Origin of the sequence: uncultured Mobiluncus sp. (assembly GCF_947087965.1) — a bacterium.
Lineage (GTDB): Bacteria > Actinomycetota > Actinomycetes > Actinomycetales > Actinomycetaceae > Mobiluncus.
In genome coordinates this window covers 1-202472 of the sequence record NZ_CAMUES010000005.1, presented here as the reverse complement: position 1 = coordinate 202472, position 202472 = coordinate 1, and the positions used below count along the sequence as shown (strand labels likewise).

General features: G+C 55.6%; 156 protein-coding genes and 2 tRNA genes. 70 read left to right on the top strand and 88 right to left on the bottom strand.

Annotated features, from left to right (window positions below; genetic code table 11):
* Positions 1–734 (top strand): toxin-antitoxin system YwqK family antitoxin (locus tag Q0V70_RS06900; protein WP_297590010.1); only part of this gene is annotated, 734 nt, incomplete at its 5' end.
* 40 nt (positions 735–774) lie between these two features.
* Positions 775–2052, top strand: coding sequence for a hypothetical protein (locus Q0V70_RS06895; protein WP_297590008.1), 1278 nt, complete (start codon positions 775–777; stop codon positions 2050–2052).
* 112 nt (positions 2053–2164) lie between these two features.
* On the opposite strand, the gene Q0V70_RS06890 is transcribed toward Q0V70_RS06895, so the two are convergent.
* Positions 2165–3340, bottom strand: a complete 1176-nt coding sequence (locus tag Q0V70_RS06890) for a transposase (RefSeq protein ID WP_297590006.1) — start codon at positions 3338–3340, stop codon at positions 2165–2167.
* A 46-nt stretch (positions 3341–3386) separates the two neighbouring features.
* Positions 3387–10256 (bottom strand): hypothetical protein, encoded by a 6870-nt coding sequence (locus Q0V70_RS06885; RefSeq protein ID WP_297590004.1) that lies wholly within the window; start codon positions 10254–10256, stop codon positions 3387–3389.
* 50 nt (positions 10257–10306) lie between these two features.
* On the opposite strand from Q0V70_RS06885, the gene Q0V70_RS06880 reads away from it, so the two are divergent.
* On the top strand, positions 10307–11491 hold the full coding sequence (locus tag Q0V70_RS06880) for a hypothetical protein (protein ID WP_297590002.1): 1185 nt from the start codon (positions 10307–10309) through the stop codon (positions 11489–11491).
* A 135-nt stretch (positions 11492–11626) separates the two neighbouring features.
* On the opposite strand, the gene Q0V70_RS06875 is transcribed toward Q0V70_RS06880, so the two are convergent.
* Positions 11627–13234 carry a cell wall-binding repeat-containing protein gene (locus tag Q0V70_RS06875; RefSeq protein WP_297589999.1) on the bottom strand — a complete coding sequence of 536 codons (1608 nt, stop codon included), beginning with the start codon at positions 13232–13234 and terminating at the stop codon, positions 11627–11629.
* Positions 13235–13522: 288 nt separating this feature from the next.
* Between Q0V70_RS06875 and Q0V70_RS06870 the strand changes: the two genes are divergently transcribed.
* Positions 13523–14755, top strand: coding sequence for a hypothetical protein (locus Q0V70_RS06870; RefSeq protein ID WP_297589996.1), 1233 nt, complete (start codon positions 13523–13525; stop codon positions 14753–14755).
* A gap of 26 nt (positions 14756–14781) precedes the next feature.
* Here Q0V70_RS06870 and Q0V70_RS06865 read toward each other — a convergent pair whose 3' ends face one another.
* The 7 genes from Q0V70_RS06865 to Q0V70_RS06835 all read right to left on the bottom strand — a co-directional run bounded on the left by Q0V70_RS06865 (position 14782) and on the right by Q0V70_RS06835 (position 27352).
* The gene (locus Q0V70_RS06865) at positions 14782–15918 is read right to left on the bottom strand and encodes a hypothetical protein (protein WP_297589993.1); all 1137 of its coding nucleotides are present in this window, start codon (positions 15916–15918) and stop codon (positions 14782–14784) included.
* An 8-nt stretch (positions 15919–15926) separates the two neighbouring features.
* Positions 15927–16178: a hypothetical protein gene (locus tag Q0V70_RS06860; protein ID WP_297589991.1), complete on the bottom strand. Its 252-nt coding sequence runs from the start codon at positions 16176–16178 to the stop codon at positions 15927–15929.
* Positions 16175–18688: a hypothetical protein gene (locus Q0V70_RS06855; RefSeq protein WP_297589989.1), complete on the bottom strand. Its 2514-nt coding sequence runs from the start codon at positions 18686–18688 to the stop codon at positions 16175–16177. Before Q0V70_RS06855 ends, Q0V70_RS06860 begins: the two co-directional genes overlap by 4 nt.
* A gap of 1340 nt (positions 18689–20028) precedes the next feature.
* Positions 20029–21180, bottom strand: a complete 1152-nt coding sequence (locus tag Q0V70_RS06850) for a hypothetical protein (protein WP_297589987.1) — start codon at positions 21178–21180, stop codon at positions 20029–20031.
* A gap of 165 nt (positions 21181–21345) precedes the next feature.
* Positions 21346–23028, bottom strand: a complete 1683-nt coding sequence (locus Q0V70_RS06845; protein WP_297589985.1) for a hypothetical protein — start codon at positions 23026–23028, stop codon at positions 21346–21348.
* A gap of 39 nt (positions 23029–23067) precedes the next feature.
* Positions 23068–23523 carry a hypothetical protein gene (locus Q0V70_RS06840; protein WP_297589983.1) on the bottom strand — a complete coding sequence of 152 codons (456 nt, stop codon included), beginning with the start codon at positions 23521–23523 and terminating at the stop codon, positions 23068–23070.
* A gap of 76 nt (positions 23524–23599) precedes the next feature.
* Positions 23600–27352, bottom strand: a complete 3753-nt coding sequence (locus Q0V70_RS06835) for a hypothetical protein (RefSeq protein ID WP_297589980.1) — start codon at positions 27350–27352, stop codon at positions 23600–23602.
* Between the two features lie 1756 nt (positions 27353–29108).
* On the opposite strand from Q0V70_RS06835, the gene Q0V70_RS06830 reads away from it, so the two are divergent.
* From Q0V70_RS06830 to Q0V70_RS06805, 6 genes are all read left to right on the top strand, one after another.
* Positions 29109–29351 (top strand): helix-turn-helix transcriptional regulator, encoded by a 243-nt coding sequence (locus Q0V70_RS06830; RefSeq protein ID WP_004007738.1) that lies wholly within the window; start codon positions 29109–29111, stop codon positions 29349–29351.
* The gene (locus tag Q0V70_RS06825) at positions 29348–30853 is read left to right on the top strand and encodes a type II toxin-antitoxin system HipA family toxin (RefSeq protein ID WP_297589977.1); all 1506 of its coding nucleotides are present in this window, start codon (positions 29348–29350) and stop codon (positions 30851–30853) included. The genes Q0V70_RS06830 and Q0V70_RS06825 overlap by 4 nt, the downstream gene beginning before the upstream one ends.
* 91 nt (positions 30854–30944) lie before the next feature.
* The gene (locus tag Q0V70_RS06820; RefSeq protein WP_297589974.1) at positions 30945–38189 is read left to right on the top strand and encodes a hypothetical protein; all 7245 of its coding nucleotides are present in this window, start codon (positions 30945–30947) and stop codon (positions 38187–38189) included.
* An 84-nt stretch (positions 38190–38273) separates the two neighbouring features.
* Positions 38274–38999 (top strand): hypothetical protein, encoded by a 726-nt coding sequence (locus Q0V70_RS06815; RefSeq protein WP_297589971.1) that lies wholly within the window; start codon positions 38274–38276, stop codon positions 38997–38999.
* Between the two features lie 70 nt (positions 39000–39069).
* Positions 39070–39852 (top strand): signal peptidase I, encoded by a 783-nt coding sequence (locus Q0V70_RS06810; protein ID WP_297589968.1) that lies wholly within the window; start codon positions 39070–39072, stop codon positions 39850–39852.
* Positions 39853–39873: 21 nt separating this feature from the next.
* Positions 39874–41802 carry a hypothetical protein gene (locus Q0V70_RS06805; protein WP_297589964.1) on the top strand — a complete coding sequence of 643 codons (1929 nt, stop codon included), beginning with the start codon at positions 39874–39876 and terminating at the stop codon, positions 41800–41802.
* Positions 41803–42356: 554 nt separating this feature from the next.
* On the opposite strand, the gene Q0V70_RS06800 is transcribed toward Q0V70_RS06805, so the two are convergent.
* Both Q0V70_RS06800 and Q0V70_RS06795 read right to left on the bottom strand, forming a co-directional pair.
* Positions 42357–42818 (bottom strand): hypothetical protein, encoded by a 462-nt coding sequence (locus tag Q0V70_RS06800; protein WP_297589961.1) that lies wholly within the window; start codon positions 42816–42818, stop codon positions 42357–42359.
* A gap of 73 nt (positions 42819–42891) precedes the next feature.
* Positions 42892–43797 carry a DNA adenine methylase gene (locus Q0V70_RS06795; RefSeq protein ID WP_297589958.1) on the bottom strand — a complete coding sequence of 302 codons (906 nt, stop codon included), beginning with the start codon at positions 43795–43797 and terminating at the stop codon, positions 42892–42894.
* A gap of 218 nt (positions 43798–44015) precedes the next feature.
* Between Q0V70_RS06795 and Q0V70_RS06790 the strand changes: the two genes are divergently transcribed.
* The 13 genes from Q0V70_RS06790 to Q0V70_RS06730 all read left to right on the top strand — a co-directional run bounded on the left by Q0V70_RS06790 (position 44016) and on the right by Q0V70_RS06730 (position 53759).
* A complete protein-coding gene (locus Q0V70_RS06790; RefSeq protein ID WP_297589956.1) occupies positions 44016–44522 on the top strand; it encodes a single-stranded DNA-binding protein in 507 nt (168 codons plus the stop codon).
* Between the two features lie 131 nt (positions 44523–44653).
* Positions 44654–45016 carry a hypothetical protein gene (locus Q0V70_RS06785; RefSeq protein WP_297589953.1) on the top strand — a complete coding sequence of 121 codons (363 nt, stop codon included), beginning with the start codon at positions 44654–44656 and terminating at the stop codon, positions 45014–45016.
* A gap of 2 nt (positions 45017–45018) precedes the next feature.
* A complete protein-coding gene (locus Q0V70_RS06780; protein ID WP_297589950.1) occupies positions 45019–45867 on the top strand; it encodes a hypothetical protein in 849 nt (282 codons plus the stop codon).
* Positions 45868–46029: 162 nt separating this feature from the next.
* A complete protein-coding gene (locus Q0V70_RS06775) occupies positions 46030–46440 on the top strand; it encodes an HNH endonuclease (RefSeq protein ID WP_297589948.1) in 411 nt (136 codons plus the stop codon).
* A gap of 26 nt (positions 46441–46466) precedes the next feature.
* Positions 46467–47462 (top strand): AAA family ATPase, encoded by a 996-nt coding sequence (locus Q0V70_RS06770; RefSeq protein WP_297589945.1) that lies wholly within the window; start codon positions 46467–46469, stop codon positions 47460–47462.
* 48 nt (positions 47463–47510) lie between these two features.
* A complete protein-coding gene (locus tag Q0V70_RS06765) occupies positions 47511–49208 on the top strand; it encodes a hypothetical protein (protein WP_297589942.1) in 1698 nt (565 codons plus the stop codon).
* A gap of 61 nt (positions 49209–49269) precedes the next feature.
* Positions 49270–49611: a DUF4406 domain-containing protein gene (locus tag Q0V70_RS06760; protein ID WP_297589939.1), complete on the top strand. Its 342-nt coding sequence runs from the start codon at positions 49270–49272 to the stop codon at positions 49609–49611.
* A gap of 44 nt (positions 49612–49655) precedes the next feature.
* Complete coding sequence (locus Q0V70_RS06755; RefSeq protein ID WP_297589937.1) at positions 49656–50459, top strand: hypothetical protein; 804 nt, start codon at positions 49656–49658, stop codon at positions 50457–50459.
* A gap of 18 nt (positions 50460–50477) precedes the next feature.
* Positions 50478–51431, top strand: coding sequence for a hypothetical protein (locus tag Q0V70_RS06750; protein ID WP_297589934.1), 954 nt, complete (start codon positions 50478–50480; stop codon positions 51429–51431).
* 121 nt (positions 51432–51552) lie between these two features.
* On the top strand, positions 51553–52053 hold the full coding sequence (locus Q0V70_RS06745) for a hypothetical protein (RefSeq protein ID WP_297589932.1): 501 nt from the start codon (positions 51553–51555) through the stop codon (positions 52051–52053).
* A gap of 100 nt (positions 52054–52153) precedes the next feature.
* Complete coding sequence (locus Q0V70_RS06740; RefSeq protein WP_297589929.1) at positions 52154–52291, top strand: hypothetical protein; 138 nt, start codon at positions 52154–52156, stop codon at positions 52289–52291.
* Between the two features lie 186 nt (positions 52292–52477).
* Entirely contained in the window at positions 52478–52906 is a 429-nt protein-coding gene (locus Q0V70_RS06735) for a hypothetical protein (RefSeq protein ID WP_297589927.1), read from the top strand.
* A gap of 10 nt (positions 52907–52916) precedes the next feature.
* Positions 52917–53759: a DNA-processing protein DprA gene (locus Q0V70_RS06730; protein WP_297589925.1), complete on the top strand. Its 843-nt coding sequence runs from the start codon at positions 52917–52919 to the stop codon at positions 53757–53759.
* Positions 53760–54030: 271 nt separating this feature from the next.
* On the opposite strand, the gene Q0V70_RS06725 is transcribed toward Q0V70_RS06730, so the two are convergent.
* From Q0V70_RS06725 to Q0V70_RS06715, 3 genes are read right to left on the bottom strand one after another with little or no spacing between them, the layout of a single operon-like run.
* Positions 54031–54750, bottom strand: coding sequence for a toxin-antitoxin system YwqK family antitoxin (locus tag Q0V70_RS06725; protein ID WP_297589923.1), 720 nt, complete (start codon positions 54748–54750; stop codon positions 54031–54033).
* A gap of 25 nt (positions 54751–54775) precedes the next feature.
* The gene (locus Q0V70_RS06720) at positions 54776–55993 is read right to left on the bottom strand and encodes a toxin-antitoxin system YwqK family antitoxin (RefSeq protein WP_297589920.1); all 1218 of its coding nucleotides are present in this window, start codon (positions 55991–55993) and stop codon (positions 54776–54778) included.
* Positions 55994–56029: 36 nt separating this feature from the next.
* Entirely contained in the window at positions 56030–56416 is a 387-nt protein-coding gene (locus Q0V70_RS06715) for a toxin-antitoxin system YwqK family antitoxin (RefSeq protein ID WP_297589918.1), read from the bottom strand.
* A 455-nt stretch (positions 56417–56871) separates the two neighbouring features.
* Here Q0V70_RS06715 and Q0V70_RS06710 point away from each other — a divergent pair, with 455 nt between their 5' ends.
* Genes Q0V70_RS06710 through Q0V70_RS06690 form a run of 5 tightly spaced genes read left to right on the top strand, consistent with a single transcriptional unit; the run spans position 56872 to position 63903 of the window.
* Entirely contained in the window at positions 56872–57315 is a 444-nt protein-coding gene (locus Q0V70_RS06710) for a hypothetical protein (protein WP_297589916.1), read from the top strand.
* Positions 57312–58445 (top strand): DNA cytosine methyltransferase, encoded by a 1134-nt coding sequence (locus tag Q0V70_RS06705; RefSeq protein ID WP_297589914.1) that lies wholly within the window; start codon positions 57312–57314, stop codon positions 58443–58445. The genes Q0V70_RS06710 and Q0V70_RS06705 overlap by 4 nt, the downstream gene beginning before the upstream one ends.
* A gap of 24 nt (positions 58446–58469) precedes the next feature.
* Positions 58470–62501 (top strand): DNA polymerase III subunit alpha, encoded by a 4032-nt coding sequence (locus tag Q0V70_RS06700; protein ID WP_297589912.1) that lies wholly within the window; start codon positions 58470–58472, stop codon positions 62499–62501.
* Positions 62502–62554: 53 nt separating this feature from the next.
* Entirely contained in the window at positions 62555–62944 is a 390-nt protein-coding gene (locus tag Q0V70_RS06695; RefSeq protein WP_297589910.1) for a hypothetical protein, read from the top strand.
* Positions 62941–63903: a DNA methyltransferase gene (locus Q0V70_RS06690; RefSeq protein ID WP_297589908.1), complete on the top strand. Its 963-nt coding sequence runs from the start codon at positions 62941–62943 to the stop codon at positions 63901–63903. Before Q0V70_RS06695 ends, Q0V70_RS06690 begins: the two co-directional genes overlap by 4 nt.
* 187 nt (positions 63904–64090) lie before the next feature.
* On the opposite strand, the gene Q0V70_RS06685 is transcribed toward Q0V70_RS06690, so the two are convergent.
* From Q0V70_RS06685 to Q0V70_RS06665, 5 genes are all read right to left on the bottom strand, one after another.
* The gene (locus Q0V70_RS06685) at positions 64091–65194 is read right to left on the bottom strand and encodes a tyrosine-type recombinase/integrase (RefSeq protein ID WP_297589905.1); all 1104 of its coding nucleotides are present in this window, start codon (positions 65192–65194) and stop codon (positions 64091–64093) included.
* A 113-nt stretch (positions 65195–65307) separates the two neighbouring features.
* Positions 65308–65496 carry an AlpA family transcriptional regulator gene (locus Q0V70_RS06680; RefSeq protein ID WP_297589902.1) on the bottom strand — a complete coding sequence of 63 codons (189 nt, stop codon included), beginning with the start codon at positions 65494–65496 and terminating at the stop codon, positions 65308–65310.
* The gene (locus Q0V70_RS06675) at positions 65486–66280 is read right to left on the bottom strand and encodes an FtsK/SpoIIIE domain-containing protein (RefSeq protein ID WP_297589899.1); all 795 of its coding nucleotides are present in this window, start codon (positions 66278–66280) and stop codon (positions 65486–65488) included. Before Q0V70_RS06675 ends, Q0V70_RS06680 begins: the two co-directional genes overlap by 11 nt.
* Positions 66277–66816, bottom strand: a complete 540-nt coding sequence (locus tag Q0V70_RS06670) for a hypothetical protein (protein ID WP_297589896.1) — start codon at positions 66814–66816, stop codon at positions 66277–66279. Before Q0V70_RS06670 ends, Q0V70_RS06675 begins: the two co-directional genes overlap by 4 nt.
* Entirely contained in the window at positions 66813–67190 is a 378-nt protein-coding gene (locus Q0V70_RS06665) for a hypothetical protein (RefSeq protein ID WP_297589893.1), read from the bottom strand. Before Q0V70_RS06665 ends, Q0V70_RS06670 begins: the two co-directional genes overlap by 4 nt.
* 300 nt (positions 67191–67490) lie before the next feature.
* Between Q0V70_RS06665 and Q0V70_RS06660 the strand changes: the two genes are divergently transcribed.
* From Q0V70_RS06660 to Q0V70_RS06650, 3 genes are all read left to right on the top strand, one after another.
* A complete protein-coding gene (locus tag Q0V70_RS06660) occupies positions 67491–69242 on the top strand; it encodes a cell wall-binding repeat-containing protein (RefSeq protein WP_297589890.1) in 1752 nt (583 codons plus the stop codon).
* 108 nt (positions 69243–69350) lie between these two features.
* Positions 69351–70505, top strand: a complete 1155-nt coding sequence (locus tag Q0V70_RS06655; RefSeq protein ID WP_297589887.1) for a cell wall-binding repeat-containing protein — start codon at positions 69351–69353, stop codon at positions 70503–70505.
* 11 nt (positions 70506–70516) lie between these two features.
* Entirely contained in the window at positions 70517–71806 is a 1290-nt protein-coding gene (locus Q0V70_RS06650) for a hypothetical protein (RefSeq protein ID WP_297589885.1), read from the top strand.
* Positions 71807–71814: 8 nt separating this feature from the next.
* Here the strand turns inward: Q0V70_RS06650 and Q0V70_RS06645 are convergent, their stop codons facing one another.
* Both Q0V70_RS06645 and Q0V70_RS06640 read right to left on the bottom strand, forming a co-directional pair.
* Positions 71815–73281 (bottom strand): hypothetical protein, encoded by a 1467-nt coding sequence (locus Q0V70_RS06645; RefSeq protein ID WP_297589882.1) that lies wholly within the window; start codon positions 73279–73281, stop codon positions 71815–71817.
* A gap of 1048 nt (positions 73282–74329) precedes the next feature.
* The gene (locus Q0V70_RS06640) at positions 74330–75604 is read right to left on the bottom strand and encodes an ATP-binding protein (RefSeq protein ID WP_297589879.1); all 1275 of its coding nucleotides are present in this window, start codon (positions 75602–75604) and stop codon (positions 74330–74332) included.
* Between the two features lie 327 nt (positions 75605–75931).
* Here Q0V70_RS06640 and Q0V70_RS06635 point away from each other — a divergent pair.
* Positions 75932–77154, top strand: a protein-coding gene (locus Q0V70_RS06635; RefSeq protein WP_297589876.1) for an IS3 family transposase whose coding sequence is annotated in 2 segments (ribosomal slippage) — positions 75932–76220 and positions 76220–77154 — 1224 coding nt in all. Because the reading frame shifts where the segments join, the coding sequence is not laid out codon by codon here.
* Between the two features lie 170 nt (positions 77155–77324).
* Here Q0V70_RS06635 and Q0V70_RS06630 read toward each other — a convergent pair.
* The 10 genes from Q0V70_RS06630 to Q0V70_RS06585 form a co-directional block, all read right to left on the bottom strand.
* Positions 77325–78095, bottom strand: coding sequence for a hypothetical protein (locus Q0V70_RS06630; RefSeq protein ID WP_297589874.1), 771 nt, complete (start codon positions 78093–78095; stop codon positions 77325–77327).
* 27 nt (positions 78096–78122) lie between these two features.
* The gene (locus Q0V70_RS06625; protein ID WP_297589873.1) at positions 78123–79478 is read right to left on the bottom strand and encodes a hypothetical protein; all 1356 of its coding nucleotides are present in this window, start codon (positions 79476–79478) and stop codon (positions 78123–78125) included.
* 47 nt (positions 79479–79525) lie between these two features.
* Complete coding sequence (locus Q0V70_RS06620; protein ID WP_297589871.1) at positions 79526–80200, bottom strand: hypothetical protein; 675 nt, start codon at positions 80198–80200, stop codon at positions 79526–79528.
* Positions 80197–80868, bottom strand: a complete 672-nt coding sequence (locus Q0V70_RS06615; protein ID WP_297589868.1) for a hypothetical protein — start codon at positions 80866–80868, stop codon at positions 80197–80199. The genes Q0V70_RS06620 and Q0V70_RS06615 overlap by 4 nt, the downstream gene beginning before the upstream one ends.
* A 48-nt stretch (positions 80869–80916) precedes the next feature.
* Entirely contained in the window at positions 80917–81783 is an 867-nt protein-coding gene (locus Q0V70_RS06610; RefSeq protein ID WP_297589866.1) for a metallophosphoesterase, read from the bottom strand.
* Positions 81784–81786: 3 nt separating this feature from the next.
* Entirely contained in the window at positions 81787–82146 is a 360-nt protein-coding gene (locus Q0V70_RS06605) for a hypothetical protein (protein WP_297589863.1), read from the bottom strand.
* A 2-nt stretch (positions 82147–82148) separates the two neighbouring features.
* Positions 82149–83321 (bottom strand): HipA domain-containing protein, encoded by a 1173-nt coding sequence (locus tag Q0V70_RS06600; protein WP_297589861.1) that lies wholly within the window; start codon positions 83319–83321, stop codon positions 82149–82151.
* A gap of 18 nt (positions 83322–83339) precedes the next feature.
* Positions 83340–83555: a hypothetical protein gene (locus tag Q0V70_RS06595; RefSeq protein WP_297589857.1), complete on the bottom strand. Its 216-nt coding sequence runs from the start codon at positions 83553–83555 to the stop codon at positions 83340–83342.
* A 468-nt stretch (positions 83556–84023) separates the two neighbouring features.
* A complete protein-coding gene (locus tag Q0V70_RS06590) occupies positions 84024–84998 on the bottom strand; it encodes a hypothetical protein (protein ID WP_297589853.1) in 975 nt (324 codons plus the stop codon).
* A 151-nt stretch (positions 84999–85149) separates the two neighbouring features.
* On the bottom strand, positions 85150–85851 hold the full coding sequence (locus tag Q0V70_RS06585) for a TetR/AcrR family transcriptional regulator (protein WP_297589850.1): 702 nt from the start codon (positions 85849–85851) through the stop codon (positions 85150–85152).
* 93 nt (positions 85852–85944) lie between these two features.
* Here Q0V70_RS06585 and Q0V70_RS06580 point away from each other — a divergent pair, with 93 nt between their 5' ends.
* Positions 85945–87168 carry an MFS transporter gene (locus Q0V70_RS06580; protein ID WP_297589847.1) on the top strand — a complete coding sequence of 408 codons (1224 nt, stop codon included), beginning with the start codon at positions 85945–85947 and terminating at the stop codon, positions 87166–87168.
* A gap of 486 nt (positions 87169–87654) precedes the next feature.
* On the opposite strand, the gene Q0V70_RS06575 is transcribed toward Q0V70_RS06580, so the two are convergent.
* The 3 genes from Q0V70_RS06575 to Q0V70_RS06565 form a co-directional block, all read right to left on the bottom strand.
* Complete coding sequence (locus tag Q0V70_RS06575) at positions 87655–87816, bottom strand: ATP-binding protein (protein ID WP_297590021.1); 162 nt, start codon at positions 87814–87816, stop codon at positions 87655–87657.
* Between the two features lie 329 nt (positions 87817–88145).
* Complete coding sequence (locus tag Q0V70_RS06570) at positions 88146–89432, bottom strand: metallophosphoesterase (RefSeq protein ID WP_297590018.1); 1287 nt, start codon at positions 89430–89432, stop codon at positions 88146–88148.
* Positions 89433–89475: 43 nt separating this feature from the next.
* Positions 89476–91809, bottom strand: coding sequence for a transglycosylase domain-containing protein (locus tag Q0V70_RS06565; protein ID WP_297589844.1), 2334 nt, complete (start codon positions 91807–91809; stop codon positions 89476–89478).
* Between the two features lie 240 nt (positions 91810–92049).
* On the opposite strand from Q0V70_RS06565, the gene Q0V70_RS06560 reads away from it, so the two are divergent.
* Together Q0V70_RS06560 and Q0V70_RS06555 are read left to right on the top strand one after the other, a co-directional pair.
* Entirely contained in the window at positions 92050–92409 is a 360-nt protein-coding gene (locus Q0V70_RS06560; protein WP_297589841.1) for a WhiB family transcriptional regulator, read from the top strand.
* A 75-nt stretch (positions 92410–92484) separates the two neighbouring features.
* Entirely contained in the window at positions 92485–92643 is a 159-nt protein-coding gene (locus Q0V70_RS06555; RefSeq protein ID WP_282922509.1) for a DUF4177 domain-containing protein, read from the top strand.
* 36 nt (positions 92644–92679) lie between these two features.
* Here the strand turns inward: Q0V70_RS06555 and Q0V70_RS06550 are convergent, their stop codons facing one another.
* The 3 genes from Q0V70_RS06550 to Q0V70_RS06540 all read right to left on the bottom strand — a co-directional run bounded on the left by Q0V70_RS06550 (position 92680) and on the right by Q0V70_RS06540 (position 96575).
* A complete protein-coding gene (locus tag Q0V70_RS06550) occupies positions 92680–93567 on the bottom strand; it encodes a Crp/Fnr family transcriptional regulator (protein WP_297589838.1) in 888 nt (295 codons plus the stop codon).
* Positions 93568–93610: 43 nt separating this feature from the next.
* Complete coding sequence (locus Q0V70_RS06545) at positions 93611–94798, bottom strand: ABC transporter permease (protein WP_297589836.1); 1188 nt, start codon at positions 94796–94798, stop codon at positions 93611–93613.
* Positions 94799–94937: 139 nt separating this feature from the next.
* Positions 94938–96575, bottom strand: a complete 1638-nt coding sequence (locus Q0V70_RS06540; RefSeq protein ID WP_297589833.1) for a hypothetical protein — start codon at positions 96573–96575, stop codon at positions 94938–94940.
* Between the two features lie 186 nt (positions 96576–96761).
* Here Q0V70_RS06540 and Q0V70_RS06535 point away from each other — a divergent pair, with 186 nt between their 5' ends.
* From Q0V70_RS06535 to Q0V70_RS06510, 6 genes are all read left to right on the top strand, one after another.
* Positions 96762–97928, top strand: a complete 1167-nt coding sequence (locus Q0V70_RS06535) for a hypothetical protein (protein ID WP_297589831.1) — start codon at positions 96762–96764, stop codon at positions 97926–97928.
* On the top strand, positions 97928–99385 hold the full coding sequence (locus tag Q0V70_RS06530; protein WP_297590015.1) for a TadA family conjugal transfer-associated ATPase: 1458 nt from the start codon (positions 97928–97930) through the stop codon (positions 99383–99385). The genes Q0V70_RS06535 and Q0V70_RS06530 overlap by 1 nt, the downstream gene beginning before the upstream one ends.
* Positions 99385–100611, top strand: coding sequence for a type II secretion system protein (locus tag Q0V70_RS06525; RefSeq protein ID WP_297589829.1), 1227 nt, complete (start codon positions 99385–99387; stop codon positions 100609–100611). The genes Q0V70_RS06530 and Q0V70_RS06525 overlap by 1 nt, the downstream gene beginning before the upstream one ends.
* Before the next feature lie 114 nt (positions 100612–100725).
* Positions 100726–100929, top strand: coding sequence for a DUF4244 domain-containing protein (locus tag Q0V70_RS06520; protein WP_297589826.1), 204 nt, complete (start codon positions 100726–100728; stop codon positions 100927–100929).
* Positions 100930–100931: 2 nt separating this feature from the next.
* The gene (locus Q0V70_RS06515) at positions 100932–101366 is read left to right on the top strand and encodes a TadE/TadG family type IV pilus assembly protein (RefSeq protein WP_297589823.1); all 435 of its coding nucleotides are present in this window, start codon (positions 100932–100934) and stop codon (positions 101364–101366) included.
* Complete coding sequence (locus Q0V70_RS06510; protein WP_297589819.1) at positions 101350–101739, top strand: Rv3654c family TadE-like protein; 390 nt, start codon at positions 101350–101352, stop codon at positions 101737–101739. Before Q0V70_RS06515 ends, Q0V70_RS06510 begins: the two co-directional genes overlap by 17 nt.
* 183 nt (positions 101740–101922) lie before the next feature.
* On the opposite strand, the gene Q0V70_RS06505 is transcribed toward Q0V70_RS06510, so the two are convergent.
* The 9 genes from Q0V70_RS06505 to Q0V70_RS06465 form a co-directional block, all read right to left on the bottom strand.
* Positions 101923–103344, bottom strand: a complete 1422-nt coding sequence (locus tag Q0V70_RS06505) for an MFS transporter (protein WP_297589816.1) — start codon at positions 103342–103344, stop codon at positions 101923–101925.
* A 124-nt stretch (positions 103345–103468) separates the two neighbouring features.
* Positions 103469–105922 carry a heavy metal translocating P-type ATPase gene (locus tag Q0V70_RS06500; protein ID WP_297589813.1) on the bottom strand — a complete coding sequence of 818 codons (2454 nt, stop codon included), beginning with the start codon at positions 105920–105922 and terminating at the stop codon, positions 103469–103471.
* Positions 105923–105987: 65 nt separating this feature from the next.
* Positions 105988–106212, bottom strand: a complete 225-nt coding sequence (locus Q0V70_RS06495) for a heavy-metal-associated domain-containing protein (RefSeq protein ID WP_297589811.1) — start codon at positions 106210–106212, stop codon at positions 105988–105990.
* 133 nt (positions 106213–106345) lie between these two features.
* Positions 106346–107803, bottom strand: a complete 1458-nt coding sequence (gene purB / locus Q0V70_RS06490; protein ID WP_297589809.1) for an adenylosuccinate lyase — start codon at positions 107801–107803, stop codon at positions 106346–106348.
* Between the two features lie 43 nt (positions 107804–107846).
* A complete protein-coding gene (locus Q0V70_RS06485) occupies positions 107847–109256 on the bottom strand; it encodes a glutamate-1-semialdehyde 2,1-aminomutase (RefSeq protein WP_297589806.1) in 1410 nt (469 codons plus the stop codon).
* A gap of 86 nt (positions 109257–109342) precedes the next feature.
* Positions 109343–110467: a porphobilinogen synthase gene (hemB, locus tag Q0V70_RS06480; protein WP_297589802.1), complete on the bottom strand. Its 1125-nt coding sequence runs from the start codon at positions 110465–110467 to the stop codon at positions 109343–109345.
* Between the two features lie 9 nt (positions 110468–110476).
* Positions 110477–111235: a uroporphyrinogen-III synthase gene (locus Q0V70_RS06475; protein WP_297589800.1), complete on the bottom strand. Its 759-nt coding sequence runs from the start codon at positions 111233–111235 to the stop codon at positions 110477–110479.
* Positions 111236–111241: 6 nt separating this feature from the next.
* Entirely contained in the window at positions 111242–112363 is a 1122-nt protein-coding gene (gene hemC / locus Q0V70_RS06470; protein ID WP_297589798.1) for a hydroxymethylbilane synthase, read from the bottom strand.
* A gap of 127 nt (positions 112364–112490) precedes the next feature.
* On the bottom strand, positions 112491–113405 hold the full coding sequence (locus Q0V70_RS06465; protein ID WP_297589795.1) for an adhesin: 915 nt from the start codon (positions 113403–113405) through the stop codon (positions 112491–112493).
* Positions 113406–113799: 394 nt separating this feature from the next.
* On the opposite strand from Q0V70_RS06465, the gene Q0V70_RS06460 reads away from it, so the two are divergent.
* Entirely contained in the window at positions 113800–114045 is a 246-nt protein-coding gene (locus tag Q0V70_RS06460; RefSeq protein WP_297589792.1) for a type II toxin-antitoxin system VapB family antitoxin, read from the top strand.
* Positions 114042–114413, top strand: a complete 372-nt coding sequence (locus Q0V70_RS06455; RefSeq protein WP_297589789.1) for a type II toxin-antitoxin system VapC family toxin — start codon at positions 114042–114044, stop codon at positions 114411–114413. Before Q0V70_RS06460 ends, Q0V70_RS06455 begins: the two co-directional genes overlap by 4 nt.
* 38 nt (positions 114414–114451) lie before the next feature.
* Here Q0V70_RS06455 and Q0V70_RS06450 read toward each other — a convergent pair whose 3' ends face one another.
* The gene (locus Q0V70_RS06450; RefSeq protein WP_297589787.1) at positions 114452–115993 is read right to left on the bottom strand and encodes an NAD(P)/FAD-dependent oxidoreductase; all 1542 of its coding nucleotides are present in this window, start codon (positions 115991–115993) and stop codon (positions 114452–114454) included.
* 21 nt (positions 115994–116014) lie between these two features.
* Positions 116015–117181 carry a uroporphyrinogen decarboxylase family protein gene (locus tag Q0V70_RS06445; RefSeq protein WP_297589784.1) on the bottom strand — a complete coding sequence of 389 codons (1167 nt, stop codon included), beginning with the start codon at positions 117179–117181 and terminating at the stop codon, positions 116015–116017.
* A gap of 74 nt (positions 117182–117255) precedes the next feature.
* Between Q0V70_RS06445 and Q0V70_RS06440 the strand changes: the two genes are divergently transcribed.
* Together Q0V70_RS06440 and hemQ are read left to right on the top strand one after the other, a co-directional pair.
* Positions 117256–118542, top strand: coding sequence for a glutamyl-tRNA reductase (locus tag Q0V70_RS06440; RefSeq protein ID WP_297589781.1), 1287 nt, complete (start codon positions 117256–117258; stop codon positions 118540–118542).
* Positions 118543–118547: 5 nt separating this feature from the next.
* Positions 118548–120689 (top strand): hydrogen peroxide-dependent heme synthase, encoded by a 2142-nt coding sequence (gene hemQ / locus Q0V70_RS06435; protein ID WP_297589778.1) that lies wholly within the window; start codon positions 118548–118550, stop codon positions 120687–120689.
* 79 nt (positions 120690–120768) lie between these two features.
* Here the strand turns inward: hemQ and Q0V70_RS06430 are convergent, their stop codons facing one another.
* From Q0V70_RS06430 to Q0V70_RS06395, 8 genes are all read right to left on the bottom strand, one after another.
* A complete protein-coding gene (locus tag Q0V70_RS06430) occupies positions 120769–121518 on the bottom strand; it encodes a M48 family metallopeptidase (RefSeq protein ID WP_297589776.1) in 750 nt (249 codons plus the stop codon).
* 242 nt (positions 121519–121760) lie between these two features.
* Positions 121761–123398 carry a cell wall-binding repeat-containing protein gene (locus Q0V70_RS06425; RefSeq protein ID WP_297589773.1) on the bottom strand — a complete coding sequence of 546 codons (1638 nt, stop codon included), beginning with the start codon at positions 123396–123398 and terminating at the stop codon, positions 121761–121763.
* 194 nt (positions 123399–123592) lie between these two features.
* The gene (locus Q0V70_RS06420; RefSeq protein WP_297589771.1) at positions 123593–125449 is read right to left on the bottom strand and encodes a hypothetical protein; all 1857 of its coding nucleotides are present in this window, start codon (positions 125447–125449) and stop codon (positions 123593–123595) included.
* A complete protein-coding gene (locus tag Q0V70_RS06415) occupies positions 125446–125655 on the bottom strand; it encodes a hypothetical protein (protein WP_297346803.1) in 210 nt (69 codons plus the stop codon). Before Q0V70_RS06415 ends, Q0V70_RS06420 begins: the two co-directional genes overlap by 4 nt.
* 225 nt (positions 125656–125880) lie before the next feature.
* Positions 125881–127530, bottom strand: a complete 1650-nt coding sequence (locus tag Q0V70_RS06410) for an NAD(P)-binding protein (RefSeq protein ID WP_297589769.1) — start codon at positions 127528–127530, stop codon at positions 125881–125883.
* Between the two features lie 44 nt (positions 127531–127574).
* A complete protein-coding gene (locus Q0V70_RS06405; RefSeq protein ID WP_297589767.1) occupies positions 127575–128726 on the bottom strand; it encodes a thiamine pyrophosphate-dependent enzyme in 1152 nt (383 codons plus the stop codon).
* A gap of 20 nt (positions 128727–128746) precedes the next feature.
* Positions 128747–130105 carry a transketolase C-terminal domain-containing protein gene (locus Q0V70_RS06400; protein ID WP_297589764.1) on the bottom strand — a complete coding sequence of 453 codons (1359 nt, stop codon included), beginning with the start codon at positions 130103–130105 and terminating at the stop codon, positions 128747–128749.
* Between the two features lie 66 nt (positions 130106–130171).
* Positions 130172–130738 (bottom strand): 2-oxoacid:acceptor oxidoreductase family protein, encoded by a 567-nt coding sequence (locus Q0V70_RS06395; protein ID WP_282922475.1) that lies wholly within the window; start codon positions 130736–130738, stop codon positions 130172–130174.
* Positions 130739–130749: 11 nt separating this feature from the next.
* Here Q0V70_RS06395 and Q0V70_RS06390 point away from each other — a divergent pair, with 11 nt between their 5' ends.
* Complete coding sequence (locus tag Q0V70_RS06390; RefSeq protein ID WP_366126769.1) at positions 130750–132231, top strand: diaminopimelate dehydrogenase; 1482 nt, start codon at positions 130750–130752, stop codon at positions 132229–132231.
* Between the two features lie 153 nt (positions 132232–132384).
* Here Q0V70_RS06390 and Q0V70_RS06385 read toward each other — a convergent pair whose 3' ends face one another.
* Both Q0V70_RS06385 and Q0V70_RS06380 read right to left on the bottom strand, forming a co-directional pair.
* The gene (locus Q0V70_RS06385; RefSeq protein WP_297589757.1) at positions 132385–133023 is read right to left on the bottom strand and encodes an antitoxin; all 639 of its coding nucleotides are present in this window, start codon (positions 133021–133023) and stop codon (positions 132385–132387) included.
* Positions 133024–133035: 12 nt separating this feature from the next.
* Entirely contained in the window at positions 133036–133515 is a 480-nt protein-coding gene (locus Q0V70_RS06380) for a hypothetical protein (protein ID WP_297589754.1), read from the bottom strand.
* Positions 133516–133890: 375 nt separating this feature from the next.
* Here Q0V70_RS06380 and Q0V70_RS06375 point away from each other — a divergent pair, with 375 nt between their 5' ends.
* The 4 genes from Q0V70_RS06375 to Q0V70_RS06360 all read left to right on the top strand — a co-directional run bounded on the left by Q0V70_RS06375 (position 133891) and on the right by Q0V70_RS06360 (position 138666).
* Positions 133891–134982, top strand: a complete 1092-nt coding sequence (locus Q0V70_RS06375) for a sensor histidine kinase (RefSeq protein ID WP_297589752.1) — start codon at positions 133891–133893, stop codon at positions 134980–134982.
* The gene (locus tag Q0V70_RS06370) at positions 134979–135656 is read left to right on the top strand and encodes a response regulator transcription factor (RefSeq protein WP_297589749.1); all 678 of its coding nucleotides are present in this window, start codon (positions 134979–134981) and stop codon (positions 135654–135656) included. The genes Q0V70_RS06375 and Q0V70_RS06370 overlap by 4 nt, the downstream gene beginning before the upstream one ends.
* A gap of 105 nt (positions 135657–135761) precedes the next feature.
* On the top strand, positions 135762–136928 hold the full coding sequence (locus Q0V70_RS06365) for a DUF418 domain-containing protein (protein ID WP_297589746.1): 1167 nt from the start codon (positions 135762–135764) through the stop codon (positions 136926–136928).
* A gap of 130 nt (positions 136929–137058) precedes the next feature.
* Positions 137059–138666, top strand: a complete 1608-nt coding sequence (locus Q0V70_RS06360; RefSeq protein ID WP_297589743.1) for a methyl-accepting chemotaxis protein — start codon at positions 137059–137061, stop codon at positions 138664–138666.
* Between the two features lie 70 nt (positions 138667–138736).
* On the opposite strand, the gene Q0V70_RS06355 is transcribed toward Q0V70_RS06360, so the two are convergent.
* Entirely contained in the window at positions 138737–140440 is a 1704-nt protein-coding gene (locus Q0V70_RS06355; RefSeq protein ID WP_297589741.1) for a DASS family sodium-coupled anion symporter, read from the bottom strand.
* 679 nt (positions 140441–141119) lie between these two features.
* Here Q0V70_RS06355 and dnaB point away from each other — a divergent pair.
* On the top strand, positions 141120–142496 hold the full coding sequence (dnaB, locus tag Q0V70_RS06350; RefSeq protein WP_297589739.1) for a replicative DNA helicase: 1377 nt from the start codon (positions 141120–141122) through the stop codon (positions 142494–142496).
* 51 nt (positions 142497–142547) lie between these two features.
* Here the strand turns inward: dnaB and rplI are convergent, their stop codons facing one another.
* From rplI to Q0V70_RS06320, 6 genes are all read right to left on the bottom strand, one after another.
* The gene (gene rplI, locus Q0V70_RS06345) at positions 142548–143012 is read right to left on the bottom strand and encodes a 50S ribosomal protein L9 (RefSeq protein ID WP_282922468.1); all 465 of its coding nucleotides are present in this window, start codon (positions 143010–143012) and stop codon (positions 142548–142550) included.
* Positions 143013–143033: 21 nt separating this feature from the next.
* Positions 143034–143279: a 30S ribosomal protein S18 gene (gene rpsR, locus Q0V70_RS06340; protein WP_282922467.1), complete on the bottom strand. Its 246-nt coding sequence runs from the start codon at positions 143277–143279 to the stop codon at positions 143034–143036.
* Between the two features lie 82 nt (positions 143280–143361).
* Positions 143362–143916 carry a single-stranded DNA-binding protein gene (locus tag Q0V70_RS06335; RefSeq protein ID WP_297589736.1) on the bottom strand — a complete coding sequence of 185 codons (555 nt, stop codon included), beginning with the start codon at positions 143914–143916 and terminating at the stop codon, positions 143362–143364.
* A gap of 131 nt (positions 143917–144047) precedes the next feature.
* A complete protein-coding gene (gene rpsF / locus Q0V70_RS06330; protein ID WP_282922465.1) occupies positions 144048–144335 on the bottom strand; it encodes a 30S ribosomal protein S6 in 288 nt (95 codons plus the stop codon).
* Positions 144336–144573: 238 nt separating this feature from the next.
* Positions 144574–146835, bottom strand: coding sequence for a transglycosylase domain-containing protein (locus Q0V70_RS06325; protein WP_297589734.1), 2262 nt, complete (start codon positions 146833–146835; stop codon positions 144574–144576).
* 53 nt (positions 146836–146888) lie between these two features.
* The gene (locus Q0V70_RS06320) at positions 146889–148418 is read right to left on the bottom strand and encodes a CCA tRNA nucleotidyltransferase (protein WP_297589732.1); all 1530 of its coding nucleotides are present in this window, start codon (positions 148416–148418) and stop codon (positions 146889–146891) included.
* Positions 148419–148532: 114 nt separating this feature from the next.
* Between Q0V70_RS06320 and Q0V70_RS06315 the strand changes: the two genes are divergently transcribed.
* From Q0V70_RS06315 to Q0V70_RS06285, 7 genes are all read left to right on the top strand, one after another.
* A complete protein-coding gene (locus tag Q0V70_RS06315) occupies positions 148533–149045 on the top strand; it encodes an NUDIX hydrolase (RefSeq protein ID WP_297589729.1) in 513 nt (170 codons plus the stop codon).
* Between the two features lie 2 nt (positions 149046–149047).
* Entirely contained in the window at positions 149048–151573 is a 2526-nt protein-coding gene (locus Q0V70_RS06310) for a DUF6049 family protein (protein WP_297589726.1), read from the top strand.
* Positions 151570–153297: a murein biosynthesis integral membrane protein MurJ gene (locus Q0V70_RS06305; RefSeq protein WP_297589723.1), complete on the top strand. Its 1728-nt coding sequence runs from the start codon at positions 151570–151572 to the stop codon at positions 153295–153297. Before Q0V70_RS06310 ends, Q0V70_RS06305 begins: the two co-directional genes overlap by 4 nt.
* Positions 153298–153377: 80 nt before the next feature.
* On the top strand, positions 153378–154298 hold the full coding sequence (locus Q0V70_RS06300; RefSeq protein WP_297589721.1) for a hypothetical protein: 921 nt from the start codon (positions 153378–153380) through the stop codon (positions 154296–154298).
* Between the two features lie 138 nt (positions 154299–154436).
* Positions 154437–155372, top strand: a complete 936-nt coding sequence (gene trxB / locus Q0V70_RS06295; protein WP_297589718.1) for a thioredoxin-disulfide reductase — start codon at positions 154437–154439, stop codon at positions 155370–155372.
* Positions 155373–155443: 71 nt separating this feature from the next.
* Entirely contained in the window at positions 155444–155770 is a 327-nt protein-coding gene (gene trxA / locus Q0V70_RS06290) for a thioredoxin (RefSeq protein ID WP_297589715.1), read from the top strand.
* A 262-nt stretch (positions 155771–156032) separates the two neighbouring features.
* Positions 156033–157307, top strand: coding sequence for a PLP-dependent aminotransferase family protein (locus Q0V70_RS06285; protein WP_297589712.1), 1275 nt, complete (start codon positions 156033–156035; stop codon positions 157305–157307).
* Positions 157308–157568: 261 nt separating this feature from the next.
* On the opposite strand, the gene Q0V70_RS06280 is transcribed toward Q0V70_RS06285, so the two are convergent.
* From Q0V70_RS06280 to rpmH, 8 genes are all read right to left on the bottom strand, one after another.
* A complete protein-coding gene (locus Q0V70_RS06280) occupies positions 157569–158582 on the bottom strand; it encodes a ParB/RepB/Spo0J family partition protein (RefSeq protein ID WP_297589709.1) in 1014 nt (337 codons plus the stop codon).
* A gap of 3 nt (positions 158583–158585) precedes the next feature.
* Positions 158586–159557 (bottom strand): ParA family protein, encoded by a 972-nt coding sequence (locus tag Q0V70_RS06275; RefSeq protein ID WP_297589706.1) that lies wholly within the window; start codon positions 159555–159557, stop codon positions 158586–158588.
* Positions 159558–159830: 273 nt separating this feature from the next.
* The gene (gene rsmG, locus Q0V70_RS06270) at positions 159831–160511 is read right to left on the bottom strand and encodes a 16S rRNA (guanine(527)-N(7))-methyltransferase RsmG (RefSeq protein ID WP_297589704.1); all 681 of its coding nucleotides are present in this window, start codon (positions 160509–160511) and stop codon (positions 159831–159833) included.
* Positions 160512–160539: 28 nt separating this feature from the next.
* Positions 160540–161199, bottom strand: coding sequence for a R3H domain-containing nucleic acid-binding protein (locus Q0V70_RS06265; protein ID WP_366126758.1), 660 nt, complete (start codon positions 161197–161199; stop codon positions 160540–160542).
* Positions 161200–161259: 60 nt separating this feature from the next.
* Positions 161260–162585: a membrane protein insertase YidC gene (yidC, locus tag Q0V70_RS06260; protein ID WP_297589701.1), complete on the bottom strand. Its 1326-nt coding sequence runs from the start codon at positions 162583–162585 to the stop codon at positions 161260–161262.
* Entirely contained in the window at positions 162576–162974 is a 399-nt protein-coding gene (gene yidD / locus Q0V70_RS06255) for a membrane protein insertion efficiency factor YidD (protein ID WP_297589699.1), read from the bottom strand. Before yidD ends, yidC begins: the two co-directional genes overlap by 10 nt.
* A gap of 16 nt (positions 162975–162990) precedes the next feature.
* Entirely contained in the window at positions 162991–163398 is a 408-nt protein-coding gene (gene rnpA / locus Q0V70_RS06250; RefSeq protein ID WP_297589696.1) for a ribonuclease P protein component, read from the bottom strand.
* A gap of 10 nt (positions 163399–163408) precedes the next feature.
* Positions 163409–163546 (bottom strand): 50S ribosomal protein L34, encoded by a 138-nt coding sequence (rpmH, locus tag Q0V70_RS06245; RefSeq protein WP_004007802.1) that lies wholly within the window; start codon positions 163544–163546, stop codon positions 163409–163411.
* A gap of 215 nt (positions 163547–163761) precedes the next feature.
* Here rpmH and dnaA point away from each other — a divergent pair, with 215 nt between their 5' ends.
* The 8 genes from dnaA (at position 163762) to Q0V70_RS06205 (ending at position 176066) form a co-directional block, all read left to right on the top strand.
* Positions 163762–165291: a chromosomal replication initiator protein DnaA gene (dnaA, locus tag Q0V70_RS06240; protein WP_297589694.1), complete on the top strand. Its 1530-nt coding sequence runs from the start codon at positions 163762–163764 to the stop codon at positions 165289–165291.
* 744 nt (positions 165292–166035) lie between these two features.
* Entirely contained in the window at positions 166036–167178 is a 1143-nt protein-coding gene (gene dnaN, locus Q0V70_RS06235; protein ID WP_297589691.1) for a DNA polymerase III subunit beta, read from the top strand.
* Positions 167179–167217: 39 nt separating this feature from the next.
* Positions 167218–168459 (top strand): DNA replication/repair protein RecF, encoded by a 1242-nt coding sequence (recF, locus tag Q0V70_RS06230; RefSeq protein ID WP_297589688.1) that lies wholly within the window; start codon positions 167218–167220, stop codon positions 168457–168459.
* Positions 168460–168509: 50 nt separating this feature from the next.
* Complete coding sequence (locus Q0V70_RS06225) at positions 168510–169178, top strand: DUF721 domain-containing protein (RefSeq protein ID WP_297589685.1); 669 nt, start codon at positions 168510–168512, stop codon at positions 169176–169178.
* Positions 169179–169377: 199 nt separating this feature from the next.
* Positions 169378–171402 carry a DNA topoisomerase (ATP-hydrolyzing) subunit B gene (gyrB, locus tag Q0V70_RS06220; RefSeq protein WP_297589682.1) on the top strand — a complete coding sequence of 675 codons (2025 nt, stop codon included), beginning with the start codon at positions 169378–169380 and terminating at the stop codon, positions 171400–171402.
* Positions 171403–171461: 59 nt separating this feature from the next.
* A complete protein-coding gene (gene gyrA, locus Q0V70_RS06215) occupies positions 171462–174005 on the top strand; it encodes a DNA gyrase subunit A (RefSeq protein ID WP_297589679.1) in 2544 nt (847 codons plus the stop codon).
* 144 nt (positions 174006–174149) lie between these two features.
* Positions 174150–174926, top strand: a complete 777-nt coding sequence (locus Q0V70_RS06210; RefSeq protein WP_297589677.1) for a DUF3566 domain-containing protein — start codon at positions 174150–174152, stop codon at positions 174924–174926.
* 60 nt (positions 174927–174986) lie between these two features.
* Positions 174987–176066 (top strand): glycosyltransferase family A protein, encoded by a 1080-nt coding sequence (locus tag Q0V70_RS06205; protein ID WP_297589674.1) that lies wholly within the window; start codon positions 174987–174989, stop codon positions 176064–176066.
* On the opposite strand, the gene Q0V70_RS06200 is transcribed toward Q0V70_RS06205, so the two are convergent.
* From Q0V70_RS06200 to Q0V70_RS06165, 8 genes are all read right to left on the bottom strand, one after another.
* Positions 176063–177064, bottom strand: a complete 1002-nt coding sequence (locus tag Q0V70_RS06200) for a DMT family transporter (RefSeq protein ID WP_297589671.1) — start codon at positions 177062–177064, stop codon at positions 176063–176065. The two genes, Q0V70_RS06205 and Q0V70_RS06200, sit on opposite strands and share 4 nt — an antisense overlap.
* A gap of 177 nt (positions 177065–177241) precedes the next feature.
* Positions 177242–178465, bottom strand: a complete 1224-nt coding sequence (gene glf, locus Q0V70_RS06195; protein WP_297589668.1) for a UDP-galactopyranose mutase — start codon at positions 178463–178465, stop codon at positions 177242–177244.
* Between the two features lie 94 nt (positions 178466–178559).
* A complete protein-coding gene (locus Q0V70_RS06190) occupies positions 178560–178856 on the bottom strand; it encodes a type II toxin-antitoxin system YafQ family toxin (RefSeq protein WP_297589666.1) in 297 nt (98 codons plus the stop codon).
* A 3-nt stretch (positions 178857–178859) separates the two neighbouring features.
* Complete coding sequence (locus Q0V70_RS06185) at positions 178860–179126, bottom strand: type II toxin-antitoxin system RelB/DinJ family antitoxin (RefSeq protein WP_296180275.1); 267 nt, start codon at positions 179124–179126, stop codon at positions 178860–178862.
* 462 nt (positions 179127–179588) lie between these two features.
* Entirely contained in the window at positions 179589–180191 is a 603-nt protein-coding gene (locus tag Q0V70_RS06180) for a hypothetical protein (RefSeq protein WP_297589663.1), read from the bottom strand.
* Positions 180191–181345, bottom strand: coding sequence for an AAA family ATPase (locus tag Q0V70_RS06175; RefSeq protein ID WP_297589661.1), 1155 nt, complete (start codon positions 181343–181345; stop codon positions 180191–180193). Before Q0V70_RS06175 ends, Q0V70_RS06180 begins: the two co-directional genes overlap by 1 nt.
* A gap of 245 nt (positions 181346–181590) precedes the next feature.
* A tRNA-Ala gene (locus tag Q0V70_RS06170) sits at positions 181591–181663 on the bottom strand.
* Positions 181664–181696: 33 nt separating this feature from the next.
* A tRNA-Ile gene (locus Q0V70_RS06165) sits at positions 181697–181773 on the bottom strand.
* 265 nt (positions 181774–182038) lie between these two features.
* Here Q0V70_RS06165 and Q0V70_RS06160 point away from each other — a divergent pair.
* Together Q0V70_RS06160 and Q0V70_RS06155 are read left to right on the top strand one after the other, a co-directional pair.
* Positions 182039–182293 carry a hypothetical protein gene (locus Q0V70_RS06160; protein WP_297589658.1) on the top strand — a complete coding sequence of 85 codons (255 nt, stop codon included), beginning with the start codon at positions 182039–182041 and terminating at the stop codon, positions 182291–182293.
* Positions 182290–182550, top strand: a complete 261-nt coding sequence (locus tag Q0V70_RS06155) for a CopG family transcriptional regulator (protein WP_297589657.1) — start codon at positions 182290–182292, stop codon at positions 182548–182550. Before Q0V70_RS06160 ends, Q0V70_RS06155 begins: the two co-directional genes overlap by 4 nt.
* A gap of 50 nt (positions 182551–182600) precedes the next feature.
* Here Q0V70_RS06155 and Q0V70_RS06150 read toward each other — a convergent pair whose 3' ends face one another.
* Complete coding sequence (locus Q0V70_RS06150; RefSeq protein WP_297589655.1) at positions 182601–183086, bottom strand: prolyl-tRNA synthetase associated domain-containing protein; 486 nt, start codon at positions 183084–183086, stop codon at positions 182601–182603.
* Positions 183087–183175: 89 nt separating this feature from the next.
* Positions 183176–183415 carry a hydrolase gene (locus tag Q0V70_RS06145; RefSeq protein ID WP_297589652.1) on the bottom strand — a complete coding sequence of 80 codons (240 nt, stop codon included), beginning with the start codon at positions 183413–183415 and terminating at the stop codon, positions 183176–183178.
* A 693-nt stretch (positions 183416–184108) separates the two neighbouring features.
* Here Q0V70_RS06145 and Q0V70_RS06140 point away from each other — a divergent pair.
* Entirely contained in the window at positions 184109–199210 is a 15102-nt protein-coding gene (locus Q0V70_RS06140) for a VaFE repeat-containing surface-anchored protein (RefSeq protein WP_297589649.1), read from the top strand.
* A 317-nt stretch (positions 199211–199527) separates the two neighbouring features.
* Here Q0V70_RS06140 and Q0V70_RS06135 read toward each other — a convergent pair whose 3' ends face one another.
* Positions 199528–200415: a rhomboid family intramembrane serine protease gene (locus Q0V70_RS06135; protein WP_297589646.1), complete on the bottom strand. Its 888-nt coding sequence runs from the start codon at positions 200413–200415 to the stop codon at positions 199528–199530.
* A gap of 49 nt (positions 200416–200464) precedes the next feature.
* Positions 200465–200986, bottom strand: a complete 522-nt coding sequence (locus Q0V70_RS06130; RefSeq protein WP_297589644.1) for a peptidylprolyl isomerase — start codon at positions 200984–200986, stop codon at positions 200465–200467.
* A 190-nt stretch (positions 200987–201176) separates the two neighbouring features.
* On the opposite strand from Q0V70_RS06130, the gene Q0V70_RS06125 reads away from it, so the two are divergent.
* A complete protein-coding gene (locus Q0V70_RS06125; protein ID WP_297589641.1) occupies positions 201177–201608 on the top strand; it encodes an acyltransferase in 432 nt (143 codons plus the stop codon).
* A gap of 243 nt (positions 201609–201851) precedes the next feature.
* On the opposite strand, the gene Q0V70_RS06120 is transcribed toward Q0V70_RS06125, so the two are convergent.
* Positions 201852–202124, bottom strand: coding sequence for a cell division protein CrgA (locus tag Q0V70_RS06120; RefSeq protein ID WP_297589638.1), 273 nt, complete (start codon positions 202122–202124; stop codon positions 201852–201854).
* Positions 202125–202399: 275 nt separating this feature from the next.
* The gene (locus Q0V70_RS09660) at positions 202400–202447 is read right to left on the bottom strand and encodes a hypothetical protein (protein WP_366126807.1); all 48 of its coding nucleotides are present in this window, start codon (positions 202445–202447) and stop codon (positions 202400–202402) included.
* Positions 202448–202472: the final 25 nt, after the last annotated feature.

The following is a 202472-nucleotide window of genomic DNA, read 5'->3' as shown; positions in this document are numbered from 1 at the left end:
GCACCCCCAAAACCGAAGAATGGTGGCAAAACGGGCAACACCATCGCACCGACGGTCCAGCCACCATCGACTATCGTGAAGACGGAACCATCGAATCAGAACAATGGTGGCAGAACGGTAAACGCCACCGTACCGACGGGCCATCCTGGGTAAACTACACCCCAGACGGAAGCATCGAAACCGAATTGTGGTGGCAGAACGGGCGAGCCCACCGGTTAGACGGTCCAGCCCGCACCTACTACCGCCCAGACGGCAACGTCGACTACGAAGAATGGTGGCAAAACGGGCAACACCATCGCACCGACGGACCGGCCACCATCGACTATCGTGAAGACGGAACCGTCTACCGTGAAATCTGGCGCAAAAACGGGAAATGGTGCCGCGAAAACGGGCCAGCAACCATCGACTATTACGAAAACGGCACCATCGAATCCGAACTGTGGTGCAAAAACGAAAAACGCCACCGCGACGATAGGCCCGCCTACATAACCTACTTCCAAAACGGGGTAACCAAAACCCAATCCTGGTGGAAGAACGGGCAACCCCACCGTGATGACGGCCCCGCCGCCACCAACTACCGGAGGGACGGAACCCTCGAATCTGAAGAATGGTGGCAGGATGGTGAACGCCATCGGGCAGACGGGCCAGCCATTACAGAATACAACCCAGACGGAACCATCAAACGCAAAGAATATTGGCAAAACGGGGAACAGATCTCTCCGCCCGCACACTAAAACACGACAACAACCCAACACCGGAAAAGGAGTCTCCGAAATGGCCACCAACGTTAATAACCGTAACCGTCAACCCAAAGGCACCAGTAAAGGTGGCCAGTTCGCGCCGGAAACACACACGGCCGCCCCCGACGACCTCGACGACCTCGACGACCTGATGGGCTACATGCCGGACAACGAGGACACAATCCCCGAAGAAACCTACCAACGTTGGCAACAATACGCCCACCCCCAAAACCCAAACAAAAGACCCCCAGACAACCAAGACCTCCTCGAAGAATACCAAACCAACCCCGACTACGGTCCGCAAGACTTCATAGCCTGCCTCGAAACAATGGACAACGAAATCCCCACCTACAGTTGGGGCTACCCCGAATTCTCGTGGCAAAAACTGACCATCGGAGCCGAACACGAAACCATACCCGGCACCATCGACAACCAAAAACAAAAAGCCAAACAATACGTCAACCAGCACACCGACGAAAACTGGCCAAAAACCCTAACCATCCCTGGACGGACAGCCCTAGCCTCCCTAGACACGAAACACCAACCGGCCCTAGCGAAAGACCGCGCCAAATTAGTCCGCGCCACAGTCGCCAGATACACCCAAAACCCTGAACTGTTACGTATCCTCGCCCAAGACAAGGCAGCCGAAGTGCAACGAGAAGCCGGATTCAACAAAAACCTGCCCATCGACGCGAAAATCGAAGCAATCAAAACCATCAAAAACGGAGAAGTCACCGAAACCATCCTCGAAAACGCCACCAGGACAGAACTCAACCAAATCCTGCAAGACCCGCAAGCCGCCGCAGCCGCAATGCATCGAGCCGGCAAACAGGTTGAAAAATCCTACTCCTACCTAACAATCGAACAAATCCAACACACCCCCCTAGCCGACACCCGCATAGGCCAAAAACTAGTCATCGACAAACTCCCGCCCGACCGGCTCGCAGACTACGCCCAAAACAACCGAATGAACCAAGAAAACCTCGAAAACCTAGCCGAGCGTGTCCCCGCCAACGATCTACACAAACTCCCCTATCCGTTACCAAAATCTGTAGCGAAAACAATCCGATACCGTGACGACATACCGAAAGGACACCCGATTTGGGGCAAATATTTAACCGACCCCATCATACAAGAAGGGGCTATAGACAAAGCGTCAACATCTGACCTGGTAGGGTTCCTCAAAACCAAGCAACCAATCAGCCCATACGCCTGCCATCTGCTATCCTACCGCGCCAAAGAAGACAGCGCGGTGGCTGACGCGATACGTCAAGACCCGTGGCTAACAAAAAACATTGACCTCGACTATTAGCAGCCAAGACACATTCCGTATTCCCCATAGGACACCGTTGTCGATAACCTCCCAAAACCTAGGGTTGTTACCTGATTCCCTATTCTTCGAATCCCTTTCCGTCTGAGCGAACTCAGGCTACTAAGGTTGGTTTGATTCTCCCAGGGCTTAACTTTCCCGCAACGGACGGGTAGTTTGCAAGATTCAACGCCGCATTCAAATCCCGGTCAACCGCTAGGCCACAATGCTCACAGGTATAAGTACGCTCGGCGAGAGGCAAGTCTTGTTTCTTGCACCCGCAACCGGAACAGGTTTTTGACGAGGGATACCAACGGTCCGCTTTCACCAGTTCGATTCCTGTTTCTTCGCATTTCCGGGCGAGTTTGGTTGCGAATTCTGCGAACTTCTGGCTGGCGATAGACTTCGCCAAATACTTGTTTCGCAGCATTCCTTTTACGTTCAAGTCCTCAATCACAATCCGTTTGGTTCTTGCGGAAAGTATGTCTTTGATGACTTCGTCAATGTAAGTTGAACGTATATTGGCCAGTTTTCGATCCAGTAACACCACTTTGCGCTGTAACCTGTTGGAGTTAGATGTGCGAACAAACTTCGTCCCTTGCTTGTTCGATTCTAGTTTTTTAGACAAGCAGTGTTGTAGGTGGCGTTTGCGTTTCTCTAGCTTTTTCACCTCCTTAGAGTAGTTGATGTTTGAAAATACCGTGCCGTCAGAGACAACAGCCAGACTTTTGATTCCAAGGTCAATACCGAGCGTGGCTCCATGCTTACGGGGTTTAGCTGGCTCGGTTCCTGTTTCATAGCTGTAGGACAAATACCAATATTTGCCATCCCAAACGACACGAGTGTTCAGTACATGGTTGGGGATTTCCCGAAACTTTACCCGGACCGGTTCTTTGATTCCGGTAATCTTCACCCCATGCTTAGTGGTGTGGAAGGCGTCTGTTCTTTGGTAGAAACTTGCTTTTGAGGGCTGTTTCTTGCGGAAACATGGAAAACCGGCGTGCTTTTTGAACGCTTTTGCCCTAGCCTTATCAAAGGTTTTTGTTGCTTGTTTCACGACGGCTTCAGGAATTTCCCGCAACCATTCATAGCCTGGAGTATTGTCTCTCAAACTGCGTAAATGTTGACGCAACTCTGGCTGTTTCACCAGGTCGGTACGACCCTCCTGGTATTGTGCTTTGCAATAGGCGACACACTCGTTGTAGGCAAACCTAGACGCACCAGCATAACGGAAAAACGTTTGTGTTTGTTCTTCCGTCGGATATAGCCGGATTCGGTTACCTTTGAGCATTGTCCGCATCAACCCCCAAGAAAGAGATCGGTTCTTCCCCCGACGCCTAGTCGCGCCGCCGCTTGCGCCGCGCCACGGTCATCAACACGCCGCCCCCACCAGACAGCAGCAGGGCAGAAACCAAAGCCGTACCAGCCACCACACCAGTCACAGCCAAAGCCCCACCAGAACCACCACCAGAAACAGGAGCCGCACCAGCCACCCCACCGGGAGCCTGCCCAACAACCTCACCCGGCACCACACCCTCACCATCAGGCCCAGCCGTCACCTCACCATTCCTATCCACACGCCCCGACGCGGTAGCACACAACCCAGCCACACAAGACTCCGGACGCTCCACACCCACAAACACCATATTCTCAAACTCCGAAACCCCAGACTCCAACACCGAACCCACAACCATCGAACGCTTCTCCCCAGCACCCAAATCACCCAACATCAAAGAATCCCCACCATCCGGGAAACCCACAGACTTCAACCCAGACACCGGAACATCCTTCACCACAACCCCCGACGCTTTAGCCCCAGACGTGTTCTCCACCGTCACCTGCCAACGCGCCCTACCAGACGCAACATCAGCATCCAAAAACGTTTTAGACACACTCACAGCCCCAGGCTTACTAGCACCATCAACCTTCACATAGTCACACCGGTCCTTATCCTCCGCCACAGTCTCATTAGACCTACAGCCGGCAGGCATCTCAGGAGACTTGGCAGAGGTCACCCACACCACGTTCGCACCCTCACCCTCACCAGGCAGCAGGCTAGTCTCATACTCGGTACGCAGCGTCTTACCGGCAGGCAACTCCCCAACATTCCACGCCCCGGACTTGTCAAACTTGCCGCCAGACACCGGCCCCACAACCTTACCGTCAGGAACATCCCAAACCTTCACACCCGAAGCCGGCCCCCGACCCTCGTTAGCGACCATCAAAGACCACCGCAACACGTCACCAGACCTAGACTCCAACTGTTTATGAACCCTCAAACGCTCCCCGGCAGGAGCCCCACCAGGCTTCCACTCCGAAACATCACACGAATCAGTATCCGTATCCAAAGAATCATTCACCACACACGGAGCCCCATACATGATGTCAGACACCCATGCTTTCAACCGGACAGCACTATCAGACACAGACCCCACCCAAACAGCGGAAGCCTCACCCCCATCATCCAAACTACCAGTCCTCCACACAGACCCCTCAACATCCCCCTGAGACGCAGACACAAACCCACCATTCCTAACCACACCATCACTCTCAGACGCGACACTCACCCCGACAGGCAAAGCCTTCCCAGATGCGTTACGGACACTCACCAGCCAAGAAACCCGCCCATCCGGCAACTCCTCCTTCAAAGACACATCCAACAGAACATTCTTCACCCGGCCACCATCCTCAGACCACACAGCCGTATCACAACCATCCGTGTCCCCACCCAACGTCGAATTATCTTGACAAGACACAGGAGAATCCGGAGTCGGACTGTCAGCCACAAACACACGGTTAGTAAACGTCCCCACCGTAGACATAAACACGCTAGTCTGCTTCTGCTCCCCAGGCTGCAACACACCCACATCCCACACCGTGCCGCCACCCACAGAATCCATAAACTTTAAAGACCCGTCCTTAGCACCAACCAGCTCATCCACCACATACACATGCTTGGACGCAACATTGCCCACATTTTTCACAATCACATCCCACTGCGGGGTAGGCGTGTTCAGACGCGGGGTCTTCAAAACTGCTACTTTCGCCTTATCCGGCTCTACCGGGGCCTGCATGTCGGCAGACTCCTGATCACAAGAATCATCATCAGAAGCCGTATCATAGTTCGCGGAACACGTCTCGGCGCTACCGGCCTGCAGTTCACTATAGGCCCGTGCCCGGTTTATGGCAGACACGCCACTAATACGGGCTTTCACTTTAGCTTTCGCCACCCCGCCCCGATCCAGGACACCCACATTCCACGTGTAGCCGTCAGTAGACACCTCGCCCACATCTGGGGTTATAGTAACCCCGGACAGTCCAGCGGAAGGCTGTTCAACAACCCGCGCACCATTCACCGGCACACTATTAGGATTGTTTACGGTCAGCAACCATTCGGCCACGTTACCTTCGACAGACAGTAGCTTCTTGTCTACCTGTAGTGGGGCTGTTTCCACGCTCGCACACCCGCCAGACTGTTTGCTACAGTCCACGCCACGGATTTGTGCCTCGTTAATAACACTATCCGGGATCCAGGTTTCTGGGGCTGTCACAGCCACATGCGCTTTAACCTTTTTACCGGGTTTTAGCACACCGATGGTCCAAGAGTGTCCGTCTTCGCTAACCTCACCGGTAGACGGTTTTTCGATAGTCCAGGCACCATTCCAGTCTCCGCCCTCACCAGAAACACGCATATGATCATCCAACACTAGGGGCTTACTGTCACCCTTGCCAAGGTTTTCTACCGTCAGGTCGTAGCCGCCAATCTTAGTGTTGACGGTTTTGGTTACTTTCACGTCCCCGGTTGGAACATCCGGTTTAGGGGTCGGCTTTCCAGGATCAGGCCCCGGTTCTGGTTCGGGTTCCGGCTCGGGCTCGGGTTCGGGTGTGGGGGTGTCCCCGCCAGACACTACAGTCGCGGCAGAAAAATCACACAAATCGGTATCCTTCTCCACACCATCCTCATCCGAACAATCCAACACTTCCCCACCCACATAAGTCGGCACATTACCTTTACCGGTCACAGCATTAACCACCCGCTCGGCACCATCCGTCACAGTCCCAGACACGGTAGCCTCCACCGTCACACCGTCACCAATCTCGCCAGGCTCCCAAACCGTACCGTCAACCGTGCCGGCACCAGACACCAACTTCACATCCTTCAAACCGGACAAAGGAACATCAACAATTCTCGTACCCGAAGAAACCCCACCTGACGCTTTCACCTTCAACGTCCACTGCACCGATTCACCCGGCGCATAAACGTTAGACTCTGCCGGTTCTTTAGACACCTGCAGTGTTACAGGCCCCGCCGAAGCACACTCGTTCGTATACGTTTCGCATTCCGGATCGTCGTTAGGGAACACTTTGTTCACTTCACCGGCCGCAAACACACCGTCCACGTTCACGGTCGCGGAAACAGACACGCCACCCTTCAGTTTCCCAACATGCCATTGGGAGCCTTCCGGTTTATCGACCGTGGACCATTTTTCCCATTCCAGTTTCTTCCCGCCCGGTGTCAACTCTGTAAACGTCAAATCCCTCGACGGGGCAGCACCCTTGTTCGACACGACAATCTCGAACTTTGATTTGCCGCCCTCACTACCAAGGAACGTCTTCGACACGTGTATGTCGGCAGGGTCCTGGGTGCGGGCATCCACCAAATCGCACCCGTCAGTGTCCGTAGCCACGTCAGGGTTATTTTCGCAGCCTTTCGCGAAATCTGGCCGCTCATACAAGGCGGTACCGGCCGATACATACGTCACATACCCGTCGTTAAGATTGTCCAAACGCATCGCTAACAGGCCGGTCTGAACAGTGTCGGCAGGAATGTCCCCCAACTGCCAAATATTCGAATAGTTAGACGACCCGATCGTTAACGGTTTACCGTCAGGGAACAGGGCCTTCACCTCGGCCGGGGCAGACTCCAGATCAGAACTGTACACGAACCGTTCCCCGGACGCACCCACCGTGGACGCGGCCTTCACCGACACCCCATGTGCCCCTACGCCTTTCACGGTCGGGGCAACCGACACCCTAAACCAGGCAGTGTTAGTAGCCTCGTCCACTGTTATTAGGTCTTCGGCCACGTTCACCGACGACTCGGACACAGACGCACACAACGGTTTATTCTTGTCGTTTTCACACTTCGGGTCGTCTGCCGGGAATACCTGGTTGACGATTTCGCCACGCAGCGGGGTCACGCTCTTGTCTGCTTTCAGCAAGAATCCGGCTTTGCCCCCACCAGGCACACCCTCACTCGTAGCCTGACGTTTATCGTCTTGTTTCGTGGACATTCCCGACGTAGACCTGATCTCATAATTTGCCGGATAGTCCTTCTCACTACCGGTGATACTCATTTGGTCTTGCAGGGTGACTTTTTGCGCTCTGCCCTCCCCAGTGTTGGACAACTCCACCAAGTATTGCAGCCCGTCGGGCAACACCCGGTCTACGGTTTTCGTAGCGGATAGTTTGGACGATTCTGCGCCTTTTTCTTTGGAGCAGACTTTCATCGCGTTTTGGGCTTCGGCACAGGCAACGTTTTCTGGCGTGTCCGTAGTGGGTGTCCCGGTCACGGTTACGGTCTCGGATTTTCCGGGATCGATGTGTCCGATGTTCCTAGCCCTGGGGGTATCGTCGGGGGCGGACGAAATCTTTACACTATCCAAATCCACACCGGCCCCGCCCTCATCAGTAACAACCACATTCAGAGCCTTCACGTCACCAACATTGGTTACGGTAACATCCCAGCTAGTTTGCTCCCCAGCATGAACATCATCCGGTTTATTGAGTTTCTTCACAATCTTCAACGCAGCATTACCCTGCTGAATAACAGACTCAGAACAGGTTTCATCACCCTGCTCACAAGTTTCCGGAGCCTGCTCGATACCCTCACAGAACCAGTCACTACATACTTTCGCGAGGTTGTCTACGGTCGCGAACATGTTAGTTTTATCAACCTTGGTGACTTCAGAGCCTATTTGCACGCCTAGCTTGTCGGTGCCGGTCATTTCTTCGGGGTAATGCGCGTCACACTTCCTTCGATAATAATAATAGCCTTGGCCAGCCCACCCCGTACTATGCCAGAAAGAATGCATTTCGTTTTTACAAAACTCTGCCCCCTCAGGACAATCCAAACAACCATCCTTCTCATCATTAGCATCACGATACGACTCAACCTTCGTGTAGTAGCTGGCGGGCTTCAAATCTTGCACCATCGGCAAATCAAACCGGGTAGGCGTATCCCCAGGAACCTTCCTATCAGACTCCTCACCCACCCGGAAAGTCTTCAACACCAAACCCTCCTTAGCATAATCAAACAAATTAATACCCGTAGCCTTCACGTGAGACTTATTCTCAATCGTTATCCCATAATTGATAGTGTTCCCCTGAGCGATAGGCTCATTGTACGAGTAGGGTTTTTTGGTTACAACGACCCTAGGTTCGTCTATTTTCACGAATCCTTCCGCACATTTTTGAGGCATAAACTTAGCATCAGGCTCACCCGAGGTACAAGCCTTGTTGATTAGTTTCGTCCCGGTTTCTATTTCTTTGCTAACTTTCGCCTGCACACAAAAAATTTTAAAACTAGTCCCGTATTGCGATGTTGGCGACCCAAGGATCCCGGGGTCAAACCCGTTCTCGAAATCCTGCTGGTTGAGCACCTTTTTTGCTTTACCTATACCACCAGAAACATCAGGATCGTAACGACAACTGTACCCGTCGCTATCCCAGGCCTGCACAAACGTTAGCCCGTCAGGCAAAGTATCCTTAATAATCCGTTGCGGCACACCAGGATAACGCCCCTCATTAGTGTTTTCTGCCGTCCAAATGTTTTTCCCACTTACATATATTTCAAAAATTATGTTATCGCCCTTATTAGCCCAACCCGACGCGGCCACATCGCTAGGCTTATCAATAAAATCTTTCTTAAAAGAAACGATTTCGGGCTCACAGGATTCGTCTTCCTGACGATACGGATCACCCTTCTGCTGAACAATCGCCTCATGAATTTTTTGCTCAACATTCTCGTCTAGGGCTCCGGTGCCGCCGGAGAGGAAGATTTTGATCGGGTTAATATCCGCAACCAGCTTATTAATTCTCTTCTGGCTCGCCGCCGAGTCCCAGAATAGGAGCCCGGCACGCTTCCCCTCCCGAAAATCCCGCTTATAGTAATACTGAACAGCCGACAACGAATCAGACAACATCGCATTCGGAGAATCCCCACGCACTATATACAACAAATCCACACCCGTAGTACGCCCCTTCGTAGACACATCCATCACCGCATTATAAGAGTCGGTAGTAAAATCGGTAGAAGACCCCACCTGTCTAAACTCTTTCGGATTGTTCACATCCAAACCGTGACGGGCAGCCCACGACAACCCCCCAGCCTCACCACCAACATAAACCACCGGCAAATCGATACCATCAGACATATACTCAGACACATACCGATCCGCCATAGCCTCACTCATCGGCACCCCACCAGACTGCAAAGCCCACGGCAACGCCGACAACACAGCACTACCCAAACCATCCTGAACCACCACCAAAGACTGCATACGATCAATCTTCCGGATCTGCACCTGGTTAGGCTTATACAACGTCCCCACCTTGTGATAAAGGTTCGATAGGGTCTTTGTGGCCACCAACGCCGCCGCCTGATTAGGATTCTCCTTACTACCCTCGTTCTTCATCCCGCCAGTAAAATCATTAACCTGACTAACATCACTCCAACTCACGGTAGAACCGCCCTCGCCACCGAACGGGCCCTCCAACGATTCACGCTTCGTATAATCCAAATTCCGACTCATCTGAAACACATACCCACGCTCGTCAGAAACCGCCCCAGCCAAAGCATCCATAGCCAGCCCCCAACCAGAAGCCGACATCGCCTTATCTTTCGGAGGCATATCAATCAAATACAGACTGTTCGAACCATAATAAGAAAACATGCCCCGCCACAGGTTCGCCGTATCATACCTGTCCTTACCACCAACACGAGAAGCCGTCGCTTCACGACGCATCACCCAGCAGTTAGGATTCGGGTCTTTAATCCCCCATTTGTCCAGGAACTCTTGCCGCTCATCTTTCGGCTTATCCTCCCCATACGCCGTGGGAGATGTCCCGAGGGCTTGGGGCAGCGTCAGGCCGGCGGCAGCAACAAAAACGGCAGAAACAATAACGGTGAGCTTTTTCAAAACCATAACCCACCATTGTGTGCGGGCAAAAAACGTCCGCACACGATAAAACAAGCATGAAGCGTTTACCTGGTTTGAAAATTGGTTTGCTGTCCATGTTGGCGGTTTTCACCCTGTCTGGGGGGGGGCTTGCAACAGTAGCCACCTGGCAAGACGCTCTCACAGTAGGTGACGCAAAAATTACGGCAGCCTCGGAGTGGACAATACCCCTCAAAGCCACCGAAATCATCGACACTGGACAAAACATAGTATTCCGACAGCTGGACGGACAATACCTATCCTGGGAAAAACAAACCCTATTCCAAAATGTCGCCTACAGTTCGCAAACCCCCGCACTCGTAGCCAGATACGACAAGAAATATGTCGTGTTTGACGCAGCCGACTACACAAAAACCTACGCCGGAATCGACCAAACCGGAAAAATCTGGACATGGGGAAACAACAGATACGGACAACTCGGGCAAGGAACCAAAGACAACACCTACCACAACACCCCCAAACAGCCAGCCACAAACCGCCTATTCAAAACCCTCACGGTAGCTGGTGACGAAATTCTCGCCATCGACACTAACGGAAACATTTGGGGATGGGGAGCCAACGCCAACTACGAACTAGGCACCGGAAACACAAACAGCCCCACCACACCCGTCCAAATAACCAACGGAACAAAATACACAAAAATCTTTATGGAAAAAGGTAGCACCAGTGCTTTTGCAGTAGACGAAAACGGCAACCTTTGGGGATGGGGACTGTGGTGCAACTTGGGAATCAAACACCTAACAGAATCCGACTGCCACAGGCCAGTAATCCTTGGCAAATACACGAACAAAATCAGCTACCAAGGGGCAACCGTATTATTGGATACTGCAGGACAGGTATGGGCTCAAGGCGATAACTACGGCGGAAAACTCTGCACAAGCGAAAACAAACTAGATAACCTCGCACCCATCTTCAACGGACACATTATAAAATCCGTCTACTTCGCAATGGAGGCCACGTTTGCCCTCGATACTAACGGGAGACTCTGGGCGTGCGGGCGCAACGACACAAACAACTTCGGGACAGGGCACAGTATGGGCATAACATACACCTCACCTACGCGAATCATCCCCAACATGAGATTTACCCAAGTTTTCCCAGGCTCCTACGTGTTCGCTATAGACACCAACAACCGTGTACTAACCTGGGGAGGATACAAACTGGTAGACCCGAAAGTCGTGCCTATGGACAAAAACATTTAGCAGCACCGCCAACAATAGCAGGCCCCCTAATGCCCCGTGACCAGCATAAACACGAACTTACCACTTAACATAACACTCAACTTCCCCAAGTGTTATGTTAAGTGGTAAGTAGATGGTTGTGTTCGAGCCGTTTTCTTACTCTACGGGTTTGCCGTCACGAACCAACACAGTAACCCCAGAAGCATCAATCATCTGCTCCTGACCATTACCACCAACCAGGGTGCCTTCGACTTTCACAACCCAAACCGGGCTAACCCCGATCATGTTGTATTCGCCGCCAATATACTGCTGTATCGCCTTCACGCCAGAAACATACCGCCCATAAGTAACCTTAGTGATCACATAGTCCCCGACAGCGGTGCGGGCAATATCGCCAGGCTGGCACCCGAACAGAGGATCCTTCCACTGATCAGTAAGCCCAGGCCCAAGCATAGGCAACGCAGGAGTATCATAGGGGTCACCCTTCGGCACAATAGTCAGCATACCCGCAGAACCAGAACCAGACTCAGCAACCTTATCCAAAGCCGGGTCGTGAACCGGGGTCGCAACAGTCCCCTTCAACATCTTCCAACCATGAACAAGTCCTTTGTCAAGTGCCGGAGTGTATTGGGTCGGCTCCTCCCAACCAGGATTATCTTTGATAAACATGGAACGTTTTAGGGGGTCTGTATTGTTCCAGACTTTCCCACCATTAGCGTTAGGTGTAGCCCCAGGATTCGCCCCAGGATTCCCACCAGACCCCGGAACCGGCTTCACCCCAGACTTCACCCTAAACAACGACAACACAGACTCAGGAATAGCAGCCTCACCACCCAACGCAACCACAGTCGTAGCACGCAAATCCTTAGCCGCCAACAAAGCATCAGCAGGAAAACCAGCCGGATTCACCAAAACAACAGGCCCATCATAAATAATATTCGCCGCCGCAATAGCATCAGCCAACGTATCCGACCGAGCAATATACATCTTAGGATTACCAGACGGGAACGTCTGCTTAGCCACCAAAGCAGACACCCGCTCAGGAGTCTGAGAAAAACCAATCCGACTAATCCGACGCTGCCCAGCCTTCGCAGGATAATCAGGAGCGTTACCAATAATCGAAACAGTCGCATGAGGATTCGACTCAACCCAAGCCTTCTGCTCAGCATTACAGCCACGCGGCCCCACAAACAACACCGGCCCAAACTTAGTCAAAGAAGCAGCCAACGCCGCCTCACCATCACCAGCACCATTACCCCTAATCATGAAAATCGTTTGAGGATCAGGAAAAGCCTGCTTCGCGGCAGCCAAATTAGTCCCATAGCGATCCGGACCCCAAATACGCTCCCGAACCTTCACACCCAAACCATTCACAAACTTGTCAGGCACAGCCCCAGGCCCACCAACAATAGTGACCTCATGAATCCCTAACGGATCCAGCTGGTTAGCCGTCACAGTTTTCGGATCAGCATGGGTATCTACCAAAATAACCGGCCCTTTAAAAGTTAAAGGACTAGCCGACAAAGCATCAAAACCCAAATCGGCACGAGCCAAATAAGCATGATACGGCTTAGTAAGACCAGGATGCTGTTCAGCCACTACCTTCATATTGGTGTCGATACGGTCTTTACCATCAATACGCTCAGTAACAGCCCCAGCAAACTGGTTACTAGAAGAATCCTGCCCTCCAGCCCATGCCGGGACACCGCTAAACACTAAAGCCGCCACACAACCAGCAGCCGCAACCACGAACTTCCTGTTCATTTTTCTCAACTCCTTGAGACTCACAACCCCGTAGGGTCGTATTTGTTGTTTCTTACACCCTCTACCGTGTGGGGGAAAATATGGAACAACATTGTTGGGGTGTCTCGTCCATGTGACACCGCACCACCATTGTCGCCCAGACTGTTGGACAAAACTATGGTTTTCCCTAAACATTCCGGGCAAAACCCTCTACCCTGCACCTATAGGAACACCACCCCTACCCACAACCCCATAATTGTTAACACAAACCGTTGGTTGAGGGGCGACCCCCGCACACGACAACCAAACATGAAACACCTATCCGGCCTGAAACTTACTCTGCTGTCCGTGTTGGCAGTTTTTGTCGTGTCTGGGGGGGGGCTTGCAACCGTCACCGCATGGCAAGACACGCTTACGGTAGGTGACGCGACCATAACATCAGGAGACGGCTGGGGCGGCCACAAATTCACCCAAATAGCGGCAGAACGACATATAACTTACGCCATAGATACTACCGGACAAGCCTGGGGATGGGGTAATAACTACTCCGGCTACCTAGGAGTAGGGCTAGCCGATAAAAAGATTCTTGTCCCGCAAAAAATCGTAGGCGAACACAAGTTTAAACAAATCTTTACAAGAGGGGCGCTCGCATTCGCTATAGACAAAAACGATGGTGCTTGGGCGTGGGGCAACAACTACTTTGCCCAACTCGGCGACGGCACCACCACAAATCGAAACACTCCCGTGAAAGTAGCAGACGGACACAAGTTTACCCAAATATCGATAGGTGCCTATCACGTAGTCGCTATAGACACCGATGGGCAAGCCTGGGCGTGGGGCGCCAACGGATACGGTCGGCTCGGGAACGGGAAAGCCAACGGTCGAGAACTTACCCCGATTAAGGTCGCAGACGGACACAAATTTACTCAAGTAACAGCGGGGGCCGGCTGGACGCTCGCAATAGACACCGACGGCGATGCTTGGGCGTGGGGCAACAACGAGACAGGGCAGCTTGGGGACGGAACAACCACCGATAGACACACCCCTGTAAAAGTTTCGGGTGGGCACAAATTCAAACAAATATCAACAGCCGGCGATTTCGCTGCGTACGGACCGGTGGTAGCTATAGATACTGACGGTGACGCCTGGGCTTGGGGAGACAACTACGGAGATAAGCTGGGAATCGGTACCCCCAATGGGGCCACTCCAATCCCGCATAAAGTCAAAGGCGGGCACGAATTTAAACAAATATCGGCAAGCTATGGGCATACGGTCGCCCTAGACACTAACGGTGATGCCTGGGCATGGGGTAGTAACGACGCTGGGGAAATCGGTATCGGTTATGATAGCGGGTACCGCAACGATACTCCGAATAAAGTCAGAGGCGGTCACAAATTCGTCCAAATAGTGGCAGCCGACCAATACACGGTAGCCTTAGACGTTACTGGGCAAGCCTGGGCATGGGGCGACAATCAAGCAGGACAACTCGGCGACGGAACAACCACCAGTAGGCGCGAACCCGTCAAAGTACTAGCACAATAACCCCAACACCAACCTGGTAACCACCCTCACCAACCCACGGCACGCCCATTCGCCAACACCGCACCAGCATCAAACCCCGCCCCAAACCCCAAACCATCCTCGCCCCACAAACACACCTCAGACCCCCAACCAAAACCAGAATCAGCCCCCAACACGCGCCCATCAAAAAACCGGCCCCCATCAACCCGACCAGGACCCGGAAACCAATCCGCCCAATCCACAAAAAACACCCGCCCCCGCCACGCATACTCAGGAAACCCCTCAAACAACGACGACACATGATGCCGCACCCGCTCACCCTCACCCACCTCACGACAAGCACACACCACCAACAAAACCACCCCACACCGCTCCAAAGGAAACGACCCCAAATAATTCAACCAACGACGCAACTTACCCGACAACGACGGAGAATCCCGCACCGTAAACTCCACCACCACCCGCAAACCATCCCCACGCACCCACACCCCATCAGCCCGACGAGAATCCACCACCGGCACACCACGACCATCCAAACGCGCAGGCAACCCCAACCCCGACCCAAACAGCAAATCCATAGTCGCCAACGGCTCACCCAACACCAAACCAACCTCCCCACCCATATTCTCCCGCACCCGCAACGTCAACTCCGACATCAAAACATTATGCCGATCATAATGACCACCACCCACACCCCCCACCCCACCACACACGCTCAACCACTCCCCATACGACAGCAACCAACGCAACTCACCCCACGCCCTACTATTACGCAAACACCGCACCAACACACCCCTACGTTCTTTAGACAGACGCAGGCCGTTAGACGCAAACCCCAACTCAACCAAACCAAAACCCCACAGCGCCAAAACACACCGCCACACCCTACCCGACTCGACCCCCAACCAGTCGGCCAACTGCTCCACACTCAAAGTCCGCCACTGCACCACCAAACCCAACACACGCAACACCCGACCACGCAACCCACCAGACAACAACCCCACCAACAAATCATCCTCAACCCTAAAACTAGCCGGCAACCCCACCAAGCCAACACCATCAGCCTCCACCACTTGGCTATAAGACGCCCACAAAAAACGAGACGAATCCCCAAACATGCCCCCATAAAACGGGTCAAACCTCACACCAGCCCCACCAGACAAATCAGACAACAACACAACCACACACCCCCTTACATGTCTTCACTATTATCGTCGGCACGATGCTGCAACCAGCCCACCAACAACGAAAACCCAAACAAGACCTCCACCCAAAACAACACCCCCAACATCGGCCACACCCACCAAAAACCCCCCAACGCACACCACACCAAAAACACATCCAACCCCAACACAACCAGTAGAGAAAACACCATCAACACCACCGCGGACACATCCTGCAACCTGTCCTCAACACGACCCAAACACTTCAACCGTCCACTCACTCTAAACCACCCCCAGTAGTGCGTAACACACGCCCATACTCGGCCTTACGCTCCGAAAAATACACCACCCGCAACGGCACCGCAGGCTGACGCCTACCCCCCACATCCGCACGCAACACCGCCTCATACAACGGCAGGTTCAACAAATCCGGGCCACCAAAATCAGACCCATCCCCCGACAGTTCACGAGCCAAACCATCAGCCAACACCGCCGCACCTTGTTTGAAAGCAAACAGGTTAGGGAACGTCATCACAGTACGCGCCAACTCCGGCTCCAACTGCTCCAAATACTGGGTACCAAAAAACGGACGCACCCCAAACGACCGGCCCCGATCCCTAAACCAACCCACCACCTGCGAACCACCAGCCGCCGCCACCAACGACAACTCATCCACAAACAACGACACATGACGACCCTGCCTATCCCAACCAATACACTCCCGCTGTATCGTCTCCCGCAAAGAATAAAACGCCAACGCCGACAAAATTCTTTCCGCAGACTCATTCAACACCTCACCCCTAGACGTAGCCCCAGACATCACCACCACATCACCAAAACCACACACCACCCTAGACCAGTCAGGAAACACCACCCGCAACCCAGGATTCACCACATCCTCCACACCAACCCGAGGTTTAAAAACCCAATCACAGCCACGCAACACATCCAACTTATTCCGAGGAGCCTGAAAAAACGCGGCACGTTCACGAGGCTGCCTATCAAACACCGGACGCAAACGAGCCACCGCACGCCCCGCCCCCTCATCAACACCAGCCCGCAACACCAACCGGTCAAACAGGGCACGCGCAGCCACATCACCAAACCCACCCAACAACACGTGAGCAAAATGCACAAACGACCCATCAGGATTCACACCCTCACACCCCGGCAAGCCCGACACTGCCAAACCATCCTCACGAGAAAGACACAGACCGCCAGCGAACACCATCCCCAACGCTTCCTTAGACGCCGTCCACTCCTCACCACCAAACGCATACGCAAACCCATCAGTCACAAACGCAGCCTTATCCGTCCCCGCCGGAAGGCCACCAAAAAAATCAATCTGCGACCCGTTAGGGCAAGCAAAATCGACACGCAAACAAAACCGGCCAGCCGTCCTAGACCAATCCACATACTCCCCAGCAGACTCATCCTTCACATCAAAACCAATCAACGCATTATGAGCCCCCGGCGCACCCGACGCACCCGACGGCCGCTGCTTCTCGAAACACTCCGCCCCCCACAAATGCTGCAACAGTACAGACTTACCAGACCCAGGCACACCAACCACAGCCACACCCAAACCAACATCCGGCCACGACAAACGCACCACACCACCCTCACCAGAACCCACCAACGCCCCCGACGCTTCACGCAAACCACGCGGCACCACCCGCGACGCCACCACACCCTCACCCGACAACGCACCCGCCTGCGGAGCAACCAACGCCGCCAACTGATGCGGAGCCGCCATAAAACAACGCCTGGCTAAAGGATAATCCGCATCCCGACCAGACACCACCGTCTCCACACCACCACGCACCCCACCACGACGCTTAAACAACTTCACCGGCGGCACACCAAACATCCAACCCGACAACCAACCCACCACACGGTTACGCAAACACACCCCCACCCCACGCCACAACAACAGCCACCACAACAAACCCAAAAACACACCCAAACCAAAAACCGCATTAGCAAACCAGCCACCCCAATAAGCCACAAACCTCACACCCGCCAACTCGGCAGCCGACCCCGCCCCAAAAACCTGATCCACCAACACCGGCCACCACGCCACCAACCCACCCAACACCACAGGAACCAACCCCACCAAACCCGCACCCAACCGACCCACACGGGCAGCAGACACCGACACATCCCACCCCGGCAAACCAGACACCACACCCTCCAACAGGGCACCCGTCACCCCACCACGAACCGACCCCGCAAAAAACGAACACACCACCGGCACCGACTGACGAGTCGCATGAGAACCACCCAACATCACCCGCCCCAAATCGCTACGCTGCCGAGAATCCAACCACCTACCCCAAGCCCTACGCTCACCCAAAACCTTAGACGCACCCCTAAACACCACCCCAAACCAATCCCCCTCACCCAACGAAGACCCCAACACCTGCGCCACAGAAGAAAAATCCGCCCCAGCCTGAACCACACCCGCCTTAGAATCATCAAACCCATCAAACCTCAACACCCCAATCTCACCAGACGAAACCAACACCGGCAACACACCATGCTCAACACGCACCGCCTTCGCCCCAACACTAGACGCAAACACCTGCACACCCTCATCAACCCGACCCCCACCAGGCACACAAACAAAACCAGACACCACCCCCCGCTCCCTAACCACAAACAGAGAAACAGCCCTACCCCCAGACACCAACATAGACGCCCCAGACGCAGCACGCCCCACCATCACCCCCGGCTCCGGCAAACCACCAGAACGCACCAACCTAAACACGTTAAGATTCTTCGCAACCAAAACAAACCCCTAACACTATAGGCAACAAAACGAAATCACCCTGCTATTGTGTGCGGGCAAAAAACCACCCCAAAAACCCCCCAAAAACAGCCACAAAAACAAGCAAAAAACCCCGCACACAAACCCAACAAACAAAAAACCACCCCCACCCACCAGGAGAGGGGGAGGCTAACGTTACAGGTTAGGGGCTAGTTTTTCGTAAAGGTAATCGTGTTGTTTACCGATATTTTGGCTAAATGTGGGGGGCTAGGTTCGTGTTGTTGGATATGTGAATGGAGACAGGAAAGATACAAGGGGTGCGGCAGAATAAGACAGACACAAGAAAAGAAAACATTACTACAACCAAGGCGTGTGTTTGCGACAAGGCTATTTGTGTGACAAGAAAGACAGAGTGTTTTGGCACGGGACCAACATTTGTGGACAGTTGGTGGCAACAATTTTGTGTAGGCGCAGAAAGTTTCGGCAAAGGGGGGCTAGACGTGCGCCAAATAAACATGACGAGGATGCTGAACGTTTTCGTTTACCGTTTTTTCCGATACAAGGATAGGTGACGTAAAAATGTTGACGATGCTCGTTAGGGTGGCGAAAGCACGCAGAAAGGGGGCCGGCATATAATGTTCAACCTACACTTATAACCATGTTGAGCCGTGTAGGTTTCACAAAGCCACCCCCTCACGAGCCCCGCACACCAACAACACGACAACATTTCACGTCACCAACCCCAAAACATCAAAACAGCAATAACGAAAAATGTTCAACACCCCGACACGACTGGCACACATTAGCCCCTACCAAAACAGCACCAACAAAAAACTGTCACCACCAACATGCACGCCACAAAATGACTGGTCCACGCAACCAAAAACACTAGCCCCCTGTCGCACAAAAAATAGCCTTGCCACAAACACACACCACAGACACGAACACTCACCGAACACGCTACGACACCCCATCAAGGACACGCAACAACATTACCGACCCGCCCGGCACGCCGCCGACAGGCACACAGCAAACAACAAAAAAAGAAGGACACAAAACACACACGGGGGGCAGCCACAACACACCCCCACCCCCCAACAAAACAAACAGAGAAAAAACGAAACGAAAACTAAAAGAAACCCCCAACACAACCAACCAACCAGCCAAAAAAAAACCGACAAGTCCAACCCAACCCAACCCAATTGGTTAATTCAACCAACCCAATCAATTAATTCAATTAATCAACCCCTATACTTTCTTAGGTCGTTGCTACTGTTGGGCCTAGCGGCTGGCGGTGGCGCACCCCTCACGGGCTGCTCTAAACATTTTTGTGCCCCCCTTATCGTGGTGTGGGGGTAGCCTTATTTTTTGACGGCAGGTTTATGAGGTTCTAACCATCGCGCGTTAGTCTGGTCTGTTCCGATGCCTATCGCGCTACCAGACCCCCATGTCCAAACCTGCCCGGTAGTGTCGATGGCTAGACTGTTGAATTCTCCTGCCGCCAGCTGGGTAAACTTGTGCCCACCTGAAACTAAAGTGGGGGTGTATCGGTTGGTTTTGTCTCCTACCCCTAACTGTCCGTTATCGTTTCTGCCGAATGCGTAAGTGTTGCCGTCGCGGCTGATCGCGAGGGTGTAGTCGCGTCCGGCAGTAACATGGGTGTAGGTGCGTCCATCATTTATCCGGGTAGGTTGAGTATAGGTGTAGATGCCGGTTTTGTTCGGGTCGCCGAGCCCTAACTGGCCGTCCCGGTTGTATCCCCATCCCCATAGGTTTCCTTGCTTGTCGATAGCGACCGTGTGCTCTTCCCCGGTTGCGACTTCAACATATTTTCCGGTGTCGTCGAGTAGTAGCGGCTGATAGATGTCACGGTCGGTGGTGCCGGTGATGGCTTTGGATAGGTTCCAGCCCCAGCCGTATAGGTTACCGTCCTCATCAATAGCGAACGCACGGTCGGGTCCGGTAAAAATTTTTACGATATTGGCTTCGATGCCGGCCCGGTTTTTTATCGGTATCTGTACCGGCGTGGAACACCCGGTGTTTCTGCCTGGCTGGTTTGGGCAGTCTGTGCCGAGACGGCCCCCGTAAGTTGATCCCCACCCCCACAGTTTACGGTTCTCGTCGATCGCGAAGGTACGTTCGCTGCCTGCCGCGACCTGAATAAATTTGTGTCCACCAACAACCTTCACCACCGGAGCATGGACCTCGCTACTGTCTTGTACTTCTTTGCCGTCGCCGAGAGAACCATACCTAGACGACCCACACATCCAAGCCTGCCCCGCATCATCCAACAGAACCGTGTTCGATTCCTCAACACCGACCTGAGCAACCCGGAACCCGACAGGAACACCCCTTACCTTAGAAGAATAAGAACCTACGAAAGCATTCCCACATTCTTCACCACCCCAGCCCCAAAAGTTCCCGTCCTCGTCCAAACCACCAGACGAGCCACGCCCACCATCCACCTGTATAAACTTTAACGGTTTCCAGCCCTCCCCCGACGTGACAGTCACATCACCGATTGTGAGACTATCCTGCCAAGCAGCGACGGTGGCAAGCCCCCCCCAGACACGACAAAAACCGCCAACACAGACAGCAGAGTAAGTTTAAAACCAGGTAAACGTTTCATGCCTGTTTATCGTGTGCGGGCAACGACCCCGCCAACATTACGGTCAACGTTACGCCACTATTTCAACCATGCAAGGATTCACCACCCGACACGACACCCCCACCACAACCAACACTATCCTCGGCGGAGGCGAATCCCGCAACCGAACATACCCCACATCATCTAAACTATCCGGATACCCCAAAATGGTGCGCATATCAGAAACAGACAACACGTGCGCCCTACCGGGCCGGGTCGGGGCACGCAACCCGTCCGGCAACCGGCGCAAAGGCCGATCCGTAGAATAAGCCTTCCAACCCCTACCCCGCAGATAATATTTCTCCCACCTAAACTGTGGACACACGTCCCGGATAGATGCGGCGGTTTCGCATATTTTTTCTACCAACCCTTTACAAATGTTTCTTGTCAATGCCGCGTCTAGGGTACAGACTGTTATCCACCAACAGTCATCAACCGGAACCCCCATGTTTGAAACGTTCACCATGACTGTCTCGAAACGGTAACGGCCCTTCTCAAAACTGGTGAGCCTATCCTCCAAATCTTTGACAACAGTTTTACTGTGGCTGTAGAAAATGATGATGGGGGCGCAAAGTTTAGGAACAACCCCCAACACGGTGTCTAGGTTTTCTCGCTTGACCGTGGACACAACCATCGACGGTGTGCCTAAATCGGTCTGGCTACTGATTCGCTCCACGATTGTGTCCGCACCCTCCCCAGGTTTAGCCACCACACAGGGAACGTGAGGAAACGCGGCTTGTATGGTTTTTTTCACCGACACGCTATCAACCACGGTCAGCCGTGTAGCCTGGTGTGCCTGCTGGTGGCCGATGGTGACACCGATACCCGCCCACAGTTCGATTACTGGCGGTAGGGGCAGGATGCTGGATTGTTTCGGGTCGAGAGCCTGTTTCAACTGGTTGCGTAACGTCTCGATACTGGACTGTTGAGGGGCTAATAGTGTCTGGTATTGTTCGGGTAGGAGACTGCGGGTGATGGTGGTGAGTGGTGTGTAGAGTTGTTTTTCGAGCCCTGTTTTCGGGCCACGCCCATCCTGCAAATTGGTAAGGAACATGTCGGTTTGTTCCGCTAGTTGGGCGATAATACTGTCACGGAGTTCTTGGATGGTGAATCCGGCCTGGTTGGTTTCGGCCCCGGGCTGGTTGTAGTCTTCAATAGTGGTGGGCGGCTGCCAATTGGTTTGCAAATCTTTTTCGGTTACGAGTATTCCGGACCGTTTCGGGTTTTTCCTAGTGGCTAATAGCCGCTGGTTGGTTTCTTGAACGATTTGGGTGACGGTGGGGTTGTGGATGCCTTGGTTGTGGAGTTGGTGGACGGTTTTTTGTAGTTCGCGCTGTTTGCGTTTGGAGTTGACCATGCCGGAGGCGGGGGTGTCCATTTTGTCTGTTTCACGCCGGTACCTGTCTCTAGCATGGTAGAAGATGATGGTTTCGAATTTGATTACGTTGGTGGCATAGTGGGGGGTTTGCCGCATCTGGTTGGTGATGGCACAGAATGATTCGGCAATTACGGTTTGGATGTGTTGCCGGTTTTCTTCCGTGGTGTGTTTTGTGGCTTTCGCTATTGTCCATGTGAGCCAGTCGATGGTTTTTTGATGCGTGCGCCACCAGTTGTCTCTGGCTTTTTGGTAGTGGGTTTCGGGTAGTTGGGTGAGGTTGTGGATGAGGAGGGTTTCTTTACCGAGTAGGTGGTGGTCTTTGGGGGGTTTCGCCATAGGTGTCACCGTGTGGGGGAATTATTTTTGGTGTTCCTTTTATGGTTTTTGTTCAGGGTGTTGTGGTTTGGGTGTGTAGGGCCAGCCGGGCCAGGGTGGGGCGGTTTGGGTGTTGAGGGTTTCTTGGAAGGCTCGTAACCGTTTTTGTCCTGTACGCCGGTCGAGGAGCCAGGCAATATCAGGGTTTTCGGGGAGGGTTTTTTGGGCTTGTTGGGCGAGTTTTTGTTGCCACCGGTTTTTGATAGTGCGGGGGAGGTTGGGTGTGTTTTGGATGATGGTTTGGAGACTGATTTTTTGTAGGTAGGGGTGTTGTTTGGCGAGTTGGATTAGCTGGTTGGGGGTGAGTTGCCCGTTTTTTAGTCGGGTGATGGCTTGTCCGCGCTGCCAGTTTGCGGTGTGGCGGGCTTGGTTGAGAACGTTGATGGGTTTGGGCGTGTTGTTGACGGTTTGGGGCTGGGGCCGGTTGGTGAACCGTCCGTCGGATGTCCTATACATGGTGGGACTGTCCTCCTGCCCTATTCAAGATCGGGTTGGTGAAGCGCCCGTCTGGTGTCCTAAACATAATGCGTCCTTATTTGAATAGTTTGTTGAAAAACCCCGACTTGTTACCGGCCTGGGGGCTGCTACCGGTGGTGATAGTGGTGGGGGTTGGGGCGGTGTTGTTGACGAACCCCGGCTGGCCCGTAACAGTAGACAAAACCTGCTGCAAAGGTGGAGCCATGTTAGGGGCAGAGGTAGCCATACGAGCCTGGGCGGAGAGTTGATAGACCAGGTTGGAGTGGGGGATGGTGATGATGGGTGTGCCTAATGGTTGGAGGGTTTTAGTAGCCTGCTGATATGCGGGGTCGTTGGGGTTGGTGGCCTGGTTGATGACGATAATGGTTTTTGCGGGGCTGACACCTTTCATAAAGTATTGGTTGAGCCGTTTGGTGAGGTTGGTGGCGCCGGTGCGGGATGTGTCGGTGACGGCGATGATCCAGCCGGCGTGGTTGAGGGTGGCGGGAATGATCACGTCTTCGATGAGGCTGGTGGTGTCGTAGTTTTCGGTTGTGGCGGTGTCGATGAGGGTGAGGTTGGAGTTTTCGGTGATGGTGTTGATGGTTTCGGTGTAGAGGCTGGTGTCGATGAGGTGGGGGTCGGATAGGTCGGTGGGTGGGGCGAGGGTGACCGCATACCCGACGTCACCTAATCCTTGTCGATACTGGTTTATCCGGTTGGGGGTGAGGTGTTGGAGGAGTGGATTGTGGTTTTGGGTGGTTTGGTAGATGGATGGGGTGGTTTCGGGGAGGTTGAGGTAGGGGCCGATGTCTGCTTGGCCTCGGTTTGCGTCGATGATGGATACCCGATAGCCTCCTGGCCCGTAGCGGACGGCGGTGTCGGCGAGGGTGATGGTGAGTAGGGTTTTTCCTACGCCGCCTTTAGCGCTGATGAGTGTGGCGAGGGCGTGGCGGGTGCTGGTGATGGTGGGGATGGTGGGCCGTGTGGGCGTGGTTAGGGTGGCGACAGTGGTGGCGGTAGGTGTGGGGGTGGTGGCGGTTTGGGTTTTTTGTTTAACCCAGTCTGGCGTGTTTTGTGCCGTAGTGGTGGTGGTGGTGGTCCAGTTTTGTGGCGTATCTATAGGGGTAGGGTCGGATACGGGTTCGGGCGTGGGCTCAACCACGGTGGCAGGGTTAGACACCGGTTCGGGGGTAAGCCAGTCGGGAGTACTATTCTCGGGCGCGGGTTCAACTACGGTGGCGGATTCGGGCTGCGTTAACCAGTCGGGGGTACTACCAGTCGTTGCCTCGGCCACGGGGGCAGACTCAGACACAGGCTGTGCTAACCAGCTGGAGGTGTTGTCGGTCGCAGGCTCCAATGCCGATTCAGCCTCGACCGTAGGCATGAAATCTGGCTTCGGTTCTGCTACCGATTCGGGGTTAAGCCAATCAAGAGTACTATTCTCAGGCGCAGGCTCGACCACGGGGGTAGGGGCAAGCCAATCGGGGGTATCGTTTTCGACCGTGGACTCAAATACCGGTTCAGATACTAATCCAGATATCGTTTCAGGCGCAGGCTCAACCACGGTGGCAGGGTTAGACACAGGTTCAGATATTGGCTCGGTGGCAAGCCAACCAGGTGTGCTGTTCTCGGACATAGGTTCAACCACGGGTGTAGATCCGGGCGTGAGCCAACCAGGGGTATTGTTACCGTTCTCGGGTGTAGGCACAGATTCGGATGTCGGTTCGGGGGCCAACCAATCGGGCGTACCGTTCTCAGGCGCAGGTTCAACTACGGAGGCGGGCTCAATTACAGGCATGGTTTCGGGCTCGACCGTGGACGTAAAATCCGATGCCGGCTCAGCTATGGGCTGTGTTAGCCAGTTGGGCGTACTATCAGCCGTTGCCTCAAACACGGGGGTAGTCTCAGGGGTGAGCCAACTGGGGTTGTTGTTACCGTCCGATGCTTCAAATGATGGTGTAGATGCAGGGGCAGGTTCGGGGGATTTATTATCGGTCGCCGCCTCAAACACGGGATCCGCTGCCGGTTCGAATACAGAATCGGATACGGATTCGGGGGTAAGCCAGTCGGGAGTATTATTCTCAGGCGTAGGCTCGGCCACGGGGGCGGGCTCGGGGGTAAGCCAGTCGGGAGTACTATTCTCAGGCGTAGGCTCGGCCACGGGGGCGGGCTCAGGGGTAAGCCAGTCGGGAGTATCACCGTTAGCCGTTGCCTCAACACCGGGGGTAGGCTCAAAAACCGATTCAAATACTGGTTCGGACACAGATTCGGTTACTGGTTCAGATACATGTCCAGTCTCAACCGTAGGCATGCTCTCGAACCCGGACGTGGGTATAGAATCCGATACCGGCTCAGGCTCAACCGCGACTATAGGCTCTGGCTCAGATTCGGGTTCAGATTCGGATCCTGGTTCGGGTTCGGTCATGCTTAAAAATTCTTCCGCGCTATCAACTCGCTGAGTGCCGTCCTCAACATTGAGGGGCGTAGTGCCTAATTTAGCTGTCGGCTCGGGTTTTTCGTCCAAGGCTTGCCCAGGCCCGTAACTATTCTCATCTGCGACAACCCCGGAACCCGTCGCAGTAGCCTGTCCCCACTCCGTTTTAGACACAGGCTCAACAAAAGACTCCGGCCCTACCGCAGGTTCTTGTTCGGGCTCAACCAAGGGTTCTAGCCCTACCGTAGATGTTTGTTCGGGCTCAACCAAGGGCTCTGGCTCGGTCACGAATTCGAGTTGGGTAACCGGTGTGACACCGGCACCGTCCACCGTGTCTAAAACCGGCCAAGAATAGTCAGCCTCAAACACAGCCTCCCCGGACACTTCAGACCCAGCTACGGGTTCGCTTCCAGATCCAAACCCTTCAACCGAATTGGATCCAAGTTCTTCAACCGATTCAGGCTCCGCAATCGGATTAGCTTCGAGTTCGGGTTCTCCGACCAGGGCAGACCCAGGTTCTCCAACTGTAATGGATTCAAGTTCGGGTTCTGCAACGGGATTAGATTCAGGCTCTCCGACCAGATTGGATTCAAGTTCGGGTTCTTCGACCAAAACAGATTCCTCAATAGATTCAAGTCCTTCAACCGAGACAAACTCGAGTTCTTCAACCGGATTAGATTCAGGCTCTCCGACCAGATTGGATTCAGGTTCAGGTTCTTCGACCAGAGCGGGCTCAAGTTCGGATTCTCCGACCGGATTAGATTCAGGTTCAGGCTCAGTCCTAGATTCGGCCGCCCATACCGTCTCACTAAAAGGTTCATTCTTTATCCCAGTTTCGACCCCAGCCACCGATTCAAGTTCAGGCTCTCCGACCAATCCGGGTTCTCCGACCGATTCAAGTCCAGGTTCGGGCTCTCCGACCGATTCAAGTCCAGGTTCGGGTTCTCCGACCGATTCAAGTCCAGGCTCAGGCTCTCCGACCGATTCAAGTCCAGGCTCAGGCTCTCCGACCGATTCAAGTTCAGGTTCGGGTTCTTCGATTGTTAGGGCGGTGCCGGGTTGGGGGGTGAGCCCAGCAACGATGAGATAGGGTGTGAGGTCGTCTTGTGGCGTGAGATAAATAGTATGAGGCAGACCGGTGGCGATGTTTTCTGCACCGTCGGGCTGGATAACGATGACGGTGGTGCCGCTGTCGGCTAGTTCGGTAATAATCTGTTCGATGGGTGTGCCGTAGATGGGGTAGACGGGTTCGGGCGCGTGGATGATTAGCAGGTGGGGTGGGTTGTCCCGGATTTGGGGTATTGCTTTGCCCATGTCGGGGTCGCCGTAGGGCTGGTAGGGTGTGAGGATGTTTTTCAGACGGGCGGTGCCGGTGTATGCGAGTTTGATCATGTCTTGTCATTGTGTGCGGGCAACTTTTTTTGGGGGCGACATGTTTTTGGGTAGGGGTTTTTTGGGGACGCAGTCTGGCGGTAGGGCGGTGGGTTTTTTGGAAGGAGTAGACGGGGGTTTTTAGGGTCGTTTTTTCGGTGGAAGAGGCTGCTGTTTTTCGGGTGTTTTTTGGGGGCAAAAACGGGTGGTTTTTGGGGTGTGCGACAGGGGTGTTTTACCCCCAAAAACAGCCTGTGGATAACTCTCTTTTTCCTGTGGATAACCCTGTGGATAACTTTTTTAAGACGACCTCCAACCCCACTTTTCTCCCAGGGTTCTCCAAGGTTGGGTTTTGCTTCCTTATTAATGCAACAAAAATTTTCGGATTCATTCTTTGCCCCTTTTTACGCATTAGCCCCCTGTGTTTCGTGTACGGGGTGGGGTGTGCGGGGGGTCGTGCGTCTAAGGGGCGTTTTTGTGAAGATTTGAGGGGTGTTGTGCTGGGGTTGGGCTATGGTTTTTGTGTTGCTGGCGGGGGTGTTATTCCTGGGAATCACGTGTTTTTGCGTTTGCCCTGGTGGGAGCGTTTTTCCCCAATCCTGATAAATGTAGCACGTCTCCAGTACAAAATTCTAAACACGCCCTGAACTGGGATTATGTGCAATTGTACTGGCTTCAGTACAACTTCCAGTACAAAATTGCAAACCCACTTTTCGTTGCTATATCAACCAAAAGTCCGTTTCCAGTACAAAACGTACAAAATTTTTTAAATACTACAACTACTTAAGATACAGAAAAAAAAATTTTTTGATCCTCAAACTTGTATAGAGACATCTCCAGAAACAGTAAATTTTTTTTCCACTCCTCGCGTTAAGTATATATAAATATATTTGTACTATTTGTAATTAAAATAAATAATTAACTATCTCTACACCATTTTCACCTATCCCCATCAGCGTCTTTGATTTTTTCTTTACTTCTGCTTTGCCTTTTGTTGGTTTGTACTGCTCCAGTACAAAATTTACAAAACCGCTGGTCAGATAGGGTTTAATTTTGTACTGGAAGTTTGAAACCGCCTCTGACCAGGCTTAACTATTTTGTGACCTGGGGTTTTACCTCACTGTTTTTCGTGTTTTTCAGTACAAACGCGGCTGGCGATTTTTTCCGAAACGTGTTTGAGATCGGTTTTTTAAGATTTTCGGCCCCCGAGAGTTTCGTGTTACAAAAATCGGCTATCGAACATTTGTTCGACTCCCCATTTTTGTGCTAATGTGAACACAGGCACATTCACTTATTTAGATTATTTTAGCATCACGTAAATAAAAGTTGATACGCTGACACTCAACTATGAAAGAAACCTGAACGGCTAAACCTGTGGATAACTTTATCCACAGCCTGTGGATAACTTTTTTAAAATCCCCCACAAAAACCTGACCCCGCACCTTAAAAAACCGGCCCAAAACGGGGACTGAAAACGGCCCAAAATATTAGCCCCGCACACCCACAAAAATGGCCCCACAAAAATGCCCCAAAACACCCCCGTACCCTCGTACCAAACACGCCCCGAAAAACCAACCTCGAAAAAACTGGAACCCCTACCCGGAGGCAAACCCACACACCCCCACCCCATCAAAAGACTTCTGGGGACATGATTCGCACCACCCCTGAATTTATCGAAAAAGCCATCATCTACCCCCAACAAGATCTCGTGAACCTGTGAAGCATGGCGCAGCAAAAAACTATTAACAAAAATGTATCGTGAATGTATCATTCAGATATGGATATGGAGATTGTTGAGACGCCTGTAGACACACCAGAAAAATTCGGTCAGCTCATCCGAATGCGGCGCGTCATATTCGACTACACACAAGAAAACCTTGCCGAGAAAGCCGGGGTATCTCGTATGGCTATCAAGAGACTCGAGGCCGGCAACCCCAACGTGCGCTTGGACACAGCTTTGAAAGCCGCGCAAGCCGTAGGGGTACCGTTGCCCACCATCCTTGAAGGAAATCCCAAATGAGCACCACGTACCACACGCTAGACGCCTACCTTTACGGAAGAAAAATTGGCAGATTTTACCGCGACAAAAACAAAGCCAAATTTGAATACGATCCCGATTGGGACGGGCAACCAGTATCCTTGGGAATCACGAAAGACAACACAAATGTGAACGCTCTACCCTATCTAAAGGGACTACTTCCAGAGAACGAACACACCCGTCAGGAATGGGGGCGAGACTACGGTGTAAACCCCCGAGACCCGCTATCGCTGCTGGGAGCGGTAGGACAAGACCTCCCCGGCGCGATACAGCTTCTGCCGGAAGAGAAAACCCCGAACCTGGACGGCAAGGCCGTACCGCTAGATGAGCAAGACCTCAAAGCACTGATGGAAGCCGTAGCCCATCGGACGGGGTTCTGGGCTGTCCGCAGCGGCAAAAAACTGGACACTCCCGGTAAATTTTCGCTGGCTGGCGCACAAAAGAAAACCGCCCTTCACCGCTTGCCAGACGGAAAATGGGCCCTGCCCTTCGGAAGATTTCCCTCCAGTCACATCCTCAAACCTGAAATCAAAAACAGTTTCCCGGATTCTGACATCAACGAAACTATCTGCTTGAACACCATGAACCGCATCGGTATCAGAGCGGCGAAAGAAACTATCGAAACTGTAGGCGGTGTACGTGTCAGCGTAATCGAACGTTTCGACCGTGAAAACACAGAGACTGGCATCCGGAGGATACACCAAGAAGATTTATGCCAAGTATTACGGATAGATCCCTCCTACAAGTATTCGCAAGAAAAAGGACCCGATGCCACAGCATCAGCAAAACTCATCAAAGCCGTAGCCGGTGAGGATCAGGCACTCGAATTTGTGCGCCAGTTGGCTTTCAACGTGGCTATAGTGGCTCCTGATGCGCATGGAAAAAATTTTTCCCTCCTCGAATATCCAGATGGCAGGGTTGAACTTGCCCCCGCATATGATGTCACCTCCTATATTCCCTATATAGGTAATCTCGACTTTCGCCCGTTAGATACAGTTAGGCTGGCGATGCCTATAGGTCGCGCTAACCGTTTTGAGGATGTTTCGCCTTACAGATGGGAGCGTTTCGCGAAAACCGTAGGCTTGAATCCTGATCGAGTTATTGTTGAGGTCAGAAGGGTAATGGTGTCGCTGCCAGATGCCTTGTCGGATTCTCTGCGGGCTCATCGAGATATTGTTTCCGGTTCCAACGTGAAAGGTATGGTAGATAAGCTCAGGCAGCTGGGGGCGAAATCGTGGATTGGTGGAAAACAATCTTTCACTCTTGGGAAAGCCACTACGCAGGAGGGGGAAAACTGGTCATCGCAGATTGCCACAAGTGGGGTATTTCCGGGACAGCCCAGCGCTACAGGTAGCTTGTCTGTCTCTAGTGACGGAATAGCAAGCAGCGTGTCAGGTCGTCCTGCCGATGTTTGGGTTAACGCATATGTGCGCAAGGACGGGGTGAAGGTTAGCGGACATTGGCGAAAGCGGCCGGCTCACTAGCGGTTGAGGCTGAAGACCTAACCGTAGGTTACACGGCTTTTTGCAGAGTTTTGTTTTGCTGGGGGATGTTGCCCGCACACAACCGTAAGGCATGAACAAAACCAAACATGTCGCCGCTACTGTTATCGCTACCGCCCTCGTCCTTCTCGGTGTCACTGCCCCGCCAGCGTTGGCTGGGGATGGTTATAAGATTGCTGGCCTGGTTGCCGACAAGTGGACTGTTGGTGCCATGTCTCAAACTGGGGAGTGGTATGTTTGGGGCAAACGCACCCTCGACCCCAGCAAGCCAGTGCGTCAACTTGAACCGGTCATATCCGAACCGAACATCTCCCTTCCTAGTGTTTTGCCTACGAAAACTTTTAAGACCGCTTCCGGGATAGGCAACATTGGTATCGACGCTACCGGTTCTGTTTATTGCACCAGTTTGAGTAAAGAGTATACGGAGGAGCCTGAGGGGCTCAACTTTAACAATTTTAAGCAGGCCGATACGTCGGTTTGCCCGTATGGGGACTGGGGGTGGGTCTCGTTCTTTGATGATAAGAACATTAAGTATGTTGCGTCTAACTCTACCGGGGGTTTTTGGGCGGCTAACGATACTACGATTTGGGGGTGGGGGCATCAAACGTCTGGGTCGTTAGGGCTGAAACCGTCAACCACTACCCCCTCCCCGCTGCGTAGGATTGTGGGAACAAGCGACCTGAAACCTACCCGTATTATTCAAACCAGTTTCCTTAACGCTCCCACTATTGTCAACGACAAGTTTGAGTCTGCGTCTCTGTCCGATTTTTATCGACATCGTGCCGACCCGACATGGCAGATAGCCCTCAAGTATGTTGGTGTCCCCTTGGACGCGAACCAGGACTATAAGTCCACCGAGCTTTCGATAGACGAAACTGCGGGGTTCTATTTTGTCAACGAGGACGGGAAGTTGAAGATTCGTGACGTTCAAGGTAGGCGTCGCACTGATCATGGCGCTGTTTTGACCGGTATCGGAGACGAGACAACTTACTACGACAGTATTTTTGGGGAAGGGACTGTTGCGGGACTACCCGACACGACTAATCTTAAACAGCTGTATTTCACTTCCAATTTTGCTTTGGCTGTGATTGGGGGCAGGACCTATATTTGGGGGGCGCAAGACGACGGCAGCTTCCACAAGAAGGATTTTGTGTCGAAAATGTTTACTACCCCGCATACCGTGTCTCACTGTGGGCACAGTACTAGTAGTTTGTTTATGACGGGCTGTTTTATTGCCCATGCCCCGGAAGAAATCACCAGCAAACTAGGCGGCTCCACCCCGGTGGTGGGTGGTGTGCATATTCGGGGCGGTGCCGAAAACGGGCTGATTCGGGTAGTGGGGGAAAACGGTAAAGAGTATTCGTTTGATGCGGTGAAAGGATACTCCAGCCGTAACCTTGGTAACGTTAGTTCTCCGAGGCCGATTCGTGAAATATCTGGGTATGACGTGAATAGTGAGGGGGCGTCGTCGTTTTGTGGTATTTATACTGACGGGACTGGTTTTCTTGCCGACAGTTCGGAAACCAATTTTGTGGTGAAGACGTTCACGGGCCGAGACGGGGGCCAGTTCCTGTCTGTAGGCGGGGCGACGGGGCTTGGTGGCTGCCAATACACATACACGGGCAAGTTCACCGACGACATTTCGTGGAACAACACCTTGAACAGGGTGGACTATAAGCCTACTGCCTATACAAATAAGGCTCCGCAAGATTTGAACGGGCATGTTGTGCAAGCGTCCTACAACGGCCACCATCCGCGACTGTTTATGGCCGATTTTTCTGGGAAACGTTACGTGTATGGGGCAGGAGGCTTCCGAACCTATGACGTTTACGGCAACAGTATCCTTGACGAGAACGCCAACACGGTGAGACAGCCTCGCCAACAGCATACTGGCGGGCTCGTGTCGAAGTTTGCCCCCATCACGAACCTTCACCCGAAAATCACGGTGGACTACAACCGGGCACATATAAGGGTGGTGGATCAGTCGAACGGTGAAGGCTACATGCCGGGCACATTCTTGGACTATACGGTGACACAGGACGGGCAAGAGTACGGTAAAGAGAGCCCGTTGTTTGATGCCGGTAAAGACAAAATGACCGACCCGCTCGGTTCTGGGGCGGATTCCCACCTTATAGATATCGCTAAATGGGCGAAACTACCGGCAAAAGAATCCACAGTGACCGTGACTACGAAACTTCGGGACAATGTTACTACCTGCACTAACGGATCATGTTTCGCTACGGTGAAAGATTCTTCTCCTACCCTGCAGGTGGTGTCTGCTGAGACGGACACGTCAGGGAAATATAAGGTCGTGTTGAGGCTGGATAGGGCTGATAGTTCGGCGTTGTTGCAGGGCGCAACGGTGAAGGCGAAAACCCCCGATGGGGTCGTGTATAAGACCGACTGGGAGAACGGCGGCTGCGGCATGGTTTTGGAGAAGAATTGGGTTCAGCGTGGTGAAGGTACTAACTGTACGACTAAACCGATAGAGATAGTCGCGACCGGGGAACTAATCGATAAAACCAAACCAGCCGATGTCGTGTTTTATGCCTCTAACCCGTTGCATGAGTTTAAAAAGCCGGCTGGGCAGGCGTGTCCCGTGGGGGTGAAGTATTGTGTGGTGGCGAAGGTTCCGACCGCACCGGGCGACATAAACCAGATTGAGCCCAGTATGGCCCCGGTGTCGATAGACCCGGACGGGGCCGTGAACTATGAACTGAAACTAACCAACAATAATAAGAAACTGTCCACCCCCGTTTTCGATTTGGGAATGGAGTTCAACGGCACCACCGGCGTCGAGGGTGCCAGTGAGTATAAACCAAATAGTGAAGTGTTTGATTATCCTGCGACGGTGAAGGTTCCGGCAATCAACGCTGGGGAGACCTGGACCGGAACCATGAAGGTGAAACCTAAGACTGGGATGGAACTTGCCGGGGATGCATCTATTGCCGGGCTGTGTTTCTACAAACCGTTCTCGAAAAAATATTGCGCTGACCCTTTAATCTCTCTGCGTAAAACTCCTCGGTCTGAGGGCGGCGGCTCCCTGTCTGCCCCCTCCTGGTCGATAAACACGGACCGGAACAACTATAGCGGTCTCGAATACCTCACCATCGACGAAACCTCTCCGGCAACGTTCGCAGACGGTACGAAAAAACACGTGATTGGTAAGAAAGAGGCCGGCCCGGTTGTTGTTACGGCTCCGGCACAAAACGGTCCGTTAACTATCCCCGTCACCCTATACGCCCCGTTCTATGTGGGCACATTCAATTTGAACCTGGTGGATGCTTCTAGGTTGGATGCGAAACTGGTGCCGGACGGGGTGACAAAAGACGGTAAGCGGGCCAAGTTTGTTTTGAATGTGACCAACACGGGGACCGGAGACTCCCCTGTCTTAACCTGGGGCCTGTCTATGGGAGATACCTATAAGGGGAACCCGGTGTTTGCTGAGGGGTTCACGGAGGTTGATATTACGGGTGGTGGCGCATCCCAGGCGGCCACGTCGTCTACCTGGGCTCCAGGTGTTATAGCGGCTGGCAAGTCTAAACAGGTGACTGTTCTGGTGGATAAGGGGGCGGCAGAGTCGCCTATCGACACTTGGTTGCAGGCTGGCCCGCAGGGTAGGGATTGTCCTGGCGGAGCGGGATGCGCCCGGATAAGTATTGGGGATGTGCAGGCGGTTTTGTCTTCCCCGGACATGCTACCGGCTCCTGGCCAGGAAGGCACTTGGGTGCTGAAACTGTCTAACCTGACTGAGGGGGATGCTTACGATGTGGTGGTGGTGTCTGCGGATTCTGGGGATGGGTCGGATTTGTGGCAGCCGAAGTTTGTTGACCCTGACGGTGAAGAAGGCCCAGTGGTGGTGAGTGCGGATGGTAAGACTGTGACCATCCCGAAAATCGCGGCCGGGGCAACAACCGGCGTGAACATCCTGGCGCAGGTTAAGGGTGGCGTGTCGCTGCAAGACGGTGTGAAACACACGGTCAGAGTGTCCACGCTACTATCCAAGACGGCCAGCAAGGATACGGAAGTGAAGGACACGTCCCAACTACAGGTTGACCTGGCTGACAGTGGTGGGGAGGTTGTGTATGGGCAGCCCCACACTTGGAAAGCAACCATAAAAAACCCCACCGAGAAACCAGTCACCGGAGTAAAAGTCGAATTCGCCACCAGCCAGAGCATGAAAGACCTGAAACTCGACGGGATAGACGGCACCACCTGGAACGTGGGCGACTTGGCGGGGGGCGAAACCAAAACTATTACCCTGACCGCCACACCTATAGAGGACCCGTCCGGGAAATGGACTATTAGCGGGAAAGCATCCTCCACCCTACTGCCTACTTTGGATGGGTGTAGGGCGAACGAGGGCCTGGACGCGGACGATGACCGGTGTGACATTGTTCATGTTGCCCCGGCAGGGAAACTACTTGTGCATGCTAACGTGGAGGGTGAGCCGAAAGCTGGCGAAAAAGCCCTTGTGAAAGTTAGCGTGCAAGGACCCGCGTCAGGGGCCAAAAACGTGCTCATAAAAACCAGCAACGGAAAATGGGTTAAAGGTAAGTTTCCGGCGGGTACTACCGGGGACGACACCAGCTGGACTATACCCGAACTGGGGGCGGGTGAGAAGAAGACCGCCACAATAGAGGTGCAAACCGGCCCCGATGATGTGTCGGTTGCGGTGAAGGTTGGGAAAAAACTAGACCCGTGTGTGTCTAACGACGACCTGTCGTCTGATAGTGACGAGTGTGATGTTGCTGAGGCGAAGTTGGGTAACGGGGCAAAGTTTGATGCGTCCACCACGCTGGTGAAGGGGGATAAGGCTAAAGCCGGGCAGCCTGTCGAATGGAAAATAACCATCCGAAACACGGGTGTGTCTACTGCCGACATGAAAGCCACCGTGTCTAACACGCCGGGTATGGAAGGCGCAAAAATTGTTGATGCTAGTAAAGGCAAGACGGTAGACAAGGCTTGGAGTATTGAGAAACTACAGCCGGGTGGGGAAGCCACCGCAACCATCGCCATGCTGGCCCCGGTAGGCATGAACCGTGTCGAAGGTAGCCTGAATGTTGCGGGCGGGGCTCAAGCCACAATTATTTCCTTCAAAGTAGATTTGACCTTACCGCCGACCGTGCCAAAAGTGGACGTGTCTACGAAATGGTTGCGTAAAGACGGGACGAAAGACGTGTGGCAGGTCAAAGTCACCAACCCTGGTCCCGAAGAAGCCACCGACATACGCATCCAAACCGGGGCACGGGATCCCGAATGGGGTACGCCTACGGTCGGGGAAATCCGTAGTAACGAATGGGTGCTAGACCGGTTACCGGCTGGGGACAGTGCAACAGTCGAGCTAAAAACTGTGGGGCAAGACAACGTGACCGTTTGGGCTAACGGCGGGAATCGTCCTACCCCACCGGACGGGTGCGGAACCGAAGCCGCATGCTCTACCGGAACAATACCCGACCCGACACCTGCCGGTGTAGTGGTGTCGAAAAAGTTTGTAGACACCACTAGCGCGGGTGACGTGTGGCAAATAACCGTCAAAAACACGGGCAGCGAACCGGTCAAAGATATACAAATAGTGGACACAATACCGGGTGCGTCCTGGGGTGTGCCCACGGCCGGCAATACAGACTCTGGCATGTGGCAGATAGGCTTGCTGCCTGCTGGTGGGGAAGCCACCGTACAAGTCACCACAAAAGGCACAGATTCTAACCAAGCCTACGCCCAAACCAGGGAGGGACGAGACCCGGGCGACTGCACTAAAGCGTGCGCGAAAACCGAGCGGCCCAAACCAGATAACAATAAAGGTGTACCGGCGGGTGTGAAAGTCACTAAAACCTGGCAGTCGAAAGACAAAACCGGCGGCGACGTGTGGACCGTGACCGTAACCAACACCAACACCACCCCCGTAGCCGACATAAAAATACGAGACACGGTGAAAGGCGCGACGTTTGCCCCCACCCCGAGGATAGGCAAAATCGTGGACGGTGCCTGGGTGATAGACCTACTGCCGGCAGGACAAATAGTGACCAACCTAGTCACCACAAAAGGCACGGACTCTAACCTCGCCTATGTTGAAACCAGTGAAGGCAGGCCAGGGATAGTGGACGCACAGTCTTGTACCGACGAAGGATGCGCGTCCGCATCCACCCCTGCCGGAAAAATACCCGACACGGTGAAAGTCACAAAAACATTCACCAAAACCCAAGACGGGGCGGATGTTTGGACTGTGACTGTCACCAACACTGGCAACAAACCTGTAGTGGGGGTGACGGTGGTTGACGCGGTAAAAGACGCTACCTGGGTAAAAACTAGCGGGGTCACAGTGGAAGGCAACCGGGCAACGTTAGGAACCTTGCCGGCGGGCGACACAAAACAGCTGCAGGTGAAAACCAAGAATGTGTCCGAAAACTTTGCGTGGGTCGAAACCGGCGGGCAACGCACAATATCTTCCGTGGGGGACTGTGTGACGGCTTGTGGGATGGCGAAAAAACCGAAGCCTACAGACCCGTTAGCAAAAATCGTGTTGAAGACGGGCGAACCAACCCAGTCCGGTAAAACCCTGTCTTGGAAGGTGACCGTCACCAACAACGGCACGACCCCGGTAGAAGGCGCAAACATTCATGTATCTCTACCGTTGGAGAATCTACGTATAGAGGCCGGTGACGCATCGGGCACGAGTGGGGGCAAACCGAGCATGTCTAATGTGCCGGTCGCAGGTAAGACTCCGATGGGTGGTGGGGCCGGTATGGCCACCGCCTGGTCCAAACCCGAAGGTGGCGGATCCGGTATGGCAACCGGTATTGACACTGGGGCGACCCAGGCTCTACAAGCCGGCGGGAAAACAGTATCCAAAACCGTTAGCCTTCCGGTAGGGGACACTACTGTTACGGTTACCGGTATTAGGGTTAGTGACGGCCCGGTGTCTGGCCCTGTTTGGGTAGGGGACACGACCGTGCCTACTAACTGTACGGGGTCGTGTGTTGTGTTGTCTGCGCCTGGGGTGAAAAAAGATGAACCGCAGCCGTCGCAGTCCCCCAGCCCGGAAGTGCCCGCCCCGGAAAAGGTAGACAACAACAGTGGCGACAGTAACGGTAGTGGTAGTGACACGGCTGCGGACGGGCAGGATACCGGATTTGGTGGGGCAGGCATACAAGGAGCATCCCCGATATCCGGCGGGGGGTCAGGCGGTGGCCTGGCCGTAACCGGCGCCAACGTTGAAACATTAACACCCTGGATACTGTTCCTGCTGGCGAATGGGCTGATTATCGTGTGGCGTGCCCGGCGTCGCAGTGTAGAAAAACTGTCCCGCACACAATGATGCGGGTGTAAGGGAAAGAATCCGCACACCTACCGGCCACCAACAATAGGGGGTTGGGGGTGGCTGAACGTTAGGAGCGTGGTTATGATGCGGAATTGGAAATATGCGGCTTTGGGTGTGCTTGCGGCCGGAGCCATTTCGACAGGTTTGGGAGGCTCCACCTTGGCAGCCTGGTCAGACACTGGAAGCCTCGGCGAGAAAACAGAAGTCGCTTCTGGTTTCCTCGATTTGGATGTGTCTCCCGCTGAGGGCACTACCGGCTGGGTGGATTTGACCCCCACGTCGGGAACGGATCCTGTACCGCTTAATCAAGGCAAGCCGATTGCTGATTTGGCGAACTATCGGATTGTTCCTGGCGCGACCATCGCCTACTACGGGAAGATTAAGGTCGGTTTGGATGGGGATAATCTGAACGCGAAACTGGTCGCCACCTATGAAGATAACGGTGGTGCTACCGGCGAACTGTTAACCACCAATGGCGGGACTGACCCTAAAGATAAGGGTGTGACCCCGAGCGTGAACCTTTACAAGTGGGACACGGACGTGGCTACGTCTGCCGTGGCCAGTAACAAGGTTGCGTCTGACCCGAACGGTACCCAACTGTGTTCTAAACAGGTTGCTGGCACGCCGGGGGACGGCTGCAACAAGGGTGTGCTTGATAAGGCTAGTTTTGGTACGGCCGGGTCTGCTACCCATTTGGCGGTTATCACTTTGACGTTCGACAAGGATGCCACCAGTAAGCAGAATGCTCAGTTGAAGTTGACTGGTATTAATCTGTCGCTGAAGCAGACCACTCCTGCGTCGGCATAAAAAATTCGGCTAGGGGGGGGCTTCCAGTATGGTATCTAAGGGTCACGCGTTTTATAAAGGGTTCGCTACTGTGGCCGCGATCATGATCGGTCTGGTTTTGGTGGCAGGTAGTGTGTATCCGAAGGTTCGTGGCTGGGAGCCCCTAGTCGTTTTGACTCAATCTATGGAGCCGTTGCTACATCCTGGGGATGTGGTGGTGGTTGAGCCGGTGTCTGGTAAGGATGTGGCGGTGGGGGATGTGGTGACGTATCGGGCGTCTGATGCGTCTTTGATTACTCACCGGGTGGTGGAGGTTCGTCGTTCTACGTATGCGGGGCGTGAGGATACGGTTATTGTGCAGGGGGATGCTAATAATGTGCCTGATGATCCGTTGGTGGCTTCGCAGGTGGTGGGGCGCATGTTGTATCGGATGCCGGGCTATGGGGTGTTTATGTCTTTGCCGGTGAAGATTGGCCTGTTGGGTGTGGTGACCTTGTTGTTGTTGGTGGATTCGGTGTGGGCGTCTCGGGTGCAGGCTCGGGAGAAGAAAGTGGAGGCCAGCACTATGCCTGTTGCGTCTAGTGTTGGGCCGTCTGTAGCTAGTAGTGTGCCTGGTGACGGGTGGACTGAATCTAATATCCCGCCTGGAGACATGTGGACTGCACCTACCAAATCTGACGGGTGGACCGAATCTAATACGGGACCCGGTGACGGGTGGACCGTATCTAATACCACACCTGGTGACGGGTGGACCGTATCTAATACCACACCTGGAGACAGGTGGACCGAATCTAATACGGGACCCGGTGACGGGTGGACTGTACCGGCTGTGTCTAACGATGCGTGGTCTGTACCTACCGGCGCCTGGAACTAAAAACGATTGGAGAAAACCAAGATGGTGGCGAAAGAAAACTTTTGGTCAAAAACCATGTGGGGAGCCCTCGGTGTACTCCTCGCCACCCTACCTTTAGGCGTGGGGGCAACAACCCTCGCCGCCGGGGTGGAAGACGCCACCACCTGTACCCAAGTTTTACAAAAAGCGGGACAAAACGGGGCCTACACTCGCCAACTCGTCACCACCCAAAAAGAAGGCGAAGTATTCAAATCCGGCATAAACCTGCCCCTACTTGAAGACCGGGTTATCTCCCCCGGCACAAACGGCGAAATCACCCTCGTAGTTTGCAACAACGGGGAAACCGACGGCGTGCTAACCGGAAGCATTACAGGCAAAACCGGTGGAGACGTGACCGACCCGAAAGACCCGTTCTACACCGATTTGAAGGTGGGAGAAAAACCGTTCACCGACACGCTCGACGACCCGGCTACCCCAGGGGTGGAGAAGGTGACCGTGTTCGACAAGATTCCAATTAAACGTGGGGAGGCTTTGACGGTGAAGTTTCCTTACAGTTTCCCGTTTGAGGCCACGTCCGGGAATGCTGCCGGAAGTAGCGAGTATGCGCCGGGGGTGCGTAAGGCGAGCCTGGGAGTGTCTGTACTGTTGGAACAGGCCCCTAACGCGGTGATTCCTACCACCCCACCGGACGTGAAAATCACCAAGATTTATGACCGTTTCGATAAGGCTACGGGTGAGGATTGGTGGAAGATTACGGTCGAGAACGTGGGTGGTCTGCCGGTGAAGAATCTGCGGATTGTGGATAGTGTGGATGTGGCCCGTTGGGGGACCCCACCAGACGGGACGAGTATCGACACGGAGTCTAACAAGTGGCTGATTCCTGTTTTGGTGAAGGGTAGCCCTTTGCAGATTGAGGTGTCGACTAAAGGTCTGGATGCTAATAAGGCGTATGGGGAGTTGGGTGAGGGTCGTGTGTTGCCTACGGATTGTGAGGGTGATGGGGCGTGTGCTGGTGCGGTGAAGCCTGCCCCGGCCTCGCCTATCCCTGAGGGTGTGAAGATTAGTAAGGCTTATGACCGTTTTGATGAGGCTGCGGGTGTGGATTGGTGGAAGGTGACGGTTGAGAATGTGGGTGGTAAGACGGTGGAGGGTTTGCGTGTGGTGGATTCTGTTCCGGGCGCGAAGTGGGGAACCCCGCCGGAGGGTACGAGTATTGATACGGAATCTAACAAGTGGCTGATACCGTCTCTCGATAAAGGCAAAAAGTTGGAGATTGGGGTGTCTACTAAGGGTGTGAAGGAGAATAAGGTGTTTGGGGAGACTGGTGTGGGGCGTGTGTTGCCTGCGGATTGTGGAGGGGATGGGGCTTGTGTTGGTGCGGTGAAGCCTGACCCGAAACCGACCGAGAAGCCTACTACTGAGCCTGTCCCGACGGAGAAGCCGACCACTAAACCTACGCCGACCGAGAAGCCGACCATTAAGCCTACGCCGACGGAGAAACCTACCCCGACGGAGAAACCCACCGAGAAGCCTACGGAAAAGCCTAAACCGACCGAGAAGCCTACCCCGACTGACAAGCCGACCACTAAACCAACCGAAACGACTAAACCGACCGAGAAACCGATTACCAAGCCAACCGGTAAGCCGACTACTCAACCCACTAAACCCCCCCAGCCGGCCACGCCCCCGGCCGCACCCGGCACAACCCCGCCAGCACCACAATCCGCGACCGGCAACCAAAACAACACAAACACGCCACCCGCGTTAGGTGACAACACCACGCCCGCGTTAGGTGGCGAAAAATCCCCATTCCTCGCAGGTGTTCCCACCATCGCCGCACCACCAGCCGCACCACTATCCACCACCGGCACCAACCTAACCATAGCCATCTGGGCGGTAGCGTTCATTGCGGCAGGCACAGCCCTCCTCGCCTACCTACAGCTGAGGAAACACCACAAAAACCGCCGTTAGCGGCTGCCGAGGGCGGGGATGGGTCTGTTTGAAAATGGTAGTGTCCCAAACCTCAAACGAGCCCCCGCCAAGGTTTACGAACGTACAGTTATGCCGCTGTTTCTCTTTATTTGCAACGAAAACACAAGGCGTCGAAACTATCCTAGCTGGGGTGCGCTCCAACACCCGCCCGAGGGGTTCCCCACCATCTATGGCTTGAATATGTCCGGTGTTGTTGTCGAAGACCAGTATTTTTTCATCCGTGTATTTGGAGGCGAACAGCGCCACTATCACGGGTATAGAGAAGATAACGGTGAACGCCGTTGTAGCCACAGTTGCCTTACCGTACAAGCGCGATAGTTCCGCTTGGTAGCTCGAATGTAATAAAATAGCTAAGAACAAGATGCCTATCATTACGCACATGAATGCGAAGAAACCTGTCGGTATAGAGGCTTTTTTCAATGTTGCGGTACCGATCAACTCTAATGTCCTTTCCTTTTTGGTTCTACCTATTTATGTCCGCATGCGGGAAACTCGCCTACCTACAGTTGAGGAAACACCACAAAAAACCTTCGCTAGGGGCGGGGGTGGGCCTGTCTGAAAGTGGTGGTGTCCCAAACCTCAAAGGAGCCTTCGCCACGGTTGACGAACGTGCAGTCATGCCGCTGTCTCTCTTTATCCGTAACAAAAACACAAGGCACCGAAACTGTCCTAGTTTTGCTATGTTCTAGCACTCGGCTGATAGGTTTTTCGCCTTTTATAGCCTGAATATGTCCGGTGTTGTTGTCGAAGACCAGTATTTTGTCTTCCGTCAATGTGGGTGCTACCAGTATTGCTACTGCTGTGAGTATAGAAAGGAAGAAGATGATCGAGGTTTTGGTGATGGGTGTGCGGCTGTAGCCGTATAGGCATTGCAGCTGCGGTTTCAGCCATTGTGTGACAAAGACTCCCAGAAGAAAGATAGCAAGCAGAACACATACGAGTATCAGGGTACCTGTCGGTATTGGGGTGTTCTGCAATGTTGCGGTATCAATCATCTGTAGCGGCCTTCCTATCGGTTGTTTTTCTGTTTGTGTCCGTGTGGGGGCTACCAGCTAGAGTCGGCACTATTCAGCTGGCGCAGCGTATTGCTGTGGCAACCCTAGGGGAGGCCACGACCAGTTCTTCGACACGGGTTTTCCGGTTCGTGGAATAGGCAAGTTCCAACACGCCCTGCGGACATTCCTGATACAGTTCCCTAATCAGGGGGGAGTCATCATATGTCATTAGCCAGTAAGGCGGTGCTGCTTCCTTAATGGTGTTTGCCAGGTTTATGTGGTCGTGTCTGTCGAAAGATTTTAGGTACAGTCCCGCCCCAGCTTTTACGTATGGGGGATCAATATACATGAACGTGTCTGCCTGTCTGGCGTATTCTTTGATTATGGTCCTACCGTCCTTGGCGGTGACCGTTATTCGGTCGCCTATTTCGGATAGGGCGTGGATTCTGTTGGCGAGTGTTTCGCGGTTGAATCTCGCGCCAATCTTGTATTCTCCCTGCTGTTGGAGTCCGCCGATTACGCCGCCGGTAAGGATCCCCGACCTGTTCGTACGGTTCAGGTAGAAGAACGCGAACCCCAACTCGAAACCTACCCTAGTATTAGGGGTGCGGTAGATGGCTCGCTGTCGTTTCCATTCCTCTATAGTCAATGGGACTTTACCGATTTGCTCCACCAGTCTGTCGTTTTCTGTGGTGACTGTTTTCCAAAACGAGTAGACCGCCGGGTCAATATCGTTAATCACCAACCGGTCAATTTTTCCCTCGCGTAGTAGTGTGATGCCTGCCCCAGCACCCCCAGCATAGGGTTCCACATAGCAGGTGATGTGGCTGTCGAGTGCGTTGATCAGGTCGGCGAGTGGTCCGGCTAGCGATGCTTTACCGCCGGGGTACCGTAGCGGGGAGATGGTGGTGTAGCGTCGGGCTCCTATGATTCGTATGGTGCGGGTTTGCTGTAGGGAACCAGGAACGCTACCGGTCATCCTTTTTCCCCTCTTTTTGGTGTTCTTTTGGTGTTGTTTTTCGTGTTTTTGTCCGTGTGGGGGGCGGGGTTTCGCACGGTGGTTTTCAGAACTGAGCCTGGTCGCCTGGGTTTCCCCACACGGTGACGGGTGGAACGCAAGCCTCGAAAAACGGGGTGTGTGTTTCCGAAAAAACACCAACATACAGGATTTGTTACTCGAAGGATTAGGAGAAAAACATGTCTGGTGAACCAACAATGACCGTCACAGGAAACCTTGCTGCCGACCCTGAATATCGTCCCGTGGGCGAAACCGGGGTCGCATCGTTCCGCATCGGCTCCACCCCGTGGAAAACCGTAGACGGGGAACGCCAAAACGGCACAACCCTCTGGCTGGATGTTGAAGCCTGGGGGGCGCTCGGTGAACAGGCCGCGAACCTTTTGAAGAAAGGCCACACGGTACTGGTTCAGGGGGCTCTCATGCAAGACGAGTGGACAAACGAGGAAGGCCAAGTGCGTTCCCGTTTCAAACTACGCGCCACCAATATCGGTGTGGATATTCGTTTTCAGACTGTTTCTGTGACGAAGAACATGCCGCAAGGTACTGCCGTCCCGGTGCAAACCACCGCCCCGGCCCCGGCACAAAAGCCGGCAAAAAAGGCTAAGCCTGCCAAGCAGGCTGCCGCCCCTGCCCCTGTGCAGGAGGCTCCAACAGAATATGAGGAAGTTGACGACTCAGTATTCTAAAAATACGTGTCGTCCACAAAAAACCGTATAGGGTTAGTGGCTCTCCCTCAACGAGAGGCTGCTAACCCTATGTGGTTGCCCGCACACAACAACCGTCATGTGAAGGTGAACAATATCAAGGACCCCTACCAATGACACACGACCCTCAAACCGTCCAAACCATTAGGGACACTATCCCCGCCTGCCACCATCAGGTTGTTCAGGCGCAGACGGGTGACGGTCAAACCATTATCGACATGAGACTCCAAGGGGCAGACATGCCCGTGGAGGGTGTAGGGTACCGGCTCACTCTCACTCCGTCAGATACCCAAATAGACTTGGGGGAATATGTTGTGACCTGGCTTCGAACCGGTCCAGGAAATAGTCCGGCAGATTTTTATAACCCTGCCCGTGTCTCCCCTACTATGCGTCAATGGGCACAAAACGACCCCATGTTCAGTCTACTCGCGGACATCACTATCGGCGGGATACAAGCCTTAAACGGGAGGGAGTAGTCGTGGGGTTCCCGTTCAAAAAAAAAGATGACACTGTGGACGTTCCGCCGGTAGATGCGTGGGATGAAGAGCCTACGCCTGACACGGGCAGCCCGGCAGGCGGCACACCCCTATTGAGGACCCCTGCCCAAACCGTGTTTTGGGTGCTGTTGCGTAAACCGGTGTGGGGATCCTTGGCTGCTCTGCTTGTGGTTGTTTTGGCTGTGGGCGGTGTGGTTGCGGCGAAAAAAAACGATTCCGTGTCCGGTACGGTTAGCGCGGCGGTGAAAGAAGTCCCGCGTGCCGCCACCCCAAAACCATCATTCGTGGAAGACGAAGACCCCGCCATACCGGGTAGGGATAAAGATACGGATTCTGAAGAAGAAGATCCTGATGGTGAGGACGAAGAAGAGGAAGAAGATACTGGATCTGACGACACCGGCAGCGAAGACGACACCGAAAACGATGAGAGTGAAGAGGACGATACGGATACCGGGGACGAGCCCCCATCAGACGAATATCAAGAACCCGAAAACCCTGCGCCCACACCGTCAACCCCGGAAACCAGCACGCCGCCCGCACCAGACGCCCAGCCTATACCGACACCAGGGGCGACAGTCCCCTACAAGACTGCTACCGCCACCCGCAACATTGTTTGCTCACCTGAAGCCACCATCAGGATAGAAGCGGTAGGAACCGGCACTATTACTTTGCAGGCTACTGGTGCCCAACCGGTGCAAGGACAAGGCCGAGTGTCTTTACAGGCCACCGGCACCCAAATACAGGTGTCTGCCACGTCGCAAAGCACCAGCCGTGCGTTCGTCCAGTTCGCGTGGGCTTGGACACAAGGCGGATACTGCCGCCAACACTAAAAAAGGAGGGGACAAGGTTTGTTGCCTATGATTATGCTTTTCACGATTCTTACGGCTGTCACTGTCTTGGTTGTGCCCCAATGGGCCGTTACGATTAGGCCGCCGTTGGTTTTGGCCCGGGCCGCCAACCACACCCGCAGGCCGGGGAGTTGAGGACTGACTGTGGATGGTTTGAGTTTTCTCACCCTGGTGGCTGTCATGCTGGTGGGGTTGATTGTTTACGCCAACCTAATCATGGTCGCAGAGAAAAGGGGTGAGCGTGACCCGAAACGACGATTCACTGGGGCCGTGCGGGCAGAAGTGCTGCGTCGTTGTGGGGGAAGATGCGAACATGTCAACATTTTCGGGATACGCTGCTCACAGCCTGCCACCCAGATAGATCATGCTTTCCCGCATTCGAAAGGCGGCCCTACCGCCCTATCCAACGCGGTCGGATTATGCGCGCACCACAATCGGATAAAGTCTGATATTTTGCCGTCCGCCTGGTGGCTGAAACGTATCGAAAAATCTCGCATAAACTATTTTCCGCCCGGGGTGGACACGAGTATTAGGTGGAACTCTAACCTGCGTTAACTCTCTCTCCCCACACGTTTACGTGTATGGGTACAGAAATAGTTATCAAAAATTTTAGGTCCATATCGGATTCCCGTATCGGTCTTAGATTTCCCGTGACACTACTCGTTGGAGGCAACGGGGTGGGGAAAACTAACCTGCTTTACGGTATCGAAATGTTGGCAAGAGCCGTAGATGGCAGCCTTCAAGAAACTCTGCAAGCCGACGATGGATACGACACCAACCTGTATGCTGGCGCTGACCGTGAACCGTCCGGTTTCGGTATCAGCCTGGGTAAAGACCGATACGAGGTTTCAGTGCGGCAAAGCCCCGATGAGAGTATTGTGTTGGAAGAATCATCGCCGGTGCCTGCAACAATACGCAAAATTTTGAGAAACTGTCGCGTTTACAGGTTCGATACGCCTATCGTGACGGTGGGGGCCGTGGAGTCTGAGCCACCGGTACTCGCTAGTGGCGGGCAGAATCTGGTTACCGTGTTGAGGTGGATGCGAGAAAACAGTCCGGAAACCTACCGGGCGCTGCTTAGGGAAGTAAGATGCTTGGCCCCCTATGTTGCCGAATTTGTGACCGGTGAGGACGGGGAGCAGGACCGTCAGGTTTTATGTTGGAAGCACGCTGAGACTGGTAAGGTTTTTCGTTACGAAAGTCTGGGGGCCGGGGTTTTTAAGTTTGTTTTACTGTGTGCCGCGCTTATGCAGCCGTCCCCTCCTAAACTCCTTCTTTTAGACGATCCGGCGACGGGCTTGGATTCTTTGGCTATTAATCTTTTGTGCGAACTGATGCGCGATTCTGGTGCTAACGGTGGGATGGTGGTGGCTTCGACACAGTCGTCACGGTTCGTTGACTGGTTCACTGTTGGCGAGGTTTTGTTGGTGGAGCGTAGCGAGGGTGAGGGCACCGTGGTTTCGGAGCCTTACGAGGACAGCTTGGTGGGGTTCGAGGATTGTAATTTGGGGTGGTTGTGGGAGTCCGGGATTCTCGCACCTGCCCCCCAGAATAGGGTTGTCCCCCGCACACGATAAACCGGTGTAGCAAAAAAAACACTGTTTGTTGAGAGGGCGTGACCGGTCATGGGGTTGAATCCGAAGACACAAAAACGTAAGAGTAAGGGGCGTCCGGATGGCGGCCAGTTCGCGCCAGAAACCCATGAGACCGCCCCTGACGATTTGGATGAAACCCCATTCGACCAACCGGAAGAAGATGAGGGTTTGTCGTTGGCTGAACTAACCGAACAGCAAAAACCTGCGACCAACTATAGTTTTTTGCCGGGTTGGGGGCAGGCCGAGAAAGACTTTGAAGAGCGTTTGGGGGATATGCCTGCCAGGTTTTATAGCACTGACCTGGTAGAGAAAACCACAAAAATCCCCACCCCTGAACTACTCCAAGAGTATGGGAGTGTCACCAAATATGTGGAGGCTGTAGCAGGGGCTAGTTCGTTGGAGCAGTATTCGCTTTACGATCGTTGGACTTCGGGCCGTATGGTAGGGGCATTATCTACCGCCGCATCCCTACCACAAGATGCGAAAAATATTACCCGCGAAAACATTACCGAAACCGCTAAAAGCCTGGGTTTGGAGAATCTTCGGTTTGAACAGACGGGCGGGCAGGAGGTTCTTATCGGCCAATACGGGGACCGTACTTTTATGTTTCAGCCTGAGCCGAAGGGTGACCAGTTTGCCACCTACCGGTTTACCCGCCCGTACGCGATTATTCCTGGGGCTACGTTGACCAAAAAATATGGTGGCGTAAAAAATGTGGACGAACTGTGTCAAAGGTTGGAGACGGACGGATATAAGATTAGCGAGATTAAACCGCCACGGGTTGAAGCTGAACGAGCGGTGCCTGGCGGGAATGAGCATGTGAAACTTGTTTTGCACCACAACCCTGACGGCACCACTACCGTTTTGGGGGGCGGTACCCGCCCTGCCCTCATCAAGGGGAGGTTTTCTAAAGCGTCGTTTAGGTGTTTGATTGGGGCGGAACGTATCCGGCGCGCCACCGGGAAAAACCCACTCGATCTAGTTGCCACGGATCCGGGTGAAGAAAAAGTAGGCGACTATGCTAGTTTGTTGGATGAAACGTTGAAGGCACAGTCTTTTGGGGAGCGGATACGTGACCAACAAAAATATGTGTCCGAAACCAAAACCAGCCTGGCCTCAGCGTGGGAAGACAAAAAATATCCCGACCAGACACATCGTGAACTGGCCGAAAACTCGATACTACTCCAGGCCGGATTCAGGAAGGTCGAGGTCGACAACGACGTAGACCCAGAAGAATTTCACGATTTTGAGCAGGCCGTGCTTGAAGCCCAGAAAGTGTTGCCGAAGATACCTGCAGGGACTACCCCAGCGATACGGGTGCGTAAGCTGGGTAAACATAGGGCGTTGGGGCTGTATGTGCCTCACGTGAACACGATTTGTGTAGACGTACACGATTCGGGCTCTTTCGTTCACGAGTACGGTCACATGCTGGATTTTCAGTCTACCGAGTCGTCTATGGGTGACGATTTTGGTGAGGTGATTGGTGGGTATCGGCAGGCTTTGGTGGTGGATGGTTCTGCGTCTAGGAGTGCGGGCTATTATCGGGTTCCGACCGAGATTTGGGCGCGCGCTTTCGAACTGTGGGGCCGGGAACGGTTAGGGATCGATAACCGGACCGTGCAACCGAAGGAAACATACGGGTCGCGGTTTGATTATCGGCCTTTCCAAGAGAACCCGATGTTGAAGGAGAAGGCGTTTAAAGTATTTGATCGCTTAGCTAAACAATAGTGGAAATCTTAGGGGGTAGCGAAACGCTACCCCCTTTTTTTGCCCCCACACGGTGACGGCCATGAAGGTGTTTATTACCGGCCCTATGACGGGACTGCCCGACTACAACCGTGACAAGTTCGATAAAGCTGCGAAAACCATTGAGGCTCTCGGACACACTCCGCTGAACCCTTACCGTCAAGAACTCGTTGATGCGGGAAAAACCTGGGGTGAATGCGTTCTTGCCTCCCTACTACTACTGTTGCAGGCCGACGCGATACTTGCCTTGGAAGGGGCGGAGAACTCTACCGGTTCCGGTATTGAGCAGGTGTTTGCGGCCCGTATGAAACTGCCAACAGTCACCTATCGGATGCTCGCGACTATGCCCGTACCCGCTAATCAGCCTAGTGTCCCCGCACACTAAAACACGGCAACAACCCTAGCCAGCCCAGAGAAGGAGTTTCCGACGTGTCCACCAATGTTGATAACCGTAGCCGTCAGCCTAAAGGTACTAGTAGGGGTGGCCAGTTTGCGCCAGAAACCCATGAGGCTGTCCCTAATGATTTGGATGAGGCCCCATTCGGTCAGGGCGGCGATGCCCCGTCTTTGGCTGAACTAGCCCAACAAGAGCCGGACCTTAACGGGCGGCAGGTCATAGAGACCCTAGCGTCCGAACCCATCGGCTCTAAGAGACGCGAACAAGCCAAAAAACTCTATATAGAGTCAATAAACCGCAACCTTATCGACGAAAACCGGAAACGAGACTTCGGCTACAACGAAGACTTCAGTTACGGTGAAACCGGCTGGACTAGCCGAATCCTCCCCTACACCCTGGACTATAACGACTTTGCTTATGAAAACGCGATAGGGGACGAAAACTATACCGGACAAGACGTGCCCGAAACCAACATCGCCAGGTTCAAAAATGGGGACGCGGCCCTCGCCCAACACCTACTGGACACAGTACCGGACAAAAACCTGAAACAAGAACGCCAAAACCTGGCTCCCACCGTCGAAAACATACTCAAATTTGTTGAAAAACACCCCGATCAGGCTAGTTTCGACGGGTATGTGGTGTCTGGTGAACGCCCCGACGAACGCCTCAGCATAGAAACAGTGAGCGTGTCCCCTGAACTTCTCGGTTTAGGTGAGGATGCGACCGCAGACGACGCTTACGAGAAACTACGCGACCTGAAACTGGGGGAGGTTGCGCCCCCAGACGAAACCCGGTGGGACAAGAACCAAAACCGGTGGAACTTCTGGTGGGACTAGAGAAACGAGGAAAAAACTATGAGTACAGACGTGTTGGGGAATAATCATGCCCCCGCCGGGACTGTTGAAGGCGGACGATTCACTTCAAAACCCCAGAAAGTAGCGTCGAACGACCTCGACGAACCTGCCACGTTAAACAGTCTACCAACACCCCCCATGTTCAAAAACGGGCAGTTACATGATCCCAGGTTCGATATTCCCGCCACGGACCCGTTACAGGATGTTCTGTCTGGTCCGGACGGCACAATCTGGATTGATGACGAGACTGGGGAAACCATCAACCTCACTACCGACCCTAAGACTGGGGGGCGTATCATGACGCATCATGATGTTGAGGGGCGGTTGCATAATCTTGAAGGCCCCGCGTTAACTGTCTACACCCAACAGGGCGGTTTGGCGCGTAGGGAGTATCGCAAACATGGGGAATGGTGGCGGCCTGACGGGTTGCCGGAGGAAGAAAAATGGGGAGGCTCCGACGGCGTGGAGGCCACCCAACTAATCTGGCACACACCCCAGCCGCAGTCTGTTCCTACGATGGTTACGGAGATTCGTAGCGAAAAAAGTTCGTCCGTGTTCACGGTTCAAGACTGGCGTGACCCTGAGACTGGTGAGTATGTGCGGCGGGAAGATGACAGCCCGAACAACATTTACCATAACCAGGACGGGCGTTATACGGAGAGTTGGATAGACCGGGCGGGAACCCCTTATGTGCGTGACAATGACGCCCCCAACTATGTTGAGTATGTGACCGTAGCGAGCGAGGATGGCGGGGAGCGTAAGGCGAAAGTATCCGAAAAATGGTTGGCCCCGGACGGCAGCCTCAACCGTGGCGATGGTCTTCCGGCGAGAATCTGTTACAACCCCGAAACCGGGAAAGTTACCGAAACAGTATATGCCGTGAACGGTGACCGGTATACGCCTGAGAACCCGGCGACGGTCCCAGACCTGGATCCGGATGCCGGCCCGTTCTAACACACCACAGTGGATGCAGCCCCGATAAGCAGGCTAGTCACGTGAGACGGATGGTTTGTCCCCGCACACAAAGATTGGGCAACAAACTAACCAGACTAACAACATCTGCAAGGAGGATGTTATGCCACAAGAATCCAACATCAGTCTAGCTACCAAAGGGATGCTTCTTTTTGGGGATGCGCTATTCAAGGCAACAGACGGGCTGGAAGATTGCCCTTACGGCAGCACCGCGGAAGAGGCAGCGTTAGACATGTTGCCGGACTGTTTACCCATAGACGAATTTATGGCAAATGCTTACTGTCGTCGTCTCCTCAAAGAGCATGGCTTTTACAAAGGAGCATCGAAACAGGAAAAGCAAGAATGGGAGTACGCGGCTACCTGTGCGATGAATACTTTTTCCGCTCTTGCGATACGGCTAGCCTATAGTAAATTTCCTGAAGAATTCCGTGAACATGAAGATGGATGGAAGGCGTCTCCGTTCCTGCGGGTGTTCTTGGACAAAGCCAAAAACTGCACCCCGGAAGAATACAAGGCTTGGGCGCAAAAAATGGCAGACGGTATCTTAGAGAGCTTCGGGGTCGCGGACGACGACACCCAAGAAGACGAACAAGAGAAAAACTAACCTAGTTTTCTTGTTGGGGGGTGGTGTTTTACAGGGCACCGCCCCCTCGACACACCCCACACGTTGATATTCAGAAAAACAGTAGCCGCTAGGAGTTGTTATGACGGTACAAGACAAACAAGGAAACCTACACAAAGGTAAAGGCCTTGGCGGTGGCCGGTTTCTACAAAAACAGTACGGTGCGACTGATACGGACCTCGACGAGCAAGATAGTGGCGAACTGGCGGTTCGGGAATGACTAAACTACAGGGCCGGGGTGAACCCTCCACCGTGCATGTTCGAGAGTTGAGTGAAAAATATGGTGTCCCGGAGAAACGCCTGTATTGGCTACACGAAATGTGACAGGGAGAAAAGGGTGGGAGTATTGTTGCAACACGAACGGCAAACACCTAGGCAGGCTAGTCTTGACAGGGCTATCGAAGGGATGCGTATCCTTTCCAACACGCTACGTTTAGCCACGCAACAATTGGCTGAAGAGGGTGTTGCTATACCTGAGCGGCTGCCTTTCCCGGAGCGTTTCGCTATGCGGAACTGTTGCCGCCAAATTTTGGCAGCGTCAGGATTAAACGTTGGTGCGTCTAGGCGTGAAACCCGCCGATGGGTAGACACCTCATATGAGGCCATGTATTGGCTCCTCACGGTTGTAGAAATGGTGTCTGTTAGTAGGCTGAAAACCTGTCGTGGGGAGTCTTTCGAAACCAGATTCGGTTTCCCTTCCCCGCTCGTGTTCTTGGAAAAGGCGAAAACTTGCGAGTGGGGGGAGTATGTTGATTGGGCGCAGGACATGTCGCGTTTGATTGTGGGTAGTGTTGTGGCACAGGTTGACGTGTTGCACGACCAGCTAGACCAGTAAGGCGACACCAGTGGATAACGGTAGCGAACTGGTGGCTTTGGTTGCTCTACTGCGATATGGGCAGCATAGTCAGTCTTGGGTACGGCAGCAGGCCACTACTGCCATGCCCACCCAGATTATTCGCGACGACCCCAAAGCCGCCACACACCTCGACTGTGCCGTGTCCGATATAGGAACCTGGCAAACAGGCGGGACAACCGTCCTGCCCTGGTTCGATGCTAAATATCCTGCCCGGCTGCGAAAAACCCGCACTTTCCCGCTAATACTGTTTACGCGCGGCAAAATAGTCCCCGACGACCTAGGGGTGTGCATAATCGGGTCACGTGATGCTAGCACACAAGATTTGGAAGTTGCGCGCCTAATCACCCGACGGCTCGCCGCTGAACGCCTAACCGTGGTTAGCGGCCTAGCCAGGGGTGTAGACCGTGCTGCGCATAGGGAGGCGTTGACGGTGAGGGGACGCACCGTGGCGGTTGTAGGCAACGGTGTTGACTATTATTATCCTCCCGAAAATGTGAGGCTGCAGGAAACTATAGAGGCTCGGGGGCTTGTGGTGTCCCAGTTTTGGCCTGGCGCTAAACCGTCCCGTAGCTCGTTCCCGACACGCAACATCACCATGAACGGTTACGGAGCAGGCAACATTATCGTGTGCGCCAGCGAAAGCTCAGGCACTAGGCACCAGGCGAAGGCCGCGATGGTAGAGGCGCGTCCGGTGGTGTTGATGCGCCCTGTTTACGAAACAACCAGTTGGGGGCGTGAACTTGCCGACCGCAACCGGCTAGTAAAAGTTGCTGACACTGCTGGTCAGGCGGTGGATAGCCTACTCACTATATTGGATGGTCCCGTGTTTTGATTTTTCCCTCACACGGTTTGGGTGTTCGGGGAAACTAGGGGCTGGAAAACGAGAAACACACAGCCTCGGAAAACAAAAAACCTCACTAAATAGGTAGAGTGCGAAGAGTGTCGGGATACAGGCCGACGATTTACGCGACTGGCTAGACCAATAAGAACAAAAGCGATATTTGTGGATAGCGGTAGCGAACTGACAGTTTTGGTTGCCCTGCTGCGGTTTTCGGGGCGTGGTCGTTAAAGCGAGAATCCCCCGGATTCATCCGTAGGGAGTGTTAATGTTTTTGTGTGTCGGCCGGGATGATTTGTTCCCCGTTCTGCCAATATTCTTCGCGCTTGATGGTGCCGTTGGGGTTGTAGGATATGTAGGCTGGGCCGTCTTCGCGGTGTTCTTCCCTGTTCTTGTACCATATTTCTTCTTTGACTGTGCCGTCCTCGAAGTAGGTTGTGTAGGCTGGTCCGTCATCACGATGGTACTTCCCGTTTCTGCACCAGTTTTCGTGTCGCAGTGTCCCATTCTCGTAGTAAAGGATTTGGGCGGGGCCATCGTCACGGTGGCACCCTCCACTTTGCCACCATTCTTCACGTTCGATGTTTCCGTCTTCGTAATATCTGATACTGGCTGGACCATCCTCGCGATGTAGGTGTCCGTTTTGACACCATTCTTCGTATCCGATGTTTCCGTCTTCGTAATAGTCTATCCAGGCTGGACCGTCGATACGGTGGCGTTGGTCATCTTGCCACCATTCTTCGTGTTTGATAGTTCCGTCTGGCCGGTATTCGATGCGTGCGGGGCCGTCTGTCCGGCCTAGGTCACCGTTGCTGTCGCGCCATAGTTCGAGTTTTGGGTTGCCATTGGGGTAGTAGCTTATGATACTGGGTTGCTCGCCTGTCTCCAAGTCGTTTGGGGCGGCTGTGTGGGTTTCTGGGGCGAACTGTCCGCCTTTGCTGGTGCCTTTGGGTTGGCGGTTGCGGTTGTTGATATTGGTGGCCATTTGGGGGCTCCTTTTCTGAGGGTGGTTAGTTTTTGGGTGGGGTGATTTTTTCTCCGTGTTGCCACCATTGCTCGGATTCGACGGAGCCGTCAGGGTTGTAGTCTATGCTGGCTGGCCCGTCGGTGCGGTGTTCTAGCCCGTCCTGATACCATTCTTCAGATTCGATACTTCCGTCTGGGCGGTAGTAGATGAAGGCGGGGCCATCATCGCGGTGCAGATCCCCATGCTGGTACCATTCTTCGGATTCGATAGCACCATCTTTCCGGTAGGTTGTACAGGCTGGGGCGCCTGTCCGATGTGTTAGTCCGTTTTGGCACCATTGTTCGGACTTGGTGGCTCCGTTTGGCCAATAATAAGTGGAGGCGGGTGCGTTGGTTCGGTGGAGGTAGCCGTGCTGGTACCACGATGTGTGGCTAATTTTTCCGTCCGGCTCATATTCGATGTAGGCGGGTTTATTGTTGCGGTGTCGGCGTCCGTCTAGCCGCCACTGTTCGGTTCCGATACTACCGTTTGGGTGATAGTAGGTGGCGGCCGGACCGTCGTCACGGTGGGGGTCCCCGTTTTTCCACCAGGCTTCAAATTCGGTGCTGTCGTTTTTACGGTAATGGATGATGGCTGGACCGTCGCTACGGTGTATTTTTCCACGCTGATACCAAGATTCTTCACTGATGGTGCCGTCTGTCCTGTAGCGGATGAGGGCGGGTTTGTCTGTACGGTGCAGGTGCCCGTTTTGTCGCCATTGTTCGACTTCGACTGTCCCGTCTGGGTCATATCCGACGTATGCGGGGCCGTCGGTACGATGGAGCTTCCCGTTGCGGCACCATTCTTCTTTTTTGATTGTTCCGTTTTCGTAGTAGTTGGTGAGGGCGGGACCGTCTGTACGGTCGAGTTCCCCGTTTTGCCAGTATTCTTCGGACATGGGGCTGCCGTCGTTGTAATAGGCGGTGGTGGCTGGCCCGTCGGTACGGTGGCGGTGTCCGTTTTGCCACCATTCTTCGGCTTTAACGGTTCCGTCGTGGTTGTAGTGGATTTGTGCGGGGGCGTTGTCGCGGTGGAGTTCCCCGTTTTTGTTGTGCCATTGTTCGGTTTCGACGTACCATTCCGGGGCGTGAATAACAGTGCTAGGCGTGTCGCTACTATTGTCTAAATCGTGGGGGGCTGTGGTGTGTTGTTCTGGCGCGAACTGGTCGCCTTTGCTGGTGCCTTTGGGTTGACGGCTACGGTTAGTAGTGTTGGTGACCATGACGGGGGCTCCTTTTTTGATGTTTTTCTGTATCGGTCACCGTGTGGGGGCTGGCTTTTGGGGTGGGGTGATTTCTTCCCCGTTCTGCCACCAGGTTTCGGTTTTGATGTTGCCGTCTGGGTTGTAGTACACCCAGGCTGGCCCGTCTGTACGGTGGCGTCTACCATTCTGCCACCATTGTTTTTCTGATACTGTGCCGTTGAGGTTGTATGTGATGCTGGCGGGGTCGCCTTCCCGGTGGAGTTTTCCATTTTCGCACCAGTCTTCGTGTCGTAGTGTCCCGTTCCCGTAGTAGATGGTGCGAGCGGGGCCGCCTTCCCGGTGGAGTTTCCCGTTTTTGTTGCGCCATTCTTCGAGCAGTGGGCTACCGTTAGGGTAATATTCCACGACACTAGGGGGCTTGCTATTGTTGCTGTCGGCCATTTTGGGACTCCTTTTTGTTCTATGATAGTCACCGTGTGGGGCTTTATTGTCGTCCGCCTTATACTCCACGAATAAATCCTAGGGTCTCACGCCGACCAACTACCTCCCCTACAAGGGGTGGGGCATCCTCACGCAGAGATTGTGGTGGTTGCTGATAATGCTGGTCAGGCTGTGGATAGTTTGCTCACTATGTTGGATGGGCCAGTGTTTTGATTTTTCCCCCACACGGTGTTGGGTGTGAACAAAAAGGGACGGATCCTTTTCATCCAACCGTTTCTTTTTGTTCACACGCCCCTGGCCGGAAAAGAAAAAAGGGGATCCTGTTTTTTGAGAGGTTGTAGAAACTTCATACTACTAGGGGCGCCTGTCCCCGCCAATCACCAAAAAAGCAGCCCTTTTTCTTTTCCGGCCAGACCAAAAGCAGTCATCCCAAACCGGTAGGAGGAGGGGAAAACGTGCAGGTCGGGAAAACCGTCGCGAAGATTATTTCAAGAATCCTTATCGGTATCGGATTCATACTGGCTGCTGGGGCTGCAACTTTTTCTGCCACCCCATTCTTGCCGTCCATTGTCACGGAAGAGGCCCTATTGTTGTCGTTCATGTTTACGACTGGGGGGACGCTTGCGGGGCATCTGGTTTTCGGAAACCCGGCCCGGGTGTGGTCCCGGATTATGGTGGTGCAGTTCACGGCGGGAGTGTTCGCGATTACTGGCACCTATTTGGGCTATTTTGGGTTGAATCCTGTCCCGGTGCAGGTGGCTTACGGGGTGTTGTATGTGCTTGTGGGGGTTGTGTTGCCGACGGTGTGGGTGTTGGGGGAAAACCGGGGTTGGAAAACGAGAAACATCCGGTCTCGGAAAATGAAACATGACCCGGCCTCGAAGGGTGCGAAGAAATGACTAACCTCACGTTGGGGTCCCTTTTTGATGGTTCGGGCGCGTTTCCCCTCGCCGCCAAAAATGTAGGCATCACCCCGTTGTGGGCGTCAGAAATCGAGCCCCTACCGATATTAGTCACCAGCGTTCACCTTCCTGAAGTGGAGCATTTGGGCAATATTTTTGACCTTGATGGTGCTGCTGTTCCGCCGGTAGATGTGATTACCGGGGGTTCCCCGTGCCAAAACCTGTCTGTTGCGGGGAGACGGGGCGGCCTCGAAGGAGACAAATCTTCACTATTTTTTCAACAAATCCGGGTCACTAAAGAAGTGAGGGAACACACTAATGGACTCCAGCCAAGATACGAGATTTGGGAGAATGTTACCGGTGCCTTGTCCTCCAACCAAGGCAGAGACTTCCAGCAAGTTTTGCAGTCCTTTATCAGCGTCAAGGCCCCTGGAGTGCATGTTCCTCAACCTCCGGGATGGAAGTGGGACCCTGTGGGGTACATTTTGGGAGAAGACTTCTCGATTGCCTGGCGTACCGTGGACTCCAAATTTTGGGGTGTGCCCCAATCCCGCAATCGAATCTTCCTTGTCTGTGATTTTGACGGACACGACGCGGGAAAAATACTTTTTGACCCCAGCCGAATGCCGGTTCTGGCAGAAAATGACCCGCAAGGCTCCAGCCGGGTTTATGCAGGCGCTCCAAGCAGGCATGAAGCCTACCGAACCGTCGGGACAAGCGCCCGCCAGACTGTGAAAGCCACAACCGTGGCTAACATCGTCACCACCAAACCGGATATTTCCCCCTGCACTTTCATAAAACCCGCCGGACAGTCGAGGTTGCGCTATTTTACCGAGGTCGAGTTGTCTAGGTTGCAAGGGTTCCCGGACTGTTGGGTGGACGGCCTCACAATCACAGACCCGACACCAGTGCAGGTTGCGTATTGGACACAAATATGGAACCAATGGCGGGCCGCCACAGGGAATCCCACGGCACAGACCAAGGCCAAAACCAGACGATGGCTTGCCCAAACAGACCGCTACATAGGGTTACACAAAATGTGGGGCAACGGAATAACCCTACCCATCGTGCAGTGGATACTCGGAAACCTCCAACACTACCACCAAAAAACCGCCCCAAATAAGTAGCCCTGCCCCCACACGGTGAACCCCATGTCAGGATACACACACCTCCATGTACATATGGAAACCTCATACATGGACGGACACACCCGCATCTCTGAGGGCGTGAAAAAAGCAAAAACTATGGGGCAAACCGCCCTAGCCCTAACCGACCACGGCAACCTATCCGGCATCTGGAAATTCGTACAAACCTGCCAGGCAGAAGACGTCAAACCGATACCAGGAATGGAAGCCTACCTCGCGATCGGTGACAGGCACGAAAAAAACACGATCCGTATCCCCGGCGACGACGGACTACTGCACGAAAAACGCTACGAACACCTCACTTTGTTAGCCACCACTCATGAAGGCTGGCTAAACCTCATAAAAATACATGACGAAGCCCAAAACTGTTTCTATATCAAACCCCGCATCGACTACAGTCTCCTCGAACAGTATCATGAAGGAATAGTGTGTCTAACCGGCTGTTTGGCTGGGCCGGTCATGGGGCCGTTAGCAGCATCCATACAGTCCGAGACTCAGGCCGACCGGCTAATGGAACTTATCGTCGAGGCATACGAGCATGAGAACGAGACCGGCACTATCCTCGACCAGCAGGTTCAACAGTGGCGGGAAACCCTCAAACTGGCTGACGACCTACCTACCGAACAGGTGGTGGGTCAGGCGCAAGAACATTACCGCACCAAGGGGGAAAACAGCCCGGCCAGTCTTATAGAGGCTTGGGACGCAGAACAGAAAGCCCTACAACAAATCTTCACGATAGAAGCACGCACACCCCAAAAACTCCAAGCCCAGGCGGAACAAAACCTCACCAGGCTTGTAAACATTTTCGGCACCGACCGTGTGTTTGTCGAAATCATGGAACACGGTATTGCGAAAGAACAAGCCGCCCTCCCGTTAGCGGTCAGTTTGGCTAACCGTCTGGGGGTGAAATGTGTAGCCACCAACGACCCCCATTACTGTAATGCTGAAGATGCTGATTCGCATGATGCTTGGATAGCGCTCACTACCGCTAAAGCGGGGCAAGCCAACCTGGACAACCCCGACCGGTTCCGGTTCGACGGGGAAGGCTACTGGTTGAAAACCGAGGAAGAAATGCGCGCCCTGCATAGTGAGGACTGGTGGCAGGAGGCTTGCACAAACACTATGACGGTTGCCGACATGGTGGAAGACAATATTTTGGGTGAAACCAGGCTACATTTGCCGGTGTTTCCCGTACCGGAAGGCTACACCCCCAACAGTTACCTCAAAGAACTGGTACGGCAAGGTGTAGCCAAAAAATATGGGGAGGCCCCCAGTCAGGATGTGAAAGATAGGGTGAATCGGGAGTATCGGGTGATTAAACAGCTCGGCCTGTCTTCATATTTCCTGATTGTGCAAGACTTTATCGGTTGGGCTAGGAGCGACTATACGCCCCAAGACTGGATAACCTACCGCAACCACGGCACCCTACCCGATGACCGTGAACGTAAGGAGCCGATTACGATAGGGCCGGCACGCGGCTCGGCAGGCGGCTCAATCGTCGCCTACGTCCTGGACATTACCCGAATAGACCCGCTACGCCACCATCTACTGTTTGAACGGTTCCTTGACCCTACCCGTGTAGGTATGCCCGATATTGATGTGGATGTGGAACAGTCTAGGCTGCCGGAGGCGCACGCTTTTCACCGTATCCGTTGGGGCGAAAACCGGGTAGCCCGCATAGGCTCCCTATCCACCATGAAACCCAGGGCCTGTATCAAGGACGCGGCAAGACTACTAAACATTCCTGAAGTTGCAGCTAACCGGTTGAACCGGACTATCCCCCAGGTGGAACACAAATGGCCTAAACTCACCGACCTAACCGACCCGTCCAACCCGGCAGGAGTCGACTTCCGTAAACAGCTCTTAGGGTTGGGTAAAGATAAGGCCGACCAGCTGATACGGATAGCAGCATCGTTCGACGGCCTGGCTAGGGGGGAGGGTATTCATGCGTCTGGGCTACTGATTTGTGACACGGACCTGGATCAGATTGTGCCAACAAGGGTGAACCGGGACGATCCTGACTCGCCGCGTATCACGGTGTGGGATGGGCGAGAATGCGACGCCGCCGGCCTGTTGAAACTCGACCTGTTGGGGTTGCGTAACCTTGACGTAATGTCTTTAGCGGTGAAAAACATTGAGGATACTACCGGTGAGACGGTGGTGTTTCCTGACCCGGACGATGATACGGAACGTAACCGGAATACTTGGCGCATGTTGTCGGAGGGGAAAACTGCGGGAGTGTTCCAGCTCGAATCCAAGCTCGGTGAAACGTTGACGATGGATGTGGGGCCAAGAGGATGGGCGGATTTGACGGCTATTAACGCGTTGAACCGTCCCGGCCCGTTGTCGGCGGGGATTGACCAAAAGTTTGCTGCACGCCGTAACGGGCGCGAAAAAGTCGACTACACGTATTTGACCGATAACCCGGTGGAGGTTGAACATATTTCGCGGATTCTTGACCCGACTTTGGGGCTAATGCCGTATCAGGAGTCTGCCATGTTGATTGGTCAGGTGGTGGCTGGTTTTGGGGCGGGGAACACTAACCGTTTGCGGAAAGCGATTTCGAAGAAGAAGGTTGAGGAGTTCCCGATTTTGAAGGACCTGTTTATTGCCGGCGCGATCCGTGACAGGGATGATGACGGTAGCCCGAAGTTGGCCTATGGGGAGTCTACGGCCCGGAATTTGTGGGAGCAGATTGAGGGTTCGGCGGCGTATTCGTTTAACGCGTCGCATTCTGCCGCATATGCTCTGTTGTCTTTTCAGACCGCGTTTTTGAAGGCGAATTGGCCTGTGGAGTATGGGGCTGCCTTGTTGGCGGTGACGGAGAGGGCGGATAAGCGGCGTCCGATTATTGACGAGTTGGCGCGTGAGGGCATTTCGGTGGTTGCTCCTGATGTGAACCTGTCTGGTCGTGATGCGTCGCCTTCTCGGGGCCGTATTTTGTTGGGGTTGGGTGAGATTAAGGGTGTTGGTTTGGGGGTTGCGGAACAGATTGTGCAGGCTCGTGAAAAGTTGGGTGGCAGGTTTGGGTCATTGCGCCTGCTTGTGGCTGAGTCTGGTTTGACTACGTTGCAGGTGCAGGCGTTGGCTGAGGCTGGCGCGTTGGATGAGTATGGGTCGCGTCGCGGGATTTGTTTGGTTTGCCGCACGTTGAAACGTACCGGCCTGGAGGTTCCGGTGACGGAGTGGTCTGAGGTGGAGTGTTATGCGCGGCAGACTGCCCGTTTGCAGACTCCTACGGGGGTGAATCCGTTGGTGGGGTTGGCTGACGAGTTTAGGAAGTGGACTCGCTGGTGGAGGGGTGAGAATCCTGGGGGTGTGGGGTTGGTGAGTTTGTCTGAGGCTGAACGGGGTAAGAGTGGTGTGCGGGTGGATGTGCCTGGGGTGGTGACTAGGTGGGATGTGATTGCGAAGCCTCGGGGGGCGATTTGTTCTGCGACGTTGACTAATAGTGTGTCGAGTGTGGATGTTTGGGTGTGGTCGCGTGATTTGCCTGCCATGTTGGAGGTGGGGGTGCGGGTTGGTTCGGTGGTGCGTGCCCGTGTTGAGCCGAGGGTGCGTGTGGTTGAGGTGGAGGATCCGGATAGTGGGGAGGTTTCGGTTTCGTCTAAGTGTGAGTTGTCGATGTCGAGGGTGTGGGTGATGCCGACTGGTTTTGTTGGGGTCGAGTTGGGGGCGGCCCCTACGGGTTGGCTGGAGGACACTTTTGGGGGTGACGTGGTTGACGATGGCCGGGAGGATAGTGACGGTGAGGGGGGCACGGATACAGCCGAAGGTACGGGTGACGTGGTTGACCCGTATGCGGGTGCGCCGGATTGGGCTAAACCTAAACCAGGCGAAAACCTGACACCCCACGTTGAGACTCCCCCGGTAGAGGCTGAGGTGATAGACGTTTGGGGCAAAACCACCCCCACCCGCCCCGCACAATGGAACATCACCGACACCGACGCTACTAGCGCTAACGAGACGAAAGAGGAAACCGTCAACAAAAACAGTAGCGGCACAACCATGCAGAAACTTTGCTGGGCATGGGTCTAACCCCCGCACACAACAAAAACACAAGACGCCCAACCAGGGAAAGGAAAACGATCATGGGATTCGATCCGCGAAAACAAGACAGGCTGAATGACGGCAAGTTCGGGCATCGCAAATATGCGGCCCCACCACAAGACCTAGAGGGCACCGGAATAAAAATCACCGAAAACGTCAACACCATCGACGGCTACTACGACTGCTGCGTTGAGGACGAAACCGGCACCTACGGAGTCGAATACGAAGGCCCCGAAACCGAAACCCCATACCGCACCTATATTCTCGACCCCGAAACGAAAGAACCACTCGCATACACTGACTCAACCGAGCAGTGGCCCGAATTTTATAAGCGCGGCTGGACCAAAGCAGAACTATGGCAGGGGCATCGTGAAGCCTGGGGACTACCAACCGGCAAAGAGGCCGAGAAAAAGTTTTGGGGGGACGATTGAACCCCACTGAACTCGCGGAAGAACCCAAGGCTAAATCGGTTGTTGAGGAGGCACCCAAGGTCGATCCCAGAAATAAGTTGAATGACTTGACGGGTTCTGAGTGGATGCCTCTCACGAAGAGTTTTACCTATCAGAAAGGTCTCGGCACCAAGCATCCACATGCGCAAATCGAAAGGCAACACCCGGCACCATTCTCGTTCCAGGACATCTCGCAATTGATTTCATTCTTCACTAAAAAGGGAATGACGGTTCTTGACCCCTTTGGGGGTGTCGGTTCAACCGCGAAAGCTGCCGCGGTCATTGGTCGCAAAGCGATCAGTATTGAGCTGCAGAAGCAGTGGCACGACTTAGCGATCGAGAGACTTGAAGTTGAAGTTGCGGCAGGAGCAGCGTCAGAGCACCGGTTCATCAATCAGGACTCTCGTGAAGCCCTATGGGACCTTGAACCGGAGTGTGTAGATTTTGTAGTGACAAGTCCTCCCTATTGGTCAATCCTCAACAAGAGAGCGGATCACAAGGTCAAGAAGGAACGGTTGGCAAATGATTTAGCAACCAACTACTCAGATAGCGATCCGAAGGATTTAGCGAACGTTTCTGATTACGCAGAGTTCCTGGACGTTCTCGTTTCCGATTTCGTGTTGCCCTCGGCGCGCGCGCTTCGGACTGGCAAGTATCTTTGCATGGTTGTCTCAGATTTCAGGCATAAGTCGGAATTCGTTAGCTTTCACTCGGATCTTATTCAGAGACTTAATGGGGTGGAGGTGCCTGACGGCGGAAGAATCACTCTGCAAGGGGTTAAAGTTCTCCTGCAAAACCACAAGTCTCTTCTGCCATACGGCTATCCCTTCGCTTACGTGGAGAACATTCATCATCAGTACATTCTGATTTTTCGCAAGGTAACAAAAGTAACCGGCGGGGTCCCAAAGAATCGCAATTACAAACCCCCGAAAAGCCGTTGACCAAACTTGACCAAAAAATGGCTATACCAATGGCTATACCAACCACCCCCAAACCTGCCCCCAACAGCACACACAGAAACTAAATTCTTCGTTCGGGACGAAGAGGCCGCGGGTTCAAATCCCGCCACCCCGACTGTTTGTTTTCGCAGGTGGTAGCCTGCTTGATTTTGTGTTACATGATTGTGTTTCATACTTCGCGTACCCCGTGCGTACCCCCGTTTACTGCGCTGATGCTGGTGACGGGGCTGGGGCTGGTGGTGTTTTTTATGGCTTGGTTGAGGGTGGCTAGGGAGGTTTGGTCGGCTTTGGTTCCTAGCCAGTGGGTGTAGCGTGATGTGGTGGTGAGGTCGGCGTGTCCAGCCCAGGCTCTTACGGTGGCGAGGTCTATTCCAGCCGCGAGCCAGATACAGATGGCGGTGTGGCGTAGGTCGTGGATGGTGCGGCCTTGGGCGGTGTTATACCAGTCGAGGGAGTCAACGAAGCGGTGGCGGTGCATGGGTGGGAGGAGTGCGTCTGCGGGTTTCTTGTCTTGTTGGAGGGTCTTTATCCAGGGGATGAGTTCGTTGGCGAGGGGCACGAGGCGGGTTTTGTTTGATTTGGTGGTTTTGAGGTCTACTCCCTCGGGTTGGGCGCGTTGGACGGTTACGGCGGGGTAGGGGACATAGGAGACGTCTCCGACTCTTAGAGCACGGGCTTCTGACCAGCGCAGCCCGGTCAGGGCGAGGAATTTGGCTATTTTGGCGTTGGTGGGGTTGAGTTGGTGCCAGATTTCGTAGCGTTCGTTTACTTCTTCGATGCTCCAGGGGCGCATTTCGTGGGGCGGGTCTGTGCGGCGGGGGAGTTGCGCGGTGGATACGGGGTTGTTTTTCACGAGTCCTTGTCGCATTGCCCAGGCGAATACGGCTCTTAGCGAGTCCCGGTAGCGTTTCACGGAGGTCCATTTCAGGCCGGTTTTGGTAAGGGCGATAAAGGATTGCTCGATTTCCAGGGGCGAGATTTCGCTGATGGAACGACCTTTAAGCCACGGCGTAATCTTGTTGGCGTTGATGACGTCGGTGTTATAGGTGGTTTGCGCTACTTGATAGCGGCGTTGTTCAAGATATTCGGGGAGGTAGTATCCCAGGGTTTGTTTACCAGCTTTGAGGTCTACACCGCCGTCGAGGATGGCTTTTTGGCGTTCGACCCAGGCGGCGGCTTCACGGCGGGTATTGAAGGTTTTGGTTTTCAGGGTGAGGCGGCCTTGCTTGACTTTTCCACGCCAACGCCCGGAAGGGGTTTTCACTACTGCCATGTTTGCTCTCCTTGGTTATTTTTGCTGGTTGAAAAGAATGATGATGAACCTGTTCCTGTTTAGCAACCCCCGACCCTTCCCAGAGCCGGGGGTTGCTTGCAGGGGTTATTGAGTTATGCCCGGATTCCGGCGTATTGTTCTAAATCACACCGGCGGTACCGGCGGATTTTCGGGGTCAGGAACACGGGCTTGATAGGCGGGTTACTGGTTTTCGCCCACCGGCACAGGGTAGAGGGATGAACCCGCAGGAATTGCGCGGCCTCTCTCTCAGTGAGCAAGGCTGGAAGGCTATCAGACACCATTAGTGTTCCTCGCTATTCTTCTCAGACCTGTATAGGACAGGAAATCGCCTTTGAACATGGTTAGTCCCTGGTTCGGGGTCTCGATGAGTCCTTGACCGGGCTCGAACCCGCAAACCATGCCGGCTTGTGCCGGGTCTAAACCAGGATGGAGCATATTCACCCCGTCTATGTCCTGAGCGAACGTGAGTTTCACTGCTAGTTGGGAACGCAGAATCCCGGTCAGGATAGACGCGTCCCCACGTTGGGAACACACCACGAGACGGAAACCGACTTTCGCTCCTTCCAGGGCGAGGCGTTGAATCGCTGACTGGCAGCGTCCAGCTATCCTTTCCCCTGGCTTTGCCCCGCTAGCCTGGTCATGTCCTTTCAAGGCTTCCAACATTCCTGGATATTCCTCGAACACTACTAACACCAGTGGGCGAGAGAACGAGAAATCATCAAATTTGTCTAGCCCTAGAGCCAGTAAATCATCAATCCTCGCGTCCATCATTTCTACCAGGTCGGTTAATACCGTCAAACAGCGAGAAGCCTCACGAAGGGTCTGAACCCTCCACGAGTTCCCGCCGAGTTGTTGACCCAACGCGTTGAACACTATCCCGGAAGGGTCAACCCCCGCCACTATGACATCATCCCGACCAGCGAGCTGACCCAGAATCGTGTACAGCGCTACTGATTTCCCGGAACGAGTCCGTCCGGTAATCAACCAGTGATAAGCATCCGCTAAATCAGCCCTTACGTCCTTACCGTCAGGGTCACGACCTAGCAATAAAGGAATCTCACTCATGGAGGCTCACCCCCCCTAGTCCCAGCTAACGGGTCATCAAGGAATACCTTGACCATAGCCATTCCCGGCACACTGTCAGGAACAACTTCCACCCTAGACAAACACACCCGACCAGCCAGACGCGATTGTAACGCGGCAGGTAAGTTATCCAACACGGTTTTAATCTGGCTAGGAGTAAGCACTACCAACGCAGAAAAACCTTCCGGTAACACACGCTGTTCCCACCGTGGCACAGGCTCGTAAGGCGATAAATCCAGACAAGAACGCAAACAAGACTCGAACACTTGCGCAATCAAAGCGACTCGATACACGTTCTTATCCGCTTCTATCAACAAATCCGCCCGAGCAAGTCCCTCACGAGCAGCCGGAAAAGAGAAAAGCCATCCAGCTACCAGGCCTAGCCCCGTGATAGACACGAGTAGACCCAGCCAGCCGAACACGCTAAACGCGCCAGCAACGACACACAACCCTAACAGGGCAGTAATCTGCCAGCTATGCCTAGCCTCACAAACTATCCAGCTAACGAACTCGCTCATTTCAGGCTCTCGCTCTCATCATCGTCAAACAACGACAAATCAGTATCAGCAAGGAACTCGCTAACAAACAAAGTCGCGGACAACCCGAAATCACGAGCCGCTGATACCCTCAAACGGCCCTCACGGTAAAACCGTTTCTCACCCATACCAAGGTTCAACACTTCCTCATCAGGACACACAACCCTGACAGAACCAAGGTCTTGTCCATTGAAATCCACCGCAGCGTTAGTCCAATACAACTCCCGCCCTGCAGAATCCTTTTCTAACCTCCCGGTAGGCTCTCCATCAACATACTCCTTACGGCCCCTAGCACTACCAGACTCAAGGAATAACACAGAGCCATTACCAATAACTTCTAACTTAGTCATCGTCATAATATTCAATCCTTCCTCTTCCGTAACCACGGAAGAAAAGTTCTCCCGAACCACAACAGTCCAAGAGAAAAACTGTTACCAAGCGATTGCTTGACAACAAATAAAGAGCGGGAAACCGGAACGACAAAACCCCGCGCCCAAAAAACACCGCTACTAGTCTCTGTCTTATAAGTGACCAAGAGGTAACACTAAGAACCAGACCCAACAAACCGCCCCACCAGTAGCAAGTCCATGACAAAATAGAACCAATTTTCCCTATCAACACGGGAAAACCAGCACCAAAGAAAGGAGCACAAACACATGAAACGAAAAACAATAGCAACGCTAACCTGCCTAGCCCTCACCACCACCGGTGTCAGCATGGCCTACGCAGCCCCAGCCACTGACCGTATCGGCGGTATCGACCGTTATGATACGGCGGTACAGATAGCGGCTCGTACTTTCACGGGTCATCAGAACACGGTTTATATCGCCCGTGGTGACCTTCCTGTAGATGCCTTGGTGGCGGGTCAGCTTACCGATGGTCCGGTCTTGTTATCCCCTCTCGGTCAGGTAAATCCCCGCACATTGCAAGCCCTGAAGGGGTATTCCCCTAAAGAAATCATTTTCCTGGGCAAAGCCTTCCCCGCTTCTACTATCAACGCTTACCAAATTCCTGGTGCCCAGTCTTGGGTTATGGGCGGGAAAGACCGTCAGGAAACCTCGGCTTTGATAGCCGGACGGGCTTTCAATGGTAAGTCGTTGTATCACTTGTATGTGGCAGCCCCTGATGGGGTAGACGCGGTTGCTTCCGGCGCTTTGACCGATGCGCCTATCGTTTTGGCTTACCCTGACGGGCGTGTTCCCAGCGTGGCGGGTCTTCCTGCCGACACGGCACGGGTTTGTATCGGTGCAGCCTGTAACTATGTGTCTGCTAAGGAGCGTGTGCAGGGTAAAGACCGTTTCGAGACGGCTGAATTGTTAGCGAAGCGGGCTTTCCCTAACGGTTTCACAAGGGCGTATGTGGGGCGTTCGGATAACTTTATTGACGCCGTGGTCGGCGGTACTTTGACTGACGCCCCGATTCTTTTGGTACACCCCTCTGGGCATGGTAATGACCGTATCAACGCTTTGAACCTCGCCCACGTCACTTTCCTAGGCGGACCTGGAGCGTTACCCGATAACGTCCTTACCCTAAAACCTCAACCCAAACCTACCAACGGTCTCGGCTTACCTTGGGCAGGCAAAATCAACCCGCTTTTCGCCGGTACTGGAGCATTCCAGGGCTGGAATTTCAATGAATACACGGAAGTCTATGATTGGACTAGTGTAGCGGCGTTTTATGGTACATCACGTGATGTCCATAATGAAGAGGTGATTAACTTTTTACACAGTCAGGGGCTTAACCCAAGGGGTACGACTCTTATCCGAAATACCAACTACCGTGTAGACACAATTGTTTTCAATAAAGACTGGCGTTACACCGTTAATACGCCGTCTCCTGATGATTTGAGCGCTATGACTGTTCAGCAGCGTGCCTTGTACATTCAGGCGCATATTGATGAGTTTGAGGTAGCTTTGGAGAATGCTATTCAGAAGCGTTTACCTGAGTATCGTTTGAACCTTGACCGTAACCCTGAACTTATTGCCCAGTATCGGGAATGGGCTTCGGGTATGCCTCGTGACGAGCAAGGTATTAACGCTATTTCAGGGTATATGGAACATCTTTTTAATTTACCCCAGAATATTGTAACACAGGTTATGCCTTCTTATAAAGGGTCGAAAGTGTATGAGAGTATAAACTCTTATTATGGTCTGGATAACACAAGTGGACAAATGGATATAAACGATTTAGCTGATTATATGGCTGACAATTATTTCCAGTCCCATAGGCATTGGGAATGGGTGGAGAAAGCTGGTCGTTCAGGCAAGTCTTTCGCGTGTGGTGTTTCAGCAGTTACTACACATGGTCCATGGTTCCGTCCTGATACTAACGGTGTTATGATTGGGAAAGGTAGTCTTTTAACAGCGTGCGGTTCTTTTGATATGATTCGAGTTCCCGTAAGCGATTAAAATTTCATACCATATTACTCCCCTATCTCCCTATTCGGGTTGATAGGGGAGTTTTATTTATTTTTTTATTTGTTTGCTCATCACTATGTTCAAGATTGGAGTAAATGTATGAGTTATCTAAAGTACGTGGCTTCAGCTACGTTATTGTTGTCGTTAGCTGGTTTAGCGGGGGCGTCTCCTGCACTAGCTAACACCACGGATACCCCACAGGGTAACGCTACCGTTAAGCATTTAGGCAGTGACACTTTTGATGTGGCTCACTCGATAATGCCGGGATATTCCAAAGTTTACTTAGTTGACCGTTCGGAGGTAGCTAAGTCGGCTGCGGTAGGTAGCTTTCAAGATGGCGTCAAGCTGATAGTAGATTCTAAGAATTCTCAGTGGCAGCAAGTCGAGCCTTTGCAGCAGGTGATTGCGACCTCTGCAAAGACTGCCAAATTTTCGGCAGCCAAGGTTACGGGTCAGGTAGCTGCGGATACTGTTAGTGTAAACGATGCTATCTATCACGGTAAGCAACCTACTGGGAACGTGTACCTTACATCTACTCCGGTAGACACTCTGATTACCCAAGCTAATATCAAGGGTAGCCCAATTATTCAGATGAATTCTGATGGCACTATTCCGAAGAATTCGTACACCGAGTCGGCTACCAACTTGTATTGTGTGGGTGCTGCCTGCAATTACAAGTCAGTGCAAGCCCTTTCGGCGATTCCTTTGAAGGGACAGACTCGGTATCAGACCGCTTTGGACGTGGCTAAGCACGCCTATCCGCAAGGTTTTACCAGTTCTTACCTAGTCAAGGGTAATGACTTGGCGAGTTTGATGGAAGCGACCACTGTTTCAGGCAAGCCTGTCCTGCTTTACGACTCGACTCTGAAAGATTCCTCTTTCAAAGAACCACTTTCCCAGGTAACTTCGTTCGTTACTGTGGGTTCGCCTCAACACTTTGAAGAATCTCAAGTCCTGTCCATGAAAGAGGGCGGAACTTTCTCCAACTCTGACCTATTCGTAAAGGGTATTGACTCGTTAACTGGGTTTACCCTAGACCTTCCGCATACTGCTGAGGGTTCGGTCGGTTTTGACAACTATTCGTTGATGCGTGATGGCTGGGTTAATACGGGTCTGTTGCAGATTGGGTCTGATGGTAAAGCTACTTTGCTTTTCTGTGGCTCAGACGGATTTGGTAACTGCACCAAGACTGACGCTGACTGGGTACGTTCCATGTTAGCTAAACTGTCTATCCCAGTAACCGTGATTGGGTAGGAGTATTAATAATGACACAAACGATTTCTAAGAAACTCATTGCTCTTATTATTGCATTGTCTGTTGCCCTATCATCTGCTTTGATTGCGAGCGTAGCCATTGTCAATAACAAGTCCACGGCTAATGCCGGTAGCGTTATGATGACGCCTAAGATGCGTAAGGGATGGCACGGAACCACTTATCAATCTACTGATGGTTCGGTAGGTGCAGCGTATTGTTCACTGATGGATAGGCGATATGGTCCTGGTAACGGTACTAGCCCTTCAGCAGTTTCTTATACAGCACCGTCTCCTACTAACTCGATTTACTTAGAGCCGGACGGGACAGCACCCAAAACTGAATCTAATGCTGCCATTATTAAGCAAATCGGGTATATGATTGCTGCTTTCGGTTATGACCCGCCCGCTAGTGACCCTTATCGCGGTATCTTGGTAAAACAGGTTATTTCTAAGTTGACAAATACTCCGTGGCGTTACGCCGAAGGTGGTAATGTGGAGAGTTTGGCAAATATGGTAGCACACAACGCTAGGACTTGGGGTACTGTAAACCTTCAGATAAGTAAGCCTGTTCTTAAATGGAACGATGGTAAGGATAACGGTAAAGTTGGTCAGCTAGCCTCTCTGTCTAATATTGGTATTACCAATGAGCAGCACAATTTATGGTGGTCTTACAGTGATGGTATGTCTACTCATCCTCCGATGGTAAAGATTACTCTTACTGGTGACATAGCGGTTAATGCTCCAGGTCAACCCAAGGTTTGGAATATTCCCTATAATCAGAATTATAACCCCACAGCACCTATCGGGCTTATCCGTACTGGTACAGGTAAGTGGTCTTACAATATTGAGATTATTAACGTTCCTGATAATACTTTGCTACAGCAGTATCCTCAGAGTAGTAAATATCAGTATCAGAATCTGCTTTCCGGCAGACTCAAGACCCTTAAAGCTGATGGTTCAACCACTCCTCCGCCTCCTGATAAGCCTAAACCAGACGTTTCCCTGGAGTTTTCTTCTGACATTTCGTCTAAGATTATCGAGCCTGGTACTCCTTTCCACGACACTGGTCACGTTACCGCGAAGTCTAACGACCCTGCTGTGCCGGCTACTTGGCCTCAGCGTGAGTTTAGCTGGACGGATGCGGGTGGTGCTTCACATACTACGAAGGAGCCGGTGCCTTTCCGTATCAAGTTCCATCTTTGGGGACCTTTGCAGACTCCTATCCAGGAGGGGGCGAACCCTGGATTGAACAGGCTACCCCCGAGGCGTGATAACACCCCAGGGGTAGCCGTTTTCAGTTAGAAACGAGATTATTCCTTATCCCGTTTATCCCCAGACCTACCCGTCTGGTCAGTAGTTCCGTCTTGCTTACCGATGCGACGTTTAATGTCCTCGGTAGTCAAAACAGGCACGTTCGGGTTGACTTTACCGCTCGAACCATGCTGTTTCGATACATCTATCAGCCCCCCGCCTTGCACCATCTTGAACACAGCAGTAAATCGACGCCGGAAAGCCTGCCAACGACCATCGCTACTGTTTCCCAACCACGAGTACTGGGACTGGATGGGTTTGTTACTAATTACCCATACCTCTTGGTACTTCGCGTGCTTATTCCGGTACCGGGCATTCAACTCCGCAGGATACTTATCCAGGATAGACAAGGCAGTATCTATGGGCATACGGTTACTATCGAACTCGTCCAAGACCAGAACCCTTTGACCCTGATAATTATCGAACGGATGTTCGTAATCAGTAACCCTGAACATTTCCCGGGGAGAATACAACTCGTACATCAGCCGAGTCTTGCCTACCCCAGGCGCACCATACAAATAGTACACGTCACGGTCAACGAAGCTCGTCATATCATCCTGCTCCCGAATCTCAACAAAAATATTCAAAGCATTAATATAACGTGCCGCGTAAGGATACAACCGAATCACATCATTAGGTGACAAGCCAGAACGGATTAAATTAAAATACTTCTCAAGGTCATTACGCTCCCCTTGATTCTCCTTTAATTCAATCTTACCCCAACTGAAAGGACCAGCAATACGCGATTCAGTTTTCGTAACATAATCCACACAATTCCGTGGCTTAGAGTACATGGACGCGATATGAGCATTACCCAACAAGTTATGCAAAGTCGAGAAACGTATCTGGTTATGATTCTGAAGGAATAACTGGATATGCACCAAACCAGTATCTTCCCCAGACTCAACCTGCCAAACACCAGCATCATACCGACCCATCAAATCAAAGACTCTCGCTAAAGCGTCCTTGTGGGCACGAACAACGCCGATACCCTCGGCTTGTGTCCTGCGTATCTCATCCTGGTTCAGATAAGTAATCACAACCATCCACGCATACGACCTACTATCACGCCTACCCCGGCGAGACTTACCTGCTGCCCCATCACCGGAACAACCCGTTTCATCACCCCCTTCCGTGCTCTTACCAGGAGCCAAAGCATCCAAGTCCATGTTCATTACATACTCATAAACACTGGACTCAATTTTCTCCTGCCAAACCTGCAAATCTTCCCTGTCCAATGGCTGAACCAAAGACCGCGATTCCGCCAGACCCGCATCAGGAACCGCATCCACCGGGCCGACACCCGACACGTCCACGGCCCCTTCCACGGGCGCTACCTGGTCTCGGTCTCTGAAGTCCCCAGTAACACTAAAGGGGACTTCCCCGCCGGTCGGCCGCGCTTCGCGCGCCTCCCGACGGGAACCATCAGCGGTTTGATTGAACTTATTATCAAAGTACGAATTCATATCAATACTCCTGTTCTAATCTTGCGCTGATTTTTCTTTCAGCGCGGGCACTCATCTAAGTGCCTGTTTTCTATAGCTCCATATCCGGCCTTACAAACCCGTGACGATTTGCCCTCTTATCCATTCCACCCCTCTTAGATATCCAAACGATTCCCCTGGATATCTGTGTCATTTTCCTGGATACCCGTAAATAACCCTTGGATATCCGTCAACGTTCTTGGATATCAATTCTGCTATCCTTGGATATCCACCAAAACTACCTGGATATCCTTTCCAGCCCTTGGATATCCGATTCGACCCCTTGGATATCCGTCATACTTCCCTGGATATCCATTCCATTTCCCTGGATATCGGTAGATATTCCCTCCAACCCCTAAAACCACACTCACTCGCAGGTTAAGACCCACGCAAAACAGTCACCCACACCACACGAAAACACACCAACACAACCACCACTACCAACCTAACCCACAACAAAACGCGTACCCCCCGCGTACCCCCACAACGCAATACACACAAACCCCTGCAATAAACACCCAAATAAAACAAGCCAAACACACCATACAACACCAAAAAGAACCGTTCGGGACGAAGAGGCCGCGGGTTCAAATCCCGCCACCCCGACTCCGGTCAAGGTAAGCACCTTGACCGGTTTTGTTTTGCCCGCGAAGCGGGCTAGTTGCGCGACACAGCCGCGTCGCAAGCTTGCTTGCGTAAGCGAGCTGGGGCCGCGCAACGTAGCCGCGGACGCAGTCCGCGGCAAAACAAAACCGGAAAGGTATTTGCCGCTTCGGCTAAGGGGCATGCAATCGCGCAGCGATTGCGAATACCCCGACAGGGGGAACATAGCGAACCCCGACCCCGGGAGGGAGCGCAGCGAGCTCACGGATAGGGGTGTGAGCAAGAGCGCAGCGATTGCGAATACCCCGACAGGGGGAACATAGCGAACCCCGACCCCGGGAGGGAGCGCAGCGAGCTCACGGATAGGGGTGTGAGCAAGAGCGAATCCCAGCGGTTAATCTCTCGTACTTATGCAGGTATCTTAGCGTTACCCCAGCAAGGCGAGGGGGACGATGACGATGCCATCGGGGCGGCGGAATGCAAATTGTCCGGTGGTGATTACGATGCGCTCGACCAGCCGTTTTCCGAGTTGTTCGCCCAGCCAGTGCAGGTGCTTCAGGTCGTTTTCATTCACGGTGGTGGCTAGTTTGACCTCGAAAGCAATGACTTTCCCATCGTAGCGCTCCAAAATCAGGTCGATTTCGTGTTCCCCAGCGCGGGTGCGCAGGTGGTAGCATTTGGCTTCCGCGGCTTGTCCGGCCGCACGCACAGTTAAAGTAGCCAGTGCCTCAAAGAGCTGCCCGAAGGTTTCCATACTGCCGGGTTTGCCGCTGAGCAGTGTTTCGGGGGTGGTTCCCGTCAGGACAGCGGCGATACCGGGGTCGAACAGTTGATGCTTGGGCCCGAAAGTGAGTCGTTTCAGGGACGTGCCAGTTGGTGCCCAACCGGGTACTGGATCGAGAATCCACAGTTGGGTCAACAGCTCGCGAATATTCTGGGTGGTACTTTTCGCGGGTTTATCGGGTTCTCCAGGACTAGCGGCATCCAAGATGGCAGAGTAGCTGGCGGTGGTTGAGGACGCGGCTGCGTAAGCACTCATCCAGGCTCTAAGACTTTGGGGTTTACGCATCAACACGCCTTGTTCGGGGATGTCGTGGTCGATAATGCGCTGGATATAGCCATCTATCAAAATCCGTCGGGCGCGTGGGGAGGTGCGGAAAATCTGGGGCATCCCGGTCTCACAGATAGCTTTGGCATAATCCGTGAGTCCATAATTGGTTTCACCGGATATTTCCGCGTCGCCTGAGAACAAGCGGCTAATGAACACGCTGGGGCTGGTACTGGGACGCTCGGCCAGGCTCAAGGGGCGCAGTCGCAGAGAAGCGATACGTCCTGCTCCGCTGTGTGTGTCTACCCCGGAAACGGGCGTGGCGCTGCCAGTTAGCAGGAACCTGTTGGGTGTCTGTTGATCCACGAGACGGCGTACCGTGTCCCACACGGGTGGGTATTTCTGCCATTCATCTACGCAGGTTGTTGCGTATTTAGTGAGCTGGTTTACGGTATCGGCGGCGATGAGTTGTCCCACCTCAGGATTATCCAAAGCCAGTAAATGCTCCACCCACCGCTGTGCGGTTTCGGTTTTCCCCACGCCCTTGGCACCGTCAATCGCAACCGCGGGCAGCTGCGGAAATAATGCCCGTAGTTCTTCGTCTAAATACCGGGGTAGATAGTCCTCGGGAGCGCCAGGAATTTTCGTGAGCATACCGACATTTTATCAGTATATCGTTCGATTTGCCGGAAACTTATCGGTCGTTTTGCCGGAAACTTATCGGTCGTTTTGCCGAGCTGCCACCAAGTACTTTGCCGAGAGAGAGGTTTTAGTGGGGGCGACTCATCGCCCTCAGCTCCAGTCGCGCCCGACATCCGGCTCGGCTTGTGTTTGCTGCTAAAAGGTGAGATTTGGGGGGTAGCTGCCATTATTGGCAGCTACCCCCCAAATCTCCCTGTTTATCCGCGCCAGGGAATCTTACGGGCATGCATGAACGTGAAGTGTCCCAGTTTTTGTGCCTGTTTTTGAGGGGATAGAGACATGCCTAGGAAGTATTCGCAGGAGTTTAGGGATCGTGCTGTCGGGTTGGTGTTTGACCGGCTTCGGGATGATCCTGGTTCGAGAGCAGCGATTATTAGTGATACCGGGTTAAAGCTTGGTGTGAGTCGTGAATCATTGCGTCGCTGGGTTGTTCAAGCCGAGATAGACCAGGGAGAAAGACCTGGGGTTAGTCGGGAGGAATCTGCCGAGATAAGGCGGTTGCGTAAGGAAAACGCGGAGCTTAAACGTACTAACGAGATTTTGAAGCTCGCATCGGCTTTTTTCACGAAAGAGCTCGACCACCCCGGGATGAAATGATTGCGTTTATTGATGAGTATCGTGATTGTTTCTCGGTCGAGCGTATTTGCCGGGTTATGAGAGAACACACGGTTGGGGGCTTTATCACTTCGCGTGGTTACCGGGCGGCAAAGTCAAGAACTGTGTGTGCTAGGCGATTGAGAGATGCCGTGCTAGTAGAGGAAATCGTGAAGATTTTCGATGATAACTTCCGGGTTTACGGGATTCGTAAAATCTGGCGTGCTATGCGCCGGACTGGATGGGATATCGGGCAGGAACAAACTGGCAGATTGATGCGTCTGGCCGGGATTTGCGGAGCGTGTAGGGGACGCAGACCAGTTACTACCCGTCCTTCTAAGGCCCCTGGTGCACGCCCGAATCTAGTTAATCGCCAGTTTAGCGCAGATAGGCCTAACAGGTTGTGGGTAGCAGATATTACCTACGTTCGTACTCTTTCTGGTTTTGTTTATATAGCGTTCGTAACCGATGTGTATTCTCGAAAGATTGTGGGGTGGGCTACCCGGTCATCAATGAAAACCGAGGTACTGCCCCTGCAAGCACTCGAGCAGGCCATAGCCCTAGCAAGAGACAATCTTGCAGGCCTGGTGCATCATTGCGATCACGGTAGCCAGTACACCTCCATTGCCTATAACGACAAACTCACTGATTACGGTATAAAACCTTCTACCGGAACCGTGGGAGACACCTACGATAACGACCTGGCAGAGACCGTAAATGGTTTATATAAGACCGAACTGATCTATTCGCAAACCTGGGAAACCCTGTCCGAGGTCGAGTTCGCCACCATGAACTGGGTTTACTGGTGGAACAATACCCGCCTTCACGAATCCCTGAACTATTCCACCCCCGAGGAGGTGATAACCCGCTACAATCAAACCCATGCTAAACAACTAGCACCCACATAAGAAGCGGAACAAAACCCAGTACGCTTCAGTAACATTTCAGGGATTTCCTTAGTTTTTCCACCCCTGTACTTCACCATTGGCTTCATATGAGTGCTCACATTCCTCTCAGCAAAAGTATAGTCGTCTTAATAACTAAACACTTGAATGTTCTCAAGTCGAGTGTCTGTAGTTCAGAGTCGGAGCTTGCGGATACGGCGTGTGTATTCCTTAATAATGCGGCGAAACTCGGCATTTTTCTGCTTGAATTCTGGGTCGTCCCTTTGGTTCGGCTCCGTGCGCCAGCCTGCAATGTGTGCCGGGTAGCGCAGCTGTCCTTTGACGTTGGCTACGGACTTGAGCTCGTAGTTTGGATCCACTTTCGACAGTTCCCGGTCAAGTTCATCGATGATGCTTATCCAGTTCGGCGGAAGATTCGAATGTGTTCGACGCGCCGTCCCGCGCTCCAAAGCGGCAGCTACACCCAGGGGAAAGCCATAGGCGTCGCACTCGACACCATCAATGGTCTGATGGTCTTCGAGGTTCAAGGGATTTTCCTTCAGCCGTTCTTTCAATGGTTTTGCTGAATGTGGTTCGGAAAGAAATCCGTAGCGGTCAACCCAGTCAATCAGTCGCTCACCGGGCCTTTCCCAAAGTCGCATACGAATCTCGATAAGTGAGCGCATTCGGTAAACGAAGTGACGTGGGCACAGGCAGGTTCTTGAAACATGCGTCGCTTCGTCGATATCGTCGGCAAAATAATCAGTCGTGGTCACGTCATAGAACATGGTAGCTTCCTCGGTGCAAGGCTTAACCAAGTTCCATTCACACCGCCTGGAGCCACCCTTGCGCTCCATTTTTTCAATAGGCGGAAAATCGACGTCGTCATGATGAAGCTTATCTTCAAAGAAGATAAGCTCCATCTCTTCTTCAATCATTTTCGGTTTCAACGTAGCCGTTGTCATTGTTCTCTCCTTACCTGTAGCAGCCCATTATTCGAAATCCACAATATGCATGCCGAGCCTTGCCTGGTTGTCCCGCATGTAATCCAGAAGGTCGATGGTTTTTTGGGCCTCAGTCTCGGCGATGTCATCGGAAATATCTATGTCCGGCATTCGCCATTCGCCCCAGCGCATATCGAAAGCACGCTGTAATCGCGCTTCACCTTGGAAGTAACGTATGTCTTCTACGATGATTTCCGCTTCATTGATGTCAAGATTGTTTTCAATCTTCAGTACGGCTTTTTTGGAGGGGATAAGCATCCCTGTTTGCGTTTCTTTGGGCTTTACAAGGTAAAACACGCCAGCAGAATCCGAATTTGCGGAACCGAAGTAATGCTTGAGTTCCGGATAATTTAGACCGATTCGGGAATAAATCCTCGCCAGGCTGCCATCTTCTAACCGCATTGCCAGGAATGTGCGGAACGGCATCGTGGGCTCAATTCCTTGAATCCCGTTTCCCTCGTAGCCTGCCATCCGCATCCGGACACGCTTAAAGTGATTCAGACGCATTGGTTCGACATCAAGGTGTTCGCATACGCGGGTATAGAAGTAGGGCCTTGCTATAGAATGCGCCACATCGCCTTCAGCGGGGGCATTGAGCAAGGGGTAAACCTCGAATTCCACTTGAGAGTCCGGAATGTCATTCAGAAAAGCAGCGATTTCCTGCGCGTTATGAAAATCCTCCACATTTGATTTGAACGTCCAGCTATCATCGATACCGTTTTCCGTCCGTTCGCATTGCTGCATGGGAAACGGCAGGTCCGCCCATGGCGCGGCCTTATAGTCTTCCTCCCAAACCTCCTCGCGACGCTCATGCGCATCCGCTTCAACCAGATTTATCCAAATCATTTCAAGTGGGCCAATGTATTGGTCCTCGCCATCAGGGTTGTGTGCCAGACTGTCCGGATTCCAATACTCTATGGCTTCGCCGTCCTGCCGAACCTTGGCCAAAATGCATCCCGCTTTGAGCGCAACAATGGAAACTGTTATGTGCCCATCAACATACGGGTCAACCCTCATGGTGGCAACAAACTCGGCGAACGCATCAGGTTCCGAATGTGGAGTTTGTGCCACAAAGTCGGATGCCTTCAGTTTTCCGTGCGACTGTGTCAGGTTAGGGTCACCGCCACAGAACTCTATGAGTTCGGCAAAACTCTTGCCTGCGCACATGGCGTCGTAATCCGCCTGGCTGGCGGCGGTAGCCAGGTCAGCCAAGGAAACCGTGTCCTGCTGTGAATCCAAATCAAAGGGCGGGGCCACCTCCGGCTTGTTGTCCGGATTGACCTTGCCTGCCTTTGATTTACAGATTTTTCGTTGTCCTGTCTTATTCTTGTCTTCATCGCTCATGATTGCTTACCTCCATATTCCTGTGCATAATCGCGTCGATTTGCTCTTCATCTAAGCGGCCTAGCTGAGCCCGTATTGATGCCCAAATGAACGGAAATCACACCGTCGTAGTATTCTCCTTTCGCTTGTGCCGTTCTCCAGTCAGCAAATGTCCCCACTGCAGTGCTGAATTCTTTGGCTCGAACCACTACCTCGTGGGTTTCCTCCCAGTAGGAGTTTTCACGCAGGGCAAGTGCCAGGCCCCCACGCAGTCGATTGATTTCGTTCTCAGTCAAACTGTGCAAAGCCCGAAATTCATTCAGTCCCGCGACGCTCGCCAACAGCAGTGTGTCTTGCAGATGCCGGTCGGGCTTGCTATCGCCAACATTCAGCAGCGCTGAACATTTGCCATATATCGCGCCCAAAAGGTCGGGTACTTGGATTACCCCGGTGCGCCCGGCAACCTCGACTTCGACCGGGCTCGAACGCTTCAACAGGAACTGCGCTCCCGCTGAGGTAACGGTAGTAACCCAACCTCCACTCGGACGCCGCCCATCAGAACGCCCCTCCTTCAAACCACGCGGTACCAAGATGTCAATGGTCGCATCCCCGCGAACCCAACGATGCGTGTTCCCGCTGGGTGCACCAACCAACGCGGTAAACCCGGCCTCACGCATCGTGGCCACGTCCACCAGCTCATGCCAAGACGCAGTCTGTTTCCCATAAGTCTGCAAGTGAATCATCGCTCCACCACCTTCCCAGTTGCCTCACGAATCAAGGCCTCGGCTTGGTCGTCGGTGCGCGGGTTGTTGTAGTCGAGCAAATCCGCCGCCAAGCGCAGGATACTCGGGCGCGGCAGCGCATCCACAACCCGCAGGAATACGTTGGCCCGAGCAAGGTCTTGCACCGGCAATAGTCCGCTCTCGCCGACTAACCGGTCAAGGTCACTTTCCCGAACATAGAGGTCAATAGTCCCCCCGGGCGATACCTCTTGCCTGTGGTTACTTACCTCGGTGGGTTGCGTTTCTTTAGACTTTCGGAGACTCTCAATGGCTTCGGGGTCGGCTCGAAACAGGCGCAGATTGCCGTTGCGGGCGGGGGCAAGGCGACGCAACTCGTCCAACGGTTCTGCGTGCAGGCGACGTGCCAGGATTTTGCCGCGCCGACGCCACTCCGGGGTCAAAGCCGACATGTCATCATCGATGAACAATGCCAGGCGTTCAAACCCCCCAGCCGTCAGGGGGCGTCCTCGAAACGGCTTTATCCCCCGACGTAAACGTTGACGCTCCACATCATCCACCACCCAAGAGCGCCCGACCTTTTGTGCCAGCAAGGTTCCTACCTCAGCCCGCAGGCGTACCGCTCGCGGGCTTATCCCCGCTAGAGACGCATACTCAGCAACAGACATCATGTTATAATCCTTCCGATTCCGGTATAGTAATACCACGAACGTGCTTCTCTATCCCCAATCTTCCGGGACCTTTGCGTCATCTGGCTCATCAACTATGTCGATGATTTCGATGTTGTCTGCGGGGTCTTTGGCTCCGTCGCAATCCAGGCCAAGCAGGGTTGGTTCATCGGGGACTTCGGGCATTTGGTAGTAATACTTATGGTAGTGGCCGTGGACGACCAGACGCGGGTGGGTGGCCGTCATGATGCGACCGAGCTTTTGGCGGTTCGCGGCCAGGGAACGCATGACCTCGAAGCTGGCCCATTCGGGTTTCCCCAGAGTGGCGAATGGATCGTGCTTGAGTGCAGGGCAATCGTGCGCAACCAGCACATTGATGCCCTCCCACGCGCTGGCGCGTTCCACGTCCGTGTCCGTCAACGCCTCATCGAGCCACCAGTCCAGACCCGGGGTACGCATATCTCGGTCTATTGAAGCCGCACCACCGACCATCAACCAACGCCGCCAATCCCGGCTTGCTTCTGGGAACTCCAGCAGAGAGCCGCGAGGCATGTAGGTTATGCGGTCCCAGGAGGGCAAAGGGCTGTCGAGTTTTTCATAGTCTTGGCTTTGTTTTTTGAGCACGGAGTGGTCGTCATGGTTGCCGTCAATGAAAACCATCTGCAGCCCGTTTTCGGCCAGAAGATCATTCATGGGGGTGAGGAAACCATCCGGAACATTGTCCCAGTTCGGGAAAAATCCCAGGTCGCCCACGTGCACCACCAGTTCGATGTTTTGGGTGGCGATGTGGTTCAGGGCGAACTCCATCCAGCCCACGTTGGCGTGCCAGTCCCCGCACACGGCCAGGCGTCTCACCCCGGTCGCGACCACGCGCCGGTCCCCAGGGTATTCCAGTATTGCGTTCGTTGCCTTGCTCACGGCTCAGCCCTCCTTACCGTAGTCATAGATGCTGCTGGTCTTGAAAGTCGGTAGGGTATGCCCCGACCAGACACCAGGATGCAGCACGCCAGAGCATTGGTCAGGACGTATGCCCGCCATCTCTGCCGCTTCCTCCAAGTGCTGACCAGCAAGCTCGACCATTTCCTCGACGATTTCCTGGGCCTCATCGCGGTCGAGACCATACGACTCGGCGCATCCAATGAGTATGTCAAGGTTGGATGCGCGTTCCCCGTTGGGCCCGTATCGGATTCTTCCTTCCGATTTTGCGACCACAAACTCTATGTCGCCAACCTGGACGGTTTCTCTGTCCCAGACCCGCCGCGTAACTATGATTCTTTCCATCACTACCCCCTCCTTTTGCTTTTCAAGTGCTTTGTAATCAATTCCAGTTGCTTGTTATCCGCCCCGACCTCAAGGCGTGCCGCATCAAAAGCCGCGCCTATTGTGTCGTTGACTTTCTCGACCGCCTGCTTGACCATGCTCCAGTCCGCGTCGGTCACCTCAGATACCGCTCTCCAGTCAGACATCTCGACCTTCTGAAAGTCCGATTGTTCACCCACCGGCATGGAAAGGTTCGGCCCGTATTCCGGGTAGGCAGCCATGGAAATCAAATCGTAGGCCGGTGCCAAGTGATGTCCGTCCTTGTCAATCAAAAAGGCCCAATTTTTGGCGTGCGCATCCGTGTTGCCTATCGCCACAAAGAACGCCAGCCGCAGCCACGCCCCGACCTCACTCCCCGGGTCCAGGCGACGAATTGTCTGCATCAGCTCAGGGATGGCGATGTCGTACTTCAAGAAGCGGGCCTTCCCCAGGGCTTGTAGCAAATCCTCTTGATGCAGACGTGCGACCGTTCCGTCCGCGCCACGCACCCGGTCGTAGCGTTTCGCAACAAACGTGCGGGTGCCACCAAATTGTTCCAGGGACGTTTCGACAGCATCCAGGCCGACACGGCGTGCCGTCAGCGAGACGACATGTTCAACATAATCCAGGTTACGGGTCCGCTTGATGGAGGGCTTGAAGATGTGCGTGCTGGGGACATTCCACGCCGGAAGATACCAACGCCCATTCTCACCCAAAGCGTAAGTCGTCTTCGGGAAACTTCCCGACAAGCAGGCCGAGAAATAGTCCGGGCCGCAAACCTTGTCACGGATTCTGCGCAGATGCTCACCAATGTTAGCCTTCGTGGTTACACGAGGCATCTGCTTCGGCTCCGGATGAGTTTGCTTTTCAAAGAAAGAAAACGCCCCCGCAGTATCCTTACCGATTACCTCTAAGGCCCTATCAGCATAAGAAGTGGCATGAAATGCTAAGGCCAAAACCTTGTATTCGATGTTTTCCGGGATAAGCCCCATGAACCAATTCATGGACTTACCCTGAATGTCCTTAATCTTGCCGTTACGCAAGGGAATCGAGGCAGACACAGGGAAAGCACCCTCCCACTCCAACCATTCCTGACTGTACCGGAACTGGCCGCTCAGCCAGCCGACCTGACAGTCACCAAAATACACGTTAGTCATGGTCCGTTCCTTTTCCTTCTAGGCATCCTCACGGTTGAATACCAACTCCCAGTATTCCTTCTCCCACGGAACAGGTGTATACCCCCACTCGTCGTAGTAGGCATCGTCACCTTTGAATGCGTAATCGAAGTACTCTTGCAAGTCAGCAAATTCCAATGCTTCAGGGCATAATTTGAGAAGCTCTTCGCGGTAGTCACTCAAAGGGTAAACACTGATTTCTTTTGTTTCGCTCATTTCAGAGTCCTTTCTGTGAGCTTTGAGCCGGGACCGTCCCATCTCTGAACAACATCGTGTGGGGAATTTCTGATGGTCTTTTTTGGCCAATCATTTTCCACACACCTATATACGTGTGGGGGGAGCATCCTTTTTCTCCGTTGATTTTTTAATTTTTCCCGCGATTTCAAGGATTTGATGCCAAAAGTTTGTCCTGACATTTTCATACCCCCCTCGCATTCTGTTACATCTTTTTATGACTTCAAGGAGACGAACGCCTCTTGTTTTCCTTTGCGATTGCTAAACTCTCCATCGCTGGAATCATTATGAAACCACCCCCAGGGGCGAAATTTTGAAAATGAATGCACTGAACCCCCTGCAGGAAAACCCCGATTGCTCGGGTCGTTATTGCTGGTGCGGCCTAACGGCCCAGTGGTCAAGCGGCACGCTGCTCAGTGGTTCAGGGGGCGAGCTTTCTGCGAGTTCAACCTAGGCGGCGACGAGCTCGACGATGTAGGCCACGGGCGGGCAAAATACCCGCCAGGGGGTGAATGGCGAGGTCCCCAGGCCGGGGCTGACGCAGACGCTCATGCTCGCCCGGTCCGGTTTCCCGGTTCCGCTCTCGATTCCATGGCATGTATCGGCTTGCCACTCGAACAGGCCGGAGGCAAACTGGGGATCCAAATCACAGTTCGTCACCAGGGCGTGACCTCCCGGCAAACAAACCTGCCCCCCGTGCGTGTGCCCGCAAAACACCAGGTCAGTACCGTCTGTGAGGAACTGATTCAGCACTCGCGCATAAGGGGCGTGGGACAGTCCCAGACGGACGCTGCGGCCGGTGGCCCGCAAGTATTCATTGGAAAAGCCGCCCTCACCAGCGCTCACCTCACCCCGGTGCGGTACACCACCCCTTGTGACCCCGGCTCTACCCGACCCACCAGCGCTGGCCCCGCCCTGGTGCGGTCCATCACCTCTTGTGACCTCGCCACTCGCGACCTCGCCACCTTGACCGCTCCGGCCCGCGCCACCGCTCGAACCTAGTGAACTCGAGCCGCCGGACTCAAAACCGACATAACGGTCGCGGCGTCCGTGCGGGTCGTTGACCCCGCTGAACTCCAGGCGCACCCCGCGCACATCCAGGCTGCCGTTCGCATTATTCAGGTCCAGCCAACCGGAATCGGCCAACAACCTGCGGAGCCGATTGCTCTGACCAGGCTCGCCAATCCATTCCGCGATAACCATTGCCGACATACGCGATGTTTCCTGGAGCAACGAGCCGACTTTGGTCTCGTAAGCATCAAAACACGAACCCCTCCCAGACCGTTGATAACGCGACTGTGAATCCGCCCTAACAGCACGCGCCACCGTGTTACGCGCCAACCCCAAATCCCTAGCAATCTGCGCTTTCGGAACACCCGACCGCGCCAAAGACCGAATAACATCCCAATCATGCAACGAAATCACACTCCTAATCTGACAGAAGTGCTCAATTTTCAAATGCCAAAACTGCTCACATTTCAGATGCCACTAACAAAGGCTCTGCTCTTAGCTGGATGTCTTGCGATTTTGGGCAATATTTTATGCGTATTGATGAGTTCTCTTGCTCACGGGTTCGTTAGGCGTTTTCGCGAGGCAAGATCGCTATCTCTAAACCGGCGAGTACGACTTCTATGATGATTTCAAAGTATTCCTGACTCATGCGATCTTCGTTTTTCGGGTTGGCTAGCGGAATTAAGTAGCCCTGGATGATGTCAGCCAGCGTTGTGGAGCAGGCAGCTAGGGGCTGAAGTTGGGTAATCATTTGGCCTAGGTCGTGGCGCTGTTCCTGCTTGGTTGGGCTGCGCAAGTTGCGAGCAGTAATGCTCCACAGCATCGTGTTGATGATAATTGAGTATGCGATGTGAATGTACTTGCTAAAACCAGCATCCCGTAGTTTTTCGTAAGCCACCTCCAAGATTGGTATAAACGCGGCGTCCATATGTCCATACATCAGTTTGTCGGTGACTCCGGGAAATTCAAGAAAGACGGGCCTGACATTTTCTGCTAGGGAGATGAACCAATCTTTCCATTCCAGCTGCTCGTCCGGTAGCTCGATGGTGCTAGCGATCTCGCCTATTACAGAAGCGGTAATGGCGTCACGGTTTTGGTAATGGTGGTAGATGACAGAGGGAACTACTCCCAGACGCTGCGCAAGGTCACGAATCGACCATTTTTCTAGACCGCACTCTCGGGTCAGTTCCATTGCGGTGTACATGATCTTTTCCTGCGTCAGCTGGGCGCGTCTACCCGTGTTTACCCGCTTGTCTTTATTTCCCACGAAAACAGCATACCCTCGACCTCGACAATACTAGAACATTGTTCTAGTATTGTTTCAGCTTGATTGGTAGCTCACTTTGGAAAGGATGTTTTAATGTGCGCCACTAATGAACGAAACGAGAAAGTCGAATCAAAAATAACGGGACTGTTTCCCCTGTTTTTGACGGTGTTACTGGCATATATGGGGCAGATGATTCTTAATCCAATTCTGGCTCCGCTGTCGCGCGAAATCGGGTTGAAGGAATGGCACATTGGCGCCACCATTTCGTTAGCTGCCATCATGTTCTCTCTTACCTCCACCAGGTGGGGACGGGTCTCATTGCGGTGGGGATCTCGGCGCATCTTGCTTATTGGCATGCTTGCCGGAATCCTGGCTCTAAGCGGATTCGCTATGGTGGTGTGGCTAGGATTTAAGGGTCTGCTCACCGGCATAGCGTTGATTCTAGGAGTAGTCATAACTAGGGGCGTGTTGTACGGCGGTGCCATCGCATCAGTATCCCCAGCAGCGCAAACCTACGTTGTGACTCATACCTACAATGAGACGCAACGGGTAAAAGGTCTGGGAGTCTTGGGCGCTGCACAAGGATTCTCGTCTATTCTTGGAGCCTTATTGGGTGGCAGCCTTGCAGCTATAGGAGGTTTCATGATGCCCTTGCTGGTGATGCCTCTGGTCATGCTTTTAGGCGTTGCCGTTTTGCTGCTAACATTCAAACCCACAGGTGGCGAAGAAAAAGTCGGTCAACCGGCAAAAGTTTCCTATTTTGATTCAAGAGTATTCGTGTTCCTGGCTTGCGGTTTCCTAATGTTTACCGCTTTTTCTACCGTGGCTACACTTTTCGGCTTTTTACTGCAGGATGTTTTGAAGCTAGCGGCCGGCGCAACAGCAGGGCTCACCGCTTTGTGCATGTCAATAATGGGTGTGGTGATGATACTGGCGCAGGCCTTGGTGGCTCCAAGGTTAAACTGGGGTGCTAAAAAGCTCTTTAGAAGAGGATTAATAATCGTTCTTCTCGGGTTACTGCTCTTGGTTTATCCACTAAATCTTGGACTGTTCATCGTAGCCAGCATCTTGACAGGCTTTGGTCTAGGCCTGGCGATGCCTGGCTACAACACGGCGCCTACTTTGCAAATGAAGCCCGAAGAGCAAGGTGGGCTGGCCGGGTTGATTAATGCTAACAATGGTGCAGCCTATGTAGTGGCACCGATAGCCTCCACCGCACTTTATGGACTCTCTCCGTGGCTACCAATGACATGTTGCACAGTCCTGATAGCTGCGGCAATTTTGCTGAGTTTTTACCATCCCGAGTTCCGCGAATAATCTCTTTATGATTAGAAGCACAAACCATAAAAATCCCTGCTAAAGCGTGTTGACTTCAGCAGAACTATGATGTCTAGTCGCTACGGGATTCAAACAAACTCAAACGTCTCAAAAACCCCATGCAAACACGGGGGCATTCAGCTCAATCGCTCGTAATGGTGTGTACATTCTTCTTGGTAATGGCCCTGAAGCTATTGAGAACACTTGGCGCTATATAGGCAAGACAGAAAACTTTGTAGAGCGTTTACGCGATCATGACAAAAAAGAAACCACAGTGGAAAAGGTCGGGTTAATACCCAAAAGTTATTATTGCTAGCTTGCAGCGGTCTTTTAACGAGGGACATTGGGGTTGTCTAGAAGCCCGTCTGATTGATATCGCTAAGAATGCTGAGCGCTGTTCTATGCCCGATAACAAGCAAACCCCTCGCAGCAGTGTCGGTGGCGGTTGAAAATGGTGCGTTTTTGGCTGTTGAATTTTGAGCAGTTTTATTTTACTGGGTTTGGTTGGTCGTGGTTGCGCAGTCGGTAGGATTTTCCGTTGGTTTGCAGGACTTGGGCGTGGTGGACTACGCGGTCGATTATTGCTGTGGCTATGGTTGTGGAGCCTAGGATTTCTCCCCATTGGCTGAATGGTAGGTTGGAAGTGATTATGAGAACTGGTGAAGTGGCTGGTGATTCACGAGACTGCCACCTCGACAGAGGGCATATGCACGAACGACCAATTTCAAACCAAAAAGCATTAAACTAAACAACAACCATTGCAACCACCACCAAAAACCGCCTAACGGTACCAGCCTATGCACACTAGGTTGATTATCAACGCTTCAGTGAGCGAAAATGCGCCGCAGAACCATTTTGAACCCCCTGCAGGAAAACCCCGATTGCTCGGGTCGGCATTGCTGGCACGGCCTAACGACCCAGTGGTCAAGCGGCACGTGGCTCGGCGGCTCAGGGAGCTAATGTTCTGCGAGTTCGACCTAGGCGGCGACGAGCTCGACGATGTAGGCCACGGGCGGGCAAAATACCCGCCAGGGGGTGAATGGCGAGGTCCCCAGGCCGGGGCTGACGCAGACGCTCATGCTCGCCCGGTCCGGTTTCCCGGTTCCGCTCTCGATTCCATGGCATGTATCGGCTTGCCACTCGAACAGGCCGGAGGCAAACTGGGGATCCAAATCACAGTTCGTCACCAGGGCGTGGCCGCCCGGCAAACAGACCTGACCCCCGTGCGTGTGCCCGCAAAACACCAGGTCAGTTCCATCCGAGAGGAACTGATTCAGCACGCGCGCATAAGGGGCGTGGGACAGTCCCAGGCGGACGCTGCGACCGGTCGCCCGCAAGTATTCATTGGAAAAGCCGACCTCACCAGCGCTTGTGAAACCGGCTCTACCCGACGCATCAACGCTTGCCTCGCCCTGGTGCGGTCCATCACCTCTTGTGACCTCAGTCTTACCCGGCCCACCGGTACCCGTTACCTCGGCTTCTCGTGTTTCACCACCGCTTGTGACCCCGGCCGCGCCCGTTTCACCAACGCCGACCCCGGCTTGGCGCGGTTCACCAACCCCATCGCTATCAAAACCAACATACTGATCTCGATGCCCATGCGGGTCGTTAACCCCACTGAACTCCAGGCGCACCCCGCGCACGTCCAAGCTGCCGTTCGCATTATTCAGGTCCAGCCAACCAGAATCGGCCAACAACCTGCTGAGCCGATTGCTCTGACCAGGCTCGCCAATCCGTTTAGCGCCCGCAGAGCCCGACCCGGATTTTTCGCTGGTACTCCACAAATATTTCAACGGATTACCCGCGCGGCTGGCGTAGAAATCATGATCTCCGAACACGTAGGCCCCCGGCACCCCCGAATCGATAAACGGCTGCAGCGCCGGGGCTGCCAAAAATTCATCCCCGTAACTCGATGACAACATATCCCCGGTCAAAACGACCAGATCAAAGTCCGTTCCCGCCCGTTTCGCCAGTTCCCGCAACCAGCCGACTAAATCCTCGCGGCCGCGATATAAATGCGTGTCCGAAAGGTGCAACACCCGCAACCCCGGAAACTGCGGCGTACCCGCCACCCCAAAACGCGGCACTTGTGCATCGGATCCCGGCGCAGCAATGGAACGCAAAGCCCGTCCGGGCACGGGAACCGTCAAGTGACGCAGCTGGTAGGCACGGGAGGCGCGCGCGGCACTCCACGCTACAGCTCCTGCCGTCAGCGCCCCAACTTTCATTGCGTTCCAGGTGCGGGTCCACAAGTGGGAGTCCATCGGATTTGCCTTCACTTTCCTAGTGCGCCGTTTATTTCGCTAGTTATTGTGCCGGAGGCGCAGGTTGCGCAGGAGCTGAGGGTTGAGCCGGAGCTGGCGGCTGCGGAGCGGGAGGCGCCGGATTGTTAGCGTCCGGATTCGCTCCGGGGTTCGCCACGCCCTCACCGGGAGTCGTCCCCGGACTACCTGCGCCGCTGCCGGGTGCAGCCGGGTTGGCCGAATCCGAAGGCGTGGGAGTGGGACTCTCCTCGGTCTTGGGCTTGTAGCCTCCGCCCACAAACGTCCCCGTGGAGCCCAAGCTAACCTTTGGCAGGGGCTGAATAGGAACATCCTGCAAAGCGGCGGTCATGAAAGTTCCCCAGGTCGGGGCCGCGATGGAAGAACCGTAGAGGGAACCGTAGTAGCGTCCCCCGATGGTTTGGTGTCCCACCGGGATATTCGCGTTAGCGTGCCCGACCCACACCGCGGCCGCCAGTTGGGGGACAAAGCCGACAAACCAGGTGTTTTCGTTGTGGTCGGTCGTGCCGGTCTTGCCCGCAGCCGGTCGGGGAATAGCAGCGGCCCGCCCGCCCGCGTGCAGAACTCCCTCCAAGGTTACGGCCACTTTGTCGGCCACGTCGGGGGTCAGGACTTGGTGACAGTTCGCATCGGGCACGTTATAAGATTTCCCGGAGGAATCCGTAACGGAAGTGATGCCGATGGGGTCGCAATAGACTCCGTGAGCGGCGTAGGTTGCGTAAGCGCCGGCCATCTGTAGCGGGGTGGCAGAACCGGCGCCGATAACGAAAGAGGGTTGCGGCGTGAAGGGCGAGCCGTCAGGTTCGGTCACCCCCATCTTGGCGGCGGTTTTTGCGATGTCGCACAAGTCCAGTTTGGTCGCCATGTTCGCGAACACGCCGTTGATGGAGTTCGCGGTACCGGCAGCAATAGTCATAGCGCCTTTCTTAGCGCCGCCGGTTTCTGAAAAGTTCCATACATCGGCCAGTTCTGGGGCGCAGGAAATCTTCCAGTCTTTGGCGGGAATGCTGTAGCGTCCCCCGGCTTGGTCATAACCGCCGTAACCGTCGATGTACCACTGGGTCAGGGTAAAGACCTTGAAGGTCGATCCGGTCATGAAACCTGCCGAGCCGCCGTGAGCGTAGTCGCCATTGTAGGAGTTTTCGGTCACCGCGTTGTTGCCCGGGTCGACACCGTAGTTGGTGTTTTGGACCATGGCCTTGATTTTGCCGGTGCCCGGCTCGACGCTGGACAGGGCAATCTTGACGTCAGAAGGGTCACCCACCGGGATGCGCCCGGTAATCGTACTGTAGGCGGCGTCTTGGGTTTTCGGGTCAAGGGTGGTTTTGATATTGAGTCCGCCGCGCAGCAGCAAGCGTTGGCGTTCCGCATAGGTGGCGCCAAACTCTGGGGAGGACAGGATTTCCCCTACCACCCAGGAGCAAAAGTATGAGGCGTTGCCTGCCAGCCCACACCCCTGTTGCTGGGTGGAGACGTGTAGCAGTTCCGAAACTGGCATTGACTTGGCCTTTTTGGCCTGTTCCGGGGTGATGTATCCGTCACGAGCCATCGCGTCCAGCACGAGTCCCTGGCGTTTGGTGGCAGATTCGGGGTGCGCGATGGGGTCGTGTCCGTTAGGGGACTGGGGGATTCCCGCTAGCAGGGCGGATTCGGCGAGACTGAGGTCTTTGGCGGACTTAGAGAAATAGTGTTGGGCGGCCGCTTCTACCCCGTAGACCGAGGGCCCGAACTGGGCGATGTTCAGGTAGCCCTCCAGGATTTCGGACTTGGTCATCTTTTGTTCCAAGCTCATCGCCAGTTTGGCTTCCCGGGCTTTGCGTTCCAAGGTCGTTTCGCTGGCGGCTTCAATCATGTCCGGGTTACCAGCGACCCGGCCTTGTTCGATGAGCAGGTTTTTCACGTATTGCTGGGTCAGGGTCGAAGCGCCCTGCAGGTCGTTGCCGGCCAGGTTGGACAGGATGGCTCGGCTCATGCCCTCAATGTCGACGCCTTGATGCTCCAAGAAACGCCGGTCCTCAATCGCAATAACCCCTTGTTGCAGGGTTTTGGCGACTTGCGCCAGGGGAACCACGATGCGGTTTTCCGCATAGAACTCGGCGATGGGAGTGCCGTCAGCAGCGGTGATGATGGATTTCATGGAAGGTTGCGAAGTGGTGAAGTCGGCGGGCAAGTCGTCGAGGGTTTCGGCACCTTTGGCGCTGACGATAGCCGCGGCACCGACCACGGGCAGAGCCAAACCGGCGGTGAACACGCCCGCGACCGCGCTTGCCGCCACGAAAGCTACCAAAAGAGCGAGGACTCGCGACCTACGGGTCTTGGGCAGTGCGGAAGTGGAACTGGCTGCGTCATTTTTCCCCATAGGTCAATCCTAAAGGTCGGGTGCGATTCTTTCTAAATTAAATCAGGCTACGGCACCGGATTACTTGCCCTGGCAATGTTGTGTAAAGAATCTATTTCAATTTAGTTCAGTAAATGTATTAGTTCAGTATGGTGTATGCAAAATTGTCTCGAAATATCTGCAATTTTTCGCCCTTGAAATTCCCTTGACCGGCGGCTAAGCTATTTAAGGCAAGCTGGCTTTCGAGAAAGAAAGATTCATATGTCAGTCAATGAAGACCAAACTTGGGCGGCCAAAGCATTGTGCGCAGATCGCCCGCCGGATCAACTTTTTGTCCAAGGTGCAGCCCAACGTGAAGTCCGTTCTATGTGTTACGGATGCCCTGTCCGCCTGGAATGCCTAGCCGATGCGCTGGATTCCCGAGCTTCTTTCGGAGTTTGGGGCGGTTTGACCGAACGGGAGCGCCGCGCGATGTTGCGCCGCTACCCAGAGGTTCGTTCTTGGGAAACTTGGTTGCGCGAAGCCGATGATGAGCTAGCAGCGGAGCTGCGAACGAAGCACGCTCCCCACGTGTTGGCTCACGTTCGCGCGTCCCGCCGTGCCGTAGCGCTCTCCAAGTAGCGTTCCGCCAGCGTTTATTGTCCAAGGGTGGGTTGTCTTTTTTTGGCTTGGCCCGCCACGGTTTAGGCTGAGTTTATGACGAAGTGGGAATACTTGACGGCACCGGTGATGGTGCACAACACGAAAGCGATTTTGGATCAGTTCGGTGCGGACGGCTGGGAACTGGTGGCGATAGTGCCAGGACCGGGCGGCGGGGATTCGCTGGTTGCTTACTTTAAACGCCCTTTGGCCTAGATTTTTGCGCTTTTGGGCGCGGGTCGTGTCCGCAATCTACGAAGCCCGGTAGCGCAGCCGTTCCTCATTCATGATAATAATTGACCTGCGCTTTTGAATGATCCAGCCGCGCGAGATGAAATCTGCCAACACTTTGTTGGCTGTCTCTCGGCTAGCTCCGGCCATCTGACCCAGCTCCAGCTGCGACAGCCCGTGCGGCAATCGCACCCCGGTGGCGGGAAAATCGGTTCCTCGCAGGGTTTCGCTGACTGTGTCCGTAGCTCCCCCCGGCATTTGTCCTGACAATTGCTCGTCTGTGTCGCTTTCCAACGGTTGCCCGAACTTTTCCATCAGCTCCAGCAAAGCAGCTGCGATACGTCCTGGCACATCCACATCTCGCAGCGCCATGGTGCGCTGGTAGAGCAGCTCAGTCTGCCGGTTCAAGGCCCGCAGCAACTCCAGATATAGGGCCTGATGCTTTGCCAGGTATTCCCCTGCATCCGTGACTAAAACCCAGTCCAGCTGTACCGGTTCCACGGTGGTTGCGGTGGCAAACCATGTCCGGGCGGCGTTTCGCGAGGCTGCACCGCTGGTACTGTAGGAATCCTCGGTTTCCGGTTTGCCGGACTGCTCCGGTGCAACGGGAGAATGCTGGAGGAAGTTGTCGCCGCCCGACCCGTCTTTTGCAGGAGAATCGGTCAGGGCATTGAGGCCGATGGTGTCTGTCGGTCCCAGGACTTCCAGGAGGTGGTCGCGACCCATCGATGTGGCGCGGGTCAACTTAACTTTTCCCGAATGCAAGTGGAAGATGCGGTCTTGCACGCTGTCCTCGGCAGCCAAACAGAATCGCGAATCCAAAGCTGACTCATGGACCTTGCCGCCCAGCCCCGCCAGCACTTCCGCCCAGATAGCACCCAGGCTTGTTACACCGCTGTTCCTTGCCACCTAAGACTTTCCTTATCTAAATGTTTTGGGTTGTTGCCGGGGGCTAAGCGTTTTCGGCGCGAGCCAAAGCCTTGTCGGCGATTTGGTCAACCCGGCCTTTGCGGCGGGCGGTATGTCCCACCACGCCAATCATGATTAACAGCACACCGATAACAAAGAATTGGCCCGATGCGCCGGCGGATTCAATGAGGTAGCCCAGCACCTTCAACGCCATCACCGGGCTATCTTGCATTCCCTGCAAGGTACTGCCCATCGCGCCTTTCACCACTCCGGGGACCACCACGAAAGCGCCGCCCAGAACGCAGAGCGCAATTCCAGACACAAACATCCCCAGTGAGGATAACCGCACCACCATACCTATGAAGATGACTGCTGCCAGACCCAAAACCAGGAAGATGAGCCCTTCCAAGGAGTATTTGCCCGTCTCCCAAGCGGAGTGGTTTGAACCGTAGAGCAGTCCTCCGGCGTGGCGTAAGAATGCCCACGCCAGGGGTACTCCGATGAGGCTAATCAGCAGGGACCAGGCATGCGCGCCGGCTCGGCTGATTTTTGCCGGTTTGATAGAGGCTCCGGCCAACATCGTGGATTCATTGAGTTTTTGGTCTTCGTTACCGAGAAGTTGTGCTTGACGTGGTTGCCATTTCGGGTCGGGTTCTTCCGTGGTTGCAGTGTCGTCAGCAGTCGCGGCAGCTGGAGGGGTCGGACTGGGTTCCGCTCCTAGGAGGGACTTGCGACGCACTACCGTGGTTTCCAACTCCTCGGCAGGCGGCGCGGGAGTTATTTCCTCGTTCTTGGAGTCAACCACGTCAGTGGTAGAATCCTCCGTTTTTGCGATGGTTTCTTCGTTCAGGAACGATGACCAGGCTTGCGTAGAGGTGTCACTCACCGGGTCCGGTTCTGGCTCGGGTGCGGGTGCGGGTTCTGGCGCGGGGGCGCCGCTGTCTGTTTCCTCAACCTGGGAAGTTGCCACGGTATCCGCGTTATTATCAGTAACTGTGGTTGACTGTACCTGGGGTTCGTTGTCCTCAACCGGATTGGTGACTGATTCTTCGGGGGTGGGTGCGGTTTGCGGGTCAGCGCCAGAGTCGGTATCGGAGTCTGTACTGTCTTTCGCAAAAGCTTGCGCCCATGCCTCTGCAGCATCAATTTCGCCGTCCAAAGACTTGTCGGCGCCCTCGGACGCGTCACGCAGATAGTCAGGCAATTCTGCCGGCTGATTTTCTTCGGTCACGGGAATCTCCCTTCGTCAGTCACCTCGGAAAACACGTTAGCGCACGAATCAGGCCATTCTCACTAGGCGCGCTGGGAAAAACTGAAGAAAGCAACGAAAAACCCGGGCAAACCGCTTGTGAACACCTTGAAAAAACCGGCTAAGCCTCCGCGAGATCCGCCTTTTGATCGCGTTGACCCGCTTGACGACACCACCACAGCGTTAGAGCGCAGGCAATGAGCACAAAACCGAATGTCGTCAGCGGTCCGCCGGATACGTGCATAGAAGCGGTGAGGTGATCGGAAAGGAACCTGACCAGGCGCTCGGCCCAACCGGAAGTTGAGGCCTCTCCGAAAGCAAGAATTATCCCCGGAATAATCCCGCAGGTCACGCCGGCAAACAGCAGGCCCGCGGCGGATCTGGAACCCGAATAAACCGCTATGAACAGCAAGAGGATACCCAGAATCGGCAGCCCGTAAGTGGCGACCGCCGGCAGCTCGGACAAATGTCCGCTGGCTCCGGTGATGACCGCCAAACGATCATGGAGCGGAATCAGCGCCAACATGCCCGCAATCGTGCAGATGACAGCCACCACAATCGCCAGGAAGTGATACTTCAAGCGTGAAGGCGGGGCAATGGGGGCGCCGGGCTCACGGTCGTTAGTTTCGCCGAGTTCGTGCTCCAGCAAGGCGAAGTCCCGCCCCTCCAGATAGGCGATTTGAGACGCCAAAGACGCCCCGACCATGACTATTGCCATGGTGGGGAACAATCCAGAAGCCGTCAACGTGGAAACTCCATCGAGGAAATCCCACCACAGCGAGTACTGCGAAGCTCCCGTCAAAGTGTCGTTGTGGGCGGCGACCAAGCCGCGAATCGGGCTGGCCAGGACAGTCAGCAGCACGGGCCAGAGCGCGGAAATCGCCCAGGATAGCGACGAGTAGTAGCCGGTGACCACACCGGTTATCGACAGCAGTGCGGTTCCCGCCAAAATCTCAAAAATACCCAAGAATATAGCGACAGCTCCCGCGCCGTAACTGGCATCCATCACGGTTTTCGTACCCCAAATCAGAAAAGCCATCGCGATGGGCGCCACCAGCATCCCGGTGAGGATACCGATGAGGTTGGCCCGTAAGGTACTGGGCGGAGGATTCGGGGTCCCGGTTTCCGCTAGTGTCCGGGACTGATCGCGCAGGTAAGCAAACCGTTTCCACGTGCCGGGCCGCTTGGCAGGTGTCTCGGAGGGGGCGGGTTCGGGGCTCAAGTCATGGGGAACCTGTTCGACTTCGTTTTGAGCTGCGGCGGCAGCAAGCTCGGTCCTCCAAGCTGCGGTCTCGGCCTCGTCGATTTCTTCTTCCGGCAAGGCGGTTGGGGTGTCAGCATCGTTCGAGGTCAGTGGAACAGGGCTTGGCTGGCTAGGTTGAACGGGCTGGGGGGATTGCGCGGTCTGAGCGGGGGGGACGACTGGGGGTATCCCGACAGCGGGACTTGGCTGGCCAGGTTGAACAGGTTGGCCAGGCTGACCATTCGGTTGGGGAGTCGGGGAGAGTTGCCCTGGAGGAGTCACCAATCCGCGCCGCACCGCGGAACGGGGCGGCAACACGCGAGGCTGAACTGTTTTTTGTTGCGGGCGCGGGAAAGGAACCGGAGGATTGCCCGCTGTTTGACTGGGCGGCAGGGAAACGACCGGAACCTGCGGGCGGGCACGAGGAGGCAACGGTTGCCCCTGGCGGCGTTGCTGCGAGCCGCCGGCCTGCCCGGGAACCGGATTCCTGGGAGGCTGCGGAAGGTTTTCAGACACCGAGCCATTGTATAACGCGGGACTGAAGCTATACATATCTTCCCCAAAATTTGGTCAAGTTTTCGCGGTTTTCCCAGTCAGTCACCCATTTCATCACGTTATCCACAGGGCGGTGAATTCGGGGTTTTCCACAGGTAAAAATTTTTCCGTTTCAGGTCTGTTGCACGGCGGCGAAAACTTGGGGACATGGTCAATACCTCCAAAACGGTGACGCTGCTGTGCGAACCGCATGAGAAAGCGTGGCGGGAGCAACTCGAAATGCTCGCCACGCTGGCGGGTGCCGATTTGCGGGTCGCGACGTCACGAGACTGGTCAGGGACGGATCCCGGCCCGGTCTTTTGCTCTACTCAAGCGGCCGACGCCTGTCCGGGTCGACTCACGACCGGAACCTACCTGGTGCGTCTGCAAGGCGAGACCGGCGGAGGCGCGCAGACGCGGCCTGCTCTGGTGTTGCCTGCCGATGAACGTGAAGTGCTGGGCCTCATGCTCCAGCAGTCCGGCAGCGCTTTCACCGTGGCGGTTCGCGGCCTGGTGCCCGGAGTCAATACGACGGTCATTGCTGGGTTGCTGGCGTACGCCCTCGCGGTGGCGGCAGAGGGCGAGACCGGTGGCGAACGCACTCGTGAACACCCGCGAGCAGGAGGGCGTACCCACAACAAAGGGCGCGGGGGCAGATACGCGACCGGTCGCGACTCCCTGCGCGATGGGGAGGGGCGCAGCAGTGCTGCCCCGGTTTGCTGGGTGGACTGCAGCGGCTCCTACCTGCCTTTAGACGCTTGGGTGGCGCCAGTCAACGGAGCGGATTTGGATTGGAGCGCTTGGCAGACCACCGGGCAAATTCCGGGGTTTCGCGCCGCAGCGGGGCTACCCACCTGGGAAAACGTGGCGTTGTTGGGCGGTTCGGGGTCCATAGTTCGCCCGGAGACCATCCCGAGCGTACTGGGAGATTTAGCGGGATTTTTCCCCTGCCTCGTGCTGGATTTGGGTTCCGGAGCCGGAGCGCCGGCGCTATCCGGGACGGGTTCGCCGCACGGAACAGTGAGAACGGATGCCATGGTGTGGGTGGCGGATTATTCCCGCGCGGCACTGCAGGCTTGGGAAACGCTACCCCCTACGGTGCCCTCACCCGCACACCTAATCGTGGTCCCCGGCGGAGGTTTGCCCCCGCGTCAAGCCCGCCGGGCGCTGCGCGAAATTCACCCGGAAATCGCAGTTTCGGACTGGTCCTACTCCACGCGAATCTGGGACAGTTTCGGCCGTGACGGACTCACCACCCCGCTGCCCCGAAAAGTGGCACACCTCACGGAAAACTTCGCGGCAGGCTTGCTGCATTTGGAACAGAGGACACGATGATGAACATTACCGAGATGAGACGCCTGGTCGCGGCCGGTTTAGACCCGGCGCAGGCCGTTTTACAGACAGCTCCGGCCGCCACCACGACCAGCGAGTTGGCGCAGGGCGCTCGCGGGCTGCGCCAATCCCTAGAGGGGGTTGATGAGCCGCTCGGTTCCCTGCTGACCCGACCGGGGGTCACGGATTTGCTGGTCAACGGCCCCGAGGAGGCTTGGATAGATGCCGGTGCGGGTTTGGAAAAAGTGCCGGATTTCTCCATGGGGTCGGCGGTGGCGCTACGCCGGGCAGCGGTGCGGATGGCGGCCGCGGCCGGACAGCGACTCGACGACGCGACCCCGATTGTCGATGCGACCCTGCCTTCAGGAGTGCGTCTGCACGCCGTGCTACCACCGCTGTCGGGGGATTCGACCGTGATTTCGTTGCGGATACCCAGTCCGGTGGCTCTGCCATTGGAGGCGGTGGTGGCGTCCGGCATGGTTTCCCCATGGCTCGCTGAAGTGCTGCGCCGATTGGTGCAGGTGCGGGCCTCCGGGTTGATAACCGGGGCTACCGGCACCGGGAAAACGACTTTGCTGGCGTGTTTGCTGGGATTGGCGGCCCCCGATGAGCGTCTCATTTGCATCGAGGAGGTTTCGGAGCTGCGCCCGGCCCATCCGCACGTCGTCCATTTGCAGGCGCGGGGTGCCAATGTGCAGGGGGCTGGCGGCGTGTCTTTGTCCGATTTGGTGAAGGCCGCGATGCGGATGCGTCCAGATCGTTTGATTTTAGGTGAGGCCCGAGGTGCCGAGGTGCGGGAGATGCTGTCGGCGTTGAATACGGGTCACCGCGGCGGGTGGGCTACGGTTCACGCCAATTCAGCTCTGGAAGTGCCGGCGCGTTTGGAGGCTCTGGGAGCTTTGGCGGGCATGAGCCGCGAGGCTTTGTGCGCCCAATCCCTGCCGGCTTTCGATGTCATCGTGCATCTGCGCCGGTTTCGTAACCGGGACGGGCGGGTGCGTCGCGCGGTAGTGCAGTTGGCGCGTCTGGCCCGCGGTTCTGACGGGGCTTTAGCGGCAAAAGCGGTGTTGAATTTCGATCCTCAGACCGGGGCAGTGCAGCGGTTGGAGGGCTGGCGGGACTTTGCCGCTCGGTTTGAGCTGCCTGAGCCGCCGCGAGAATCGGTACCGACTGTTTCCCCTGCGGTAGGCTCCCCTGCCATCGGAACGGACGCACCTAGGCTCGGCTCCGACCTTGTGAGCCCGAAACCGGAACACACGGACCCGGAGCCTGACCTTGTGCTTTCAGACGCGACACTTGTGCACCCAGACCCGGAACTGCCAGAGACCAACCGGGTTGCCGCCCCGACTCCGCCACCGAAATGGCAAGTTCCCCACCTGGAATGGAATCCCGTGGGCGAGCGCAATCAGACGTCTGCCCAGTTAGCAAACGATTTTGCGGAGTTCAAGGGGGTGCGCTGATGGATTCGACACAGCTGGTTACCGTGGTGGTGGCCGTGGTACTGCTCGCAGGCGCGGGACTGTTAGCAGGAATCAGTTCGCGCAGCGAGCGTGACACGCAACCGTGCAACCTGCCCTCCCGCGCCGGGACAGAGGGCGTTCGCGGCGCGAAAGATTCGGGTGGGGCACCGCACTGGCGCGCAAGGTTCTCCCGGCGAAGCGGGCGCCCGGCACAGCAAGGGCTGAGGGATTTGGAGGTGGGGCTGCTGTGTGCGGAGATCGCCACCCGTTTGGAGGCGGGCGCCAGTATCGAAAACGCCTGGTCCACCACCTTGCACCGTCTGGATGCGCGTCTGGATTTCGCCGCGATCGAAGCCTTTGTGGCTCATCCGCAGCCGGGACTGCGAGAACGCTTCGATAACTTGCGAGCGGGGCGAGCGGCGCAAGCAAACCCACTGGCTCGGGTTCGCCACCCTCAGGCGACAGCTCAAGCCTTGCGGGGTATGTTGATTGCCACTCAGGTAGCGACCCAGGTAGGAGCCCCTTTGGCCGAGATTTTGAACCGGGTTGCGGACGGGATTGCCGCCACGCTTGAGACGGCTGCGAAACGTCACACCGCGCAGGTTGGTCCCAAAGCGACCGCTCGCCTGCTTGGGGTGTTGCCTTTGGCGGCGCTGGGAATGGCCCAGTTTATCGGGGTGGATGTCATCGATATGGCTTTTCGAGGCGGTATCAATACCTGGATTTTCGTTGTCGGTCTGGCCTTGATGGTGGCGGGAAACCTGTGGTCAGCAGCCATGATCCGCAAGGCGACGGGCATCACGACACCAGGCCTCGATCCGACCCTGGCGATGGACATTATTGCGGCTTGTCAGCAAAACGGGGTGTCTTTGACGTCCACTCTGCAGGCTGTGTCTGCGGCCAGTGAGGAACCGGATTTGGCGGTGGTGGCGCGAATGCTGCTGTTGGGGGCGGACTGGGATGAAGCGTGGGCGCAGGCGGATGCCAAGTGGGTTGATTTGGCCAGCGTGTTGCAGCCGGCTTGGGAAGAAGGCGCGTCCCCGGTGCCACTGCTGGTGCGCGGGGCTTCGCGAACTCGGGCCGCCGAGATTCACCGGGCTTTAGACGCGGCGGAACGTCTGGGGGTGCGGCTGATGATTCCCCTGGGTGTGTGCCTGCTGCCAGCGTTTTTTGCGCTGGGGATTGTGCCGGTGGTGGTGTCCACGATTGAGGAACTCATTTCGTGAGAGCCGAAAACAGACTTCCCTTTGTCAACACACAAGGGGGTGCCAGTTAGTCACCGTGGCGACTGGTGGTCGCGCGGAAGGTCCGCGAGACAAATCGGAAAAAGGAGAAAGAAAATGAACAAGGTTAGCGCATTGCAAGCGAAAGCAGTGTCTTTTTGGGCTCGTCTGAAAGGCGAGGAGGATGGCATGGCGACCGCGGAATATGCCATCGGTACCCTGGCGGCGGCCGCTTTTGCGGGATTGCTGCTGATGATTATGAAGGGCGGCGAATTGAAAGACGCGCTGCAGTCCATCATCGAACAGGCTCTGCAGGTCTGAGCATGATGATGAATGTCGGGAAAGGTTGGCGTCAACAGTTCAGTCGGCGCCTGGTGCGCCGTTGGCTGGCTCACGGGCGACGCCTCAGTTCAGAAGACGGGATGGTTACGACCGAGCTCGCGCTGACCTTCCCCGCAGTCATCATGATTGTGGTGACGTTGGCGTTGACCGGAGCAGCCGGAATGGCGGGTGTCCAGGTCAACGCGGCGGCGCGGGCAGCTTGTCGGTCGGTGGCGATTGGGGAGGACAGCGCGGCGGCGGTGGCAGCCGGCAATCGGTTGCTCGGGGGTGCCGGGGGTTCGGCTGGTGCGGTGAGCGTCAGCACCAGTGGCAAGGACGTGCAGTGCAGCGCTACCAAGAAAATGCCCGCGATGCTCGGAATGCTCGGCATGAGCGCAAAAGCGCAGGCGGTGATTCCTCGTGAAGATTCATGGTGAAACAGCCGGTCAGGGGTTACTCAGAGGGAAGCTGCGTGAGGAGCGCGGTTCAGGAACGGTCATGGCGTTGGGGCTGATTCTGTTGGGGTTGGCTTTGACCTTGGGTTTGGCACAAGTCGGGGTGGCTGCGGCGGGCGCCACCGCCGCTCATCAGGCCAGCGATTTGGCTGCCATTGCCGGGGCTACAGCGGTATTGACCGGTGGGGACGGTTGCGCGACCGCTGGTGAATACGCTACCAAGAATGGTTCTCACCTGGAGACTTGTACGGTTTCCGGGTGGATGGTGACCGTTCGGGTGGCAAAACCGTTGAAAATCGGGCTGGTAGCGGAGGCGCAGTCGACGTCCCGGGCAGGTCCGGAATTCCTGGGCTAGGAGGTCTGGGTTGGGCGCGCGTTCTGGCAGGTCTGGCCACTAGCTTGAGGTTCGGGCAGGTCTGGCAGGATTGGCACTCTGGCAGCGCTGGAAGACGGGCGAGCCTTGCGAGTTTGCCGGGTTTGCCGGTCATGCCAAAAGGTGTGGCCCTGGCAGGCCTGGAAGTCCTCGCCGGGCGCGCGCTCAGCTCAGGCTTTGGCGCACTCGGGCGGCGGTGCCGCGCGCCCAGCCGGTCGTGGCCACCACCGCGACGACGGCAACCGCCGCCCCCAGGGCGATGGTGATGTACCAAGCCGGGTGGGCAGCCTCGTGAATGGGCAGGCCGCGCGCCACCCCCAGGTTCATGAACGCGCCGAAGCCCGCAATGCCCAGGGACATGCCGATTTGGCGGGCGGTGGAAGTCGTGGCGGAAGCGACCCCGGCTTGGCTTTCCGGCATGGCCACCAGCACCCGGTTCGTCACCGGCATATTCGTAAATGCCAGCACCACCCCGGCCAGGGTTGTGGCCACGAACAGCAACACGACTGGGCCGGTGCTGTTCAGGGGTAGCAGGCAGACGCCCAACAGCAGGGTGCCGATGCCAGCTACCAGGAAGGCCGCACGGTAGTTTCCCGCGGCGACAATGCGTCCCGCCGCGACGGCCGCAACCGTGTTAGCAAGCGCCAGGGGCAGCATCATCAACCCGGCCTGCAACGGGGTGAAACCCAGGTCAAGCTGCAGGTAGAGGGCAAACACGAACATGAAGCCACCGTGGGTAATAAAGACGAACTCCATGATGGACAGTGACCCGACGAAAGGAACGGAACGGAAGTAACGAAAATCCAGCATCGGCCAGGGCGTGTGGGTTTCTCGCCACACGAAACCGAGGGAGGCCAGCACGAATATCCCCGCCAGAACCCACTCGCCGAGACCAAAAATGCCTTCTCCGAAGCTGATGATGTCATAAGTCAGAGCACCCATGAGGATGGCGGTCAAAATTTGGCCGGGAATATCCAGGCGGCGCCCGGTTTCATCACGCGATTCGGGGACTTCCCGGATGATGCCCGCCAAGGTCAACGCCAGCAGCGGGAGCGGCGCCCAGAACACGGCACGCCAATCGACCCAGGTCACCAAGGCTCCAGCCAACACCGGCCCGGCGGCTAGACCGACTCCGAGCAGCGCATTCCAAAACCCGATGGCTTTCGCGCGTTCCACCGGGTCGCGAAACACCTCGTTGATGACCGCGAGGCTGATAACCGGCAGCATACAGGCTCCCAACCCTTGCAAGCCGCGGCCGACAATCAGCACCAGCGGCATCCACGCGGCGGCAGCCAACACAGTACCGGCCGTGAAAGTCGCCATGCCCACAATCATGGTGCGGCGGCGTCCGAAACGGTCGCCCAAAGCTCCGGTCACCATCAGCATGGCCGCTAAAGCCAGGGCATAAATGTTCAAAGACCACTGCAGTTCCCCGGTGCTGGCGTGCAAATCCGTCCGAATCGCCGGTAGAGTCACGTTCATTGCGTTCAGATACAGCTGGGTACATACGACAGTCATCGAGCACACCAACAGCACTCGTTTGCGCCGCGCCGGCGTTAAAGCGTCAGCATCATCCCTAGAAGCCACTTCTACCGTCCCTTCGCTGGCCTCCCCTAGTCTAGCGTTTTTATGCCCAGCGCCAATCCGCCCAAAGGATTGAGTGCCGCCCGGGTTTGCGCCGCGGTGTCACACTCCTGATGACCCGGCGAAATCACAGGTGGACGCGGTTTAGGCGCAGGGAGTTCAGCACCACCAGCACCGAGCTGGACGCCATGAAAGCCCCCGCCAGCCCCGGGTTCAACATTCCCGCGGCTGCCAGGGGTATGGCCACAATGTTGTAACCAAAAGCCCAGGCGAGGTTCTCTTTGATGTTTCGTAGGGTGGCTCGAGACACGTTGATGGCCTGGGTGATGGCCCCCAAACTGGGGTTCACCAAGGTGATGTCCGCGGCACCGATAGCCGCATCGGTGCCGGTGGCCAGGGCAATCCCCAGGTCGGCAGCGGCCAGAGCGGCCGCATCGTTGACGCCGTCCCCGACCATCGCCACGATTTTCCCGGCGTCTTGCAGTTCCCGGATTGCGTCGACCTTGCCTTCCGGGCTGACCCCTGCCACGACCGTTTCGATTCCGGCCTGGTCGGCCGCCCTATGTGCCGGTTCAGGCTGATCCCCGGTCAGCAGGACGGTTTCGATACCCTCCGCTTTCAGGCTGGCTACCGTGGGCGCGGCTTCGGGTTTGACCGGGTCGCTGAACGTGAACACGGCGAGGGCTCGGGCCTGCACCAGGTCTCCCGCCACCGCCGCGGTACTGTTTTCATTGCGCCGGCCCGGTTCGGCCGCGGTTCCCGTACTGTCCAGCAAACTGGCCCCGTAACCGGCCTTTTCGACTTGTGCAATCAGGGTTTCAGCCGGGACATCCGCGGTGAGCGTCACGGTGGCGATTTCTAAGGGGAGGTTCACCGAGGCCGAAACCCCATCGAGTTTATTGAGCCGCTTTTCCACTCGGGCCACGCAAGACGCGCAGGTCATCCCCGTGATTTTCAGGGTCAGTTCCGTACCTACCGGCTCACCTGACAACACCGGGGAGGCGTCCCCGGAAACTTGTGAAGACCAGTCCGCACCCGTAGCCAACACCGCCACGGTCCGGCCTTGTGACTGGGCGGCCCCAATCGCCGCCTCCAAGTCGGGGGGAATGTCCGCGCCCATCACCGTGAGCCACTCCGGTTTCCCAATCGCATAGGCCACGCCGTCCACGAAACCTCCGGCGCCGCGTCCAATAAACGTGGCAAACCCGGTCAAGGCGCCGGGTCCGCTCCCGCAGTCTCTTGCTTTTGCGGCCGCGACCAGGGCTTTTCCAATCGGGTGGGGGGAACCGGCCTCCAGGCTGGCTGCCAACGCGAGAGCCTCGGTGTCCCCCAGCGACACCAACTCCGCCGGTCTCGAAGCCGACACCGTCACGTCCTCCAGGCTCATTTCCCCGCTGGTCAGCGTGCCGGTTTTGTCCATGACCAGGGTGTTGATGCGCCGGGTTTCCTCCAGAATCTGGGGGCCTTTCAGCAGGATGCCTGCCCGGGATGCCCGGGTGGATCCGACCAGCAAAGCCATCGGGGTCGCCAACCCCAACGCGCACGGACAGGCGATGACCAGCACTGATACCCCGGCGGTAAAAGCGGCAGGGAACGGTTGTCCGTGTCCCAGCCACAGCGCGAAAGTCAGGACAGCCAGGACGATTACCACCGGGACGAACACTGCCGACACCCGGTCCGCTAGGCGGGAAACCGGGGCTTTCTCGGCTTGAGCGCGGGTCACCAGCCGAGTGATTTGAGCCAGTTTCGTTTCCGCACCGACCTTGGTGGCCTGAACGACCAGCAGTCCTTGGACGTTGATGGTGGCGCCGGTCACACTATCGCCCACGGATTTTTCCACCGGGATGGGCTCGCCGGTTAGCATGGATTCGTCGACGGTGGAATGTCCTTCAAACACAATGCCGTCAGTGGCGATTTTTTCCCCGGCCGGTACCAAAAAGTAATCCCCCGGCTGAAGCGCGGCGACGTCGACAGTTTCAGTTTCCCAAGGCGTGGTCGTGTCACGAGGGTCGCCGGGACGGGTGACGCGCACGGCCTGTTTTGCCCCCAGGGACAGCAAGGCGCGCAGCGCCGAGGTCGCCGAGGACTTTGCCCGAGCCTCCAAATACCGTCCGGTCAGCAAGAATACGGTAATCATCACGGCGGTTTCAAAAAAGATTTCACCGCCGGAGCCTGTTTCGTGCGCTGCCGCGAGCGGGTTCAGGCTCATGTTCATGGTCATGCCGATGCGGCCGGCGGGGGTAAAAATCAGTGCCCCCCAGGAGTACAGCGTCGCCACGCTCACTCCCAACGCGACCAGGGTGTCCATCGTGGTGGACCCCCCTCGTGCCGCCCGCAGAGCCCCGCGGTGAAACGGCGCGGCGGCCCACCCCACCACCGGCAGGCTGCACACCCCTACAACCCACTGCCAGGCCGGGAACTGCAGGACTTCCAGCATAGAAATCGCCATCACCGGCAGACCAAAAATCACGGCCACCACCAGGCGGCGCCCCAGATCTTGCCGGCGCAACCCAGCCGGGTCCAGCGCTGGATCCACCGCCGGGTCAGCGGAGGAATTAACTGTCGTTTCGTTGTGTGTCATCAAACCACCAGGCCGTTCCCGCACCGCCCCAACACCACCGCTGGAGACGGCTCAGGAAACAAAATCTAGCGGTCGATGGACACGACGCGGTAGTTGCCGGCGTCCTGCACGGTTTCGGTGAGGACCTGGTCGGAGGGCAGGCTTTCGCCGATCACGGTAGCGACCCCGCGGCCCTCGTCACGCACCACCTCAACCCGCTCAACGCCCTCTAGGTCGCTGAGGTCAGCGGTGATGTGCTTGACGCACATGTCACAAGTCAGTCCGTCGAGGTTCATGGTGAGGGTTGCCATTGGGAGTTCCTTTCGTTGCTGTTTTCATTATTGGCCGCTCGCAGGGCCACTGTCCATTTCAACCACCGGTTGCACCGGATTATTCCCACCCAGCGGAACCGGAATCGGCCCTGTTTAGTGGGCTGAGCCCAGCTTATTCGAGGTAGTCGACCAGCTGGGCGGCCAGCCCGGTGTAGGTCGCGGGTGTCAGGGCCTGCAAACGTGCGGTTTGCTCTGGGGGAAGCCCCAGGTCGGCAATGAACTGCCGCATTCGCGGTCCGTCAACCTTGTGCCCGCGGGTCAGCTCTTTCAAGCGCTCATAGGGGTTATCCATGCCGGAAACTCCGGCAATCCCCGCCACACGCATGGTCTGTTGGACCGCCTCGCCCAACACTTCCCAGTTGTCGTCCAAATCGGCTGCCATCACGGCCGCATCAACTTTCAGCCCGGCCAGTCCGCGCCGCAGATTATCGATTGCCAGCAGGGAGTGGCCAAACGCGGTGCCGATATTGCGCTGGGTAGTGGAATCGGTGAGGTCGCGCTGCATCCGGGTCGTGACCAGGGTCTGTTCCAGCACCTCGAACAGGCCGGAGGAAATCTCGAGGTTCGCTTCGGCGTTTTCGAACCGAATCGGGTTGATTTTATGCGGCATGGTCGAGGACCCGGTCGAACCTTGCGCCGCCAAATCTTGGGCAAAATACCGCAGGGAAATATAGGTCCAAATATCGGTGGCGAGGTTGTGGGCGATGCGGTTAAAGTGCGTGACCGTCGCATAAAGTTCCGCTTGATAGTCGTGGGATTCAATCTGGGTGGTCAAAGGATTCCAGGTCAGTCCGAGTCGGTCCTCGACGAATCCGCGGGACAGCGCCGCCCAATCTGCTCCTGGTACCGCCACCGTGTGCGCCGCGAAATCGCCGGTCGCGCCGTTGATTTTGCCCAAGTATTCCTGGGCTTCAACGCGTTTCAGCTGGCGGTCCATGCGCCAGGCAAACACGGCCAGTTCGTGTCCCAAGGTGGTGGGGGTGGCGGGCTGCCCGTGGGTGTGGGCCAGCATCGGCACGTCCGCGTTTTCCCGGGCCAGGTCGGTGATTTGGGCTTGCAAGGCGCGGGCGGCGGGCAGCCACACGCGTCCCACCCCGTGCTTTATCAAAATCGCGTAGGTCAGGTTGTTGATGTCCTCGGAAGTGCAAAAAATGTGCACCATTTCTTTCAGGCCCGGCAGTGCCTGGCCCTCCGTACCGCCTAACGCCTCCGGGGCGGCCTCAAGGGCAGACTTCAACAGGTATTCCACCGCTTTCACGTCATGCTTGGTTTTCGCTTCGGTTTGGCTCAGCGTAGCGATTTCGTCCGCCCCGAAAGTCCCGACCAGTCCGCGCAGATACGATTTTTCAGCCGCGCTCAACACCGGCGCGCCGTCCAGCACTTCCTGGTCAGTGAGCCAAATGAGCCACTCTATCTCAATGAACAGGCGCGCCCGATTGACCGCCGCTTCGGAAAACCAGTCGACCAGCGGGGACACGACCCCGCGGTATCGTCCGTCCAGTGAACCGAGGGCAATCGCCGGGCTCAGCGCCCCCAAATCAACGTGTTCGGTGGGAAATTCAGTAACCATTTGTTCTGCTTTCACTAGTTGTGAGGGGTGGTTTATGCGGTGTTCAAGCCTGGGGCGCCTGTGCGGTGGCGGCAGCCTTCGCCGCGGCCGGAATCGCGTCCAGAATCTGGTTAATGGCCGCATCATCGCCAAAGTGAGCTGCAGACACAAACCAGGCTTCGAACACGGAGGGCGGCAACATGACGCCTTGCCGGTAAAACTCCCAGAACATCGGGGCGAATCGCCAGGTTTCTTGGGATTTTGCGCCGGCATAATCGATGACGGGAGTCTCGGAAAAGAACACGGAGAACAGCGAACCAGCTCGCCCGATGAAGTGAGGGACGTCCTCCCGGTTCAACGCCGCGTCCAGAGCGCCCGCAATCGTGTCGGCCACCGCATCGACCTTGCCATACACATTGTTGTCGGCACCTTGTAAGGTGGCCAGTCCGGCCGCGCAGGACAGGGGATTGCCGCTCAAGGTTCCGGCCTGATAGACCGGACCGAGGGGGGCGAGCTGATTCATCAGTTCGGCGCGGCCCCCGATAGCCGCCAGGGGCATGCCTCCCCCGATGACCTTGCCGAAGGTCAACAAGTCCGGGGTCCAAAACTCGCCGAAAGTCACACCCTCGTTTTGGGCGGCGACCCCTACCGGGAACAGTCCCGCCGGACCGGACGTGGTGCCCTCTGGACTTTCCAAATATTCCCGCCCGGTGGACAACCCCCACCAGCCCGAGGGCGACACCCGAAACCCGGTCAGCACCTCGTCTTGAATCATCAACGCCCCGTACTCGCGGCACAGCCGGGAAATTTCGGGCAGGAATCCGGCCCGGGGTGCCACGACCCCCATATTCGCGGCGGCACCCTCCACGATGACCGCGGCAATCTCGGAACCGCGCCGGGCAAATGCTTCCTGTACAGCTTTCACATTGTTGTAGGGCAACACCAGGGTCAGAGCCGAAATCCCCGCCGGTACTCCCGCGGAGGCGGGCAAACCGCCGGTGGCTACCCCGGAACCGGCTTCGCTAAGCAAACCGTCAGAGTGTCCGTGATAGTTGCCGGCGAACTTGATAATCAAATCCCGCCCGGTCGCCCCGCGCGCCAAGCGAATAGCGGTCATGGTCGCTTCGGTTCCGGTCGAGACGAAACGGACCTTTTCCGCCAGCGGCACCCGTTGGCGGATCGTCTCGGCCAGCAGGGTTTCCGACTCGGTGGGCGCCCCGAAACTGAGACCTGCCTCGGCCGCGTGCGTCACGGCCTCGACCACCCGTTCATCAGCGTGACCCAGCAGCATCGGCCCCCAGGAACAAACCAGGTCAACGAACTCGTGACCTTCCGCGTCCCACACGCGCGGACCTTTGGCGCGAGTCACGAAAGCCGGCACGCCCCCGACCGAACCGTAGGCGCGGACGGGGGAATCGACCCCGCCGGGGATGACGGCTTGAGCCGCCGCAAACAAATCAGCATTCGTTGTCATTTCGCCCTCCTTTGGGTGATGAAAGTACTGTGTCACAAGGTCTTTCGGGTCACGTTTCCGGCTCGCTGGCCGTGACGCGGGCTCGGTTAGGCCAAGCCTTGCGCCGCCTCAATCGCATAGTAGGTCAACACGATGTCCGCTCCGGCCCGAACAATCGAGGTCAGGGACTCGTCGATGACCCGGGAACGGTCAATCCAGCCGTTAGCGGCTGCCGCCTCAATCATCGCATATTCGCCGGACACCTGGTAGGCAGCCACCGGCACCGGTGAAGCTGCGGCCACGTCAGCCAGCACGTCCAGGTACAGCGAGGCGGGCTTGACCATAACCATGTCGGCGCCTTCCTCAATGTCCAGCAGGGTTTCGCGCAGTCCTTCGCGGCGGTTGGCGGGGTCCTGCTGATAGGTGCGCCGGTCGCCTTTCAGGGCGCAACCGACCGCGTCCCGAAACGGCCCGAACAGGCCGGAAGCATATTTGGCGGAGTAGGCCATAATCGCCACGTCACTGTACCCGGCTTCATCCAGAGCCTCACGGATAGCGGCGACCTGGCCGTCCATCATGCCGCTGGGGCCGACCGCGGCCGCCCCGGCCCGCGCTTGTGACACCGCCGTAGCCGCGTAACAGGACACCGCCCAATCGTTGTCTACCACACCGTCAGGGCGCAGCGGTCCGCAGTGTCCGTGCGAGGTCGTCTCGTCCAGGCAGGTGTCGGCCATGACCACCAGCTGGTCCCCGACCGCGTCAGCGAGGGCGGCGATGCCCCGGTTTTGAATCCCGTTGGGATCCCAAGCTGCCGAACCGGTTTCGTCTTTGTCAGCGTCGGTGGGGACCCCGAACACAATCATGCCCCCGATGCCGGCATCCGCCGCTTCCCGGCCCAACTGCGCCAAAGACTCGGGCGTGTGCTGGTATTGGCCGGGCATGGACGGAATCTCTACCGGTTCGCTAATCCCGTCACGCACGAATACGGGCAGGATCAGCTGTTCAGGGCTCCAGCGGGTTTCCGCCACCAGGCGACGCATCGGCACAGACGTGCGCAACCGGCGGGGACGGACAAAAGGGGTCAGACCGTGGGGCAGTTTCCGCGCAGGCACGACCTTTTCTTTCGTTCCGGCTGTGGCTTCGGCTTCAGAAGTCCCGGTGTGCCGTCCCCCGGTAGCGCTCGGGGTGGTCGGTCCTACCCCCAAATTTGCGGCGTGCGGTAATCCTGTCATAGTTATCCCCTAATCTCGTGCGGCTTTCTGTTCTAGTTCTCGAACAACGTTTTCATATGCCCGAACGACCCCTTCGGTGTTCGTGGTTTCACAAACCTCGGCGGCAGACCAGCCCAGTTCTCGCAGCACGGTGGCGGAAGATTTCCCGAAAGCGATGGGTTCGGGCCATTGTTTCACGCCGGCTTTCGTCAGCAGTTCGTGGGCGGCGCGTGCTACCGAACCGGCCGTAACCAGCACGTAGGTCAGCGTTCCGGGAGCCAGGACGGTCTCCCATTCCAGCGGTAAATCGGGTAGGCACACGGATTCATAGAGCCGCAGCTTTTCCACGTTGTATCCCTTGCGGTTCAACCCTTGTCCCAGGGTCGGGGCCGCCCCAACCGCACCGGGCAGCAGCACCGTTCCAGTCCCCGGCGGAAACGCCTTGACCAGCGACTCGGCGCAGGCTGGATCGGGTCCTACCAGGTCAACATGACCGTCAAGCTGACGGATGGCTTCGGCGGTGGCGGCACCTACGGCTGCGACCTGCACTTGGGCAAACAAATCTTCCAGGTCATAGTGAGCGTCCAGAAACGTGGCTGTTGCCACGCTGGAGAGTACAACCCAGTCGTATTCCCCGTCCTGCAGTCGCTGCATCGGCTCATACCAGTCCTCACTGGCAGTGGGTACTTTCTCGGTCACGGGAGCGCACACCACCGGCAGACCCGCCTTTTCCAGTCCCCGTGCCAACACGTCTCCCGGGACCCTGGGCACCAACAGTTTAGGTTTCATCAAATGTTATTCCCCCCACAATTCCTTTTCATTGTCTACAGTCTGATTCGCACCACTCTGGGTTGTCTCGGGTTTAGCGGCCTTGAGGTCGGCGATTGTTGCGGCTCCGGCCGCCAACAGTTCCCCAGCTAAATCCACCCCGAGCTGTTGGGCCGCGGCCAGCGCGAAATCACGCTGCGCGGCTTCGGCCCCCAGTAGTACGGTGGTTTCTCCGTTGACTTCCAAGACTTCGCCCTGATTTCCGATCACTCGGGCGGTCAGTTCTAGGCGTCCCGAGGGTGCTTCGACTCGTTTGTCCCAGGTCACCACTCCGCGCACGCCCAAGGGCGCGGCGCAGCCCGCTTCCAGGTAGCGTAGCAGGGCGCGTTCCGCACTGACCTCTAAATGGGTGGGTTCGTCGTCCACAAACTTGAGGATTTGGGCGAAGTTTCGCCCCTCTTCGCTGTCCAGCAGTTCGGGACGGGTTTCCAGAGCTAGCGCGCCCTGTCCGCCGGCCGGAATCACCGTGCCTTCCAGGGAATCCGTGATGGCCTCATCCATTCCCAAGCGGCGCAGTCCGGCTCGTGCCAGCACCACCCCGTCTAAATCCTCGGCGGCCTTGCCCGGCTGCAGGCCGGCCCGCTCAGCCACAGCAGCCAAACCTTTCACCCGCCCGACCCGCGTGGGGACGTTGCCACGAATGTCTACCAACGTAATATCCGGGCGCGCGGCCGCTATCTGGCGGGCTCGGCGCGGCGAGCCTGTTCCCAGACGCGAGCCGGCGGGCAAATCCTCCAAACCTAGATTGTCGCGCGCCACCAGTACATCCCCCGGATCTTCACGAGTCGGGGTGGCCGCCACCACCAGACCGTCTACCGGCACGGTGGGCAGGTCTTTCAGAGAGTGCACCACCAGGTCGCAGTGACCCTCCAGCAGCGCCACCCGCAGGGCCGCCGCGAATACGCCGACTCCGCCGAGGCTGGCCAGGGAAGCCCGGTTGACGTCGCCCTCCGTGGTAAAGGTCTGTACTTGGACGTGTAACCCGCGCTGCTCCAAATCGGATGCCACCGTGCGGGTTTGGGTCAAAGCCAGAGCGGAGGCCCGGGTGCCAATCACGAGCGGACGCTCAGCGCTGCCAATCGTTTGCATAAGCTCTAGCTTAGGACATTCAGGCGGTACAACCTAGTCAAGCTCACGAGAGGATTGACTGTGTAGCAGAGGTCACGCAAGAAGCATTATCCGTAATTAGCGTGGTTCTGAGCAACAGCATTGAAAGCTAGGGCTGTGGTTCAGGTTGAGTAGCCGGGTATTCAGAATAATACATTAGTCCGGGATATTTGTTATGAATAACTCCTGTAAAATCTGTTACTTGGGTCGTAACATCGGCTAATCTAAATGGTTTGGAGGGGTTAGTAATTAGGCATCCGCAATGATATTTCTTGGCATCTTCACGAAGCTGAAAGTTAATCATATCTTTCTCGACATCATATAGGAATTTATGATTAGTTTCGTTTAAATCCCAGTTGTTTGAAATATCGTTCTGGAAACCGCGGTATGCTTTACATAATTGTTCGGTGCTATTCTTAACAAAGCGAATATCAATCTTATCGTTCTTTCCTTTTAGCAAACTCGCTAGTTCCGCGATACCCGGTTCATTATGTAAGTCGAGCTGAGAAATGATTTGATCCCAAGACATAACAGTATCGTTACCGTCTCCAACTAAGGTCAGCCCGGTTTCATTGGTTAACAAATCAAATCTGACCATGAAACCTACTTTATCTGGGTGATAAGCCTGGATCAGGAGGGCTAACATGCTGGAGACTTCGCCGATAGCATCAGGATCCCCAGCATTCACCAGACGCTTGATGTTGTTGTACCAACTCTTCATCTTAACGCTGGGGGTGGAGGGATCCCAGAGGTAAATGCCTGGTTTTTGATGGTAGGGAAAACTAACCTCTGTAGAATCTGTGGAATGTATCAAATCAAGTGAATTAATACAAGTATTGATTTCGAGGGCAGAGAGTTCTCCGGTATATCCTGAACCAGTTTCATAAATATACTTAAACGCTGGCTCGACCTGTCTGGTCGACTCGGTTGCAGCAGTACTTCCATTGTTGTTATCAGAGTTCGCGCAACTGCCCAACAGTACAGTCAGCGAAAGAACCAGTGGAATTATAAATATTTTTTTCATGGAACAGCTCACCTTCCTTTCTTTTCCCTAGATTACAGATAAATCTCGCGTTATCAATGCCAGACCACCGGCTAACGCGACAAATTTCCCCATGCGTAACGCCATTTTTACTCCTTAAAGCCCTCCTCAAGACGTCCTTGTCATCAGGCGAACCGTTAGAATTCACACACTTTCCATAGTGTCACGCGGATATCTCCAGTGAACCCCCCGTATATCTATTTTAATTGACCAACGGCACAAATCTACTGTTTTCAACCACTATTTTCGGTTGTTCACTTATCGATTAACCGCGAGTGTTTCCATACCCAACTGAGAAACTCCGTGCATGCCTAAGTTGTAACCGAAGGGGCAAACCCACCTCCCGCTTTTCTAGCATTCATGGTAGAATTTTTCTATGCCGATGCTGACTATCAAAGATCCCCAGGTGTATGAAAACGTTCGCGAACTCGCGAATCGTAAAGGCATGACCATGACCGCTGTGGTGCGCGAACTGGCCCAACGGGAACTCGAGACTACGCGCCGACCGACTTATGAGGAAAAACTGCAGGCTATCAGGGAAATTCAAGCCCAAGTGGAGGAGGAAGGGATAACTTTCTTGACTGATGACGACCTCTACGATGAGGACGGATTACCGAAGTGATTGTAGATACCTCAGTTTTAATCGCCATTATGGCTCAGGAACCCGGCTACCGGGAATATCTCGAAAAAATCCTCCGTAGCGACAACACGAAAATCAGTGCGGGAACCGCAGTTGAGTTTGAACTCGTGGCGTGCAAGTACGGTGATCCACCACAGGTCCTTCACGCCTTGGGCATTGAAATCACTCCCGTGGATCAAAACCACCTCTATTGGGCTCGCTTCGCCATCCAAAATTTCGCCCGCGGCTCGGGCTCGCCAGCCAAACTCAACTTCGGGGACTGTTTTTCCTACGCTGCCTCCCGCGCCCTGAACGAACCGCTATTGTTCAAAGGCACGGACTTCAGCGCTACCGACGTCATCGCGGCGTGAGCGCCCGGCAACGGTCCGCCCCGCCCTTGTGAACCTGCCTATTGAAATTGCAATCCGCGAGCGACCACGGCGGTAATCCCGGTCCCAGCAAACAACGCGCCTTCCAGATCCAGGCCCTCCACGCGCTGGGCCGCGGCGGCAATCTGGTTTAACACGGCGCGTTCCTCGGCATTGGGGTGGGTCATGGCGTCGCCCCAAAAGATGCGGCGCGAATCCAGGACCTGGTCCATCGTCAGTTCCACTCCCAGCATCCGCGACGCGTCAGCCAAAGCCCGCTCCACGCTCACCTGATACACGAAGCCTTCCGGGTCGCCCTCCCGACCGTAGGAAATCCGCAGGATATGCGTGTGGGGGGCAGCTCCCGCCATCGTGCCGGGCCATTTTGCGGAATAGTTCGTGATGGCTTTGGCCTGCAACACGTTCGGGTCCTCATCAGGTCCGCAGGGCGGGGGTCCGACCAACATGCCCGACCCGCGCGGCGGATTGTCCAGCTGGGGCGCATTGACCGCCAGGGTCACGTTCATCACGTGGGTGCCTTTGTGCAGCTGGAATCCGGTGGTTAAATCGCCGATTTCTTCCAGGGCCGCCGCGTCAAACCGTAGAGTGGTGTCCCGATGGTCGCGTTCAGCGTGGAACTTCAGGCGCAGCATCGAGGCCGCGGCCGAGTTCAGCACTTTCAGCGCGCTGTTGCCCGGTAGCGCCACCACAATTCGGTCTGTCGCCAGCCCGAAAGCATTGCCGGTTTCTTCCGGGGGCCCGCCCTGGTACTTGGTGTTGGAAATCGTGTGCTTGCACCACACGACCCAGCGCGGGTTTTCCGCTCCGATGCCGGCTTCAACATGCATGACTCGCACGTGGTTGTCGATGCGTCCCCCCGCCTCGGTAATGCGTTTCACCAGCTCGTCTACCAGCTTGAACATGCCGCCCTCGGGCATCATCACCACGATTGAGTTGGGTTTGCGGGTGGCAGCCACCGCCTTGGTCAGCGACCCGGTGCGTGCCAGGGCGGCGCGCAATCCCGGCGCGACCCGGTCGGGATCCAGCCCGTAAGGGTGCGTGGAGTGAATACCTCCCGCGAACGGGGTCACGAAGGCATCCAACACGGCTTTACCCAACCGGGCTTCTACCAGTTCCCCAAAACTTTTCGCGTCCGCGCCGACTTCCGCGGGCAGCGTCAAATCCTGTCGAGCGCGCTCCAGGGCTTGAGGCCCGGCGATGTGGGTCAGTCCCTCCACGAACACCGGGTCGTCAAGGTCGGCGGGAATCCCCAAGGTTCCAAAGGGGATGCGCACGGCATCGTTGCGGCCGTGGTCCCATACCCAGGAGTCGCTGTGGGGGGCGACCGGGTTCAAGCCCAGTTCCCGGCACAAATCGGTGACTTCGGGGGTGCGGGTGGCGTAGGATTCGGCCCCGATATCCACGGTGGCTCCCCCGAAAACTCCCGAACAGACCAGGCCGCCGGGGCGTCCGCGCTCCTCCAAGATGAGGGGACGCAGCCCGCGTTTTATCGCCGCGTATCCGGCGGTCAGCGCGCCGAGCCCCCCGCCGAGGATAATCATGTCAAAGCCGTCGTCAGCCATGGTGTTTTCCCTTCACAAGCGTTATCTGGTGGGTTTGGTGGGTTTTTGAGAGTTTTCGGTGGGGGAGGTGGCCGGGGCTCGCCAAGTGTGGATTCGAGCGGTCAGTTCGGTCAGCACCCCGGGGTCGGTGTCGGGCCTGACCCCGTGTCCCAGGTTGAAAATGTGGGCAGGAGCGGCCAGCCCAGCCTGCAGAACCTGTTCGGCTTCGCGCCAGACTTGCTCCATGATGTCCCCCGTTTCGGTGGGTTTCGCATCGGTTGGGGTGGCGTCGGTTTGCGCCGGTTGTTCCGCGGAGACCAGCAGGTCCGGGTCGAGGTTGCCCTGCAGGACTTTCCCGGGCAGGCGCCGAGCGGCGGCGTCCAAGCTCATGTCGGAGTTGATGGAAACGACCTCGGCGATTTCACCCATCGCTTCGATGAGGTGAGCGGTGCCGACCCCGAAGTGAACGTGCGTGGCTCCCGGCGCGCCCTGGAAAGCGAGCGTCGAGTAAGGCAGGGCGAAGCGGCGGTATTCCTCGGCCGTCAGAGACCCCGCCCAGGAATCGAACAGCTGCACCGCTTCAGCGCCGCCGTTGATTTGGGCTTTCATGAACTGGCCAGACAGTTTCGCGCACCAGGTTGCCAGCTTGGTCCAGGCGGCGGGTTGCTCCTCAATGAAAGCGCGGGTTTCCAAGCATTCGCGCCGGCGCGGCCCGCCGGCTTCCAACAGGTAGGACGCCAGGGTAAAGGGTGCTCCGGCGAATCCCAGCAGGACTTTTTCATAGGGCAGTTCGCGGCGGACATGGGCGGCGGCTTGCTCGATGACCGACCAGTCCGCAACTTCCAGTTCGGTCAGTTTTTCCACCTCGGCGGCGCTGGTCAGAGGCTGTTTCAGTACCGGTCCGCGGCCGGGCACAATGTCGATGTCCGCGCCGGCCAGGTACAGCGGCACCACAATATCGGAAAAGAACACGGCCGCGTCTACGTGGTGGCGGCGCACTGGCTGGAGGGTAATCTCAGCGGCAATCTCCGGGGTGGTGCAGGCGGCGAGCATGGATTTTCCCTCGCGCAGGGCACGATACTCCGGCAGGGATCGCCCAGCTTGGCGCATGAACCACACGGGTGTGGTAGCCGGCCTGATTCCGTTCAGCGCGGCACGCATCCGCGAACCGGAGAATAGTGGGTCAAGACCCAGAGAAGCTACAACCAAAATACAATCCTAACTTAGGATACCCTTAGTAACTGTTTTGCGGGGGTAATTCTATTTAAGGTATAAAAAGGTTGATGCCTTTTCAACTTTACACCGTCAATCACCTGACCCACAGCTTGGCTGAAGTGGCTCAGGCGGCATCTCAAGCTGCAGAAAAGGAATCAGAATGGTTCGAGACCCCGGGAGTGCATTCCCTGGTGCTGGTTTCGACCTGTAACCGCGTGGAAATCTATGCTTCGGCCGATCCGGGAGTGCGCTTAGTTCCCGCCCATGAACTGCCCTCCGAAACTCAACAGCTCGAAGCTCCCCACCCGCCTCATGCCGAGAACGACACACTGGCCTGGAATTTTATTGAGGGCCGTGCGGTCGCCGAGCACCTGTATCGGGTTGCCTCGGGATTGGATTCGATGGTGGTGGGCGAGGCCGAGGTCGCAGGTCAGGTGCGCCGTTGCTTTACGCGAGCCCAAGACTTGGGGGAAGTTCACGGGTTGATGGTGCGCATGTTTGAGGGAGCGCTATCCACCGCCCGGAAGGTCGCCAGCAAGACTGAACTGACCGGACTAGGGCGTTCCGTTGTTTCTGTGGCGCTGGACGTGGCGGAAGAGAGCGGTCGTTTACCCCAATGGCGGCAGGCACAAGTTCTACTGGTCGGCACCGGTGCCTATGCCGGAAGTACGGTCGCTCAGCTACGCGCTCGCGGGGTGCGTGATATCGCCAATATTTCGACTTCGGACCGGGTCACTGCCTTTGCCAAGAGTCACGGAACCCGTGTCATTCCCGCCACTGAGTTAGTACCGGCGTTGCGGCAGGCAGATTTGGTCGTCACCGCGCGGGGAATCGGTGCCCCGGTGCTGCGCCGCGAACAGGTGCACGCCAGCCTGGCCGACCGCGACAGTTCCTTGACCATTTTGGACCTGGCACTGCATCGTGACGTGGAGGAAAGCGTGCGAGACCTACCGGGCGTCGCGCTATGGGATTTGGAGGATATTCGTCACCGGGTTCCGGCTTTGGCGGTGTCCCAAGTGCGCCGGGCGCATGAAATTATTGAAGACGGTTTGAGGGAGTACGATGCGGCGGTGGCGGCACGTCACATGGATCCGGCTATCGTGCAGCTGCGCGCCATTTTCCAACAGGCCGCCACGGCCGAGATTGACAGACTTCCCGCTGGCGACATGATTTCTCGCGAAGCCGCGGAGGCCGCGATTCATCACGTCATTGCCAAGCTGGCGCACACTCCCACTGTTTCCGCCCACATGGCGGCCGAGGCGGGTTTGAGTGCCGAATGGGTTGATGCCCTAGCAACTGTATGGGGACTGACTCCCGAGGTACTCGAAGCCGCTCTGAACGCCGAAGTCAGGTAAATCACATGCACAATTTGTCTCCCTACGATGCGTTACTGCTGGTCAGCTATGGCGGTCCGAACGGCCCGGAGGACGTGTTGCCGTTCTTGCGCAACGCTACCGGCGGGGCAGGGATTCCCGATTCTCGACTGGAACAAGTTGGCGGGCACTATCGCCTGTTTGGCGGTGTTTCCCCCATTAATGCCCGCAATGACGAACTATTAGCCGGCCTGCGCCAACGCCTCGGCGATGACCTCATCTATACGGTAGGCAACCGCAACTGGCACCCGTACTTCAGCGAAAGTCTGATTGACTTGGTTGACCGTGGGGCGCGCCGGATTTTGACGCTGTTTACTACCGCCTACACGTGTTATTCGGGATGCCGGCAATACCGGGAAAACCTGGCCGAAGCCCTAGCTGAACTGCGCGCCGCCCGCCCTGAGGTGGCCGGTGAAGTCACACTGGACCGGGTCCGCCCTTTTGCGAACACCCCCGGATTTGTCAGCGCTAACGCTCGCGCTATCGCGGCGGCTGCCCGGGACCTAAACGTGACTCCCGCTTCTAACCAATCCGCCGCAGCGTCATCCTCACCGGTTCACTTGGTTTACGTAACACATTCGATTCCCCTGGAGATGGCGCGGCATTCCGGGTCTTGCCGCAGTGTCCACAGCGCCGCCGAGATTTCCCCGACTGTGCGAAAACCGGCACTGTTTGACGACCGGTTTGACACTCCCGTCAGCCGGCCCAGCGTCCCCTTACGCAAGCGGTTGACTGACTTCTCCCCTGAAGCCCTCAATGCTTTGCCGGCGGTGACCCGTGAGCAAGACGCTCTGGGGCAGGGCTGGACCTACCTGGCCCAGCACCTCTCGATCGCGCAAGCCATCCACCGCAGACTTGCTGCACAAGGGCTAGAAATACCGTGGTCGCTGGCGTTTTGCTCCCGTTCCGGTTCCCCGCATCAGGCGTGGCTGGAACCCGATATTAACGACCATTTGCGCGATTTAGCGGCCGCCGGAGTGCGCCGGGTCATCGTGGCTCCCTTCGGTTTTATTTCGGACCATATGGAAGTCGTCTATGACCTCGACACCGAGGCCGCCGCTACCGCCCAGGAACTTGGCCTGGATTATCGCCGGGCTGCCACCGCGGAATCTGATCCTGAGTTCCTGGATGAACTGGCTGACCTGGTTTACGAACGGGCCGCCTTTGCGCGCGGAGAACACCCCCAGCAGCCCGTTGAGCCCGACACCTACCCGCCCTTGGCGGAAACCTGCGGACCGAACTGCTGCCAGTATCCGCGCTCTACCCACTCCCGTCCTCATCACACTGTTAACCCAAACCAAATCAAAGGAGAAACCATGGGACATCCCGAATCCGTTCAAACAGCTCCGGAAATCACCGGCGACCCGCGCGATTACGCGGTCGATTATCACGAAGTCAATGCCAGAGAGAACTACTCCCTGCACATGGTGTTCCGCCGGACCCGGCCCCTGCCCACCGACCCACAGCGCCTCGAACGCATACTCCGCCGTATGGAAGAAGCGATGAACGGAGTAGTGGTGCGTGGCTGGTATGACGTGTCGGGATTCCGCCCCGATGCTGACCTGATGATTTGGGCGCTGGCCGATAATACAGAAGCCCTACAAGAAGCCTTCCGCAAGGTGGGAGCTATCGGGACGTGCCACGGCCAGCCTGCGTTGTTTGAGCCGGTATGGTCGGCGATGAGCCGTCACGTGCCCGCTGAGTTTAATGAATCGCACCTGCCTGCTTGCTGGGGTGGCTTCGCCCCGCGCAAGTACGCCACGGTCTACCCCTTCGTGCGCTCTTGGGACTGGTACTACCTGCCTAAAGCACGTCGCAATGCCATCCTCAAGGAACACGGTATGAACGGTCGCGACTACAACGATGTGGCAGTCTCGACCCTGGCGGCGTTTGCTCTGGGCGATTGGGAATGGACCATCACCCTGGAGGCGGACCGTCTGGATCGGGTCATGGGTGTGCTGCGTCAGCAGCGCGAGGTTGAGGCCCGCCTGTTCGTGCGTGTCGACACCCCGTTCTTTACTGGGGTGCGCGTCGAGCCACGCGAATGGGTGGATTTGCAGCCCAAGCGCGATGATGCGAGCTGCCAGTGCGGCCAGTCTGAGGAAACGTCCTGTGGTTGTGGACAGTAGTCCTCACTCGATTTAAGCATCTTTAGATTAAACCCCTGCGGTACTGTTTGGCACAGTCCGCAGGGGTTTCGTTTGGGTTTCAAGAGGCGTTTCTGCGCTGGTTCAAAGCGCGGTGCAGCTGACGTTCCTGGGGCAGCTTGGCTGATAGCAAAGCATGAAATTCGGGGCCGTGGTTGGGGTGAAAATAGTGCGTAAACTCGTGAGCCACCACGTAGTCGAGGTATTTCGGGTCTTTCGCGCTCAGTTCCAGGTTGAACGTCAGTGCCCGCGTGCGCGGGTTGCATGAGCCCCAGCGCGACTTCATACGTCGAATCCGCACCGGTCCTGGCTCGGTCTCAAAGGCCGCCGCCCACTTGGCCAAGACCGGAGCCAGCCGGATTTCCAGAGAAGTTTTGCGCAATTTGTCCAAAGCACGTTGGCGTTTTTCCAGGGAGGCTTCCACCGGCAGGTGCAACACAATCGCCCCAGCGCCCACTTCCGCGGTGGCACGGGCGCGAGGGCGAGGGTCCTCCACAACCTTCAGGGGAACGTCTTGACCCCACCACGCGACCGTTTCGCCATCCACCAGTCGGGGTTGCGACGCTTGCCGCCGCGCGAAACGCTCCTGCTGCCGGGCAATCCAGTCAGCCTGTTCGTGCAAGAAGTCCCGGGCCATCGTCAGCGGTGCCCGCCGGGGAATAGAGAGATGGAATTCGCCGCGTTCATTAATACGTAGCCGCAGGTTGCGCACATTTTTTCGCGTCAGGTACACCGCGGTGTCGTCCAACCAGTACACGCCCTCATCGCGTGTCCGGCGGGCTGTTTTGTTGCTTCCGGCCATAACAGACATCGCCCTATGCTACCCGACCTGTTGCTAATCTGCGATTAAATCGACCTTCGTGGTCATATTGACCAGCAACACCGATTTAATCGCAGATTTCATACACTGCCTCCAGTGCCCGATGAGCTCGCGAGCCATCCGGGCAGTTCCCGGCATCCAACCCCGCCCAAGTTGTGGCGAAATAAGTTTCGGTGCCAAGCACGCTTGACACCGAAACTCAGGGAGATGAAAGGGAGGTTTCCCTAAAAGACTCAGTACTGTCCGAAGTTCTGAACCGTGTACACCCACTGCCGGCCAGTCGCCGTACCAATACCGGTGCGGTTGAAACGCGCATCCATCAGGTTGCGGTAGTGACCGGGAGAGGCCACCCAAGCCTTCGTGGAGCCCGCGGCGTAAGCGGCCGGGTCAACGTTGTAGTAACCCACCATGTTTTCGCCAGCGAACTTCCAGCCTGCCGGGAACAAATCCGCGTACTTCAACGCGCCGTTGGAGTGTACAAACACGTCGGTGCGGGCGACTTGCTGCGCCCAAGCGCGGGCTGCATCATCCATCACCGGGTCGCGCGTCAAGGACGGGACACCAGCACCGTTACGTGTCGCGTTGATGGCGTTGAACACCGCTTCTTCACGAGCCTGGTCAGCCGGAGAGGGCTGCATCGAGTACTTGGTGTAAACCTGAGATACCCCAGCAACCGGAGCGGAAGCAGGAGTCTTAGCCTGAGTGGGCTGGGAGAAACCAGCGGCCACATTCAACACGCTGTCCGACACCGCGCTGGCATCCCCGATAGCGGTCACCGACGGGTTACCGAAAGCCGTTACGAGGCTACGAGTGTTGCCCTGAGCGTTGGCAGGAACCAACAGCACCGGGCCATCACTCAGCGAGCCGGAAATCAGCGGGTAGACCAAGTCAGAGCCGGAAGCCAAGTAAACGTGGCTGGCGCTGGGGAACACCGTCTGGTTGATAGCCTGAGCGGTCAAGTAACGATCCGCTCCGGCAATACGGGCGGTCGCCGCTCCGCCTGCCACCTGGCTGAGTCGGGAACTGGGAACCACACCTTCGCCACCTAAAGCTACGACCTGGGAGGCACCCAGAGCTTTCACCGTGCTGGCAGCGGTAGCAATGTCGGCACCATTACCGCTGACGGTGATAATCGGGCCGTCACGCAACACGCCCGCGGCGGCCGCATCCGGGGAACCCAAACCGTTGGAACCAATCGCGTCAGCGAGATAAACCTTGGCGTTGCCGTTGGGGTAGGCATACTTGGCGATAGCGGCCGCGGTAGCCACGCGGTTCGGCCCAGCCAGACGGGTCACATTAGCGACCCCGGTATAGGTGCTGAGCTGGCCGGCCACATCGGCACTAATCGCACCTTCGCCGCCAAGAACTACAACCTTGGAGGGGTGCAAACGTTTAATTTCATTAAAGACATCAGCCGGGACATTACCCGAGGAAGGAACCAGCAAAATCGGGCCGTTCGGGAGCACCGATGCCGCCAGGGCGTCAACCGGATTATCGTTGCGCGCCACATAAACTTCTGAGGCTCCGCCGGGGAAAGCCGTCCGAGAAATAGCAATCGCGGTCGCGGTGGGACCGCCGCCGCCGATACGATTCGGCTGCGTGGGTGCTGCTGCAGAGGGAGCCAAAGGCTCAGCTACAGAGGAGTTTCTGGCTTCAGCGTTCGTGGTCTGTTGGGGCTGGCCCAAGACGGGAGAACGGCTCAAATCCGGGCTGCCGGCCAACATGGCCACAGCCACCATAGCCACCAGCGCAGTGCCGCCAACCAGGAAGCGACCAAAACGGACACGCCCGTGTACCATCGGGCGCATCGCCGTGCCGATTTGCGAACCTTCGTTCGTCTTAACATCCATGTTCGGGGTCTTCGGTTTCATAATCCTTATTCACCTGTCCCTGTTTGTTTTCAGCATCTCCAAGACGCCATTTCTTCTCTATAATATTAGCGTTTTAACCCCCTCAAACGGAAGAGCGTTCCCCCTGATTATTCATGGAAAATGCCTGAAAAACCGCAATTTGTTTCCTGTAGAATTTTCTGTCTCAGCGAGTTAACCTGCGATTCTTGCATAAATTATTTACGGGTAATTTCGAACCTCTGAGAATCAGCAAACACGATTTTTTCATTAAGATTCATGTCATTGTTACGACATTTCAGGAAATAATCACCTTGCGAATAGTGTGCATTCAGGAAATCGTCTGCCATTTGGGCATAAACCGAATCCCGGTTGTGCGCCTCGGGAATGTTGAACAGACTGCCCCGGTTGCCCCACACCGTAACGTGGTTCGTTGAGCCCGGGTTCAGTCCCGCCTCCAACTTGGGCACCAGGTCGTTGCTGTTTTCAAACGAAATCATGTGGATGTTTTCGGGTACCCGGCCCATCGCTCCCGCCACCGGCGAACCGGCCGTAATCACCGAACGCACGTTATAGCGGCTGATGAAGGACGGATCTGCCGCCATATTCGCCGCTACAATCCCGGCTTGGGAGTGTCCCACCAGTTCCACCGGTGTGGCGCTGTCCACGTTCATGTGTTCCAGCGCCGCCGCGACCGCCCGCGCCGGACTCGTTTTCAGACCCGCCACCGCTTCCGTGTTCGTCAACATGTCCTGGGGCATCCCCGAACCGGCATCCCAGCTCTCGGTGCCGCGCAGGATGACCCGCACTCCCTTCTGACCTGCGGCATTGCGCCAGCGTTGAATCTCAAACGCCCCATTGTCCCCGTATGGGTCAATCGTGTTGGAGTAACGGAACACGTCACCAGGGTTTTTCGGCAACGTTCGGGTGGCTCCGGCCTGACTGCCCTCCATCGTCCGCCCCAGGCCCGCGCCTCCGCCCTGTTTACGAGGGTCGTAGTCTTGTGTCGCCAATACTTTGTGTTCCAAGCGTTGCGCCCCGTTTACCCCGATGAGCTCGCCGGTAGGAGTTTTGGAAAAGTTCGCCCGGCGGGCATCACGAGTCTCCTGCTGGCTGGCAGCAAACTTGGCATATAGGGTCTGGTCGTAGGTTCGTAGCCACAGTGCGGGCAGCTGTTTGCCGAAAGGCATAGTTTTCCGCGGGACGGCACCGGTTTTTTCCATTAAGCCCCGGTAGGTAAAGAACTGTATCGGTCCAAAGAGCAATACCCCTGCCACGGTGAGGGGGTCATCCCACTCGTAGGCATGAATCAACTCTTGCGGAGTGACTTTGTCGAACCACCTGCCAAAAGCGGCGTTCAGTTCCGGGGAATCTTCGAAGCCGGGGGTGTGCAGGATAGCATTCCAACCGTTGCCGCTGACCTGCAGAGAGTTCGACGCCCCGTAGGACTGGGCTCCGAGCTTTGCCTGCATCCACGATAGGAACACCGCGGACAGTTCCGTATCACTCATCTGTTTCGTGTGATACACCCGGCCATCGACGGTGAAACTGGCGGGGAAGTATTGTCGTAAAGCCAGATGTTGAGCCACCAGGCGCATCATAATCGTTTCAAAATCAAAAGCTGCGAGTAGGTTCCTGAGATCGTCCTCGGTCAGTTTATACAGACCCGTGGCCCGTTCGAGCTGCTGGGATAACGCCCCGATTTTCTGGCTCAGGACCACGGTACCGCAGCGGCCGTGGCATGCCACCGCCGCGGCATCCTCGAACCGGACCCAGGCCGACTCCAGAGCCGCCAGCAGCGGACCGTATTCGGCGGCGCCTTCCGGGGTTTCACACAACCTCACCAGGCGGGCGTGAACCACATAGTATCGGTGCGCCAAACGGGACTGCTCAGCCGGTATCCAGTGACTCAACACGTCCAGGGCTTGCGCGCTGTGCTGCAGGCTCGCCCCCATCCGCTCCATTTCTTCGGTGTCCACGCACAAGCCGGGGCCCCCGCCCACCCAAAAATCTTGGGGGTGTCCCACCACCGGGCTGCGATCATCCCCGATAGACACATCATCGAGCCAGCTCACAGCAGTGCCTCCAAACTGGCTTTCGCGTCCTCCAACTCGTTTATATAGTCGCCCAAAATTTCTAAGTCCCGCAGCCGGTCTCGCCACTGATCGTTATAGGCTTGTGCCGCCAGCCCCAGCCACGTCCGGTTTTCAGCCTCGCAAAAATACGCTAAAGCCTGGGCGTGCTGTCGGCTGAACAGTCCCCAGTAACACATCTGCGCCATAATGTTTCCCCTTTTCCCCGTCACCCGTGAGGCTCCGTCACCCCCAACGTAACCGGAGAAACTGCCCCACCGTACTTGTGACCGTTTTAAAAGTGGATAACCCGGCCTGGCCGAGCTTGTGGAAAACCCGCAACACCCGGACTTTTGCGCAGAAAACCGCCTAAAAACCCACCGGCTCGGTCAGGTTTTTACAAAACCTTGACCGAGCCGGCACCCTAACCGGGTCTAAATATTTTCGGGAACCATCGAAATCGCCCCGCACGGGCATTCTTCGGCGCAGATGCCGCAGCCCTTGCAGTAGTCGTACTTGAACACGTACTCGGTGGGTCGAATCTTGGTGATGGCGTTGTCCGGGCAGACCCCGAAGCAGTTGTCGCATCCGAAACAGTTACCGCAGCTCATGCAGCGGCGAGCCTCGAACACGGCCGATTCTTCGTCCAGGCCCTGCACGACTTCGTCAAAGGTCGAGGCGCGGCGTGGCCCCTCAATCTTGTCGCGAATCCGGCGGGGAGCATCCGCATAATACCAGGTGTTCATGCGTTTGATGGAAGCGTCGGGGGCTTTGTCTCCCGCCCGGTATTCCTCACCGTGAAGGTAAGCGTCGATGCAGCGGGCGGCTTTCTTGCCGTGGCCAATAGCGATGGTGACAGTACGCTCGGAGGGCACCATGTCGCCCCCGGCGAACACGCCTTTCATTCCGGTCATCATGCGGGAATCAACCTTGACTACGCCTTTTTCAATCTCGATACCGGGGGCGTTCTCGACGATACCCAAATCGGTTTCCTGGCCCAGCGCCATAATGACGGAATCGGCACCCAACTCCTCATATTCGCCGGTGCCGACCGGGAAGCCGTCCTCGTTCAACACCATTTTCTCAATCTTGATGGCCCCGCCGTCCACGTGCTTAATGGTGGACAGCCACTTCATCATGACGCCTTCTTCCTCGGCCTCCATGATTTCGGAATCGTGAGCGGGGGCGCGGTCGCGGGTCCGGCGATACACGATGATGGCTTCCTCGGCGCCCAGGCGTTTCGCGGTACGAGCCGCGTCCACGGCCGTGTTCCCGCCGCCGTAAATGACGACGCGGCGTCCCAGCATCGGTTTCTCGTCGCTCTCCATGTCGGCCAACATATCCACCGCGTCCATGACTTTCGCGGAATCTCCGGCGGGAATATCGGCGTGACGCCCCATCTGAGCCCCGATAGCCAGGAACACGGCGTCAAAATCGCCGGCGACATCGGCCACGTTCTCTACCTTCGAGTTAAACTCGAAAGTGACCCCCATGTCGGCGATACGTTTCACTTCCTGATCCAGAATGCCGCGCGGCAGCCGGTAGGAGGGAATCCCAAACCGCATCATGCCTCCCGCCATCGGACCGGCGTCGCGTACCGTGACGGTGTGGCCCATCCGGCGCAGATGGTAGGCGGCGGACAGCCCGGAGGGTCCCGCCCCCACGACCAGCACTTTCTTGCCGCTTTCCGGGGCGAGCAGACCGACCGTCCACCCCTCCAGCAGGGCCTTGTCCCCCACGAAACGTTCAATCGCGTTGATACCCACCGCTTCGTCCACCATGCCGCGGTTACAGGCGGTCTGACAAGGGTGGTAGCAAACGCGTCCCATCACCGCCGGCAGCGGGTTGTCGGCCATCATCTGTTCCCAGGCCTGGCGATACCTGCCTTCTTCGGCGTAAAACAGCCATCGTTGGCAGTTCTCCCCGGCCGGGCAGGCCTTGTTACACGGCGGCAGGTTACTCACGTAGACGGGCCGTTCGGTGCGCCACGAGCCGGTTTCGTTCTCTAGGGAAGAACCGACTTCGAGGGTAATCGCAAAAGGAATGGTCTCCTCTTTCTTCAGTTCAGCTTTGGCTTGTGTCATTTTCGTTTTCCTCTAACTTCTTCAATAGCTCGCCCAAGCGCCGGTTAGTTCGCCTCGGGTTCGCTGCTCACGTCCATTACCTGCCGGCCGGGCAGAGCCGCGGCAAAACGACCGGCCGGGTCGTCGGGGGCGCTCAAGATACGTTCCCGCACGTCCTCGTCCAGCGAATCCATCTCAATCAAGCCGTAACGTTTAATATTGCGGTCCGCAATAGCTTGAATCCGCGCCAGCACTTCGCTCGAATCCGGCCCTTTGAACACGTGAGCGAAACGGCGCTGTGGCTTCAGGTAAGCCTCGACCGGGGCGGGACGGCGAATCTTGGTAACGGATGTAATCTCTCCGTTCTCCGCTTCATACACCGGGAACAGCCCGGTCTGAATCGCCAAGCGAGCCAAGGTAACCGTCAGATTCGAGTTGGAGCCCCATCCCAGCGGGCAGGGCACCAAAACGTGCAGGTAGCGCGCCCCGCGGTAGGTCATGGCCTTTTGCACCTTGTACTCCAGGTCACGCAAATCCGCTACGGTCGCGGTGGCGACGTAAGGAATCTCGTGGGCCATCGCAATCCGCGGCATGTCTTTGCCCTGGGTGAATACGTTGCCGGGATGTTCGCCGACCGGCTGGGTCGTCGCGGTACGTGCCGCCGCCGGGGTCGCGCCGGAACGCTGCACCCCGGTGTTCATATAGGCTTCGTTGTCGTAACAGATAAACAGGACATCATCGTTGCGTTCAAACATCCCGGACAGGCAGGCCATGCCAATATCGACAGTGCCGCCGTCCCCGCCTTGGGCGACGACGCGAATGTCGTCCTTGCCCATCGCTTTCAAACCCGCGGCCGCTCCGGCTGCCACTGCGGCCGCGTTTCCGAACAGGGAGTGCATCCAGGGAATCGTCCACGCGGTTTCCGGGTACGGGGTGGAAAACACCTCCAAGCATCCGGTCGCGTTGACAGCTACCAGTTTGCCGTTGGCCGCGGCCGTAGCGGTATCGATAGCGTAACGGGCTCCCAGCGCTTCGCCGCAGCCCTGGCAGGCGCGGTGTCCCGAGGTCAGGGAGTTTTTCCGGTTCGGGTCGGATTGCAGGGAGCGCCACTGCAGATCCGCCAAACGGTTGCCCACCGCGAATGAGCCGACTTGATAGAACTTGACCTGTTCGCGGGCCGGAATTTCGGTCTGTGCAGATTGAGTGATTTCAGTCATTTTTTCTCCTCTGTTCCGGCTTATTCAGCCTGGTCGGGCACTACCGACACGGCATCTTGCTTGATGGACGGGGAAGCCACGCGCGGGTTGCCGACCTTGTCCGCCTTGGGTTTCGGCCCGGATTCGGCAATCTTTGCGTTGGTGCGCAGTACCCGTTCGCGTTGCACGTTGGTGGCAAAAGCGCCGGAGCGCCGGGTGGCGGCCTCCCGCTCCAGTTCCCCTCGCACCAGTTCCATATCCAGGTCCATAAAGGTCAGGGGCTCGAGGGTGTCCGCCGCGGCCTGATCCAGCATGGCGTGCAGTGAATTCTTGGTGATGTTGCGTCCGCCCAGTCCGGCGATGACTTCGTAGCAGGTGAAGGGCAGTCCGCGCATGGCCGCGCGCAACTCGGAGGAAACAATCCCGCCAATCCCCAGCTGGAAGGCTTTTTCGAGGCAGACTACGCGCTTTGCGCCCTGCAGGACCTCGCGGATAGCGGCGAAGGGGAAGGGCCGGAAGGACACGAGGGACATGATGCCGATCTTTTCGCCGTTCTCGCGGCGTTGATCCACCACGTCTTTTAGCGTGCCGACCACGGATCCCAGCGCCACGATGATGGTTTCAGCATCCTCGCAACGGTACGTGTGCAGCAGGCCGCCGGAATCTCGCCCGAAAATACTCTTGAATTCGGACTGGACCTGAGGGATGAGGTCGAGGGCCTGGAGCATCTTGTGGTGGGCGATATAGCGCACCTCGGTAAAGGCTTCGGGGCCAACCATCGCGCCGATAGACAGCGGGTCGTCGGGGTCCAGTACCTGGCGCGGTTCGTAGGGCGGCAGGAACTGTTTGACCTGCTCCGGTTCGGGCAGGTCGACCTGTTCGACCGCGTGGGTGAGGATAAAGCCGTCCATGCACACCATTACCGGCACGCTGAGTTCCTCCGCGATGCGGAAGGCCTGTACGTGCAAATCCGCGGCCTCTTGGTTGTTTTCAGCGAACAGCTGTAGCCACCCGGAATCACGCTGACTCATCGAGTCGCTGTGGTCGTTCCAAATGTTGATGGGCGCGCCGATGGCCCGGTTCGCCACGGTCATCACGATGGGAAAGCCCAGGCCGGCAGCGTTGTACACGGCCTCGACCATATAGAGCAAACCTTGTGAAGCGGTGGCGGTGTAGGAACGTGCCCCCACGGCCGAGGAGCCGATACAGGCACTCATGGCCGCAAATTCGCTCTCGACGTTGACGTATTCGCAATGTTCCAGCTGCCCGGACTTCACCAGGGCGGACAGGGCCTCGACGATGTGAGTTTGGGGACTGATGGGGTAGGCGGCGACCACATTGGGCTGGCATGCCGCAACAGCCCGGGCAATCGCCTGGGAGCCTTCGATTTGTTTAAGCATTGTTTCTTCTTCCTTTTAGTGTGAAGTCCGGGGCGCACCACACCGTCCCGGTACCGTTGGCGTCTCTCAGGCCATATTGTCTTTCACGTATTCGTAGGCCGCGGCGGCGGCCTCCACGTTGGAGTCGCCGACTTTGCCTTTGAACTTGCCGCGGATGGCGTCCTCCACCGATTCCAGTTTGATAATCCCGGTCAGAGCCGCCAACCCGCCCAGCAGAACTGCGTTCGGGAGGGGACGCCCCAGCTTTTCCAGGGCGATCTCAGAGGCGGGCATTGCCATAAAGTGACCCCGCGGTAGCCTCGCCTCCAACTCGGATACGCCCAGTTCGGCCGCGGTCTTTTGGGAGTTAACCAGCGCGTACCCATCGTCTTTCAGCCCCGAAAACGGATCCATAATGGCCAGCAAGGTCGGGTCTTGGACAATGACAATATCGGGATCCAAGATGGGTTCCCGGGAGCGAATTTCTTTATCTTCAATCCGGCAGTAGCTCACGACGGGAGCGCCGGTCCGTTCCGACCCGAAAGACGGGAAGGCTTGGGCGTGGTGGCCGTCCGCAAAAGCCGCGTAAGCCATTAAATCGGAAGCGGTGACCACACCCTGACCACCGCGCCCGTGTACTCGAATTTCAACCATGTTTCGAGCCTATGTTGCTCACCTGTTTTTGTCCTCCAAACCGGAGAATTCCAAGAGTTCTCAATAAACAATTTTTGGCAACTATTGAACTGGGTTGGAATTTAAAGACAGTCCTGGCTTTCTTAAAACTTGAAGCACTCCCGATTCTCTCTTATTTCGCGTCGATTAACGCTAAGGTAATCAAGAGGACGAGCCAATGGGGGCAAACTATGACACAACAAGAAGACACGCGCATTCGCGTCGGTGTGGTCGGCTTTGGCAGCTACGGCAAGGCAGTTGCCAAAGCGGTTGGCAAGTGCCGCGACATGGAACTGGTAGCGATTTTTTCCAAGCGCGACCCGCAAAAACTCCAAAATTCCTATGCCAAGGTTTACCCCACCGACAAGGTGGCAGAGTTTGCCGACCGTATCGATGTCGTCATTATCTGTGACACCCTGGGGACAAAACTGCAGGAAGAAACCCCCCAGCTCGCCCAGTATTTCCACACGGTCGACGCCCACCCCTTGCGCGGCACGCCGCCCACCGCCGAGGAAGTCGAAGCGAAACGCCAGCTCCGCCTGGAGGAACTGGAACGGATGGCGAAAGACATCGCCGAACGCCAAGCGGCTCGTGACGCCGCGGCGGGCATGGAGCAAACGGCTGATGCGTCTGCGGCGACGCCAGACACGCCGCCGAATACAAACGCGGCTCCCGATGCGGCGGGGGAGGAAAACCCTGATGAGGATATCCACGAAGTCTCGGGCATGATGCTACCCGCGTTCATCAAAGAGCCCGTTTTTCAGCCCGTCTACCAGGCTTTCCCCGACTATTTCGCGGCGGTGGACCAGGTGGGGCAATCCACCAAACACGTGTCTTTGTGCGCGGTGGGTTGGGAACCCGGACTGATGTCAATGTTCCGGGTCATCTCTGACTCCCTGTTCCCGAAAACGAAAACCTACACATTTTGGGGGCGCGGTATTTCCATGCAGTGGTCCAACGCGATCCGCGCCTTCGAGGGTGTGTTGGACGCGGTGGCTTATCAGGTACCCAAAGAGACTCCCCTCACGGCGGTATTGAATGGGGAACCTATCTATGATGATTCACGCAAAGCCCTGCACTATCTGGAATGCTACGTGGTGGCTGACCCGGCCTACGACAAGGAACAGCTGCGTGAGGAAATCATGGAAATGCCGGGCTGGTTCGCTGACTACGACACCCAGGTCACGTTCCTGAGTCCCGACGAAATGCGCGAGTTCCACTCGCGGCTGACCCACGCGGGGCTGGTTCTGTCGCGCGCCTCGACTTCCCAAGGCGTCAACGAACAAATCAAGTTGGAAATCGACATGGACGACAACCCCGAGTTCACGGCCTACGTCATGGTGGCAGCGGCCCGGGCGGCTTACCGGGCCGGGCAAGCTGGCTGGTCGGGGGCACACACCATGATGGAGATTCCTCCCATCTGGTTGCATCCCGACTCGCCGGATAAACTGCGTTTCCAGACTTCCGGGTCATAGGTACTCCTAGGTGTCTTGGTGACACCACCCGGCAATACAACGCCGGCGTTCACAGACTAACAGTTCAAGCAGTTTCTGATGCCTCTATAATTGCTGATAAACGCCAATTTGAACTGGAATCGAAGCCTAGAGAGATGAGTATAAGTGTGCGACCTAATGCTTGTCTTTGCTGGCTAGAAGGTCATAGAGCTTACTGAGCATTTCCTGGGTTTCGATGAACTCGCTGCTTCCGGGTTTACCGTTTTCTTTAAACCAGTTTTTCAGCATATTAAAATCTTTCAAGCCCAGCTCGCCGCTGATGATGCCTTTTTCCTTTGACAATGCAACAGTTGTTGCTAACATCCCGATTTGACCGATGCCCATATCTGACCCCTGCGCGGCCTCAATGGTTTGAACTTCGTAACGCGTCAACTGAGCCAAACGCTGCACCGTCCTTCGGTCATTTGTCAAAGTTAAGACACCGTTAGGCAGCAAAACACCTTCCTGCATTTTGTATGCTGCATTGGCCGCCAAACCAGGCCCCTTCAAATCAGAGATAGCCTTGTAAATTTGGTTGCGATCAGTAACTTTCTGTGTCAAATAGGCTCGCTCATCCGCACTGATAAACCCGTGCTTTTCAAGCTTGTCAAACATATAGCTCAAATCGACCTTAGTTCCCCAGTCTCCGTCCTTACCTGGGGAAACAGTCACTGATGAGGTCGTTTCCATCGATTTCTGAAAGCCCTGCGCGGTCGAAACGTGAGGACTGACATTAGGCATCGACGTCCCTTGGAACGAACCAACATTAATCATTGCAAAGCCCCTCTACTCATATGACACCTCAATAGATTGCTTGGAAATAACCGTAACAGGAAAAATCGGTTGATTTTTGCTGTCCATAACGCCCCATTTAAAATAGAACGAGGTAGCGGGGGGATAGCCTGCGAAATCTGTAATGGTGCCATTAACACTTGCGCCATAAACAAACTGGGTAATGTCTGCGCAGTAATATTCAGAGTAGCCAACAGGGCACAATCCTGCAGCTAAACCCTGACCGACGGTCGGAGGATTTGTAATGGTTGCGCGAACTTTTATGTTGGTGATTTTGCCTACCAAATCATTCGTCCAGGGCTTCAACTTTGCAGAATCGTACCATTGCTGCGTTCTGTATAAGCTGGGAGCACCTGTTACTTGGTCCATCCAGGAACCTGGTCCGACAGCAACAGCACTTGGGGTTCCGACAGAAAATGCCAACATAAATGCCGCTACTGTTCCAGACAGGATTTCAGGAATACGTTTTTTCATAATTTGTTCTCCTCACACGTAATTGTGGCCGGTTTGGCCGTTGCCTCCTACACTAGAGCAAAACCACGGTCGTGAAAATATCCCAAAATTGGGGTATTCCACCTCAGAGACGATTCCGATAGAGTGCGCTTAAACGTCTTTACGAGGAGGCTTTGATGCGTATTATTGCTGTTCAAATTGCTTTTCTAAGCACCGTGGGTCTGACTCTCGGAGCCTGTGGGCCGCACAGCGACTTGATCGCCGAGGAACACTCTGAAATCACAATCTGCGACATCATTCCCCAGCTATGCTGAGTCTAAGCATCATGGGGAGGGAAATTTGCACCTTACAAGACCTAGTTTATCCTGGATTTCCAGGAATAAGATTCTTTTAGCTGTGCTGTTCCTTGGTGTTGTTCTTGACTTCAGCATTACCCGAATTCGTGACAACCCCTGGAGTGTTTTAGGTGAACTAATCGGATTCGTAGTTTTCCTTGGCTACATATTTTTCCCGCGCGTAGGTGGATGGGTTTTTATTGCTGCAGTCGTTGCTATGAATGTGGTTCCCACGGTTGAATTTGGTCTGGTGGTGTACTTGACGATTCCGGTAATTTTTGACTGGTCTTGGCGCGGCTGGTGGAAGCAAAGCTTGATTGCAACGCTCGTCAGTTCACTTGCGATATTGATTGGTTTTGCTGGTAAATACAATACAATTGCCAGCGTTTTTTACGCCTTGCTCCTGCTTTTTGCTCTCGGGGCAGGTTTTGTGCTGCGCCGGTACATTGAAGAAAATCTGCGGCTGAACATACATTCGGTGATGCAACAACACCGTTACGAATTAGCTCTATTACAGACCAAGCAGGAATTGTCAGCAGAGTTGCACAACCATACGGCAGGAACGCTCTCCCGATTGACAACTCTGTCTGCCAAAATATTGGAAGATGCCAAGGATTCTCCCGAAACAAGTGAGGAAACCCGACTACGCTTGGAGTTGCTGCATGGAGAGTCTGTGCGAGCCCTCAGCGAACTGCGAAGAACATTAAGCGTGCTGGGACAAAACTCTACACTGAAAGCAACCCCCACACCCCTCGCCACCTCGCTAGATACGGCTAGAGACGTCGCGACGGGATTTGGCTTCAACGTAGAAATCGACACCGACCCTGAGAACCTGCGCACACTGAGTACCACCGTAACCAGCTTGTTGCGTGAATGTGTCCGTGAAGCCCTGACGAACTTGATAAAGTACGGCAACCCTGAAAAGCCGTGTCGTGTGTCTATTGAGGTTGACATTACGGAAGGAATAGTAGATTTCACAATGATGAATTCAATTAGTTCTTTCTCTGCCAATCCGGTGTTGAGTAGCGGCAGGGGTTTGAAACTTTTGGGGGAGCAACTTCATATTTCAGGTGGTGTCCTCGAGGCGGGACGGACTGGGGAGCATTGGGTGTTACACATCACCATCCCTCTCGAGATGGAAGTGACAAAGTGAGCGTACAGGAAGTTATTAGGGTCATTATTGCAGACGATGATGACCTTTATATGCACGAGATGAGCATCCTCCTGAACAGTTTGGATTACATAACAATCGTCGGCAAGGCCGGGAACGGTCTCGAGGTGATGAATCTCATTGAGAACACAAATCACGATGTGGTGCTATTAGATGTGGCCATGCCGGGGATGAGTGGTATTGAAACGGTTACATCCGCGCTGACACGCAATCCGGACGAACGGATTATTATGCTGACCGCTTTTGAACGTCCCGATATGCTACGTGCGGCATTAACAGCAGGAGCGAAAGGATTTCTAACCAAAGAGACTGAGTTCCGCGAGATTGGTGAGGCCATTAAACGGGTGTACAGAGGCGGGAACGCCCTGGATAACAAGCCGTTATCGATGGTTATGGACTATTTCGTGTCCACCAATCCTCAACCTGCTAACCTGCAGCTGCAATCCCAAATCGATGCTCTACCCCAGCATTTACGCCAAGTCGTTCAACTCATAGGCAAGGCTTACTCCAACAAAGAAATCGCGGCCGAGACCGGACTGTCCATAAATACCGTGAGTACGTACGTGAAATGTGCCCTCGCAAAACTTGGTATGCGCCGCGGAGAATTGACCATGCAGATAATCCGTTTGGGTCTGAACCAAACACCACCGGTTTAACCAAACGTGTTACAAAGTCCCACCATGCTTTGACAAAATTGTTTTGAATGAAACGTGATTTCCGGCAATATCAGTTCCGCTCCCCAAGTCAGCTAGACTGCCTTTGTGACGGATTTTGCGCAGCGGCTGCTGGGTCGACCGGCCCTGACCGGTCGGGTCGTCGGCTTAGATATGGCTCGCGGCCTGGCCATTTTGGGCATGTTCACGGCGCATATGTGGGTTTCAGTACAAGGTCCCGTTTCCAGCGTGATGGCCTTGTCTCACGGCCGTTCCGCCCCGTTGTTTGCGCTGCTCGCGGGGGTTTCACTGGGTATTATGCAAGACCGTCTGGCGCGGCGTTTTGCCGGCTCTCCCGCACTGTCGCGTCGCTATTACAGTGAAAAGATTCTGGTGCGTGCCGCTGTCTTAATCCTCATCGCTGCCCTGCTCAGCCTCTTTAACACCCGTATCCTGCTGATTCTCGATAACTACGGGGTGTGGATGGTTTGTATGCTGGTTCTTTCGGGCCTGTCCGTTCCGGGACTGCTGTGGGTCATCGGACTGTTGCTGGTGGTGGGTATTCCGCTGTGGCACTACCTCAATTTGCTGTTTTTACCGTCCGAGATTGGGGTCGTCCTGGGGCTAAATGACTATCAGATGCCCACGTTCCTCATCTATGTGCTCACCGGGCTGGTTCTGTGGCGTTTGAGTTGGGCGGGGGCGACCCCGCGGGCGCGTCGACTGCAGAAGTACGGTGCGGGCCTCGGGCTCGGTGTGGCTTTCGTGATTTTCGGGGTCGGGACCGCCGTTGACTCCCTGCGTCTGGGACGGGTGTCCGGGGTCATTCTCAATCAAGACACCCTGTCTATCGCCAACCCCACCCCGGCCCAGTTTTGGTATCAAACCCTGGTCTATATCGCTCCGCATACTGATTCCGTAGCGGAGACGGTGGCAAATACGGCTTGGTGCGTGGGACTGACTTCCCTGACATTGCTGGCAGGGCCTACTTTCAACCGGTTTTTATCCCCGGTGGCGGCATTGGGCTCGATGGCGCTGACCACCTATACCCTCCACGTCATCTGGCACGCGATTACGTTCCGTTTGTTCGGCTATCGCGGGCTCATTCCCTCTCTCATCATTATGATTGCGGTTTTCCTACTGGCCGCGAGCCTGTGGCGGTTACGTTTCGGCAAAGGTCCCCTGGAGGCTTTCCTGGCGCGCCTCAGCGATCCTCCCGCTGTTAACCACACTGCTGAGAATTCTGACGGGTCTGCCTCGACCAATCTGGCTTAGGCCCGAGTATGTTCAAGACATAGCGATGACCCATAATTCCTAAACATTTTTCAATCAAATTTGAAACATAGCACAATTTCAGCGCTAAGGTGGATTTGGTTGATTCATTTACAAAGAAAGGGAGCTGAATATGAAATCCAAAAAAATCTCACTGGTTTCTAACCTAAGACTTTCTCAAAAAATTTGGGGTTTGGTTATCATTTCGACCGTCATCATGGCATTTTTGGCGGTTATCAGCTTGATTGTGGGGGTACGCATCGAATCTGACACTACCAGGGAAGCGAAACTGTCCGAGTTTCAGGTTCCACTGACCCAGCTGAACACTGAGTTAATGCGCAATCGTATGAATATTTCTGATATTTGTTCGGTTCCCAATGAGGTGGCCCCAGAAATTATCCAAGTCATGCATGATACGGATGCGAAAGTGCTGGAACTTTACACTGAGATTCTCAATATGGGAGGCGCAGAGTCACTACCCCCTATTGTAGGTTTTGACCAGAAATACCAAGACTGGATTTCGTTCCGTGACAAGGAAATCACACCCCTGGTCCAAAACAAAGAATTGGCGCAATACTTCACTTTGGCCACCGCTAAGGGGCCCGGTTCCAACCAGGAGCAGATTGCCAACTATACCGCGATGGTAGACAATTCCCAGCAAATGATGCTTAAGGAAATGGCCCAGGCTCGTAGCGATGTCATTAAATCGCGTACCATTTTGCGCACCTCTATCCTGGGTGCCGGAATTCTGGGCATCATCATTATGTCGCTGCTGGGGTGGTCAACCGTACAGTCGATTACACGTCCCCTACGCGAAATCCAGAACTCTCTAAACGCTATGAGCCAGGGTGATTTGACTCAAAATCCGCAGGTGACCTCTCATGATGAGATTGGCAAGATGGCACAGTCACTTACTGCGGCACTGGCTTCATTGCGAGGTCTGATTTCTCATACCGTCGAAACGGTGCACCAAGTGGAGGGCACTGTCAAGGTCGTGAAAGAGACCAGTGACCAGGCGGTAGCGGCTGCGGCCAGTTCGCAGGATGATTCTCAACGTGTTGCCGCCCAAGCTGACGAAGTATCCAGCAGTATTCAAACCGTGGCGGCCGGCTCAGAAGAAATGAACGCGTCTATCCGCGAAATTTCTTCCAACGCGAACGATGCTGCCCGTTTTGCGGCCGATGCTGCTCAAGCCGCCCAGGAAACCAATGAGGTAGTGTCTCGGCTGGGCGATTCCTCCCAAGAAATTGGGGAGGTCATTAAGTCTATTACCTCCATCGCCGAGCAAACTAACTTGTTAGCTTTGAACGCGACCATTGAGGCCGCGCGTGCCGGGGATGCCGGAAAAGGATTCGCGGTAGTTGCAGGGGAAGTGAAGGACCTGGCTTCTGAGACTGCGAAAGCTACCGAGGACATCGGAACCAAGATTGAAAAAATCAAGTCTGACACTGATGATGCGGTCCAAGCCATCGGCAAGATTGGAGAAATTATTTCTTCCATCAACGACTTCCAGACGACTATCGCGGCGGCGGTAGAGGAACAAACCGCCACTACGAACGAGATGTCTCGTTCAGTGTCGGAGGCCGCGGAAGGCTCATCTACAATCGCAGCTTCCATTTCTTCGATAGCGCAAGCAGCATCCGGGGCGGCGCAAACCTTGGGCTCTATCAATCAAAGCACCCAAGAGTTGAGCGAGCACTCGGAATACTTAAAGACCCAGATTGGAAACTTTAAGTTCTGAGACTGACCTCCCGTAAAAATGATTTTGGGCTAGCCGCAAGCTAGCCCAAAATCATATCTAGGATAACTGCTTATGGCAGAGCCAAACCGAAGATGGGGATAGCCAGGGCGAACACGGTGATGGTAATCAACACCAAGCCCACCAGGGCGATGATGAAACCACCCTTAATCATGTCCGCAATCTTGAGGTACCCAGAACCGTAAGCGATAGCGTTTGGCGGGGTCGCGACCGGGAGCATGAACGCGCAGGTAGCAGCCAGAGCGGCCGGAATCGTCAGAATCATCACGTTCGGGCCTTCCAGGCCGATACCCGTAGCCACGCCGCCGATAATCGGCAGGAACGCTGCTGCGGTAGCGGTGTTCGAGGTCAACTCGGTCAGCGCCAGCACCAGGGCGGCCACCGCCAGGACGATAATCACAATGGGCGCTCCCGCCAGTCCCTTCACCATCTCACCGATGTAGTTGGACAGGCCGGTGTGCTGGAACTGCTTGGACAGCGACAGACCGCCGCCGAACAGCAACAGAATGTCCCACGGAATCGTCTTGGCTTCGTTCCAGGTCACCAGACGTTCCCCGTTCTTTTTGCCGGGGATGATGAACAGCAGCACCGCCACGCTCATCGCCACGATAGCGTCGAGCTTCTTCGGGCCTTCAATGCCGGTGGCCTTCAAAATCAGCGGCACGAAAATCCAGCAGAACACGGCCAGGAGGAACAGCAACATAACCAACAGTTCGCCGCCGCGCAGCTTCCCGAGCTTGGCGTATTCCTCGTTGATGAGTTCCTTGCCGCCGGGGATTTCCTCGATTTCCGGCTTGAACATGACGAAGGTCAAAATCCACCAGGCGAACAGCGTAAAGATAATAACCATCGGCAGACCCATCAGGAACCACTTGCCGAAGTTGATGTCGTAGTGCAGGGTATCGCTCATGTACGCCTTCAAAAGGGTGTTCGGCGGAGTCCCGATGGGGGTCGCCAGCGAGCCGATAGAGGCCGAGTAGGCGATGGCCAACATCAAACCGACAGCGAAGTTGGACCGCTTGATACCGTGCTTTTCCGCCGTGGTCGAGGCCACGTCGTCGCCTTCGTTCAACAGACCGGACATGACACCACCGTGGATAGCTCCGCCGTAGGCGGCTTCCACATCCAGGCCTTTACTAACGGCGGCGTTTTTGTCCTGAGCGGATTCAAACAGCTGAATCACGGACAGGCCGATGGGCAGCATCATCACAGCGGTTGCGGTGTTGGACACCCACATCGAGATGAACCCGGTAGCAATCATGAAGCCCAGCACCAGGCGGCGGGGTTTGACCCCGACGATGCGGACGATACCCAGCGCCACACGCCGATCAAAGTGCCAGCGCTGCATGGCTATAGCCAGGATAAACCCGCCCATGAACAGGTAAATCGTGTCCGAAGCGTAGGATCCGGCGGTACCCGCGTAGTCATTGATTCCCAGCAACGGGAATAACACCAGCGGAACCATTGCCGTGGCCGCCAGCGAGATAGCTTCGGTCATCCACCAGATAGCCATCATGACCGCGATACCGGCGACCAGGTACACCGCGCCCACATTCATTTCTTCTTCTTCGATGACGTCGGCGCCAACGGACTGCGTAATGATGTCCACCGCGTCACGAGGAATTAAAAAGTAAACGATGGCACCCAGGATGACGCCACCGAAAAGCCCGATTAGCCGGACCTTTGAGATTTTCTTTTCGCCCTCAGATTGCTCCACATCGTGTTTGTCGACCGGAGGGACTTCCTTTACACTCATACTTTCGCGTGCCTTTCGTGTTTAATCGGCTCAGCTTTGAGCTGACTTTGCACATTGTACATGAGTTTTAGAGGGGCAAATACCAGGTCGAGGGCTTTTCTTGGGGTTTTCTTGGTAAACGTCCAGGTTATCCTCGAGTCACTCCGCGAGATTTTCTCTTTTCATTCTATAGTTGTTCACGAGTTTGCCCTCCCGGGTTTCCCGGTTTATCCCTTGATTCTACGGGGTGTGGATAACCTGTGGATAAAATTGCGGCTGAGTGAGGCAATTGTTCCCTTCGTTTACTTGCCAAAGCGATAGCAAGTGTGCTAAGAGAAGCCATTAATGTGCTAAATACCCAGTTCAAAGCCTATTTGAATGATGTAACCTTATTTTTGTGGTGAAAGGTTTGGAAAATTCTCGACAGGGATTATTAATCCACAGCGACTGTGGATAAGCTGTGGGTTTCGAAACCGCAACATCATACAAAACTGTGCCAGGGTCGCTGAGGTAGTACAAAACTAAATAAACCAATTCACCGCCTTACCCACCGTCTATCCACAGGTTATTGCCGAGTTATCCACCTATTTTCCACCAAAATGGTTTGCTTAGTTAGAGCCGGAAGCGTAGGTTTGAGCCCGGATGTTTATACTTTTCACCCCTGCTTCAGAGGGGTGAAGTGTCAGCCAGAGGAGGCCGCATGGAAGAACCAGACAACTCTGCACTCGACCGAATTCCCCCTCACAACATCCTGGCTGAACAGTGTGTGCTCGGTGCCATGATTCTGTCCAAGAACGCCATCGCCGACACCTTTAAACTGCTGCTGCCCAGCGATTTCTATGACTCGCGTCACGAGATTATTTTTAACACTATCCTGGACCTCTACGCGGCGGGAGCGGCCTCCGATCCGGTGACGGTGCCTGCCGAACTAGAGAAACGGGGTCAACTCTCCCGTGTCGGTGGCTTGGATTACATTCATACTGTAGTTCACTCGGTCCCCACCGCCGCTAACGCCGCCTACTATGCTCAAATTGTTCGAGACCAGGCGACTTTGCGCGGCTTGGTCGAAGCGGGCACCCGCATCACCCAACTTGGTTACGCCATCGACACCACGGACGCGGACGAACTCATTAATACCGCCCACGCCGAACTGGACCGAGTCAGCGAGAAACGTACTTCTGAGGACTATCGTTCACTGTCCGAGCTGCTGACCCCGGTCTTGGACGAAATCCAACAAACTGACGACGACCCGCACACGGTGCACACCGGGTTCCTTGATTTTGACCGGGTGACCAACGGCCTGCACGCCGGTCAGCTCATCATTGTGGCGGCACGTCCGGCGATGGGGAAATCGACTTTTGCCCTGGACATTTTGCGTCACGTGACTCTGAAAGAGAAACGTACCGCGGCGATTTTTTCTCTCGAGATGTCAGCCGCGGACATCATCAAGAGAATGCTGTCGGCGGAAGCCAGCGTGCCGCTGTCCCTCCTGTTTGCGGGAATGCCCAACGACGGCCCACAGAACCAAGCCAACTGGGACAATATCGCGTCGGCGTATAATCGGATGAAGTCCGCGCCTTTCTTTATTGACGATTCGCCGAACCTGACCATGCCTGATATTCGAGCGAAATGCCGGCGTCTGAAGCATTCCCATGACTTGTCCCTCGTTGTCGTGGACTACATTCAGTTGATGAGTTCACACAAACGTATCGAGTCACGTCAACAGGAAGTTTCCGAGATTTCGCGGTCCTTGAAACTGTTGGCCAAAGAGCTGGAAGTGCCGGTTATCGGGGTCGCCCAGCTGAACCGTGGGCCGGAGTCCCGTACCGATAAGAAACCGATGATGAGCGATCTGCGGGAATCGGGTTCGTTGGAGCAGGACGCTGACCTGGTGCTGTTGTTGCACCGCCCCGAGTATTACAATACGGACGATCGTCCCGGCGAAGCTGACCTGAACATCGCCAAGCACCGTAATGGACGCACCGAAATTATTAACTTGCAGTTCCAAGGCAAGTTTTCGCGTTTTGTTTCGGGGATTCAGCACAATCAAGAGGAACCTCCGCCCCCGGATTATTAAAAACGTTCGGTGCCGGAAACCCGCAGGTTCCCGGCACCGTTTGTTTAGGTTCTACTTTTCGGCCCGCACCGTGACTTCCAACGGTGAGGTGAGTTCTTCGAACAGGCGCACCGTCAGCTGGTAGGTACCGACTGACTTGATGGGCTTCTCGATGACAATCTTGCGCTTGTCGATTTCGGCACCCTTCTGCTCCTTCACCGCCGCAGCAATCTGCGCGGTGGTGATAGCTCCGAACAGACGTCCGTTCGCACCTGCCTTGGCATCAATCAACACCGGGTCTCCCTCGGCGAGCTTGGCTTGCACCGCCTGAGCAATTTCCATAGAGGCAATCTGCTTCTTGGCCAGGGCAGCCTTCATCCGGTCGATTTCTACCTGGGATCCCTTGGTCCACGGCATTGCCAGACGGCGGGGCAACAGGTAGTTGCGTGCGTAACCGGGGCGTACTTCCACCACGTCGCCGGCGTTACCGAGCTTGGCGACTTCGTGGGTCAAAACAACTTTCGTATTCTGAGTCATTGCTTACTTCCTCCCTCAAATTTAGCGGCCGGAACCGGAGTAGGGCAGCAAAGCCATTTCGCGGGCGTTCTTAACCGCTTTCGCAATCTGACGCTGTTCTTGCACGGTCACACCGGTGACGCGCCGGGCGCGAATCTTGCCGCGGTCCGAAATGAACTTACGCAGCAAAGCGGTGTCTTTGTAGTCAATGTTGCCAACCTTTTGAGCCTTTAGCGGGTTGGTCTTTTTCTTAATGGGTTTGGTGTTATTGCGCATCTGCTTACCCATATTGATCTCCTTATATATAACGTGTTGAAAAACTTATCTGTGTTGTGCCGGAATGCCGCAGAGAAAAAGGCGGCAAACCGGTTTAGAACGGTGGATTATCGTCAAAGGTGGAATCGGCTGGAGCTCCCGGAGCGCCAAAACCGGGCGCGGGCGAACCCCACGCGTCCCCATCAGTTCCTCCGGCAGGAGCCCCGTAAGTGGGCTGCGGCCGAGCTGGGCCGGGAGAGTTGTAGCCGCCGCCATTCGCGTCGGCGCCAAAGCCGCCATCACCGCGCTGAGTCCGGTTCACCGAGGCGGTGGCAAACCGCAAAGACGGACCAATCTCATCTACCGTCATCTCTACTGAGGTGCGCCGAGAGCCGTCTTGAGCTTCCCAAGAGCGCTGCTGCAAGCGGCCTTGTGCGATGACGCGCGACCCCTTGTGCAGGGATTCCGCAACGTTTTCCGCCAGTTCCCGCCAGGCGGTACACCGCAAGAACAGGGCTTCGCCGTCTTTCCAGCTGTTGGAGGCCCGGTCAAACGAACGCGGAGTTGACGCAATCGTAAAAGAAGCCAACGCCGTGCCGGACTGACCCCAGCGAAGTTCCGGGTCCGCCGTCAAGTTGCCTATTACCGTGATAATCGTGTCGCCTGCCATTGTTTCTCCTTCGTCTTAATCAATTCGGGGCTTGGTGCCAAAATCCGCTCGCTGTGCGCCACCGTCACCGGCTTCACTCAACATATCAGGGACCCTGGAGACCAAAATTTGCCTCCGCTTGATTGGAAAAATTAGGCATCCTTGCGCATCAGTTTGGTGCGCAAAATCGACTCGTTTAGGCCCAGCTGACGGTCCAATTCCTTGGCGATTTCCGGGGTGGTTTCCATGTCGACAACCACGTAAATCCCGTCCGTCTTTTTCAGGATGGGGTAGGCGAGCTTGCGCTTGCCCCACACATCAAGTTTCTCAACTTTGCCCCCCAGGTCTTCTACCTGGCCAAACAGGGCGCTCATCGAGGGTTCGACAGTGCGCTCATCGACCTCGGGGTCGATAATCACCATCATTTCGTATTTCCGCATGTAACTCTCCTTTGGTCTTAACGGCCCCGGTCCCTCCGGAGCAGGAGTCGCCGTCCTGGCGCGGCGCCAAAACAGCCTTACGATTCTAACGTTTTCCGCTGACTTTAGCCAATTCACCGGTTGGTAATGCTATCAGCCCGGGAACTTACACCCGGGGACTCACAGAGGTACGCCGAGGACCCGCCGGGCTGGCCGCATCAGTTGACCGACCCCACCGGGCTTGTGAAATCAGTACCGGCTAGGTAACGGGCTCGCCCGATTCGGTCGTGCCGCCTTCCCCTCCCGGTACCGGATTGGGGACAACGGGTGAGTTACCGGGGTTCGGAACGTATCCGGAAGTGCCCGGAATGGTGGGACTGGGTTCGGTTCCGTCCGGACTATTTTCACTGCCTCCCGGTGGATATCCCGGCTCATTAGAAGGTAGGTTCCCCGGACTGCGCGGCATCGCAGGCGCAGGAGACGGGGACTCGCTGGGGGACAAGGACTCATCGGGGCTGGGACGCAGGGAAGGTTCAGTTTCGGTGGGACTCGGTTCCTCCGACCGCGTAACTTCCACCTTCTTAAGTTTCTGAGCCTTCGCGAACTGTTCGACTTCCAGACCCTTCACAGCCCCCGACATATATTGCTTCCACAGCCACGCCGGCCAGGTAGAACCGGTAACTTCCCGAATACCCCCAAATGGTGAGATAGATTCTTCCTCCCCATTGGGTCCCGACTGGTACAGACCGACGACGGTCACGACTTGGGGGATGAATCCGGCGAAAACCGCGGATTTGTTATCGGTGGACGAACCGGTCTTGCCGGCGGATGGCCTGCCGATTTGGGCCTTAGTCGCGGTACCTCCCGCCTGGAACGGTCCCGTCAGGGCTTGGGTGGCGGTCAGCGCGATATTCCGTTCAATGACCTGATCCGCAGAGAAAGACGGCATATAGACAATGTCCCCGGAAGTGTCCATGACCTGGCGAATCAAGTGGACAGTCTCGCGTTTGCCCTGGTTGGCGATAGTTCCGTAAGCCTCGGCGATATTTGCCGCCGTCGGGGAAGCCGAACCCAGCACGTTCGTAAGGGAATTATCCAAGCCTGGCGTGTTTTCGGGATAGCCCAAACGAATCGCCACTTCCTTGGTCAAGGACGGTCCGACCTTCGCGTTCAAAGCGGCATAAGCCGTGTTGATTGATTTCGCCGTGGCTTGCGCCAGGCTGACGGTTCCGTATGAAATTCCGGCGAAGTTCTTGATGGGTACGCCTTGAATGATCTGCGGGGAGTTCCCCGGGTAAGTGTCACTCAAGGACCCGCCCTGTTCTAGGGAAGCAATCATCCCGAAAGGCTTAAACGTTGACCCGGCCTGGAAGTGTTCCTGAGTGACGGCGTTGATTTGGACTTTCAGATAGTCCTGACCCGGATATTCCGCGATAATTTCCCCGGTTGTTGGATCGGTGGAAATCATCGCGACGTGCAGGTTCGGAGCATGACCCGCTGGCAGCTTCGCCACCGTATCCATCATCAGACGTACTTTGTCTTTGTCCAGAGTCGTGATAATCTTCAGACCCATCGTGTCGATTTGTTCCTCGGTCAAGCCAGCCAAATCTTTCAGCTCTTGACGCGCCTGGAACATGAAATAACCGTTTACTCCCCCGAAATCCTGCACGCTTTGGGTGGGGGGAATCGTGGCCGGGAACTGCGCCGCTGCCTGCTGTTCCGGGGTGATATAGCCATCGGCAGCCATATTCTTAATGACGCGTTTCCACCGTTTTTCCGCAATTTCCAGGTTCACGGCCGGATCGTAAGCGGAGGGCGCCGGGATAATACCGGACAGTAGAGCCGCCTCGGAATAATCGATGTCCTGAGCGTTCTTGCCGAAATAAGCCTTCGCAGCAGCCTGAATCCCATAGGAACCGCGGCCGAAATAAATCGTGTTCAAATAGTTGCCCAAGATTTCGTCTTTTTCCTGCTGGCGGTTGATTTTCAACGCCATAATGGCTTCTTTGGCCTTCGCCCAGTACCGTTGCACTATGTTTCCCTGGTTCGTGTTTTCCGCCATGTAGTAGCGTTCCACGTACTGTTGGCTCAAGGTGGAGGCGCCCTGTGTGGCCCCGCCGCGCGCGTTGTTGAGGAAAGCCCGGACGATACCGCGCAAATCGACCCCGGAGTTGGTCCAGAAGGTGCGGTCCTCCGAGGCCACGACCGCGTTGCCAATCTGTTTGGGCAGGTCTTTCGTTTCGATAATTTCTCGGTTTACCTCAGCAAACTTGCCGATTTCGGTGGCTCCATCGGAATAGTACACGGAGGTGACTTGGGCGCGTGCAAACTCGGCGGGTTTCGGTATTTCGGTGGTGGCGTAAACGACCAGGAAAGTTGCTAATGCCGCGACCACCATCAGGATAAAGAGGAACAGCAGGGTCAGGAAAAAGTTACGCACATAGTGGCGTTTGCGTCGTTTGGGTCGCACCTGTCGCACGGATTGCCCGGTTACGGTGCGTGGTCGTGCTACCTTCGCCATGTTACCTGTCCTCGCCACAGTTTTCCCGACTCACCTCTAGCGGTGAGGCGGTGTTACCGCGCTTTGTCCTGTTCGTTCGTACCATTGTGCCATTTTTCCCACCAGTCACGCAGAACGGCAGTGGCGTTATCGTGTCCGACTGGCCCGTGTTCCATCCGGTAGGCCAGCATATACCGATAGGCTTTGCCGACTTCCGGGCCGGCAGGAATCCCCAGGATTTCCATGATTTCGTCCCCGTTGAGTTCGGGGCGCACCGCGTCGAGTTCCTCCTGGGCTTTCAATTCCTTAATCCGGGCTTCCAGGTCGTCGTAGGCGGCCGCGAGGCGCTGGGCTTTTTTCACGTTGCGGGTCGTGCAGTCGGCACGAGTCAGGCGGTGCAGGCGTTCCAGCAGGGCACCGGCATCGGTGACGTAGCGGCGCACGGCGGAATCGGTCCACACTTGTTCCCCGTAGCCATGAAACCGCTGGTGCAGAGCGACCAGGCGGGACACGTCACGAATCGTCGCCTTGTCATATTTCAAGGCTTTCAGGCGGGTGCGGGTAATCCGGGCGCCGACCACGTCGTGCTGATGGAAGGTAACGACCCCACCGGCCTCGAAACGCCGGGTCGCGGGCTTGCCAATATCGTGCAAAATCGCTGCCAAGCGCAGCACCAAGTCCGGGGCGGGAACCGGTCCGTCCGGCCCGGTTTCCTGGGCAATCGCCTGGTCGAGCACCGTCAAGGAATGCTCCCACACGTCCTTGTGACGTTTATGTTCATCCTGCATATCGAGCAAATCCATCAGTTCAGGCAGGACCTGGTCGGCCAGCTGGGTATATACCATCAGCTCCAACCCACGACGCGGCGCTTTGGCGGTCATCAGGCGGGACAGTTCGGCCTGGACGCGTTCGGGGGAAACGATGCTCAGCCGTTCGCGCATGGTTTCCATCGCCTGCATCGTTTCGTAATCCACGTCAAACTCAAGCTGGGCGGCGAACCGGGCCGCGCGCATAATCCGCAGGGGGTCGTCGGAAAATGATTCTTCCGGGTCGATGGGGGTGCGCAAAATTCCGGCGGCCAAATCGTTGAGTCCCTCGGTAGGGTCCACCAGCTCCAGGGTAGGCAGGCGCAGCGCGATGGAATTAACCGTGAAATCGCGGCGGAACAGGTCTCCCTCCAGGGTGTCGCCGAACTTGACGGTGGGTTTGCGCGAATCCCGCTGGTAGTCGTCGCTACGATAGGTCGTGATTTCGAACACGTCATCGCCTTTGCGAGCTCCCAAGGTGCCGTAGTTGCGTCCCACGTCCCACACCGCGTCCGCCCAAGAGCGGAGCACCGCCTCGGTTTCGTCGGGACGCGCCGAAGTGGTCAGGTCTAGGTCGTGGGGGGTAATCCCCAGCAGGGCATCGCGGACCGGCCCTCCGACCAGCGCAATCTCAAAGCCGGCGGCGGCAAAAACTTCTCCGAGGGGCACCACTTTCGCTTCCAGCTCACGGCGCACCGCATCCTGCCGGCTCACTTTCGTGCCGGGCTTTTCCCCTGCCGCGGCCGTTACCGAGGGAGTTTGCGCCGGAGGCGTGATGTTCGCTGTCGTCTCAGTCATGGCCCTCCTCTCTGGGTACGTTTCCTTTACAATGTTCCGCTCATTACCGGGACTTTTTACCGTATTTTCAACCGGTTAGAAAAACCTCTGCACTATTTTATATAAAATCGACGTATGTCAGCCGCACCGGAATCGAACCAGCCCGTCCCCGAGGGCTTTTACCGGTCCCGTTCAGGGCGGCTGCTACCGATTGTGGAGGAGGTCAGCGCGGGGGGGCTGGCAGTGAAACTTGTCGAGGGAAAGGTGTGCGCCGCGTTGATTTTGCGTCAGGGTCGCGCCGACCGTCTGGAATGGCTGCTGCCCAAGGGGCACGTGGAACCGGACGAGACGATTCCCCAAGCCGCCGCTCGTGAAGTCCAGGAAGAGACGGGTATCGAATGCCGTCCGGTGCGTTACCTTTCTTCGATGGATTACTGGTTTTCCGGTACTGACCGGCGGGTTCACAAGGTCGTGCACCACTTTTTGCTGGAAGCCACCGGTGGGCAGCTTACGGTGGAGAACGACCCTGACCGCGAGGCTTGCACCGCGCAGTGGGTGCCGCTGTCCCTGCTGGACAAACGCCTGGCTTTTCCAGCCGAACGGCGCATCGGGGCCTTGGCTCGAAAAATGTTGGAGGTGCACAGTTAAAGATGCGCCCGTCGGTTTCGTTCATTTCCCGTGTCTTTATCGGTTTAGCGGCGTTGTCTGTCGTGTCGCTGGCGGGAGGCGCACCCGACCCCGCGCAAGCTCAAACGGAAAAACCGTCCCCCACCCCTTCTGCCAGCCCCTGTACGTCTGCGACCAGCTCACACTCCGCTCCCCCCTTTTGCGGATCGGGCTTTAACCACCAGGGCGTTCACCTGGAGATCACCGCGATGACCCCCATCGTGACCCCGGACACCACCGAATTAACTCTGAGCGCCGTCCTGGAGGTCAACGCGGATTATCACCACGCGTCCCAGGGCACGCTCAGTCTCGCAGTCTCGACCCAAACCCCCATCACGCGCGATGAACTGAACGAGTGGATGGATGCGCGGGATAATGACACGCGTTTGCGGCGAAAACTCCAAACCGTTGCGACTCAGACAATCACCCGCCTCACTGCGGGTAAACCCCAGCAGGTGACGTTGCGCGTGCCGGTCAGCGACCTGCCGCTGGCGGGCACGGATCGGTGGGGACCTCGGCCGTTGACCTTGACTTTTGTTCCGGATCCGGCCACGTCCGGGACGAACAAAGCGTCTGGCGCTGATTTGTCCCACATCTCCCAGGACCGGTCTTTCCTGCTGTGGGATTCCGGGGCAGCCTTTAAGCCCAGCGAGCTGCTGGCTTTCGTACCCCTCACCACCACCAAAGCTGACATTTTGGCCTCGACCTGGCCGCTGCCGAACCTGGCTGAGGTGAGCAGTACCCGGATGCAAACCGTGTGCGAACTGGCCACCGCCACCGGACTGACCCCCGTTTTCGACCCGCTCCTCCTGGAACCGGAACTGAACGGCATCAACGACGCGGCGAACCTATTGAACCTTGAAAACGGGCCGACCCAACCAGCTGCCGAAACCCCGCACCCAACCCCGACCCAGCCCAGTGTGGCCAACAGTCTGGCGGGCGGATTGTGTGGAAAACAACCCATTGCTTATCTTCCTCCGGGTGACTTTGCGGCCGCAAACACGTCTTGGTTGGATGATTCCTCCCGTTTACGCCTTGACAAAGCCGCCGCAGACTTGGCCGAAAAAGTCAGCGAAAAACTTCCCGATTACCGGGCAAACCTTTTGTTGTGGCCCGATTTCAGTCAAAAATACTTGCCGTCGGGGGACGTGGCGGGTGAAAACCTGCTGTGGGGTGCGGACCGCCCGATGATTTTGTCCCCCGATTCGGGATTCAGTGATGACCTGCGTCCTCTGTCCCATGACCCGGATGCCCGCCGTCTTATCAACTTCGTCGGCCGACATGAGGAAATGGCGATTCAAAGCCTCGGATGGACTTTGGATGCTCAGCTTTCGCGCCTGTTAAACGGGCTTCCTGCCTCTGATCCGGCCAACCAAACCGGCACTGCCAGCACGAACAAAATCGCTGCCAATACTTCGGGCATAACGCCAGCCGGTGGCGCGGATTCGCCTACCGAGCTTTCCCCGGTGGCTGCCCGTCAGTGGGCTTTGGCGCAAACCGCTGTTTTGACCCGGCAGCGTCCATTCGCCCCGCGCCTGTTTGCGGCGGGTGCTAAGCGCGATTACAGTGCTGACGCCACTCAAAAGGCCGTCATGGAGGGGCTGACACAGGCCCGCTGGTTGACGTTCCCCGCCTGGAACACGGTTCGCCCCGACAGCCCCGAAGTCGCAGGTAAAACCCCAGCTAATCCGGTAACTGTGACTGTGCCTGACCCTTACCCGGCACCGACTGACCCAAGCATTTTTACTTCCGGCTCAACCAATCCCGACCCGAAACGTAACCTTCCCAGCGTGATTTGGTATTCCAACCCGTCCATAGCTGCGGCCAATAATCTGCAAGCAGCCGAGGCCCTCAGTGCTACCATGGCCGATCCGCAACGTTTCCAGCTCATGTTTGACGCACTTCAAGTCGCTAGCAACTGTGCGTCTTGTACGGGTTCCGCCCCTGACGGACTGATTTGGGCGACAGGCACCGCGGCAGAAAAACAGACCGCAATTGACCACGCCCGCCATCCGCAAAACCCGGCTGATCTTGACATTGCCCCGAACACGCTTGATCCTGATGTGTCCACTGCTCTACTTGGCCTGGTTCAAGCCCAACCGGCTTCGGTCATCAACCTCATCGATAAGACCGCCCAACTGCCGATTTCCGTCTCTAACGGCTGGGACCAAGCCGTGAGCGTACGCCTGAAACTGACCCCAACGGATACCCGTCTGCAGTTCGCTCCGGTCGAAACCCTCACAATTGCGCCCCATTCCATCGGCCAGTTCCGCATTCCCGTAAAAGCGGTCGGTTCCGGGGACGTACAGGTCACTGTGCAGCTGACCAACCCGGAGGGGCAAAGCATCGGCACCCCAGAAACTATCCGGGTCCGGGTCAGAGCCGAATGGGAGTCTACCGGAACCTATATTGTGGCTGGCTTGCTGGCTGCCGTGTTGGTTTTCGGGATCGTCCGGCGTATTGTGAAAGGCCCAAAGAACCGTAAGCTCAAAACGGGAGACCAGGCGTGAGTGAAAACCCGAGGAATGAACCGGTGTCGGATTCCAACCCGAACCCGAAAGACCCTCCGCAGCTGCGCAAAGTAGCCGACGGGGTAGCGAACACGAAAACAGGGAAATCAAGCGCCATTATGGCGGCGGGAACCTTGGTGTCCCGGGTGCTGGGCTTTGTTCGCCAATGGCTGCTGGTGGTGGCTATTGGCGGGTTTGGTATCGCCGACTCTTTCAACACCGCGAATATCCTTCCCAACACCCTGTATAACCTGCTGGCGGGCGGGATTTTGAACGCGATTCTGGTGCCGACCATCGTGCGCGCACTGGCGAATAACAACGGTAAAGAGGGGGTTGATCGGGTAAACGCTCTGCTCACCCTGGCTTCTATCGCCTTGTTGGGTTTGACTGTGTTGTCGGTTGCCCTGGCCTGGCCGCTGGTGATGCTGTTCGCGGGGGGAATGCAGCCGAAGCTGTTTAACCTGACCGTCATTTTTGCCCTGTGGTGTCTGCCGCAAATTTTCTTTTATGGAACCTACGCGCTGCTGGGACAAGTGTTGAACTCCCTGTCCAGCTTCGGTCCCTACATGTGGTCCCCGGTGGTCAATAACCTGGTGGGGATTGCCGGATTGGGTGTGTTCATCAACTTTTACGGCACCGCCCCGTCCCACGACTTTGATGTCTCCAGATGGGATGCGCCGCGGATTGCCCTTTTGGCCGGTTCCATGACATTGGGCATCGCCCTGCAAGCAATTATTCTGGTGTTTCCCCTGATGCATCTCGGTTTTCGGCTGCGCGCCAACTTTCACTGGCACGGTTTGGGGTTTCGTCACACCGGACGAGTTGCCGCCTGGGCCTTCGCAGGATTGTTAGCCAATACGTGCATGAACCTCATCGTGGCGCGTATCGCCTCGGCGGCTAACGGTGCCGGTCAGCTGGACGGTAATTTCTATCCTGGTTTCGCTATCTACCAGTACGCCAACACGCTGTATATGCTGCCCCAATCCCTGGTGACGATTTCCGTAACCACCGCGGTCTTTACTTCCATGGCCCTGCACGCCACCAGAGATGACATCCCGGCTTTGGCCGGGGACTATTTGCATGCCGCCCGGCTATCGAGCCTGTTTAACTTCCTCTTGGCGGGCATGTTAATTGTGGGGGCCCTACCCCTGGCCAATGTCACGGCCACCGCCCTGCCTCCCCAGCAAGCCCAGGCTTTGGCAGTCATTCTCACCATTTTGAGCTTGGGCATTCCGGCACAAGTCATTTTCTCCACCACCTCGCGGGCTCTTTATTCCCTGGAAGACACCCGCGCCCAGTTTTTCCTGATGTTGTTTTTTCCGTTCGTGACCGCCATCCTCGGGTTGATTGCGTACTTCATGCTCAGCCCATTTTTCTGGGTTCCGGTCACTACCGCGGCCGAACCGGTGTCCCTCACCGCTTCGGCCGTGTTGGGTCTGGTGTTGCTGCATCGCCGCGGTTTTTCTCATTCCGTTTTTCAAGAGATTTTTGGGCACTATCTGCGATTACTGGTGGCAACTGTAGTGGCGGGGATTCCGGCCTGGGTGCTGCTGACTTTTGTCATCCCGACTCCCGGTGCGGACTGGAGTTACGGTGCCACTTTTGTCTCCGGGGCGTGGCGTTGCCTGGTGGTAGCGCTGGTCATGGCTCCTCTGTACTTCGGGATGCTGTGGATTTTCCGAGTACGCGAAGTTCGGGGCTTCCTAACGAAGTTGCGCCGCTAGCAACGCAAAGTCCCGATGTTTTGCCGCGAATTTCAAACACGGGCTAAAATACATAAATCAGCTGAGATTAAGGGGGCGGCGTGGATAACACCAAGTCAAACGGCACACCGGTGTTTCGCTCTGTCTCTACCGGCGTTCCTCCTCAGCCCACTCCGCTATTCAACAATCCGTCCCAATCGGCTGAATCCGAGGAAAATGTCATTGACGTGCCTGATGAAGACACCTTGACCGGTGAGGATGTCATCGACGAAACCACCGGCAAGGCTTGGGGCGCTGACCGCAAACGCCTGCGCAAAGATTGGGTCAGCTGGAAAGCCGAAACCACCGAAGTTTTGAACACCAGCATCAGCGACGCCCGCCAGGCTGCCACCGACTACACTCCCAAACATGAGGAAGTTTCCGCCGCCGAATCAGCTCTGACGCTAAAGATTACAGTGCTGGCCGTTGCTGTGGTCACGATTTTGGCGCTGCTGGTCTGGTTCTGGCCACATTCCGCGTCAGTACCGACCGATAATTCCCTCGACTTATCGCCCGTTCCTGATTTGCAGGTGCTTCCTGAAGCCGAGCCGACCCCGCTACCCATCGCCGGTGTCGCTTCCGTTTCGGGTTTGCCCGATGGCTATGACCATCCGGAACTGGCTGGCTTAGCTATTGACGGTAAGCCCGAGACGTCTTGGCGCAGTGCCGCGCTGCGTTCGGCCGTATTGACTGGGGGCCGCGGTTACGGACTGGTGATAAACCTCGGAGAGTCTCCGGTACAGGTTAAGAAAGTCGTGGTGAAATCCGCCTCTACAGGTGGCAATCTGGAGCTGCGTCAGGGCAATGCCGAGAATTTCCGCGAGGCTACCGTCTTGGGGTCTCAACCCTTGTCCTCCACAGTCACCTATCATCTGGCTCAGCCGGTAGAAACGAACAGCTTGGTCTTGTGGTGTACCGAGATGCCCACCGCTGCCGGCGGCGAGTTTCGTTTGAATATTTCCGAGATACAGATCCTCGGTTAGAGTTAGACATTTGGCTTTGCCCAAGTCAGCCAGTTTTCGGCACATTTTTCGCTAGGCTCTCAGCGAATCCTATCCCCTTGGTAAGGATTCACAGCTACAATAAATTTAAACTACAGTTTTCTACCAAAGGGAGTCTTTTTGTACGACGTCATTATTATCGGTTCGGGTCCGGCCGGCTACACCGCTGGGATTTACGCCGGACGTTCAGCCTTGAAAACACTGCTGGTGGCAGGGTCGATGAATATCGGCGGAATGCTGATGAACACGACCCTGGTGGAAAACTATCCCGGGTTTAAAGACGGGATTCAAGGCCCGGACTTGATGCAGGAAATGCTGGATCAAACCGAACGTTTCGGGGTTGAAGTCATCTATGAGGATGCTCTGAAGCTGGACTTGCGCGGCGACATTAAGACTGTCGTGACGGATGAGGGTACTCACCAGGGCCGCACGGTCATTATCGCGACCGGGTCGGGTTACCGCACTTTGGATGTACCCGGCGAGGAAAAGCACGCCGGTCACGGTGTGTCTTACTGCGCCACCTGTGACGGGTTCTTTTTCCGCGACCAACCCATTATGGTTGTCGGCGGCGGGGACTCTGCGATGGAGGAGGCCGTGTTCCTGACCCACTACGGCTCCTCGGTTACGGTGGTGCACCGTCGGGATGAGTTGCGGGCCAGCGCAGCTATGCAGGCCAAGGCGTTTAAGGAAGATAAAATTTCCTTCGAGTTCAACACGGTTGTTGAATCCATCAACGGCACGGACAAGGTCGAATCTGTCACTCTCAAAAACGTGCAAACCGGGGAAACCAAGACTGTACCGGTCGGCGGCATCTTTATTGCTGTTGGTCACCTGCCGCGCACCGAGCTGGTGAGCAATCAGTTACAGTTGGATGCCCAAGGCAATATTTGGGTCGATTCTCCCTCCACACGAACTTCCATGCCGGGCGTGTTTGCCGCCGGTGACGTCACGGACGCGATTTATCGCCAAGCGGTGACTTCTGCGGCTTCCGGTTGCCGCGCCGCCATCGATGCGGATCGCTACATTAACGACCAAGACGCTCAGATCAACCTCTGAGCCCAACACAGATTTTCCGGCCGGTTACCCTACCGGGTGGGACATGAAACATAACAGAAAGGAAAATGACTATGTCCGAAGCAATTGAAGTCACCGAAAGCAATTTCGCCGCCGAGGTTTTGGAATCTGACGTTCCGGTGCTGGTGGATTTCTGGGCCGTCTGGTGCGGTCCGTGCCGTCAGATGGCGCCGATTGTGGACCAGATTGCCGCTGACTTTGGCGATCGTCTAAAAGTCGCCAAGTGTGACGTTGATAACAACCCGTCAATCCAGGCTCAGTACGGCGTTTCCGCCATTCCGACCTTTAACATTTTCAAGGGCGGCAAGGTCATTCATCAGATTATCGGGGGTCGGCCCCGCTCTCAGTTCAAATCAGAGATTGAAGCCGCCCTCGCCTGAGGTTTCAGACGAACCGTCTCAATAGCCCCTGTTGTGACGTTTCTGCGTCACTGAAAACGAATTCGCCTCCGCGTTTGCGTTTCAGCCATTACAATGGAGAGACACACACTACTCCGCGGTCCTTCGCTGGGATTTCCGGCTTTACTCCTTTCTCCCGGGCCCAGCGCAGGACCGCTTTCGTGTCCCGGTGTGTCTTCCCGAAATTTTGGCTCAGTTTCACCCCAGCGTAAACTTGCAGGAAATATCTCAAAGGAACGTGTTTATGACTTCTGATTCTGTAATGAGCCAAACCGACTGGTCGGATCGATTCTCGGTGCGCGCCAGCAACCTGAAAATCAGCGAGACTCGAGCCCTGTTTGCCGTAGCCTCCCGCCCGGAGGTGGTTTCTCTGGCCGGCGGCATGCCAAACCTAAAAGACTTGCCCCTGCACCAGATTGCGCGTTCTTTCCAGCAGATGTTCGAAACAGACGGAGCCACCGCTATGCAGTACGGTGGCGGTCAGGGTTTGGAAGTGTTGCGCGAGCAAATCACCGACATTATGAGCTTGGAAGGCATCCACGCCTCCGCCGCCAACGTCACTATCACTGCCGGTTCTCAACACGCATTAGACCTGGTCACGCAGCTTTTTGTGGATCCCGGCGATCCGATTTTGGTGGAAGCCCCCTCCTATGTCGGCGCCTTGTCGGTGTTCCACTCCTATCAGTGTGATGTACATCACGTTTTAATGGATCACGATGGCCTCATTCCCGAGGCTCTGGACGAAGCCGCGACCGAGCTGGAAAAGGCTGGTCGCCCGGCTAAGTTCCTCTATACCGTCCCGAATTTTCACAACCCCGGCGGCATGACCCTGACTGAACAGCGCCGTCCGCAAATCGTGGAAATTTGCCAACGCCACCACCTGCTGATTTTGGAGGACAACCCCTACGGCCTGCTCGGTTTTGACGGCCATCTCTATCCAGCCCTGCAGCCCCTCAACCCCGATGGCATCATCTACCTGGGTTCTTTCTCCAAGATGTTCGCCCCTGGTTTTCGTATCGGGTGGGCGCTGGCTCCCGACCAGATTACGCACAAACTGGTGGTCGCTAACGAAACCGCTATCCTGACTCCTTCGATGGCTGCCGAAATGTCTATCTCTAAATACCTCCAAGATTTCGACTGGTACGGTCAAGTAGACAAATTCCGCGTCATGTATCGTGGTCGGGCTCGCGCCACCCTGGAAGCCCTTAAGAAATACCTCCCGGATTGCACCTGGACACACCCAGTCGGCGGCTTCTACACCTGGGTTCATTTCCCCGCGGGCCTCAACACGAACGCGATGCTGCCCCGCGCCGTGCAAAACCTGGTCGCTTACGTCTCGGGCACAGCTTTTTATGCGGACGGACGCGGCTCCGATTATCTGCGCATCGCCTACTGCTATCCTCCAGAGGAACAAATCCGCGAAGGCATTCGACGCCTGGCCCTGACCGTGGAACAGGAAAAAGCCCTGATTGCTAACGGTGAAGCCGTGTCTGCGGTTTCTACCGCCAAATCCGCCTAGCTGTACTTCACGAGTTCTCTAGGGGAGCCGTCATTCTCGCGCCTCGATTAGTTTTCACAAGCCCGGTCACCTGATTACTCGATTAGTTTCCCCTACTTTGTTTCACCAGGACACTCGGGGACTGCCTTCGTTTCCGCGGCCAGGACTAGGGTAATGTTTCACGTGAAACAGTTGCGTCCCTGCCGCCGTGGCCGGTATCAACCCTGCGGCTGGCGCACAGCCTGCCTGAACTCTGTGCCGCTCGGTGTGGCATCCACTGCCTTAGCGGCTGCCAATAATTTTGGCAATCCGCGCCAAATCATCGCCATCGGCAAACTCAATGGTGACCTTGCCTTTGGTTTTCCCGATTTGCAGGTTTACCCGCGTTTGCAAGATGTCTTCCAAATGAGCTTTCATTTCCATCATGTCTGGGCTGAGCGGGGTGGTCTGGCGCTTTTTCGGCTCGGTGGTCTTGGCCGAGTCATTATCGCCCACCGCTACGATTTCCTCGGTGGCGCGTACCGACAAGCCCTCGGCCACAATGCGCTGTGCCAGTTGCGTCATCGCGGCGGCATCATCCAGCGCCAGCAGGGCGCGGGCGTGACCTGCGGACAGCACCCCGGCTGCCACCTGCACCTGTACCTCCGCGGGCAGCTTGAGCAGTCGCAGCGTATTGGCAATCTGGGGACGGGAACGCGACAGTCGCTTCGCCAGGGTTTCTTGGGTGACCCCGAGTTCCTCAATCATCTGTTGGTAAGCGGCGGCTTCTTCCAGCGGGTTCAGGTTCACGCGTTGGATATTTTCCAGCAGGGCGTTGACCCGCATCTCATCATCAGCAGTCTCCCGAATGATGGCCGGAATCGTGGTACGCCCCGCTAGCTTGGCCGCACGCAGACGCCGCTCCCCCATGACCAGCTCGTATTGAGGTTTCTTGCCGGTGCCAATCTGACGCACGGTGACGGGCTGCAAGATACCGACGCTGCGAATCGAATTCGCCAGTTCCTCCAAAGCGTCCTCATCGAACACCTCGCGGGGCTGGGCTCGGTTGGCGCTAATCGCCGCGATAGGAAGTTCCTGCACGGTCATGCCGGGAACCGGCACCAGGGAGGTGTCCGGCGCGTTTGCCGATTTGCGCTGCATCGCATCGGGACTCAACAACTCGTGGACCTTGTCGTTGCTCTTGGTCGGGTTCGTCCCTGGCTTGGGCGGAACCAGCACGTCCACACCCCGCGGCTGCGACTGCGCACCGGGAATCAAAGCTCCCAGACCACTACCTAAAGCCCGTTTTTTCGCCATGTGTCAGTTTTCCTTCGCCGCTAATTTCCCCAACAGTTCTAACGCCGCCATCTGATAAGCCAGCGAACCTGGCGAATTCTTTTCGTAAGTGATGACGGTCTGACCCCAGGAGGGAGCTTCGGAGATAGCAACTTGACGCGGAATGTTGGTAGGTAAAGTCTGTTCGGGATAGTGCGAGCGCACATCGGCTTCGACTTGGGCAGCCAGATTCGTGCGCTTATCAAACATGGTGATGAGGAAGGCCAACACTTCCAAGTGAGGATTCAAGGCATCGCGAATCTTGCCCACGGTATCAGTCAGCAGGGAAATTCCCTCCAGGGCGTAGTACTCCGCCTGCACCGGAATTAAGACCCAATGCGCGGCACAAAATGCGTTGACGGTCAACAGCCCCAGCGAAGGGGGACAGTCAATGAAAACCAAACAACCGGACTTATCCGCCAAGTAAGACTTGACGGCTTCGCGCAGATAAAAACTGCGGTCCGCCTGATCGGCCAGTTCCATTTCCACTCCTGCCAAATCCACGGTGGCGGGTACGACCAAGAGGGATTCCTGTTGCGGGCAAGGCTGAGCGACTTCCGCCAGGGTAGAATGCCCGGTGTAAACATCATAGAGTGAGGGGTTGCCAACATGGTGGTCGATGCCCAAGGCAGTCGAAGCGTTGCCTTGCGGGTCAGTGTCAATGACCAGCACCTGCACGCCACGCTGCGCCAAACTCATAGCCATATTAACCAGGGTTGTCGTCTTGCCGACTCCACCCTTTTGGTTAGCAACCGCCACGATGTGATTGTGACGCAACTGGGGAGTATCCTCGGAGGCGATTGCCTGGCGCATCTCCATTGATTTGCGCAGTTCACGAGCGATGGGGGTCTCGTTCTCGGAGGTAGGCACCCGCGGACGCAAGGTCCGGTGAATGGAATCCGGACGCTCGATTTGATGGGGGACTACGACCTTAGGCCGTTCGTTTTCTGCCACCATAAAACTCCCTTCTTTCCTTCCAGTCTACTTCATGGGTGACCACGAAAAAATTCAAGATTGCCGAAAACTTATCCACACCTTGTCCACAAGGTATTCCGCGTGGTTGCGCCGGTTGACAAATGTTTTCACAGGTCAACCAAGCGGGCCAACCGGCTATGTTCGGAGCAAATTAAACAAACCGATGACACAAAAATGCCTCACATTTGTCCTCCCATTGGCCCCAAAACAGAGCAGGATAACGCCGGAGCAAAATGTTTCACGTGAAACAATTGCTTATTTCTTAGCCAGCCGCACCACGCGGGTTGGTTCTCCGGTCAAAGGTGTGGAAACGGTGAGCACCTCGGGCAGGGATACCTTTTGTTTTGCAAACACGTAGTTGGCTTTCGCTTTGTCTATCTCTGATTCGACCGAGGCGCCTTTTAAGAACAGCATCGTGCCGTGCTTTTTCACCAGCGGCGCCGTCCAGCCCAGCAGTGTCGAAAGGTTGCCGACCGCCCGCGCCGTCAGATAGGAAAACGCTTGTTTCCCGCGAAGGTCCTCAGCACGAGCGTTACGAATCCGCACGTTATCCAGACCGAGTTCTTCCACGCAAAACTGCAACCACTCACAGCGCCGGGCCATGGACTCAATCAATGTCATACTCAAATCCGGTCTACCGATAGCCAGCACCAAACCGGGCAAACCCGCTCCCGAACCGACATCAGCGACCTGCACACCCTCAGGCAAAAACTCGCTGAGTACCCAGCAGTTCAAAAGGTGGCGACTCCAGATACGACCAGCCTCGCGCGGTCCCAGCAAACCCTGCTCCAAGCCTTCGTGGCTGAGCAGGTCTGCAAAGTAGCGCATCTGTTCGGCGCTGGTATCAAAGACATCAGCCAGGCCCTCCGGCTCCGGCTCGAGCTGAATCTCACCCTGGGTGTCCTGGGCCAGCTCATCCTCAGCTGAATCTGTCACGGTCAGTCTCTCTGCGAGCCTCTAACGGTTAAGCTTCGTCAGCCGAAACGTCCGAGTCATCGTTGAGAACTTCATCGTCCGGGGTCTGGGCTTCAGCGTCCAAATCGTCAAAAGGCTCGTCCTCGTAGTCCTCATCATCGCCTTCGTCAAGCGACAGAACGACATAGCGGTTGGGGGCTATGCCCTCGGATTCGGAATACAAACCCATTTCCGCGGCCTTGTCGTGGCACACCTTGCGTTCAAACGGATTCATAGGATTGAGCTGGACCGGCTCGCCAGTTTCCTGGACCTGCGCACCCAAGCGCTCCACGAGTTCGCGCAACTCGAGGCGGCGATTGGAACGGTAACCGGCAATATCGAGCATCAACCGGGAACGTTCCCCGGTTTGAGACTGTACTGCCAGGCGGGTCAGTTCCTGCAGGGCTTCCAACACTTCGCCGTGCCGGCCAATGAGCCGCTTCAAACGACGATCCGGTTCGGTGTCCCCGGTAACGATTTCTACTAAGGCGCGTCCGTTCTCAACATCAATCTCGATGTCGCCATCCAAATCGACAATGTCCAGCAGTTCCTCTAAATAATCAGCTGCCAAATCACCTTCGTTTTCCAGTCGCTCCATTTTGGAGGCGCGATTGGCAACGACTTCGGTACCTTCCTCAATAATGTCCAACTCGTCCATTGATTCACTCATGTTTATGCTCCTCGATTCCCAGGCTACGCCGTGCGTCGTGCTGCCCTGAAAATATCGTGTCTATCTGTTCCCTTGCTTCTTTTTTGACTTCTTTTGCTTCGCTTTACGCTCTGCTGCGCGTCTTTCTGCTTGTTTGGTGGCTCGTTGGCTGGCGGTCAGGCCATCCTTGCCGACTTCGTCCGGATCAGGCCCCGCCTCGGCGACGGCCTCTGCCTTATCTTGATCAAACTGAGCCCGGTACTCGTCCCAACCCTTCTGACCCGGCTGCATCCGCTGCTGCCTGCCACCTTTACCCTGGGCGTCAACCGAACCGAAGTTCATTTCGTCCAACCCTAGCTCCATCCGGCGCTTCTCTAACTGGCGAATATGAGCCAACCGGGCTTCCCGCATCGCGACCTGAACGCCCTTCTGATTAAGGCCCACCTCATTCAGCTCAATCTTTTTCAACTCGGCTTCGAGTTGTTTTTCCTGCTCAGCGCGGTATTTATCGAATTTCTGTTCATGAGCGTCTGTGCGCCACCGAGCGGCTGCCGAACCGCGAGTGGGGTAGGCCCGAATCATGAAGTACTGCTGCACCAAGCTCCACGTGTTAGAGGTCACCCAGTAAATGAGCAATCCCACTTGCACGACCGGGCCGGTGAACAGGTACACCAGCGGCATGAAGTACATCATGGACTTCGTGGACTTCACCATCGGGTTATCCGAGTTCAGCTGTTCGTCACTCATATTCTTCATCGACAGGAACGCCGTCTGCACAAACATGGTCACGACCAGGTAAGCCACCATAATGCCGATAACAATCTTGGTCTGGACGGTAGATGTCGGACCAAACATAGTCTGACCCAACGATTCGCCAAAGAAGGTGGAATCCCACAGCGCTTTGGCTTGCTCCTGACCCATCCCCCCGATGGAATCGTGTTCAGGCATGGTCCCTTGTGCGACCGAGGACATGTAGTAAAGCAAGCGATACAGCGCGAACAGTACCGGCATCTGAACCAAAAGGGGCAGGCATGAGGCCGACATGGAAGCGCCGTACTTCTTTTGCACGGCTTTCATTTCCTCCTGCTGGCGCATCATGGACTGTTGGTCGCGCTTGCCCTTATATTTCTTGGTGATTGCGGTCAATTCGGGTTGCGCCAGACTCATGGCGCGCGAGGCTTTAATCTGTTTGATGAACAGTGGCACGATGATGAGGCGCACCACGATAGTCATCCCAATGATGGCCAGTACCCAGCCAATGCCGGCACCGGACTTGACCCCTAACAGTTCCAGCAACTCGTGGACACCGCGCAAAATCCAGCCCACCACCCACATAAAGGGGTACAAAATCTGATCATAGAGGGACAATTTGGCTTCCCCAGCAGCCGGGACCAGGCTCAGCAGCATGACACCATTCCTTCTTTCATTTCCATAGTTTCCCCTCTCACCCAGGCGCTCCACAGTGAGTTTTGACCGGGCATTAGGTCATAAGTTTGGGCGCTGACGCTGCCAGGTTCAGTCCACGGATTAGTCCAGGAACCTTTGACCGGAGGGTAGTCCACGCCACCGTCAGAGTAGGGGTTGCACCGTAGCAACCGCCACAGGGTCAGCGCTGAGCCTTTCCACAGTCCGTGTACTTGCAGTGCCAGATCCGCATAGTGCGAACAGCTGGGATAATACTTACACACCGGTCCGAACGCTTTTGACAAAGTGTGTTGATAGATGTGAATCAGCAAGCGTGCCAAGTTTGCCGGCAGATTCCAACCCCACCGCAACAATGTCTTGCCTGTTAACACCGCATCTATCCTAACTTTACCGGCCATTACCGTGCTGGAAACTTGACGAACCGGGATGCGGCGAACCGAGTGAAACCTGGTGGCGTTTACGGGCCATCTTTTGCAACACCGTCCCGACTTGCTTGTCCAGCTGCGAATAATCCGCCTCAGCAATGCCGGCTTTGGCATAAAACACATTTAGAGAACCCGCCGGAAACTCCACCAGGCGATCGCGCACCAGGTGGCGCAAACGGCGCTTAATGAGATTACGTCCGGTAGCGTGCTTTACAAACCGCTTGGCTACAACGAAACCGATGCGAGCCGGTTCATCTCCCATTCCGACATATTGATGGAACACCAGGTTAGGGCCGTGAGCGTGGCACCCCTCGCGCATTGCTAGGCGAAAGTCCTGGGCGCGAGTCAGCCGGTTTGCTTTGGCCAGCATTAGCTTGGGCTTAGACCGCCAGACGCTTCCGGCCGCGGCGACGCCGAGCGCTAATAACCGCCCGTCCCCCACGGGTGGCCATACGATTACGGAAGCCGTGCTTGTGGGCGCGGCGACGATTATGGGGCTGATAAGTCCGCTTAGTCACTTTTTTCTCCTGAAAAATAATCCCGGGTAATCCCGAGCCGCAGTTAAGTCATAAGACGAAGCTCCAATTTAGCCCAGGTAACAGGTTCGTTGCAAATTAGCGCAAAAGTCCGACCGAGCGGATTGGCCCGGAAATAATTGGAAAACGTGGATGTAACTGCACCTCATTACGGAGTTACATGGTTGTAACTTTGTCCACAGGTTGTGGATAACTTTGTGGATTCCACCAAAGAGTGGCAAGATTTATTCAGTTTTATCTGGATAAAAGCAACTGCCGAGGAGATACTTACCGTGGACAATGCGGCCTGGGAAAGCGGAGCTAACGCTGACCTTGGACCAACCGATTTTTGGGCCCAAGCACTACAAAATCTCAGTGCTTCAGGCAAGATTGGGGACTTTGATTTAGCGCTCATTCGCCAATCCAAAGGTTTGGGAGAATCCGGGGACGCGGCAGTTTTAGCGGTATCCAGCAACGACGTCAAGACCATGATTGAGTCGAAATACTACGAACTGTTTACAACGACTTTTGGTGAGGTCTTGAATCGCCCCATTAACAACCTGATTGTGACGGTGGACGAAAACCTAGGCAACGTGGTGCCCGCACCCCAAACTTATGAATCCGTCCAACCCCTGCCCGTCCAGCCGAGCGCCCCCGCTGCACCCGTGTGGGAACCTGGGGAAAGCCACCAAGTCCTGCACATCGACTCGAACACGGGACTAAACCCGACCTACACTTTCGACTCTTTCGTCATCGGCTCTTCGAACTCGTTTACCGCTGCGGCCGCGGAATCGGTCGTTGCCTCACCGGCAAAAGCCTACAATCCGCTGTTTATCTATGGCGGTCCGGGATTGGGCAAAACCCACCTGTTGCACGCCATCGGTAACTACGCCCTGGAGCTATATCCCGAATCGAAGGTGAAATACATTTCCTCCGAGGAGTTCACCAACGAGTTCATCAACGCCATCGCCTCCCAGACTTTCGCCGATTTCCAGGCTCGCTACCGAGAAGTCGACTTCCTGCTCATCGACGACATTCAGTTCCTAGCCGGCAAAGAACAAACCCTCGAGGAGTTCTTCCACACTTTTAATACGCTGCACACCGCGCAAAAACAGGTCGTCATCACGTCTGATGTGGCTCCCAAGGAGCTGAAGGGGTTTGAAGAACGGGTTCGTTCCCGCCTGGAGTGGGGTTTGATGGCGGATATTCAGCCCCCCAGTCTAGAGACGCGCATCGCGATTTTGCGCCGAAAAGCCCAGGCCGGAAACCTGCAGATGCCCGACGATGTGGCGGAGTTCATCGCGTCTAACGTCGATTCGGACATTCGTGCTTTGGAAGGTGCGTTGATTCGAGTGACAGCGTATTGGTCGCTGAACCACGTCCCCGCCACCATTGAAACCGCAAAACTGGCGATTCGCGACTTGATGACCGGCAAGGGCGCCAAAGAAATCACTCCAGAGATGATTATTGACTGCACCGCCCAATATTTTGCGTTGAAGTCCGAGGACTTGCTCTCGGCGAACCGCTCGCGCACCGTGGTGGGGCCGCGTCAAATCGCTATGTACCTGTGCCGGGAACTGACTGATTTGTCACTTCCCCAGGTCGGAGCCGCTTTCGGGGGTCGCGATCACACGACCGTCATGCACGCCAATAAAAAGGTCGCAGCCTCCATGAAGGAAGACACCCAAACGTTTAAGTCGGTTTCCGACATTTCCGATGCGGTGCGCCGCGCCACCCGCGAATCCTAGTTCCAGCTGTTTTCCAACAGTTTCTCGCCTCACGTTTCTCTCACCTCGGCCGCATTTTTTTGTGCACAAGGTCGTTGCGGAAAGTATTTCTCAAGGTCACGGGGAGGTATGGAGTGTAGTTACGGTATACCGGTTTAAGGTCGCGGGGAATCTGTCGAGCCTTGTGTTACTTTCACTAAACAAACGCCGGGAACCGGGAGGGGAGCGAGGGGAGGAACCCGTACGACGCTGGGGAGGGGGCCCTATCGCGGCGAGAGCGAAGCGGAGACGCGATGGGGGAGGGTGCTCCCTCGATGTCGCTAGGGTCCTCCCCCGCGACCCCGAACGGAACGGCACAAAACCCCACTTCAGACGTCTCCCACACCTGAAATCCAGTCCAAACCACCGGGTGTGGACAAGGCTGGGGATGAGAACGGGATTTTTCGGGGATTGCCTGTGGAAGAAAATGTGGACAGCATTTCATCCACAGGCCCGCTGATTTTATCCCGAAGGTTATCAACTGAACTACAGATTTGTGATTCCGAACTCCCACCTAGCAAAATCGGGTTTTACACAGAATTCACACCGGTTATGTAGGTAATTATTTTTTAAATTATTTTGCGCCTCTCTGCCTTCATCAAAGAATCGTCGGGGCTCGTGAATCTCGTGCCCGTGGTAGCAAATTCGGCAAACTACGGGAGTACTCAACTATGCGGTTTTGGGTTAGAGTTTGTATAACAACATTTAGCATTTGGGAGGAATTTCATGGAACTCGTGTTGAGACGCGACACTTTGGCAGAAGCTGTGGCATGGAGTTCCCGGTCCATTTCACCTCGTCCGGCGGTGGCGGTGCTCTCCGGGGTACGCATCGAAGCACGAGAGGACGGGGTCGAGTTTTCCTCCTATGATTACGAAGTTTCTTCCCGTGTGACGGTCGCGGCCGAAGATGTCACTGAGCCCGGTGTGGCGGTAGTAGACGGCAAACTGCTCAGCGAAACGGCACGAGCCTTGCCGACTCGAGCTGACCTGGTGACCTTCGCTACAGAGGACAACTACCTGCACATCACCTGCGGTTCTTTCAAACAAAACCTCATCATGATGCATTCTGAGGAATACCCGCCTCTGCCGCAGTTGCCCGAAAGTGTCGGGAAGGTCGATGCCGCCGCTTTTGCTCATTCCATTTCACAAGTCGCGGTGGCCGCCTCTCGTGATGAAACGTTGCCGCTGTTGACGGGCATTTCCTTGGAGGTGCGCCCGGACAAGCTCTATCTCTTGGCGACAGACCGTTACCGGATGGCGTTAAAGGAAATGCCGTGGGCCGGTGGTCAGGGCGGTAATCAAGACCTGGTGGTGAAAGCCAAGAACTTGAGCGATGCGGCAAAGAACATTGCTACCGCCGGCGATGTCGAAATCGCGGTGGGTTCAGCCAACAGTCCCGCTTCCTTGATTGGTTTGGCCGCGAACGGTCGGGTGTTTACATCCCAGATTAACGACGGAAATTATCCTGACGTGCGCCGTCTGTTCCCTGAACCGATTAATGTTACGGCCGTGGTCCAGGTCGATCAGTTCATCGAAACGGCCAAGCGCGTGGCGATTGTGTCCTCGAACCTCTCTAATCAACAGATTTCCCTGCGCTTTACCTCCGGTCAGCTAGAGTTCCTGGCGGGCAACGGCGGTGAGAACAGCGCAAGTGATACGATTCCCGCCCTGCTGAACGGCCCGGACATCGCGGTATCTTTCAACTCGCGAATGCTGCTGGAAGGCCTGGGCGCCATCGATGAACCCTATGCGCGCCTGTCATTCAAAGATGAGGCGAAACCCGTGGTCATTACTGGTCAAAAGGAAGAAACGGGCGAGGATAACCTGACGTTCCGCTACCTGATTATGCCCATCCGCACCAGCATTTAGAAGTTTTCGACACGGTCAAGTGAGGTTTCAGGGGGGCGCGTGTTTGTTTCCGACCTGGCTCTGGACTGGTTTCGTTCCTACCGTCAGGTAATTGTGCACTTTCCGGCGGGAACCAACGTGTTTGTCGGTGCCAACGGGCAGGGCAAAACGAACCTGCTAGAGGCCATAAACTACCTGGCCGTGTTGGCTTCGCACCGAATTGGCACGGATGCGGGTTTGATTTTTCGCGAAACCGGAGACCCGGCCAGCTCACCCGCGCTACCGCGCGCGGGAGTAATTCGGGCTCGGATTCATCCCGGTAGCGACATCGCGGACCCGGAGGCTAACGGGGAACTGTTAGAGATGGAACTGTTGGCCGGCCGGGCCAATCGTGCCATGATAAACCGGCACAATGTGCGCCCGCGCGCCCTGCTGGGACACCTGTCTACAGTGCTGTTTGCCCCCGAAGATTTGCAACTGGTCCAAGGCGATCCCGCTACGCGCCGCACTTTCTTGGACCGCATCGCTATCCAGCTGCGCCCGACCTTGGCCGGGGCGTTGAGCGAATACACGAAAGTCGCCCGTCAACGCGGAGCTTACTTAAAAGACTTGGCGAAGCGCCGCGCGCCGATAGATGAAATCCAGCTGTCTATCTGGGACGATGCCCTGGTGCCGGCGGCGGTGGAAATCATGAGTGAACGGGCGCGGGTGGTAAGCCTGTTGGGCGAGTATCTGCCCCAGGTGTACGCCCGGATTGCCGGACATAGCGCCCCGGTGGGCCTGACATATGCGGATAGTGTCACGAAAACCCTTGATCTGCCCCCAGATGAACAGCAAAACCTGTGGTCAGACCCGGATTTATTGACAACCGCGTTTCGCCAAGCCCTGATCCAGCGCCGCGCCGATGAGGCTCGGCGTGGAGTCAACCTGGTCGGTCCGCATCGTGACGAACTGGAGCTGCACTTGCACGGCTTGCCAGTCAAAGGGTTTGCCTCGCACGGCGAGTCCTGGTCCTATGCTTTGAGTCTGCGTCTGGCGGAGTTTTCCTTGCTGCGCGAGAATTTTGCCGATGCCCCGGTGTTGCTGTTAGATGACGTGTTTGCCGAACTCGATGAACAGCGCCGCGCCGCCCTCCTGTGGGCTATTGACCAGGCCGACCAGGTGTTTATTACTTCCGCTACCGGAACCGAAATTCCCGATGCCCTGCACGCCGCTTTTTACCGCGTTACCCTCGACCCAGAAACCCGTGAAAGTAGCGTAGAGCCTCTCGGTCAGGGAGCGGCACCGGATTTTTTGCAATAATGTCAGAATAATGGCGGGGCAGTCACCGTCAGCAGGGAGGGGGGTCAGTCGTGGCTAAAGGCATCGACTATTCCGGGCTGTATCCCACCATGCATTCCCCCCTGCCGCGCCGCGCCGTAAAACGCTACCGGGAACTCATGTTCAGCCAGGGCTTTTATCCTCTCACCGGGAAAGTGCGCGGGTTCTCCACCACCGAGCCAGACGCGGACAGTTTGAGCGAACGGGAATGGCTGGACCGCGAAATCGCGAAAAAATATTACTCTGACCTGGCCAAAAGCCTCGATTCGACCCCGGAGCGCATCGAGCAGCTGGCCGCTCCGGGACCGGCCACCGCCAGTTTTACCGACCTGTCGCGTCCTTCCCGGAATGACCCGCAACAGGCCGGATTCCTGCTGGGACATCTGGCTCGGCGCCTGGGGTGGCAGACCCCGCTAGAAATCGCGGACGTAAAAAAACATTGGGAAGAATATGTCGGCGCCCAGGTCGCGGCCCATTCCACAGTAGAGAGTTTCGAGGGAGGCAAACTCATCGTCCGTACCGACTCCACCGCTTGGGCCACCCAGCTGAAATTTTTACTTCCCGAACTGCTCAAACAACTGACCCGGCAACTCGGGGCGGGAGTGGTGAACCAAATCATTATCCGAGGCCCCCAAGTGCCGTCCTGGAATCACGGACCGCGCAGCGTTCCGGGGCGCGGACCGCGCGACACCTACGGATAAAACCGGGCCAACCGGCCTGATGACAAAACTTGCCAGAACTCTAAAGCCGGGATTTACGGCCCGCAGAACCCACAAACCCGGTTTGCCATAATTTTACATAAAACCTGTTAAATCCCTCTTTACGCGTCTCTAAAGGGCAATCGCCAAAAAATTCGATAGGATTATAGTGGCGAAAAAGCCGAAAAAAGGAGACACGAACGTGAGCGATTTTGAAACGCCCGAGGAGCACTATGACGCTTCTGACATTAAGGTCCTCGAAGGCCTGGAAGCAGTGCGAGTCCGGCCCGGTATGTACATCGGATCCACCGGGGAGCGGGGCTTACACCACTTGGTTTATGAGGTGGTAGACAACTCGGTCGATGAGTCTTTGGCTGGGTACTGTGACCATATTGAGGTGACTTTACAAGCTGACGGCGGGGTGAGGGTGGCTGATAACGGCCGTGGTATTCCGGTGGCGGAACACCCTAGTGAACACCGCCCCACGGTGGAAGTTGTCATGACGATTCTGCACGCGGGAGGCAAGTTCGGCGGCTCGTCCTACGCGGTGTCCGGTGGCTTGCACGGGGTCGGCATTTCGGTGGTAAACGCCCTGTCCACGAGGATTTTGACCACCGTAAAGCGTGACGGTTACGAATGGCATATCGAGTTTGGTGACGGGGGCAAAGTCATCCAGCCGCTTCGCCGCGGCGAACCCACCGATGAAACCGGTACCGTTCAGGTGTTTTACCCGGACCCGGACATTTTTGAAACTGTCGAGTTTGACTATGAAACCCTGCGGACCCGTTTCCAACAGATGGCTTTCCTGAACAAGGGACTGCGCATCACCCTCACTGATGAACGCCCCAACGTGACTGCGGAAGGCGACTTCGTGACCGGGGATCAGGACGGGGAGGCGGATTCTCCCAAGGTCGGGCACCGTTCGGTGTCTTACTGTTACGAAAACGGTCTGCACGACTACGTGCATTTCATCAACACCACCAAAAAATCCGAGGTCATTCACGAGGAAATCATCGATTTTGAGGCCAGCGTAGAGGACACCGACAACGCGATGGCGCTGGAAATCGCCCTGCAGTGGACCAGCGCTTACTCCGAATCCATCTATACCTACGCCAACACCATCAACACCACCGAAGGCGGCACTCACGAGGAAGGGTTCCGCGCGGCGCTAACTTCGCTGATGAACAAGGTGGGCCGGGAAAAAGGCTTCATTAAGGACAAAGACGAAAATCTCTCCGGCGACGATTGCCGTGAGGGTTTAACCGCCGTGATTTCTGTGAAAATCCGCAACCCCCAGTTTGAGGGTCAGACGAAAACGAAACTCGGCAACACCGAGGCCCGCACTTTCGTACAGCAAACCGTATATTCCCAGCTGGGGGACTGGTTCGATGCGCATCCGGCGGAATGTAAGGCGATTATTTCCAAAGCCCAGTCCGCCCAGCAGGCCCGTAACGCGGCGCGGAAAGCCCGGGACGCAACCCGGCGCAAGACCGCTCTGGATTCCTTCTCAATGCCTGGTAAGCTGCGGGATTGCTCCAGCCGGGACGCTTCCGAATGCGAAATTTTCCTGGTCGAGGGCGATTCGGCAGGCGGTTCAGCGGTGGCGGGGCGCGACCCGGCTCACCAAGCTATCCTGCCGTTGCGCGGCAAAATCCTCAACGTAGAAAAAGCCCGCCTGGACCGCGCTTTGGACAACAAAGAAATCCAATCCCTCATCACCGCTTTTGGCACCGGGATTGGCGAGGATTTCGACCTGTCGAAACTGCGCTACTACAAAATTGTGCTGATGGCGGACGCTGACGTGGACGGGCAACACATCACCACCCTGCTGCTGACCCTGCTGTTCCGTTATATGCGTCCGCTCATCGAGAACGGTCACGTGTTCCTGGCCACCCCGCCGCTCTACCGCCTGAAGTGGTCCAACAAACCTCACCAGTTCGTCTATTCCGACAAGGAAAAGGACAAGCTCGTCAGCTTGGGCCTGGACTCCGGGGCGCGAATGCCCAAGGAGGGCGGGATTCAACGCTACAAGGGCCTGGGCGAGATGAGCGCCCAGGAACTGTGGGAAACCACGATGGATCCCAGCGTGCGACTGTTGAAACAGGTCACGATGGACGAGGCTGCTTCCGCTGACGAAGTATTTTCGCTGCTCATGGGCGAGGACGTGAGTTCGCGGCGCGCCTTTATCCAACGCAACGCCCAAGACGTGCGGTTCTTGGATATCTAAGCGAACGACAACCACAAGCCACGGTGAAACTCTCACCAAGCTATTGAAAGACAAGGGAAATGGCTGATAACCAAGACAACAACGATTCCGAAGTCGAGGACATCCTTCATCCTGATGCCCCCGTGATTACCGAGGCGGAATCCCCCCGCGTCATGCAGGTGGATTTGGAAAAAGAGATGAAAAAGTCCTACATGGACTACGCCATGAGCGTCATCGTGGGCCGCGCCCTGCCCGATGTGCGCGATGGGCTGAAACCGGTACACCGTCGCGTCATCTACACCATGTATGACGGTGGATACCGTCCGAACGGCGGGTATTCCAAGTGTATGCGCGTGGTGGGCGACGTTTTGGGTCACTTCCACCCGCACGGGGATTTGTCGGTCTATGACGCACTAGCCCGGTTGGTGCAGCCCTGGTCGCTGCGTTACCCCTTGGTGGCTGGTCAAGGTAACTTTGGTTCCCCTGGTAACCTCGGCCCGGCCGCGCCTCGGTACACGGAATGCAAGATGGCGGCCCTCGCCATGGAAATGGTGCGTGACATTGACGAGGACACCGTCGATTTCATGGACAACTATGACGGGCGCTCCCAAGAACCGACCGTGCTGCCCAGCCGTATCCCGAACCTGCTAATTAACGGGTCGGAGGGTATCGCGGTGGGCATGGCGACCCGGATTCCGCCCCACAACTTGCGGGAAGTCGCGGACGCCGCCCAATGGTATCTGCAAAACCCCGAAGCTACCCGTGAAGAGTTGCTCGAGGCGTGCTTGCAGCGCATCAAAGGCCCGGATTTCCCCACCGGCGCCACAATTCTGGGTCGGCGCGGGATTGAGGAAACCTACCGGACCGGCCGCGGTTCCATCACCCAGCGCGCGGTGGTTAACGTAGAGGAACTCAACGGGCGCACCTGCCTGGTGGCGACCGAGCTGCCCTACCAGGTCAACCCCGATAACCTGCAGGTTAAGATTGCGCAGCTGGTCAAAGACGGCCAGTTGCAGGGCATTGCGGATATTCGTGACGAAACGTCGGATCGGGCCGGGACCCGGATTGTGGTGGTGCTGAAACGCGACGCTGTTCCGAAAGTCGTGCTGAATAACCTGTATAAACGCACCCAGCTGCAAGATTCCTTCCCCGCCAACATGTTGGCGCTGGTTGACGGGGTGCCCCGGACCCTGTCTATTGACGGTTTTGTCCACTATTGGACCGCCCACCAGGTCGATGTCATCAAACGCCGCACCGCTTTCCGGTTGGCGAAAGCCCAGGAACGGCTGCATATCTTGCAAGGCTACCTGGCGGCTTTGGATGCGCTCGATGAAGTTATCGCGTTGATTCGCCGTTCTCCAACCGCAGAAGACGCCCGGGTCGGGTTGATGGATTTCCTCAAGGTGGACGAGGTTCAGGCTGACGCGATTCTGGCTTTGCAGCTGCGCCGGTTGGCCGCCTTGGAGCGCCAAAAGATTTTGGACGAACACGCCGAATTAGAGGCGAAAGTCGCCGACTATGAAGACATTTTGGCTCGCCCTGAACGCCAGCGCGCCATTGTGTCCGAGGAACTGGGCGAAATCACCGAAAAGTGGGGCGACGAACGCAAGACCACCATCGTGCCTTTTGATGGGGAAATGTCGATGGAGGATCTCATTCCCGAAGAAGACGTGGTGGTCACCATCACGCGTGGCGGTTACGCGAAACGCACGCGGGTCGACGCTTACCGATCCCAACATCGCGGCGGCAAAGGCATTAAAGGCGCGACGCTGCGCGAAGAGGACCAGGTCGAGCATTTCTTTACGACCTCCTCGCACGACTGGCTACTGTTCTTTACGAACTTCGGTCGGGTGTATCGCGCGAAAGCCTACGAGATTCCCGAAGGCGGGCGCGACTCAAAGGGTCAGCACGTGGCGAACCTGCTGGCTTTCCAGCCCGAGGAACGTATCGCCCAGGTCCTGCAGGTTTCCTCGTTTGAGGACAAGTCCTACCTGGTGTTGGCGACTCGGCTCGGGTTCGTGAAAAAGACTCGGCTGACCGATTACGACACGAACCGGACCGGCGGGTTGATTGCGATTAAACTGCGCGAGGACGATGCCGGGGAGGCGGATCAGCTGGTTTCCGCGTGCCTGGCGGACGCGACCGATGACCTGATTTTGGTGTCTCGTCACGGTCAATCCTTAAGGTTTACCGCCAGCGATGAGCAGCTGCGCCCGATGGGTCGGGCCACGTCCGGCGTGACAGGGATGCGGTTTAGGACCAAGGATGAGCTGTTGACCATGGACGTGGTGCGTGAGGGCGCGGACCTGTTCGTGGTGACCGAGGGCGGATTTGCGAAACGCACGGCGCTGTCGGAATACCGAGTGCAAGGCCGCGGCGGCCTGGGGATTAAGGTCGCGAACCTGGTTGAGGCTCGTGGCGACCTGGTCGGCGCGCTGGTCACCGAGGAGGACTCGGAAGTGCTGGTCATCATGGCGGGAGGCAAAATCGTGCGTTCCCGAGTCGATGAAGTCAGCCGGACCGGGCGCAACACTCAGGGCGTGATTTTCTCCCGGGCTGATGAGGGTGACAAAGTCATCGCTATTACCCTCAATGTGGACAATGATTCGCAGCTGGAGGAATAGCGAGAATAATCGATGCGGGATTTCCCACTTTGTGCGATATATTGCAAAAGTCCTCTAAATCGTCACAGTGAGAACCCAGGATTATGAATTGAGCCGCCGGTGGCTAGGCTCTAAAATCGAGAAAACATCTGAAGGGGATGGAACATGCGGATAAACGGAAATTCTGACGGGAATAATCCCGCCCCCAATCCCGATACGACTGAGGATAGCGAGGATCCCAGCGTCTCCTGGGCCAAGCTGGGCCACGCCGACCCCTATTCAGGTGCTTTGCAGGCCGATAGTCAGGCGACAAATCCGGTTCCTCCGCCTCCGCCGGCAGACACGGCCAGCTTGACAGGTCAAACCCCGCAGGAATCACCAGTGGATGCACCCTCGACTGACGGTCAACCCGATGAGGCTGAGGAGTCTGAAACCCCAGTTCCCACCCCAGCGAAAAGTTATGTCGACGATCGCGCGGCCGCCAAGGCTGCCAAGAAAGCCGAGCGGGAAGCGGCCCGGGAGGCCCGGCGTATGGAGGCAGCGAAGCGAATGCAGGAACGCGAGGAAGCCGCTGATTTGCCTGACGTGCGCCGCGTGAAGCTGACTTTGTCCCGCATCAATCCGCTGTCGGCCATGAAGATTGGGTTCCTGGTCGCGGTCGCGCTGTCCGTAGTCATGCTGGTTGCGTCTATCGTGTTGTGGATTGTGCTGGACATGCTGCACGTATTTTCCTCCATGCAAGGCTTTTTACAGGCGCTGTCCGCGACTGCATTGGTGAACCTGGTTGACGCTTTGACGTTTAGCCGGACAATTGCTCTGGTCGCGATTTTTGGCGTACTCCAGATTATTATTTTGACTGTACTGAGCTGGCTGGCTGCCGTGATTTACAACTTGATTGCCCGCATGGTGGGTGGGTTACACGTGGTAATGACGGACGAATGAGCCCTTCCCCGACGGACGGGGACTGACGAAATAACAACGAAATCCTAGTGAGGGAACCTGATGGCAGAAACGAATATTACCGCGCAAACCGATGACCGTACTGATGATTTGGCAGATCGAGACATTACCCTGACTTTTGTCATTCCGTGCTACAACTCCGAAGATTACATGGACGCCTGTATTTCCTCGATGATTGGGGCGGGTGAGGACACCGAAATCATCATTGTTAATGACGGTTCTCGGGACCACACCGGAGAGAAAGCCGACAAGTGGGCGCAGGCTATGCCCGACAAAATTCGGGTCATTCACCAGGAGAATGCCGGTCATGGCGGCGCGGTGATGGCGGGTTTGCAGGCGGCTCGCGGCCGGTATTTTAAGGTGGTTGACTCGGATGACTGGCTGGATCGGGTCGGATTAAACCTGCTGATGTCCAAGCTGAGAACGTTCCTGGCACATAATGAGCAGGTTGACCTGGTTGTCTGTAATTATGTTTACGAGCACGTGTTGACGGGTTCGCGCAAAGTTATCCGCTACAATCGCGCCCTGCCGCTGAACCGGGTTATCACCTGGAATCAGGTCGGAAACTTCGGGGTGGGGCAAAACATCCTGATGCACTCCACGGTTTATCGCACCCAGGTGCTGCGAGAATCCGGGATGGTCATGCCTAAGCACACGTTCTATGTAGATAACATTTTTGTCTACGTTCCCCTCCCTTATGTTAAGAAACTGTACTATTTACCGGTTGACCTGTATCACTACTTTATCGGGCGTGATGACCAGTCCGTCAACGAGACTGTTATGCTGGGTCGACTCGATCAACAGATGCGGGTGACCCGGGCGCTGGTCGATGCCTACACCTTGCCCGACGACGTTCCTAACCCGCGCTTGGCAAAGTATATGGAAGGCTTCCTGGCGCTGATTGTTACGGCGTCTTCCGCTTTCTCGCTGTTGCGTGGCGATCACGAAGCGTTGCGAATGCGTGATGAGATGTGGAAACACATTTACGCCAAGAGCCCGCGCATGGCACGCAACCTAAAGCGTCATCCGCTGGTTATGGGTTCGAGCGTTAAGAAACCGCCGCTGAAGTGGGCCGCGGTTAAGACCTACCGCCTGGCCCAACACCTCTATCGGTTTAACTAACTTGCGGTGGGGGTGTCCGGCTCTGGCGCGCCGGGCCCGTCCGAACGGTTCGCCGGGTCGGCCTTTTCCTCTTGAGCTGAGGGTGAATCGATAGCGATTCCGGCGGTGTGTTCTAAGACTATGGGTTGATGGGCTTTCAAGTGGGTCAGCCCGACAATCCCGGCGATGGAGACCAGCCCACAGGCGATAATCCCCAATGTGACTCCAGCGGTGAAGTTCTTGCCCTCACCCAGGACGGCGATGCCGAAGCACACTGCGATGATGGGAGAAGTGATGGTCATTGAGGCGACGACCAGTTCGGCTTGTCCGGTGGCGTAACCCTGCTGCACCATCCAGCCGGCGGTCATCGAACCAATGACCAAAACCACCAGGACTATCCAGAACATCGGGTTGTCAGCCCAGTTATGCTGGCGCACAAAAATGATGAGAGTACGCACCAGCGAGGCTTCCAGACCGTAAAACATAGCCCCACCGCTGCCCCAAAAAAAAGAGCGCCACACGCGCGGCCCTTTTGCGCCCAACGTCCCGAAAGACCCGGCCAGAATATAAATCGTGATGGCGCCGATAAAGACTTTTATAGTCGTCAAGGGTTGATCCGGCGCGGAATAGTAGGACACCAGGAAAGTGAAAAGGCCGGTGGCCAGCACCGTCATCGCGACCAAAGCCCCCTCGCGCTTGCGAATCCGCTGGCGCGTGACCCGCGCTTGCAAAATCATGGACCAGGGGAAAGCCAGCAACCCCACGGGCTGCACCACGGTGACCGGGGCAAAGAACAGGGCGGTAATCTGACACCCCAAAGACATTCCCATCAGCAATAATCCTTGCCACCACCGGCGGTTTTTCAGGCTCGCCAGGAGCTGGTCGGACTTCAAGCGCCGCCGGCTTTGGTTGTGTTTGACCTCGTGGCGGATGGCGCTGTTTTGATACCGGGCAGCGAGGGCGAAACAAAACGACCCGACCACCTGCAGGGCGATGGCTAAGGGTATGTTGTGTTCCAAAGCTGTCCTCTCGGTATAGGCTGGCCTGCGCGGTTGGCTGGTTCGCCGGGGTCGATGGGCGGAGAATCTGCAGGGTTCCCGACGCGGTGGGCGGGTGCCTGACCGGAGAATCGGGTTTTACCTGAGTTAATGGTAGCGAAATATCTGATTTTTCACCGGGTAAAGCGAATCCTCCGGTTAATCGTCCTGTCCGGCCACAAAAGAAATGGAGGGGCGTTCCCCGCGCAGATGCGGCAACACTACCGCTTCGGCGCGTGCCAGGGCAGACCCGATAGCCATGTGCATATCCAAGTATTTGTACGTACCTAAACGTCCGCCGAACAGTACGTTTGGTTCGGCGGCTGCCAGTTCGCGGTACTTCACCAGGCGTTGGCGGTCGGTGTCCTTATTGATGGGGTAGTACGGTTCGTCGCCGCGCTGGGCAAAGCGGGAATATTCCCGTGCGATGACGGTTTTATCCGCAGGGTAGCGGTCGGCGCGTTCGGGATGGAAGTGGCGGAATTCGTGGATGCGCGTGTAGGGGACGGAGGGGTCTCCGTAGTTCATGACGGGGCAGCCTTGGAAATCCCCAGTCGGTTTCACCTCCAGTTCCAGGTCAATGGTGCGCCACCCCAGCTCGCCCTCGCTGTAGGCAAAGTATTCGTCAATCGGCCCGGTGTAGACGACAGGAATACGCCCGACCGTAGCGGTTTTTGACCAAGGGTTGTTGGGGTTTTCATCGAAAAAGTCTACGTCCAGGTGGACGGTGATGTTTTCGTGGGTGGCCATGTTCGTCAGCCAAGCACCGTATCCGTCAACCGGTAAACCCTCGTAGGAATCGTTGAAATAGCGGTTGTCGTAGTTGTAGCGAACCGGGAGGCGGGACACAATGGAGGCCGGGAGCTCGGTGGGGTCGGTCTGCCATTGTTTCGCGGTGTAGCCCTCGAAAAAGGCTTCGAACAGCGGTTTTCCGACCAGGGAGATGCCTTTCGTGCGGAAGTTTTCGTTGGCATCCTCGCCTTGGATTTCCTCGGCCTGCCGGGCGATGAGTGCGCGAGCCTGGTCGGGAGTGTAGGCGGCGTGAAAGAATTGGTTGATGGTGCCGAGGTTCACGGGCATGGGGAAAACCTCGCCGTGGACGGTCGTGTAAACCTTATGAATGTAAGGCGTAAGCTTGGTAAAGCGGTTGACGTAGTCCCACACTCGCTGGTTGGAAGTGTGGAACAGGTGAGCGCCATACTTGTGAACTTCAATGCCGGTCTGGGCTTCGGGCTCGGACCAGGCGTTGCCGCCCAAGTGGGCCCGACGGTCAATCATGACAACCTTATATCCAGCTTCGGCGACTTCGCGGGCGATGGTGAGGCCAAATAAGCCGGTACCAACCACCAACAGGTCCGGCGTTTCAGGGGTGTTTGTAAACATGACTCGAACCTATCAAAAAACCTCGCCGCCCGGAACTCCCGCGCAGTGGCGGGGATGTACTTAGGATAACGTCCGCCGACCAGCGACAAATTATTCACCGAAAGATGTCGTCGTGGCTGCCGGTGCGTTGAAACACGGCGATGCCGTTGCCCGTGCGCCACACCAAGAGCCAATTACCAACATTTGCCACATGGCATTCGTTGCTTCCTGCCCAACTACCTTTTAACGTATGTGCGTTGTGTCGTCGACGCAGCTCATCATGAGATGCCGGGGTATTTTCGAGAATGAGCCTGATTACTTCATGCAACACAGTCGTGTCTCGATGCTTACGTTTTAGAGATTTAATATCGCGTTGAAAGCTGGAGGTGTAATCAGGAATGAGCGGTGACATATATTAAATCCCCAGGTCGTCAAACATTTCTTGGGCATTTTTGAAACGCCCCGTGCCGCCTTGGGCGATGATTTCCTCGGCTTCGTGAATCGATTTTTCCGATTCCTCGTTGGGCTCTGGGTAGGACAGGTTCAGTGGAATGCGCCGTTCCCGCACCATCTGGCGGTAAAAAGCGCGGGTAACAGAAGATAAATCAAAGCCAAAGTCCTCTGCGATGGAGGCAGCAGCCTCCTTCGTAGCAGTATCAACGCGGATTGTAACTGAACTCATTTGACACCTTCCAGCGATCAACGTCTTACATTATTATGATAATGTCTTACAGACCTCTGGTCAATATCTGTTTTGCCAAGGCCTGACTGAGCGTTTTCAACCCGTTCATGTTCCGATTCTGCATTAGGTGCCGACTGGTCGTCTCACCAAAGCATGAAAATGGGCTGCGGGTTCGGTTATGTATTAAATTGGCGATTAAATCGGGGTTCGTGGCTATATAGACCAGCAACCTCGATTTAATCGCCAATTTCTAACACGAATCCCCGACACCACTGGAAAAATGCCAAGCGGTGACACAAGCACCATTGTCTATGTGCATTTGATATCCCCACACTCTTTGTTAATATGGACACGAAGACCCCGGAACGATCCCCAGCCTTTGCTGAATCGCCGGGGTTACGTCTACCCTGATTTTATCTGCTGACACAAACCCCCACACCCCCGGAAAAATACCAAAAAATATTACAGTTCTCTCAATCTAAGAACTGCTCGGTGTAGACTCCCAGAATTTTCGGCAGCTGAACTAAATGACCAGGCAGAATCAGCGTATTTCTGGAGTATGTTCACGTATAAATCCCCGGGCTTGCCATTGCTTCGAACCATATGGGATCGAATGTCACGTTTGTTTGACTTACTACACAATTTCAGTAATTCAGTTTTGGCATTCTTTAAATCATCAGGGTTCCGGGGGACGATGCTAGGAGATACTCCGAAAAAACTAGCAAAATTCTCACGATCCGCCAGGTACCATGACTCGATTGAGGGTTTGACGATACGCAGACAAAAATGCGAATCTTTGAGAAGTCGTGGGTTGGCCGATTTGGGCAAAAGACTCTGCACCAGTTCTACCGGGCAAAAATAATCCGCATCTCTGAAAATTACCCAACCGTTTTCTGGGTCTGGGTCATTCGCGGCTGCACAAACATATTTCGAAATATTGGCATCTAGTTTTTTAACTCCGTTAGTAGCACGTATGTCGACAATGGTATGGCCAGTTGCCTCTTTGATTAGCCTGGTCACTATACTCTTGTCACTGTCGCCCTCTACAACTACACGCAACTGCATTAGCGTTCCCCCAAGGCTGCTGGAAGAAGATTCACGCTTCGGGGGGAAATCAGTTCATTCGTGATTTCTGACAGGGGTAGGTCTGCATCAATTTGGGGACTGACACTTAATATCTCAGAAAGTAAATTGGCTACTGTGCCATCGCTGGTAACCTGAAGTACCAGCACCTCGGAAGGATCCACGCCTTCATCATCTAATATAGCTGGGGCGTGAGTAGAGATGAACAACTGAGTCGGAATTCCTCGCTGTGCCTGCGCAAACAAGCTGGGCAACATACCTACAACTGAGTTGTTTAAGGAAAGCTCTGGTTCCTCCAACAGCAGAATTCCACCAGATCTTGGAGCGCTAATTAATGTCCATACAATCCCAAGTAGACGCAACGTACCGTCTGAAAAATATTGTTCATTTTGTTTAGCTTCGTGAGATCTCCAATTCTCGTATGAGGCAACCAAGTGAGGTTTCCCTTTGGCATCGATGTCTAGCTGCAAATCTTTGAATTGAGGTACTGCAGCCCGCAGAGATTCTGCCATTTTTTTTAGCCGAGCAGCCCGTGTTTTCATAGGCTGAACGCCATTCACTTGTGATGGCAAATCCGACCCGTAAATCTCCTTAAAAACCTCTGATGTGATATCTGGATGTCTTAACAATTGGGGAACCAGATGTAGATATTTGATTGAAGCAAAAAATTTTGCGATTTGGCGGAACTCTGCGTTGGCTGAAATCTGTTCTAAATGAGTCTGCGTCAACAAGTCCGAGTCAGTTTTATCTTCTGTCGAGGGGCGTCGAAGAATTATTTCATCATCTTTTTCTACGATTTCCTCGTCTACAGTGGCCCGATGCAGACCGTGAGGTTCGACCTTAATCGACAGGTAATAGCGCCACCGAATATTATCTTCCTTCAAAGAAATGTCAATCTCTATATTGGGCTTTTTACGAGCAAACAAGCTGCGAACTGCGGCAGCACCACCTCGCTTTTCCAAGGCTGCAGTTAACCCGCCTCCAGGTGTACAAATATCGCCCAGGAATCGGAAAACATCCATAAGATTTGATTTTCCGGCAGCGTTGGGGCCAATCATGAACAAGCGCTTTCCCACATCAAACTCTACAGTTTTAAAATTTCGCCAGTTCCGAACCTTTACACTTGTAATTTCCATGAGAAAATCTTAACCACATACTGTCAAAAATGTACATAAACGCAACGTAAAATTCTGGGTCTTCCCAATCATGGGGCATCGCGCAGCAGATTAATGGTGCTACCTCCTCAGCGGAACTCGGGCTGTGGCAACAGTTTGTTCGTCTGTAGTTTTGCTCGTAATTGCACGGAAAGACCCAGGTTAGATTGCTGTATGGCTCGCACATTTTGAAAACCTAAAAGGCTGATTTCTCCGGTTTTCTCCGGTGGAGCTAGGGGGACTCGAACCCCCGACCCTCTGCTTGCAAAGCAGATGCGCTACCAGCTGCGCTATAGCCCCGTTTGTTATGAAAAAACCCCGACGATTCGGGGTTGGTGGGCCTAGCTGGGCTCGAACCAGCGACCTCAGTCTTATCAGGACTGCGCTCTAACCAACTGAGCTATAGGCCCTTTGGGCACCAGAAGATACTACCCGAACCCGCTATCTTGCGCAAATTCGCGGGGTATGCGGGCGGGGGTACGCATCGGCATGTGCTGACGATGTCACAAGCGCGGTGGGTTGCGTGGGGGTTTTCACAAGCGGGGTGGTTACAGCGTGCTTGGCTGTGGCTGGATTGGTGGTGTCACGGGCAACGTCTCAGCGTGAAAATGCCTTGCACACTTACGAAATACATAATACAATATATGTCGTACATAATAGTGGGCAGGAAATACAGTGGAGATATTCATCAACGCTCGGATTGCGCAACGCCACCCCGACATAACACCGGCGATGGTGCGCGAAGCCTGGAACACAACGTTGAGATGTATTCCCCGAGATACCGACCCTGTGCAATGGGTGGGTGTAGGAATCGCTGATGGAAAACTCATTGAGTACATCGCGATTGAGAATGATAACGAAACTTGGCACGTGTTCCACGCTATGAAAGCAACCAGGAAAACATTGAGAGAGGTAGGGCTGGAAAAATGAGTTGGACTGCGGCAAACGGCACGACCTACAGCGATGAACAAATCGAGCAATGGGCCACCGCCCAAGAGACCGAACCCGAGTACACGGGCTCGCATCTCGCTGCCTCCAAGCCCGGCAGGCCCGTTACCATCGGAAAAAACGCTCAACCTTTCACGATTCGGTTGGACGAAGCCCGGAGAAACAAAATAACCGCCTTGGCCAAAAAAATGAACACCACTCCCAGCGGTCTGGTGCGCGACCTCATCGACGCTATGTAACCAGAGCTACCTCGCGCCGAACCAATCGGCCGCGAACCCAGGGTGTGGAATTACACCTCCACTAAATGGTATGCAATCCCCAGCTCGTCATAGAGCCGCAGGAAATCCTGGGTCCCCAGGAACAGGGTGGCGCGGTTGTCGCCCGGATGGAAGGTGAAAATTTCCTCCTGCATCATGGCTTTGTCCAGGTAGAGCGCGACCGAACGGTGGTCGGGATCAATCATTCCGAGGGGCGAGACGACTCCTGGTTCCAGGCCGAGGGTCTGAGCCAGCAGCTCTCCGGATCCGAAGGACAGGCGGCTTTCCCCGACTTCGCTGGCAAAACCCTTTAGGTCAATCTGTTTAAACTCATCCGTAATTAAAAGGTACGTGCGAGTTTTCTTGCGGTTGGTCAGGAACAGGCTCTTGGTGCGCACGCCCTCGTGGCCCTCGATATATTCGTCCGCCAGCTCGATGGTTGTAGCCGGCGGGTGTTCCACCAGCTTGTATTCGATGCCGTGTTCCTGCAGGGTTTCCAGTATTTTACTGCGTTCCATTGGTTCCTCCTGCTGGTGATGTGTCTGGTGTGAGGGTGAAAAAAAGACCCACCGTGTTGCGGTGGGTCATGAGGCTGTGGCTGACTGCGTTAGTCCGCGCTGACCTCCACCAGAACCTGTTCGTAGCTGCCGTAGGAGATTTCTACGGGCTGTACTTGAGTGTTTCCGGTCAGTTTGGATTCGTGGTCGGCAGCCTGAGCAGGCAGTAGGGTGCTCAAAGCCACCACCAGGGCTAACGCCACTGCGGTAAACACGCCCTTCTTTTGTGTCTGCATGGTTCCTCCATCTTTCTCTCCCTGCGGACAGTTGATAACGGACACGTCCAGCATCAACGCCGCTATACAGTCAACTATACCCGATTTTCAGGAAATTACAAGTTGTTTTTCCAAATTCTTTCACCGGGATTTTTCGCGGATTGTTGGGGGTTTCTGTCCATATCAGAGGGATTTCCCGTTTCATTATCGGAAACCGGGGCCTCCTGTAGTCTGAAGGAATCCTGGAAATGTCTGGTCGATTTTGGGGCGTCGGGGCGGCGGGGATTTGTGTTCGAGAACGAAGGCGTTTTCACCGAGTCGGTTCCGAAGCGGTGGTGGTGCGGGTCGGATTAAACGGCAAAAGCGCCGGTGGGAGGCTTCATTCCCAGCTTCGAATTCGATTTTTAAGGTTATTTTAAGGTTTGCGGAAAATACTGGGGACTTTTGCAGAAAACTGCACTTTTTACTGTTTATTTGCCGTTTTGGGACCCCGGTTCGAGGTGACAAACTCAGCTTCGCATTCTTAGAGGGCGCTGAAAACTGCCGCTATTTTTGGCGAATTTTGCTCGGTTAAGCTGAGTTTTCCTAAAGCAATACTGGGGTTTACCGAACGGCTCTGGAGTGATAGTCAGATTGTCAGCACAATCCTGGAAGTACTCTTGGAGATAGCTGGGAAACCTGGTATTCTTATCACTGTATATAAGCAGGTGAAGTGTCCCCACCAGGGCCCAGACCGAAGAAATGGCTAACAAATGGAGGTATTTGAGCATGAGTGCTATAGCCAAGAAACCGCGGCAAAATCAGCCCGGAAAGCCCACTTTGGTGAGCTATAAGCAAAAAGGTAAAACGAGCCGGAACTGGACCGCGGGGGTGATAGCTTCGGCTATCGCCGTGGCGTGGGCCGTGGGCGGCTTGGTTATGCCCTCTCTGGCGGCCACTCCGGCAGCCCAGGCTTCGGTTCATCCAACGGTGAACGTTTCGACGACTGCAAGTATAGATATGAGTAAGGACCAAAGTAAACGATACGTGCTTGCTTACACTGGTCACTTGTTCTCGACCAAAGACCCGCAGGAAGCGGCGGCGCATTACGGCGAGACTGCGCAGGTCGGCGACTTTACGGCACAGTACCTGCCCAAGGAATGTATTACCAAGGCCAGTGGTCTTAGGGACGGCAACCCATACTGGGATGGTTTCGATGCCTTGGAGCAAGTTGCATCTGACCGTGGCTTGGTTGCGAAGAAAAAACTTCGAACAGACTTGGAGAAAGGTTTTGGTGCGTGGGTAATCTTCCCCGGCGGTTCCTCCACTACGCTGCCCTTTAACGCCTCCGGATCTTCCAGCCAGGCGGCTACCTCCAACCGTTCTGCTGTTTCTTCTGTTGATCCTGGGGAAAATGAGGATACTTTCAATCTGAGCATAGAACCCATCGAAGGTGAGGCAATGGCAGAGGCTGGTACCTCTGCAGATACGGGCGCGACTCAGGCGCGGATTTTTGGCAAGACTGCCGACCCCTCCAGCGACCCGGCTACCTCCACCGAGCCCAGCGGTTCTGCCACTGCTCCGCAGTTACCTGCAAATACCACTGAAGAACCGGTCGAGCCTGCCGCCACCTCCACGGGACCCTCGACAGAACCTTCGACTGAGCCTTCCGAACAGACGGCTGTGGGTGAGGAACGGGGTGCGAGCCCGACTCCCACCAAGACGGTCGTTTCTGGCGCGGTTCCGTTTGCCTACAAATTTGAGCCGAAGATGAAAGAGGTCAAGCTCAAGTTTGACCCCAGCGTTGATAAAGACACCGCTATTGCAGAATTCAAAAAACAGGTTGAAGACGCTAAAGCGGATGTGATGAATCAACTGAATCAGTTTGTGATTGAAAAGAATATCGACGATGCCACCAAGGAAAAAATGGTGGATAATATCAACGCTCAGTTCGATAATCTGCTCAAGCAGGGCCTGAACTGGTTTGAGGAACAGTACAGCAAGACACCCAGCGTCTCTAAGTTCCCCGGCATTAAGGCCTGTGAACAAAACGGACCTATCGTCCCCGCTGGTTCCTTTGTCCTGGTTAAGGACTGGACAGCAGACGTGAAACATGGTGAGCCAAATGTTTGGAAATGGGCGAAAAAGTTTTTCGATGGTCAAGGTACAAAGCAGCACCCGCCAATTGGTTTTCTGTCGATTTACCCCAGTGACAAAGACAACTCATTTTCTGTAAACGGCGTTCCCAGTTTCTGCGTTGAACCCTTCTACGGAGTTTCCGGCGGCGGCGCTAATGTCTATACCGACCCATCAAAATCAACAATCTATTGGGCAAAGAAACACCCCGAAAAGGCAGAAACGATTAAGGCTCTCGCTTGGCACTATGCCAAGAATGGCAAACAACATTGGGGCAAATACCAGAACGCAATCTGGATGGTTATTTTTGGGATAACCGATAATGGGCGCGCCTGGGATTCGGAACAGAAGCAATGGGGTAATGCCGCTGATACCGATGTTACAACGTTGATTCAGCAAGCTAAGGCGGCGTATGAAAATCGCCAGGATGGAAACGTCGTTAAGACCTTGGAAGACATGCACCTGGATCAGGTGTCCATGGACAAGGCCAACGATGGCGCTTCCCTGTTGACAGTCAAGTTGAACGATTACGACCCGAACTCGGCCGCAGGTCAGATAATTGGTGAGCAAGTTTACCTCAAGGTGGAGGGAGCTACCTACGCTGACGGTACCCCCATTCCAGGTAATCAGATTAGCTTGAAGGATGCGATCAATGGGGTGACCCTGAAGATTGCAAACCAGAACACGTTTAAGATTTCCTTCGCGGGCTCGGTTAAAGACGTCGAGGATCCTTACTTTGTAGATGACCCGACAAGGGATACCCAAGGTCAGGTAGCGGTTTTGACCAAGACCATCAACGTCTCCGGCGAACTGAAAGTATCTTGGACTCACGTTCCCGAACCGAAGCCTTCCATTTCCACCACTGCGAAGGTGAATGGAGCTGACTCGGTGCCCGGTGGCGCAGAAACCGCCACGTTCTCCCGTACGGATGAAGTCATCACCCTTACCGATGATTTGAAGTATGAGAACATCCCCGCCGATACCGGTTCGAATGCCAAGTACCTGATTGGCACGCTTAAGAAGGTCAGCGGCAACACCACCACTACGGTGTTTACTCGGACTGAGGACTTCACGGCTACTGGCAGCAGCACCTTGCCGGGTCTGTTCCCGTATCAGGTGAAGGCTTCCGAGGTTAAGGACGGGGATCGGTTCTATTACGAAGAAGTCCTGGCGACTTCCGACCCGAAGTACGCCGGTGGCGGAGAAATTGATTCTGCCTACGGCAAGCTCAATATCATCGCCAAGCACACCGGTGAGCACGCGGATCAGACCGTTAACATCGTTAAGAACAAGGCTCAGCTGACCCTGGAGAAGGCTGCAACTGGTGCTACCGATAAGGCTAGCGGCAACGTGACTTTCCACGTCACTTGTGATGATGGAACGGATCAGACCCTCTACGCTCCCGCAAAGGGCGGCGCGGCCAATACGGATAGCACCCAGGCGGGAACTCCCAGCACCGTGGATGTGACCCCCGGCGCCAAGTGCACTATAGAGGAAACCTACCGGTCCGCTCCGGTCAACATGTCCGCTCCCAATTGGTCTGCCACCAACGCCACTGCGGATGGTGCGACGGTAGGTTCCTCGGTCAAGTTCGTGATGGGTCAGGCTGGTGACATCAAAGTCATCGCGACCAACACTTACCAGGAACAGACTGGCGGCTTCAAGGTTATGAAGTTAGTCCAGGGTGACAGCAACATCGACGCGAATGCCGCGGCTGCTGCCAACGGAGGCAAATTCAACTTCACCTACACCTGTGATAAGGGTGTGGGCGGAAGTTTCTCGCTTCCCGAGGATGCCTCTACCGACACGGATAACGACCTGTGGACCTATGAAGTCAAGGGTCTGCCGGTTGGCACCAAGTGCACCGTTACCGAAACCAAGCCGACGGCTCCGGAAGGCTACAACGTAGTCATCTCGAACACGAACGCTTCAGGTAAAACCACCGAGTCGAACACGATTGCGGTGAAACCGATTCAGAATGGCTTCGTCGATGCCGTTGCGTTCGTCAACTACTACCAGCCCGCCGATGCGGCCTTCAGCCTGCAAAAGGAGGCCAGGTTCGACAATGGAGATAAGGAATCCATCAACCAGGACTTCTTGCTGCGCTATCGGTGCCAGGGCGCGAATGCAGACACAGGTTGGAAGTACCAGACTGTCCATGCTAATGGCACTCCGGTGGCCGTCACGTCTGGCATTAAGGCCGGCATGACCTGTACCATCACCGAGAATCCGAGCAGCACCGCGGTGCCTGGGGCTAACTTTAAGTCCTTGAACTTCGGGCAAACCGGAATTCCGGCAACCAACGTGTTGGAAAACTCCGCTGATGGATTCAAGTTCAAGGTTCCTGCCAACGGCGCAACTGTCGTGGTAAAGGCGACCAACCTCTACGAACACAAGATGGGTTCGTTCAAGCTGACCAAGGAAGTCAAGGCTGACGGTGCGAACCCGCTGAAGAAGGATACGCAATTCAAGTTCCGCGTCACCTGTGGGGATGATGACCCAATGACCGTCAACCTGAAGGCTGGCCAGTCTTGGACCTCGAAGTCCTACCTGGCAGGTACTGATTGCATGATTCACGAGGACGACCTGTCCACCGCGGCTGCTACCAGCAAGGTTTCCTACACCAATGCCCAGTCGCTGGGTGGAAACGACGCAGTGGTAACCATCAAGGAAGGCACCGAGCCGAAAGTGGAGGTTGTGGCCACCAACACGGTGAAGGCCAACTACGGCAAGTTCTCTGTCACCAAGAACGTTGACGGCGACGCCAAGGCTGAACCCGCCACCTTCGCTTTTGAATACAAGTGTGACGATGACGCGAAGACCAACGGCACCCTGGACGTCAAGGCTGGGGAAACCAAGACCGTTGACAACATCTTGGTCGGCACCACCTGCTACATCAAGGAAAAGCCGGTAGAGATTGACGGCGTCACCGTCACCCCGTCCTGGGTGACGAACCTCGCCAACGGCAGCGGCGCTAACTCCAGCTACAAGCAGTTCACCATTCCCGAACAAAAGGATGGCAAGTCTCAGGTGTTGCAGCTGGAAGCTAAGAACACCTTGGAATACGACAAGGCGAGCTTCACCATTAAGAAGGTTGTCCAGGGCGGAGCCGTCTTTGCCCCCGACGCCACCTTTAAGTTCACCTACAACTGTAAAGCCCCGAACGGCAAGGCCTACACTCAGGCCACTCCGTTTGGTACTCAGGCCAAGGCTGACTTCATCGAAGTAAAGGCCGGTCAGGAATCGGCAGAGATTGTGGTGCCGAAGGGTTCGGTGTGTTCCGTGGCTGAGCCGAAGGCTCAACTGGATGCCACCAACAAACAGCTGGTGAACAACCCGAACGCGAACCCGTTGAAGTACGTGTCGACCTCCTTCGTTCCGGCAGGTCAGGGCCTCGCATCCGGTGAACAGACCGTGACTGAAGGCAAGGTCTTCCAGTTCGCCGCTACCAACGTTTACACCGAAAAGATGACCGGCTTTAAGTTCTACAAGGCCGCCCTCACCGGTAACAACGCTGGTAACCACAAGGAACAGTTCTACTTCAACTACTCCTGCCAGACCCCGGCCGGAGAGGTTAAGAACGGTGTCGGTTACAACCTGAGCGCCGGTGGCGACCCGGTCACGGTTGAGAAGCTCCCCGTAGGCACCAAGTGTGTCGTGTGGGAGAAACCGGCAGTCGCTCAGGCTAACGAGAAGCCCACGACCAAGTGGACTGTCGGCTCCGCTGACCCGGTTGACGGCAAGGAAGTCAAGCCTTTCGATACCAACGCGAGTGCTCAGGCCAACGGCGTGGCATTCACCGTGGATAAGGAAGACGAAGCGCTGATGATTGGCGCCACCAACGACTTCACGGTGCCCGACACCAAGCTGGTGGTCAGCAAGACCGTCGTGGCTGGTAAGAACACCAACGTTGGCTCTAAGGAGGTCAAGCTCTCGGCGACTTGTAAGTACCCGACTGATAACACCGAACACGTCATCATGGACGGCAAGACCTTTAAGAACACTGACAAGGCCGAGTTCAGCGCTGATGTGAACGGTGTGAAGATCCCGGTCGGTGCGACCTGTACCATCACCGAATCTGACGCCAGCGCAAAGGTGGCTGGACACACCTGGACCGTTCAGATGAAGGAAGGCGAGAACGTCCTTTCCGACAAGGCGACCGCTACGGTCACTTTGAATACCGAAAAGGGCCGGACCATCGAGGTAGTCAACACTTACGAGCGCGAGCTGGGCAAGTTTAAGATTATTAAGTCGGTTACTGCCGCCAAGAACATCACGGTGAAGGAGTCTTACGACTTCACCTACACCTGTGCTGATCCGAAGGATGCCACCCAAAAGGTGGAAGGCAAGGTAACGAAAGTCACCGATAAGGGCTACCAGTTCGCAGAGAACATCCCTGTCGGCTACAAGTGCCATATCACCGAGGACCAGGCCGGTTCTCAAACTGAGCAAGGCTCGACCCTGTCGGCTACCCTGTCGGAGAACGACTTCGTAGTCGAGAAGGACAACGTGGTTGAGGTCAAGGTAGATAACGTCTACTCTGACGCGAACGGCAAGTTCAGCGTCACGAAGGCGATTGCCTCTGACTCCAACGCTGCGATTGTTGACGGCAAGTACAACTTCGAGTACTGGTGTGTGACCCCGGACGGGTCCAAGATTGGTACCCAGGATGCTCCTAACAAGTTCAGTATCGAGGCTGGTAAGACCTGGACTTCTGGAAACCTTCCTTCCGGTTCCAAGTGCTCCATCCGCGAGGTAACCCCGAGCGGTAACACCGCCGGCGTGTCTGCCGAAGTGTCCTGGTCGCTGGATGAATCTACGACCATGAAGGGCGTAGAGCCGACTCCTTACACTGCTGTTGGCGCTGAAGGTAACTTCGTGTTCGGTGCCGAAGGTGCTACCGCCGGCAAGTTCATCATCGGCAAGGACGGTACTACTACCGGCTTGACCGCTACGAACAAGCTGACGTACAAGGAAGTCAAGCTGTCGCTACAGAAGGTGGCGGAAGCCACTTCGGCACACGGTAGACTCGACTACTCCGAGGATAACTTCAACATGAGGCAGCAGTACAACGAGTACTACCGCTACATGAACCGCAACTACGTGAATATGCACGTCACTTGCAAGAGCGGTAATGACACGGTTGTTGATAAGACAGTCAAGGTTGATGTCAACGGCAATGCCCTCGACTTTGGCACGGTGCCGTACAACTCGAAGTGTACGGTAGCGGAGCTGGACGATCAGAGCTTTAACGACCGGAATGCCCTCCTGTACGGCAACTGGCGTCACAAGGCTGAAATTTCAGCCACTGATGCCAACGGCAAGGCTCTGGCCTCCCCGGTTAAGTACGCCTTTGACATGTTGGGGCCTGATGAAGAAAAGGCCGCTATCACGTTCGATGTCACTTCCGAAGCCAACGTCTCCGTGAAGATGGTCAACAAGTGGGATTGCTACGCCAGTATTGAAACTGTCTTGGATGCTCCTGGACAAGAGGCTACTGCTAACGGCCAGCGCGTATTCAAGGATGGCATCAAGGTAATCGATATTAAACCTAATCAAGATCGGGTCAAACTGACCGATAAAGTTACCTTGAAGAACGTCACTCCGGGCCGGACTTACACGGTGGTGGAGCGTTTGTACTCCACCAAGATGGCCGGCAAGACGGGCATCTTCGATGCGAGATACCTGAATTGGAAGAGCGAAGGCGGCGCCAATTGGGATTATTACGCTGAGGAAGTAACCGTTCCCGCTAACGCGACTGATTTCACTACGGAGATTTCCTTCACGATTCCGGTTAGCTTACTGAAGGAACATCCCGAAGGTATTGCCGCGGGCATCATGGTGTTCAACGGTGGAAACCCGATGCAGCTGAACCAGGCTTGCGCCAAGTGCAGGGCCTACGGTTCTGAGCTGACGCTACCGAAGGGGCAATCCATCGTTCCGCAGTTTGAACCGGAGATGTGGACTATTGCCTACGACCGGACGACGAACTCGCGAGTCATGTCTACGAACGAAAAGGATATGCCCACACAGAAACTCACTGATAACCTCACGTACACCAGGGTTTCTGCAGGTGACTACTACCTGTACGGACGTTTGGTGCAGACGGATGATACCAGTAAGTCCGCAGTGGACAATCACAAGAAGATTACTGTTCCGGCTGGACAGAATTTCTTCGGCAACAATAAGGCAGTCAACGAGTTCACTCTGGAGACTGCTAACCTGACCCCAGGTGCCACATATGTAATGTTCGAATACATGCTGCCGGCTGATGTGGATGTCAACAGTCTCGCGAGCAAGACTCCGGCTGAACTGCAGGCAATGTCCAAGGCGGCAAACCTGCCCTTCCACGCGGATGTAAAGGACATCTGCCAGAAGCTGTACACGCCGAAGTTAAAGACAACCGCTTCGATTGACAAGCCCGTGACCCCGGCCGTTTCGGACGACGCGACGGTTACGGTCAAGGATGTGGTCAAGTGGAACAACCTCGCCGGAGGTCGCACCTACACTGTGACCGGTACCTTGCATGTCAAGGATGCTGACGGAAACGATGCTGGTGCACTCAACGATCCGGGCGCAACCGCAACCAAGACCTTTACGGTCGACGGTCCGCGCGATGCCCTTGTCAAAGAGGGTGAAGTCGAACTGACCTTTACCGTCAAGGCTAAGTCCCTGAAGACCCAAACAGTTGTGGCCTTTGAGGAAGTCAAGGATGGCGATGTAGTCGTAGCGACCCACTCCGACATCACCGATGAGGATCAGACGGTTTACAGCCCGTCAATCGGCACGACCGCGAGTGTGAAGAATGGTGCTCCTAGCACCCAGAACATTAACGGTAAGGATGTCACGCGCAACGCAACTGTTGACATGAGTAACGCCAAGCCGGTTAAGGATTCCAAGACCAAGGAACTCTCCGATGTGGTTGTGACCGATGAGGTCGCCTACAACTCCATCGCTCCGGGCAACTACGTCATGTACGGCGAGCTCACGAAGATTAACAACCAGAGCACGACTACGGTTCAGACCGCGCACCAGACGCTGACTGTCGCCAAGGGCGCTGCCAGCGGCAAGATGGAACTCACCTTCCCAGGTGTGAAGGTCGTGAGCGGTGAGAAGTACGTAGTGTTCGAGAAACTCTACAAGGCGGACGACTTCGACCAGACGGCCAAGCAGCCGAAGAGCGGAGCTACCGCGGTTGCTGAACACGCCGATCCGAAGGATGAAGCTCAGACCGTTTACGTCCCCGGTGTCACTACTGACGCATACAACGGCGCTGGTAAACCCGGCGACAAGTACGTGGATGTCACCAAGGACTTCACCATCAACGATAAGGTAACGGCCTCTGGCTTGATTCCGGGCAAGACCTATGAGGTGTCCGGCGAACTGAAGGTCAAGGATGGCTCCGCTGAAGGTCAATCCACGGGTATTACCCAGACCGGCACTATCACCGCCGATGCCAAGGGCAACGGTAAAACCGTCCTGACCTTTACGGTTACCGCACAGCAGGCCGTTGACTTGGGTCTGATTGGTAAACCGATTGTGGCCTTCGAGGACCTCAAGCACGAGGGCAAGACCATCGCGGTACACCATGACATCAACGATGGCGACCAGACGGTCTACAACGGTTCCATGGGTACCAGCGCAGTCGATAAGTCTGATGAGAACCAGACTATGACTCCTGGTCAAAAGGACGCGACCATCGTCGATACGGTGACGTTCACCGGCAAGTTCGAGCCGAAGCACAACTACACCCTGGTTGGTGAGCTGTACTACGTCACCATTGACAATGGTGCCAAGACCTTGGGTGAAAAGGTGCCCGGTGTCACTGTGGCTCCGAAGCCCGTAACTGCTGGTGCTGACGGTGCTATCGCTGACCAAAAGATGGAATTCAAGGTTCCGGCCTCGTCCATCAAGGCTGGACAGTCCATGGTGGTTGTCGAGAAGCTGTTCGACGGCAAGAATACGACCGGTACTCCGGTGATTACGCACGAAGATCCGAACGATGCGGCTCAGACCATCACGGTCAACCCGGTTGAAATCGACACGACCGCTTATGACGGCACTTCCAAGGATCCGAAGGATAAGAACCTGGAACCCGCCAAGGATGGCAGCGTGACGATTTACGACTTGGTGGACTACAAGGGTCTGGAAATCGGCAAGGAATACACGATTACCGGTACTCTGCACTACCAGGCTGACGCCACTTTGGCTGACGGCACCCAGGTCAAGGCCGGGGATCCGATTGACGCCAAGTACGTCACGACCGAGCCCGTAACCTTCAAGGCTAATAAGGCCAACAGCACCGATGCGGACGCGTTCCAGGCCATCGTGAAGTTCACGGTACAGCGCGCCGGTTTGGCTACCGCTCCGGTTGTGGTCTTTGAGGACCTGAAGCAGGGCGAGACCCCGCTGGCAACCCACACCGATATCAACGATGACAACCAGATTGTCTACCCGCCGTCCATCACCACAGTCGCGCAGACTGCGGATGGTGCCAAGATGATTCAGGTCAACCCTGACGCAAAGAAGCAGGGCAATGTCACCATCACCGATACCGTTGACTGGAAGGTGGCCGCTCCGGGCACCTACACCCTCAAGGGTCAGTTGATGGAGGTCAAGGATGGCAAGCTCGTCTCCGAGACCCCGGTTGCGACCGGTAATGACGTGACCATCACGGTTGAAAAGGGTCAGTTCTCCGGGACCAACAATGAGATGAAGTTCACCTTGAAGGCGGACAAGATTCTCGCGGCCAACAAGGCCGGTCACTCCTTCGTGGTTTACGAGCAACTGGTTGGTAAGGATGGCAAGCCTATTGCCACCCACGAAGACCCCGCTTCACCTGAACAGACCGTGACGCTCGGCTCTCTGGACACCACCGCCACTGATGCGGCTGACGGCGACCAGGTAGTGGACAACACCGGCGATGTGGTCATCACCGACCGGGTGGATTACACCGGTCTGAATCCGGCCAAGACCTACACCCTGAAGGGTGAGTTGAAGGACAAGGCGACCGGCAACACCGTGAAGTTGGCTGACGGCTCGTTGGTGGAATCCACCATCGAGGTCGGTCCGGGTACTGGCAACGACATCAATCCGAGTGGTGCTGGATTCTTTGAGATTCAGTTCAAAGTTCCGGCTGGGGTTATCCTCGGCAAGCAGGTCGTGGTCTTTGAGACCGTGTACCAGGATGGTAAAGAATTCCTGATTCACCACGACATCAACGATGACTCGCAGACTGTCTGGGCTCCGAAGCTCGCCACTAAGGCCAGAGCTGAGGGCGACCGTGGTCTGGTCATTGCCGACGCTAAGTCGACGGTCAAGGACACCGTGACCTTCACTAATATGAAGGTTGGGGAAACCTACGTGGTCGTTGGAGAACTGTGGAACAAGACTCAAAACAAGTCCACCGGCATCACGGTCACCTCTAAGTCGTTCAAGGCTGAAAAGGCAACCTGGACCGAGAACGACTTCATGACCTTCGAGATTCCGGCCGGTAAAGTGGCGGAAAACGACGAGCTGGTCGTGTTTGAGACCCTGTACCTCGGTGAGAAGGCAGACGGTCCGGCTGAGTCTACTCACCGGGATCCGAACGACCCGGCCCAGACTGTTGGCTCCAGCGTGAAGCCCGGCATTAAGACGGTGCTGAGCGTGGATGGCAACCGTGCGGCTGGTACTGCGGTTCCGACCGTCCCGGTCGACTCCAAGCAGCTGGTTGATACGGTCAGCTACGTTGGTTTGACTCCGAGTGTCAAGTACACCTTGAATGCGACCCTGATGGAAATCGGTCCGGACGGTAAGGTCAGCAATACCGGTATCACCGGCACCGCCACCTTCACCCCGACCGCGTCCAGTGGCACTCAGCAGGTTAGCTACAATGCCATCCCGGCGGGTACGCTGAAGCCCGGCTACAAGTACGTGGCTTACGAACAGCTGATTCGCGCCGACAAGCCGAACGAACCTCCGCTTAAGCACGAGGATCCGAAGGATTCTGACCAGACGGTAGAAACCCAGTACAACCCGAGTATTGAAACCGACCTCGATCAGAGTGGCGCTAAGACCATCGCGACCGATGCGGCGCTGGATCTGCAGGATAAGGTGCAGATGAAGGGTCTCATCAAGGGTGAGAAGTACGTGCTGGTTTCCCGCCTGGTGTACAACGCCGGTCAGCCTAACGAGACGGTTTTGGCAGATGGCCTAGAGAGGTTCACCGCTGACAGCGTGGACATGACCAAGGACATCAAGTTCAACGTGACGGCTGATAAGCTGAAGGCTCCGATGGAAGCGGCCAAGGCTGCTGGCAGCGAGTTGAAGCTGGTGGCGTACGAATACCTGACGCGCGAGTCCCTCGCGACAGGTGATGACGAAACCATCAAGGCTAACGTTGGCACTATCACGTGGGATACTGCTCACGCTAAGGCTGACGATACTCGCCAGACCGTGACGGTTGTGGACGTGCCACAAATTGGCACCAAGCTGGAATACGAAGGCCAGAAGGTTGTTTGGGAAGGCGACAACGTCAAGCTGATTGACCACGTTGAGTTCTTCAACCTGCTGCCCGCAACCGAGTACACCCTCAGCGGTAAGCTCATGGGTATCGCGGCCGACGGTACGCAAACCGACACCGGTGTGGTTGGCACAGGCAAGTTCACCACCCCGAAGACAACTAACGGCGCTACTCGCGTGAACGGGACTATCAAGGACGGGACAGCCGCTACTGTCGAGTTCACGGTACCGTTGAGCGTCTTGAAGGCTAACGATAAGTTGGTTGCTTTCGAATCGTTGCAGCTGAAGGGTCAGCCCGTGGCGGATCACGAGGATCCGAACGATGAGAATCAGACGGTGAAGGTCAAGCATCCTGGCGTGGGTACTATTGCTCGTGTTGGCGCTGACACGAACCTGACGGTTTGGAAGGGCGTCAACCAGGAAGGCAAGAAGGCTCCCGAAACCTACACGGTTCACGATGTAATCCGCATGGCGAACGTCGAAGAGGGCAAGACCTACGCTCTGGGCGGTCAGGTATATAGCAAGATTGCCTACGATGCGAACGCGCAGACTCCTGCCTTGGCCACCAACGCGAAGACCGTAACGGTCACCGCGAGCATGGCTGTGGAGCCGAATGCTGCCGAAATCGCCAAGTACGGTGCGGATGTCAAGGTTTACGAAACCAGCATGGACATCACTGTCAAGGCCAAGGATATTGCGACCGACGGCGACAAGCTGGTCGTGTTCGAGCAGCTGTGGGCAGTAGGTACGTATGAAAGTGCTGACGGCGGCAAGGTGACCCCGAAGGGTGGCAACAAGCCGGTGGCGGTACACAACGACATCACTGCCGACTCTCAGTCCATCACCGTGAACCGTCCTGAGTTCGGGTCCTTGACCCTGACCAAGGCTGTCACGGGTTGGGATGAGAACACCGCGAATGTCGAACGCACCAACGCGAAGTACGTGTTCACCGTCAAGTGCGTCCAAAAGGGTTCGACTGACACGATTACCCTGCACGAAGGTGAATCACAGACCATCGACGGTATTCCCGTGGGTGACAAGTGCACCATCACCGAGAATGTCCAGAATGCTGAAGAGCAAGCCGGACTGAAGGACACCGTGAAGTTCACCGAGGCCAACGGCGTCACCGTTGAGTCCAAGAAGAACGGCAAGGGTACAGTAATCGTCGGTGGCACGCCGAACGGTAAAGACCGCGTTGCGAACGTGACAGTGACCGCTGAAAACGTGTTCACTAACGAAGTCACCATCGGTACGCACACCACCGGTAAGTTCGGCAAGAAGGCCAGCAATGGCGACACGATTACTGACCTTGTGAAGTACCAGAACCTGCAGGGTGGCAAGTACCTGTTGCACACCTACTTCGTCGAATACGACAAGGCGGGCCAGGCTCACAAGATTGACTACGTACCGTCTACGACGCGCGAAGTCACTGTTGAGGGCGGCTACGCTGTGGGTGGTCACAGCGGTACTTGGACCATCGAAGTGAAGGTTCCGACCGAGCTGATTCAGGAACATAAGACGGTCGTCTTGTGGGAAGACCTGTATCGGATGCCTCAGGATAGGGATGCTTTCGAGACGCAGTTGTCCAAGTTGCCGACCGGCAAGACTGCTGCAGGCTTGATTGCCTTCCACCATGAAGAGAATCTCGCTTCGGGTAAAGGCACTCAGTGGCTCGAGGTTTCCACCCACTTCGGAGGATTCCAGGTCACCAAGGTAGTCAAGACGGCTGCGGATCTGCCCGCGGACGTGGTTAGCAAGATTCCGACAACTTGGAGCTTTACCTACGAGGCTAAATTGCCGGATGGTAAGACCGCCAAGGAAGGAACCGCTCTGGAGGGTAGCTTCAACCTGACGGTTGACCCGAACGATCCGACCAAGGCTATCAGCCAGAAGTTCGACGGCTTCCCGATGGGTACTGACATAACCATTACGGAAACCGACGCCAAGGCGCAGATTCCGACCCAGGCAAAGTGGAAGGTTACATGGAAGTCTGAAGGCTGGACTGATGGTACCGAGGGTGCCACCAAGACCTTCAAGATTACCCCGGCCTCTACTGTGAGCGTCACCGCTCTCAACGAGTTCAGCTTGGTCAAGCCGACCTTGGCGACCGTGGCGCGGACCGCTGATGATGGCAAGATGCTCAAGCCGAGTGAGGACACGGCTGTGGTCGATACCGTCACCTACACCAACCTGGTGGAAGGACGCGACTACTGGCTCAAGACCGAACTGGTTTACGTCGATGGCACGGATGACCCGAATGACAACCAGCCAGTGCTGGGTGCCGATGGCAACCCGCTGGTGAAGTGGACGAAGGTCAAGGCTGAAACCGATAACAGCGAGTGGGTCGTTGATAAGGCTAACCCGATGGTGGTTCCTGCCGACGCTAACCCGGATGCTGACGTGGTATTCTTCGAATCTCTCTACGAGATGACGAAGGACGGCGAACAGCCCAAGGCCGATGACAAGTCGATTGTGGAACACCGCGACAACAGCGATGAAAAGCAGATCATCACTCGTCGTCCGGCTCTGGACCTCCAGACCACTGCGGAATTGTCCGGTGCTAAGGCGATTACCGCTGGTGAAGGCGCGACCGTGAACGATAAGGTGACTTACAGCGGCTTGAAGGCTGGTGCCGAGTACACCTTGGTCGGAACCTTGGTCAAGAAGTCCGACGGCTCCATCGTTGGTTCGCCGGTGACTGTGGCTGGCTTGAAGGCTGAGGCTGACGGTTCCGGCAGCTGGAAGATGTCGATTCCGCTGACCGCGAAGGATACGGCAGGCTTGACTGACGGCGAGAAGCTGGTGGTCTTTGAGAAGGCCTACGTTGGTAACCTGCCGAAGGCTGGTACGGCTCCGGCTGGCACCTACACCCCGATTCTGGCTCACGAGGATCTCGAGGATGCTTCGCAGACCGTGAACGTGGTGAAGCCGACTCAGCCGCCGCACACGCCGGGTACGCCTGGAACTCCGTACACGCCTGGCACGCCTCCGGTAGAGTCTAAGACTACGACTCCGCCTCCGGTGAAGTCCGAGACGACGAACCCGCCGTCGACTACGCCGAGTAACCCGCCGAGCATCCCGGTTGCCCCGGCAACCACCCTGCCTCCGATGCACCCGAAGGTTCCGCCAACATTGGCTCGGACCGGTGCGCAAGCAGCAATCTTCGGTGGCTTGTCCATCCTGATGATTGCGGCAGGTGCAGGGATTGGCTTGCTGGCAGCACGGCGCAAGCGCCAGTCTGACGCGCAGTAGGCGACATAAGCCCTAGGCTGTAATACTGAAACGGCGAGGTCTCACGACCTCGCCGTTTCGGCTTGTGTGCGGCTTTTATCTGAGCTTTTGATGATGGCCCGCGGTAGCCTACGTTAGCCCCGGAATTTCAGCGGGCTGTGCCCTAAGTATTGCAGATGGCCTGTGACCTGGGTTTTTGCTAAATGGTGCAAAGTTTCCCGCCCTGGCTTAGCTGCGTCTACCTTCTTGAGTGTTCCTAAAGGTGGAGAATAGCCGGGTAGCTGCCAATAATGGCAGCTACCCGGCTATTCTCCCCTTATAAATCCGCTTCTGGGGAATTATTTAAAGAAACTGTAGATAGTCGCGTAGTTGAAATGGTAGAAAGCCCAGTTGCTCACCAGCAGCACGGCAAAAACCCCGCCGTATACCGCGAGGTCACGCAGCCGTGTGGTCGTATTGGTGACTCGGCGCACCACGGGAGAGGCCGGAACGGTTGGGGAATCCGCCCCGTCAGGAACTTTCGATCCGTCTGGCGCCGTGGCATCGGAAGTTTCCGGCGCGTCCAAGACAGCGGTGTCCGGATTCTGCAGTGGCTCGGGCACGTTGGCCGCAAAGTCGGTGTCGCCCACACCCTCGCCTGGAACTACTTCATAGGTCGAATGACGCAGCACCCAGCCGGTGTAGGCACCTAGCACCAGACCCACTACTAAGCCACCCAGATGGGCCACCCAGGCGACGTTAGGAACCATGAACCCTATCACAAAGTTCAGCCCGATTAAGGTCGCCATTTCGGTCCAAGGCAAGCGCAGCACCTTTTGAATCGCCAGGACCATACCAAAGAATCCAAACACTGCTCCGGACGCACCGACCGTGGGGGTAATCCAGGCGTTCGGGTCGACAAAAACTGTCAGGCACTGTGCCATGAGCGCCCCGAAAGCGCTGATACCAAACGCGAGGGCCAGTTTCACGTGGCCCACGACCGGCTCCAGCGCCCTGCCGACCACCAGCAAAGCCCAGGTGTTAAACGCGAGGTGAAAAGGCGTTGGCACCGAGTGTAGGAAGGCCGCGGTGATGAAACGCCAGGGCTCAAACAGGCCCAGCAACGGCAAAAAAGCAAAGTGCTGGATAACTCCGGGGATAAACAGTTCGGCAACCCAGACGAGGATTAAGGCAATACAAAGCCCCCAAGTCACGTAGGGCTTAGGGGCTTTTGCGGTGATTTTCATGACTTAACAGTACATTCAAAACCGCCGGAGTGCCGGGGGTCAAACGGGTTTACTCCGTGATGTCGATGGACTCAATCATGACGTCCTCCAGGGGACGATCCGAGCGGTCAGTTTGGGTCGCGGCGATTTTGTCCACGACAGCGCGGGACGCATCGTCCAGGACGCGGCCAAAAATCGTGTGCTTGCCGTTGAGCCAAGTGGTCGGGGCGACCGTGATAAAGAACTGGGAACCGTTAGTGCCTTGGCCGCCGCGTGTCCCGGCGTTAGCCATCGCCAACAGGTAAGGTTCGGTGAAGCCCAAGGCCGGGTCGATTTCGTCGTCAAAGACGTAGCCCGGGCCGCCGGTGCCGGTGCCGATGGGATCCCCGCCTTGAATCATGAAACCAGAGATGACCCGGTGAAATACCGTGCCGCTGTAGAGAGGCTCAGTTGAGGTTTCCCCGGTAATGGGGTGAGTCCATTGACGCGTACCGGTCGCCAGGTCGGTGAAGTTCTTAACCGTGATTGGCGCGGATTGCGGAAAAAGTTCCAGGCTGATGTCGCCTGCAGAAGTGTGAATTGTTGCTTGCATAGTTCCATCTTTTCATGCGCGCGGCCCGGGCGCAAAGCAATTTTGCGGCTGTCTTTCCGCTGTCGGCGAGGCCCCGTTTTGGGGCAATCAGGAAAAATGTACAGGCCTATTTCCTGCAAAAATTCAAAATAAGGGGCAAAATAGTACCAACCGTGTCCATTCGGCTCGGTGTGAGTGAAAGAAGGATCCAATGCTGGATAACTTGTCAAAATGCATCGATATGGACTGCATGAAACGAGCCGGAGAAGACATGGCACTGAATGCTGCTGAGGTTGCTGGGAAGGCTCGCGGAGCCGTCGGGGACTTTGGCACTAAAGTGAAAACAGACCTCCTGCCGCGGGCGCAAGCCGTAAACGAGGCAGTGTCAAAGGCGGTTACCGGCGACGGTACCATCGCTGAAAAAGTTTCCAAAGCGAGTGAAGGAGTCAAGTCAGCTATGAACCCCAAAAAGAAGTGCCCAATTCGTCATCCCTGGTTGACGACTATCCTGTTGACCGGAGTCGCCGCGGTGGCTGGGTTTATCTTGTATAGCCGCACCCGTCCGGTCGAAGATCCCTGGGCCGAGGAATCCTGGGAAGATATCGACGACGATGACTTGGTCGTTGTCGCCGACGACAAGTAAAAACAAACTTCAAAAGACCGACCGGCGGCTGATGTTGCCGGTCGGTCTTTTTAGCACTCCCCGGCTTTGCTTTCGCTGTCACTGTTATTGCTCGGAAAACGAAGGGGCGGAACCCGAGTGCGAGACTAGGGGTGTGCTTTTCGTTGCAAAGGTATCAAAAAGTGAGGGGGTTCCGTGACCCCCCTAGGTATCGTGCGGATCTCCCCGAGTTGACGAGCAATAAAAATTAAGAAGAAAAAAGCCCTATTTCCACCACATCAGCATGATGAAACCGACCATGATGACGCCAAATCCCACCGCAATGTTCCAGTTGCCCAGTCCCAGCAGGTTAATCCCCGCGGTTTGCGCCAGGATATAGTGCAGCACAATCCACAGCAGACCCACGCCCATGATTATCAGGGCAGCCGGAGCGTACCAGCTGGGGGAGTGCTTCATATCCTCAGTCCACGAGGGACGCAACTCGCTGTCAGACTTAACCACTTTCGAGGCGCGCTTGCGCTTTTTGGATTCGGGCACAACAACTCCTTGTTACAAAAGTTTGCTTAACAGGTTAATGATAACCGTAAGCTAAATCCTTTGGAAATTGGTAAAATTTTGACGTTGGTGTATCCGCGCGTCAAGGGGTTGGAATGAGTGAGCAGCGTCCTGTACCACAGCGGTTTCCCTCGCGCCGGCAACGTCGCGAACAGCAGGAACCGCCTGTCGCACCGCTGTCGCCCGCGCCGGGGCAGTCTCGTGGGACGCAACCTCCCGTAGCGCAGTCTCCCGGGGCTCAGCCTTACGGGGCGGCCTCACCTCGCGTGCCGCAGCCTCGCGTGCCGCAGCCTCGCGTGCCGCAGCCTCGCGTGCCGCAGCCTCGCGTGC

What these genes read in the sequence shown, in the direction of transcription:
- Q0V70_RS06135 (WP_297589646.1), bottom strand. Translation starts at nt 200,415, where the DNA reads ATGAAAATCACCGCAAAAGCCCCTAAGCCCTACGTGACTTGGGGGCTT.
- Q0V70_RS06555 (WP_282922509.1), top strand. Translation starts at nt 92,485, where the DNA reads ATGACGAAGTGGGAATACTTGACGGCACCGGTGATGGTGCACAACACG.
- Q0V70_RS06315 (WP_297589729.1), top strand. Translation starts at nt 148,533, where the DNA reads ATGTCAGCCGCACCGGAATCGAACCAGCCCGTCCCCGAGGGCTTTTAC.
- rpsF (WP_282922465.1), bottom strand. Translation starts at nt 144,335, where the DNA reads ATGCGGAAATACGAAATGATGGTGATTATCGACCCCGAGGTCGATGAG.
- Q0V70_RS06205 (WP_297589674.1), top strand. Translation starts at nt 174,987, where the DNA reads ATGGCAGAAACGAATATTACCGCGCAAACCGATGACCGTACTGATGAT.
- Q0V70_RS06820 (WP_297589974.1), top strand. Translation starts at nt 30,945, where the DNA reads ATGAACAAAACCAAACATGTCGCCGCTACTGTTATCGCTACCGCCCTC.
- Q0V70_RS06760 (WP_297589939.1), top strand. Translation starts at nt 49,270, where the DNA reads ATGAAGGTGTTTATTACCGGCCCTATGACGGGACTGCCCGACTACAAC.
- Q0V70_RS06460 (WP_297589792.1), top strand. Translation starts at nt 113,800, where the DNA reads ATGCCGATGCTGACTATCAAAGATCCCCAGGTGTATGAAAACGTTCGC.
- Q0V70_RS06740 (WP_297589929.1), top strand. Translation starts at nt 52,154, where the DNA reads ATGACGGTACAAGACAAACAAGGAAACCTACACAAAGGTAAAGGCCTT.
- Q0V70_RS06325 (WP_297589734.1), bottom strand. Translation starts at nt 146,835, where the DNA reads ATGGCGAAGGTAGCACGACCACGCACCGTAACCGGGCAATCCGTGCGA.
- Q0V70_RS06750 (WP_297589934.1), top strand. Translation starts at nt 50,478, where the DNA reads ATGAGTACAGACGTGTTGGGGAATAATCATGCCCCCGCCGGGACTGTT.
- Q0V70_RS06485 (WP_297589806.1), bottom strand. Translation starts at nt 109,256, where the DNA reads ATGACAACGAATGCTGATTTGTTTGCGGCGGCTCAAGCCGTCATCCCC.
- Q0V70_RS06630 (WP_297589874.1), bottom strand. Translation starts at nt 78,095, where the DNA reads ATGACAACGGCTACGTTGAAACCGAAAATGATTGAAGAAGAGATGGAG.
- Q0V70_RS06695 (WP_297589910.1), top strand. Translation starts at nt 62,555, where the DNA reads ATGGGATTCGATCCGCGAAAACAAGACAGGCTGAATGACGGCAAGTTC.
- Q0V70_RS06795 (WP_297589958.1), bottom strand. Translation starts at nt 43,797, where the DNA reads ATGACCGGTAGCGTTCCTGGTTCCCTACAGCAAACCCGCACCATACGA.
- Q0V70_RS06355 (WP_297589741.1), bottom strand. Translation starts at nt 140,440, where the DNA reads ATGAGTGTAAAGGAAGTCCCTCCGGTCGACAAACACGATGTGGAGCAA.
- purB (WP_297589809.1), bottom strand. Translation starts at nt 107,803, where the DNA reads ATGGTTACTGAATTTCCCACCGAACACGTTGATTTGGGGGCGCTGAGC.
- Q0V70_RS06680 (WP_297589902.1), bottom strand. Translation starts at nt 65,496, where the DNA reads ATGGTGTCTGATAGCCTTCCAGCCTTGCTCACTGAGAGAGAGGCCGCG.
- Q0V70_RS06440 (WP_297589781.1), top strand. Translation starts at nt 117,256, where the DNA reads ATGCCTTTTCAACTTTACACCGTCAATCACCTGACCCACAGCTTGGCT.
- hemC (WP_297589798.1), bottom strand. Translation starts at nt 112,363, where the DNA reads ATGCAAACGATTGGCAGCGCTGAGCGTCCGCTCGTGATTGGCACCCGG.
- Q0V70_RS06385 (WP_297589757.1), bottom strand. Translation starts at nt 133,023, where the DNA reads ATGATTAATGTTGGTTCGTTCCAAGGGACGTCGATGCCTAATGTCAGT.
- Q0V70_RS06620 (WP_297589871.1), bottom strand. Translation starts at nt 80,200, where the DNA reads ATGATTCACTTGCAGACTTATGGGAAACAGACTGCGTCTTGGCATGAG.
- Q0V70_RS06495 (WP_297589811.1), bottom strand. Translation starts at nt 106,212, where the DNA reads ATGGCAACCCTCACCATGAACCTCGACGGACTGACTTGTGACATGTGC.
- gyrA (WP_297589679.1), top strand. Translation starts at nt 171,462, where the DNA reads ATGGCTGATAACCAAGACAACAACGATTCCGAAGTCGAGGACATCCTT.
- Q0V70_RS06815 (WP_297589971.1), top strand. Translation starts at nt 38,274, where the DNA reads ATGATGCGGAATTGGAAATATGCGGCTTTGGGTGTGCTTGCGGCCGGA.
- Q0V70_RS06275 (WP_297589706.1), bottom strand. Translation starts at nt 159,557, where the DNA reads ATGGTGGCAGAAAACGAACGGCCTAAGGTCGTAGTCCCCCATCAAATC.
- Q0V70_RS06735 (WP_297589927.1), top strand. Translation starts at nt 52,478, where the DNA reads ATGCGTATCCTTTCCAACACGCTACGTTTAGCCACGCAACAATTGGCT.
- Q0V70_RS06745 (WP_297589932.1), top strand. Translation starts at nt 51,553, where the DNA reads ATGCCACAAGAATCCAACATCAGTCTAGCTACCAAAGGGATGCTTCTT.
- Q0V70_RS06580 (WP_297589847.1), top strand. Translation starts at nt 85,945, where the DNA reads ATGTGCGCCACTAATGAACGAAACGAGAAAGTCGAATCAAAAATAACG.
- Q0V70_RS06685 (WP_297589905.1), bottom strand. Translation starts at nt 65,194, where the DNA reads ATGGCAGTAGTGAAAACCCCTTCCGGGCGTTGGCGTGGAAAAGTCAAG.
- Q0V70_RS06310 (WP_297589726.1), top strand. Translation starts at nt 149,048, where the DNA reads ATGCGCCCGTCGGTTTCGTTCATTTCCCGTGTCTTTATCGGTTTAGCG.
- Q0V70_RS06845 (WP_297589985.1), bottom strand. Translation starts at nt 23,028, where the DNA reads ATGGCGAAACCCCCCAAAGACCACCACCTACTCGGTAAAGAAACCCTC.
- Q0V70_RS06175 (WP_297589661.1), bottom strand. Translation starts at nt 181,345, where the DNA reads ATGGAAATTACAAGTGTAAAGGTTCGGAACTGGCGAAATTTTAAAACT.
- Q0V70_RS06320 (WP_297589732.1), bottom strand. Translation starts at nt 148,418, where the DNA reads ATGACTGAGACGACAGCGAACATCACGCCTCCGGCGCAAACTCCCTCG.
- Q0V70_RS06605 (WP_297589863.1), bottom strand. Translation starts at nt 82,146, where the DNA reads ATGGAAAGAATCATAGTTACGCGGCGGGTCTGGGACAGAGAAACCGTC.
- Q0V70_RS06285 (WP_297589712.1), top strand. Translation starts at nt 156,033, where the DNA reads ATGACTTCTGATTCTGTAATGAGCCAAACCGACTGGTCGGATCGATTC.
- Q0V70_RS06650 (WP_297589885.1), top strand. Translation starts at nt 70,517, where the DNA reads ATGACACAAACGATTTCTAAGAAACTCATTGCTCTTATTATTGCATTG.
- Q0V70_RS06525 (WP_297589829.1), top strand. Translation starts at nt 99,385, where the DNA reads ATGGATTCGACACAGCTGGTTACCGTGGTGGTGGCCGTGGTACTGCTC.
- Q0V70_RS06410 (WP_297589769.1), bottom strand. Translation starts at nt 127,530, where the DNA reads ATGACACAAGCCAAAGCTGAACTGAAGAAAGAGGAGACCATTCCTTTT.
- Q0V70_RS06140 (WP_297589649.1), top strand. Translation starts at nt 184,109, where the DNA reads ATGAGTGCTATAGCCAAGAAACCGCGGCAAAATCAGCCCGGAAAGCCC.
- Q0V70_RS06560 (WP_297589841.1), top strand. Translation starts at nt 92,050, where the DNA reads ATGTCAGTCAATGAAGACCAAACTTGGGCGGCCAAAGCATTGTGCGCA.
- Q0V70_RS06500 (WP_297589813.1), bottom strand. Translation starts at nt 105,922, where the DNA reads ATGACACACAACGAAACGACAGTTAATTCCTCCGCTGACCCGGCGGTG.
- Q0V70_RS06785 (WP_297589953.1), top strand. Translation starts at nt 44,654, where the DNA reads ATGACACACGACCCTCAAACCGTCCAAACCATTAGGGACACTATCCCC.
- Q0V70_RS06180 (WP_297589663.1), bottom strand. Translation starts at nt 180,191, where the DNA reads ATGCAGTTGCGTGTAGTTGTAGAGGGCGACAGTGACAAGAGTATAGTG.
- Q0V70_RS06890 (WP_297590006.1), bottom strand. Translation starts at nt 3,340, where the DNA reads ATGCTCAAAGGTAACCGAATCCGGCTATATCCGACGGAAGAACAAACA.
- Q0V70_RS06765 (WP_297589942.1), top strand. Translation starts at nt 47,511, where the DNA reads ATGGGGTTGAATCCGAAGACACAAAAACGTAAGAGTAAGGGGCGTCCG.
- Q0V70_RS06380 (WP_297589754.1), bottom strand. Translation starts at nt 133,515, where the DNA reads ATGAAAAAACGTATTCCTGAAATCCTGTCTGGAACAGTAGCGGCATTT.
- Q0V70_RS06570 (WP_297590018.1), bottom strand. Translation starts at nt 89,432, where the DNA reads ATGGACTCCCACTTGTGGACCCGCACCTGGAACGCAATGAAAGTTGGG.
- rpsR (WP_282922467.1), bottom strand. Translation starts at nt 143,279, where the DNA reads ATGGGTAAGCAGATGCGCAATAACACCAAACCCATTAAGAAAAAGACC.
- Q0V70_RS06830 (WP_004007738.1), top strand. Translation starts at nt 29,109, where the DNA reads ATGGATATGGAGATTGTTGAGACGCCTGTAGACACACCAGAAAAATTC.
- Q0V70_RS06130 (WP_297589644.1), bottom strand. Translation starts at nt 200,986, where the DNA reads ATGCAAGCAACAATTCACACTTCTGCAGGCGACATCAGCCTGGAACTT.
- Q0V70_RS06535 (WP_297589831.1), top strand. Translation starts at nt 96,762, where the DNA reads ATGGTCAATACCTCCAAAACGGTGACGCTGCTGTGCGAACCGCATGAG.
- Q0V70_RS06725 (WP_297589923.1), bottom strand. Translation starts at nt 54,750, where the DNA reads ATGGCCACCAATATCAACAACCGCAACCGCCAACCCAAAGGCACCAGC.
- Q0V70_RS06640 (WP_297589879.1), bottom strand. Translation starts at nt 75,604, where the DNA reads ATGCTCACGAAAATTCCTGGCGCTCCCGAGGACTATCTACCCCGGTAT.
- Q0V70_RS06870 (WP_297589996.1), top strand. Translation starts at nt 13,523, where the DNA reads ATGAAACACCTATCCGGCCTGAAACTTACTCTGCTGTCCGTGTTGGCA.
- Q0V70_RS06425 (WP_297589773.1), bottom strand. Translation starts at nt 123,398, where the DNA reads ATGAAACCGAAGACCCCGAACATGGATGTTAAGACGAACGAAGGTTCG.
- Q0V70_RS06885 (WP_297590004.1), bottom strand. Translation starts at nt 10,256, where the DNA reads ATGGTTTTGAAAAAGCTCACCGTTATTGTTTCTGCCGTTTTTGTTGCT.
- rnpA (WP_297589696.1), bottom strand. Translation starts at nt 163,398, where the DNA reads ATGCTGGCCAAAGCAAACCGGCTGACTCGCGCCCAGGACTTTCGCCTA.
- Q0V70_RS06430 (WP_297589776.1), bottom strand. Translation starts at nt 121,518, where the DNA reads ATGTCTGTTATGGCCGGAAGCAACAAAACAGCCCGCCGGACACGCGAT.
- hemQ (WP_297589778.1), top strand. Translation starts at nt 118,548, where the DNA reads ATGCACAATTTGTCTCCCTACGATGCGTTACTGCTGGTCAGCTATGGC.
- Q0V70_RS06645 (WP_297589882.1), bottom strand. Translation starts at nt 73,281, where the DNA reads ATGAATTCGTACTTTGATAATAAGTTCAATCAAACCGCTGATGGTTCC.
- Q0V70_RS06415 (WP_297346803.1), bottom strand. Translation starts at nt 125,655, where the DNA reads ATGGCGCAGATGTGTTACTGGGGACTGTTCAGCCGACAGCACGCCCAG.
- Q0V70_RS06530 (WP_297590015.1), top strand. Translation starts at nt 97,928, where the DNA reads ATGAACATTACCGAGATGAGACGCCTGGTCGCGGCCGGTTTAGACCCG.
- Q0V70_RS06805 (WP_297589964.1), top strand. Translation starts at nt 39,874, where the DNA reads ATGGTGGCGAAAGAAAACTTTTGGTCAAAAACCATGTGGGGAGCCCTC.
- Q0V70_RS06360 (WP_297589743.1), top strand. Translation starts at nt 137,059, where the DNA reads ATGAAATCCAAAAAAATCTCACTGGTTTCTAACCTAAGACTTTCTCAA.
- Q0V70_RS06720 (WP_297589920.1), bottom strand. Translation starts at nt 55,993, where the DNA reads ATGGTCACCAACACTACTAACCGTAGCCGTCAACCCAAAGGCACCAGC.
- Q0V70_RS06515 (WP_297589823.1), top strand. Translation starts at nt 100,932, where the DNA reads ATGATGATGAATGTCGGGAAAGGTTGGCGTCAACAGTTCAGTCGGCGC.
- Q0V70_RS06665 (WP_297589893.1), bottom strand. Translation starts at nt 67,190, where the DNA reads ATGACGATGACTAAGTTAGAAGTTATTGGTAATGGCTCTGTGTTATTC.
- Q0V70_RS06150 (WP_297589655.1), bottom strand. Translation starts at nt 183,086, where the DNA reads ATGGAACGCAGTAAAATACTGGAAACCCTGCAGGAACACGGCATCGAA.
- Q0V70_RS06825 (WP_297589977.1), top strand. Translation starts at nt 29,348, where the DNA reads ATGAGCACCACGTACCACACGCTAGACGCCTACCTTTACGGAAGAAAA.
- Q0V70_RS06335 (WP_297589736.1), bottom strand. Translation starts at nt 143,916, where the DNA reads ATGGCAGGCGACACGATTATCACGGTAATAGGCAACTTGACGGCGGAC.
- Q0V70_RS06475 (WP_297589800.1), bottom strand. Translation starts at nt 111,235, where the DNA reads ATGAAACCTAAACTGTTGGTGCCCAGGGTCCCGGGAGACGTGTTGGCA.
- Q0V70_RS06660 (WP_297589890.1), top strand. Translation starts at nt 67,491, where the DNA reads ATGAAACGAAAAACAATAGCAACGCTAACCTGCCTAGCCCTCACCACC.
- Q0V70_RS06700 (WP_297589912.1), top strand. Translation starts at nt 58,470, where the DNA reads ATGTCAGGATACACACACCTCCATGTACATATGGAAACCTCATACATG.
- Q0V70_RS06265 (WP_366126758.1), bottom strand. Translation starts at nt 161,199, where the DNA reads ATGAGTGAATCAATGGACGAGTTGGACATTATTGAGGAAGGTACCGAA.
- Q0V70_RS06770 (WP_297589945.1), top strand. Translation starts at nt 46,467, where the DNA reads ATGGGTACAGAAATAGTTATCAAAAATTTTAGGTCCATATCGGATTCC.
- Q0V70_RS06190 (WP_297589666.1), bottom strand. Translation starts at nt 178,856, where the DNA reads ATGTCACCGCTCATTCCTGATTACACCTCCAGCTTTCAACGCGATATT.
- Q0V70_RS06185 (WP_296180275.1), bottom strand. Translation starts at nt 179,126, where the DNA reads ATGAGTTCAGTTACAATCCGCGTTGATACTGCTACGAAGGAGGCTGCT.
- Q0V70_RS06390 (WP_366126769.1), top strand. Translation starts at nt 130,750, where the DNA reads ATGTTGCTCACCTGTTTTTGTCCTCCAAACCGGAGAATTCCAAGAGTT.
- Q0V70_RS06835 (WP_297589980.1), bottom strand. Translation starts at nt 27,352, where the DNA reads ATGATCAAACTCGCATACACCGGCACCGCCCGTCTGAAAAACATCCTC.
- Q0V70_RS06715 (WP_297589918.1), bottom strand. Translation starts at nt 56,416, where the DNA reads ATGGCCGACAGCAACAATAGCAAGCCCCCTAGTGTCGTGGAATATTAC.
- Q0V70_RS06800 (WP_297589961.1), bottom strand. Translation starts at nt 42,818, where the DNA reads ATGATTGATACCGCAACATTGCAGAACACCCCAATACCGACAGGTACC.
- Q0V70_RS06675 (WP_297589899.1), bottom strand. Translation starts at nt 66,280, where the DNA reads ATGAGTGAGATTCCTTTATTGCTAGGTCGTGACCCTGACGGTAAGGAC.
- dnaB (WP_297589739.1), top strand. Translation starts at nt 141,120, where the DNA reads ATGGAAGAACCAGACAACTCTGCACTCGACCGAATTCCCCCTCACAAC.
- Q0V70_RS06595 (WP_297589857.1), bottom strand. Translation starts at nt 83,555, where the DNA reads ATGAGCGAAACAAAAGAAATCAGTGTTTACCCTTTGAGTGACTACCGC.
- trxA (WP_297589715.1), top strand. Translation starts at nt 155,444, where the DNA reads ATGTCCGAAGCAATTGAAGTCACCGAAAGCAATTTCGCCGCCGAGGTT.
- Q0V70_RS06790 (WP_297589956.1), top strand. Translation starts at nt 44,016, where the DNA reads ATGTCTGGTGAACCAACAATGACCGTCACAGGAAACCTTGCTGCCGAC.
- Q0V70_RS06465 (WP_297589795.1), bottom strand. Translation starts at nt 113,405, where the DNA reads ATGAAAAAAATATTTATAATTCCACTGGTTCTTTCGCTGACTGTACTG.
- Q0V70_RS06155 (WP_297589657.1), top strand. Translation starts at nt 182,290, where the DNA reads ATGAGTTGGACTGCGGCAAACGGCACGACCTACAGCGATGAACAAATC.
- Q0V70_RS06565 (WP_297589844.1), bottom strand. Translation starts at nt 91,809, where the DNA reads ATGGGGAAAAATGACGCAGCCAGTTCCACTTCCGCACTGCCCAAGACC.
- Q0V70_RS06210 (WP_297589677.1), top strand. Translation starts at nt 174,150, where the DNA reads ATGCGGATAAACGGAAATTCTGACGGGAATAATCCCGCCCCCAATCCC.
- Q0V70_RS06145 (WP_297589652.1), bottom strand. Translation starts at nt 183,415, where the DNA reads ATGCTGGACGTGTCCGTTATCAACTGTCCGCAGGGAGAGAAAGATGGA.
- yidC (WP_297589701.1), bottom strand. Translation starts at nt 162,585, where the DNA reads ATGCTGCTGAGCCTGGTCCCGGCTGCTGGGGAAGCCAAATTGTCCCTC.
- Q0V70_RS06280 (WP_297589709.1), bottom strand. Translation starts at nt 158,582, where the DNA reads ATGGCGAAAAAACGGGCTTTAGGTAGTGGTCTGGGAGCTTTGATTCCC.
- Q0V70_RS06670 (WP_297589896.1), bottom strand. Translation starts at nt 66,816, where the DNA reads ATGAGCGAGTTCGTTAGCTGGATAGTTTGTGAGGCTAGGCATAGCTGG.
- dnaN (WP_297589691.1), top strand. Translation starts at nt 166,036, where the DNA reads ATGGAACTCGTGTTGAGACGCGACACTTTGGCAGAAGCTGTGGCATGG.
- Q0V70_RS06600 (WP_297589861.1), bottom strand. Translation starts at nt 83,321, where the DNA reads ATGACTAACGTGTATTTTGGTGACTGTCAGGTCGGCTGGCTGAGCGGC.
- Q0V70_RS06395 (WP_282922475.1), bottom strand. Translation starts at nt 130,738, where the DNA reads ATGGTTGAAATTCGAGTACACGGGCGCGGTGGTCAGGGTGTGGTCACC.
- Q0V70_RS06875 (WP_297589999.1), bottom strand. Translation starts at nt 13,234, where the DNA reads ATGAACAGGAAGTTCGTGGTTGCGGCTGCTGGTTGTGTGGCGGCTTTA.
- Q0V70_RS06625 (WP_297589873.1), bottom strand. Translation starts at nt 79,478, where the DNA reads ATGAGCGATGAAGACAAGAATAAGACAGGACAACGAAAAATCTGTAAA.
- Q0V70_RS06450 (WP_297589787.1), bottom strand. Translation starts at nt 115,993, where the DNA reads ATGGCTGACGACGGCTTTGACATGATTATCCTCGGCGGGGGGCTCGGC.
- Q0V70_RS06880 (WP_297590002.1), top strand. Translation starts at nt 10,307, where the DNA reads ATGAAGCGTTTACCTGGTTTGAAAATTGGTTTGCTGTCCATGTTGGCG.
- Q0V70_RS06655 (WP_297589887.1), top strand. Translation starts at nt 69,351, where the DNA reads ATGAGTTATCTAAAGTACGTGGCTTCAGCTACGTTATTGTTGTCGTTA.
- Q0V70_RS06705 (WP_297589914.1), top strand. Translation starts at nt 57,312, where the DNA reads ATGACTAACCTCACGTTGGGGTCCCTTTTTGATGGTTCGGGCGCGTTT.
- glf (WP_297589668.1), bottom strand. Translation starts at nt 178,465, where the DNA reads ATGTTTACAAACACCCCTGAAACGCCGGACCTGTTGGTGGTTGGTACC.
- Q0V70_RS06615 (WP_297589868.1), bottom strand. Translation starts at nt 80,868, where the DNA reads ATGATGTCTGTTGCTGAGTATGCGTCTCTAGCGGGGATAAGCCCGCGA.
- Q0V70_RS06125 (WP_297589641.1), top strand. Translation starts at nt 201,177, where the DNA reads ATGCTGGATAACTTGTCAAAATGCATCGATATGGACTGCATGAAACGA.
- Q0V70_RS06400 (WP_297589764.1), bottom strand. Translation starts at nt 130,105, where the DNA reads ATGCTTAAACAAATCGAAGGCTCCCAGGCGATTGCCCGGGCTGTTGCG.
- Q0V70_RS06405 (WP_297589767.1), bottom strand. Translation starts at nt 128,726, where the DNA reads ATGACTGAAATCACTCAATCTGCACAGACCGAAATTCCGGCCCGCGAA.
- Q0V70_RS06520 (WP_297589826.1), top strand. Translation starts at nt 100,726, where the DNA reads ATGAACAAGGTTAGCGCATTGCAAGCGAAAGCAGTGTCTTTTTGGGCT.
- Q0V70_RS06895 (WP_297590008.1), top strand. Translation starts at nt 775, where the DNA reads ATGGCCACCAACGTTAATAACCGTAACCGTCAACCCAAAGGCACCAGT.
- hemB (WP_297589802.1), bottom strand. Translation starts at nt 110,467, where the DNA reads ATGACAGGATTACCGCACGCCGCAAATTTGGGGGTAGGACCGACCACC.
- Q0V70_RS06840 (WP_297589983.1), bottom strand. Translation starts at nt 23,523, where the DNA reads ATGTATAGGACATCCGACGGACGGTTCACCAACCGGCCCCAGCCCCAA.
- rplI (WP_282922468.1), bottom strand. Translation starts at nt 143,012, where the DNA reads ATGACTCAGAATACGAAAGTTGTTTTGACCCACGAAGTCGCCAAGCTC.